The organism is Stenotrophomonas nitritireducens, assembly GCF_001700965.1.
Classification (GTDB): Bacteria; Pseudomonadota; Gammaproteobacteria; order Xanthomonadales; family Xanthomonadaceae; genus Stenotrophomonas; species Stenotrophomonas nitritireducens_A.
Genome location: NZ_CP016756.1, coordinates 1,266,987 through 1,497,672 on the forward strand (window position 1 = coordinate 1,266,987; position 230,686 = coordinate 1,497,672).

Annotated in this window: 177 protein-coding genes, 1 pseudogene and 1 riboswitch (2 of these 179 only partly in view); of the genes and pseudogenes, 73 read left to right on the plus strand and 105 right to left on the minus strand. The window is 64.5% G+C overall.

All coding sequences use genetic code 11. The annotated features are described in order from the left end of the window. Nucleotides 1-3,765 carry the 5' portion of a fibronectin type III domain-containing protein gene (locus BCV67_RS05435; RefSeq protein WP_216635687.1) on the minus strand. The gene continues 1,014 nt to the left of window position 1, outside the view, so only the first 3,765 of its 4,779 coding nucleotides appear in the window; its start codon is at nucleotides 3,763-3,765; the stop codon falls past the left edge of the window. A 234-nt stretch (nucleotides 3,766-3,999) separates the two neighbouring features. Here BCV67_RS05435 and BCV67_RS20415 point away from each other — a divergent pair, with 234 nt between their 5' ends. Beyond that, nucleotides 4,000-4,266: a hypothetical protein gene (locus BCV67_RS20415; RefSeq protein ID WP_216635688.1), complete on the plus strand. Its 267-nt coding sequence runs from the start codon at nucleotides 4,000-4,002 to the stop codon at nucleotides 4,264-4,266. 1,084 nt (nucleotides 4,267-5,350) lie between these two features. Here BCV67_RS20415 and BCV67_RS05440 read toward each other — a convergent pair. After that, nucleotides 5,351-5,680 (minus strand): hypothetical protein, encoded by a 330-nt coding sequence (locus BCV67_RS05440; RefSeq protein WP_065868051.1) that lies wholly within the window; start codon nucleotides 5,678-5,680, stop codon nucleotides 5,351-5,353. 503 nt (nucleotides 5,681-6,183) lie between these two features. Beyond that, the gene (locus BCV67_RS05445; protein WP_062171440.1) at nucleotides 6,184-7,410 is read right to left on the minus strand and encodes an acetylornithine transaminase; all 1,227 of its coding nucleotides are present in this window, start codon (nucleotides 7,408-7,410) and stop codon (nucleotides 6,184-6,186) included. Nucleotides 7,411-7,480: 70 nt separating this feature from the next. On the opposite strand from BCV67_RS05445, the gene BCV67_RS05450 reads away from it, so the two are divergent. Further along, nucleotides 7,481-8,344 (plus strand): ion transporter, encoded by an 864-nt coding sequence (locus BCV67_RS05450; protein ID WP_057629127.1) that lies wholly within the window; start codon nucleotides 7,481-7,483, stop codon nucleotides 8,342-8,344. Nucleotides 8,345-8,627: 283 nt separating this feature from the next. Here the strand turns inward: BCV67_RS05450 and BCV67_RS05455 are convergent, their stop codons facing one another. Continuing rightward, nucleotides 8,628-9,443: an SDR family oxidoreductase gene (locus tag BCV67_RS05455; RefSeq protein WP_062166809.1), complete on the minus strand. Its 816-nt coding sequence runs from the start codon at nucleotides 9,441-9,443 to the stop codon at nucleotides 8,628-8,630. Between the two features lie 142 nt (nucleotides 9,444-9,585). On the opposite strand from BCV67_RS05455, the gene BCV67_RS05460 reads away from it, so the two are divergent. Further along, the gene (locus BCV67_RS05460) at nucleotides 9,586-10,260 is read left to right on the plus strand and encodes a hypothetical protein (RefSeq protein WP_062166810.1); all 675 of its coding nucleotides are present in this window, start codon (nucleotides 9,586-9,588) and stop codon (nucleotides 10,258-10,260) included. Nucleotides 10,261-10,384: 124 nt separating this feature from the next. Here the strand turns inward: BCV67_RS05460 and BCV67_RS05465 are convergent, their stop codons facing one another. Continuing rightward, the gene (locus BCV67_RS05465; RefSeq protein ID WP_062166811.1) at nucleotides 10,385-11,047 is read right to left on the minus strand and encodes a serine/threonine-protein kinase; all 663 of its coding nucleotides are present in this window, start codon (nucleotides 11,045-11,047) and stop codon (nucleotides 10,385-10,387) included. 120 nt (nucleotides 11,048-11,167) lie between these two features. Here BCV67_RS05465 and BCV67_RS05470 point away from each other — a divergent pair, with 120 nt between their 5' ends. Then, nucleotides 11,168-13,165 carry a bifunctional DedA family/phosphatase PAP2 family protein gene (locus tag BCV67_RS05470; RefSeq protein WP_062166812.1) on the plus strand — a complete coding sequence of 666 codons (1,998 nt, stop codon included), beginning with the start codon at nucleotides 11,168-11,170 and terminating at the stop codon, nucleotides 13,163-13,165. Between the two features lie 349 nt (nucleotides 13,166-13,514). Here BCV67_RS05470 and BCV67_RS05475 read toward each other — a convergent pair whose 3' ends face one another. The 3 genes from BCV67_RS05475 to BCV67_RS05485 all read right to left on the minus strand — a co-directional run bounded on the left by BCV67_RS05475 (nucleotide 13,515) and on the right by BCV67_RS05485 (nucleotide 16,513). Further along, nucleotides 13,515-14,123, minus strand: a complete 609-nt coding sequence (locus BCV67_RS05475) for an LON peptidase substrate-binding domain-containing protein (RefSeq protein WP_062166813.1) — start codon at nucleotides 14,121-14,123, stop codon at nucleotides 13,515-13,517. A gap of 131 nt (nucleotides 14,124-14,254) precedes the next feature. After that, the gene (mpl, locus tag BCV67_RS05480; RefSeq protein ID WP_062171442.1) at nucleotides 14,255-15,619 is read right to left on the minus strand and encodes a UDP-N-acetylmuramate:L-alanyl-gamma-D-glutamyl-meso-diaminopimelate ligase; all 1,365 of its coding nucleotides are present in this window, start codon (nucleotides 15,617-15,619) and stop codon (nucleotides 14,255-14,257) included. A gap of 330 nt (nucleotides 15,620-15,949) precedes the next feature. Next, entirely contained in the window at nucleotides 15,950-16,513 is a 564-nt protein-coding gene (locus BCV67_RS05485; protein WP_057627841.1) for an adenylate kinase, read from the minus strand. A 142-nt stretch (nucleotides 16,514-16,655) separates the two neighbouring features. Here BCV67_RS05485 and BCV67_RS05490 point away from each other — a divergent pair, with 142 nt between their 5' ends. Then, entirely contained in the window at nucleotides 16,656-17,912 is a 1,257-nt protein-coding gene (locus BCV67_RS05490) for a 6-phosphofructokinase (protein WP_062166814.1), read from the plus strand. 497 nt (nucleotides 17,913-18,409) lie between these two features. Beyond that, nucleotides 18,410-18,541: a hypothetical protein gene (locus BCV67_RS20605; RefSeq protein ID WP_257721453.1), complete on the plus strand. Its 132-nt coding sequence runs from the start codon at nucleotides 18,410-18,412 to the stop codon at nucleotides 18,539-18,541. Between the two features lie 19 nt (nucleotides 18,542-18,560). On the opposite strand, the gene BCV67_RS05495 is transcribed toward BCV67_RS20605, so the two are convergent. Next, on the minus strand, nucleotides 18,561-19,067 hold the full coding sequence (locus BCV67_RS05495) for a hypothetical protein (protein WP_062166815.1): 507 nt from the start codon (nucleotides 19,065-19,067) through the stop codon (nucleotides 18,561-18,563). Between the two features lie 243 nt (nucleotides 19,068-19,310). Between BCV67_RS05495 and BCV67_RS05500 the strand changes: the two genes are divergently transcribed. Further along, nucleotides 19,311-21,338 carry a sodium-translocating pyrophosphatase gene (locus BCV67_RS05500; protein ID WP_062166816.1) on the plus strand — a complete coding sequence of 676 codons (2,028 nt, stop codon included), beginning with the start codon at nucleotides 19,311-19,313 and terminating at the stop codon, nucleotides 21,336-21,338. A 454-nt stretch (nucleotides 21,339-21,792) separates the two neighbouring features. On the opposite strand, the gene BCV67_RS05505 is transcribed toward BCV67_RS05500, so the two are convergent. Both BCV67_RS05505 and BCV67_RS05510 read right to left on the minus strand, forming a co-directional pair. Then, nucleotides 21,793-22,461 (minus strand): glutaminyl-peptide cyclotransferase, encoded by a 669-nt coding sequence (locus BCV67_RS05505; RefSeq protein WP_062166818.1) that lies wholly within the window; start codon nucleotides 22,459-22,461, stop codon nucleotides 21,793-21,795. Nucleotides 22,462-22,508: 47 nt separating this feature from the next. Then, nucleotides 22,509-23,729, minus strand: a complete 1,221-nt coding sequence (locus tag BCV67_RS05510; protein WP_062166819.1) for a hypothetical protein — start codon at nucleotides 23,727-23,729, stop codon at nucleotides 22,509-22,511. 730 nt (nucleotides 23,730-24,459) lie between these two features. On the opposite strand from BCV67_RS05510, the gene ppa reads away from it, so the two are divergent. Both ppa and BCV67_RS05520 read left to right on the plus strand, forming a co-directional pair. Then, nucleotides 24,460-25,005, plus strand: coding sequence for an inorganic diphosphatase (gene ppa, locus BCV67_RS05515; protein WP_057627806.1), 546 nt, complete (start codon nucleotides 24,460-24,462; stop codon nucleotides 25,003-25,005). Nucleotides 25,006-25,166: 161 nt separating this feature from the next. Further along, nucleotides 25,167-26,282 carry an HDOD domain-containing protein gene (locus BCV67_RS05520; RefSeq protein ID WP_062166820.1) on the plus strand — a complete coding sequence of 372 codons (1,116 nt, stop codon included), beginning with the start codon at nucleotides 25,167-25,169 and terminating at the stop codon, nucleotides 26,280-26,282. Nucleotides 26,283-26,575: 293 nt separating this feature from the next. Here BCV67_RS05520 and BCV67_RS05525 read toward each other — a convergent pair whose 3' ends face one another. The 6 genes and pseudogenes from BCV67_RS05525 to thiC form a co-directional block, all read right to left on the minus strand. Next, a complete protein-coding gene (locus BCV67_RS05525; protein WP_062166821.1) occupies nucleotides 26,576-29,512 on the minus strand; it encodes a TonB-dependent receptor plug domain-containing protein in 2,937 nt (978 codons plus the stop codon). A gap of 62 nt (nucleotides 29,513-29,574) precedes the next feature. After that, complete coding sequence (locus BCV67_RS05530) at nucleotides 29,575-30,477, minus strand: helix-turn-helix transcriptional regulator (RefSeq protein WP_062171444.1); 903 nt, start codon at nucleotides 30,475-30,477, stop codon at nucleotides 29,575-29,577. A gap of 133 nt (nucleotides 30,478-30,610) precedes the next feature. Further along, a complete protein-coding gene (locus tag BCV67_RS05535) occupies nucleotides 30,611-32,884 on the minus strand; it encodes a winged helix-turn-helix domain-containing protein (RefSeq protein WP_062166822.1) in 2,274 nt (757 codons plus the stop codon). A gap of 242 nt (nucleotides 32,885-33,126) precedes the next feature. Beyond that, a complete protein-coding gene (locus tag BCV67_RS05540) occupies nucleotides 33,127-33,804 on the minus strand; it encodes an ion channel (RefSeq protein ID WP_062166823.1) in 678 nt (225 codons plus the stop codon). A 68-nt stretch (nucleotides 33,805-33,872) separates the two neighbouring features. Beyond that, nucleotides 33,873-34,538: pseudogene (locus BCV67_RS20625) on the minus strand (DUF4136 domain-containing protein). A gap of 29 nt (nucleotides 34,539-34,567) precedes the next feature. Continuing rightward, nucleotides 34,568-36,442, minus strand: a complete 1,875-nt coding sequence (gene thiC / locus BCV67_RS05550) for a phosphomethylpyrimidine synthase ThiC (RefSeq protein ID WP_062166824.1) — start codon at nucleotides 36,440-36,442, stop codon at nucleotides 34,568-34,570. 110 nt (nucleotides 36,443-36,552) lie between these two features. Beyond that, nucleotides 36,553-36,654, minus strand: a riboswitch (TPP riboswitch). 198 nt (nucleotides 36,655-36,852) lie between these two features. Between thiC and BCV67_RS05555 the strand changes: the two genes are divergently transcribed. Continuing rightward, on the plus strand, nucleotides 36,853-38,430 hold the full coding sequence (locus tag BCV67_RS05555; RefSeq protein WP_062166825.1) for a BCCT family transporter: 1,578 nt from the start codon (nucleotides 36,853-36,855) through the stop codon (nucleotides 38,428-38,430). Between the two features lie 216 nt (nucleotides 38,431-38,646). Here the strand turns inward: BCV67_RS05555 and ggt are convergent, their stop codons facing one another. Beyond that, nucleotides 38,647-40,350 carry a gamma-glutamyltransferase gene (gene ggt / locus BCV67_RS05560; protein WP_156455763.1) on the minus strand — a complete coding sequence of 568 codons (1,704 nt, stop codon included), beginning with the start codon at nucleotides 40,348-40,350 and terminating at the stop codon, nucleotides 38,647-38,649. Nucleotides 40,351-40,500: 150 nt separating this feature from the next. On the opposite strand from ggt, the gene BCV67_RS05565 reads away from it, so the two are divergent. Further along, entirely contained in the window at nucleotides 40,501-41,304 is an 804-nt protein-coding gene (locus BCV67_RS05565) for a type II secretion system protein (protein ID WP_062166826.1), read from the plus strand. Between the two features lie 210 nt (nucleotides 41,305-41,514). Here the strand turns inward: BCV67_RS05565 and BCV67_RS05570 are convergent, their stop codons facing one another. Both BCV67_RS05570 and BCV67_RS05575 read right to left on the minus strand, forming a co-directional pair. After that, entirely contained in the window at nucleotides 41,515-42,324 is an 810-nt protein-coding gene (locus tag BCV67_RS05570) for an AfsR/SARP family transcriptional regulator (RefSeq protein WP_062166827.1), read from the minus strand. Nucleotides 42,325-42,358: 34 nt separating this feature from the next. Beyond that, nucleotides 42,359-42,931 carry a hypothetical protein gene (locus tag BCV67_RS05575; protein WP_156775311.1) on the minus strand — a complete coding sequence of 191 codons (573 nt, stop codon included), beginning with the start codon at nucleotides 42,929-42,931 and terminating at the stop codon, nucleotides 42,359-42,361. 31 nt (nucleotides 42,932-42,962) lie between these two features. Between BCV67_RS05575 and ilvC the strand changes: the two genes are divergently transcribed. The 9 genes from ilvC (at nucleotide 42,963) to gdhA (ending at nucleotide 53,681) form a co-directional block, all read left to right on the plus strand. Continuing rightward, complete coding sequence (gene ilvC, locus BCV67_RS05580; protein ID WP_062166829.1) at nucleotides 42,963-43,937, plus strand: ketol-acid reductoisomerase; 975 nt, start codon at nucleotides 42,963-42,965, stop codon at nucleotides 43,935-43,937. Between the two features lie 43 nt (nucleotides 43,938-43,980). Then, nucleotides 43,981-45,708: an acetolactate synthase 2 catalytic subunit gene (gene ilvG, locus BCV67_RS05585; protein WP_062166830.1), complete on the plus strand. Its 1,728-nt coding sequence runs from the start codon at nucleotides 43,981-43,983 to the stop codon at nucleotides 45,706-45,708. Then, on the plus strand, nucleotides 45,692-45,943 hold the full coding sequence (locus BCV67_RS05590; protein ID WP_062166831.1) for an ACT domain-containing protein: 252 nt from the start codon (nucleotides 45,692-45,694) through the stop codon (nucleotides 45,941-45,943). The genes ilvG and BCV67_RS05590 overlap by 17 nt, the downstream gene beginning before the upstream one ends. 111 nt (nucleotides 45,944-46,054) lie before the next feature. Continuing rightward, nucleotides 46,055-47,155 (plus strand): threonine dehydratase, encoded by a 1,101-nt coding sequence (locus BCV67_RS05595; RefSeq protein WP_062166832.1) that lies wholly within the window; start codon nucleotides 46,055-46,057, stop codon nucleotides 47,153-47,155. Beyond that, nucleotides 47,152-48,705: a 2-isopropylmalate synthase gene (locus tag BCV67_RS05600; RefSeq protein WP_062166833.1), complete on the plus strand. Its 1,554-nt coding sequence runs from the start codon at nucleotides 47,152-47,154 to the stop codon at nucleotides 48,703-48,705. The genes BCV67_RS05595 and BCV67_RS05600 overlap by 4 nt, the downstream gene beginning before the upstream one ends. A 36-nt stretch (nucleotides 48,706-48,741) precedes the next feature. Continuing rightward, nucleotides 48,742-50,160 (plus strand): 3-isopropylmalate dehydratase large subunit, encoded by a 1,419-nt coding sequence (leuC, locus tag BCV67_RS05605; RefSeq protein ID WP_062166834.1) that lies wholly within the window; start codon nucleotides 48,742-48,744, stop codon nucleotides 50,158-50,160. 166 nt (nucleotides 50,161-50,326) lie between these two features. Next, nucleotides 50,327-50,902, plus strand: a complete 576-nt coding sequence (leuD, locus tag BCV67_RS05610) for a 3-isopropylmalate dehydratase small subunit (RefSeq protein WP_062166835.1) — start codon at nucleotides 50,327-50,329, stop codon at nucleotides 50,900-50,902. 240 nt (nucleotides 50,903-51,142) lie between these two features. Then, nucleotides 51,143-52,204 (plus strand): 3-isopropylmalate dehydrogenase, encoded by a 1,062-nt coding sequence (gene leuB, locus BCV67_RS05615; RefSeq protein ID WP_062166836.1) that lies wholly within the window; start codon nucleotides 51,143-51,145, stop codon nucleotides 52,202-52,204. 127 nt (nucleotides 52,205-52,331) lie between these two features. Next, on the plus strand, nucleotides 52,332-53,681 hold the full coding sequence (gene gdhA / locus BCV67_RS05620; RefSeq protein ID WP_062166837.1) for an NADP-specific glutamate dehydrogenase: 1,350 nt from the start codon (nucleotides 52,332-52,334) through the stop codon (nucleotides 53,679-53,681). 59 nt (nucleotides 53,682-53,740) lie between these two features. Here gdhA and BCV67_RS05625 read toward each other — a convergent pair whose 3' ends face one another. The 3 genes from BCV67_RS05625 to BCV67_RS05635 form a co-directional block, all read right to left on the minus strand. Beyond that, nucleotides 53,741-56,671, minus strand: coding sequence for a ligand-binding sensor domain-containing protein (locus BCV67_RS05625; RefSeq protein ID WP_062166838.1), 2,931 nt, complete (start codon nucleotides 56,669-56,671; stop codon nucleotides 53,741-53,743). Between the two features lie 153 nt (nucleotides 56,672-56,824). Next, on the minus strand, nucleotides 56,825-59,986 hold the full coding sequence (locus tag BCV67_RS05630) for an efflux RND transporter permease subunit (protein ID WP_062166839.1): 3,162 nt from the start codon (nucleotides 59,984-59,986) through the stop codon (nucleotides 56,825-56,827). Between the two features lie 127 nt (nucleotides 59,987-60,113). Continuing rightward, a complete protein-coding gene (locus BCV67_RS05635) occupies nucleotides 60,114-61,247 on the minus strand; it encodes an efflux RND transporter periplasmic adaptor subunit (protein WP_062166840.1) in 1,134 nt (377 codons plus the stop codon). A 108-nt stretch (nucleotides 61,248-61,355) separates the two neighbouring features. Here BCV67_RS05635 and BCV67_RS05640 point away from each other — a divergent pair, with 108 nt between their 5' ends. From BCV67_RS05640 to BCV67_RS05650, 3 genes are all read left to right on the plus strand, one after another. Further along, complete coding sequence (locus BCV67_RS05640; protein ID WP_062166841.1) at nucleotides 61,356-62,030, plus strand: TetR/AcrR family transcriptional regulator; 675 nt, start codon at nucleotides 61,356-61,358, stop codon at nucleotides 62,028-62,030. A gap of 125 nt (nucleotides 62,031-62,155) precedes the next feature. Further along, nucleotides 62,156-62,803, plus strand: coding sequence for a protein-L-isoaspartate O-methyltransferase family protein (locus BCV67_RS05645; RefSeq protein ID WP_062166842.1), 648 nt, complete (start codon nucleotides 62,156-62,158; stop codon nucleotides 62,801-62,803). A gap of 20 nt (nucleotides 62,804-62,823) precedes the next feature. After that, a complete protein-coding gene (locus BCV67_RS05650) occupies nucleotides 62,824-64,191 on the plus strand; it encodes a TolC family outer membrane protein (RefSeq protein ID WP_062166843.1) in 1,368 nt (455 codons plus the stop codon). Between the two features lie 440 nt (nucleotides 64,192-64,631). On the opposite strand, the gene waaA is transcribed toward BCV67_RS05650, so the two are convergent. After that, a complete protein-coding gene (waaA, locus tag BCV67_RS05655) occupies nucleotides 64,632-65,945 on the minus strand; it encodes a lipid IV(A) 3-deoxy-D-manno-octulosonic acid transferase (RefSeq protein ID WP_062166844.1) in 1,314 nt (437 codons plus the stop codon). A gap of 335 nt (nucleotides 65,946-66,280) precedes the next feature. On the opposite strand from waaA, the gene BCV67_RS05660 reads away from it, so the two are divergent. Continuing rightward, the gene (locus BCV67_RS05660) at nucleotides 66,281-67,201 is read left to right on the plus strand and encodes an LpxL/LpxP family Kdo(2)-lipid IV(A) lauroyl/palmitoleoyl acyltransferase (RefSeq protein WP_062166845.1); all 921 of its coding nucleotides are present in this window, start codon (nucleotides 66,281-66,283) and stop codon (nucleotides 67,199-67,201) included. Between the two features lie 13 nt (nucleotides 67,202-67,214). Here BCV67_RS05660 and BCV67_RS05665 read toward each other — a convergent pair whose 3' ends face one another. The 5 genes from BCV67_RS05665 to BCV67_RS05685 all read right to left on the minus strand — a co-directional run bounded on the left by BCV67_RS05665 (nucleotide 67,215) and on the right by BCV67_RS05685 (nucleotide 74,175). Beyond that, a complete protein-coding gene (locus BCV67_RS05665) occupies nucleotides 67,215-68,549 on the minus strand; it encodes an O-antigen ligase family protein (protein ID WP_062166846.1) in 1,335 nt (444 codons plus the stop codon). After that, nucleotides 68,530-69,642, minus strand: coding sequence for a glycosyltransferase (locus BCV67_RS05670; RefSeq protein ID WP_062166847.1), 1,113 nt, complete (start codon nucleotides 69,640-69,642; stop codon nucleotides 68,530-68,532). Before BCV67_RS05670 ends, BCV67_RS05665 begins: the two co-directional genes overlap by 20 nt. Before the next feature lie 11 nt (nucleotides 69,643-69,653). Continuing rightward, nucleotides 69,654-69,851 carry a zinc-finger domain-containing protein gene (locus BCV67_RS05675; RefSeq protein WP_057627713.1) on the minus strand — a complete coding sequence of 66 codons (198 nt, stop codon included), beginning with the start codon at nucleotides 69,849-69,851 and terminating at the stop codon, nucleotides 69,654-69,656. A 262-nt stretch (nucleotides 69,852-70,113) separates the two neighbouring features. After that, nucleotides 70,114-72,861, minus strand: coding sequence for a M16 family metallopeptidase (locus BCV67_RS05680; protein WP_082746696.1), 2,748 nt, complete (start codon nucleotides 72,859-72,861; stop codon nucleotides 70,114-70,116). A 177-nt stretch (nucleotides 72,862-73,038) separates the two neighbouring features. Further along, a complete protein-coding gene (locus tag BCV67_RS05685; RefSeq protein ID WP_062166849.1) occupies nucleotides 73,039-74,175 on the minus strand; it encodes an HlyD family secretion protein in 1,137 nt (378 codons plus the stop codon). A 414-nt stretch (nucleotides 74,176-74,589) separates the two neighbouring features. Here BCV67_RS05685 and BCV67_RS05690 point away from each other — a divergent pair, with 414 nt between their 5' ends. Then, a complete protein-coding gene (locus BCV67_RS05690; protein ID WP_082746505.1) occupies nucleotides 74,590-74,955 on the plus strand; it encodes a helix-turn-helix transcriptional regulator in 366 nt (121 codons plus the stop codon). Nucleotides 74,956-75,254: 299 nt separating this feature from the next. On the opposite strand, the gene BCV67_RS05695 is transcribed toward BCV67_RS05690, so the two are convergent. Both BCV67_RS05695 and BCV67_RS05700 read right to left on the minus strand, forming a co-directional pair. Continuing rightward, nucleotides 75,255-77,546 carry an NADP-dependent malic enzyme gene (locus tag BCV67_RS05695; RefSeq protein ID WP_062166851.1) on the minus strand — a complete coding sequence of 764 codons (2,292 nt, stop codon included), beginning with the start codon at nucleotides 77,544-77,546 and terminating at the stop codon, nucleotides 75,255-75,257. Between the two features lie 233 nt (nucleotides 77,547-77,779). After that, entirely contained in the window at nucleotides 77,780-79,111 is a 1,332-nt protein-coding gene (locus BCV67_RS05700; RefSeq protein ID WP_062166852.1) for a dicarboxylate/amino acid:cation symporter, read from the minus strand. 180 nt (nucleotides 79,112-79,291) lie between these two features. Here BCV67_RS05700 and BCV67_RS05705 point away from each other — a divergent pair, with 180 nt between their 5' ends. Beyond that, nucleotides 79,292-81,934, plus strand: a complete 2,643-nt coding sequence (locus BCV67_RS05705) for a PAS-domain containing protein (protein WP_062166853.1) — start codon at nucleotides 79,292-79,294, stop codon at nucleotides 81,932-81,934. Nucleotides 81,935-82,169: 235 nt separating this feature from the next. Here the strand turns inward: BCV67_RS05705 and BCV67_RS05710 are convergent, their stop codons facing one another. Beyond that, nucleotides 82,170-82,829 (minus strand): response regulator, encoded by a 660-nt coding sequence (locus BCV67_RS05710; protein ID WP_062166854.1) that lies wholly within the window; start codon nucleotides 82,827-82,829, stop codon nucleotides 82,170-82,172. A 111-nt stretch (nucleotides 82,830-82,940) separates the two neighbouring features. Here BCV67_RS05710 and BCV67_RS05715 point away from each other — a divergent pair, with 111 nt between their 5' ends. The 8 genes from BCV67_RS05715 to BCV67_RS05750 all read left to right on the plus strand — a co-directional run bounded on the left by BCV67_RS05715 (nucleotide 82,941) and on the right by BCV67_RS05750 (nucleotide 92,651). After that, on the plus strand, nucleotides 82,941-84,089 hold the full coding sequence (locus tag BCV67_RS05715) for an OprO/OprP family phosphate-selective porin (protein ID WP_062166855.1): 1,149 nt from the start codon (nucleotides 82,941-82,943) through the stop codon (nucleotides 84,087-84,089). Between the two features lie 124 nt (nucleotides 84,090-84,213). Further along, the gene (locus tag BCV67_RS05720; RefSeq protein ID WP_062166856.1) at nucleotides 84,214-85,479 is read left to right on the plus strand and encodes an amino acid deaminase; all 1,266 of its coding nucleotides are present in this window, start codon (nucleotides 84,214-84,216) and stop codon (nucleotides 85,477-85,479) included. 23 nt (nucleotides 85,480-85,502) lie between these two features. Further along, nucleotides 85,503-86,858 (plus strand): gluconate:H+ symporter, encoded by a 1,356-nt coding sequence (locus BCV67_RS05725; RefSeq protein WP_062166857.1) that lies wholly within the window; start codon nucleotides 85,503-85,505, stop codon nucleotides 86,856-86,858. 2 nt (nucleotides 86,859-86,860) lie between these two features. Further along, nucleotides 86,861-87,736 (plus strand): MurR/RpiR family transcriptional regulator, encoded by an 876-nt coding sequence (locus tag BCV67_RS05730; RefSeq protein ID WP_062166858.1) that lies wholly within the window; start codon nucleotides 86,861-86,863, stop codon nucleotides 87,734-87,736. Nucleotides 87,737-87,739: 3 nt separating this feature from the next. Beyond that, the gene (locus tag BCV67_RS05735; RefSeq protein WP_062166859.1) at nucleotides 87,740-89,179 is read left to right on the plus strand and encodes an N-acyl-D-amino-acid deacylase family protein; all 1,440 of its coding nucleotides are present in this window, start codon (nucleotides 87,740-87,742) and stop codon (nucleotides 89,177-89,179) included. Between the two features lie 33 nt (nucleotides 89,180-89,212). Further along, entirely contained in the window at nucleotides 89,213-89,608 is a 396-nt protein-coding gene (locus tag BCV67_RS05740; RefSeq protein WP_057627687.1) for a RidA family protein, read from the plus strand. 510 nt (nucleotides 89,609-90,118) lie between these two features. Further along, nucleotides 90,119-91,324, plus strand: coding sequence for a sodium/glutamate symporter (gene gltS / locus BCV67_RS05745; protein ID WP_062166860.1), 1,206 nt, complete (start codon nucleotides 90,119-90,121; stop codon nucleotides 91,322-91,324). An 85-nt stretch (nucleotides 91,325-91,409) separates the two neighbouring features. Further along, entirely contained in the window at nucleotides 91,410-92,651 is a 1,242-nt protein-coding gene (locus BCV67_RS05750) for an FAD-dependent oxidoreductase (protein ID WP_062166861.1), read from the plus strand. 6 nt (nucleotides 92,652-92,657) lie between these two features. Here BCV67_RS05750 and BCV67_RS05755 read toward each other — a convergent pair whose 3' ends face one another. Together BCV67_RS05755 and rsgA are read right to left on the minus strand one after the other, a co-directional pair. After that, nucleotides 92,658-93,914: a flavohemoglobin expression-modulating QEGLA motif protein gene (locus BCV67_RS05755; protein ID WP_428999506.1), complete on the minus strand. Its 1,257-nt coding sequence runs from the start codon at nucleotides 93,912-93,914 to the stop codon at nucleotides 92,658-92,660. A gap of 240 nt (nucleotides 93,915-94,154) precedes the next feature. Further along, nucleotides 94,155-95,252 carry a ribosome small subunit-dependent GTPase A gene (rsgA, locus tag BCV67_RS05760; protein ID WP_062166862.1) on the minus strand — a complete coding sequence of 366 codons (1,098 nt, stop codon included), beginning with the start codon at nucleotides 95,250-95,252 and terminating at the stop codon, nucleotides 94,155-94,157. A gap of 349 nt (nucleotides 95,253-95,601) precedes the next feature. On the opposite strand from rsgA, the gene BCV67_RS05765 reads away from it, so the two are divergent. The 4 genes from BCV67_RS05765 (at nucleotide 95,602) to BCV67_RS05780 (ending at nucleotide 98,628) form a co-directional block, all read left to right on the plus strand. After that, the gene (locus BCV67_RS05765) at nucleotides 95,602-96,873 is read left to right on the plus strand and encodes a pyridoxal phosphate-dependent aminotransferase (protein WP_062166863.1); all 1,272 of its coding nucleotides are present in this window, start codon (nucleotides 95,602-95,604) and stop codon (nucleotides 96,871-96,873) included. Between the two features lie 9 nt (nucleotides 96,874-96,882). Then, nucleotides 96,883-97,524, plus strand: coding sequence for an SGNH/GDSL hydrolase family protein (locus BCV67_RS05770; RefSeq protein WP_062166864.1), 642 nt, complete (start codon nucleotides 96,883-96,885; stop codon nucleotides 97,522-97,524). Continuing rightward, nucleotides 97,521-98,219 (plus strand): class I SAM-dependent methyltransferase, encoded by a 699-nt coding sequence (locus tag BCV67_RS05775; RefSeq protein ID WP_062166865.1) that lies wholly within the window; start codon nucleotides 97,521-97,523, stop codon nucleotides 98,217-98,219. The genes BCV67_RS05770 and BCV67_RS05775 overlap by 4 nt, the downstream gene beginning before the upstream one ends. Before the next feature lie 79 nt (nucleotides 98,220-98,298). Next, complete coding sequence (locus tag BCV67_RS05780) at nucleotides 98,299-98,628, plus strand: DUF6172 family protein (RefSeq protein ID WP_062166866.1); 330 nt, start codon at nucleotides 98,299-98,301, stop codon at nucleotides 98,626-98,628. 159 nt (nucleotides 98,629-98,787) lie between these two features. Here BCV67_RS05780 and BCV67_RS05785 read toward each other — a convergent pair whose 3' ends face one another. Both BCV67_RS05785 and BCV67_RS05790 read right to left on the minus strand, forming a co-directional pair. Next, on the minus strand, nucleotides 98,788-100,047 hold the full coding sequence (locus tag BCV67_RS05785; RefSeq protein WP_062166867.1) for a DEAD/DEAH box helicase: 1,260 nt from the start codon (nucleotides 100,045-100,047) through the stop codon (nucleotides 98,788-98,790). A gap of 41 nt (nucleotides 100,048-100,088) precedes the next feature. Next, nucleotides 100,089-100,868, minus strand: coding sequence for a polysaccharide deacetylase family protein (locus BCV67_RS05790; RefSeq protein WP_062166868.1), 780 nt, complete (start codon nucleotides 100,866-100,868; stop codon nucleotides 100,089-100,091). A 61-nt stretch (nucleotides 100,869-100,929) separates the two neighbouring features. Between BCV67_RS05790 and grxD the strand changes: the two genes are divergently transcribed. Continuing rightward, nucleotides 100,930-101,856: a Grx4 family monothiol glutaredoxin gene (gene grxD / locus BCV67_RS05795; protein ID WP_062166869.1), complete on the plus strand. Its 927-nt coding sequence runs from the start codon at nucleotides 100,930-100,932 to the stop codon at nucleotides 101,854-101,856. A 234-nt stretch (nucleotides 101,857-102,090) separates the two neighbouring features. Here grxD and BCV67_RS05800 read toward each other — a convergent pair whose 3' ends face one another. After that, nucleotides 102,091-102,630 carry a DUF924 family protein gene (locus tag BCV67_RS05800; RefSeq protein ID WP_062166870.1) on the minus strand — a complete coding sequence of 180 codons (540 nt, stop codon included), beginning with the start codon at nucleotides 102,628-102,630 and terminating at the stop codon, nucleotides 102,091-102,093. 245 nt (nucleotides 102,631-102,875) lie between these two features. Here BCV67_RS05800 and BCV67_RS05805 point away from each other — a divergent pair, with 245 nt between their 5' ends. The 3 genes from BCV67_RS05805 (at nucleotide 102,876) to BCV67_RS05815 (ending at nucleotide 104,908) form a co-directional block, all read left to right on the plus strand. Beyond that, nucleotides 102,876-103,820, plus strand: coding sequence for a DegV family protein (locus BCV67_RS05805; RefSeq protein WP_062166871.1), 945 nt, complete (start codon nucleotides 102,876-102,878; stop codon nucleotides 103,818-103,820). 71 nt (nucleotides 103,821-103,891) lie between these two features. Further along, on the plus strand, nucleotides 103,892-104,230 hold the full coding sequence (locus tag BCV67_RS05810; protein WP_062166872.1) for a hypothetical protein: 339 nt from the start codon (nucleotides 103,892-103,894) through the stop codon (nucleotides 104,228-104,230). A gap of 3 nt (nucleotides 104,231-104,233) precedes the next feature. Further along, a complete protein-coding gene (locus BCV67_RS05815; RefSeq protein WP_062166873.1) occupies nucleotides 104,234-104,908 on the plus strand; it encodes an ATP-binding protein in 675 nt (224 codons plus the stop codon). A 122-nt stretch (nucleotides 104,909-105,030) separates the two neighbouring features. Here the strand turns inward: BCV67_RS05815 and BCV67_RS05820 are convergent, their stop codons facing one another. The 4 genes from BCV67_RS05820 to BCV67_RS05835 form a co-directional block, all read right to left on the minus strand. Continuing rightward, the gene (locus BCV67_RS05820; RefSeq protein ID WP_062166874.1) at nucleotides 105,031-106,461 is read right to left on the minus strand and encodes a GGDEF domain-containing protein; all 1,431 of its coding nucleotides are present in this window, start codon (nucleotides 106,459-106,461) and stop codon (nucleotides 105,031-105,033) included. A 259-nt stretch (nucleotides 106,462-106,720) separates the two neighbouring features. Continuing rightward, nucleotides 106,721-107,548, minus strand: coding sequence for an S-formylglutathione hydrolase (gene fghA / locus BCV67_RS05825; RefSeq protein WP_062166875.1), 828 nt, complete (start codon nucleotides 107,546-107,548; stop codon nucleotides 106,721-106,723). A 90-nt stretch (nucleotides 107,549-107,638) separates the two neighbouring features. Then, entirely contained in the window at nucleotides 107,639-108,748 is a 1,110-nt protein-coding gene (locus BCV67_RS05830; protein ID WP_062166876.1) for an S-(hydroxymethyl)glutathione dehydrogenase/class III alcohol dehydrogenase, read from the minus strand. Nucleotides 108,749-108,799: 51 nt separating this feature from the next. Further along, entirely contained in the window at nucleotides 108,800-109,075 is a 276-nt protein-coding gene (locus tag BCV67_RS05835) for a metal/formaldehyde-sensitive transcriptional repressor (protein ID WP_057627201.1), read from the minus strand. A gap of 733 nt (nucleotides 109,076-109,808) precedes the next feature. Here BCV67_RS05835 and BCV67_RS05840 point away from each other — a divergent pair. Beyond that, entirely contained in the window at nucleotides 109,809-110,738 is a 930-nt protein-coding gene (locus tag BCV67_RS05840; protein ID WP_062166877.1) for a hypothetical protein, read from the plus strand. Nucleotides 110,739-110,962: 224 nt separating this feature from the next. On the opposite strand, the gene BCV67_RS05845 is transcribed toward BCV67_RS05840, so the two are convergent. The 4 genes from BCV67_RS05845 to BCV67_RS05860 all read right to left on the minus strand — a co-directional run bounded on the left by BCV67_RS05845 (nucleotide 110,963) and on the right by BCV67_RS05860 (nucleotide 114,839). Then, nucleotides 110,963-111,679, minus strand: a complete 717-nt coding sequence (locus tag BCV67_RS05845) for a hypothetical protein (protein WP_065868054.1) — start codon at nucleotides 111,677-111,679, stop codon at nucleotides 110,963-110,965. Nucleotides 111,680-111,866: 187 nt separating this feature from the next. Then, entirely contained in the window at nucleotides 111,867-112,547 is a 681-nt protein-coding gene (locus BCV67_RS05850) for a hypothetical protein (protein ID WP_062166879.1), read from the minus strand. After that, the gene (locus tag BCV67_RS05855; protein WP_156455768.1) at nucleotides 112,540-113,856 is read right to left on the minus strand and encodes a hypothetical protein; all 1,317 of its coding nucleotides are present in this window, start codon (nucleotides 113,854-113,856) and stop codon (nucleotides 112,540-112,542) included. The genes BCV67_RS05850 and BCV67_RS05855 overlap by 8 nt, the downstream gene beginning before the upstream one ends. After that, a complete protein-coding gene (locus BCV67_RS05860) occupies nucleotides 113,853-114,839 on the minus strand; it encodes a hypothetical protein (RefSeq protein WP_062166881.1) in 987 nt (328 codons plus the stop codon). Before BCV67_RS05860 ends, BCV67_RS05855 begins: the two co-directional genes overlap by 4 nt. A 384-nt stretch (nucleotides 114,840-115,223) precedes the next feature. Here BCV67_RS05860 and BCV67_RS05865 point away from each other — a divergent pair, with 384 nt between their 5' ends. Continuing rightward, on the plus strand, nucleotides 115,224-116,378 hold the full coding sequence (locus BCV67_RS05865) for a HEPN-associated N-terminal domain-containing protein (RefSeq protein ID WP_082746507.1): 1,155 nt from the start codon (nucleotides 115,224-115,226) through the stop codon (nucleotides 116,376-116,378). 281 nt (nucleotides 116,379-116,659) lie between these two features. Here the strand turns inward: BCV67_RS05865 and BCV67_RS05870 are convergent, their stop codons facing one another. Beyond that, complete coding sequence (locus BCV67_RS05870; protein WP_062166883.1) at nucleotides 116,660-117,466, minus strand: hypothetical protein; 807 nt, start codon at nucleotides 117,464-117,466, stop codon at nucleotides 116,660-116,662. A gap of 270 nt (nucleotides 117,467-117,736) precedes the next feature. Further along, complete coding sequence (locus BCV67_RS20660; RefSeq protein ID WP_082746698.1) at nucleotides 117,737-118,030, minus strand: HAD hydrolase-like protein; 294 nt, start codon at nucleotides 118,028-118,030, stop codon at nucleotides 117,737-117,739. On the opposite strand from BCV67_RS20660, the gene BCV67_RS05875 reads away from it, so the two are divergent. Continuing rightward, nucleotides 117,998-119,599: a winged helix-turn-helix domain-containing protein gene (locus BCV67_RS05875; RefSeq protein WP_062166884.1), complete on the plus strand. Its 1,602-nt coding sequence runs from the start codon at nucleotides 117,998-118,000 to the stop codon at nucleotides 119,597-119,599. The genes BCV67_RS20660 and BCV67_RS05875 overlap by 33 nt on opposite strands. Here BCV67_RS05875 and BCV67_RS05880 read toward each other — a convergent pair. Beyond that, entirely contained in the window at nucleotides 119,583-120,689 is a 1,107-nt protein-coding gene (locus BCV67_RS05880) for a serine hydrolase domain-containing protein (protein ID WP_335338960.1), read from the minus strand. The genes BCV67_RS05875 and BCV67_RS05880 overlap by 17 nt on opposite strands. 287 nt (nucleotides 120,690-120,976) lie before the next feature. Continuing rightward, nucleotides 120,977-122,566 (minus strand): alpha/beta fold hydrolase, encoded by a 1,590-nt coding sequence (locus BCV67_RS05885; RefSeq protein ID WP_231732458.1) that lies wholly within the window; start codon nucleotides 122,564-122,566, stop codon nucleotides 120,977-120,979. Nucleotides 122,567-122,742: 176 nt separating this feature from the next. Between BCV67_RS05885 and BCV67_RS05890 the strand changes: the two genes are divergently transcribed. Together BCV67_RS05890 and BCV67_RS05895 are read left to right on the plus strand one after the other, a co-directional pair. Then, the gene (locus tag BCV67_RS05890; RefSeq protein WP_062166886.1) at nucleotides 122,743-124,452 is read left to right on the plus strand and encodes a histidine kinase; all 1,710 of its coding nucleotides are present in this window, start codon (nucleotides 122,743-122,745) and stop codon (nucleotides 124,450-124,452) included. Further along, nucleotides 124,440-125,225, plus strand: coding sequence for a LytR/AlgR family response regulator transcription factor (locus BCV67_RS05895; RefSeq protein WP_231732459.1), 786 nt, complete (start codon nucleotides 124,440-124,442; stop codon nucleotides 125,223-125,225). The genes BCV67_RS05890 and BCV67_RS05895 overlap by 13 nt, the downstream gene beginning before the upstream one ends. A gap of 142 nt (nucleotides 125,226-125,367) precedes the next feature. On the opposite strand, the gene bla is transcribed toward BCV67_RS05895, so the two are convergent. After that, nucleotides 125,368-126,300 (minus strand): subclass B3 metallo-beta-lactamase, encoded by a 933-nt coding sequence (gene bla / locus BCV67_RS05900; protein WP_197430069.1) that lies wholly within the window; start codon nucleotides 126,298-126,300, stop codon nucleotides 125,368-125,370. A 263-nt stretch (nucleotides 126,301-126,563) separates the two neighbouring features. On the opposite strand from bla, the gene BCV67_RS05905 reads away from it, so the two are divergent. Further along, nucleotides 126,564-128,249 (plus strand): hypothetical protein, encoded by a 1,686-nt coding sequence (locus tag BCV67_RS05905; RefSeq protein ID WP_062166887.1) that lies wholly within the window; start codon nucleotides 126,564-126,566, stop codon nucleotides 128,247-128,249. A gap of 64 nt (nucleotides 128,250-128,313) precedes the next feature. Here the strand turns inward: BCV67_RS05905 and BCV67_RS05910 are convergent, their stop codons facing one another. Beyond that, on the minus strand, nucleotides 128,314-128,952 hold the full coding sequence (locus tag BCV67_RS05910; protein WP_062166888.1) for a glutathione S-transferase family protein: 639 nt from the start codon (nucleotides 128,950-128,952) through the stop codon (nucleotides 128,314-128,316). Nucleotides 128,953-129,134: 182 nt separating this feature from the next. Continuing rightward, entirely contained in the window at nucleotides 129,135-130,499 is a 1,365-nt protein-coding gene (locus BCV67_RS05915) for a glutamate--cysteine ligase (RefSeq protein ID WP_062166889.1), read from the minus strand. Between the two features lie 203 nt (nucleotides 130,500-130,702). On the opposite strand from BCV67_RS05915, the gene BCV67_RS05920 reads away from it, so the two are divergent. The 3 genes from BCV67_RS05920 (at nucleotide 130,703) to BCV67_RS05930 (ending at nucleotide 133,314) form a co-directional block, all read left to right on the plus strand. Beyond that, nucleotides 130,703-131,401: a VIT1/CCC1 transporter family protein gene (locus BCV67_RS05920; protein WP_062166890.1), complete on the plus strand. Its 699-nt coding sequence runs from the start codon at nucleotides 130,703-130,705 to the stop codon at nucleotides 131,399-131,401. 3 nt (nucleotides 131,402-131,404) lie between these two features. Next, nucleotides 131,405-132,238, plus strand: a complete 834-nt coding sequence (locus tag BCV67_RS05925) for a helix-turn-helix transcriptional regulator (protein WP_062166891.1) — start codon at nucleotides 131,405-131,407, stop codon at nucleotides 132,236-132,238. 101 nt (nucleotides 132,239-132,339) lie between these two features. Next, nucleotides 132,340-133,314, plus strand: a complete 975-nt coding sequence (locus BCV67_RS05930; protein ID WP_062166892.1) for an MBL fold metallo-hydrolase — start codon at nucleotides 132,340-132,342, stop codon at nucleotides 133,312-133,314. 447 nt (nucleotides 133,315-133,761) lie between these two features. Here the strand turns inward: BCV67_RS05930 and yihA are convergent, their stop codons facing one another. Next, entirely contained in the window at nucleotides 133,762-134,412 is a 651-nt protein-coding gene (gene yihA / locus BCV67_RS05935; RefSeq protein ID WP_062171454.1) for a ribosome biogenesis GTP-binding protein YihA/YsxC, read from the minus strand. Between the two features lie 172 nt (nucleotides 134,413-134,584). Between yihA and BCV67_RS05940 the strand changes: the two genes are divergently transcribed. From BCV67_RS05940 to BCV67_RS05955, 4 genes are all read left to right on the plus strand, one after another. Continuing rightward, the gene (locus BCV67_RS05940) at nucleotides 134,585-135,370 is read left to right on the plus strand and encodes a c-type cytochrome (RefSeq protein WP_062166893.1); all 786 of its coding nucleotides are present in this window, start codon (nucleotides 134,585-134,587) and stop codon (nucleotides 135,368-135,370) included. Nucleotides 135,371-135,464: 94 nt separating this feature from the next. Next, a complete protein-coding gene (locus tag BCV67_RS05945) occupies nucleotides 135,465-136,112 on the plus strand; it encodes a thiol:disulfide interchange protein DsbA/DsbL (RefSeq protein WP_062166894.1) in 648 nt (215 codons plus the stop codon). 119 nt (nucleotides 136,113-136,231) lie between these two features. Next, complete coding sequence (locus BCV67_RS05950) at nucleotides 136,232-137,044, plus strand: thiol:disulfide interchange protein DsbA/DsbL (RefSeq protein ID WP_062166895.1); 813 nt, start codon at nucleotides 136,232-136,234, stop codon at nucleotides 137,042-137,044. Between the two features lie 71 nt (nucleotides 137,045-137,115). Next, entirely contained in the window at nucleotides 137,116-137,853 is a 738-nt protein-coding gene (locus tag BCV67_RS05955) for an endonuclease/exonuclease/phosphatase family protein (protein WP_172837775.1), read from the plus strand. A 9-nt stretch (nucleotides 137,854-137,862) separates the two neighbouring features. On the opposite strand, the gene BCV67_RS05960 is transcribed toward BCV67_RS05955, so the two are convergent. Together BCV67_RS05960 and BCV67_RS05965 are read right to left on the minus strand one after the other, a co-directional pair. After that, entirely contained in the window at nucleotides 137,863-138,738 is an 876-nt protein-coding gene (locus BCV67_RS05960) for an EamA family transporter (protein WP_062166897.1), read from the minus strand. A 139-nt stretch (nucleotides 138,739-138,877) separates the two neighbouring features. Next, entirely contained in the window at nucleotides 138,878-139,288 is a 411-nt protein-coding gene (locus BCV67_RS05965; RefSeq protein ID WP_062166898.1) for an ExbD/TolR family protein, read from the minus strand. Between the two features lie 182 nt (nucleotides 139,289-139,470). Here BCV67_RS05965 and BCV67_RS05970 point away from each other — a divergent pair, with 182 nt between their 5' ends. Together BCV67_RS05970 and BCV67_RS05975 are read left to right on the plus strand one after the other, a co-directional pair. Then, nucleotides 139,471-141,417: a transglycosylase SLT domain-containing protein gene (locus BCV67_RS05970; protein ID WP_062166899.1), complete on the plus strand. Its 1,947-nt coding sequence runs from the start codon at nucleotides 139,471-139,473 to the stop codon at nucleotides 141,415-141,417. Between the two features lie 177 nt (nucleotides 141,418-141,594). Next, entirely contained in the window at nucleotides 141,595-142,830 is a 1,236-nt protein-coding gene (locus BCV67_RS05975) for a multifunctional CCA addition/repair protein (protein WP_062166900.1), read from the plus strand. Nucleotides 142,831-143,051: 221 nt separating this feature from the next. On the opposite strand, the gene BCV67_RS05980 is transcribed toward BCV67_RS05975, so the two are convergent. The 6 genes from BCV67_RS05980 to BCV67_RS06005 all read right to left on the minus strand — a co-directional run bounded on the left by BCV67_RS05980 (nucleotide 143,052) and on the right by BCV67_RS06005 (nucleotide 149,894). Next, nucleotides 143,052-143,870 (minus strand): hypothetical protein, encoded by an 819-nt coding sequence (locus BCV67_RS05980; RefSeq protein ID WP_062166901.1) that lies wholly within the window; start codon nucleotides 143,868-143,870, stop codon nucleotides 143,052-143,054. 359 nt (nucleotides 143,871-144,229) lie between these two features. After that, a complete protein-coding gene (locus tag BCV67_RS05985) occupies nucleotides 144,230-145,297 on the minus strand; it encodes an acyltransferase family protein (RefSeq protein WP_062171456.1) in 1,068 nt (355 codons plus the stop codon). A 10-nt stretch (nucleotides 145,298-145,307) separates the two neighbouring features. Next, nucleotides 145,308-146,450: an N-acetylglucosamine-6-phosphate deacetylase gene (gene nagA, locus BCV67_RS05990; protein WP_062166902.1), complete on the minus strand. Its 1,143-nt coding sequence runs from the start codon at nucleotides 146,448-146,450 to the stop codon at nucleotides 145,308-145,310. Then, nucleotides 146,450-147,478: an SIS domain-containing protein gene (locus BCV67_RS05995; RefSeq protein ID WP_062166903.1), complete on the minus strand. Its 1,029-nt coding sequence runs from the start codon at nucleotides 147,476-147,478 to the stop codon at nucleotides 146,450-146,452. The genes nagA and BCV67_RS05995 overlap by 1 nt, the downstream gene beginning before the upstream one ends. 6 nt (nucleotides 147,479-147,484) lie before the next feature. Then, entirely contained in the window at nucleotides 147,485-148,561 is a 1,077-nt protein-coding gene (locus tag BCV67_RS06000) for a LacI family DNA-binding transcriptional regulator (protein WP_057627176.1), read from the minus strand. A gap of 43 nt (nucleotides 148,562-148,604) precedes the next feature. Continuing rightward, nucleotides 148,605-149,894, minus strand: a complete 1,290-nt coding sequence (locus tag BCV67_RS06005) for a sugar MFS transporter (protein ID WP_057627175.1) — start codon at nucleotides 149,892-149,894, stop codon at nucleotides 148,605-148,607. A 368-nt stretch (nucleotides 149,895-150,262) separates the two neighbouring features. Between BCV67_RS06005 and BCV67_RS06010 the strand changes: the two genes are divergently transcribed. From BCV67_RS06010 to BCV67_RS06045, 8 genes are all read left to right on the plus strand, one after another. Continuing rightward, nucleotides 150,263-151,282: a glucokinase family protein gene (locus BCV67_RS06010; RefSeq protein WP_231732460.1), complete on the plus strand. Its 1,020-nt coding sequence runs from the start codon at nucleotides 150,263-150,265 to the stop codon at nucleotides 151,280-151,282. Nucleotides 151,283-151,372: 90 nt separating this feature from the next. Next, the gene (locus BCV67_RS06015) at nucleotides 151,373-154,090 is read left to right on the plus strand and encodes a TonB-dependent receptor (protein ID WP_062166904.1); all 2,718 of its coding nucleotides are present in this window, start codon (nucleotides 151,373-151,375) and stop codon (nucleotides 154,088-154,090) included. Nucleotides 154,091-154,426: 336 nt separating this feature from the next. Further along, the gene (locus BCV67_RS06020) at nucleotides 154,427-156,736 is read left to right on the plus strand and encodes a beta-N-acetylhexosaminidase (RefSeq protein WP_062166905.1); all 2,310 of its coding nucleotides are present in this window, start codon (nucleotides 154,427-154,429) and stop codon (nucleotides 156,734-156,736) included. Between the two features lie 1,088 nt (nucleotides 156,737-157,824). Beyond that, nucleotides 157,825-158,901, plus strand: a complete 1,077-nt coding sequence (locus tag BCV67_RS06025) for a glucokinase family protein (RefSeq protein WP_172837776.1) — start codon at nucleotides 157,825-157,827, stop codon at nucleotides 158,899-158,901. Between the two features lie 52 nt (nucleotides 158,902-158,953). Further along, entirely contained in the window at nucleotides 158,954-161,794 is a 2,841-nt protein-coding gene (locus BCV67_RS06030) for a TonB-dependent receptor (RefSeq protein ID WP_062166906.1), read from the plus strand. Nucleotides 161,795-162,469: 675 nt separating this feature from the next. After that, the gene (locus tag BCV67_RS06035) at nucleotides 162,470-165,154 is read left to right on the plus strand and encodes a TonB-dependent receptor (protein ID WP_062166907.1); all 2,685 of its coding nucleotides are present in this window, start codon (nucleotides 162,470-162,472) and stop codon (nucleotides 165,152-165,154) included. An 88-nt stretch (nucleotides 165,155-165,242) separates the two neighbouring features. Continuing rightward, a complete protein-coding gene (locus tag BCV67_RS06040; RefSeq protein WP_062166908.1) occupies nucleotides 165,243-166,910 on the plus strand; it encodes a PQQ-binding-like beta-propeller repeat protein in 1,668 nt (555 codons plus the stop codon). Further along, the gene (locus BCV67_RS06045; protein WP_062166909.1) at nucleotides 166,907-169,258 is read left to right on the plus strand and encodes a beta-N-acetylhexosaminidase; all 2,352 of its coding nucleotides are present in this window, start codon (nucleotides 166,907-166,909) and stop codon (nucleotides 169,256-169,258) included. The genes BCV67_RS06040 and BCV67_RS06045 overlap by 4 nt, the downstream gene beginning before the upstream one ends. Nucleotides 169,259-169,502: 244 nt before the next feature. Here BCV67_RS06045 and BCV67_RS06050 read toward each other — a convergent pair whose 3' ends face one another. Next, on the minus strand, nucleotides 169,503-169,898 hold the full coding sequence (locus tag BCV67_RS06050; protein ID WP_062166910.1) for a hypothetical protein: 396 nt from the start codon (nucleotides 169,896-169,898) through the stop codon (nucleotides 169,503-169,505). After that, nucleotides 169,886-171,070 (minus strand): class I SAM-dependent methyltransferase, encoded by a 1,185-nt coding sequence (locus BCV67_RS06055; RefSeq protein ID WP_062166911.1) that lies wholly within the window; start codon nucleotides 171,068-171,070, stop codon nucleotides 169,886-169,888. Before BCV67_RS06055 ends, BCV67_RS06050 begins: the two co-directional genes overlap by 13 nt. Before the next feature lie 54 nt (nucleotides 171,071-171,124). On the opposite strand from BCV67_RS06055, the gene BCV67_RS06060 reads away from it, so the two are divergent. Beyond that, nucleotides 171,125-171,862, plus strand: a complete 738-nt coding sequence (locus BCV67_RS06060) for a pteridine reductase (protein WP_062166912.1) — start codon at nucleotides 171,125-171,127, stop codon at nucleotides 171,860-171,862. Nucleotides 171,863-171,908: 46 nt separating this feature from the next. Here BCV67_RS06060 and folK read toward each other — a convergent pair whose 3' ends face one another. The 12 genes from folK to BCV67_RS06120 form a co-directional block, all read right to left on the minus strand. Then, nucleotides 171,909-172,391: a 2-amino-4-hydroxy-6-hydroxymethyldihydropteridine diphosphokinase gene (gene folK, locus BCV67_RS06065; protein ID WP_062166913.1), complete on the minus strand. Its 483-nt coding sequence runs from the start codon at nucleotides 172,389-172,391 to the stop codon at nucleotides 171,909-171,911. Between the two features lie 120 nt (nucleotides 172,392-172,511). Then, nucleotides 172,512-174,029 carry a hybrid sensor histidine kinase/response regulator gene (locus BCV67_RS06070; RefSeq protein ID WP_062166914.1) on the minus strand — a complete coding sequence of 506 codons (1,518 nt, stop codon included), beginning with the start codon at nucleotides 174,027-174,029 and terminating at the stop codon, nucleotides 172,512-172,514. A gap of 6 nt (nucleotides 174,030-174,035) precedes the next feature. Then, the gene (locus BCV67_RS06075; protein WP_062166915.1) at nucleotides 174,036-174,479 is read right to left on the minus strand and encodes a response regulator; all 444 of its coding nucleotides are present in this window, start codon (nucleotides 174,477-174,479) and stop codon (nucleotides 174,036-174,038) included. Beyond that, nucleotides 174,476-176,290, minus strand: coding sequence for a sensor histidine kinase (locus BCV67_RS06080; protein ID WP_062166916.1), 1,815 nt, complete (start codon nucleotides 176,288-176,290; stop codon nucleotides 174,476-174,478). The genes BCV67_RS06075 and BCV67_RS06080 overlap by 4 nt, the downstream gene beginning before the upstream one ends. A gap of 202 nt (nucleotides 176,291-176,492) precedes the next feature. After that, nucleotides 176,493-177,407 (minus strand): phosphogluconate dehydrogenase (NAD(+)-dependent, decarboxylating), encoded by a 915-nt coding sequence (gene gnd, locus BCV67_RS06085; RefSeq protein WP_062166917.1) that lies wholly within the window; start codon nucleotides 177,405-177,407, stop codon nucleotides 176,493-176,495. Beyond that, on the minus strand, nucleotides 177,319-178,674 hold the full coding sequence (locus BCV67_RS06090) for a hypothetical protein (RefSeq protein WP_197430070.1): 1,356 nt from the start codon (nucleotides 178,672-178,674) through the stop codon (nucleotides 177,319-177,321). The genes gnd and BCV67_RS06090 overlap by 89 nt, the downstream gene beginning before the upstream one ends. Continuing rightward, nucleotides 178,671-179,219: a DUF2242 domain-containing protein gene (locus BCV67_RS06095; protein WP_062166918.1), complete on the minus strand. Its 549-nt coding sequence runs from the start codon at nucleotides 179,217-179,219 to the stop codon at nucleotides 178,671-178,673. The genes BCV67_RS06090 and BCV67_RS06095 overlap by 4 nt, the downstream gene beginning before the upstream one ends. 135 nt (nucleotides 179,220-179,354) lie before the next feature. Beyond that, nucleotides 179,355-181,526, minus strand: a complete 2,172-nt coding sequence (locus tag BCV67_RS06100; protein WP_062166919.1) for a carboxy terminal-processing peptidase — start codon at nucleotides 181,524-181,526, stop codon at nucleotides 179,355-179,357. A gap of 207 nt (nucleotides 181,527-181,733) precedes the next feature. Further along, nucleotides 181,734-182,744, minus strand: coding sequence for a lipoyl synthase (lipA, locus tag BCV67_RS06105; RefSeq protein ID WP_062166920.1), 1,011 nt, complete (start codon nucleotides 182,742-182,744; stop codon nucleotides 181,734-181,736). Between the two features lie 16 nt (nucleotides 182,745-182,760). Further along, a complete protein-coding gene (lipB, locus tag BCV67_RS06110) occupies nucleotides 182,761-183,462 on the minus strand; it encodes a lipoyl(octanoyl) transferase LipB (protein WP_062166921.1) in 702 nt (233 codons plus the stop codon). Beyond that, on the minus strand, nucleotides 183,450-183,728 hold the full coding sequence (locus BCV67_RS06115) for a DUF493 family protein (RefSeq protein ID WP_057627155.1): 279 nt from the start codon (nucleotides 183,726-183,728) through the stop codon (nucleotides 183,450-183,452). The genes lipB and BCV67_RS06115 overlap by 13 nt, the downstream gene beginning before the upstream one ends. Nucleotides 183,729-184,052: 324 nt before the next feature. Then, on the minus strand, nucleotides 184,053-185,030 hold the full coding sequence (locus BCV67_RS06120) for a CsgG/HfaB family protein (protein ID WP_062166922.1): 978 nt from the start codon (nucleotides 185,028-185,030) through the stop codon (nucleotides 184,053-184,055). Between the two features lie 864 nt (nucleotides 185,031-185,894). On the opposite strand from BCV67_RS06120, the gene BCV67_RS06125 reads away from it, so the two are divergent. Next, on the plus strand, nucleotides 185,895-186,944 hold the full coding sequence (locus BCV67_RS06125) for a lipid A deacylase LpxR family protein (RefSeq protein WP_062166923.1): 1,050 nt from the start codon (nucleotides 185,895-185,897) through the stop codon (nucleotides 186,942-186,944). A 1,094-nt stretch (nucleotides 186,945-188,038) separates the two neighbouring features. On the opposite strand, the gene BCV67_RS06130 is transcribed toward BCV67_RS06125, so the two are convergent. The 8 genes from BCV67_RS06130 to BCV67_RS06165 form a co-directional block, all read right to left on the minus strand. Next, nucleotides 188,039-189,259, minus strand: coding sequence for a D-alanyl-D-alanine carboxypeptidase family protein (locus BCV67_RS06130; RefSeq protein WP_062166924.1), 1,221 nt, complete (start codon nucleotides 189,257-189,259; stop codon nucleotides 188,039-188,041). A 93-nt stretch (nucleotides 189,260-189,352) separates the two neighbouring features. After that, nucleotides 189,353-190,660, minus strand: a complete 1,308-nt coding sequence (locus BCV67_RS06135; RefSeq protein ID WP_062166925.1) for a septal ring lytic transglycosylase RlpA family protein — start codon at nucleotides 190,658-190,660, stop codon at nucleotides 189,353-189,355. After that, nucleotides 190,657-191,793 (minus strand): lytic murein transglycosylase B, encoded by a 1,137-nt coding sequence (gene mltB, locus BCV67_RS06140; RefSeq protein ID WP_062166926.1) that lies wholly within the window; start codon nucleotides 191,791-191,793, stop codon nucleotides 190,657-190,659. The genes BCV67_RS06135 and mltB overlap by 4 nt, the downstream gene beginning before the upstream one ends. 469 nt (nucleotides 191,794-192,262) lie before the next feature. Beyond that, nucleotides 192,263-193,369 carry a rod shape-determining protein RodA gene (gene rodA / locus BCV67_RS06145; RefSeq protein ID WP_062166927.1) on the minus strand — a complete coding sequence of 369 codons (1,107 nt, stop codon included), beginning with the start codon at nucleotides 193,367-193,369 and terminating at the stop codon, nucleotides 192,263-192,265. After that, on the minus strand, nucleotides 193,366-195,462 hold the full coding sequence (mrdA, locus tag BCV67_RS06150) for a penicillin-binding protein 2 (RefSeq protein WP_062166928.1): 2,097 nt from the start codon (nucleotides 195,460-195,462) through the stop codon (nucleotides 193,366-193,368). Before mrdA ends, rodA begins: the two co-directional genes overlap by 4 nt. A gap of 3 nt (nucleotides 195,463-195,465) precedes the next feature. After that, a complete protein-coding gene (gene mreD / locus BCV67_RS06155) occupies nucleotides 195,466-195,951 on the minus strand; it encodes a rod shape-determining protein MreD (RefSeq protein ID WP_057630056.1) in 486 nt (161 codons plus the stop codon). Beyond that, nucleotides 195,948-197,072 (minus strand): rod shape-determining protein MreC, encoded by a 1,125-nt coding sequence (gene mreC / locus BCV67_RS06160; RefSeq protein ID WP_062166929.1) that lies wholly within the window; start codon nucleotides 197,070-197,072, stop codon nucleotides 195,948-195,950. Before mreC ends, mreD begins: the two co-directional genes overlap by 4 nt. Before the next feature lie 156 nt (nucleotides 197,073-197,228). After that, complete coding sequence (locus BCV67_RS06165) at nucleotides 197,229-198,275, minus strand: rod shape-determining protein (protein WP_017355500.1); 1,047 nt, start codon at nucleotides 198,273-198,275, stop codon at nucleotides 197,229-197,231. 273 nt (nucleotides 198,276-198,548) lie between these two features. Here BCV67_RS06165 and BCV67_RS06170 point away from each other — a divergent pair, with 273 nt between their 5' ends. Then, nucleotides 198,549-199,481, plus strand: a complete 933-nt coding sequence (locus BCV67_RS06170) for a carbohydrate kinase family protein (RefSeq protein WP_062166930.1) — start codon at nucleotides 198,549-198,551, stop codon at nucleotides 199,479-199,481. 294 nt (nucleotides 199,482-199,775) lie between these two features. Here BCV67_RS06170 and BCV67_RS06175 read toward each other — a convergent pair whose 3' ends face one another. The 3 genes from BCV67_RS06175 to BCV67_RS06185 all read right to left on the minus strand — a co-directional run bounded on the left by BCV67_RS06175 (nucleotide 199,776) and on the right by BCV67_RS06185 (nucleotide 202,477). Then, on the minus strand, nucleotides 199,776-200,345 hold the full coding sequence (locus tag BCV67_RS06175) for an HAD family hydrolase (protein WP_062171459.1): 570 nt from the start codon (nucleotides 200,343-200,345) through the stop codon (nucleotides 199,776-199,778). 65 nt (nucleotides 200,346-200,410) lie between these two features. Further along, complete coding sequence (locus BCV67_RS06180) at nucleotides 200,411-201,145, minus strand: hypothetical protein (protein WP_062166931.1); 735 nt, start codon at nucleotides 201,143-201,145, stop codon at nucleotides 200,411-200,413. Nucleotides 201,146-201,430: 285 nt separating this feature from the next. Next, nucleotides 201,431-202,477, minus strand: coding sequence for an MBL fold metallo-hydrolase (locus BCV67_RS06185; protein WP_062171462.1), 1,047 nt, complete (start codon nucleotides 202,475-202,477; stop codon nucleotides 201,431-201,433). Nucleotides 202,478-202,603: 126 nt separating this feature from the next. Between BCV67_RS06185 and BCV67_RS06190 the strand changes: the two genes are divergently transcribed. Both BCV67_RS06190 and BCV67_RS06195 read left to right on the plus strand, forming a co-directional pair. After that, nucleotides 202,604-203,230, plus strand: a complete 627-nt coding sequence (locus tag BCV67_RS06190; protein ID WP_062171463.1) for a TetR/AcrR family transcriptional regulator — start codon at nucleotides 202,604-202,606, stop codon at nucleotides 203,228-203,230. A gap of 173 nt (nucleotides 203,231-203,403) precedes the next feature. Next, nucleotides 203,404-204,717 (plus strand): acetamidase/formamidase family protein, encoded by a 1,314-nt coding sequence (locus tag BCV67_RS06195; protein WP_197430072.1) that lies wholly within the window; start codon nucleotides 203,404-203,406, stop codon nucleotides 204,715-204,717. 458 nt (nucleotides 204,718-205,175) lie between these two features. Here BCV67_RS06195 and BCV67_RS06200 read toward each other — a convergent pair whose 3' ends face one another. Together BCV67_RS06200 and ubiE are read right to left on the minus strand one after the other, a co-directional pair. After that, nucleotides 205,176-207,128 carry a M1 family metallopeptidase gene (locus tag BCV67_RS06200; RefSeq protein WP_062166932.1) on the minus strand — a complete coding sequence of 651 codons (1,953 nt, stop codon included), beginning with the start codon at nucleotides 207,126-207,128 and terminating at the stop codon, nucleotides 205,176-205,178. A 372-nt stretch (nucleotides 207,129-207,500) separates the two neighbouring features. Next, nucleotides 207,501-208,265 (minus strand): bifunctional demethylmenaquinone methyltransferase/2-methoxy-6-polyprenyl-1,4-benzoquinol methylase UbiE, encoded by a 765-nt coding sequence (ubiE, locus tag BCV67_RS06205; protein WP_062166933.1) that lies wholly within the window; start codon nucleotides 208,263-208,265, stop codon nucleotides 207,501-207,503. A 93-nt stretch (nucleotides 208,266-208,358) separates the two neighbouring features. Between ubiE and BCV67_RS06210 the strand changes: the two genes are divergently transcribed. Together BCV67_RS06210 and BCV67_RS06215 are read left to right on the plus strand one after the other, a co-directional pair. Next, the gene (locus BCV67_RS06210; protein ID WP_062166934.1) at nucleotides 208,359-208,811 is read left to right on the plus strand and encodes a nucleoside deaminase; all 453 of its coding nucleotides are present in this window, start codon (nucleotides 208,359-208,361) and stop codon (nucleotides 208,809-208,811) included. 119 nt (nucleotides 208,812-208,930) lie between these two features. Further along, nucleotides 208,931-209,182, plus strand: a complete 252-nt coding sequence (locus BCV67_RS06215; protein ID WP_062171467.1) for a hypothetical protein — start codon at nucleotides 208,931-208,933, stop codon at nucleotides 209,180-209,182. A gap of 465 nt (nucleotides 209,183-209,647) precedes the next feature. On the opposite strand, the gene smeE is transcribed toward BCV67_RS06215, so the two are convergent. Together smeE and BCV67_RS06225 are read right to left on the minus strand one after the other, a co-directional pair. Next, nucleotides 209,648-212,794 (minus strand): multidrug efflux RND transporter permease subunit SmeE, encoded by a 3,147-nt coding sequence (gene smeE, locus BCV67_RS06220; protein WP_062166935.1) that lies wholly within the window; start codon nucleotides 212,792-212,794, stop codon nucleotides 209,648-209,650. A gap of 12 nt (nucleotides 212,795-212,806) precedes the next feature. Next, complete coding sequence (locus BCV67_RS06225) at nucleotides 212,807-213,991, minus strand: efflux RND transporter periplasmic adaptor subunit (RefSeq protein WP_062166936.1); 1,185 nt, start codon at nucleotides 213,989-213,991, stop codon at nucleotides 212,807-212,809. 230 nt (nucleotides 213,992-214,221) lie between these two features. Here BCV67_RS06225 and BCV67_RS06230 point away from each other — a divergent pair, with 230 nt between their 5' ends. Further along, entirely contained in the window at nucleotides 214,222-214,893 is a 672-nt protein-coding gene (locus tag BCV67_RS06230) for a TetR family transcriptional regulator (protein ID WP_062166937.1), read from the plus strand. Nucleotides 214,894-215,604: 711 nt separating this feature from the next. Here BCV67_RS06230 and BCV67_RS06235 read toward each other — a convergent pair. The 15 genes from BCV67_RS06235 to BCV67_RS06305 all read right to left on the minus strand — a co-directional run. Further along, complete coding sequence (locus tag BCV67_RS06235) at nucleotides 215,605-217,233, minus strand: hypothetical protein (RefSeq protein WP_197430074.1); 1,629 nt, start codon at nucleotides 217,231-217,233, stop codon at nucleotides 215,605-215,607. Nucleotides 217,234-217,389: 156 nt separating this feature from the next. Beyond that, nucleotides 217,390-218,565 (minus strand): dsDNA nuclease domain-containing protein, encoded by a 1,176-nt coding sequence (locus BCV67_RS06240; protein ID WP_065868058.1) that lies wholly within the window; start codon nucleotides 218,563-218,565, stop codon nucleotides 217,390-217,392. Nucleotides 218,566-218,781: 216 nt separating this feature from the next. After that, entirely contained in the window at nucleotides 218,782-219,000 is a 219-nt protein-coding gene (locus tag BCV67_RS06245) for a DUF2274 domain-containing protein (protein ID WP_062166940.1), read from the minus strand. Next, the gene (locus BCV67_RS06250) at nucleotides 218,997-220,268 is read right to left on the minus strand and encodes a TrbI/VirB10 family protein (protein ID WP_062166941.1); all 1,272 of its coding nucleotides are present in this window, start codon (nucleotides 220,266-220,268) and stop codon (nucleotides 218,997-218,999) included. The genes BCV67_RS06245 and BCV67_RS06250 overlap by 4 nt, the downstream gene beginning before the upstream one ends. Nucleotides 220,269-220,270: 2 nt before the next feature. Continuing rightward, the gene (trbG, locus tag BCV67_RS06255) at nucleotides 220,271-221,263 is read right to left on the minus strand and encodes a P-type conjugative transfer protein TrbG (protein WP_062166942.1); all 993 of its coding nucleotides are present in this window, start codon (nucleotides 221,261-221,263) and stop codon (nucleotides 220,271-220,273) included. Beyond that, entirely contained in the window at nucleotides 221,260-221,964 is a 705-nt protein-coding gene (trbF, locus tag BCV67_RS06260) for a conjugal transfer protein TrbF (RefSeq protein ID WP_062166943.1), read from the minus strand. The genes trbG and trbF overlap by 4 nt, the downstream gene beginning before the upstream one ends. A 17-nt stretch (nucleotides 221,965-221,981) precedes the next feature. Continuing rightward, the gene (gene trbL / locus BCV67_RS06265; protein WP_062166944.1) at nucleotides 221,982-223,358 is read right to left on the minus strand and encodes a P-type conjugative transfer protein TrbL; all 1,377 of its coding nucleotides are present in this window, start codon (nucleotides 223,356-223,358) and stop codon (nucleotides 221,982-221,984) included. Beyond that, a complete protein-coding gene (locus BCV67_RS06270) occupies nucleotides 223,355-223,699 on the minus strand; it encodes a hypothetical protein (protein WP_062166945.1) in 345 nt (114 codons plus the stop codon). The genes trbL and BCV67_RS06270 overlap by 4 nt, the downstream gene beginning before the upstream one ends. Nucleotides 223,700-223,711: 12 nt before the next feature. Continuing rightward, entirely contained in the window at nucleotides 223,712-224,449 is a 738-nt protein-coding gene (gene trbJ / locus BCV67_RS06275) for a P-type conjugative transfer protein TrbJ (protein WP_062166946.1), read from the minus strand. Next, nucleotides 224,446-226,896, minus strand: coding sequence for a conjugal transfer protein TrbE (gene trbE / locus BCV67_RS06280; RefSeq protein ID WP_062166947.1), 2,451 nt, complete (start codon nucleotides 226,894-226,896; stop codon nucleotides 224,446-224,448). The genes trbJ and trbE overlap by 4 nt, the downstream gene beginning before the upstream one ends. A 12-nt stretch (nucleotides 226,897-226,908) precedes the next feature. Beyond that, complete coding sequence (locus BCV67_RS06285; RefSeq protein ID WP_062166948.1) at nucleotides 226,909-227,181, minus strand: VirB3 family type IV secretion system protein; 273 nt, start codon at nucleotides 227,179-227,181, stop codon at nucleotides 226,909-226,911. Continuing rightward, complete coding sequence (locus BCV67_RS06290) at nucleotides 227,178-227,570, minus strand: TrbC/VirB2 family protein (protein WP_062166949.1); 393 nt, start codon at nucleotides 227,568-227,570, stop codon at nucleotides 227,178-227,180. The genes BCV67_RS06285 and BCV67_RS06290 overlap by 4 nt, the downstream gene beginning before the upstream one ends. Continuing rightward, the gene (gene trbB / locus BCV67_RS06295) at nucleotides 227,567-228,634 is read right to left on the minus strand and encodes a P-type conjugative transfer ATPase TrbB (RefSeq protein ID WP_062166950.1); all 1,068 of its coding nucleotides are present in this window, start codon (nucleotides 228,632-228,634) and stop codon (nucleotides 227,567-227,569) included. The genes BCV67_RS06290 and trbB overlap by 4 nt, the downstream gene beginning before the upstream one ends. Then, a complete protein-coding gene (locus BCV67_RS06300) occupies nucleotides 228,631-229,107 on the minus strand; it encodes a ribbon-helix-helix protein, CopG family (protein ID WP_062166951.1) in 477 nt (158 codons plus the stop codon). Before BCV67_RS06300 ends, trbB begins: the two co-directional genes overlap by 4 nt. Further along, on the minus strand, nucleotides 229,104-230,686 hold the 3' portion of the coding sequence (locus BCV67_RS06305; RefSeq protein WP_062166952.1) for a conjugal transfer protein TraG. Its footprint extends 433 nt past the window's final position; 1,583 of the gene's 2,016 nt are visible here — the last part of the coding sequence; its start codon lies off the right edge, out of view; the stop codon is at nucleotides 229,104-229,106. The genes BCV67_RS06300 and BCV67_RS06305 overlap by 4 nt, the downstream gene beginning before the upstream one ends.

Here is a 230,686-nt window from a genome sequence, read left to right on the forward strand (position 1 = left end):
TGGGATGCTCTGGCTGCCGGCATAGGCCAGCGCGAAGTTGACGTTGTTGGCGTTGCGGCCACTGCGCACCTGGCGCAGACGGTCACGGATGTTGGCGCCCTGCACCTGCGCAAAGCGCACGCTGGCATCGACCTGCGCCTGGATGCCACCGCTGACCTGTGCATCCAGCGTGGGGTCGGGGCGGGGGCTGACCACCAACGTCAGCGTCACCGCGCCGGTGAGGTGGTTGCTGGTCGCCGCCTGAGTGGCGGTCAGCGTGGCGCTGCCTTCGCCGACCAGAGTGACGGTACGACCGTTGACCGTGGCCACCGCCGGGTTGCTGCTGGTAAAAGTGAACGCACCGGCGCTGTTGCTCTGCGGCAGCGGCAGCTCGAAATCGGCCTCGCCGTATACCTTCTGCAGGTCGCCGATCCAGCTCAGGGTCGGCGCGGCCAGCAGTTCCTGCGCGCTGTCCGACGCACCTTCGCCGGCCAGGTTATAGGCCGCCACGGTGAACACATAGGTCACGCCCTCGGCCAGCCCCTGCACCAGGATCGGCGAGCCGCTGCCGGTGGCCGTGACCACGCCCGGTGTGCCGGCCGCACGCAGGCTCATCGCGCGGATGGCCGGCGCCGCCGTACCCTGCGGCGTGGCGGTGACGCGGTAGCCGTCGATGGTCGCGCCGCCGCTGAACGTCGGCGGCGTGAACGCCACACTGACCCGCCCAGATCCCTGCCGCGTCAGCGTCTGGATCGCGGGCACGCCTGGCGGCACCGCTTCGATCCGGAACGTACGCGAGGCCGAGGCCGGGCGATGGCTGGCATCGCCGGCCTGCTCAACAACCAAGGTGCAATCACCTGCCAGCACAAAGGCCAGCTGGCCATCGGCCGTGACCGTACACACCACCGGCGTCTGCGAACTGAACGTCAACGGCAAGCCGGAGTCGGCGCGGGCGGACAACACCGGCACCTTGTCGAAAGGCTGCGTGCCCACCGCATCGAAGCTCACTTCCTGCAACACCTGCGGCACCACCGGAGCCGACGGCGCCGACGACGTGCTGTTGCCGGCCTGGCCGGTGGCGCTGACCGTGAAGGTGTAGCTCACCCCATCGGTCAGACCGGTCACCTTGATCGGCGAACTCGTGCCGCTGGCGGTGACGCCGCCCGGCTGCGCGGTCACAACGTAGGTGATGGTTTCGCCGGTGGCGGCCGAGGGCGTGAAGGCAACTTCCACCTCGCCCGAACCGACCACGGTCACGGTACCCAACACCGGCGTCGCCGGCACCGCCGCGGTCACGTTGAACGTCTGCGACAGTGATGCCGCCTGGTGGCTGGCATCACCGTCCTGATGGACCGTTACCGTGCAAGTGCCGACACTGGTGAAGCTCAACAGACCATCCGCGGTGACCGCGCACACTGCCGGCGTCGACGCGACAAAGCGCAGCGGCAGCCCGGAATCCACCGAGGCCACCAGCGTCGGCGTGGTGCCGAAGTCTTGCGCGCCGGGATTGGCGAAAGTGATGACCTGCGTTACTGCCGGGGTGACCGCGTTGGAGGCTGCCGATGCCGGGCCCGGCCCCACGCTGTTGCTGGCGGTCACGCTGAAGGTGTAACTGGTCCCCGTGCCCAACCCACTGATGGTGACGGGCGAACTGCTGCCGGTGAACGGCCCACCCGGCACAGCCGGGCTGGGCGTAACGGTGTAGCTGAGTGCCGCATCGCCGCCGTTGAAGACCGGCGCGGTGAAAGACACCGCTACCTGTGCCGCGCCAGTCACCGCGGCCGTGCCGATGGTCGGCGCGCCCGGAATCACCGCATCGATGGCAAAGCTGCGGCTGACCTGGGTCGCGGCCAGATAGCTGCCGTTGCCGGCCTGGTCGGCGTTGATGGTGCAGGTGCCGACAGTGATGAAGGTCAGCACGCCACCACTGGTGATCGTGCACACCCCGGTTGTGGACGAGGTGAGCTTCGGAGTCAGCCCCGAATCGGAGCTCGCGCTCAGCGTCGGCGTGGTGCCGAAGTCCTGCGCCCCGGGGTTGCTGAAGGTGATCGTCTGGGTCGCTGCCGGGGTGACGCTGTTGGAGGCGTTCGAGGTAGACCCGGTGCCGGCGCTGTTGTCGGCTGTCACCGTGAACGTGTACGGCTGCCCATTGGTCAGGCCGGTGACCACGATCGGCGACCCGACACCGTAGACCGACGCCACGTGCGCCGGGCTCACGGTCACCGTGTAGCCGCTGATGGTGGTGCCGCCGGTATTGGTCGGTGCCGCAAAGGCGATGCTGGCTTGGGTGTCACCGGCCGTGGCGACCACGGCGGTCGGCGCGCCGGGAATGATCGTGTTAACGGTGAACGACTGGATGACCTGGGGCGCGGCCAGATAGCTCGAATTGCCGGCCTGGTCGGCCAGGATGGTGCAGGTGCCCGTGGTCACGAAACCCAACACGCCCTGGGACGTGACCGTGCACACCCCGGTCGTGGACGAAGTGAAGCTCACATCCAGCCCGGACGTGGCCGATGCACCGCCGTTGAGGATGCGCAGGTCGGGCGTGGTACCGAAGGTCTGCGACCCCGGATTGGCGAAGGTGATGGTCTGCGGCGCCGCCGGGGTGACCGCGTTGGACGCGGTCGAGGCCGCGCTGATGCCCGCCGAACTGGTCGCGGTGACGGTGAAGGTGTAGTTCACCCCGTTGGTCAGGCCGGTAACGATGACTGGCGAGCTGGAGCCGGTGCCGGTGGCACCGCCCGGATTGGCAGTGACGGTGTAGCCGTTGGGGCTGATGGCCGCCCCCCCGGTGGAGGTCGGCGCGGAGAAGGTCACCATGGCCTCGGTGTCCCCGGCCGTGGCGGTGCCGATGGTCGGCGCATCGGGGGCGATGGCGCTGACGGTGAAGCTTTGGATGACCGTGGGGGCGGCATTGGTGAAACCGTTGCCGGCCTGGTCGGCGTCGATGCTGCAGGTGCCGGCGGTGACGAAAGTCAGCTCGCCCGCGGAGCTGACCATGCACACGCCGGTGGTCGACGAGGAGAACGTCACCGGCAGAGATGAGCTGGAGCTGGCCGACAGCGTGGGCGTGGTGCCGAAGTTCTTCGTACCCGGATTGGCGAAGGTGATGACCTGGTTGGCTTTGGGGGTGACGGCGTTGGAGGCCCCAGAGGCGCTGCCGGTACCAATGCTGTTGGTCGCAGTCACGCTGAAGGTATAGGCGGTGCCGTTGCTGAGGCCGGTAATGGTGGCGGTGCACGCCGCCGGCCCGGCGCAACTGCCGGTGGCGCCGCCGGGGCTGGCGGTGGCGGTATAGAGGGTGATGGCCGAGCCGCCGTTGCTGCCCGGCGCGGTGAAGGTCACCGTGGCCTGGCTCTCGCCAGCCGTCGCCGTGCCGATGGTCGGCGCATCCGGCACGACAGGAATCGCCACGGTATGGACTGCGCCGGAGGTAAACGCGGCCACGCCGGTGTTGCCGACCGAGTCGGCAATGTTGGTGGAAGCCTTGAGCTCAAGCCTGAGCGTGCCGTTGCCACTAATCGAGCCGACGGTGACGTTGTACACCGTGCCGCTCTCGGCCGACACGCTGTTGACGATGCCGGATGCGGTACTGGTAGCCGACGGGGTGAAGTCATCTACGGAGACGCCGCTCACCGGCTCGCTGAAGGTCACCGTGAAGGCCATCGAGCTGTCGGTGCTGGCGGGCGCACCACTGATCACGATGCTGGCGACACTGGGGACCACGCCGTCGATGACGAGGCTCTTGTTCGCGCCCAGCGAATTGGTCGCGCGGGGCGAAGGCAAGGTCAAAGCGGCGTTATTCCCCGCCGCATCCTTGATGGTGCCCCCGCCCAATGCCAGAGAGTTAGTTGCGACATAATCCAGGTCATTGGAGTTGTCACCCGCCTGAACGGCATAGCTGAATGTCAGCGTAGAAGTACCACTACCGCTTGCATAGTTGATTGCCCGGTCAGATGCACCCGTCTCCAACGTTAACTGGGGCGTACCGGTCACGATTACAGCTTCGCTGAAGTTGACTTGGATACTGATTACATCATCAACCTTATAAGCTCCATTTGCTGTGCTGGAATTTACCGATGTTACTGTGGGCACCACACCATCAACAACCAAGGCCTTATTATTACCCAACGAATTGGGCGCACCGGGGCTGGCCAGCGTGAGGATGGCATTATTGCCAGCCGCATCACGGATGGTGCTACCGCTCAAAGCCAAGGCAGTAGTGGAGATGTAATCCAGATCGGCAGTTGCATCACCCGCCTGCACAGTATAAGTAAAGGTCAATGAGCTACTACCAGTGCCACTGACATAGTTAACAGTTCTATCGGTAGCGCCAGTTTCCAGCGTTAATTGCGGTGTACCACCTGCCACAATTACGTTTTCACTGAAATTCACCTGAATGCTGATGGGAGAACCCACTTTATAGGTGCCGTTTTGTGTACTGGAGTTGACAGAGGTTACTGTGGGCGGTGTAATATCAGGTATAACGGCAGGTTCAAAATCCAAATTATCTATTGCGACGACTGCATCTGCGCCCGTAAAGCGGATTTCATCGATATATTGCCAATCTGCATTAAAGGTCAGGGTGCCGCCGTTATACCCGCCACCCATTCTTGTATAAGTCACAGACCCTGATGCATCCGAAACACCGGCATTAATGGTATCTGATGCAACAGGAGTGTTATCTCGGTAGCCTGTCACTGTCAGGTTTGTGCTGGTTCCATACAAGCCTGTATCAACCTCCATGGACACTATACGAAACTTGGAACCATCAGCCGACCTGATCCTCGCATCCAAGGCTCCAAGTTGAATGGCACAAAATTCATCGCAGTTGAACATGACACCATTGTCACCACCACCCTCCGCAATACCAAAATTTACATCTGTGAATAGAGTCATGCCCCCAGCGCCAGGGGACAGCAGCCTATAAGTAACACCATCTATCGTGTCGCCAGAAGGAGTCATGATCCGCGGCACCTTTGCATCAAAATTTTGATCCAAGGGGGTGGCAGCAAGCGCACTGAATGACAGCAACGCCATCAGGCCGCCCGACAGCAACCGCCGCGCATAACGTCGGTAACTCGAAGAACGCTTTTCGGTCGCGTCAATTGGTTTGCGGGAAGTGCGCAGCATGAGGTATCACCGTAAATGGTTTGCTTTCAACAAAAGGCAGCACGCATCCCCTGCGCACCGGTTGACGTAGGTCCCGCATTTCGAAACTGTTTGAATCTGACCGCGCGAAGGGTTGGCGCCTTCACCTGGAATCCCTGGCGATAACGCAATCCACCGCCGGTCGCGTAAGCCGCGCTGCCCGGTGATATCTGGCCGGCCAAGGCTTCGCGCACACGGCGACGTGGACGTCCGCGCACCACTACGCTTGCCGCACCCCCAGACATCCGTTTTCCCCTTGGCTGCTTGCCCGCGAACATGGCCGGAATACCCCGGCATACGCCCCTTTCGTCGCCTGTATCCACTGGCCTGCGCTGTATTTGATGCTCACATCGCCCTGGCCGAAGACATTCGAGCCGTGGTAGGCACCTTCGTAGAAGCCGGACGAATTGAAGTTGATCGTCACACCGGAGGAGATTGGAGCGGCAGACGCGCCGGCCGGATATGCCAGAGCAGCGGCCATCGCCCAGGGCACCAGGCGCAGCGCACGGGATACCTTCCCGAGCAGGTAACGAGTAAAAGTGGCTGGCATATCGGTCCCCTGTAACTTGCATAAAGGAACAGCCCGCACACCAGCGGCCCGCCCACGAATGAATCCTTCAATTAACTAACCGCAGAAAGCGGCCGAATCCAATCACGCAGATCTTCATCAGGCCGATTCGCCGCCAACTGCCGTACCCGGGGGCGTGGCGATTCGTGGGTTGCTTTGGGTTATCGGCAGGCCCGGCACGGCCTTGAGCCATGCGCCCGCCGAGGCCGGAAACGCGAAAGGCCGCCCGTTGCGTGGCGGCCCTTGGTCAGCAGCGGTGTTGAGGTGGTCTAACCGTTTCAGGGCGCCGCCTTGGCGTTCGGCGGACGAAGGAGTCGAACTTGCGGCGCTGGATTAGCTGGTCAGCTACTGCAAGCGGCCGACGCCGGGGCCGGGCACGGTGAGCAGGTCGAAATCCTCGCCGGCCAGGATCAGCGCGCCAGCCACCTGTCAGGTCGCGAGGTCAGGACCATGTTCTGGTCCTGCTCGCCAGCGCAAAACCGGGGTCAGCGCGACGCCATATACGCCGCAATCGCTTCACGCACGCGCTTGATGCCTTCTGCGAGTTCTTCATCGCTGATGTTCAGCGCCGGCACGAAGCGCAGAACGCTGGTACCGGCCTGCAGGATCAGCACCTGCTTTTCGGCAGCCAGATCCAGCAGCACGCCGATGTCAGCCACGTACTCGGGCTTGAGCACTGCGCCCAGCATCAGGCCCATGCCACGCACCTGCTCGAACACGCCGAACTCTTCGCCGATGGCTTCCAGCCCGGCTTTCAGCGCAGCCGACTGACGCACGACATTTGCCTTGATTTCATCGGAGGCCAGCTTGCGCAGCGCCACGCGGGCCACCGCTGCCGCCAGTGGGTTGCCGCCGAAGGTGCTGCCGTGCGCGCCAACGCCCATGATGTCGGCCACCTTGGGGCCGGCCAGCATCGCGCCGATCGGGAAACCGCCACCCAGCGCCTTGGCCAGGGTGACGATGTCCGGGGTCACGCCCCAATGCCAATGCGCGAAAAGCTCGCCGGTACGGCCCATGCCGACCTGGATTTCATCCAGCACCAGCAGCGCGTCGTGCTGGTCGCACAGCTCGCGGGCACGGCGCATGAACTCGGCCGAGGCCGGCATCACTCCGCCCTCGCCCTGCACCGGCTCGAACATCACCGCCGCCACGTCGCCGCCGGCCATCGCTTCTTCAAGCTGGGCCACGTCGTTGAAATCGACATAGCGGAAGCCACCGGGCAGGGGCTCGTAGCCTTCCTGGTACTTGGGCTGGGCAGTGGCGGTCACCGTGGCCAGGGTGCGGCCGTGGAAGCTGCCACGGAAGGTAACGATGAAACGCTTGTCCGGGCCGCGGTCCTGCGCACTGGCCCACTTGCGCACCAGCTTGATCGCCACTTCATTGGCTTCGGCGCCGGAGTTGCACAGGAATACACGCTTGGCAAAACGCGAGGCGTCCACCAGTTCCTGCGCCAGGTGCAGCGGCGGCTCGCTGTAGAACATGTTGCTGGTATGCCACAGCTTGTTGGCCTGCTCGAACAACGCGGCCTTCAGGTCCGGGTTGTTGTGGCCCAGGCTGCACACGGCGATGCCGGCGGCCAGGTCGATGAACTCACGGCCCTGCGTGTCCCACAGTCGCGCGCCCTGGCCTCGCTCCAGCACCAGCTGGCGCGGGCGGTAGACCGGCAGGTAGTAATTGGACAGGGACAACAGCGGCTCGACGACAGCGGTCATGGCGTTCCAGATCAGTGGGTGTGAATTGTCCATTGTCCTCCATTCCACGGGCCTGCGGCACAATGGGCGCATGCGACTGTTCTCTGCCCCCCAACTGAACCCGGCCAGCGACAGCGGTTGGCGCCGCCGATGGTTCGACATCATTCACCGTACCGATACCCCGCCCTCGCGCCGTTTCGACCTGCTGCTGGTCTGGGCCATTCTGGCCAGCGTGCTGGTGGTGATGTTCGACAGCGTGCAGCGCATCCATGTGGCTTGGGCCACGGGCTTCTACATCGTCGAATGGGGTTTCACCCTGCTGTTCACCGCCGAGTACGTACTGCGCCTGCTGGTGGTGCGGCGGCCACTGCGTTATGCGTTCAGCATCTGGGGCATCATCGACCTGCTGGCGATCCTGCCGTCCTATATCTCCTTCTTCATCCCCGGCACGCAGAGCCTGCTGGTGGTGCGTGTGCTGCGCCTGCTGCGGGTATTCCGCATCCTCAAGCTGACCCGCTATATCGAGGAGAGCGGCGTGCTGATGGCGGCGCTGTGGCGCAGCCGTCGCAAGATCCTGCTGTTCCTGTCGATGGTGGTCACCATCGCGATCATCGCCGGCGCCCTGATGTACGTCATCGAAGGCCCGCAATACGGTTTCAGCAACATCCCGACCAGCATGTACTGGGCGGTGGTGACGATGGCTACGGTCGGCTTTGGCGACATCGTCCCGCATACCACGCTGGGCCGCTTCATCACCTCGGCGCTGATCCTGATCGGCTACAGCATCCTGGCCGTGCCCACCGGCATCTATACCGCCGAGCTGGCCGGCAACATGCTGCGCGAAAGCCGCCACGACAACCGCGGCTGCACGGTCTGCGGGCATGAGGGACATGAGTTCAAGGCGAAGTACTGCAACCGCTGCGGGCATGAATTGCCGGAGCATATCGAGCATTGAGCCGCTCCGCGCAGGCTGTAGGAGCGGCGTAAGCCGCGAAGCTGGTGATGCAGGAAAGGCCCTGAAAGCCAACCCCTCCCCAGCCCTCCCCTACGCCTACGGCGCAAGGGAGGGAGCGTGGTGCCGAGCCATGCTCGGCAGAGTTATTCCCGGTAAAGCCCCAGCGTAAAGCCCCAGCGTAGTGCCGAGCCATGCTCGGCAGGGGCATTACCAGTAAAACCCTTGCCGAGCATGGCTCGGCACTACCGCCCCCCTTGCGCGTTCGGCGCAAGGGGCGAGGCAATCAGAGAAACAGATCCGGCATCAACGGCCGCGAGGGATCCACCGCATACCCCGACAGATCGGTGATGCCGGCTTCGGCCAGCACTTCGTCATCCAGCAGGAACTGCCCACTGAACCCGGCTGCGTTCCGGGTCAGCACCGCATGCGCGGCATCGGCCATGATCTCCGGCTTGCGGCAGCCACCTACATCCACGCCCGGAATCATGTTGACCGCATCGGTGGCGATCACCGTGCGCGGCCACAATGCATTCACCGCCACGCCTTGCGGGCCGAACTCTGCGGCCAGGCCCAGGGTGACGAAACTCATGCCCATCTTGGCCAAGGTATAGCCGGTGTGCGGGGCCCACCACTTCGGGTCCAGGCTGGGCGGCGGTGCCAAGGTCAGGATATGCGGGTTCGGGGCCTGCAGCAGATGCGGCAGGCAGGCCTGTGCGCACAGGAAACTGCCGCGCGCGTTGACCTGCTGCATCAGGTCGAAACGCTTCATCGGCGTATCCAGGGTGCCGCGCAACCAGATTGCCGAGGCGTTGTTGACCAGGATGTCGATGCCGCCGAACGTATCCACGGTAGCTGCGACCGCTGCGTTGACCTGATCTTCTTCACGGATGTCGCACTTCAGCGCCAAGGCTTGGCCGCCAGCGGCCCTGACCGCCTCGGCAGCGCTGTGGATGGTGCCCGGCAACTTGGGGTTGGGCACGGCCGACTTGGCGGCAATGGCGACATTGGCGCCGTCGCGCGCCGCGCGCAGGGCAATGGCCAGGCCGATACCACGGGAAGCGCCGGTGATGAAAAGGGTCTTGCCTTGCAGGCTGCTCATGCGCACTCCAGAACCGGTAAGAAAGCAATCGGCATTATGCCGATACCGGCCTCGCCGCACAGTCCTGCAAGACGTTAGGTTCCCGACATTTCGCGTTCATGCGCGGTGCCGATACTGGTGCGGTATCGCGCAAGGATTCCCGATGAAAACGTTGCTCCACGCCGCCCCCGTACTGCTTGCCCTGGGCCTGGTGGCCTGCCAGAAACCCGAACCTGGCGTGCAGGTGCCGCCGCCTGCCTCCGATGTCACCGCCCACACCACCGGGCTGGGCGAAGAAGCCGCCCGCATCGGCCCCAACGCGGTCTGGCAGGGCTCGGTCGACGCCTGCCGCAGCAGCACCGCCGCGGACAGTTGCCTGCTGCAGGCAATGCGCAGCGGCGGGGCCTCGCCGGCCGCATTGGCCGCTGCCAGCACCTTGTCCGCGCAGGGCAAGCCCGGTTATGTCACCGCATGGCAGAACGTTGAAGGCATTGGCGTAGCCACGCTGGAGTTCCCGTTCCGCGCCAATACCAACCAGGGCACCTGGCTGGTGGATGCCAACGGCAAGGCCATCGACGTGGATGAAGACGTGCTCGACGATACAGTGCGCGCCAGCGATGCCTTCAAGGCGTTCAGCGCCAGGCATCCCGATGCCGGCCCGTTTGCACCCGCCTTGGCGGCCGGCAGCCAGACCCTGCCGGATGGCGGCGTACGCCTGCGTTACAGCACACCGCTGCGCAGCTGCCATGCCTGCGCCGACGACGGCAAGCTCATCCTTGGCTACGATTTCGACAGCAAGCGCAGCTTCACCGGCAAACAGTTGCTGGAGCTGCGCTGAGCTGCGGCAAGCGACGGTCAGTGCCTGCCTGCGCGCGGTCAGCATGGGCTGGCGCTGCGCTCGCGGAGCACCATCCGCGCGCACGATACGATGATGGCAACGGCCCGCCCCTGCGGCGCGCCGCTTAGGGCTTCGGCCCCTGCCCCTCGTTGTCTTCCCAATGCAGGATGCGGCGGGTGACGAAGCGATAGACCGGCTTGCCGGTGGCAAACCACAGCTCACGCACCCACGAGTGGCGTTTGAGCAGGCGCAGCTCCACCGGCGTCAATGCCTGCCGACAATACATGCGCTTGTGCTTGAGCAGGTGGCGCAGGTCCTCGCGTGCCAGCAGCCGCATCCAGCGCGAGCGCGGGTTGCCGCAGACCGCCAGCTGGAAGTCGATCAGCGCCGGCGAGCCATCCTCGCGTACCAGCCAGTTGGCTTCCTTGGCCAGATCGTTGTGGGCGATGCCATGCCGGTGCACGCGCTGCAGCAGCCGGCGCGCCGCGCGGAAGTACGCCAGGTCGCCATGCGGTGGGCGTTGATACATGGCCGCGCCTTCCATGTAGCTGCGGTCCAGCCAGCGTCCATCCCAGGCCAATAGACGCGGCGTGGCCTCCATGCCATCAAGCTGGGCCAGCGCGCGTGCCTCGCGCCGCGCCAGCCACCACGCGGGCAAGCGCAGCCACAGCGGTGTCGCGCCCAGGTCGCGGCGTACAAACTGCCCTTGTGGGCCCTGCATCAGCAGGATCTGCCCGAAGCTGTCCGCTTTCAGGGCAACGGCGGTGGCTGGTGAAGATTCAGTCATTGCACCATTCTAGTCGCCAGCAGGTCATTCACTGACCGCAGGTGAACAAGGGTACGCACGATCCAATGAACCTCTGCCGCTGCCATCGGCCTGACGCGGGCTTCCCTTTATAATCCGCCGATGAATTCTTCCTGGATCGACGCCACGCTCGCGTGGATCGCCGCCCATCCCATCCTTGCTGGCCTGGCGATCTTCGCCATCGCCTTCTGCGATGCCGTGATCATCCTCGGTGCCATCGTGCCGGCGTTGCCGCTGATGATCGCGGTGGGTGTATTGATCGGCATGGGCGAACTGTCAGGCCCGTATGCAGTGGTCTGCGCAACCCTGGGCGCCTTTGCCGGCGATGGCCTGAGCTATTGGGTGGGCCGCCGTTGGGGTGACCGGCTGCGCGGCGTATGGCCGTTCAGCCGCTATCCGCAACTGCTGGACCGCGGCGAAGTCATGTTCCGCCGCAACGCCTTCAAGAGCATCCTGATCGCGCGCTACGTGGGCGCGATCCGGCCCTTCGTGCCGGCCATCGCGGGCATGGCCAACATGCGTTTCAGCAGCTATCTCAAGGCCAGCGGCCTTGCCTGCCTGTCCTGGGCGGTGCTGTTCCTGCTGCCGGGTTGGGCCCTGGGCCAAGCCTACGATGCAGTGGCGGCAGTGGCCGGGCGACTGTTCGTGGTGGTGGCCCTGCTCGGCACCTTGCTTGGGCTGGTATGGGCCATCGTGCTGTACAGCTACCGCTGGTCGGCGGCGCGCATGGACGGTTGGCTGGCGAGGCTGCTGGCCTGGTCACACCGTCACCCGCATTTCCTCGGCCACTGGCTGACCGACGTGTTCGATCCCAAGCGGCGCGAGTCAGTGCCGTTGGCAATGCTGGCGCTGATGCTGCTGGTGCTGGGCTGGGGCTGGTTCGTGCTGTTAATGGTGGTGGTGGGCCACGGTGAACCGCTGGCCCTGGACCTGGCGGTCCATCGCCTGATGCTGGCCCTGCGCAACCCGCTGGCCGATTACCCGATGGCGGCATTGGCCTCGCTGGGTGACTGGCAGGTGTTGCTGCCGGCAATCGCGGCAGGCATGGGTTACCTGGCCTGGCGGCGGCGCTGGATGGCGGTCTTCCATTGGCTGGCGGCGCTGGCGTTCGGCCTGGCGCTGACCAAGCTGCTGGGTGCCACCGTGGATGTGGTGCGGCCGCCCGCTGCCAGCAGCGGCTTTGGTTTCCCGTCGGTGGCGGTGACCATGGCCACCATCACCTTTGGTTTCTTTGCGGTGCTGATCGGCCGCGAACTACCGGGCCGTACCCGTGTTTGGCCGTATCTGTTGTCCGGCGCGGTGGTCACGGTGATTGGCTTTGCGCGTATCTACCTGGGCGCGCACTGGCTCAGTGACGTCATCGGCGGCATGTTGTTCGGCGTGTTCTGGCTGCTGGTGCTGGGCATTGCCTACCGCCGCCGCTTCAACCGCTCGTTCTGGGTCAAGCCGGTCGCCTGGCTGTTCTACGGTGTGTTCCTGATTGCCGGGCTCTGGTATGCGCCGCGCAATGTGCCGGCCAAGCTGGCCAAATTCGAACCGGCGGCAGCGGCTCCAACGCTGATGGACGCTTCGCATTGGTGGCAGCAGGGCTGGCGCGAGCTGCCGGCGCGGCGCAACGATTTCGACGACGACCAGCGCTGGCCGCTGGACGTGCAGGTGGCTGGGCCGCTGCCCGCCCTTCAGCAGCAACTCGAGCGCAATGGTTGGCACCGGCAGGCACAGGCGGGCTGGCAGGAAGCGCTGATGATGCTGGACATGAAGGCCACCCCGCAGCAGGTGCCGGTGCTGCCGGCAACCCTGGACACCAATGTCGAAGCCTTGCTGATGCTGCGCCCCGGCGAACGCCCGGATGAGGTGTATGCGCTGCGGCTATGGCCGTCCTCGGCCCACCTGCAGCCCGGCCAGACCACGGTGTGGCTGGGCAGCGCACAGACCCTGCGTTACCAGCGGCACCTGAAGCTGTTTGGCATGTGGCGGCCGTTGCGCGGTGTTGATCCGGCACTCGACGCGCTCAAGCAATCGCTGGACGGGGTTGAAACCCAACAGCAGGTGCAGCCGGAGACCGGCTTGCCGCTACTGATGATCCGCGCCAAACCGTAGTGCCGAGCCATGCTCGGCAGGGGGCTTTCCAAGCCATCCATCAACGCTGTGGGAGCGGCGTAAGCCGCGAAACTCGCATCGCGCGAACAGCCTAAAAACTACCCCCTCCCCAACCCTCCCCTCCGCCTTCGGCGCAAGGGAGGGGCGTAGTGCCGAGCCATGCTCGGCGGGGGCTTTTCCCAGCAATCCATCACCACACTGTGGGAGCGGCGTAAGCCGCGAAGCTGACAACAATTGACCAAGCTCAGAGCACCTCAGCTGGCGATATCCAGGCTTCGCGGCTTACGCCGCTCCTACAAACAAACTGCAATCACAACAGCTCCCTCAACCAGCGCCCAGCAAGGCTGCGCTAAAGATCTTCTTCGATAGGCACATCGAACTCTGGGATCCATTCCAGCAGGCGATTCAGGCGTTCGCGCGGGTCGTTTTCCTGCAGCAGCTGCAGGCGCTGGGTCTCGCGCAGCGGCAGCAGTTCGGCCAAGCGCCAACCTACCCAAGCGGCCTGATCCAATTGCGCCGGGCCGGCCGCCGCGTACTCACCGCCAACCTGTTCAAGGATGTGTTCCAGCAGGGTGCCCAGCAGGCCGTGCTCGGGCTGCAACTCGTCGTCGCTGTCGCGCTCGCACCACTGCACCTCGGCCATCACCTGGCCGTTGTCACGCACATGGGTCGCCTCCACATGGAAGCGGCGTGCCCCGCGCAGGCGCAGTACCAGCACGCCATCGGCGCCCACATCGAAATCCTCGATCACGGCCTCCACACCCCAGGCAGCCGGGGTCGCCGGCGTGCCGACTTCCTCGCCCTCAAGTATCAGGCAGACACCGAAATTGCTGCCGTTGCGGCCGCATTCGCGCACCAGATCCAGGTAACGCGGCTCGAATACGCGCAGGCTCAAGGTGGCACCGGGCAACAACACCGCGTGCAGGGGAAACAAGGCAAGGCTTGGCGATTGCATCATGCGGGCAACTACAGATATTCGGCAGACAGTCCCGATGGTACTCCACCGCACTGTGCCGACAATTCATCGCCCGCTTCACTGCACTCACCGCAGTGCCGGGCTGCATGCAACCCGGCTTCAAGCACGTCGCGTCAGCCGCCTTGCAGCTGCGCCAGGAAACGCCGCGGCGCGCCGTCAAAACCACCGTTGGACATGAACACCACGTGGTCGCCTGCACGCGCGACATCACCGAGTTTGACCAGCAATGCATCGGTATCGGCGACGGCCTGTGCATCACCACGCACCGCATCGATCACCTTGGCCGCATCCCAGGGCAGCTCCGGTCGGGCCAGGAACACTACCGCGTCGGCGATATCCAACGACGGCGCCAAGGCCTGCGAATGCGCGCCCAGCCGCATCGAATTGCTGCGCGGCTCCATCGCCACCACGATGCGGGCATCGCCCACCTTGGCCCGCAGGCCTTCCAGCGTGGTGTGGATGGCGGTGGGGTGATGGGCGAAGTCGTCATAGATGGTCACGCCCTGCGCCTGGCCGATGACCTCCATGCGCCGCTTGACGCTATGGAAGCCCGCCAACGCAGGCGCGACGCTGGCCACATCAACGCCAACCGCGTGCGCGGCGGCCAACGCCGCCAGGCCATTGAGCACGTTATGCCGGCCCAGCAGCGACCATTCCACCCTCGCCACTTCGGTGCCCCGATGCAGCACTGCGAACGCGCTGCCGTCCGCATTGATCAGCCGAGCGCTCCATTCCAGCGCGTGATCGAAACCGAAGCGCTCCACCGGCGTCCAGCAGCCCATCGCCAGCACTTCGGCCAGGTGCTTGTCTTCGCCGTTGACGATCAGGCGACCACGGCCCGGCACGGTCCGCACCAGATGGTGGAACTGGCGCTGGATCGCGGCCACGTCCGGGAAGATGTCGGCGTGGTCGAATTCCAGATTGTTGAGGATGGCAACCAGCGGCCGGTAGTGGACGAACTTGCTGCGTTTGTCGAAGAACGCGGTGTCGTATTCGTCGGATTCAACAACAAATTCGCGCCCCGTTCCCAAGCGCGCCGACACCCCGAAATCCTCGGCCACGCCGCCGATCAGGAAGCCCGGCTCGCGCCCGGTCGCCTGCAGCAGATAGGCCAGGATGGTGGTGGTGGTGGTCTTGCCATGGGTACCGGCGACGGCCAGCGTGTCGCGGCCGGGCAGTACCTGCTCGGATAGCCACTGCGCGCCCGAGGTGTAACGGCGCCCCGAATCCAGCACCGCTTCCACCGCCGGGTTGCCGCGCGACAGCGCGTTGCCAACCACCACTTCGTCGCAATCAGCACTGATATTGCCGGGCAAATAGCCCTGCGACAGCGAAATTCCCAGCGTTTCCAGCTGGGTGGACATGGGCGGATACACCGCCTGATCGCTGCCTTCGACCTGATGACCGAGTTCGCGGGCCAAGGCGGCCACACCGCCCATGAAAGTGCCGGCAATGCCGAGAATATGGATCTTGCTCATCCGCAGATTGTCGCCGATGCGCGCCGCCAAGGGGTAAGCCTGAGGTCGTGTAGGTGTACCCCTAACGCATGTAGGGGATTCCCCGATACCGTCACACGCGATTCACAGTGAAAATACGTGACGCCAGCCTCAGTATCCCTCAGGTCCTACTCCCCAAGAGGCCATCCCCAGGGAGCTCATGCTGATGGGGCCGTGAGCACGCCCTTAGCTGGCTTTTACAAACGAAACGCCCGGATCCAGCTCATGGCTCCGGGCGTTTCAGTATGTGCGGCGGCCTGAGCTGCCAGGCCGCTGTGCGCTGCGACGGTCACCCGCCACAGCGCGGCATCCTCAGCGCTTGATCGCCGCCAGAATGCGGGCCAGCACTTCGTCCAGCGCACCCACGCCATCGACGCGGGCCAGGGTGCCCTTGGCGGCGTAGAAGTCGATCACCGGCGCGGTGGAATCGTTGTAGACCTGCAGACGCTGACGCACCGATTCCGGATTGTCGTCGGCGCGGCCCTGTTCCTGGGCGCGGCCGGCAATGCGCTCGACCAGCAGTTCGGTCGGCACGTCCAGCTGCACGATGGCGTCCAGCGGCTGGTTCAACTTGGCCAGCAACTCGCCCAGCGCATTGGCCTGGGCCACGTTGCGCGGGTAACCGTCCAGGATGAAGCCCTTGGCGGTGTCGGCCTGCGACAGGCGCGATTCCAGCATGCCCAGCAGGATGTCGTCGGATACCAGGTTGCCGGCATCCATCACCGCCTTGGCCTGCTTGCCCAGCTCGGTGCCGGCGGCCACTTCGGCGCGCAGCAGATCACCGGTGGAAATGTGCGGAACCTGCAGTTGTTCCTTCAGGCTCGTTGCCTGTGTGCCCTTGCCCGAACCGGGCGGTCCCAACAGAACCAATCGCATTCCTGACTCCCATATGTTTTGAGTAAACGGGACGGACAGCGGCGTTAGACTCATGGGCCGATTCACGCTGCACCGCAATATGTGCAGCTTACCGCATCCGGCCAATGTCCCGGAATGTCCCCCGATCTGGAGAGTATTGCCCATGTCCCAAGGCACCTTGCTGTATGCGCAGTCCGGCGGCGTCACCGCCGTCATCAATGCCACCGCCTCGGCCGTCATCGCCGAAGCAAGATCGAAGAAAATCAAGGTGTTGGCTGCCCGCAACGGCATCCTCGGCGCGCTGCGCGAGGAGCTGATCGACACCTCGAAGGAGTCGGCTGCCAACATCGCCGCCCTCGCCCACACCCCGGGCGGGGCGTTCGGCTCGTGCCGTTACAAGCTCAAGTCGCTGGACGCAGACCGCGCCAAGTACGAGCGTCTGCTGGAGGTCTTCAAGGCGCATGACGTGCGCTGGTTCCTCTACAACGGCGGCAATGATTCGGCCGATACCGCGCTGAAGGTTTCGCAGCTGGCCAAGGAATATGGCTATCCGCTGACCTGCGTGGGCGTGCCCAAGACCATCGACAACGACCTGGCGGTGACCGACACCTGCCCCGGCTTCGGCTCGGCCGCCAAGTACACCGCGGTGTCGGTGCGCGAGGCGGCGCTGGATGTGGCGGCCATGGCCGAAACCTCCACCCGCGTCTTCATCTACGAAGCCATGGGGCGCCACGCCGGTTGGCTGGCCGCAGCCGCTGGCCTGGCCGGAGAGAACCCCGACGATGCACCGCAGATCATCCTGTTGCCCGAACGCGCCTATGACGAGGCGGTATTCCTGGCCAAGGTGAAACAGGTGGTGGAGAAGGTCGGCTTCTGCGTGGTGGTGGCCAGCGAAGGCATCCATACCGCTGACGGCCAGTTCGTTGCCGATGCCGGTGGGGTCAAGGACTCCTTCGGCCACACCCAACTCGGCGGCGTGGCCTCCTACCTGGCCGGCAAGGTCAAGGCCAAACTCGGCTACAAGGTGCATTGGACCCTGCCCGACTACCTGCAGCGCTCGGCACGGCATATCGCCTCAAAGACCGACTGGGAACAGGCGCAGGCGGTAGGCAAGGCGGCGGTGCAGTTCGCGCTGAAGGGACACAATTCGGTGATGCCGGTGATCGTGCGCAGCGCGGACGTGCCCTATCGCTGGAAGATCGAAGCCGCGCCGCTGTCCAAGGTGGCCAACCACGAGAAGAAGATGCCGGCCGGCTTCATCCGCAAGGATGGCTTCGGCATCACCGAGAAGGCGCGCCGCTACCTGCAGCCGCTGATCCGCGGTGAAGCACCGCTGCCGTATGGCCGTGATGGCCTGCCCAAGTACGTGACGCTGAAGAACGTGGCAGTAGCCAAGAAGCTGCCCAGCTGGGAAGGCTGACGCCGCAATGTAGTGCCGAGCCATGCTCGGCAGAGGCTGATGCTGCACTGTAGTGCCGAGCCGTGCTCGGCAGAGGCTGCTGCTCGATGTAATGCCGAGCCATGCTCGGCAGAGGCTTTACCGGTGAAGCTTCAGCCGAGCATGGCTCGGCTCTACAGGTGAGGCTTTGCCGGTGAAGCCCCAGCCGAGCATGGCTCGGCTCTACGCTCCCTCCCTTGCGCCGAAGGCGTAGGGGAGGGCTGGGGAGGGGTAGCTTTTGAGGCCTTCGCGTAGTGCGCGCTTCGCGGCGTATGCCTCTCCCACACCGCGGTGACGGATTGTGGGGAATGCCCCAGCCGAGCATGGCTCGGCTCTACAGGTGAGGCTTTGCCGGTAACGCCCCAGCCGAGCATGGCTCGGCTCTACAGGTCCACGTGCAGGCCATGACTTCAGACAGGTGTGCCGCCGCATCGGGCGGCGCATCCTCCGCCCAAAATCTCCACGCAGGCGTGTGCGCCATGTTCCGCAAGATATTGATCGGGATGCTTGGATTTTTCGCCGTCTGCGTACTCGCCGCTGCGGGTTACCGCGTTGGTCAGCAGCTTGCCGGGCACGACGGTGGAACAACCGGCAACGCGCAACAACGCTGAAACCGGTTGAGCACGGCCGTCACCGACAAGGCGTGCCCTGCATCTCAAGCTTGGCCGAATACGCCGGCAACGCCGCCAGACGACCCGCCGCCGCCTGCGCCTTGGCATCTTCAAGATAGACGCGGCTCTGGCCCTGCCCATCCAGTGCCACCTGCTGCCCGGCCGGCTTGCGCCAGACCTCGATCACTGCGTGCTGCGAACTGCAGCTAGCCGAGGGAATGCGCGCCACTTCGTTGAGCTTCCAACCACCCGCTTCGCTGGGATTGACCTTGCCGGCATCCAGAAATACCGCGCGTGGCTGGCATTGCGCGCTGGTCCGCACCAGCTGCATGTCGTATGGCTGCGCCGCCGTACCGGTAAAGCGGCCTTCGATGCGGGTACAGGCTTCGGGAATCTGCCGCACGGTGTGCACAGCGCCTGTTGCCTGCGCCGTGGCTGCCGGGCGCTCGATCTCGGGTTTGGCGGTAGCCGCCCACAACGGCAACGGCAGCATGGCCGCAACGGCAAGGACCAGCAGGGTTTTCATCGGCAGCGCTTCCAGTTGAACAGGTGGCCGACGTTGCCACGGCCCCACTGAACGGCGCGGCAAGAAGGCAGCCGCTGGCGGTGGAGACAGCTGCCAGTCATACTCGGGCCGCCTCAGAGTGTTTGAACACAGCGACACGTACCACAGCCGCATGCGGCCCGGGTCTGTTCCAGTGCTTCGATCTACCCGGCGTGTCCCCGCTTCATCCACGGCTGGATGGCATCCACCAACGCTGGAGGGGTCATGCTCGAACAGTACGGTCTTGTGCTTTCGCTGGTCTGCGCCGCTGTCGCCATCGTCTACGGCATCATCTCGGCCCAATGGGTCCTACGCCAACCTGCCGGCAATGCCCGCATGCAGGAAATCGCCGCCGCCATCCAGGAAGGCGCGCGGGCCTATCTCAACCGCCAGTACCTGACCATCGCCCTGGTCGGCGTGGTGTTATTCGTGCTGGTCGGCTTTTTCCTCAGCTGGTATACGGCGATTGGTTTTGCGATCGGCGCCGTGCTCTCTGGTGCCGCCGGTTACATCGGCATGAACGTGTCGGTACGCGCCAACGTGCGCACCGCCGAGGCTGCGCGCAATGGCATGAGCGCGGCAATGGATGTCGCCTTCCGTGGCGGCGCCATCACCGGCATGCTGGTGGTGGGCCTGGGCCTGCTCGGCGTGGCCGGTTATTACCTGATTCTGCAACGCATGGGCCTGAGCCAGGCCGACAACCTGCACGCGCTGGTCGGGCTCGCCTTCGGCAGCTCGCTGATCTCGATCTTCGCGCGTTTGGGCGGCGGCATCTTCACCAAGGGTGCGGACGTCGGCGCGGATCTGGTCGGCAAGGTAGAAGCCGGCATTCCCGAGGATGACCCGCGCAACCCGGCAGTGATTGCCGACAACGTCGGTGACAACGTCGGCGACTGCGCCGGCATGGCCGCAGACCTGTTCGAGACCTATGCGGTGACGGTGATCGCCACCATGCTGCTGGGCGGCATGATGATGGCCGAGGTTGGCCGCAACGCGGTGCTGTATCCGCTGGTGCTTGGCGGCGTATCGATCATCGCCTCGATCATCGGTGCGTTCTTCGTCAAGGTGAAAGCTGGCGGCTCGATCATGGGTGCGCTGTACAAGGGCGTGATCGTCTCAGGCGTGTTGGCGGCCATCGCGTTCTGGCCGGTGACCACGCAGCTGATGGCTGACTCCAGCCACGGCGCCACCAACCTGTACATCTGCGCGTTGATCGGACTGGTGTTGACCGGCCTGATCGTGTGGATCACCGAGTACTACACAGGCACCCAATACAAGCCGGTGCAGCACGTGGCGCAGGCGTCGACCACCGGTCACGGCACCAACATCATCGCCGGCCTCGGTGTATCGATGAAATCCACCGCGCTGCCGGTGATTGCGGTATGCGCTGCAATCTGGTCGGCGTTCCATTTCGGTGGCCTGTACGGCATCGCCATCGCCGCAACCGCCATGCTGTCGATGGCCGGCATGATCGTCGCGCTCGATGCCTATGGGCCAATCACCGACAACGCCGGCGGCATCGCCGAAATGGCCGATCTGCCGCCGGAAATCCGCAACATCACCGATCCGCTGGATGCGGTGGGCAATACCACCAAGGCAGTCACCAAGGGCTATGCGATTGGTTCGGCGGCATTGGCGGCGCTGGTGCTGTTCGCCGACTACACCCACAACCTGCAGATAGCGCATCCGGGTGAAACCTTCGCCTTCGATCTGTCCGACCACACGGTGATCATCGGCCTGCTGATCGGCGGCTTGATTCCCTACCTGTTCGGCGCGATGGCGATGGAAGCGGTGGGCCGCGCGGCTGGCGCGGTGGTGGAAGAAGTCCGCCGCCAGTTCCGCGACATCCCCGGCATCATGCAGGGCACCGCCAAGCCGCAATACCACAAGGCGGTGGACATGCTGACGCGGTCGGCGATCAAGGAAATGATCGTGCCGTCATTGTTGCCGGTCGCAGTGCCGGTGGTGGTTGGCCTGCTGCTGGGGCCGAAGGCGCTGGGTGGTTTGTTGATCGGCACCATCGTGACCGGCCTGTTCGTGGCGATCTCGATGACCACCGGCGGCGGCGCCTGGGACAACGCCAAGAAGTACATCGAAGATGGTCACTTCGGCGGCAAGGGCAGTGAAGCGCACAAGGCAGCGGTGACCGGCGATACGGTCGGCGATCCGTACAAGGACACGGCGGGGCCGGCGATCAACCCCCTTATAAAGATCATCAATATTGTCGCGTTGCTGCTGGTCCCATTGCTGTAATCGAAGCCTGCTGCGCGCGGCACCTTCGCCCTTCCCCCGCTCGCGGGGAAGGGAACGGGATGGGGGGCGCCGCAGGCGCAGATAAAGATCATCAATATTGTCGCGTTGCTGCTGGTGCCATTGCGCTGATCGAAGCCGATTGCACACGGCACCTTCGCCCTTCCCCCGCCTGCGGGGGAAGGGAACGGGATGGGGGCGCCGCAGGCGCAGATAAAGATCATCAATATCGTGGCGTTGCTATTGGTGCCACTGCTGTAATCCACGCTAACAGCGAAAAGCTGCCCTCACCCCAACCCCTCTCCCGCATGCGGGAGAGGGGCTCTTGTATCCAGCGGTGGAGAGGCCGGAAGGTGCGCGGAGCCGTCCAACGGTGAGCAGCACTTGTGGGAGCGGCGTAAGCCGCGAAGCTGAAGCGAAGTCAGCCACCAGTAAAGCTGGTCTGCTAGACCACCACTCAACGCGGGCGCTTCACCGCATACACCCGGCCGTCATCGCCGCCACCGCAGTAAAACAACTCGCCGCCATCCGATTCCAGACCGCTGACACTGATGTTGCCCGGCATCTGCAGGCGCTCCAACACCTCGCCGGTAGCCACCTCCAGGCGACGGATATCACTCTGCCCGGCTTCGCCAGTGGCATGCCAGAGCGCACCATCCACCCAGGTCACACCGGTGACGAAACGGTCCGACTCGATCGTGCGCAGAATCGCGCCATTGGCCGGATCGATCTGGTGGATCTTGCGCTGCCGGTACTGCCCCACCCATAGACTGCCTTCGGCCCAGGCCATGCCCGAATCCGTGCCTGCGCCCGGCGCTGGAATCGAAGCCAGCACCTCACCACTACGTGGATCGATCTTGTCGATGCGTGCTTCGGCAATCTGCCAAAGGTGGGTGCCATCGAATGCCGTGCCGGCATCGCACGGAACGGCCAGCGTATGCACCGGCTTGCCATTGCTCGGGTCGAACGCCACCAGCGCCGCACCGGTCGCCGCCCAGACATTGCGGCCATCGAAACTGACCCCGTTGATGGTGTTCGAGCCTGCGAAGGGGCCGTATTCGCGTAGCACCTCGGCTGGATGCACGTTCTGCACGGCCCCGGTCGGATTCAAGGTTTGACTGTTCATCGCTGCATTCTCCTGGCATGTCCGCGTTTGGCTGCCTGCTGCCGACACTAGTCAATCGGCAGCGCAGCGGGGAGTAACAAGATCGTCGTGAATCCGCTCAACGGCACCGAACGCCAACGCTGCGCACGACCGCGGCCGCTGGACTGCACCTGTGCGGCGGCCTCCAGCTCCGCCAGTGCCCGCTGTACGTTGCGCTGGCTGCTGCCCAAAGCCAGGGCCAGGGCCGAGGTGGACCAGGCAGCACCATCGCCCAGCAGCGCCAGCAACGCGCCCTGCTCGCCTTCAATGGGCGGCGCCAGCACCTTGACCTGCATCGCACCACACGGCGACAGCCGGAATCCCGTGGGCGTGGCCTCGATACCGGCCTGTGCAGCGATCAGCCCGCGCAGGCGCCCTATTTCCACCCGCAGCCGTACCCGCATGGTGTCGTCGCTGTGGGGCATGCCGAACACACGGGTGATCAGCACATCACGATCGACTGCGCCCGGCCACGCCTCGCCCAAGGTACGGACAAGCGCGAACAGCACCGGGCGCCTTGCCAGCGACTGCCAGCTGCTGCCCACTCTCACACCGCGCCGGCAGCCATCCACCACGCACGCACCGGAGGCCAACAACACCTGCACCTGATCGATACGCAGCAACTCATCGCTGCCTCCGCCAAGGCAGCGCGCTGCCGGCTGATCCAATCTGAAGCAGGCCTGCTCCACTTCCATCTGCAAAGCGGCGATACCGGCCGCCGCAGCCGCCGTCCGCGCACGTTCCAGCGCCGCCCGTGCCTGCAGCGGTTGCAGCCTGCGCAGTGCCAGTGTGGCGGCGGTCAGCTCGCTCATCGCCACCAGACCAGGCGGCAGCGGCCGGCCTTCCAACCGGCCCAGTGCAGCAGCGGCATCCTGCAGTTTTCCAAGCAGCAGCAGCCGCCGGGCCAGGATCAACCAGGCCTGCAACGCATTGGCGGTATCTCCCTGCGACTCCAGCTGCGCGGCAATCGCCAACAGTGGTTCGGACGCGCCACCGAGTTCGCGCAGCGCCAACGCTACCTCGGCTTCGGCCAGGCCGCAGCGCGCGCGCGCGACCAGCTCATGCGCACCAAAACTCCGCTGCGCGCGCCGCAGCAAGTCGCGTGCAAGCGACAGCTCGCCCAGTTGCGCCATGGCGATACCACGCAGCGCCAACGCGGGCGGATCGTCCCGCAAGGCAACGTGTTGCAGGGCAGTGAGCACATCGCCGGTGGCCAAAGCCCGGGCGGAGGCTGCGATAAGAGAATCCATGCGCGCAGGCTACCTGCCCGCATCGACCGATGCACTTTGCTGCATCCATTCGGGATCCAATGAATGACCACGGCAATCTGGGGATCGAGTCGCTGCCAGCGCTGATGCCTCGAAGAGGAGCGGCGCAGGAGAGCCGCAACGAAAGCCGCTGTTCTCCGCCTGTTGGTCCGAACGGAGAAATCCGTTCCCCAGATGTTCGCAGACGCTTGCCGCTGCCTGCCCCCGCCGACGAGGCAAACGAAGCATCGTCTTCACCGGCTTGTCAGCCCGCCCGCAGGCGCTGCGACGGCCAAAGGCGGCCCCGCTCGGGCCGGCCTGCTCCACCCGTAACAGCGGTACTGGTCAGCCGTTCCGCGCAAGGACGTCCCTGCTGCCGGAATACGCCGATGCACCAACTGGCGCGCCACCCCGCCGCACCTGTACCTGTACCTGTACCTGTACAGGTTCGGCACTGCCCGTCTCCAGAGGGGCAGCCCTGCACGGAAGTGCCAGCAGGCCCAGGGCTGTTGGCGAGACATGCCCGGAACCAAGCCCATGAAGCCCGCCCTCCAAGCAGCTGCCTCACTCTGATCGGGTACTTCGGTAATGCGAATCGTTCTCGAATTTACCCGGACGTGACGCCGTTCACCTCACCGCCCAAGCTTGCGCACACCATCGTTTGGTGCGCCGCAATAGTCGTGGGCGTAGAATGGCCCTCTTTTTCAACCAACAACGATTCGGAGTCAGCGCAATGGGCCTGAAACTGGTCTCGCCGGGCAAGAACCCGCCGGAAGAAATCAACGTCATCGTCGAGATCCCGAAGGATTCGGAGCCGGTGAAGTACGAAATGGACAAGGAAAGCGGCGCGATGTTCGTCGACCGCATCCTGTCCACCCCGATGCGCTACCCCTGCAACTACGGCTTCGTGCCGCAGACCCTGTGCGGCGACGGCGACCCGGCCGACGTGCTGGTGGTGCTGCCGCTGCCGCTGGTCCCGGGCTCGGTGGTGCGTTGCCGTCCGGTCGGCGTGCTGAAGATGAGCGATGAGGCCGGCAGCGACGAGAAGATCCTGGCCGTGCCGGTCGCCAAGATCTTCAGCGGCTACGCCCATGTCGAAGACATCGCCCAGGTGTCCAGCCACTGGCTGGAGCGTATCGGCCACTTCTTCGAGCATTACAAGGATCTGGAGAAGGGCAAGTGGGTCAAGATCGAAGGCTGGGGCGACGCTGCTGAAGCCAAGCGCATCCTGGTCGAAGCACACAAGAGCTACCTCGCTACCCAGGAACAGGACGTCTGATTGGCCCTGCGTACGGTCGTAATACCGGGCCCTGCGCAGCGACAACCATCACGTTTTCCTAGTAGAGGGCATGACCCTTTGCCAGCGAGCAGCTACATTGACAGGCCGGTTTCCGGCCTGTTTTTTGTTCGGATTTTGCGTTTTGTCCAAGGGGAAATGTCTTGCGAATCCTGTTAGTCGGCGGCGAAGCCAGCCTGTCGGCCGAGCTGCTTGAGTACATCGGCGATCTCGGCGACGAGTGGGAAGTAGAGTCGGTCCCGGACGGCAGTGCCGCCATCGTAGCGGTGTCCTCCGCAACCATCGATGCGGTCATCGTGGCCCCGGTACTGCCCGACCTGGCCCCGGCCACCCTGCTCGGCCAGATCCGGACCCTGCGCCCGGAAACCATCCGCATCGCCCTGATCGATGGCGACAACAGCCAGCGCGTGCCATCGGCACGGATCATTGGCGTGGCCCATCGTTTCCTGCCGCTGCCGCTGCCGCCGGAAGTGCTGCTTGAGGCGCTGACCAGCCTGGAAGAGCTGCGCGAGCTGCTGGACAGCCCGCGCCTGCGCCAGGCCATCGGCCGCATCGAGAAGCTGCCCTCGCCGCCGCACCTGTATCTGAGCCTGATGCATGCGCTGGAAGACGACGAGGAAAGCAACGCGGCCGAAATCGCCAAGCTGGTGGCGGCCGACCCGGCCATCGCCGCCAAGGTGCTGCAGCTGTCCAATTCGGCGTTCTTCAACAACGGCCGCGCGATCTCCGACCTGCGCGGCGCGGTGACCCGGCTGGGCATGGCGACGCTGCGGGATCTGGTGCTGGCCAGCGAGGTGTTCGCGCTGCCGGGCATGTCCGGTCCCGACCGCAACGCGATGCAGTCGCGGGCGCTGCTGGCCTCGCGCCTGGCCGCCAAGATGCTGCCGGCGTCCAGTGCCGAGCTGGGCTCGACGGCGGCGTTGCTGGCCGACATCGGCCTGCTGCTGCCGGGCGTGCGCGACGAGCGCCAGCCGGCCGACGCTGAAGAAACCCGTCCCGGCCATGCCGAAGCCGGCGCCTATCTGATGGGCCTGTGGGGCCTGCCGATGCCAATCATCGAAGCCGTCGCTTTCCAGCTGCAACCGGGCCGCTCCAACGTGCGCAGTTTCTGGGTGGCCGGTGCCGTCCACGTGGCTACCGCGCTGGCCTCCGGCACGGCGGTGGACGAGCAGTACCTCGCCAATGTCGGCGTGCTGCCCAAGCTGGAGCAATGGCGCGCGATAGCCGATGAAATGATGGGCTTGAGCGTCGACGCCTGAGCCTGGCCTGCAGCACTCGCGGGACAGGAATTGAATGACAACGGCCGCATCTGCGGCCGTTGTCATTTGTGCGGGTCGAACGCGGGTAGCCTTGCGAAGGCTGCCGCTTTTTGCGGTTATGCCTGGTTTCGCCTGATCCCGGGTGCGCTGTGCTTACCCGGGCTACGGCCTGGGCGGGTTGCGGGAGATTGCACGCCGATCGTGATGCGATTGCAGTCTTCACTGATCCACGCAAAGAAAAAGGGTGGGCCTTGCGGCCCACCCTTTGTCATGCATCACAGTGCTTCGATGGATCAGAAGCGCTGGTTGTACTGGATGAACAGGAAGCGGTCGTAGTCCAGCATCGGATCGATCTGCGAAGCGCTGCTGTTGGTCACCGAATAGGTGATCGGCGGCTGCTTGTCGAACACGTTGCGGGCACCGACAGTCACGCTGCCATCCCACGGAGCCTGCCAGGTGACGGACACGTCGTGGTACACGATGGCACCCTTCTTGTTCGCACCTTCACCGCCGCCCCAGCCACCGTTCGGCGTCTGGTAGTTCGGCTCGTTGCACTCCACGCCATCGTCGTAGCAGTAGTCGCGGAAGCCGCCGTAGTAGCGCATGCCCCAGTTAGCCGACAGCGTGTCCTTTGCCCAGTTCAGGCCCAGGGTTGCACGCACGCGCGGGAAGTTCCAGTAACCAGCGTAGTTGTCCCACTCGGCACCCTTGGTCGACTGCTGACGGTAGGCGGTCAGGTAGTTCGCATCGAGGTTGACGCCGAACGTACCGACGGCGGTTTCCGGCAGGCGGTAACGGACGCCGAAGTTGTAGCCTTCGGTTTCCAGCGAGCCAAGGTTTGCGTTACCACGGCTCAGGCTGGTGACCTGACCGGTGGTGGCATCACGACCGTACTGGTCGCAGAACTGCGCAACACCGTTCTGGTAGCACTGGCCCAGCACGTAGTTGGCGGACACGCCGGTGATCACATTATCAACAGTGATCTTGTACCAATCCAGCGAGACATCCAGACCCGGGACATAGCTCGGGCTGTACACCATACCCACGGTGCGGGTCTTGCTGGTTTCCGGCTGCAGCTGGTCGTTGCCCACGCCCGACTGGAACGCAGCATTGGCTTGCGTGTCACGTGCGGTGATCGGCTTGCCGGCGGCATCGGTCTGACGGTAGGTCGAAGCCAGGCCTTCGGACTGGCAACGTGCGGCAACACGGGCGTCGCTCAGCATGCCGAACTGCGCATCGCACGGATCGGTGAACTTGTCGAAGGTCTGCGAACCGCCACCGAAGGTGTCGTCCATGGTCGGGGCGCGGAAGCCTTCACCATAGGTACCACGCACCAGCAGGTCGTTGATCGGACGCCAGGTCAGGCTGAACTTGCTGTTGATGGTGTCGCCGAACTTGTCGAAGTCCGAGTAACGGCTGGCGACATCCAACGACAGTTCCTGCGCACCCGGCAGGTCCTTGAGCAGCGGGATCATGAATTCCAGGTAGAACTCATTGGCCTTGTACTTGCCCGACGCAGCGCCGGCAGCCAGGTCGGTGGTGTAACCGGCCGAGGACAATGCATCCGGGTGGTCGTAGCCGCTGACTTCGCGGTGCTCATAACCCGCAGCGAAAGCGAATTCACCTGCGTCGCCCGGCATGTCGAACAGACCACCGGTGATGTTGGCGAAGTACTGCTTGCTCTTGCTCTGCGAGGTCGCATTGAGCAGGGTGTTGATGTAGGTCAGTGCTTCCGGGGTAGCTGCCGAAGCACCGCCCAGCACGTCGAACGGCGTGCACTGGCCCAGCGCCGCATTGGTGCCCAATGCGATCGGGTTGGCAGACGTGCCGCACTGTGCAACACCAGCGCTGTTGATGAACGACGGGCCCAGGGCCTTCTGCAGGGCCAGCAGGTTGATGTTGCCGCGTGCAGTTTCGGTGACGTCGTACTGGTTGTAGTTCAGGCCCACATCCCAGTCGAACGGACGATCGTTGAAGTCGAAGGTACCTTCCACGGCTGCGTCGAAGTGGAACGACTTGACGTTGTTCTCGCTGGTGCGCGGCAGTTCAAAAATACGACGGCCCCAGCCCAGGATATCCACACCCATCGGGTTGTAGAGGCTGTCCTTGCTCAGTGCGACCGGGAAGTTCTTCTGCGAGGTACCGGTCAGCGGGTAGCCGGCGATCTGACGCTTCGAGTCACGCTCGGAGTACATCACCGTCGACTTGAAACGCATGTTGTCGTTGATGTCGTAGGTGCCAGCGGCGAAGACCGACTTGTTCTCCGAACCCTGGTTCAACATCATCTGCTGGGTGGCGTTGTAGTAATCGTCGCCGTTGATCAGGTGATAGTTGGCCATGTCGCTGGAATCAGCACCCACGCCAATCGGGGTATCCCACGAACCCGTGTGGTTGATCGCCCAGGTGTTCGGGACCCAGACGCCCTTGGAGTTGTAAGCGCCGGCGCCGGCGGTGCCAGCGGCACGCGGATCGGTGAAACGGCCCCACGGGCCGGCCGGGCTCAGGCTGTCTTCAGCGTGGTTCGGGCCGGAACCGTAACGGGTCAGCGCGCGGTCCTTTGCCCACACCGGATCTTCCTTGGTGTAGGAAGCGCCCAGCATGATCGACGAACGCTCGCCAACCGCGCCCAGCGTCAGGTTGTACTGGGTCTTGGCACCGTCGCCGCCGCTGTTCTGGCCGTAATAGACCGAAGCTTCAGCGCCTTCGAAGTCCTTGCGCAGAATGATGTTGATCACGCCGGCGATCGCGTCGGAGCCGTAGATGGCGGAGGCGCCATCCTTCAGCACTTCGATGCGGTCGATCAGCGAGCTCGGGATGGTCGACATATCGGTGAAGCCAGCCAGGCTGGAGCTCCAACGCTTGCCGTTGACCAGCACCAGGGTGCGCATTTCACCCAGGTTGTACAGGTTGGCGTACTGGCCACCCTGCTCCGGGTTGGATGCCAGCACAGCAGCCTTGGAGAAGGTCTGGGTGCCCGACACGGTCAGGTTCTGCAGGATGTCGCCAACGCTGACAAGGCCCGAACGCTTGATGTCCTCGGAGGACACAGTGAAGATCGGCTGGGCGGTTTCGACGTCTACCGAACGAATGCGCGAGCCGGTGACTTCCAGGCGATCAAGGGTGGTGGCACCGGCAGCAGCTTCCTGCGCCGACGCAAAAGAGGGGGTCAAGGCAATAGCAATGCCGGCCGGGAGCAAGCCCAACCGCACTGCAGAATTACGAAGCTTCATCAATCTCTCCAAAGAGCTAAAACAAACGACAAAGTTAGCGGTGTGTTAAACACCCCTGAACGTTACGTTCGTACTGCCGCCTTGGTTTTGCGCAAGCCATCCTTAAACTTTGCCGAATCTGGCTTCAACGCCATTGGCAGCTCCCGGTACTGCGTGGCCGATGCGCCAAAACGTGCACGAAACGCGCGTGCAAAGCTGCAACAGTTATCAAATCCGCTGGCAGAGGCCACTTCGCCGATCATCATGTCGGTATCACGCAACAGCATGGCCGCACGCTCCAGCCGCAGCCGCGCCGACAGGGACTGCGGGCTTTCTTCATACAATGCCTGGAAGGTCTTGGACAGGTACCAGCTGGAGAAATTGGTCAGCTCGGCAAGTTCGCCAATGCGCACCACGCGGTGGCTGTTGCCTTCCAGATACATGCGTGCACGCTGCATGCGGCCGAATACCTGGCGCTTGCGGATGCGTGAGCGCCCCGGGCAGCGCTGCACAGTACCGGCCAGATCGCGCTGCAGGGAAGCGAGGTGCAGCAACAGGGGCCGCAACTGGTGGATGGTGGCACCCGGTGCCTGCGCTTCGCGCCACAACCGCAACGCCAGCCGCGCTTCGGCCAGGCTCATCCGGCCCCGCCCTGTATAGAAACTGCTGTCGGCCAGGGTGCCGAGCATGCGCAGGGCGTCGGCATCCAGGCTGATGCCGATGCAGATGCCATCGCGGCCGGCCTGGATCAGCGGGCGCGATTCCTTTTCAAAGGCGATCCACTCGCGCTGGCGCAGGCGGAACTTGCCCTCCTTGGATTCCACCCAGGCGGTGCCGCGCAGCTGCAGCCATACCGTGAATACAGTGCCCGAGGTCTGCAGGCTGCCCAGCCGCGCCACGCCGACACAGGCCGGACGCGGGCCATCCTCGGCCTGCTTTTCGAACGAAACCGACTGACCACGATCCACCCACGAAACCTGCCGCATGTCGCACACCATCGTTTGCCTTCATTGGGCGAACGTTTTGCCAACTTTGGCGGCGATGGTCAGGAAAGTCCGCCGAGAATGCTCCGAATTCTTCCCGATACGCCCTACGAAAAATTTCCGAAGGAAATTTTCCTCATGGCGACAACCACTTAGCCAAGCCCATCACCCGCCGCGGTGCACGGTGCGGCACCCGCATTATTCCGATATCGGTGCTGTCGGTGAGCCCCAAGGCAATGAAAACCGCACTGCCATCGGGCGCCAGGCTCAGGCCATTGCCGGCACTGAAGCGGGTTGGGTCCAGGCACTGGCTGGTGCCGTCGCCGGCAATGGCGGTGAGCCGGCTGCTGCAGTCGCGGCTGATGTCCTGGTACTCCACCGCGCCATTGGCAGCCACCGCCCAGGTGCGGTAACGCCAACGGCTGGGCAGTTCGGCATGCACCGGCTTGATGCTGCCGGCCGCCAGATCCGGCGCCACCTGCCACAGCCCGCCATTGGCCAGGCGGGTGAACAGGATGCGCTGCCCGGCACGGTCATACCGCACCTGCGACACGCCCTCCAGCGAAGCCAGACGCTTCCACGGTTGCTGGCTGCGATCGAACAGGGTCAGCGCCATGCGCTCGTCATCGCCCCGCTCCACCACCAACAAGTTATCGGCGGCAGCCCCGTAGACCGCCTGCAGCGGTTCGCGCACCGGCACCGCCAGTTTCACCCAGTGGCCTTCTTCAGGCGCTACCTCATAGATACCGGGTGCACCATCGGCGTCACGCCCGGTCACCAGCAGGTGTCGCCCGTCCGCCGCCCAATCCATGGGTTGGCGGGCTTCCGGGCGCATTCCCTCGATGAGCTGCAGCGAGGCGGGCTCGTTCAAACGTGCCCACCACAGCGCAAACGCGCCCGAACGATCGGAGGTGAACGCCAACTGCGTGCCATCGGGCGACACGATTGGCTGGCCATCGCGTGCCGACGAGGCAAACAGGCGCTGCGGTGGCGCGCGGCTCGCTCCCAGCGGAATACGGAACAGGCCGGACTGGAACTGGCTGCGCATGAACACCAGGTTGCCGCCGCCGCGGGAGACGCTCGGGCTCTGCGCGTTGTCGATGCCCATGTCACGCAGCATGCGCGTGGCCACATCCAGCCGGTACAGGCGCGATTCGCTGTCGATCCGCCGGCCGAATACCATTTCGTCCGAGCCCAACCAGCTCCAGCCGCGGATTTCCGCCGCATCGTTGGTCAAACGCTGCGCATTGCTACCATCGGCGTCCATCATCCACATATCGCCGACCTGCGGATTGCGTACGAAGCCGATCTTCCTGCCGTCAGCCGAATAGCTTGGCGCATAGTCGAAGTCATCGGCGCCCATCGTGTACTGCAGCGATGACCAGCGCCCGGATGCCAGGTTCAGGCTGCGGATGCCACGGCTGGCATAGCGCCCGGTCATGGAGCCGAACAGCAGGCTGCCGCCATCGGGCGCCCAGTCGAAGCTGAGCATGTCGGTGCCATCGCAGCGGGTGACGCGGCGCAGCCCGGTACCGGTGGCCGAGACCACCAGTACTTCACAGTCGCCCTGCGGCAGGAACCGTGCAAACGCGATGCTGCGGCCATCGGGTGACCACACCGGGAAGCGGTCGGTGGCGCCCGCGGGTGTCACCAGCAACGGCGTTGCCGTCGCATTGCCCACGCTCTGTATCCACAGACTGGAACTGTTGTCCCTTTCCCGCGCGAACACCACCAGCGCACCATCGGGTGACAGCGAGGGATTGACCTCCGCATCCTCGGTGGCGGTGATCAAGCGATAGGGCCGCGCCGGGCTGCCCAGTACCCGGTTGCCGTCGGCGACCGTTGCATCCTGCGGTACCGGCGCGGCGCGTCCCCACAGCAACCAGCCCATCACCACGGTGCTGAGCAACAGGACGATGCCGATCAGCATCAATACATGCCGACGCAGTCGCCGGTGTCGGCCGCGTGTCGCGTCCTGCTCAGGCGTGACGCTTGCATGCACCGCCGCAAGACCCGCCGCAGCAGGCGCATCGACAGCGGCCAGCTCCGGGCTGGATTCCCACGCCACTGGCGCCAGCAGGCGATAGCCGGTCTTGGCGATGGTTTCGATATAGCTGGTGCCCTCGCCTGCCTCGGTGAAGGCGAATGCCTTGCGCAGCTGGGTGACCGCCTGGGTAAGCACGTCGTTGGTCGGCATGGTGTCCGGCCACACGTCGGCAAACAGTTCCTCACGCGTGACCACCTGGCCAGGCCTGCGCGCAAGCGCAAGCAACACCCCCACAGATTTGGGAGTGAGCCGCGGGGTTTTGCGTGTGCCTGGCAGGTGCACCTCGCGTGAGGAAAGCACCACCAGACACTCACCGACGCGCAGTCGGTCAGAGCTAGATTTTTCGGTGAGATTCAGTGCCATCGCGGTCAGTCAAAATCGCTGGCGGACACGCATCCTGTGTCCAGCTTGCGAAGCTCAAGCCTCTGCAAGCCGCCAAGTTCCGCAAAAGGCATCAACGCACAGAGCAAATATTCCATCTGGAATGGATATTACTCTAACGGCGTTAGCAGCGTGCCCGCACGCCGATGACATCAGGCTCTCTCTCGCCGACGTAACTACATAATCAGCTGCATAATTCGCGCCGTATGGCGCGATTTTTTTATCTAGCGTTCAGTTTTGCCGGCCTTGTAGATGGTCAGGCCAACCAGCCGCGAAACCACCAGCGCAACGTACATAACGCCTGCAAACTGCTCCAGCATCACCACTGCGCGGGCCTGTGGATGCACCGGCACGACGTCGCTAAGGCCTACCCCAGACAACAAGCTGAAGCTCAGATAAAGCAGCTCCACCCAGCTCCTGAAATCACCCTCGCTGGTGGCCACGAAACTGCCGGGATAGAAGTACTGGCAGACTGAATAAGCAAACGCGAACGCCCATGCCAGCAAGGTGAAGGTTGCGCCCGCCGCGAACAGCTCATCGCGGGTCACCTTGTGGTCCTGCAGCATGTAGGCGATCAGGCTGCACGAGCTATAGAAGTACAGCAGGCACTCGAACACCTGCGCGGTGGCGATCAGCGAATAGCGCTCCAGCAGTGCCCCGGCGATGGAGAACACCACCGCCGGCACCGCCAGCGTCAACGCCAGCCAGATGCCCAGCGGGCTGCGCCGTACCACCCATACCGCCAGGCCCAGCACCACCATGCCGAACACGCCGAACAGGGCGCGCCCGGCGGCGGTATGTTCCATCGCCGGGTACAACACCACCCCCAGCAACTGCACCGCCAGCAACCACGCCGACGGATGCCTGCGCGCCAATACGATCCATCTCAAGCGCGAATCCATACACGTCCTTCTCCGCCAGCGGCGAACGGTGCAGGTGGGCAATGGCTGGGCGCCACCGCCACCGGGTCTCAGCGCGCCGGGCTGGCCGACATGCCGGCACGGTACGGGTACGTGGCGAAGATCGCCGCCACCGCCGCATCAATCCGTTCGCCCCGCTGCTCAGGCTTCATCCGACTCACCGTGCCGACGGCGACGCCTTCCCAGACCAGCTGCTTCCGCCGTGCATCCACAACATCGACATTCAAGGTGCCCTCGGTGTACTGACGCACGTCGGTGCGATCACGCCAGTACGGCACAGCGACATAGCTGCGCGCGCGTTAGCTGTAGTAATAGTCATAGTCCACTTCCGGCATGGTGGTGACCTGGGTCTTGTCCTGCAGATAGGCATTGAGGTTCACCCACAGATCCGGGTTGGCCTCATCAAACACATAACCACGTGACTCCATCTGCGTACGCACCGCTGCACGGATGCGGTTGCTGGTGATGGTGGTATAGCCGTGCTGCTCAAGCGCAAGCGGGCTGAAGAACGCAAAGCTGCGGTAACGCGAGAAGTCGGCGCTGGGATCGGCCTGGCTGGCGACGCGCGGGGTGCTGGCACAGGCTGCCAGCAGGAGCAGCAAGGACACAACGAAAAGCCGGGAAACAATACGCACCTTCATGGCAGACCCCTGGTGTGGACGGCTGCACGCTAGCACGTCAACGGCCATGGCGGCGTCAAGCGGCGGTGGGGCCATCAGGCCGATGCCCCACCCGGGGTTGCCGCCTACTCGACCCGGTAGACCTCAGCGCCCTGCGCGCGGAACTGCGCCGACTTCTCTGCCATGCCTGCTGTCAATGCCTGCGCTTCTTCAACCCCCTGTTCGGCCGCGTACTCACGCACGTCCTGGGTGATCTTCATCGAGCAGAAATGCGGGCCGCACATCGAGCAGAAATGGGCCAGCTTGTGGGCATCCTTGGGCAGGGTTTCGTCGTGGTACTCCTTGGCCTTCTCCGGATCCAGGCCGAGATGGAACTGGTCCTCCCAGCGGAACTCGAAACGCGCCTTGCTCAGTGCATTGTCACGGACCTGCGCGCCCGGATGGCCCTTGGCCAGATCGGCGGCATGCGCGGCGATCTTGTAGGCCATGATGCCGTCGCGCACGTCCTGCCGGTTGGGCAGGCCCAGGTGTTCCTTCGGCGTCACATAACAGAGCATCGCCGTGCCATACCAGCCGATCATCGCCGCGCCGATCGCGCTGGTGATGTGGTCGTAACCGGGCGCGATGTCGGTGGTCAACGGCCCCAGGGTATAGAACGGGGCTTCACCGCATTCCTGCAGCTGCTTGTCCATGTTCTGCTTGATCAGCTGCATCGGCACGTGACCCGGGCCTTCAATGATGGTCTGCACATCGTGCTTCCAGGCAATTTTGGTCAGCTCGCCAAGCGCTTCCAGCTCACCGAACTGCGCCGCATCGTTGGCGTCGGCAATGCAGCCCGGGCGCAGCCCGTCACCGAGGCTGAAGGACACGTCGTAAGCCTTCATGATGTCGCAGATGTCCTCGAAGTGCGTATAGAGGAAGTTCTCCTTGTGGTGCGCCAGGCACCACTTGGCCATGATCGAGCCACCGCGCGAGACGATGCCGGTAACGCGCTTGGCGGTCAGCGGCACATGCCGCAGCAGCACGCCGGCATGGATGGTGAAGTAGTCCACGCCCTGCTCGGCCTGCTCGGTCAAGGTGTCGCGGAATATTTCCCAGTTCAGCTCCTCGGCGCGGCCATCCACTTTCTCCAGCGCCTGATAGATCGGCACGGTGCCGATCGGCACCGGCGAGTTGCGCACGATCCATTCGCGGGTTTCATGGATGTGCTTGCCGGTGGAAAGATCCATCACCGTGTCACCGCCCCAGCGGATCGCCCACACCAGTTTTTCCACTTCCTCGGCAATACCGGAAGACACCGCGCTGTTGCCGATATTGGCGTTGATCTTGGTGAGGAAGTTGCGGCCAATGATCATCGGCTCACTTTCCGGGTGGTTGATGTTGTTCGGCAGCACCGCGCGGCCGCGTGCGATCTCGTCGCGCACGAATTCGGGCGTGATGATCTGCTGGATGTTGGCGCCGAAACTCTGCCCGGGGTGCTGCGCCAGCAGGCCGGCGTCACGCACCGCATCCAGCCGCTGGTTCTCGCGGATGGCCACGTACTCCATCTCCGGCGTAACGATGCCACGGCGTGCGTAGTGCATCTGGGTGACATTGGCACCAGCCATGGCACGGCGCGGCAGCATGCGCCCCGGGAAGCGCACCGCATCGAGCCTGGCGTCATGTTGGCGGGCACGGCCGAAGTCGGAACTCAAACCCGCAAGCTGCTCGGTATCGCCACGTTCCTCGATCCAGCGCGCACGCACCGCTGCCAGCCCGGCGGCAAGATCGATATTGGCCTGCGGATCGGTATACGGGCCGGAGGTGTCATAGACGGTGACAGGCGGGTTCTCCTCGCCACCGAACAGGGTCGGCGTACGGGTCTGCGCGATTTCGCGCATCGGCACCTGCAGATCCGGCCGCGAACCGCTGACGAAGACCTTGCACGAGCCGGGAATCGGCCGGGTCACGGATTCGGAGAGTTGCTGGGCCTGCTGCTGCAGGCTGGGCTGTGCATTCATTGGCATTCGTCCTGGTCTACCCGCACGCGGGGTGCGAAGGCCATGCAAGGAATTTGCATGACGGAACGAAGCGAAGGCGTCCACCAGCCACGACCGCCCAAGCGGGCGCGTGATCGGTACACGAAGCTTCCCTACGCCGGTATCAACCGGATCAGGTTCGAAGGGTATGTCTCAACCGCGGCCCGTTGGCCTTGGTACCCCCGCTTCGGGCCGAATTAGACCACAAACCGGTGGCAGCGGCGCAACGCCTGCCGGATGCTGACAGGGTGCTGACATCGCATTCACTAGTATCGGCACACGCTGAAGCCATTGCTCAGTGCCGTGACGCCCTTGCCCTGCGCAGCCGCGGCTGCTGCGCCTGCGGTATCGCCGGCTGCGTGCCCCCATCACCCCTGACCGGAGAAGCCTCGATGGTGTTCCGTATTTCCATCGCCCTGGTTGCCGTGCTGGTGTTGATCGCCGGCGTCGCGCCGGGGCCGTTCAACGACGTGGTGCAGACGGTACTGGCCGAAGTGGTTCGTGGCGCTGGCTGGATGTATCTGCTGATCGTGTTCCTGACCCTCAGCTTCCTGCTGTATCTGGCCTTCGGCCGCTTCGGCAACCTGCGCATCGGGGGCGAAGATGCCGAGCCGGAGTTTTCCAATGCCAGCTGGCTGTCGATGCTGTTCTCGGCAGGCATGGGCATTGGACTGGTGTTCTGGGGTGCGGCCGAGCCGGTATCGCATTTCGTCACCCCGCCCGAAGGCCTGCCACCACAGAGCATGGACGCAGCGCGCGCGTCCATGCGCTATGCATTCTTTCACTGGGGCCTGCATCCCTGGGCGATCTATGCGCTGATCGGCCTGGCGATGGCCTGGTTCCAGTACAACCGCAATGGCCGCGGGCTGGTCAGCGACATGCTGCAGCCGATCATCGGCCGCCACCATCGCGGCTGGTTCGGCAAGCTGGTCAATATCGCCGCGGTGGTTGCCACCGCGATCGGCGTGGCTACCACGCTGGGCTTTGGCACCATCCAGATCGCCGCCGGCCTGCAGCGCGTGTTCGGGCTGCGCGCCGATGTGCCCCTGCAACTTACCGTCATCGCGGTGGCCTTCGTGCTATACATGCTGTCCACCAGCAGCGGCGTGGAGCGCGGCATCAAGTGGCTGTCCAACTTCAACCTGGCGCTGGCGGCCTTGCTGCTGGCGGCGGTGCTGGTGCTGGGCCCCACCGGTTTCATCTTCGACACCTTCACCACCACGCTGGGCTCCTACCTCAACCAGCTGGTGACCATGAGCCTGCGCATGTCGCCGTTCTCCGGCAGCACCTGGGTCGCCGACTGGACCATCTTCTACTGGGCCTGGTGGATCGCCTGGGCGCCGTTCGTCGGCGCGTTCATCGCCCGCGTATCGCGCGGCCGCAGCGTGCGCGAATTCGTGGTCGGCGTGGTGCTGGCGCCCACCCTGCTCGGCTTCCTGTGGTTCTCGGTGTTTGGCGGCACGGCATTGTGGTCGCAGCTGTTCGGCCATAGCGACCTGGTGCTTGCGCTGGGCAATGGCTATGAAACGGTCCTGTTCACCCTGTTTGACAGCCTGCCTGCCTCGCTGCTGCTGTCGGTGCTGGCGCTGATCCTGCTGATGATCTTCTTCGTCACTTCGGCCGATTCGGCGGTACTGGTGCTGGCCAGCATGTCCACCGATGAAGCCGGCGACCCACCGTTGTCACGCAAGCTGGTCTGGGGCGTGGCGATCGCCTTGATCGCTGCGGTGCTGTTGCTGGCCGGCGGCCTGGATGCGCTGCAGGGCATGATCACCATCGCCGCGCTGCCCTTCGCCCTGCTGATGGTGCTGGTGATGGTGTCGCTGTACCGCGTGCTGGACGCCGAATACAACCGTCAGCGCCGGCTGGCCCAGCGGGCACGGCACCTGCTGGAGTCGTGGATCGAGCAGGAGCAGGCGGCGCAGGAGGACGCACGTGCCGAGGCGGCACGTAATATTGGCGGCGATTGAAATGGAGACAGTCGGCGCCAACCCTGCCTCGCGCCGAAAGCGAAAGCGAGCAAGCGCAGCGCAGAGCTGACAGCGTCCCGCCTTGTTTTCTGCTCTGGCTTTTCTCCCCTCCCTTTCGCCGCAGGCGTAGGGGAGGGTCAGGGAGGAGGGCTTCTGCTTCTGCTTCTGCTTCTGCTTTCGCTCTTGCTTCTGCTTCCGACTTCCCAACCCAGAAACTCAGTAACCCGCCGCCTGTCCATCCTTGCGGCTTTCCGACGCGCCGTAGTAAACGCCGCTGTCCAGGTCACGCATGATGGCCTGGTAGCCGCCGTACGGCCCATCGGCGAATACCACGCGGTGACCCTTGCGCATCAGGCTGCGCACCGTTTCATAGGGGAACCCGGTTTCGAGATTGACTTCGCCACCGTCACTCATCGCGGTGGCCTGCCCGGTCGGCTCGGTCGAGCCTTCATGCTGGATGCGCGGCGCATCACCGGCCTCCTGTAGGTTCATGCCGAAATCGACCAGGTTCATCACGATCTGCGCATGCCCCTGCGGCTGCATCGCACCGCCCATCACGCCGAAGCTGGCGAACGGCTTGCCATCCTTGGTGATGAAAGCCGGAATGATGGTCTGGAACGGACGCTTGCCCGGCGCATAACCATTGGGATGGTCCTTCTGCAGGACGAACATCTCGCCGCGGTCCTGCAGGATGAAGCCCAGCCCCGGCGGCGCCATGCCGCTGCCCATGCCGCGGTAGTTGGACTGGATCAGCGAGACCATCATGCCGTCGGCATCGGCCACGGTCATGTAGATTGTGTCGCCTTCTTCCAGCTGTTTCGGCGTGCCCGGCTGGGCTTCCTTCAAGGCTTTGTCCATCGAGATCAAGGCGCGGCGTTGTGCGGCGTAGTCCTTGGAGATCAGCCGCTGCACCGGCGCCGGAGAGAACGCTGGATCGGCATAGAAACGGGCCCGATCGGCGAACGCGAGTTTCTTGGCTTCAACGAACAGATGGACGTGTTCGGCCGAGCCAAAGGGAATTTTCGAGAAATCGTAGCCTTCCAGCACGTTGAGGATCTGCAGTGCGGCGATGCCCTGGCTGTTGGGTGGCAGCTCCCAGACGTCGTAACCGCGATAGTTGCTGCTGACCGGTTCCACCCACTCGCCCTGGTGCGCGGCCATGTCCTCGTAACTCAGGTAGCCGCCATTGGCCTTGAAGTAATCGCCGATGCTGCGCGCGATGGCGCCCTTGTAGAACGCATCGCGGCCGCCATCGGCAATCTGCTGCAGCGTATTGGCCAGGTTGGGGTTGCGCCACATCTGGCCCTTGCGCGGCGCGTGCCCGTCGATGGTGAACTGCTCGGTGAAACCCGGGTACTGCGAAAGTTTGGGAACAGATCTGTCCCAATAGTAGGCAATCACTTCGGACACCGGGTGACCTTCGCGCGCATAGGCAATGGCGGGCGCCAGGTTGTCCGCCATGGGCTTGCGACCAAAGCGCTCATGCAGTGCAAACCAGCCATCCACCGCTCCGGGCACCGATACCGGCAACGGCCCGGTCGCGGGTATTTCCTTCAGGCCGCGGCGCTGGAACTCGGCAAGGCTCAGCGAGCGTGGTGAACGCCCCGAGCCGTTGTAACCATGCAGCTTGCGCGTGGCCGGGTCCCAGACGATGGCGAACAGATCACCACCAATGCCGTTGCCGGTGGGCTCCATCAATCCCAGCGCGGCATTGGCGGCGATGGCCGCATCCACCGCCGAGCCGCCGCGTTTCATCACATCCAGGGCGATCTGTGTGGCCAGCGGCTGCGAGGTGGCCGCCATTGCATGCGGCGCGATGACTTCAGAACGGGTGGCGAATTCGTGACCGGTGATGCGATCGCCGGCAAACGCTGCCGCCGGCACGGTCGAGAGAGCGAGCAACAACGCAGTACGCAGCATGGGCGTGGCCAACAAGGGGATGCCGCGACGATAGCCCAGCCGCTGCTCTTACGCACGTCTTACGCGCGACGCGTATCCAGTCTGTTGAAACCCTCCAGCCGGCGCTGCGGAACCGCGCCGGGCGCAAGGTTCCTGATGAGAAACCTTTCAATGCAGAAGCCAACCAAGTACCGCCGGGGCAGCTACACGTGGGTCGAAATGGGCGTTGTGCTGTTGGTCATCGCTGTGGCCATCGGCGCGGCGCTGGTCGGCCGCGATATGCGGCGCAACGCCGAGTACACGCGAATCAAACAGGAATTCGTCGACCAATGGGTCATTGCCTACAACAGCTACCACAGCAGTTCCGGTGCACCTGTGGGTGATAACCCGGCCGCTCCACGGCTGATGGTAGCCGGTGCCGACTTCGCGCACGGCAATGTCTTGTTTTCTGAGAGTGATTTGTCAGGGCAGGCCAGCCCGGGTGCGATCTGCAATGTTTCCGCGCCCAGGCACGCCTCGCCGCCAATTACCGTAGCCGTCAGCAAGGGCGGCAGGCTGCGCGACATCCTGCGCGGCGCGGGTATACGCCTGCCGCCAGGCCGCGGTGAAGGTTTTGAAGACCGCTACGTGTATCTGGACAGCAATGGCACCTCGCAGGAAATCCAGGTCTGCTTCCAGTGGAACCCCGCGGGCACCGCGTCCGGTGCCGGCAACGTGATGATCCTCTCCGGTCTCAGCCCGGAACTGGCACGCTCGCTGGACCAGATGATCGATGGCAAGCCGGACCCGCAATCCGGTGCATTCCGCCAGGCCGGCATGGTTGCCAAGAAGGCCACCGACAGTGACATCGATTGGAATGGCAACAACACCCGCGCTACCGGCAGCAGACAGGGCAGGACGCCGATCGAAGCGGGCGAGAATGCCGATAGCGAGAAGATGTCGACCCTGACGGCCTACTACAAGATGAACCCATAAGGCCGACAGGCGCAGGCCCAAGCCTGCCCCGCCATTTGCAGTTACGCAGCGGGACCAGCCCTGCGGCATCCCTCCATGTTGTTGCCGCTGAACAAGCTCCCGGCCAGACGGTCATCTCACCGTCCAACCGCCAGGCAACTGTGCCGGGCATGCCGAAGTACAGCAGCGTAGTCCACGATCCGCCGCCCAGGCCTCGCCGTGACCCGACGCTCAGCCGGTGCTGCGCAGGCCGCTTTCCCAATTCAGCGCAGGGCCACCGATCTGCTCCAGCAGCTGGCGCGTCTCCTTGCCCGGGTCCAGGCTCAGCTCGCGCCGCAGCAGCGTCTCCAGGCGCTGGTAGACCTTCACCGCCGCCGTGCGCATACCGCTGCCGGCATGGGCACGCATCACCCGCCGCGCATGGGCTTCATTCCACGGATCACGCTGGCTCAGTGCGTGGGCCAGCTGCACCGCCGGCTCCCAGCGTGCGGCGTCCAGCATCTCGTCGCAGCAGCGCTCGGCCGCACCCATCATCTGGGCCTCCAGCGCCTGCCGGGTGGCTTCCAGCCAGGATTGGAAGTTGGAATCGGCGATGTCCTCCATGCCGCTCATGAAGACCGGCTGCCCGGCCAACAGAGGCAGCGACTGGCACGGTGCCAGCCGCAGCAGATCGATATCGAACATGGGCTCGGCGCCGCGCATCAGGCCTACCGTCGAGCGCTCGATGCGCAGCACACCGGCGCCCAGTACCGTGCAGCAGAACCGATTGAGGTTGCTCAGTACCTGGCGCAGGTTGGTCAGGGCGCTGGTCTCCGCCAGCGTGGGCCAAAACAGCGCCGCCAGCGCGCCCCGCGAGTGCATGCGGTTGGACTCCATCGCCAGGTAGCCCAGCAGTGCCCAGCCCTTGCGATAGATCAGCGGCGCCGGCAATGCCTCGAGGTGCCCCATCAGCGGCACCAGGCCGGTAATCGCTGCGCCAGTATGTCCGTCACAGCGGCGGGTGCCCGTACATGCGGCGTCCTGCTCGATCAATTGCGTCATGGTTCTCCCCCGGTTGGCCCCGCAAAAGGGGCTCTTACTTGCTAAACCGGCAAAAGCGACGCAATCCAATCACTGCCGCTGGATAACCGTCAGCCGTCGCGCACATGCAAGCACCATTGGCCCGAATCCGCGCAATCCGCGCGCTGCGGGCAGCTGCCAGTGGAGGTTTCAGCCGCAACCATGCCGCTACGGCGGGGCTTGCGCGGCGGTTCAGGGCAATCACACCTGCAAGCGTTGACAGCGCGTGGCGGCGGTGGTTATCTCGACTGATGCTGCAACGCCACAACACCACCGCCAACTTGTCTTCGACCCCGGCTCGCGCCGCGGCGTCGCTGCTTGTACTCGTACTTATTACCGAACCTACAGGGGCGGGGCGAGCTGGCGCGTAGCAGAAAATGCCAGATTCGAACAAAGACCCCGCACCGGCCCCGGCGCGGGGTTTTTCGTTTCCAGCTTCTATTTCATCTGAAACCATGTATTCGACCCCAGACACCTTGAACAAACACACCGCCAACGCTGCCACCTGCAGCGCTGCGACCTGCATGGTGTCCGTCCTGCCCGCCCCGGCCGCTGCGTCCTGACGCAACGGCCGTTTCTTTTTCTGCATGTCTCTCTTCATCGCAAGGAAACCAAGCACCATGAGCACCAACGAACTGCCCCAGATCAAAATCGCCGTCGTCGGTTACGGCAGCCAGGGCCGCGCCCATGCCATGAACCTGCGTGAATCCGGCTTCGACGTGATCGTCGGCCTGCGCGCTGGTGGCCCCACCGAAGTCAAGGCACAGGCCGATGGCTTCACCGTCAAGACGCCGGCCGAAGCGGTCAAGGACGCCGATCTGGTCGCCGTGCTGACCCCGGACATGGTGCAGAAGAAGCTCTACAACGAGGTGCTGGCACCGAACATGAAGCAGGGCGCCTGCCTGTTGTTCGCGCACGGCCTGAACGTGCATTTCGGCATGATCGAGCCGCGTGCCGACCTGGACGTGGTGCTGGTCGCGCCGAAGGGCCCGGGTGCGCTGGTCCGTCGCGAATATGAAATCGGCCGCGGCGTGCCGTGCATCTACGCGGTCTACCAGGACAAGAGCGGCAAGGCCGAGCAGTACGCGCTGGCCTACGCTGCCGGCCTGGGCGGCGCCCGCGCCAACATCATCAAGACCACCTTCAAGGAAGAGACCGAAACCGATCTGTTCGGCGAGCAGGCCGTGCTGTGCGGCGGCGCTTCCTCGCTGGTCCAGGCCGGTTTTGAAACGCTGGTGGAAGCCGGCTACCAGCCGGAAATCGCCTACTACGAAGTGCTGCACGAACTGAAGCTGATCGTCGACCTGTTCTACGAAGGCGGCATCACCCGCATGCTGGAATTCATCTCCGAGACCGCGCAGTACGGCGATTTCGTCAGCGGCCCGCGCGTCATCGACGCCTCGGTGAAGGCACGCATGAAGGACGTCCTAACCGACATCCAGAACGGCACCTTCACCAAGAACTGGGAAGCCGAGTACGACGCCGGCCTGCCGAACTACAAGAAGTTCCAGCAGGCCGACATGGAACATCCGATCGAAAAGGTTGGCAAGGAACTGCGCGCCAAGATGGTCTGGCTGCAAGGTCAGACCGCGTAATCCACGCGGCGGTCCCCCACCCGCAACAGGCAAAGGTCGCTCCATGAACACATCCACCCCCGGTGCGCCGCGCAATGGCGCACGCTGGCTGACGCAGGCCCTGGAAGCCGAAGGCGTGCAAACGCTGTTCGGTTACCCGGGCGGCACCATCATGCCGTTCTATGACGCATTGGTGGACTCCAGCCTCAAGCACATCCTGGTACGTCACGAGCAAGGCGCGGCGCTGGCCGCCAACGGGTACGCCCGCGCCAGCGGCAAGGTAGGCGTATGCGTGGCCACGTCCGGTCCCGGCGCGTCCAACCTGGTCACCGGCATCGCCGATGCCATGCTCGATTCGGTACCGATGGTGTGCCTGACCGGCCAGGTCGGTACCCCGTTGCTGGGTACCGATGCCTTCCAGGAACTGGATGTGTTCGGCATGACCTTGCCGATCGTCAAGCACAGCTGGCTGGTGCGCAGCGTCGATGACCTGCCCCACGTGGTTGCCGAAGCCTTCCGTGTCGCCCGTGAAGGGCGGCCCGGTCCGGTGCTGATCGACCTGCCCAAGGATGTGCAGCTGGCCAATGCCGCACATCTGCCCGATCACGTGCCGGCCTCGGTTGATCCGATTCCGGCACCGGCGGCCGAGGCCTTGGCGCAGGCGTTGACTGCCATCGCCCAGGCCGAGAAGCCGGTGATCTACGGCGGCGGCGGCATCGCTCTGGGCGATGCGGTGGGCGAGTTCCGCCAGTTCGTCGAAGCCACCGGCATCCCCACCGTGCTGACCCTGCGCGGCCTGGGTGCGCTGCCCGCCAACCATCCGCAGTACCTGGGCATGCTGGGCATGCATGGCACGCGCGCCGCCAACATGGCGGTGCAGGAGTCGGATCTGCTGATCGTGGTCGGCGCCCGCTTTGATGACCGTGCCACCGGCAAGCTGACCGAGTTCGCCCCGTTTGCCCGCGTCATCCACCTGGATGCGGACATCTATGAAATCTCCAAACTGCGCGGTGCCGACATCTCGTTGCCGGGCAATGTGCGCGACGGCCTGCAAGCGCTGACTGGCGAGCGTGCCAACTGCAACGCCTGGCGCGCCCGCTGCGCCGCCAACCGCGAAAAATTCACCGCTCGCTACGATGCGCCCGGCGAGCAGATCTACGCCCCGCGCCTGCTGAAGCGGCTGAGCGAAGTGGCACCGCCCGACACAGTGATCGCCTGCGATGTCGGCCAGCACCAGATGTGGGTGGCGCAGCACTGCCGCTTCAACCATCCCCGCAACCACCTGACGTCCGGTGCGCTGGGCACGATGGGCTTCGGCTTGCCGGCGGCGATGGGCGCGCAGTTCGCCTGCCCTGACCGCACCGTGGTGCTGGTCTCCGGCGATGGCAGTTTCATGATGAACGTGCAGGAGCTGGCGACCATCGCCCGCTGCAAGCTGCCGATCAAGATCGTGCTGCTGGACAACTCCTCGCTGGGCATGGTGCGCCAGTGGCAGGAGCTGTTCCACGCCGAGCGCTACAGCGAGATCGACCTGTCCGACAACCCGGACTTCGTCGCCCTGGCCCAGGTCTTCGGCATCAAGGCCAAGCGCATCGTCGACCGCGCCGAGGTCGAGGACGGCCTGGCCGAACTGTTCGACGCGCCCGGCCCGATGCTGCTGCACGTGGCCATCGACGCACGCGCCAACGTCTGGCCGCTGGTGCCACCCAACAACGCCAACAGCACCATGCTGGACAGCAACCCGGCCCATGCCAAGGCAACGCAGGAGAGTTCCAATGCAATACCGGCTTGACCTGGTGCTGAAGCCTGCCGAAGGCGCGCTGGTGCGCGTGCTCGGCATGGTCGAACGGCGCGGCTTCGCCGCCAACAACATCGCCGGCGCACGCCGGGCCGACGATGCCGGCCGCTGGCACGTGCAGATCGACATCGACGGTACCCGTCCGCCGGAAACGCTGTGCCACCAGCTGCAGAAAGTGTACGACTGCGAATCCGTGCGGCTGGTACCGGTGGCAGGTGCCAGCGTATGAGCAGCGATGTAAGTGGCGTACCGGTAGCACGCCGCCGCAAGCAACGGAGGGGTCTTCTTCAACGCGGGCAACCGACAGGTCGCTCGCCGGTTTGCGGTGACGGCCACGTACATGCCTGATCGTGGCCGCCCCGTCGCAGTTGCAACACCCGCTGACGTCCTGAACGTCAGTGTTGCCGACGTATTGGCCGCGCAGGCCCGCCTGCGCCGTTTCCTGCCACCTACCCCGCTGCATTATGCCGAGCGTTTCGGCACCTGGCTCAAACTTGAGAACCTGCAGCGCACCGGTTCCTACAAGGTGCGTGGTGCCTTGAACGCGCTGCTGGCCGCGCTGGAACGTGGCGACGAGCGTCCGGTGATCTGCGCCTCGGCCGGCAACCATGCACAGGGCGTGGCCTGGGCGTCGCACCGGCTGGGCGTGCAGGCCATCACGGTGATGCCGCACGGCGCACCGGCCACCAAGATTGCCGGCGTCCAGCATTGGGGCGCCACCGTGCGCCAGCATGGCAACAGCTATGACGAAGCCTTTGCCTTCGCCCGTGAGCTGGCCGAACAGAACGGCTACCGCTTCCTGTCCGCCTTCGACGACCCCGATGTGATCGCCGGCCAGGGCACGCTGGGCATCGAGCTGGCACCGCATGCACCGGACGTGGTGATCGTGCCAATCGGCGGCGGCGGCCTGGCATCAGGCGTGGCGCTGGCGTTGAAATCGCAGGGCGTGCGCATCATCGGCGCACAGGTCGAGGGCGTGGATTCCATGGCCCGCGCGATCAAGGGTGACGTGCGCGAGATCGACCCGGTGCCGACCCTGGCCGATGGCGTCAAGGTCAAAATCCCCGGCTTCATCACCCGTCGCCTGTGCGCCAGCCTGCTCGACGATGTGGTCATCGTGCGTGAGGCCGAGCTGCGCGAAACCCTGGTGCGGCTGGCACTGGAAGAACACGTCATCGCCGAAGGCGCCGGCGCGCTGGCGCTGGCCGCCGGCCGCCGCGTTTCCGGCAAGCGCAAGTGTGCAGTGGTGTCCGGTGGCAACATCGATGCCACGGTATTGTCGACGTTGTTGTCTGAAGTCCGCCCCAGCCCACCACGCAAACCTAGACGGCGTAACGCCGAACGACTTAGAAGCCGTGTCGTCGCATCGACACAGCGCAGCATCAAATCCGAATCCCCCATTATTTCCGTTACCGCCGCAGTCGAGGAGACCCTCTGGTGAACACTCCAGCCATCAATACCCCGCGAATTACCATCTTCGACACGACCCTGCGTGACGGTGAACAATCACCCGGCTGCAGCATGACGCCACCGCAGAAGCTGGTGATGGCAAGGGCGCTGGCGGAACTGGGCGTGGACGTGATCGAAACCGGCTTCCCCGCAAGTTCACAGTCCGACCGTGAAGCGATGGCGCTGATCGGCCGCGAGGTACGCCAGCCGGTCCTGGCAGTGCTGTCGCGCTGCCTGGCCGGCGATATTGAAACCTCCATCAAGGCGCTGGAAGCGGCTGCACGCCCGCGCCTGCATCTGTTCCTGTCGACCAGCCCGCTGCACCGCGAGCACAAGCTGCGCATCAGCAAGGAGCAGGTACTGGAATCGGTGCACAAGCATGTGAGCATGGCGCGCGGCTATCTGGATGACATCGAGTTCTCTGCCGAAGACGCCACCCGCACCGAGCTGGACTTCCTGACCGAAGTCACCCAGGTGGCCATCGCCGCCGGTGCGCGCACCATCAACTTGCCCGACACCGTCGGCTTCACCACGCCGGAAGAAATCCGCGCGATGTTCCAGCACGTGATCGGCAATGCCGCCGGTGCCGACAAGGTGATCTTCAGCACGCATTGCCATAACGACCTGGGCCTGGCCGTGGCCAACTCGCTGGCCGCCATCGAAGGCGGTGCACGCCAGGTGGAGGGCTCGATCAATGGCATCGGCGAACGCGCCGGCAACTGCGCGCTGGAAGAAATCGCAATGGTGCTGAAGGTGCGCAATGCCTTCTACAACTTCGACACTGGCTTCGATACGCAGCGCATAGTGCCCACCTCGCAGCTGTTGCAGCGCCTGGTCGGCATGCCGGTGCAGCGCAACAAGGCCATCGTTGGTGCCAATGCCTTCGCGCATGAATCGGGCATCCACCAGCACGGCATGCTGCGCAACCGCAACACCTACGAAATCATGCGACCGGAAGACGTGGGCTGGGAATCCTCGCAGATGGTGCTGGGCCGCCACAGCGGCCGCGCCGCGGTCGAGGCACGCCTGCGTGCGCTGGGCTTCTGGCTGGAAGAGGAAGAACTGAAGCTGGTCTTCGAGCAGTTCAAGGCGCTGTGCGAGCAGCAGCGCGTGGTCACCGACGCCGACCTGCAGACCCTGATGCAGGGCACCTCCAGCAGCGACGGCTACCGCCTGGCCTCGATGACCATCAGCGATGTCGGCAGCCGCGCCAATGCACTGGTTGAATTGTCCGACCCGGAAGGCAACCGCGTGGCCGAAACCGCCCAAGGTGATGGTCCGGTCGATGCATTGTTCTCGGCGCTGTCGGCGGCCACCGGCATCCAGTTGAGCCTGGACAGCTACCACGTGCACAGCGTCGGCATCGGTGCCGATGCACGTGGCGAGGCCAACCTGAGCGTACGTCACGAAGGTGAGATCCTCGAAGGTACCGGCACCAGCCGCGACATCATCGAGGCCAGCGCGCTGGCCTGGCTGGATGTCACCAACCGCCTGCTGCGCCAGCGTGAAGGCAGCAAGACCGAAGAAGCCGTCAGCGCCTGAGCGCGACGGCAGAACAATAGGCAACGGAACGTACTGATGAGCTCCGCACCCAAAACCCTGTATGACAAGCTGTGGGACGCCCACGTTGTCGTCCCCGAGTCCGACAACGCGCCGGCCGTGCTGTATGTCGACCTGCATCTGATCCATGAAGTCACCTCGCCGCAGGCCTTCACCGAACTGCGTGCGCGTGGCCTGAAGCCGCGCCGCACCGACCGCACCAAGGCGACGATGGATCACTCCACGCCAACTTTGCCGGCCGGCCCGGATGGCAAGCTGCCCTATGCCAGCAAGGCCTCCGAAGCGCAGGTCGAAACCCTGGCCAGGAACTGCGCCGAATACGGCATCGAGCTGTTCGACATGACCTCGGCCAGCCGCGGCATCGTCCACGTCATCGCCCCGGAGCAGGGGTTCACCCAGCCGGGCATGACCATCGTCTGCGGTGACAGCCACACCTCCACCCACGGTGCCTTCGGCTCGCTGGCCTTCGGCATCGGCACCAGCGAAGTCGGCCACGTGCTGGCCACGCAGTGCCTGCTGCAGCGCAAGGCCAAAACCATGGCGATCACTGTGGACGGCAAGCTGGCCCCGGGTGTCGGCGCCAAGGACGTGGTGCTGCACATCATCGGCGTGATCGGCGTCAACGGCGGCACCGGCCACGTGCTGGAATTCCGTGGCTCGGCGATCCGCGCGATGGACATGGAACAGCGCATGACCCTGTGCAACATGTCGATCGAAGCCGGCGCCCGCGCCGGCATGGTCGCACCCGACCAGATCACCTTCGACTGGGTCGCCAAGACCCCGCGCGGCCCCAAGGGCGCCGACTTCGACAAGGCGGTGGCGTACTGGTCCTCGTTGGCCAGTGACGACGGCGCACGCTTCGATGTCGAAGTGACTATCGATGCCGCCGACATCCGCCCGACCCTGACCTGGGGCACGCACCCGGGCACCGCGATTGCGGTTGACGCGCCGATCCCGGCCGCCGACGATGCCGCCGCACAGAAAGGCCTGGACTACATGAAGTTCGAAGCCGGCCACGCCTTGATCGGTACGCCGGTGGACGTGGTGTTTGTCGGCTCCTGCACCAATGGCCGCCTGAGCGACATGCGCGAAGTGGCGCAGGTGCTGCGCGGTCGCCGCGTTGCCGATGGCGTGCGCATGCTGGTGGTGCCGGGTTCGGAGATCGTCAAGCGCGATGCCGAAGCCGAAGGCATCCACGACATCGTGCGTGCCGCCGGTGCCGAATGGCGCGAACCGGGCTGCTCGATGTGCATCGCCATGAATGGTGACCTGGTCGCCCCTGGCCAGCTGGCGGTGAGCACCAGTAACCGCAATTTCGAAGGTCGCCAGGGCCCTGGCTCGCGCACCTTGCTGGCCTCGCCGATGAGCGCGGCCTGGGCCGCGGTCAATGGTCATGTTGCCGATACCCGTGAGCTGTTTGCCAAGGAGGTGGCGTGATGGTCGCCGCTTTTGCCCTTCTCCCTCTGGGAGAAGCTGCCCCGCAGGGGCGGATGAGGGCGAGATCCCCTCATTCCGGCAAACACGCCGAGCAAGCCCACCCTCATCCGGCGCTGCGCGCCACCTTCTCCCGCAGGGAGAAGGGCTACGTACTGGAGCTGTACTGATGGCCGCCCTGACCCGCATCGTGTCGCGCAGCGTGGTGCTGCGCCAGACCAATATCGACACCGACCAGATCATCCCGGCGCGTTTCCTGTCCACCACCGAGCGTGCCGGTCTGGGCAAGAACGCATTCAATGACTGGCGTTGGCAGGCCGATGGCACACCGAACGCCGAGTTCGCCTTCAACCAGCCACACAACCAGGGCCGCGCCATCCTGCTGGCCGGGCGCAACTTCGGTTGCGGTTCCTCGCGCGAGCATGCGCCATGGGCCTTGACCGATCTGGGCCTGCAGGCGATTGTCAGCAGCGAGATCGCCGACATCTTCCGTGGCAATTCGCTGAAGAACGGCCTGCTGCCGATCGTGCTGGACGAAGCCGACGTGCAGGAACTGATGCAGAACCCGGACGATGAACTGACCGTGGATGTGGCCAGCCGCGAGCTGCGCACCTCCAGCGGCAAGGTCTATCACTTCCCGCTGGATGGTTTCTCGCAGACCTGCCTGTTGGAAGGCGTGGACCAGCTGGGTTGGTTGCTGGGGCGTGCGGATGAGATCGAGCGCTATGAGGCTGCTCGCGCGTAAGCCTCTCCTTCTCCCTCCGGGAGACAGTCCGGCAGGATTGCCGGACTGCACGGCGTAGCCGCCCGTAGGGTGAGGCACATGGATGTGCCGAATGCAGGTGCCCCGCAGGGGCGGATGAGGGTAAGCGCGAAGCCTCATGCAGCCAAGCACCGCGCGATGCTCCCTACCCTCTCCCCAACCCCTCTCCCGGAGGGAGAGGGGCTTCAGACAAAAACAGTACAAAGCAACCGGAAACCTTACATGCAAGCCAACATCGTCGTACTGCCGGGTGACGGCATCGGTCCTGAAATTACTGCCGTCGCCGTTGACGTGCTCAAGGCCATCGCCGCCCGCTTCGGTCACAGCTTCAACTTCAACGAATACGACATCGGCGGCATTGCCATCGACAAGCACGGCGAACCGCTGCCGGCTGCCACGCTGGATGCCTGCAGCAAGGCCGATGCAGTCCTGCTTGGCGCCGTCGGTGGCCCCAAGTGGTCCGACCCGAATGCCAAGGTGCGCCCGGAGCAAGGCCTGCTGGCCATCCGCAAGGCGCTGGGCCTGTTCGCCAACCTGCGCCCGGTGCGCACCCATCCGGCTGCACTCAATGCCTCGCCGATCAAGCCGGAACTGCTCAAGGACGTGGACTTCGTCGTGGTGCGCGAGCTGACCGGCGGCATCTACTTCGGTGACAAGACCCGCGACGCCGACAGCGCCAGCGACCTGTGCCGCTACACCACGGTGGAGATCGAACGCGTGCTGCGCAGCGCCTTCCGCCTGGCCCAGGCCCGTCGCGGCAAGCTGACTTCGGTGGACAAGGCCAATGTGCTGGAGACCTCCCGCCTGTGGCGTGACATCGCCACCCGCGTCGGCCGCGAAGAATTCCCGGACGTCGAGCTGGAACACCAGCTGGTCGATTCCATGGCCATGCACCTGATCGCCAAGCCGCGCGTCTACGATGTGATCGTCACCGAGAACATGTTCGGCGACATCCTCACCGACGAAGCCTCGATGCTGGCCGGCTCGCTGGGCCTGCTGCCGTCGGCCTCGCTGGGCGAACAGGGCAAGGTCGGCATCTACGAACCCATCCACGGTTCGGCGCCGGACATCGCCGGCAAGGGCATCGCCAATCCCTACGCCACCATCTTGAGCGCGGCCATGTTGCTGCGCCATTCGCTGGGGCTGGAGGACGAGGCGGCTGCCATCGAGCAGGCAGTGAGCGCCGCACTTGATGCGGGTCAGTTCACCGCCGACCTGGCCGCGCAAGGCCAGGCACTCAACACCCAGCAAGCCGGCCAGGCGGTGCTTGCGCAGCTGCACTGACGTAAACGACGCGGCCCTTGGCCGCGTCTTTTTTTTGCGGGCCATTTTTTTCGGGCTGTTCCCGCAGGTGGATACCACGCCGTTTCTTCTTTGGACCTGTCGCTTCAGGCCCCGCACCAACAAAGGAATGACCTTGAACTACCGTACCCCCGACGACTTCCTGGCCCATGTGGCCAAGCGCGACCCCAACCAATCCGAGTTCCTGCAGGCAGTAAAGGAAGTGGCCCACAGTCTGTGGCCGTTCCTGCAGCAGAACCCGAAATACACGCAGTACGGGTTGCTGGAACGTCTGGTCGAGCCGGAGCGGGTCATCCAGTTCCGCGTCGCCTGGGCCGATGACAAGGGCCAGACCCACGTCAATCGCGCCTGGCGCGTGCAGCACAGCTCGGCCATTGGTCCGTTCAAGGGTGGCATGCGTTTCCACCCGTCGGTGAACCTATCCATCCTCAAGTTCCTGGCCTTCGAGCAGACCTTCAAGAACGCGCTGACCACGCTGCCGATGGGCGGTGGCAAGGGCGGTTCGGACTTCGACCCCAAGGGCAAGAGCGATGGCGAGGTGATGCGCTTCTGCCAGGCGCTGATGCTGGAGCTGTACCGCCACCTCGGCCCGGATACCGATGTGCCGGCCGGTGACATCGGCGTCGGCGCGCGCGAGGTCGGCTTCATGGCCGGCATGATGAAAAAGCTAAGCAACGATGCGGCCTGCGTGTTCACCGGCAAGGGCCTGGCTTACGGCGGCAGCCTGATGCGCCCGGAAGCCACCGGCTTCGGCACGGTCTACTTCGTCGAGCAGATGCTGCACCATGCCAAGCGCCAGACCCACGGTGCCAAGGTGCTGATTTCGGGCTCCGGCAATGTGGCCCAGTACGCGGCGATCAAGGCCAGTGATCTCGGTGCCAAGGTGCTGACCTTCTCCGACTCCGGCGGCACCCTGTATGCGCGCGACGGCTTCGACGAAACCGCCATGCAGGAGGTGATGGCATTGAAGAACGAACGCCGCGGCAGACTGTCCGAACTGGCCGACGATGCCCGTTTCGAGTTCCTTGCCGATCGCCGCCCCTGGCATATCCCGGCCGATATCGCCCTGCCCTGCGCCACCCAGAACGAACTGGACGAAGCCGACGCACGCACCCTGGTGCACAACGGCGTGCTATGCGTCGCCGAGGGCGCCAACATGCCGTCCACGCTGGAAGCGGTGGACGTATTCCTGCAGGCCGGCACGCTGTACGCGCCGGGCAAGGCCAGCAATGCCGGTGGCGTGGCCACCTCGGGCCTGGAAATGAGCCAGAACGCGCTGCGCCTGTCCTGGCGCCACGCCGATGTGGACGAGCGCCTGCACGTGATCATGAAGGAGATCCACGCCAACTGCGTGCACCACGGCGTGCGTGCAGATGGCAGCGTCAACTATGTTGATGGCGCCAATATTGCCGGCTTCGTCAAGGTGGCCGATGCGATGCTGGCGCAGGGCCTGTACTGAGTCCAGCCTCGCCTGCACTTGCTGCTGCAGCGGTGCCTAACGGCGCCGCTGCGCCGGCATCACGCCAGCACCCGATTGCGGCCTTCGTGCTTGGCCCGATAAAGCTGCCGGTCCGCCGCTGCCAGCAGCGTGCGGCCAGTCATCTGGCCCGGCCCCAGCGCGGCAACGCCGATGCTCACGGTCACGCTGACCTCTGCATCCACTTCTTCAAAGCGCAGCCGTGCCAGTCGCGTGCGCAGTTCCTGCAAGGCCTCCACTGCGGCTTCCAGTGACAGGCCCGGCATCACCACCAGAAATTCCTCGCCACCGTGGCGCGCAACAAACTGTTGCTTGCCCAGCCGCAGCTGCAACAGGCTGGCGATATCGCGCAGCACCTGATCACCGGCCTCATGCCCGTAGCGGTCGTTGATCTGCTTGAAGTGATCCACATCCACCAGCGCCACGTTCAATGGCGTGCCGTCGGCAAGGGCCTGCACCAGTGCCTTCTGCAGGTAGGCATCGCCCGCACGCCGATTGGGCAGGCCGGTCAGCGCATCGTGCATGGCCTGGTGTTCCAGCCGCTGCAACAGGCTGGCACGCTCGAAATCGGCCTGTTCCAGCGCGCGGTTCTTTTCGCTCAGTTCCTGCGTGCGCGCGGCGATTTCATTGTTCAGCCGCTTCTGCCGCAACCGGTAGCTGGTAGCACGCCAGCCCAGCAACAACAGCAGCATCGCAAACAGCACCAGCCCGCTCAACCAATGCACCCACGGCCGCTGCCACAGCGGTGCGGCGATATCCAGGTTGAGCTCCGCCTCGCCACCGCGCCGGGTGTTTTCCCAGTCCAGCGGCAATGACATCGCCTGCACCCGCAGCCGGTATTTGCCGGGCGGCAGATTGGTATAGATCGCTTCGATGCGGCTGCCCGCCTCCACCCAGTCGTTGTCAAAACCTTCCAGCCGATAGCGGTAACGCATCTTGTCCGGAGCACGGAAGCCCAGCCCGGCGTAGGCCACGGCAATGCGCTCCACCCCGGCCGGCAACGCATAGCCGCTGCGCAGCGGCTGCGGGTCACCGTCAACCACCACGCTGTCAATGACAACCGGAAACTTGCGCAAGCGGGTAGGCCCGTCCACACGCTGCGGGTCGATCACCGCCAGGCCGCCAGCGGTGGGAAACAGCAGCTCGCCTTGGTCAGTGAGCCAACCTGCCGGCGAGGACGCGCCGTTGCCCTGGCTGCTGGGCATGCCGTCGGTATGGTCCAGCACCTGCACCGCAAGATGCGTACGCGCGCCGGCGGCGACCGCGATCAGGTCATGCCGGTCCAGCCGGAACACGCCCTGGTTGCTGGGCAGCCACAGGTGGCCGGCACCGTCGTCGATCACCCGGAAAATCTTGTCGCGCGGCAGGCCGTTGCGGTGGTCGAACACGGTGATATCCAGCCCGCGCTTGCGCAGCAGACCGTGGTCGGTGGCCATCCACAGATCGCCGTTGTGGTCGCCCAGGAAATCGAAGACATAACGTGCCGGGAAATCCAGGTCGGCCGACCATCCGTGCAGCTTGCCATCCGGCTCCAGGCTGGCCATGCCGCCATTGGTGCCGATCCACAACACGCCCGACAGGTCGCGGTACAAGGCATGCACGGCCGGCCCGGGCAGGCCCTGGTCCAGGCCGTAATGACGCAGCTTGCCCTGCTGGTAATGGAACAGGCCCTCGGAACTGCCTATCCACAGGCTGCCGTCACTTTCACTGAGCAGGCTGCGGATCAGCGGCTGCACTGTGCCGGGCAGGCGGATCTGCTGCACGACCCGCCCGGCTGCATCCAGCCGGAACACCCCCTGGTTGTAGGTGCCCGCCCATAACGTGGCGCCGCGCGTGGCCAAGGCCAGCACCGAGGCGTCTCGACGGTTGCCGGGCAACAGCCGCACGCGGCTGATCGCATCGCCGCGCATCCGGTCCAGCCCTTCGGAGTGGCCTATCCACACATCACCATCGGCCGACTGGATCAGCGCACGCACATAGTCCGAGCCCAGGCCATCGTCGCTGGTCAACCCGCGCGCGGCGCCTTCATCGACGCGGAACAAGCCATCGGTGCTGCCTGCCCAGACCAGGCCTTCGCGATCGATCATCAAGGCGGGGCTGACTTGGCCCGGAATGGCAATCCGCTCGATGTTGCCAGCGTTCCAGCGCACCAGCCGCCCGGCCGACAGGCTCAGCCACAGCGCGCCGCTGCCGTCCACGCGCACCGCATCCACCCGCTCACCCGGCAGCAGATGCTGGCGCTGGCCGTTGCCACGCAACCAGTGAACACCGTCGTCGGCGGCCACCAGCCAACCGCCGCTGCCATCTTCGCGCAGGTCGCGCACCACCCAGCCGGCGGTGTCCTGCCAGCCACTGAGCCGGCCCTGCTGCAACTGGTATACGCCCTTCTCGGTGGCTACCAGCACGGTGTCGTCGGCACCGCGGCGCAACGCGGTGACCGCCGCGTCAGCCAGGCCAAGCGCCCTGCCGGCATCCAGCAATTGCCCGGAGGGCAGCAATCTGAACAGTTTTTCCTGCGTGCCGATCCACAACGCGCCGTTGCCATCACGCAGCAATGCACTGACCGACAGATGGCGGGCATCGGCACCGCCCAATGCCTCCCAACGGCCGCCGTGATAGCGATACACACCGTCGGAAATCGTGCCGAACAGTACCGCCCCATCCGCTTCCGGCAGGATGCTCACTACACCGGACAACTCCACTCCGGGCGTGTTCTGGTGGTCGAACACGGTGAAGCTGCGCCCATTGAAGCGCACCACGCCTTCCCAGGTACCCAGCCAGATGAAGCCGTCACTGCCCTGCGCCACCGATTGCACCAGGTTGTGCGGCAGGCCCTGCTCCATGCCCCAACCGGCCACGGTATGCCGTGCGGCCAGCGCCATCGGCACACTGCTGCTTACCAACAGCACGCACGCCAGCGCTGCCCACACCATGCCGGCCAGCCGCTTGCGGCCAGCAGTTGCTGCAGTCATCCCCTCGAGAATCGGCTGGCGTCTGGACAACCCTGCCTCCGCAGGTCGCGCCGGCTCCCCCGCCGGCGCGCCAATTTACCACCTCGATCGTGAAGTACTTCGCCGTTTCTTACGCCGATCCGGTCTCCCGGACCGGCGTCGCGGTGACCATCCTCAGTGGGTTGCCTCATCCGGGCGCACCCGGAACCAGGCCGCGTACAGCGCCGGCAGGAATACCAGGGTCAGCACCGTGCCGACGATCAGCCCGCCCATGATCGAGATCGCCATCGAGCCATAGAACGCACTGCGCGACAGCGGAATCATCGCCAGCACCGCCGCCAGCGCCGTCAGCACGATCGGGCGGAAGCGGCGCACGGTGGCATCGATGATGGCGTGCCAGCGGTCGTGGCCGGCATCGATGTCCTGCTGGATCTGGTCGATAAGGATCACCGAGTTGCGCATGATCATGCCGGCCAGCGCAATCGTGCCCAGCATCGCCACGAAGCCGAACGGGGCCTGGAACAGCAACAGGAACCAGGTGGCTCCGATGATGCCCAGCGGCGCGGTGATGAACACCATCGCCGCCCGCGAGAAGCTGCGCAGCTGCACCATCAGCAAGGTTGCCACCACCACCAGGAACAGCGGCATGCCGGCCTTGATCGAGTTCTGGCCACGCGCCGAATCCTCCACCGTGCCACCGGTTTCCAGCAGGTAGCCGCTGGGCATCGCATCGCGGATTTCCGCCAGGGTCGGCTCGATCTGCTCGACTACGCCTACCGGCAGCATGCTGTCGCCGATGTCAGCACGCACGGTCACCGTGGGCAGGCGGTCGCGGTGCCAGATGATGCCGTCCTCGAAGGCGTACTCAAGCTTGGCCACCTGCGACAAGGGCACCGCCTTGCCACTGGCGGTGGGAATGGCCAGGCTGCCCAGCATGTCCAGGCGCGCGCGCTCGTCGTCCGGGCCACGCAGCAACATGCCGATCTGGCGGTTGCCTTCGCGGTAGGTGCTCACGCTCATGCCCGACAGCGAGCTGGTCAGGAACTGCGCGATCTGTGCGCTGCTCACGCCAAGCACGCGGGCGCGGTCCTGGTCCACCACCAGCCGCACCACCTTGCTCGGCTCGCTCCAGTTGAGGTTGACGTTGGTGGTATGCGGGTTCTGCCGCACCTTGTCGGCGACCTGCGCGGCAATGGCCTGCACCCGCTCGATGTGTTCGCCGGAGACGCGGAACTGCACCGGGTAACCGACCGGCGGGCCGTTCTCCAGGCGGGTCACGCGCAGCTGCACGTCGCCGAATTTCGGCACCACTTCCTTCAACATCCAATCACGCAATGCCTCGCGTGCCATGGTGTCTTCGGCCAACACCACGTACTGAGCGAAGTTGGTGGCCGGCAGCTGCTGGTCCAGCGGCAGATAGAAACGCGGCGAACCATTGCCGACGTAGCCGACGAAGTTGGCCACGCCCTTGTGGTCCTTGATCAGCGCCTCGAACTTCTGCGCCTGTGCCTGGGTGGCGGTCAACGACGCACCTTCGGCCAGTTCGATATCCACCATCAGCTCGGGCCGGGTGGAATCCGGGAAGAACTGCTGTGGCACGAAACGGAAGATCACCAGCGAGAACACGAACAAGCCGGCGGTGGCCAGGATCACCAGCCAGCGGCGGCGCAGGCAGGCATCCAGGAAGCCGCGGAAACGCTGGTAGAACGCGCTCTTGTACGGGTCATGGTCGTGCGAGAGTTCCTTCGGCCTGACCAGGTTGGCCAACGCCGGGTTGCGGTCGGCCCAGCGCAGCCGCAGCGCGCGCCAACGCGCGGCAATGCTGCCCGGCTTGGGCGGCTGCGGGTTGTGCAGGTCCGGCAGCATCTTGTCGCCGAGGTAGGGAATGAACAGCACCGCGGCAATCCACGACACCACCAAAGCAATCGTCACCACCTGGAACAGCGAGCGGGTGTATTCACCGGTACTCGATGCCGCCGTTGCGATCGGCAGGAAGCCAGCCGCGGTGATCAGCGTACCGGTCAACATCGGGAAGGCGGTGGATGTCCAGGCAAAACTGGCCGCGCGCAGGCGGTCGTAACCCTGCTCCATCTTGGTGGCCATCATCTCCACCGCGATGATCGCGTCATCCACCAGCAGGCCCAGCGCCAGCACCAGCGCACCCAACGAAATCTTGTGCAGGCCGATATCGAACTGATGCATCACGAAGAAGGTCATCGCCAACACCAGCGGGATCGACACCGCCACCACCAGGCCGGTGCGCCACCCCAGCGAGAAGAAGCTCACCAGCAGCACGATCACCACCGCCTCGGTCAGCACCTTGACGAACTCGCCCACCGATTCCTTCACCGCATGCGGCTGGTCGGACACCTTGCGCAGCTGCATGCCGGCCGGCAGCGTCTTCTGCAGCTGTTCAAACTCGCCATCCAGGGTCTTGCCCAGCTTGAGGATGTCGCCGCCGTTCTTCATCGCCACGGCAATACCAATGGCATCCTCGCCCATGAAGCGCATCTTGGCCGAGGCCGGATCGGCGAAGCCACGCTTGACCTCGGCGATATCGCCCAGCCGCACGGTGCGCTCACCGGCCTGGATCGGGAAGTTGCGGATGTCCTCGACCGAGGTGAACTGGCCGCTGACGCGCAGCTGCACGCGGTCGGTCGGGGTTTCGAACCAGCTGGCCGGCGCAATCGCGTTCTGCTGCGCCAGCGCCTCCTGCACCTGCTGCAGTGATACGCCCAGCGTAGCCAGCTTGGTGTTGGACAACTGGATCCACACCTTCTCGTCCTGCAGGCCGATCAGGTCGACCTTGCCCACGTCGTCCACCCGCTGCAGTTGCAGCTGGATGCGGTCGGCATAATCGCGCATCAGCGCGTAGTCGAAGCCCTTGCCGGTCAACGCGTAGATGTTGCCAAAGGTGTCGCCGAACTCATCGTTGAAGAACGGCCCGATCACTTCGGCCGGCAGCTGCGACTGGATGTCGCCCACCTTCTTGCGCACCTGGTAGAACAGTTCGGGCACGTCCTTGGAGCGCATCGAATCGCGCGCCATGAAGATCACCTGCGACTCGCCCGGGCGCGAATAGGCCTGGATGAACTCGAACTGCCCGGTGTTCATCAGCGCCTTTTCAATCGGCTCGGTGACCTGCTTGGAGACCTGCTCGGCAGTGGCGCCGGGCCACATGGTCTGCACCACCATCGCCTTGAAGGTGAACGGCGGATCCTCGGACTGGCCCAGGTGCTTGTACGACCAGGCACCGATGATCGCCATGGCGATCATCATGAACAGCACCAGCGGGCGGTTACCGAGCGCCCATTCGGAAAGATTGAAGCGCTTCACGCCTCAGTCCCCTTTTCAGCGCGGATCCAGCGCCGCTCGGTATTGCCGCCAGCGTCAGCCCCCATCCCGTTCCCTTCCCACGCAGGGGGAAGGGCGAAGGTGTCGCACATACAAGATTTCGACAGGCTCATCGCGAGCCCTCCGACGCAGCTTTCTTCGGTGCGCCAAGTTCAATGGGCCGGTTGCTGCGGTCCACGGCAGTCACCGGCTGACCTTCGCGCAACAAATGGCCACCGGCAGCCACCACCCAGTCGTCGGCTTTCAAACCCTGCAGCACCGGCACGCTTTCCGGGCCATAGGGACCCAGCGTCACCGCCCGTGCCTGCAATTTGCCATCGGCCGGGTTCACCACCCAGACGCTGGCCTGCTGCGGCTGCTTGCCGGCCTGCACGGCAGCCAGCGGCACGCTTATCACTCCCTGCTTGCCATGCGCGATGAACACCCGCGCGCTCTGGCCCAGTTCCACCGTGTCCAGCGCATCGGCCGCCAGGCTTACCCGCGCGGCATAGGTACGCGCCTGCGGATCGGCGGCGGCGGCGATCTCGCGGATGCTGCCCGCCAGGCGCTTGCCTTGCTGGTTCCACAGTTCCACCTCGACCGCCTGGCCGACGCTGAAATCGCGGATGACACTTTCCGGCAGCGCGATGGCCACTTCGCGGGCGCCATCGGCAGCCATCGTATAGATGGTCTGGCCGGCCGCGACCACCTGCCCGGCCTCGGCCTCGCGGCTGGCGATCAGGCCGTCTTCGGGCGCGCGCAGCTGGGCATAGGCGGATTGGTTGCGGGCCACGTCCAGATCGGCGCGGGCGGCATCGGCCTGGCCCTGGGCCGCCTTCAACGCCGCGGTCTGCGCATCCAGTGCGGACTGGCTGACCAGCTGCTGGCTGGCCAGGGCCTGGTAGCGCTTGTGCTCGTCCCGGGCACGGACCAGATCGGCCTCGGCGGCCGCGTACTGTGCCTGTGCCGCACGCGCCTGCAGGTTGTAGTCGGCAACGTCGAGCTCGGCCAGCAACTGGCCCTTCTTGACCCGCTGACCGGCGTCAACCTCGCGACGCAGCAGCTTGCCGCCGACGCGGAAGGACAGCGCGGTTTCTTCACGGGCGCGTACCTCGCCAGGATAGGCACCGATGGCCACCCCGCCATTGCCGGCCGGATGCTCCACCAGTACGGGTACGGCGGGTGCGGGTACGGTCTCGGGCTTGCCGCAGGCGACAAGCAGGGGCAACAACAGGCAACAGCCAATCCAGCGTAGGGAATTCATAGGTAAAGGTCGCGAACGCAAGGGAGGGAAAGAGGGCGGAATTTGGCCGCCATTACTAAACGCATCGGTATAGTATAAATATCGAACCAGCTGGTCTAGTATTGCCTGATGTGCCCGAAAAAACCCTCCTCCGCGCCCGCGACAACGGCGCCACGCAGTGCCGGTCCGGGTCGCCCCAAGGATCTCGGCAAGCGTGCGGCCATCCTCGATGCAGCCAAGGCGTTGTTCATCGAACTGGGTTTCAACGGCGTCAGCATGGACGAAATCGCCGCCCGCGCCAGTGTGTCCAAGCTGACGGTCTACAGCCATTTCGGCGACAAGGAAACCCTGTTCACCGAGGCGATTCAGGCCAAGTGCGTGGAAATGATGCCCGATGAGCTGTTTGTCACCGACAACGAGGCACCGTTGCGCGGCCAGTTGCTGGGCATCGGCCACGCCTTTTTCGACCTGATCAGCAGTGATGCGGCCATTGCCACCCAGCGCATGATGATGACCCCGGACACCGATGACCGGATCCGCCAGATGTTCTGGCAGGCCGGCCCGGCCCGTACCGAGAGCGCCCTGGCCGAGTTCCTGGGGGCCCGCGTCAGCCGTGGCCAGCTGGCCATCGAGGACCTGGGCCTGGCCGCCCGGCAGTTCTTCTGCCTGATCAAGGGCGAAGTGCATACGCATATGATGTGTGGCCTGTGCGCCGCCCCGGACCCCCTCAATGCCGATGTCCACATCGCCGCCAGCGTTGATTTCTTCATCCGCGCCTATGAGCCACGCCGGCAAGCTGAATGAACCGGAGGTCCGAATGACTTCCGGCACTGCGTCACGCGCGGCCCTCAGCTCAATGTTGGGTCCGTACTTTGTGTCTGGTAACCGGTAAAATGGCCGGCCCACTGCGCTGGAATGATGAGCTTCCCATGACGATTGATTACTCCCACGTCCGCGAAATGATGGTTGAACAGCAGATCCGTCCCTGGGACGTGCTGGAAGTCCGCGTGCTGGACGTGCTGGCGCGGCTGCCGCGCGAGGCCTTCGTCGCTGAATCCCATCGCGCCCTGGCCTATGCCGACATCGAGCTGCCGCTGGGTCATGGCCAGAAGATGATGAAGCCGGTCATCGAAGGCCGCACCCTGCAGGCGCTGGATCTGCAGCCCACCGACGAAGTGCTGGAAATCGGCACCGGCAGCGGTTTCCTGAGCGCCTGCATGGGCGAGCTGGCCCGCGAAGTGCTGAGTCTGGAAATCCACCCCGAGCTGGCCGAGCGCGCCCGCCAGAACCTGGACGCGGCCAAGCTGGGCAGCAATGTCCGCATTGAAGTCGCCGATGCCCTGAACTGGCAGAGCCAGCGTCAGTTCGACGCCATCTGCATCACCGGTGCGGTTGAAACCGTTCCGGTGGAACTGCTGAAGCTGCTGCGCAGCGGCGGCCGCCTGTTTGCCATCCGCGGCGTTTCGCCGGTGATGGAAGCAGTGCTGGTGCAGGCCGACGGCAGCATCGCCTCGCTGTTCGAAACCGATCTTGATTACCTGCAGGGCGCTGCGCCCGCACCGCAATTCCAACTCTGAAACCTTCCAAGGAAGCCGCAATGATCCGCCGATCCCTCACCCTTGCGCTGGCAGTCGCCCTCACTCCGCTGACTTCCCATGCCGCCGACCTGTTGCAGGTCTACGAAATGGCCCGCAACGGTGACACGCAGCTGGCTGCGGCCGAGTCCACGCGCCTGTTCGACAAGGAAGGCCAGGTGCAGGCACGTGCGGCACTGCTGCCGCAGATCGGCGGTGAGGCTTCGTTGACCCGCAACCACAGCAATTTGGACAGAGTCGCGGCTGGCGTCAGCGGCAGCAATACCACGAAGAGCCGCACCTACGGCATCAACGGCAGCCAGACCCTGTTCAACTGGAGCCAGTTCGCCAACCTGCGTGCGCAGCGCGACGTCAGCAAGGCCGCAGACTTCACCTTGGATTCGGCCAATGACGAGCTGGTCGTACGTACCGCGACCACGTACTTCAATGTGCTGGTCGGCATTGAATCGCTGACCGCCGCCGAGACCAACGAAGCCGCTGCCAAGAAGCAGTTCGACTACGCCGACAAGCGCCTGGAAGTGGGCCTGGCGCCGATCACCGACATGCATGAAGCACGCGCCCAGTACGACCAGGCACGTGCCGATACGATCCTCGCCCGCAACGCACTGGAAGACGCCTATCAGGCGCTGACCGAGCTGACTGGCCAGCCGGTGCGCGATGTGCGCGGCCTGCCCGTCGACTTCCGCCCGGAAGTGCCGGCCAACCGCGGCAACGTCGACCAGCTGGTCACCGATGCAGTCGCACGCAACCCGGCATTGAAGGCACAGGAGCTGCAGGTCAGCGCCGCCGAGTCCAATGTGTCGGCCGCACGTGGTGGCCACTACCCAACCCTCTCGCTGGGCGGCAGCTGGGGCAAGAGCGCGCGCTGGGGTGACAGCACCGGCGCTGGCAGCGCTACCCCCGATGCCACCACCAATTCGATTGGCCTGACCTTGAACGTGCCGATCTTCGCCGGTGGCGCCACCCAGTCCGGCGTGCGTCAGGCGCTGGCCCGTCGCGACATCGCCCAGGACACCTTCGAACAGCAGAAGCGTGCGCTCGACCGCAACACCCGTAATGCCTACCAGGCTTTGGTTGCCGGCATCAGCGAAGTGGAAGCCCGCCGCCTGACCGTGGTCTCGGCACAGAGTGCCTATGACGCCTCGCAGGTCGGCCTGGAAGTGGGTACCCGTACCGTGCTGGACGTGGTGCAGAACCAGCGAACCCTGTTCCGCGCCCAGGTAGATTACGCGCAGTCGCGCTACAACTTCCTGCTGAGCCGCCTGCAGCTCAGCCAGGCCATTGGTGACCTGGAAATCAGCGAAGTCCAGGACATCAACCGTCTGCTGACGGTGGATGCCGCTTCCAAGCTGCAGAGCAATCCGCAGTAATCATCGCGAACGCGTGAGCAGGCCCTGAGCCTGCACACCCACGCAGATGAAACCTCCGAATCCGATGCCAGAGCCCTGGCGTCGGATTTTTTTTTGCGGCATCCGTTCGTACTGGCAGGCGCAGTACCTATTGGCCGGAGCAGTTCCTATTGGCGGGAGCGGCAGCAGCCCGCTTTTGTGGGAGCGGCGTAAGCCGCGAAGCAAGGACACCATCAGATCGCACCGCTGCCGATGGTTTCAGCAACATCAGCTTCGCGGCTTACGCCGCTCCCACAGCCAAGCGCCAGACCGCTGCGTCAGGCCAACCAGCATCGTTCTGTTGTGGGAGCGGGGTAAGCCGCGAAGCAGGGACGCCATAAGATCGCACCGCTGCCAATGGCTTCAGCAACATCAGCTTCGCGGCTTACCGTGTGGCATGCCGATTACCCAAAGCGACGCTTTCAACCAGTTAACTGAGTCTCGCTGGGCGGCGGCAACTGCGGTGTGATCAAGGCGATCGTATGCTCCAACGCGCCACGGCCATCGGCTACCAGCGCCCGCCCCGCCTGCACCATGCGTTCGCGCTCGGCATCATCCTGCAACAGACGTGACACGGCTTCACCTACTTCCGCCGCATCGGCACAAATACACAGGGCACCGGCCTCGTCCATGCGCCGCGAGATCTCGGCGAAATTGTGCAGGTGCGGGCCGGTCACCGCTGCGGTACCCATCGCCGCCGGCTCCAGCAGATTGTGCCCACCAATGGCCTGCAGGCTGCCGCCCACGAAGGCCACCTGCGCGCAGGCATAGAACGCCATCAACTCGCCCAGGGTGTCGATCACGAAGACCTGGGTATCGGCAGCAGGCCATTGCTGCGCCTTGCGCATAGCCACGCGCCAGCCCGGCTCACGGGCCAGCGCTTCGACCTTGGCAAAACGCTCGGGATGACGCGGCGCCCACAACAACAGTGCATCGGGATGCTGCTGCAGCAGGCGCGCATGGATGTCGATCACCGCCTGCTCTTCGCCTTCATGGGTACTGGCAGCGATCCATATCGGCCGCGTCGCCGCCACATGCTGGTGGAAGGCCTGCAGCACGTCGGTGGGATCTGGCGGATGGATGTCGAATTTCAGATTGCCCAGTGCCTGCACCTGCGCGGGCAGTGCGCCCAGCTCGATGAAACGCGCTGCATCGGCCTGCGACTGCGCCGCGACACAGGTAACCGTGCGCAGCGCGCGCCCGACCAGCGCCTTGAGCACGCGATAGCCCTTCAACGAACGCGCCGACAGCCGAGCGTTGAGGATGTACACCGGAATGCCACGATCGCGGCAACCGAACAACATGTTCGGCCACAGCTCGGTCTCCAGGATCAGCGCCAGACTGGGCTGGAAGTGCCCAAGAAAACGGCTGACGCTGCCAGGCACGTCGTACGGCAGATAGACATGGTCCACGTCATCGCCCCACAGCGCGCGCACCCGCTGCGAGCCGGTCGGGGTGATGGTGGTGATGATCCAGCGGATGTCCGGGCGTTGTGCACGCAGTGCATTGACCAGCGGTGCAGCTGCATTGACCTCGCCCACCGACACCGCATGCAGCCATACACGTGGCTGTGCGCCGCTGTCCGGATAGGACGCATAGCGCTCGTCCCAGCGCCGGAAGTACTCGCGCACGCGGAAACCGCGCCATACCAGGTGGTACACGGTGATGGGCAGCAGCAGATAGAGCACGGCCGAATAGATGCCGCGCAGCAGAAACTCGACGGGATCCTTGCGCATCGGCGAAGGATACGGGAGAACGCCGCAACAACGCGACAAAGCGCCGTGCCATTGCACAACAGGCGACACCGCACAGGACCGGACGCTGCCGCCTTTGCAGCCGCAGTGCCTTTTACCTGCAACCTGGCATGCAGCGCGAGGCCGGATCGCGGGAGGTGGGCTTCGCTGTTGGCAGCGGGCCTTGACTCTGCAGCGGCCTTTACCTGCCTCCTTCCTTGCGCGCAGCGCAGGGGAGGATTGAAGAGGGGGTAGCTTTGCAGTTGCTGCTGCAGTTGCCATGCCCTTGCACACACCGCGCTGCTCCCGCCTTCACCGCGGTGGCTTAGAATCTCCCCATGTCCGATTCACCTTCCACCGCCACCCGGCCCTCACTCCTGCAGCCACGCCACTGGCCCACCTACGCCTGGCTTGGCATTGCCTTCATCGCCGCACGCCTGCCATGGACGTTGCAGCGCGCACTCGGCCGCGGCATCGGCTGGTTGGCCCTGCATCTGGCGCGCAGCCGCCGCCACGCCGCCGAGGTCAACCTCAAGCTGTGCTTCCCGGAAAAGGACGAGGCCTGGCGGCAACGCCTGCTGCGCGACAGCTTCGACGCGCTGGGCGTGGGCGTGTTCGAATTCGCCCGCGCCTGGTGGGGCAAGATCGACGTCATCCGCCCGCAGGTGCAATGGGAAGGCCTGGAACACCTCAAGGCCCTGCAGGCCGAAGGCCGCGGCGTATTGCTGGTTTCCGGCCACTTCATGACCCTGGAAATGTGCGGCCGCCTGCTCTGCGACCACGTGCCGCTGGCCGGCATGTACCGCAAATACCGCAACCCGGTGATGGAATGGGCGGTGAAAAGCGGCCGGCTGAAATACGCCTGCGCGATGTTCGCCAACGAAGACATCCGCGCCACCGTGCGGCACCTGAAAAAAGGCGGCTTCCTCTGGTATGCGCCGGACCAGGACATGCGCGGCAAGGACTCGGTGTTCGTGCCGTTCTTCGGCATGCCGGCTTCCACCATCACCGCCACCCATCAGTTCGCGCGCATGACCGGCTGCGCCGTGGTGCCGTACTTCCACCGCCGCGTCGGTAGCGGCTACGTGCTGAAGATCGCCCCGCCGCTGCCGGACTTCCCCACCGATGACGTGGTTGCCGACACCGCCCAGGTCAACGCCGCCATCGAGGAAATGGTGCGCGAAGCCCCCGCGCAATACCTGTGGATACACCGTCGTTTCAAGCGCCAACCCGAAGGCCGCAGCCACTTCTACGACTGAGCCGGTTGCCGCCTCAGCCGCCGCGCTTGTCCGGCTCGGCCAGCAGCGCACCGGCATACAACGCCGCCAGCAACACCGTCAGCCCGCCCCAGAACGCGGAATAGAACGCCAGATGGGTATTGAGCGGGAACACCGTGACTGCCAGTGCCACCGCCGCCGGACGTGCACGATCACGTGCCTCCGGCCCGGAATAAATCCAGGCGCGCAATGCCATGGCCGCACCGGCAATCCATAGCAGCAAACCAAGCACGCCGGTTTCGGCAAGGATCTCCAGCAGGATCTGGTGCGCGTGCAACGCCGGCCCCTCGCCCCATACCGGCGCCTGTGAAGCGTCCGGGTTGCAGTGCGGATAGGCCTCCCGGAACCCGCGCGCGCCAACGCCATTGATTGGATGTTCGCGCACCATGCACAGCGCCGCAGCCCAGATCCGCGTGCGCCCGGACAAGGCTTCATCGATGCCGTGGGCACCGCCGTCGAACGCCATCGCCGTACGTTCAAAGCGCTCACGCACCTGGCTGGAAACAACCGCCAACGCGGCAACACCCATCACCCCGGCCAGCATCAGCAACAGCAGCCACTTGCTGCCGAGCAGGCGCCAACCGGAGAGCAGCAGCACCAGACCATAGGTGATCAGCGACGCGCGCGAACCGGCATACACCAGCACTACCCCAACCACCGCAGCGGCCAGCAGCCCACTCCAGCGGCCCCAGCGCGCGCCCACGAAGAACAGCAGGAACGGCGACAGGCTGGCCAGCACCTGACCGAACTTCAGATTGCATGGCCCGAAAATGCCGGACAGGCGGTCCGCCAAGGCGGCTTCTTCCGGTGCGCACAGGCCGCGCCCGTTGATCAGCCATTTAAGCTGGTCCAGGCCCCAGAACAGCGGACTGGTGCCGGCCAGGACCTGCAGCAACCCGTCAACCGCCCACAGCCCCGTCACCAGCGCCATACCTGCAAAGGTGATGCGCCGGCGCTGCGGGGTTGCCACGGCTATCGCCACCAGCCACATGAAAGGCAGGTAACGCAGGCCGCCTCCGACCTTGCCCCAGACCTTGCCCGGGTCATCGGCGCCGATGGCCGACCCCAGCTGCGGCAACCAATACGCACAGAACAGCACGCTGGTCAGGGCCAACGCGGGTACACCCAGCAGACTGCGGATACCGCTGCCTTTCTTCAGCCGCAGCACCAGCAAGCGCGCCACCGTGAACAAGGCCCCCAGCACCAGCACCGACTCGGCAATCCCCGGCAGCGGCAGCAGCGCCACATAGGCGATCACCCACACCGGCGCCCACCACCCGGGCTGGCGCGGGGCGGCGGCAAAGGACGGCTCAGCCAGCGAGTTCTGCATAGACATCCATGGTGGCACGCTGCATGGCCTGCAACGTATAGGGAATCCGCCGCGGCAACAGCGGGGGAGTATCCAGCAACGCCATCACGCACTGCGTCAGCTGCGCCATGTCCGCGTACGCTACCGCACCGGAAGGCTGCAGCTGGCCCAGCAGTTCACCTACCCCACCGTGGTCCCAGCCCGCGACCGGGCGGCCGACCGACAAGGCCTCCAGCACGGTACGGCCGAAGGCCTCGGGTTTGTCGGATAGCTGCAGCACCAGATCACTGGCGGCATAGGCTTCGGCGATGCGGGTGGTGGGTTCGCTCAGCACCAGTTGCGCGGCGATGCCGAGGTTCTGCGCCAGCTGTTCCAGCTCGCGCACATAGGTTTCGCGGCCGGGCTCACGCACACCGGGCATCCACAGCAGTGCCGGGCGACCGGCGCGCTGCAGCGCCGCCAGCAGCTGCAAGGCGTGCGTGTGCCCTTTCAAACGGGTGCCCCGCCCTGGCAACAGCAGCAATGGCAGGTCGCCCTGCAAGCGCGGGTGGCGCGCGGCGACTGCCAGGCGCGGCCGCCGATCACTGCGATCGACACGTGGGAACTGGGCCACATCCACCCCACGCGGGATTACCCGCAGCGTGGCCGGATCGGTCTGTGGATAGTGCTGCAGCAGGTAGTCACGCACGGTCTGCGACACGCAGATAACCCGCTCGCCGCTGGCCATGATGCCGCTGTAGCGGCCGGCCGAGTTTAGCCCGTGCATGGTGGTCAGCCAGTGCGGACGCTGCGCTGCGGGCATGCCACGCAGGGCATACCAGCCCAGCCATGCCGGCAGCCGTGAGCGCGCGTGCACGATGTCCGCACCGGTTTCGCTGAACAGGCGCCGCAGCGAGGCCACGTGGCGCAGGGTCAGCAGCGATTTGCGGCCGATATCCAGGGTCAGATGCTCGGCGCCGCTGTCCAGCAGCGGCTGCAGCAATCGGCCGCCGGCGGACACGACAATGGCCCGGTGACCGGCAGCCACCAGTGCCGCGGCGATTTCCAGGGTTGAACGCTCGACGCCGCCGGAATGCAGCGCCGGCAGCAACTGCACCACCGTCAAACGGCGCATCGGTCAGCGGTTCAGTCAGCCAGCACGAATACCGAACCGCAATACGGGCAGGCCGCCTCGCCATTGGGTTCGTCTTCGATCGGCAGGTACACCCGCGGATGCGAGTTCCACAACGCCATTTCCGGCGTCGGGCAGCTCAGCGGCAGGTCAGCGCGATGTACGGTGTAACGCTTCTCGGCATTGGCGGGCGCGTTTGCGGTATGGCTCATGGCGTCATTCACGAAAAAAACGGGTCCGCGCAATTCTAGCAGTGCCGGACCGGCACGGCCGCCCCGGTAGCGCCTGGCGCGTCGCAATGCGGCGGCGGCGAACCTGAAGCTGACTCGCCGCGCCGGCAAATCAGCCCGGTCTGGTCAGCCCGTCTGATCCGGGGTACTGCCGGCGTGAGTCCCGCAGCGGGGCGGTAAGCCATGTGAACAGCTTGCCCGGACGGCATTACCGGGGCTACGACAAACAGCCCCGGATTTGCGATTACTTGAAGTCACCGGCAACAAATACGCTCAGCTGCTCGGGCTTGAGATGCTTGCGGATGGCGGTATTGACCTGCTCCACCGTCAGCGCCTGATAGGCGGCATCACGCTGCGCTTCGAAGCGCATGTCACGACCATAATAAAGATGGTCGCTCAACAAGCCGGCGATGGCGCCATCAACCGCGCGTGACTGCTCGCGGGCTACCTTCTTCTCGGCTACCGCATCACGCAGTTCCTGCGCGGTGATGCCGTCGGCAACCAGCCGTGCAAGCTCCTCGCGCAGCGCCGCTTCCAGCTTGGGCATGTTTTCCGGCGCGGCAATGGCCTGGATGCTGACACTGCCGTTGTCGTCGCGCCCTTCGCGGCTTTCGTCTGCGCTCAGGCCCGCACCGATGTTGTAGCTCAGGCCGTCCTTCTGGCGGATGCGTTCGGCGAGCCGTGCCTTGAGCGGATCGCCACCGAGAATGCCGATGCCGATGTTCAGTGCCGGGAAGTCGACATCGGCCAGGTTGATGGAGACATTCTGCCGCGCCAGCAACACCGCGTTGGGCTTGTCCGGGGTGGAAAAGCGCTCCTGCTTCGCAGCGACATCGTGGTAACGGGTGCTGATCGGCGCGTAAGCCCGCGGGGCCTTCCAGTCGGCGAACAAGGCCTGCAGCTCCGCCTTCAACGCCACCGGATCGAAATCACCCACCACCGCGATCTCCCCCACCGACGTCCCGTAGAGCGCCTGGTGATAGGCACGGATATCCGCCGGTGTGATCGCCTTCAACCGTGCCAGCGACTCGTCGATCGACTCCACGTGCAGCGGATGCCCCGCCGGCCACGGGTCGAAATACCGGCTCAGCGCCATCGACGCCAGCGTGCCCGGTTCCTTGCGTTGGAACTCCAGCCCGGTGATGGCCTGCAACCGCAGCTGTTCGAACTGATCGGCCGGGAACGTTGGATGACGCAGAACGTTGGCGGCCAGACGCAGCGCCTCAAGCAACGTCTCGCGCTTGCCGTTGAGGCGGATGGCGGCGCCCTGCGCACTGCCACTCACCTGCGCCTGGGTATTGAGCGCATCAAAACGCGCGGCGATCTGGCCGCGATCCATGCCTTGGCTGCCCATCATCAGCATCGGGCCCACCCAGCCACCGGCGTAGCTGCGCCCGGTAATGGACGCCTCATCGGCAAAGTGAAAGCTGGCGTCCAGGGTAACGGTCTGCCCACGGTTGCGCTTTGGCAGCAGCGATACGCGCAGGCCATCGCCAATGACGAAGCTCTCGGTACGCGCGGCAATATTGTCTAGGCTGGGGTCGAAGGCCTCGCCGGCGGCGACGGCAGCGCGGCCGCTGTACCCCTCCACCAGACCGGCCACCGCCGGCGCGGCGGGGATCACCGCGCGGTCCGGCGTTGCGGTCGGCACGAAGCGGCCGATGGTGCGGTTCTGCGGCTTCAGGTAGGCGGCCGCGACACGGTTGACGTCACTGGCGGTGACAGCGTCGATGGCATCGCGTTGCACGAACAACAAGCGCCAATCGCCGGCCGCCTGGTATTCGGACAAGGCCATCGCCATCGCGTTGACGTCGCTGGCGCGCTTTTCGATGGCGTTGCCGATGCGTTGCTTGGCCGCGGCAACCTCGGCATCGCTCACCGGTGCGGCCACAATGGCTTCGGCCTGCTTCAGCAGCTCGGCTTCGGCCTTGCCTGGATCAGCGTCCTTGGGCAACGCCGCGACCAGGGTGAACAAGCCGGGATCGCGCAGGGTCTCACCGCTGGCACCGACAAACACCACCAGCTTGGGTTCCTGCAGCGCCTTGTACAGGCGCCCGTTCGGGTTGTCGCCGAGCACATTGCCCAGCACCGTCAGCGGCGCGCTGTCGGCCTGCGCAAGCGCGGGAACGTGATAGCTGGCGGCGAGCAGTGACAACTCGCTGCTGCGGCGCACGGTGACTTCGCGTTCGCCGTCCTGCACCGGCTCCACCGTATGGAAAGTGGGCATGACCCGCGCAGGCTTCTTCAAAGGCGCAAAGTGGGCAGCCACCCGCGCCAGCACCTGCGTGGTGTCGATGCGGCCGGCGATGATCAACATCGCGTTGTCGGGCTGGTACCAAGTGCGATAGAACGCCTGCAGGTTGCCGATCGGCACGTTCTCCACGTCCGAGCGCGCGCCGATCGGCACGTTGGCGTAGTTGTGCCAGTCGAATGCCACCGAGCGCATGCGCTTCATCAATACGCCGACCGGGTTGTTGTCGCCGGCTTCCATCTCGTTGCGCACCACCGTCATCTCGCTGTCCAGGTCGGCCTTGGCCACCCTGGAGTTGAGCATGCGGTCCGCCTCCAGCCCCAGCAGCCAGTCGAGGGTGGCATCGTTGGCCGGGAACGAGGCGAAGTAGTTGGTGCGGTCCAGCGAGGTGGTCGCATTCTTGTCGACCCCGCGATGCTGCATTTCACCGGGAATATCCGGGTGTTTGGGCGTGCCCTTGAACATCAGGTGTTCAAGCAGGTGCGTCATGCCGGTTTCGCCGTAGTTCTCGTGCAGCGATCCCACGCCATAGACCAGGTTGACGGTCACCGTCGGCTTGCTGGCATCGGCGAACAGCAGGACTCGCAGCCCATTGGCAAGCCGGTACTCACACACCCCTTCAACACAGGGGCCGGCCTGCACACTCTTTGGCAGCCTGGCCTCCACCTGCGCGGCGTGTGCCAGCGGCGCCAGCGAAAGCGAAAGCGCGACAGCCCAGGCGCACCATGTTGATTTCATCATCGGAATCCAGTCCTCAGTCATTGCGGTCAGCATGCGAATCCATGCGCCTACCGTTCCCTGTAATGCCCAGGCAGCCGGATAGCGCTGCCCATCATCGCAAAAAGCAAACCGCGCCGTGGCGGCCCGACAACCCGTTTCGTCTGCATGCATGCGCGTACAGTTCAGCCGCCGCAACCCTCAGCGCCCGCCCAGCCAGCCACCGAACGAATACATCGGCGCCAGCAGACGGTCGCTCAATGGTTCACGCTTACCGCTGATCTGCGCATCGAGCATCATTCCTGGCTTGAGCGGTTCCAACCTGCCGTGAGCAAGAATGGCTTGATCGCCCAGCTCCACGGTGACCCGGTAGAAAGCCTCCTTCACCGTGGGCAGCCCTGATATGAAACTGGCCTCTTCGCTGTCCACCGCAGTCCGGCTGATATGCGCGATGGTGCCGTGCTGCGTACCGAACTTCTGATGCGGGAATGCCTGGTAACGCAGCACCACGCGGTCGCCGGGCGCCATCGCCCCGATCGCTCGCCCCGGCACCATCAGCTCGGCCTCCAGCCGGCCATCGCCGGGCAACAGACTGAGCAGTGGCTGCCCCAGATGCACTGACTGCCCGGGCTTGACCATCTGCGCAACCACGATGCCATCCACCGGTGCCTTCACCAGCAAGGCGGCGCTGATCTCGTTCTCCACCCGTTCCAGCCGCAGCTGCGCCAGGTGCTCGGCATAGGCGGCATCGTTTGCCTTGCGTCGCCCCGGCAGCTCGCCCATGGCCTGTTTGAGCTGGGCAACCAGGCGCTGCGTTGCCGCCTGTTGCCGACGCAGCGATTGCACCTGGGCCGTGTAGTCCAGCACCAGCGCCTCCTGTTGCTCGACAGCGGCAAGGCCGGCGGCGGATGCAGCTTCCGCCCGGCGCCGCCGGGCCAATACCGCACCGGCGACGCGCACCTGTTCGCGCTGCGTCTGGATCTGCAGATCAATCTGCCGCGCCTCGGCGCGTGCTGCCTGCAACTGCTCCCGCAAACCCGTAGTCTGCGCCGCCAGCTGCTCCTTGTAGGCATCACGCGCCAGCACGATGCTGTCCTCCTTCTGCTGCAGCCCATGTTCCAGTGCAAGGCTGGCGTCACCGATGTCCGGCGTTGCCCGCGCCGTGGCGATCAGCGCCAGGGTGTCGCCCTCCACCACACGCCTTCCATCGTCAACGTCCAGCCAGCGCACAACGCCGGTGACCGGCGCCAGCACCGTCGCCATTCCCTGCGCCGGCACCAGCCGCCCTGCGATCGTGGCCGCTTCATTACCACCGCGAACAACGAATGCTGCCAGCACGATGACTGCTACAGAAAGTGTACCCAGCAAATATGCATACAGATTCCCAGGCCGCCTGAATTCCATCCTTGACCACCAACGACGCTCCGCAACCTGCAGTTTTTCATTCATTGTGGTTTGCGCCACGCCTGCACCATCGTTTCAACGCTTAAGAAAAAAACTTATCAAGCTGTAAGTGCATTACCTGCCAGCAGCTCCCTGAAAATGCTTCCAGGGCCGCAGCCTAGCCGCAACAAACAGGCCAGGCAGCAGGTGCAAGTTACATTGGCAAAAGTCGTCAATATCAATGACGAGCACCGTTCCGATATTCCAAGTGCGTAATGAACATTGACAATAAGTCTTTGCCGACTGCGCAAGCTCGCAATGGCTTAGGCTTTTAGTCGGCTCTCATGGTCAACGCTCGAGGAGAAATTTATGCATGACCATCTGGGAATCCGCATCCGCAAAGCGCGGAGAAAGATGAGGATGACGCAGGCAGAGTTGGCAGGCCAACTGAAGGTAAGCCGCAGCGCGGTGGGAAACTGGGAAAGCCCGACCGGAATATCGCCCAGCACCATGCGCCTGATCACCATCGCACTGGTCACCGATGTGTCGTTCGAATGGCTGGCAACCGGGCGCGGCGAACTTGACGCCATTTCCGCGGCCGCGCCCAACGAGAATGCGGAGCTTGTGGATGACCCCTCCGAACGCAGGCTGCTGCTGGCCTACCGTTCCTGCCGCGCCGCCACACGCAAACTCGTGTTGCAGATAGTGGAGGCGCAGAAGATTCATCAGTTCTGAACGGAGGCGGCGACCGGGGACTACATCGGCGCCGCTTGTGCACCATCCGCTTACAGCACACGGAAAATTGCAGCAAAACTGTGGGAGCGGCGTAAGCCGCGAAGCTGGCAGTGCTGGAACAGCGGCTGGAGGTACTGGCTGATCATCTACGTGTTTCGCGGCTTACGCCGCTTCCACAAACGGCGCACGCTGGCGCGTATTCGTCAGGCTTTTTCAACTCTGGCCACACCATCACCAGACCACAGATAAGACAAAGCCGGCACAAGGCCGGCTCTGTTTTGACACATGCAGGTTGGCAATCAACCGGCGCGGTCGATTTCCATCTGCTTGCGGATCTGTGCATCCACCGCGGCAATCGCGGTCATGTTCAGCACGCGGCGCGAGCTGGCGCTGCTGGTGAGGATATGCACCGGCTTGGTCATGCCCATCAGGATCGGGCCGATCGCCACACCATTGGTGAACACACGCACCAGGTTGTAGGCGATATTGGCCGCCTCCAGGTTGGGCAGCACGAACAGGTTGGCACGGCCCTTCAAGGTGCTGTTGGGCAGCAGCTTGTCGCGCAGTGCTTCATCCCATGCGGTGTCGCCCTGCATTTCGCCGTCCACGTTCAAGCGCGGGTTGCGCTTGAGCAGCGCCTCACGCACCTGGCGCATCTTCAGCGCATCCTTGGAATCGTGGCTGCCGAAGTTGGAATGCGACAGCAGCGCGATCTTCGGCTCGATGCCGAACAGCTTCATGCGGAAGGCCGCCTGCAGCGTGGATTCGACGATCTGCTCGACGCTGGGGTCTTCCTGCACGTGGGTGTCCACGAAGAAGAACACGCCCTGGTTGTTGATCACGCCGGTCATCGCCGAGGTCGAGCTGACCTTGGGTTCCAGCGGAATCACGCTGCGCACATAGCCAAGCTTCTTGTGGAAGCGACCTACCAGGCCCGACAGCATCGCATCGGCCTCGCCACGGGCCACCATCACCGCCGCGATCAGGGTCGGCCGCGAACGCATCAGGTTCTTGGCGGCGGCCACGGTGACGCCCTTGCGGCCGGTCATCTCGTGGTAGTACTGCCAGTAATCGTTGAAGCGCGGATCGTCGTTGATGTTGGTGACTTCAAAATCAACGCCGGCACGCATGCGCAGCGCCAGGCGCTCGATGCGGGCTTCGATCACGTCCGGGCGGCCGATCAGGATCGGGAAGGCCACGCCTTCGTCGATCACGTTCTGCACTGCCTGCAGCACCACTTCTTCCTCACCCTCGGCGTAGACCACGCGCTGCTTGTCCGAACGCGCACGGTCATAGACCGGCTTCATGAACAGACTGGTGCGGTAGACGAACTGGGCCAGCTTGTCGCGGTAGGCGGCCATGTCGGTGATCGGCCGGGTGGCAACGCCCGAATCCATCGCAGCCTGGGCCACGGCGGCGGACAGCTCCACCAGCAGGCGGCGGTCGAACGGGCGCGGAATGACATAGTCGCGGCCGAAGCTGGGCACGTCACCGCCATAGGCGGCGCCCAGATCCGAGGCTTCCTTGCGGGCCAGCGCGGCAATCGCGCGCACGCAGGCGACCTTCATTTCTTCATTGATGGTGGTGGCGCCGACGTCCAGCGCACCACGGAACAGGTAGGGGAAGCACAGCGCGTTGTTGACCTGGTTCGGGTAATCCGAACGGCCGGTACCCATGATCAGGTCCGAACGCACCGCATTGGCGTCTTCCGGCAGGATTTCCGGGTAGGGGTTGGCCAGGGCGAAGATCACCGGATCACGCGCCATGCTGGCGACCATGTCCTTGGTGAGGATGCCACCGGCCGACAGGCCCAGGAAGATATCGGCGCCGTCGACGATCTCGGCCAGGGTGCGCTTGTCGGTGTCGCGGGCGTAGCGCGCCTTTTCCGGGTCCAGATCGGTGCGGCCGCTGTGGATAACCCCGTCGCGGTCGTAGGCCAGGATGTTTTCCGGCTTCAAACCCAACGAAACCAGCATATTGACGCAGGAAATACCCGCCGCGCCCATGCCGGTGGTGGCCAGCTTGACCTCTTCGATCTTCTTGCCGGTGATCACCATGGCGTTGAGCACGGCGGCGCCGACGATGATCGCGGTGCCGTGCTGGTCGTCATGGAACACCGGGATGTTCATGCGCTCGCGCAGCTTGCGCTCGACGATGAAGCACTCCGGTGCCTTGATGTCTTCCAGGTTGATGCCGCCGAAGGTCGGCTCCAGCGAGGCGATGATCTCGACCAGCTTGTCCGGGTCGTTCTCGTTGACTTCGATGTCGAAGACGTCGATGCCGGCGAACTTCTGGAACAGCACGCCCTTGCCTTCCATCACCGGCTTGCCGGCCAGCGGGCCGATGTTGCCAAGGCCCAGCACCGCGGTGCCGTTGGTGATGACGCCGACCAAGTTGCCGCGTGCCGTCATCTCGCTGGCCATGGCCGGGTCGGCCATGATCGCTTCGCAGGCATGTGCCACACCCGGCGAATACGCCAGCGACAGATCACGCTGGGTCAACATGGGCTTGGTTGCCACCACCTTGATTTTGCCTGGCGGCGACATCCGGTGATATTCGAGGGCTGCCTGCTTGAAATCTTCGTTGGACATCGAGTTGTGGGCACTAAAGGGCAAGAAGGACAGCAGATGATAACGCCGTTAAGGCAATCGGACCTGTCGCTATGCTGTCGCATGAATGCTGCAAGTGCACAATCCAGGTGTTCCGCGCCATGGCATGCGCAACAGTGTTGGCCATCCGCATGACAAGCGTGGGACGCCAAAAAAGACGCGGGGCCGCCCGTTCGTCAGCAGGCCCCGCGCAAAAACGCACACACAGGTAAAACTCAGGCCTTGGCCGGCAGCGTCGGCGGCAGCTCCGATGGCTCGGCGCCATCCAGCACCAGGCGCAGGCGCTGCCGATCCAGCGCGCCCTCCCAGCGCGAAACCACCACGGTCGCCACCGCATTGCCGATGAAATTGGTCAGCGAGCGGCATTCGCTCATGAAACGGTCCACGCCCAGGATCAAGGCCATGCCGGCGACCGGCACCTCCGGCACCACGGCCAGAGTGGCGGCCAGGGTAATGAAGCCGGCACCGGTGACCCCGGCCGCCCCCTTGGAGCTGAGCATGGCCACCAGCAGCAAAGCGATCTGGTGCCCGAAGCTCAACTCGGTATTGGTGGCCTGGGCGATGAACAATGCCGCCAGCGTCATGTAGATGTTGGTGCCGTCCAGGTTGAACGAATAGCCGGTCGGCACCACCAGCCCCACCACCGATTTGCTGCAGCCGGCCTTTTCCATCTTCTCCATCAGCGAAGGCAGCGCTGATTCGGACGAGGACGTGCCCAGCACCAGCAGCAGTTCGGCTTTCAGGTAACGGGCCAACTTGAACACCGAGAACCCGCACAGGCGCGCCACCGCGCCCAGGATCACCACCACGAACAGCAGCGAGGTCAGGTAGAACGAACCGACCAGCCAGGCCAGGTTGACCAGCGAAGAAATGCCATACTTGCCAATGGTGAAGGCAATGGCGCCAAACGCACCGATCGGCGCGGCGCGCATCAGCAGGTGCACCAGCTTGAATACCGGGGTGGTCAGCGCTTCGAGCAGGGCCAGCACCGGCCGGCCTTTCTCGCCCACCGAGGCCAGCGCGATGCCGAACAGCACCGCCACGAACAGCACCTGCAGGATGTTGTCACCGACAAACGGGCTCAGCAGCGTCTTGGGAATGATGTCCAGCGCAAAGCCGACCAGGGTCAGCTCGTGCGAACGCTGCACATAGCCCTGCACTGCAGTCTGGTCCAGATCGGCGGGATTGATGTTCATGCCGGCGCCGGGCTGCACCACGTGCGCCACCACCAGGCCCACCACCAGCGCCAGGGTGGAGAAGAACATGAAGTAGGCCATCGCCTTGGCGAATACGCGGCCCACGCTGCGCAGGTGGGTCATGCCGGCAATGCCGGTGACGATGGTCAGGAAGATCACCGGCGCGATGATCATCTTCACCAGTTTGATGAAGGCATCGCCCAGCGGCTTGAGCTGCTCGGCGAACACCGGCTCGAAATGGCCCAGCAGCACGCCCAGCGCGATAGCCACCAGCACCTGCACGTAGAGCTGACGGTATAGCGGCAGCCTACGCCCGGCGGGGCTGGCGACAGTGGCAGAAGCGGCTTGCATGGGGAAACCTCGATAATTCACTAGCTGGCGGTTTTGTACCCGCCCAGCGGCGCGCCGCCGATAACGCATTGGTGTTACTGGCTAGCCGGCCTCCACCGGATGCAGCCCGTATTGCGTTGCCGGCAAACAACCGGACAAGACCTATGGCAACGCGCGGCGTTCGTGCCGGACCATCGCTGCATGCCGTTCTTCCCCACCCATCGGCGCCGCATGCGCTGGCTGCTGCCGCTCGCCGCCGCACTCGCCATCGCGGCGACCGGGGTGGTGGCGCTGCGCCATTTCGAGCGCACCCGGCTTGCCAGCGAGGCGCTGCGCGCGCAGACCCAGCTGCACCTGCACGGCGAAGCCCTGCAGGCGGTGATCGAACGCCACCGGGTACTGCCGGCGGTGTTGGCACTGGACCCGGACATACGCATGGCACTGTCACGGCCCACGCTCGGCACGCCGGAACTGGACCGCCTCAACCGCAAGCTGGAGCGCGTCAACGGCGTGGCCGCCACCTCCACCCTGACCCTGCTCGACCGCGACGGTGTGGCCCTGGCCGCCAGCAACTGGCGCATGAACCGCAGCAACAACGTCGGCACCAACTACCAGTTCCGCCCGTATTTCCGCCAGGCAATGCAGGAAGGCAGCGGCACCTTCTACGCCGAAGGTGTCACCACGGCCATGCCCGGCTATTTCCTGTCCGAAGCGGTGCGCGACGACACCGGCAAGGCGGTCGGCGTGGTGGTGGTGAAGGTGGTCCTGCGGCCGCTGGAGCAGACCTGGGCCGACACCGCCGACCGCGTTTTCGTCAGCGACAACCATGGCGTGATTTTCCTCTCCAGCCACCGGCCCTGGCGCCACCTGACCCTGCAGGCGCTGGCGCCGCGCGTGCGCGAGGAACTGCAGCGCACCCGCCAGTACGCCCAGTTGCCGGAGCAGCAGCTGCAGCATTCGCCCGGCACCACGCTGGGGCCGAACCAGCGCCGCGTGCAGCTGGCCGATGGCGGCGAGGTGATCTGGGTCTCGCAACAGCTGCCGCAGCAGCAATGGACCCTGCACCTGCTGCGCAGCACCGCCGCCAGTACCGCCAGTGCGCGCGGCTTTGCCGGCGCGCTGACCGCCAGCCTGATCGCATTGCTGCTGCTCGGCTACGGGCTATGGCAGCGGCAACGCCTGGCGCGCCTGCGCGAGCGCAGCCGCCACGAACTGGAACAACTGGTGGAACAGCACGCGCAGGAACTGCGCACCACCGAAGATGGCGTGGTGCATGCCGCGCATACGGCCGACTACGGCGAAAGCGCCAGCCTGCAGCACCTGCCGCAAGGCGTCTGCGTGGTGGATGCACAACTCAACCTGGTGGCCTGGAACCGGCGCTACATCGAGCTGTTCCGGTTCCCGCCAGGGTTGATCCAGGTGGGCCGCCCGATCGCCGACGTATTCCATTACAACGCGCGCCGCGGCCTGCTCGGCCCCGGCCCGGTCGATCAAGCCATCGAACGCCGGCTCAACCATCTGCGCTCGGCAACCCCGCATATGCATGAGCGCGAGAGCGGCGACGGCAGTGTGATTGAAATCCGGGGCAATCCGCTGCCCGATGGCGGCTTCGTCACCAGCTATACCGACATCACCGCCTACCGCAACGCGGCCCGCGACCTGCGCTCGCTCGCCGACACCCTCAGCCTGCGGGTCAGTGAACGCACCCACGCCCTGGCCGGTGCCAAACGCGAGGCCGAGGAAGCCAACCAGGCCAAGACCCGCCTGGTGGCCGCAGCCGTGCACGACCTGCTACAGCCCTTGAACGCGGCACGCATGTTCCTGTCGGCGCTGCGCGGCCGCCTGCCAGACAGTACCTGTCGCGACATCGCCGACAACGTCGACAATGCTCTGACCGCGCAGGACGGCATCCTGACCAGCCTGCTGGACATCTCGCGACTGGAATCGGGCGCGCTGGAAAAACGTATCCGCGACTTCCCGTTGGAGCCATTGCTCGAAGCGCTGACCATCGAGTTCGGCATTCTTGCCAACGCACGCGGACTGCGTGTGCACCACGTGGCCACCAGCGCGGTGGTGCGCAGTGATGAGGCACTTTTACGGCGCATCCTGCAGAACCTGCTGTCCAACGCCGTGCGCTATACGCGCAACGGTCATATCGTCATCGGCTGCCGCCGCGACGGCACACAGCTGCGGATCGAAGTACACGACACGGGCACCGGCATTCCGCAGGCGCGGCAGCAGGAAATCTTCGAGGAGTTCCGCCGGCTCGACAACGCCGGCGGCGAAGAAGCCGGCGCCGGCCTCGGCCTGGCCATCGTCGACCGCATCGCGCAGTTGCTGGACCACCGCATCGGGCTGCGTTCCACGCCCGGGCGCGGCAGCGTGTTCTCGGTCACCCTGCCACGCGGCGATGTCGGCTGCGGCAGCCTGCCGGTGAACCCGCCGGAGGAACCGCAGGCCGACTCGCTGCTGGCCGGTTGCCGGGTCTGGTGCATCGACGACGACCCCCGCATCAGCCTGGCCACGCGCCTGCTGCTGGAACGCTGGGGCTGCCAGGTGGACTTTGCCGGCGGCGTGGAAGCCGCGCAGGCCGCAACCCGGCCAGACAATGCACCCGACCTGTTGCTGCTGGATGTACGCATGGGCGATATCAGCGGCCCTGCGCTACTGCCCCTGCTGGTCGAATGTTGGGGCAGCGAGCCCGGCGTGATCCTGTTCACCGCCGAGCAGGACCCCGACCTGTGCCAGCTCGCCCGCGAGCGCAACTGGGGCTATGTCTCCAAACAGGCGCGCACCGCAGCACTGCGCGCATTGATGACGCATCTTTATCAGCGCGGAAGCTGATTGGCGCGACCGCCGCCCTTCGCCTGTAGTGCCGAGCCATGCTCGGCACAGGCTTTACCGGCAATGCCCCACATGTAGTGCCGAGCCATGCTCGGCAGAGGCCTTACCGGTAGAGCCCCTTGCCGAGCATGGCTCGGCACTACAGGTCAGCTTTTTTGGCAATGCCCTTGCCGAGCATGGCTCGGCACTACAGGTCAGCTTTATGGGTAAGGCGCCTGCCGAGCATGGCTCGGCGCTACGGTGCTGCGCGTGGCAACTCCGGCTCCCACTCCACGTCCAGGGTCTTCAGCAATACCGCAGCCTGCGTGCGGCTATTGCATTCGAGCTTCTTCAGCACGGCGGTCACGTGCACCTTGACCGTGTTCTCGGCCAGGCCCAACACGTGTGCGATCTGCTTGTTGAGCAGGCCGTCGGCCATGCACAGCAGCACACGGATCTGCTGCGGCGTCAGCCGCGCCAGGCGCGAGGCCAGCAGCGCGTCGTGCTCGGAGCGGACCGCAGCCAAAGGCGGGAAACAGGTGTCGCCCTCCATTACCGCGCTTACCGCTGCGCCTATCGACTCCACCGGCGCGGATTTGGGAATGAAACCCACCGCACCGAACTGCTGGGCGCGGCGGATCACCCGCGGGTTGTCATTGGAGGAAATGATGATCACCGGCAGCGCCGGGCGTTCGCCGCGCAACCAGACCAGCGACGAAAACCCATGTGCGCCGGGCATGGTCAGGTCGAGCAGGACCAGGTCCACATCGGCATGCTCCGCGACCGCCTCGGTCAGCGCCGAGACACTGGCAACTTCCAGCATCTCGCCCACGGCACCGCCATCGCGCAGTGCATGCAGCACGGCGGCGCGGAACAGGGGGTGGTCGTCGGCAACAAGCACCTTGATCAGGCTCATGGCGCCAGTTTGGCACGGGCGCAGCCCACCCGCCCTAGTCCCAAATCGCTATTGGTGGGCATCCAGGCCCTGTCTATCGTCCGCGCACTCCCTACTGCACCGAGGCAATGGATGGCCGATTTCACCCTGTGCGCTTCCTTCACCGGCCTGCTGATGCTGGCCACCACGCCCACTGCACTTGCCAACGACGCCTTCACCGCCAAGGCCAGCGGCCGCCTGTATTACGAATTCGCCCATTTCGACAACGACAACCGCGGCCCGGCCGAACGCAGCGGCGACAGCCTGCGTGCCGCATGGCTGGGCGTGTCCGGCAAGCTGCACCGCTTGGGTTACAAACTGGAGGGCGACTTCGCCGGCCATCGTCCGGTTGCGCGCGATGTCTACCTGACGCAGAAATTCGGCAACACCCAGCTCACGCTGGGCCAGTTCAAGCAGTTCTATACGCTGGATGACCGCAGCAGCGCCAACCACACGCCGACCATCGAGCGCAGTTTTCTGGTGCAGTCGCTGGGCACGGCTTACCGGCTGGGCATCGGTGCGCAGGGGCATCACAACGGCATTTTCTGGAGTGGCAGCGTTTTCAGCCTGGAAAGCATCGACGTGTGGCAGGCCAAGGGCCATGTCATCGGCGGCCGCGTCGGCCATGCGCCATGGAGCCAACCGGGCCATGTGCTGCACTTTGGTGTCTCCGGCGCCCACGAACACCACAGCCATCCCGGTGCCGACGGCGCCCTGCCGCTGCGTGCGCAGGTGCGTGCCAACGGCTACTTCGGCGACAACGGCCGCTTGCCGCTGGTGGATTTCCGCAGCGGTAGGGCGGTCTCGGTCAAACGCTACAGCGCCGAGACCGCAGGCGTGGCCGGCCCATGGTCATGGCAGGCCGAATACGGTGGCGCCCGCTACGACGATGGCCAGCAACGCGGCGAGGTACAGGCCGGTTACCTGCAGGGCAGCTGGCTGCTCACCGGCGAGGACCGTCCCTATGACGCCAAGGCCGGGCGCTTCACCCAGCTCGAGCCCGAGCGCGACCATGGCGCCTGGGAACTTGTGGCCCGCTACGACCACATCAGCGGCCGCCAATGGCCGACGCAGCAGCGCGAGGTTTCGGCCAGCGCCTGGACCGTCGGGGTCAACTGGTATGCCTCCAGCAAGGTCCGGCTGATGCTGGACTGGACCGACAGCCAGCGCCGTGATGAACTGCGCGGGCAGCGCCTGGACCATACCGGGGTACTGGCCGGACGCGCCCAGCTGCACTTCTGAGCCCCACCGCGCTGGGCGGTCCGTTCACCGCCAGGCACGCAAGAAAATAATTTTCACGTATTCTCCACTTTTCGCCACAATAGCCACCCATACTTCCGGGTGAACAAGGCAAGGGGCTGGATTCGTGCAGGAAAATTACTTTCATTCCGAAGCAGTTCTCGCCGGCAAGGGCCTCCCCAGCGGCGGCCCGTGGACCCCGGCATCGCTTGCTGCCGCCGCGCCGTCGCTGCTTGCCGAAGAGGTCAGCCTGCCGGCTGCGGTGCTCAGCGCATCGGCGCTGCAGCACAACCTGTTGTGGATGCGCGAGTTCGCGCAGGCCTATGGCTGCCAGCTGGCGCCGCATGGCAAGACCACGATGAGCCCGGCGCTGTTCCGCATGCAGCTGGACGCCGATGCGTGGGGCATCACCCTGGCCACGGCGCCGCAGACGGTCGCGGCCCATGCCGAAGGCATACAGCGCGTGCTGCTGGCCAATCAGCTGGTCGGCAAGGGCAATTTCGCGCTGATCGCCTCCCTGCAGCAGCGTGACCCGGGCTTCTGGTTTGCCTGCGTGGTGGACTCGGCCGACAACGTGGCCGCGCTCGGCCGCTATTTCAGCGCGCGCGGGCAGCAGATCAAGGTATTGCTGGAGATTGGTTTGGCCGGTGGCCGTACCGGCGTGCGCGACGATGTACAGGCGCAGGCGGTGCTGGACGAAATCGCCCGCTGGCCGGATGCAGTCGCGCTGGTTGGCGTCGAAGTCTATGAAGGTGTCGCCAGCGACGAGGCCGGCGTGCGCGCCATGCTGCAGCGCAGCCTTGCACAGTGGCAGGCCATCCGTGCCAGTGGTGGTTTCCGCCAGCTGCCGGCCATCCTCAGCGGCGCCGGGTCGGCCTGGTTCGACGTGGTGGCCGAGGAATTCTCGGTGCTCGCCAAGGATGCCGATGCACAGATCGTGCTGCGTCCGGGCTGCTACCTGAGCCACGACGTCGGCATCTACCGGAAGGCCGCCGAGCGCATCCACGCCAGCAACCCTATCGCGCGCACGATGGGCAGCAGCCTGCAGCCCGCGCTGCGGCTGTGGGCGTATGTGCAGTCCCGGCCCGAACCCGGCAAGGCCATCATCGGCCTGGGCAAGCGCGATGCCGCCTTCGATGCCGGCCTGCCGGTGCCCGCGCTGCACTACCGGCCCGGCGGTGCCGCGCCAAGCGCCGCCGCTGCGCATTGGAAGCTCACCGCGATGATGGACCAGCACGCCTTCCTCGAACTGCAGGCCGACGACACCCTGCAGGTCGGCGACATGCTCTGTTTCGATATTTCCCACCCCTGCCTGACCTTCGACAAATGGCGCCACCTGCTGGTGGTCGATGACGCGCACCGCGTTGTCGGTGCTGTTTCCACGCAGTTCTAACCGCTTCCACCGGGCCTGTACGCATGACCGACGGTAACCTGCTGTTGATCTACGCCGCATTGTCGATCCTTGCACTGATCGTGCTGATCGCCCGCTTCCGCCTCAACCCCTTCATCAGTGTCACCCTGGTTTCGGTGGGCCTGGCGCTGCTGGCCGGCATGCCTGCACCGGAGATCCTGCCCGCCTACGAACAAGGCGTCGGCAAAACGCTGGGGCATATCGCGCTGATCGTCGCGCTGGGCACCATGCTCGGCAAGATGATGGCCGAGTCCGGTGGCGCGGAGCGCATCGCGCGTACCTTGATTGCCCGCTTCGGCAGCAGGAACGTGCACTGGGCGATGATGCTGATCGCCTTCTGCGTGGGCCTGCCGATTTTCTTCGAAGTCGGCTTCGTGCTGTTGATCCCGATCGTGCTCAATGTTGCCCGCCGCACCGGCGTGCCGCTGTTGCTGGTCGGCCTGCCGATGGTTGCCGGCCTGTCGGTGGTGCATGGCCTGGTGCCACCGCACCCGGCGGCGATGCTGGCAGTCAACGCCTATGGCGCCGACGTCGGCCGCACGGTGTTCTATTCATTGCTGGTCGGCCTGCCGACCGCGGCCCTGGCCGGCCCGGTGTTTGCCAAGTTCGTTGCCCCCCGGGTCAAGCTGCCAGCACACAATCCAATGGAAGCGGCCCTACTGGACGAAGGCCATAGCCGCATTCCCGACGAGCAGTTGCCCGGCTTCGGTATCACCCTGGCCACCTTGCTGCTGCCGGTCGGCTTGATGCTGCTGGGTGGCTGGGCCGACCAGATCGCGACGCCGGGCTCCACCCTCAACCACGGCCTGCGCTTCATCGGCCACTCGGTGGTGGCGCTGCTGCTGGCCACTTTGATGAGCTTCGTCACACTCGGCCTGATACGTGGTTTCAGCCGCGAACAGATCCTGAAGTTCACCCAGGAATGCCTGGCGCCCACCGCCGCGATCACCTTGCTGGTTGGCGCCGGCGGCGGCCTCAACGGCATCTTGGTGCACACCGGCGTGGCCGCGGAAATCATCGGCTTGTCGCAGCGCTTCGAACTGTCGCCGCTGCTGATGGGCTGGACCATGGCCGCGCTGATGCGCATCGCCACCGGCTCGGCGACCGTGGCCATGACCACCGCCTCGGGCATCGTCGCCCCGATTGCCGCCGCCATGGGCTATGCCCACCCTGAACTGCTGGTGCTGGCCACCGGTGCCGGCTCGGTGGTGCTGTCACATGTCAACGACGGTGGCTTCTGGCTGGTGAAGGAATACTTCAACATGACCGTCGCCCAGACCTTCAAGACCTGGACCGTGCTTGAAACCCTTATCTCGGTCATCGCCCTGTCGCTGGTGATGGCCCTCTCCATGGTGCTTTGAACATGTCGCAGAATACGTTCGATATCGTCTATGAGCTGCGCCAGCGCCAGCATGAATTCAGCCCGGTGGAAGCGCGCATCGCCGCGGCCATCCTCGCCGACGTGGATGCCGCCGCGCAGTACGGGGTCAGTGAACTGGCCGAACGCGCCGAAGTCAGTGCCGCCGCCATCTCGCGCTTTGCCAAGGCCCTGGGCTGCGAGCACGTGCGCGAGCTGCGCGCGCGGCTGGCCTCGGCCAGTGCGGTAGGCAAGCGTTTTCTGGAACAGCAGAACGCACCGCCGGTATCGGCGCTGTACGCGCAGATCTGCGACGACATCCAGGAAAGCCTGCGCCACAACATCGCCAACCTGAAGGAAGACGTGGTGCAGGCGCTGGCCGAGGCGGTCTGCCAGGCGCGGATGATCCATATCTTCGGACTGGGCGGCTGTTCCACCGTATTCGCGCAGGAACTGCAGAGCCGCTTCGTGCGCTTCGGCCGGCCGGTATCGGCCTGCAGCGATGCATTGATGATGAAGATCATCGGCGCCACGCTGGGCCCGCAGGATCTGGTGCTGGTGTTGTCGGTCAGCGGCATCACCCCGGAAATCGTCTCGGCAGTGGATATCGCCCGCACCTACGGCGCCCGCATCGGCGCCATCACCCAGGCCAACACCGCCTTGGCCGAGCGCAGCGACTGGCTGCTGCCTATCCAGATCGAGGAAACCGACTTCGTGTTCAAGCCCTCGGCTTCGCGCTACGCGATGATGCTGGCGATCGACGTGCTTGCCACCACCACCGCACTCAACGACGCCAACGCCAACCATGAACACCTGCGCCGCATCAAGCTGGCGCTGGACCGCCACCGCGGCGGTGACTCGCGCCTGCCGCTGGGTGATTGATCCATGCATGATCTTCTGATCCGCAATGCGCTGATCTTCGATGGCAGCGACCAACCCGCAGTGGCCGGCGACGTCGCCATCGATGGCGGCCGCATCACCGCGATAGGCCAGCTCGGCGCAGCGACGGCGGCAACTGTCGTCGATGCGCAGGGCCTGGCGTTGGCGCCGGGTTTCATCGATGTGCATACCCACGATGACCTGGAAGTGATCCGCAACCCGGACATGCTCAGCAAGCTGTCACAGGGTGTGACCACGGTGGTGGTCGGCAACTGCGGCATCAGTGCCAGTCCGGTGCAGATCCGCGACCAGGTACCGGATCCAATGAACCTGCTCGGTGATGCAGGGGATTTCCGCTATGCGGATTTCGCCAGCTACCGCAACGCGGTCGAACAGGCGGGCCCGGCCGTGAATGTTGCGGCGCTGGTCGGGCATACCGCGCTGCGGCAGAACCATATGGATAGCCTGGATCGCGCCGCCACGGGTGAGGAAATCAGCGCGATGCGTGCACAGCTGCGCGACAGCCTCACGCAAGGCGCGCTGGGCCTGAGCAGCGGCCTGGCCTATGCCTCGGCGCATGCCGCACCGTCCACCGAGGTGGATGCGCTGGCCGAGGAACTGCCGCGCAACGGCCTGTATGCCACCCACCTGCGCGACGAATTCGGCGGCATCCTCGATGCGATGGAAGAAGCCTTCCACGCTGCACGTGCGCCGCAGGCAGCGGTGCGTGTTTCACACCTGAAGTGTGCCGGCGTGGACAACTGGGGCCGCAGCGGCGAAGTGCTGGATTGCCTGCACGCCGCCTCGGCCAGCCAGGATGTGGCCTGCGACTGCTACCCGTATGCGGCCAGCGCCTCGACCCTGGACCTGAAGCAGGTCACCGAGGCCTACGACATCCTGATCACCTGGTCCGAGCCCGCACCCGACCAGGGCGGCCGCCTGCTGGCCGAGATCGCCGCCGACTGGAAGGTCACGCTGATGGAAGCCGCCATCCGCCTGCAACCGGCCGGCGCGGTCTACCACGGCATGGACGAGGCCGATGTGCGCCGCATCCTGAGCCACCCGCTGACCATGATCGGCTCCGATGGCCTGCCGCGCGATCCACGCCCGCACCCACGCTTGTGGGGCACCTTCCCGCGTGTGCTGGGCCACTACGCGCGCGATCAACAGCTGTTCCCACTGCACACCGCCGTGCACAAGATGACCGGCCTGCCGGCCTCGCGTTTCGCGATGGGCGCGCGCGGCTTCATCCGTGCGGGCTGGTGCGCCGACCTGGTGCTGTTCGATCCGGGCCGGGTACGCGACACCGCCAGCTTCCACGATCCGATCCGCGCCGCCGAAGGCATCAACGCGGTCTGGGTCAACGGCTGCCTGAGCTATGACGGCAGCCGCGTTGTTGCCCGCGCCGGCCGCTTCGTGCGGCCCGAGCCGGCACCGACCGCCTGACTGATACCGCAGCATCCATGAAGAGGAATACCGATGAGTGACATCAAACGCTACGGCGCCGAAGGTGGCGTTGGCCAGGGCAAACAGCACATGCCGTTCTCGCGCGCGGTCGAAGCCGATGGCTGGCTGTTCGTGTCCGGGCAGGTGCCGATGCGCGACGGCGAACTGGTGGCCGGCACCGTGACCGAACAATCGCATGTGGTCATCGGCAACGTGCTGGCGATCCTGGCCGAGGCCGGCTACGGCCCGGAGCATGTGGTGCGCTGCGGCGTCTGGCTGGACGACGCGCGCGATTTCTACGCCTTCAACGGCGTGTTCAAGCATTACTTCGGCGAAAACCCACCCGCCCGCGCCTGCGTCGAAAGCCGCATGGTGGTGGACTGCAAGGTGGAAGTGGACTGCGTGGCCTACAAGCGCCCGCAGCGCTGATCCCAGGCCATCACCTGTAGTGCCGAGCCATGCTCGGCAGGGGCTTTACCGCAAGCCCCAAACGGTAGTGCCGAGCCATGCTCGGCAGAGGCTTTACCACAAGACCCAAACTGTAGTGCCGAGCCATGCTCGGCAGGGGCCTTACCGCAAGACCCAAACCGTAGTGCCGAGCCATGCTCGGCAGGGGCCTTACCGCAAGACCCAAACCGTAGTGCCGAGCCATGCTCGGCAGAGGCTTTACCGCAAGACCCAAACTGTAGTGCCGAGCCATGCTCGGGCTTTGCCGGAAAGGCCCCTTGCCGAGCATGGCTCGGCACTACAGCCCGCTTGGAAAGCCCTTGCCGAGCATGGCTCGGCACTACAGGTGATGCGGCAACCGAACATGGCTCGGCACCACATTCGGGCGAGCAAGCGCCCCCTGAAACCCCGGCCAGTGCCAATAGGCCCGGTTGCTATTGTGCCGAGGGAACGACAAAGTTCGCCTTTCGCTGGTGTAAGGTCCCCGCCCTGATGATCCAACTTGACGCAGTACAGACAGTCGCCTTTGCCGGCCTGACCCTGTTTGCCGGCTACGCATTGTGCCGCGCCATTCCGTTCTTCCGCCGCTACAACCTGCCCGAGCCGGTGGTTGGCGGCCTGCTGGTAGCACTGGCGGTGTGGTGGGCGCATGGTCAGCAGACCACCCTGTTCACGCTGGATACCACGCTGAAGACGCCCTTGATGGTGGCCTTCTTCACCACCCTGGGCATCAATGCCAGCGTGCGGTTACTACGGGTCAGCGGCAAGCAGGTGATGTTGTTCCTGCTGATCGGTAGCCTGTTCGCGGTGCTGCAGAACCTGATCGGCATCAGCGTGGCCAAGCTGTTCGGCCTGAATCCAATGTTCGGTGTGCTGGCCGGCTCGGCCACGCTGACCGGTGGCCCGGCAACCGGCCTGGCCTTTGCTGGCCATTTCGAGCAGGCCGGCCTGGTCGGCGCGGAAAGCCTGGCAGTGACCGCAGCAATGGCCGGCATCATCTGTGGCGGCCTGGTCGGCGGCCCGGTGATCACCGTGCTGATGCAGCGCTTCAAGGTGGCCCATCCCAGCCAGAAAGCGACCGGCGCGCAGCTTGGCGAGGACGAAGCCGTCACCGTGCGTTACCCCAGCGAATCCGCACGCGAGTTCGATGCACTCAAGAGCATCGTCGTGCTGCTGATGGCGATGTGGCTCGGCGTCTGGGTGGGCAAGGGTTTTGAAGGCCTGGGCCTGACCCTGCCGACCTATATCGGCGCGATGCTGGTGGGCGCGGTGATCCGCAACATCGACGACTACACCGGCTGGATCAAACTGTCGGTGCCCACTACCGACCTGATCGGCAATATCTGCCTGGCGCTGTTCCTGGCCATCGCGCTGATGGATCTCAAACTCTGGGAACTGGCCGGCATGGGCTTCCCGCTGCTGGTCAACCTGATCATCCAGGTGACGGTGGTGGCGCTGTTCGCGGTGCCGATCTACTGGCTGATGGGACGCGACTACGACGCGGCGGTGATGGGCGGCGGCTTCATTGGCTTCATGCTCGGCACCACCGCCAATGCGATGGCGGTGATGCGCCGCCTGGCCCAGCGCTATGGGCCGGCGCCGCGCGCCTTCCTGGTGGCACCGCTGGTCGGCGCGTTCTTCATCGACTTCATCAACGCCCTGATCATCACCGGCTTCCTCAACTTCTGGCCGCACTGATCGGCCGGTTCCGTGCGCCATACCCGTGCCTTGCGCGCGGGTTGGCGCGACAATGGCGGCTCACCTGCCCCATGCTGCTCCGCTGATGACCCCCAACGCTGTGCCCCCGGTTTCTTCTGGCCATGACCTCATCGTCATTGGCGCTGGCGTGGTGGGCCTGGCCACGGCGTATGCCGCAGCGAAGCGGGGCCGCTCGGTGCTGCTGCTGGATCGCAATACCGGCCCGGCATTGGGCACCTCGTTCGCCAATGGCGCACAGCTCAGCTACGCCTACACCGACGCCATGGCCGGCCCCGCCACCTGGGCACAGCTGCCGGAGATGGCCTTCGGCCGTAACGGTCCCTTCCGCACGCGCTGGTCGGCGGACCCGGATTTCCTGCGCTGGGGGCTGGCGTTCCTGCGCCAGGCCAGTAGCGGCGGCCTGCATCGCAATACCCTGGCCACGCTGCAACTGGCGCTGGAATCGCGCTCAGCCATGCAGGCCCTGCTGCAACAGCATCCCATCGATTTCGATCATCAGGTCTCCGGCAAGCTGCACCTGTACCCCTCGGCCGAGGCGATGCAGGGCGCAGCGGCGATGATCGCACTCAAGCGCACAAGTGGCGTGCAGCAACGGCTGGTGGATGCCGACGAAGCTCGCGCCATCGAACCGGCGCTCGCTGGCGCGCCGTGGCTGGGCGGCGCGGTCTACTCACCCGACGAGGAAGCCGGCGACCCCTACCGTTTCAGTCAGGGCCTGCTGCAGGTGCTGCAACAGGACTATGGCCTGCAGGCGTGGTTCGGCTTCGACACGCAGTCGTTGCGCCATGCCGATGGACGCTGGCAGCTGCAGGCCCGCGATGGCCGCAGCGTGCAGGCGGCGCGCGTGGTGGTCTGTGCCGGCATCGACAGCGTTGTGCTGCTCAAGCCACTACGTCAGCGCATGCCGCTGATGGCAATCAAGGGCTATTCCTTCACCGCGCCGCTGGGCGCCAACGCACCCAGAGTCAGCCTCACCGATACCAAGCGCAAGCTGGTGTTCTGCCGCCTGGGCAGCCGTATCCGCGTTGCAGGGCTGGCCGACCTCAATGACTGGGATCCCGCACCAGAGCCGGCGCGGCTTGCCACCCTGATCGCGCAGGCGCGCGCCTCGCTGCCCGAGGCAGCCGACTACGATCACATCGAAAGCAGCTGGGCCGGGCTGCGCCCGGTCACGCCGTGGACGTCACCCATCATCCGCACGCTTGGCGATGGCCTGGCCTGCAACATCGGCCACGGCATGCTCGGCTGGACGCTGGCGATGGGCAGTGGCGAGCGCGTGGTGCGGCAACTGCTCGACACGCCCTGAACGCTCTCAGGTGTCGCTGATCTGGTCCATGCGGATACGGTTGGCGAACAGCGAGAACGCCAACGCGCCGGCCAGACCATTGGCGCGATGGATCCACTGCGGCAACCAGCGTGGCGGCGCCAGCACGCCAGCGTCGAACAACGGCGTCAGCGCCACCGCATCGCCCAGGGTCATCTTGCCGGCAAACAGCCAACGACAGGTCTGCAGCTTTTCATCGCGCAGCATCTGCCGGAAGAAGGTGTGCACCGAGACCAATCCGCGCAGGTAGACGGTGTCCTTGGTGAAGGCGGCACCGCCACTGGTCGGCACGCCACGGAACACGCGCTGGGCCGAGGAGAAGCTTTCCTCGGCGGTCTGCCCGGCAGCACGGAAGAAATTGAAGATCTCGATGAAATCGGCACCGTCGCGCGCCATCGCGATCGCCTCGATACGCAGGCTGATGCGCTTCAGCCGCTGGATGTCGATGCTGCCGGTGATCTGCTCGGCGAAGGTGGCCAGGCCTTCCTGGGTGGCGGTGATACGCGGCGAGGCCAATGCAAGACTGGGCAGCAGGGTCTGCTCGCGCCCATTGAGGGCGGTCAGCGAATGCACCAGCGCCTCATGGTGGTACAGCTGGGCGCGGTCGTAGGCACTGAACGTGGCGCTGGTGCGCAGGCGGATGCGGGTGGCGCCAGCGGCGGCCTTGGCGATCAGTTCGCGGTCCAGTTCCACCGTGATCAGGCGCCCGTCGAAGAAATCATCCAGGTCACTCTGCAGCATCAGCTGCAGCGCGGTGGCCGACACCGGCACCTGTTCTTCCGGCGCCAGCAGTTCGTGGTCGAGTTCCTCGGCGATCTGGATGAAATGGCGGGCGGCATCGCGGGTGGTCGGGCCATTGCCGGGCATGGGCTGCTCCGGCACGCCAAACAACTGCGCCGAATAGGTATCCACCGCACGCGTGCCCAGGGCTTCCAGCAAGCCTGCGGCCAGGTCCCAGCTGTGCGCCGAGTCGTGCACGTAGACGCCGAGTGGATGCGAGGTATCGGCCGCGGCCATGATCGCGGCCAGTTCGCGCCGCGTATCGCTGAAATCCTGTTTCGGGTACTGCACCTGCGGCAGCAGCGGTTTGCCACGTGCGACGCTGTCGAGGAACGGCGCCTGGGTGGTCGCCGGCCAACTGGTCAGCCCCAGCAGGCGGACGCCGCGCACCGCCGCCACCATGCGCGCATCGAGCGCGGCGTGGTGGCCGATGGCCGGATCATTGTGCATATCAGCCGTGCCCATGCCTGCCTCGTTCAAATCACGTCATTGAGCGCAGCGATCGCGCTCTTTGTAGGAGCGGCGTAAGCCGCGAAGCCACAACCGCATCAATGCTGCGAACAGCTTACCCCTCCCCAACCCGCCCGGCCCGAAGGCATGGCCTTCGGTCGTTCATCAGGCCGCGCGCCAGTGGCGCGCAAGCAGCCTTCTTCACCCCCTTTGCCATGCAAAAGGGAGGGAGTAGAAGCAAAAGCGGCCACAGCCTCAGCGCCGTTTGCCCTTATTGATCGGCCGCCACTGCGCACCGCGCCCAGTGTGCTTGCGTTCGGTGGCCTGTTCGGCCTGGCGCTGCGCCAGCTTGGCGGCGGCCAGCGCGACTTCCTCGCGCAGTTTGAGGTAACTCTCCAGCCGGGTTTCATCGATGTCGCCGCGTTCGATGGCTTCCTGCACCGCACACCCAGGTTCGCTGTGATGCGAGCAGTTGCGGAATTTGCACTGCGTGGTGAGTTCTTCGATATCGGCAAACCCGCCCTCGGAAAGCGTTTCCTCGCCGGTGGGCTTGAGCTCCCGCATGCCCGGGGTATCGATCAGGCAGGCACCGTAGGGCAACGGCATCAGCGCGCGATGGGTGGTGGTATGGCGGCCGCGCGAATCATTGCCGCGCACTTCATTGGTCTTCATCCGGTCCTCGCCCAACAACGTGTTGGTCAAGGTGGATTTGCCGGCACCGGAGGAACCCACCAGCACCACCGTATTGCCTGGGCCCAGCCACGGCAGCAGGGCGGAAACACTTTCCGGATCCTTGCCGTTGATCGCCAGCAATGGAATCTGCTGCGCGGCCAGGTCTTCCAGCACCGCCAGTGCATCTTCGCTGTAGTCGGTCTGGTCGGCCTTGGTCAGCACCACCACCGGTGACGCGCCACCGCCGCCTACCAGCAGCAGATAGCGTTCGATGCGGCGCGGGTTGAAGTCCGCATCCAGCCCACAGACGATGAACACCGTATCGATGTTGGCCGCGATCACCTGCTGGTGATAGTGCTCACCTGCGGCGCCGCGCTTGATCGAGGTATGTCGTGGCAGCAGCGCGACGATGCGCTTGCCTTCCAGTAGCACCCAGTCGCCTACCGCGGCACGTTCGTGGCTGGGGAAGCGCGGACGCTGCCATTCCGGTGGCGACTCGGTCTTGAGGCTGGCCTCGGGCGCGTCGGCCACCACATAGCCGGAACGGTGCTGCTCGATCACCCGCCCAGGCCGCGCCTGCGGGTGCTCCGCAAAGGCCGCCTGCCAGGCCGGATCCTCGGGGGCACCAGGCCAGGGCCAGCCGATATAACGCAGCGAATCGAAATCGATGGAATCTGTCATTGCCCGATTCTACCGGGGTAGGGCTTGCCGCCGGGAATGTGGCGTTGTCAGGGCCTGAACCAAAGCAGAGCGAGAGCACCCTTCCCGGCCCTCCCCTGCGCTGCGCGCAAGGGAGGGGGCTGAGCTCCCTCCCCTCGCTGCAAGGGTTGGGGAGGGATGCTTGGCTCCCTCCCTTTGCCGCGGGCAAGGGAGGGTTGCGGACAGGTGCCCTTGACCCTCGTTTCAGCACTTGCTTTTACCTGTAACCAAAGCCCAATCCGGATTCCCCTGAACCGACTCCCAAGCCCCGCCCCGCAGCGCAACAATTCGGCTACCATGCCAAGTCCATGCCCTTGATGGCCCTGAGAAAATGTCAAGCCCTGTCAAACCGCTAGCCACCCGTGAACGCCTGTCTGAAGTCCGCTACGAGATCCGTGGTGAACTGGCCCGACGAGCGCGGGAGCTGGAGGCCCAGGGCCACAAGCTGATCAAGCTCAACATCGGCAACCCCGGCGCATTCGGCTTCCGTGCGCCGGCTCACCTGCAGCACGCCATCGCCGATGACATGGGCCGCACGGATCCCTATACCCATCAGCAGGGCCTGCCGGTGGCGCGTGAAGCCATCGCCGCCGCCTATGCCCGTCGTGGCGCACCCGATGCGGTGGCGGACCGTGTGTTCCTGGGCAACGGCGTGTCCGAGCTGATCGATCTGTCGCTGCGTGCCCTGCTCAACCCGGGCGACGAAGTACTGATCCCCTCGCCGGACTATCCGCTGTGGTCGGCAGCCACCATCCTCAACGACGGCCGCCCGGTGTATTACCGCTGCCGCCCGGAAAACGGCTTCCTGCCCGACCCGGTGGAGATGGAAGCGCTGGTGTCCTCGCGCACCCGCGCCATCGTGCTGATCAACCCGAACAACCCGGCCGGCGCCAGCTACCCGCGCGAGCTGCTGGAAAAAATCGTCGCCATCGCCCGCAAGCACAACCTGTTGCTGCTGGTGGACGAAATCTACGACCAGATCCTCTACGACGGTGCCCAGTTCCAGCCGGTCGCTCCATTGGCCGGCGACCATCCTTGCCTCACCTTCAGCGGCCTGAGCAAGGTGCACCGCGCCTGCGGTTGGCGCGTGGGCTGGATGCTGCTGTCCGGTGCAGGCGAGCAGCTGGGTGAATTCCGCGCCGCACTGGATCTGCTCAGCGCACTGCGCCTGTGCGCCAACGTGCCCGGCCAGTACGCGATCGAAGCCGCTGTCAGCGGCCCGGACACCATTTCCGAACTGTGCAGCCCTGGCGGCCGCCTCTACGAAACCCGCCGTGCGGTGATCGAGGCCTGCGAGGCCAGCGAGCACCTGTCACTGGTAGCACCGGCCGGCGCGCTGTACGCATTCCCGGCGGTGATCGGCCCGGCCGCACAGGGCTTTGATGACCACGACTTCGCCCTGCAGCTGATGGAAGAAGAAGGCGTGCTGGTGGTGCCGGGTTCGAGCTTCAACGTGCCTTATCGCAACCACTTCCGCGTCACCTTGCTGCCCGAGGCCAGCGTGATGCGCGAGGTGTTCGGCCGCATCGACAAGCTGCTGAGCCGGCGTGCGGAAGCGGTCACCAAAGTGGTGCAGCTCAAGCCACGCAGCGCGGTGGGCTGATCGGCCTTGATGAGCGAAACCGCAGCCACCTCCCCGTCCTATCTGGCACTGGGCGACTCCTACACCATCGGCGAAGGCGTGCCGCAGGCCGGCAGCTGGCCGTTCCAGCTGGCTTCGGCGCTGCGTGCGCAGGGCATCGCTCTCGATGACCCGCAGGTCATCGCCACCACCGGCTGGACCACCGACGAACTGGCGGCTGCCATCGACGCCGAAGCCCCGCAGGGGCCGTATGCGCTGGTGAGCCTGCTGATCGGGGTGAACAACCAATACCGCGGGCGCCCGCTGGCCGAATACCGCCAGCAGTTCGAACAGCTGTTGCAGCGCGCGATTGCGCTGGCCGGCGAAGACCCGCGCCGGGTGCTGGTGCTGTCCACACCGGACTGGGGCTTCACCCCGTACGCGCAGCAGCACGGTCGCGATGCGGCCCAGGTGGCCCGCGAAATCGACGACTTCAACGCCGCCGCGCAGGCCTGCTGCGGCGACTACGGCGTGGCCTTCGTCGACATCACCCCGATCAGCCGCGACAACGGACAGGACGCAAGGATGCTGGCCGAAGATGGCCTGCACCTTTCGGCGCTGATGTACCAGCGCTGGATGCAGGCGGCACTGCCTACCGCCGCGGCACTGCTGCTGGCGGCCCCGGCCGCGTGACGGCGGGCGCGAACAACCAGGCCCTTCCCAAGGATGCCGCACGTGCCATCGCAGGCGCGTTCGCCCCATCACGGCCCTGGGGCAACCGCTGGGACTACTGCTACACGCTTGCCAAACTGCGCAGCGACCCGCTCTACCCCGGGGTGCTCGACGCCCTGCGTGGCAGCAGCGCGCCCGTGCTGGACATGGGCTGCGGACTGGGCCTGCTGGCGCATGCCCTGCGCCATGACGGCCAGGCCATGCCCTACCGCGGGGTCGACAATGACGCGGCCAAGATTGCCCGCGCCGGCAAGGTCGCGGCCCGTGCCGGGCTGGCCGCCAGCAGTTTCGAGGTCATGGACCTGGCCACCACCCTGCCCACCCACCGTGGCAGTGTCGCCATCCTCGATGTATTGCAGTATCTGAACGCCGAGGCCCAGCAGGCACTGCTGCGCAACGCAGCGGCGATGCTTGAGGGCGATGGCCGGCTGGTCATGCGCATGGCCTTGGCCGATACCAGCCGCCGCGGGCGTATTTCGCGCATTGGCGACCGCGCGGCCAACCTGATCGGCTGGATGCAGTTCCGGCCCCGCCACTACCCGGATGCCGAATCCCTGCGCGCTCTGCTGCAGCAGTGTGGCCTGCACGTCAGCCTGCGCCCGCTGTATGGCAACACCCCGTTCAATAACTGGCTGCTGGTCGCCCACCGCGGTTGAAGCACGGTCCAGCCTTTTGCGCCGATAATGGCGCCATTCCCTGCCGGCCCAACCGGGCTGGCGCAGCAACGAGATTCCCGTGAAGAAGACCTACAGCCTCGCCATCGAAGGCAAGCACCCCGACCGTCTGCTGGAAGCCAGCAAGCACGACATCCGCAAGTACACCAAGCGTGAGCGCGGCAAGGCCCTGCCGGCCGGCGCCGATACCTGGGGTTTTGACAGCAAGCTGGGCGTGGACGAAGCCTCCGCCAAGCCGGTGGCCTATGACGAGCTGTTCCGCGCCATTGACGCGTTGGTGGCGGCCGGCAACACCCAGTTCTACGTCGAAGTGGTCAGCAAGTCGGCCAAGCGCACCCCGCGCCCGGCAGCCGAGCCGGCCCCGTCCTCGGAAACCGATTTCGAAGATTGATCGCCGAAGCACGGTAGTGCCGAGCCATGCTCGGCAGAAGCTTTCCTGGTAATGCCCCAGCCGAGCATGGCTCGGCTCTACAGGTGAGGTTTTCCCGGTAACGCCTCAGCCGAGCATGGCTCGGCTCTACCAAATGCGGCGGCGCAGGCTGTGGCTCTGTCAGGGTCCGGCTTTCTCTGCCGCCGCAGCTGCTCGCGCACGGTCCTTCTTGCTGGGCCGGCGGCCCTTGATGCCACCGTTGTCATCCGCCACCACCGTGGCTGCCGGTGCGGCCTGCGTCGGCTCGAAGCCCGCAAGTACTTCCGTGGCACTGTCCAGCCCATGGCGTTTGCAGATCAGACGCCAATGCGGCATTGCGGCCGAATCGACAAAACTCACCGCCAAGCCCTTTTCCCCGGCCCGCCCGGTACGGCCGATGCGGTGCAGGTAATCGGCCAGCGCACGCGGCAGGTCGTAGTTCACCACCACCGGCAGGCGCGTGATGTCGATGCCGCGCGCCGCCAGGTCGGTCGCGACCAGCACCCGCACTTCGCCATCCTTGAAATCCTGCAGCATGCGGAAACGGCGGCCCTGCGATAGTTCGCCATGCAGGGCCTGCGCATTGATATCGGCCTTGCGCAGCAGGCGGGCCAAGCGATCACCGTCGCGGATGCTGCCGACAAACACCAGCACCTGTTGCCACTGCGGGTCTTCCAGCAAGGACAGCAGCAACTCGGCACGCCGGGCGCTGTCGACGTGGATGACGCGCTGTTCGATGTCCGGCGCCGACTGCTCGCCGATTTCCACACGCTGCGGCTCACGCAGGCCAGCCGCCGCCAAAGCCTGGATATCGGCCGCAAACGTGGCCGAGAACAAGGCGGTCTGCCGGCGCGCCGGCACCTGCGCCAGTATCTGCCGCAGCTCGTCGCCGAAACCCAGTTCCAGCAGGCGGTCGGCTTCGTCCAGTACCAGCAGTTGCACGTCGCGCAAGGTCAGCGCGTTATGCGCCAGCAGATCCAGCAAGCGCCCCGGCGTGGCCACGACGATGTCGGCACCGCCACGCAGCGACATCATCTGCGGATTGATCGACACCCCGCCTACCGCGCAGACCAGGTGCGGCCGTCGTGGCAGCGCGCGGCCCAGAGTGGTGAACACATCGCTCACCTGCAGCGCCAGTTCGCGGGTTGGCACCAGCACCAGTTGGGTCAGCAAGCGGGGTTTGCGCGGCGTTGCCAGGAAGAAACGCTGCAAGGCCGGCAGCACATAAGCCGCGGTTTTACCCGAACCGGTAGGCGCAAGCGCCACCACATCACACCCTTTCAGCAACAACGGCACGGCCTGCTGCTGGATCGGTGTCGGCGCCAGATAGCCAGCCTGCTGCAGGGCTTGCTGCAGCGCAGGCAGCACGTAGGGAGACAGGCCGAGTTGGGAGAAAGGCATGGTGCAGGTCCAGAACGCCGCGCAATGGCGGGGAGGCGAGTCTACGCTGTTGGCTGAGGCAGGCGGGCGCGCAGGCCACGGGCCTGCAACTGCTGCAGCACCGCCTCGATGATGGCCAGGTTGTGGCCATGGGCGGCACCTTCGTGCAGCAGGACGATGGCACCCGGTCCCAGATCCGGCGCAATCCGCGCCACCACGCCCTCCGGCGTGCAGTCCACGCCGTCGTAGCCACGCGCGCTCCAGCCGATCCGCGCCAGGCCGTGGCGCTTGAGGGCCGGCCCCACAAAAGGATTGGTCATGCCCACCACCGAGCGGTACCAGCGCGGCGGCGCACCGGCGATGGCCGCCAGCGTCTGCTGGCATTGGCCTATTTCCCGCGCCATCTGCGCCGGGCCCAGCGCCCAGAAGCGTGCCTGCGGATGTGAATGGCTGTGGTTGCCGAGATCATGGCCACGCTGCAACACCTCGCGCACCAGCTCCGGGCGCGCCTGCGCCCGCTCGCCCACCATGAAAAACGTGGCCTGGGCACCGTGCCGGTCGAGCAGGTCCAGCACCGCCAGGGTTTCCTCGGAGGGGCCATCGTCGATGGTCAGCCACACGTCCCGGCCCGGCGCGCGGCTGATCACCGGCGCGTAGAAACGGCTGTTGGGCAGGAAGATCGGCACGATGAACAGCGCGTGGCTGAACAGCAGCGCCGGCAGGCCCCACATCCAGCCCAGCCGCCACCACAGCAGCGCCACCAGCACTTGCGAGATCAGCAGCCAGGGTAGCCAGCGCCAGGGGTGTACGGGAATGCGATGCAGGGTTTCCGGGGCAGTCATGCCCCATGATGCCACGCAGCGTAGAATTACCCGGTCTACGACCACTTATAACGAGCACACGATGTCCCTGGACCCCGCCCTGCGTTCGCGCATTGAATCCATCCTTGGCGCCGACCGCGTCGTTCTGTTCATGAAGGGCCAGCCGACCATGCCGCAGTGCGGCTTCTCGGCCAAGGCCGTTGGCGCGCTGCAGGACCTCGGCGTGCAGTTCGGCCACGTCAACGTGCTGGCCGACCAGGAAATCCGTGAAGGCATCAAGGCCTACGGCGACTGGCCGACCATTCCGCAGCTGTACGTGGACGGCGAGCTGATCGGAGGCAGCGACATCATCCTGCAGATGGCCAGCAGCGGCGAACTGAGCAGCCTGCTCGGCCTGGCCGCACCCGACCGCACCCCGCCGTCGATCACCGTCACCCCGGCGGCGGTTGAAATGCTCAAGGGCGCACTGGCTGACGCCCCCGGCGCCGCCCTGCAGCTGAGCATCGACGCCAGCTTCCAGCCGAACTTCCAGCTGGCCCCGCGCGACGACAACGCCATCGCCGCCGAGTCCAACGGCCTGCGCGTGCAGTTCGACAGCGCCAGCGCACGTCGCGCCGACGGCATCACCATCGATTGGGTCGACGACATCCGTGGCCAGGGCCTGGCGATCAACAACCCGAATGCGCCCAAGCCGGTGCAGGAACTGGACGTGCGCAGCGCCGACGACCAGCTGCGCGCCGGTGCCATCACCCTGGTGGATGTGCGCCCGGCGGATGAGCGCGCCATCGCCGCGATCAACGGCAAGTTCGAAACCTTCGACGGTGACAACCGCGCCAAGCTCGAAGCCCTGCCCAAGGACACGCCGCTGGCCTTCATGTGCCACCGTGGCGGCCGCAGCGCACAGGCTGCAGCACAGTTCCTGGCATTGGGCTTCACCAATGTGTTCAACGTCACCGGCGGCATTGATGCCTGGTCGGAAAACGTGGACAACAGCGTGCCCAAGTACTGATCGGGCTACGTTGCAGCAGTAAAAAAACGCCGGCATCGCCGGCGTTTTTCATTTGGGTATCTGAGTCGCACGAACGCGATGCCAGCGTTTTTGCCTCGAATTTCTTGTAGGAGCAGCGTCAGCCGCGAAGCACGCTGATCATCAGATATCAGCGTTGTGCTGGCTTCAAGCAATACCAGAGTCGCGGCTCACGCCGCTCCTACAGACAAACACCAGGCGCGCAAATCGCAGCACTCAGCCAGCAAATCCGCCTTCGGCAAGGAAGTGCAGTTCTTCCGCGGTCGGGATGCGCCCAAGCACCGCATTGCGGTGCGGGAAACGGCCGAAGCGGCGGATCACATCGCGATGCAGCTCGGCGTACTTCAGGTATTCCAGATCGCCCAGCACTTCGAACATCGCCACCGCGCGATCCTGGTCGTGCGGGTCTTCGGAGTGCTCGAACGGCAGGTAGATGAAAGCCCGCAGCTTGAGCGGCAATTCCCGGTCCCAGCCTTCCTCGATGGTGCGGGTGGCGTAATGCCGCGCCAGCCCATCGGTAGCGTAAGAGTGCGCGGTGCCGCGGAAGCAGTTGCGCGGGAACTGGTCCAGCAGGATCTGCAGTGCCAGCGCGCCTTCGGCGTTTTCCAGCCAGCTTTCGCAGGCACGACGGGCGGCTTGATAGTGCAGCCCCAGGAAACGGTCCCGGAACTGCGCATCAAATGCCTCGTCACGCTCGAACCAACGCTGCGGACCCGCCGCGCGCCAGAACTCAACCACCGTACTTGCCGTTTCCATTACTGATTCCTGGCTCACCACCTACCGTCAGGCGGTGAACTCCCACCCATGCCGTCGCACCCGGGGAGCTGGCCGCAGTTGCTGGGCAGTAGCTTAATAGCCAGCCGCCTTGGAGGAAATGAGCGAATCGTGAAAAAAGATGACCTATATTGCGAAGATGTCCGCAGAAACCAGCTCCGGACCACCGAAATTGCGATAGGGTTCTGATCTTTCGACACTGTTGCACCCCAGGGGGATACAACCGCATGCGCATTGGAATTGTGGTCGACTCAGCCTGTGACCTGCCCGCAGGCTATCTGCAGCGCAACAACATCGTGCTGCTGCCCATCGCCGTAAGGATTGGCGACACCCTGCTGCCGGATGATCGTGACGAAGCAGCCACCCTGGCTTTCCTGCAAGGCCCGCTGAGTGACCAGAGCGCCGAGGCAGAGACCATCCCCTATAGCGCCGAGCAGATCCGTGATCTGTTCCTGAGCCGCCTGGTTAGCGATTTCGACCAGGTGTTCTGCCTGACCATCACCCGTACCCGCAGCCCCCTGCATGACAACGCGGTGCAGGCTGGCTACAGCATCCTCAACGAGTACAAGCCGATCCGGCAGGCCGCCGGCCACAACTCGCCCTTCAGCCTGCGCGTCATCGACACCCAGAACCTGTTCGCCGCGCAGGCGGTGAGCGCGGTGGAAGCGGTGCGCCTGCGCGACAGCGGCGCCACCGTGCCGCAGATGCGCGAACGCCTGGAGCAGGTGGCCAGCAACGTGCACGGCTATATGGTCACCCGCGACCTGTATTACATGCGCGCCCGCGCCCGCCACAAGGGCGACCGCAGCGTCGGCCTGTTCAGCGCGGCCCTGGGCAGCGCGCTGGACATCAAGCCGGTGCTGCACGGCTACCGCGGCAATACCGAACCGGTGGCCAAGATCAAAGGCTTCGACAATGCTGTGCAGACACTGTTCGGCTTCGTCGGCAAGCGTGTCCGCAACGGCCTGATCACGCCGGTGGTGTGTGTCAGCTACGGCGGCCCTCTCGACGAACTGCGCGCCCTGCCCGGCTACCAGCAACTGCACGACACCTGCAGCCAGCACGGCGTAGCACTGATGGAGGCGGTGATGAGCCTGACCGGCATGGTCAATGTCGGCAAGGGCGCGGTGACCGTTGGCTTTGCCGATGGCCCGCACAGTTTCGGCAACTGACACCCCAGAGCGGCGTGGACAATATCACCACGCCTGAAGCGCTAGGCTGACAGCCCATCAAGGAGGCCCCTATGACAGTGCACTATTCCATCTCGCTCCCCGACCCTGCCAAGGCACGCGGCAATGATCCGCGCCTGTCGTTCACCGCCAGCGGCGCCGACGCCTTCGCCGAGCAGCTGCAGACCGCCCTGCGCACGCCGGAGCTGTTCGAGCGCTGGAAGGCTACCCAAGACGAGCCGGACGACGTGGACCCGGGTCTGGGCGCCACCGATCCGCAGGCCACCGTGATCGGCGAACAAGCCGACCTGCGTATCAACCTTGTCGCCAGCACCACCCTGTCGGGCGATCTGTTCAAGCAGCGCATGCGCTGGCTGGCTGGCACCAACTGGGAACTGCGCGACGTGCGCTGAGCAATGACCACACCGGTTCTGCTGTCCTGGAGCGGCGGCAAAGACGCCGCCTGGGCGCTGTACGAACTGCAGCAGCGCGATGACCTGGAGGTTGTCGCGCTGTTGAGCACCCTGACTGAAGGTTACGAGCGTTCCTCGATGCAGGGGGTGCGCCATGAGGTGTTGCAGGCCCAGGCCGCCGCTGTCGGCGTGCCGTTGCTGGAAGCCTGGATACCGCAGGCCTGCGACAACGCGATCTATCTGCAGCGCATGCGCAGCGCCCTGGACCAGGCGCAGCGACGCTGGCCCGGCTTGGCCACCATCGCTTTCGGCGACCTGCTGCTGCAGGACATCCGCGCATGGCGCGAACAACAATACGCAGCACAGGGCTGGCATACGCTGTTTCCGCTGTTCGGCCGCGATACCGCCGCACTTGCCCAGCAGATGATCGCCGCAGGCCTGCAGGCCCAGCTGTGCTGCGTGGACAGCCAGCAACTGGATGCAGGTTTTGCCGGGCATGCCTTCGACAACAGGCTGCTCGACCAGCTCCCCGCCGCCGTTGATGCCTGTGGCGAGAACGGCGAATTCCACACCTGCGTCAGCGCCGGGCCGATGTTCCGCAACCCGTTGCCGCTGCACAAAGGTGACACCGTGTTGCGTGAGGGCCGCTACGCCTACACCGATTTCGCGCTGGGCTGATTTTGCGCTGCGCCGACAGGTGCGATGCCTGACGCTGAACCGCCAAGGCGAGCTCCAATGCGTTCGCCCTCATCGCTTGCCTATCGGCAAGTACAGCGCACGCCCCCCCAACTCCGACCGGATCACGGCACGGCAGCGCCAGGCGCTACCAGCGCCGTGCGCACAGCAACACGGTTGCGGCCCGCATGCTTGGCCGCATACAACGCGGTATCCGCCTCGGCCAGCAGCTTGCCGATATCGGCCATGCCCGGGTTTTGCAGGAAGGACGCGCCAATGCTGATGGTGATCGTCCCCTCTGGCAGCGCCAGTGTTTCCACCGCCGCCCGCAGGGTTTCGGCAAGCAGAACCGTATCGTCCAGCGTACTGTCGGCCACGATCACCGCGAACTCCTCGCCGCCATAGCGCGCCAGGCTGTCCCCTGCGCGCCGTACATTCGCCTGCAGGGCCGCCGCAACCGCCTGCAGGCAGCGATCACCGGCCGGGTGGCCGTGCGCATCGTTGAACGCCTTGAAGTGATCGATATCGACCAGCAGCAGGCCCAGCCCGGCGCCGCTGCGGCGCATGCGGTTCCATTCGGCCTGCAGCACCGTATCGAACTGACGGCGGTTTGCCACACCGGTCAGCGCGTCCTTGCGCGCCAGCTGGTCCAGCGCCGCCTGCCGCTCCAGCAGGTCGGCCTGCAACAACGTACTGCGCAGGCCGAACCCCAGCGTGGCAACCACGAACCCGGCCACCGCCAGCGGACGCGCATGGTCCACCACCAGGGTGCCAACCACCAGCAACAACAGCGGCAGGATGATAGGTCCGCCCGCCTGCACCAACCGCGCCAGGCGCGGGCTCGGCAGGAACCGGGCATGCGGTGCCGGGCGCAGCGCAAGCACCCCCAGCAACAGGAAGGGCAGATCAATCAGCAGGTCGTTGTACGCGCCAAACGAATCCTGCGATGCAACGTGATTGATGTAACCGGCACTGAGCAGATAGGCCAGCGCATACAGTGCCAGCACGCGGAACAGGTTGCGGCGCTCCGCGGTATCCGTGGCCAGCCAACGCACCAGCGCAAACAACGCGATGCACAGGTTCTGGATGTCGAACATGTAGCGCACGTTCGACATCGCCGCGGTGTCGGCGTCAATGCGGTTGGCGAAATAGCCGGTATGCACGAAGAACAGCACGCCCAGCAGCGCCGCCATGGACGCATCAATCAGGCTGATGCTCGGCCGTTCATGGCGCGCACGGGCAAGAATGAATACCAGTGGCACGGCATACAGCACATACAGCAGCAGGCTGGCGCGCGGGGTCAGGTCGGCACGGGCGGCCCCCAGGGCATCGACCAGATTGATGGCCATGCCGCCAGCCCATAACAGCATCGACAGCGCTATCGCATACCAATCCAAGGCCACCCGACCGCGACGCGCCCGGCGCAGGCAAGCAGCGCCGGCCAGCAAGGGCGCCGCCACCAGGAAAACAAACGAGCCAACACCGGCCGGGCCAGCCCCCAACGCCAGGACCAGCCCGTGACAGAGCAGAAACAGCAGCGCCAGCACCCGCGGCATGCATTCCCCTATCGCCAAAGCGGTATCGGGAAGATAGCGCGGGCGACGCGGCCACAACGTGACCCAGACCCCGCCCTGCATGACCAGGCAGATGTACTTCCGCCTGTGCAGGACAGCGCGCTGTCGAGACCGCCCTGTAGTGCCGAGCCATGCTCGGCAGAGGCTCTACCAGCAAAGCCCGTTAGCGCCGAGCCATGCTCGGCAGAAGCTCCACCGACAAAGCCCAAGCCGAGCATGGCTCGGCTCTACATAAATCAACTCAGCGCATCGCCTCGGTATGGTGCGCGATGTGATCGCCGATGAAGCTGCTGATGAAGTAATAACTGTGGTCGTATCCCGGCTGCATGCGCAGCTGCAGCGGATGCCCGGCTGCTTCGCACGCGGCCTGCAACAGCTCCGGGCGCAACTGGTTCTGCAGGAATTCATCCGCACCGCCCTGATCGATCAACAACGGCAGTTTCTCCTGCGCACTGGCGACCAGCTCAGTGGCGTCATACGCCTTCCAGACCTCGCGATCCTCGCCCAGGTAAGCGGCAAACGCCTTCTTCCCCCAGCCCACCTGCGACGGCGCCACGATCGGCGAGAACGCCGACACGCTGCGATAGCGGCCCGGGTTCTTCAAGGCAATGGTCAGCGCACCGTGCCCACCCATCGAATGCCCGCTGATCGCCCGCACCGCGCTCGCCGGGACATTGGCCTCCACCCATGCCGGCAACTCATCAACGATGTAGTCGTACATGCGGTAGTGCCGCGCCCACGGCTCGCGCGTGGCATTGAGGTAGAAGCCGGCGCCCTTGCCCAGGTCATAGCCCTCGGCATCGGCAACGGACTCACCACGCGGGCTGGTATCCGGCGCCACTAGGATGATGCCGTGCTCGGCCGCATAACGCTGTGCACCGGCCTTGGTGATGAAGTTCTGCTCGGTGCAGGTCAGGCCACTAAGCCAATACAGCACCGGGCACTGGCCGTGCTCGGCCTGCGGCGGCAGGTAGACGCCGACCGTCATCTCGCAGCCCAGCACCTTGGAGTCGTGCCGGTACACGTCCTGCCAGCCGCCGAAGCAGGCGCGGTGTTCGAGTCGTTGCATGGGTTGGAATCCTTGGTTGCTGGGTTGCTGGATCTGGTGCGACTGATGGTGTGTGAACTTCGCGGCTTACGCCGCTCCCACAACGCGGTTTCAGTAATGGATGACCGAACGGATCGACTTGCCTTCGTGCATCAGGTCGAAGGCCTCGTTGATCTTGTCCAGTTCCATCGTATGGGTAACGAACGGCGCCAGTTCGATGTCACCCTTCATCGCATCTTCCACCATGCCCGGCAGCTGGCTACGGCCCTTCACACCGCCGAACGCCGTGCCCATCCACTTGCGACCGGTCACCAACTGGAACGGACGCGTCGAGATTTCCTGACCCGCGCCGGCAACGCCGATGATCACGCTCTGGCCCCAACCACGGTGCGCGCATTCCAGCGCCGCGCGCATCACATTGGTGTTGCCGATGCACTCAAAGCTGTGGTCCACACCCCAACCGGTCATTTCAACGACGACCTGCTGGATCGGCTTGTCGTGGTCCTTGGGATTGACGCAGTCGGTGGCACCAAACTGCCTGGCCAGCTCAAACTTGGACGGGTTGGTGTCGATGGCGATGATGCGGCCGGCCTTGGCCTGGCGCGCGCCCTGGATGACCGCCAGGCCAATACCGCCCAGACCGAACACCGCAACGCTGTCGCCCTCGGCCACCTTGGCGGTGTTGTGCACGGCGCCAATACCGGTGGTGACGCCACAACCCAACAGGCAGACGTGTTCGGGGTTGGCTTCCGGGTTCACCTTTGCCAGCGAGACTTCAGCCACCACGGTGTACTCGGAGAAGGTCGAGCAGCCCATGTAGTGATAGATCGGCTCGCCGTTGTACGAGAAGCGGCTGGTGCCATCCGGCATCACGCCCTTGCCTTGGGTAGCGCGCACCGACGTACACAGATTGGTCTTGCCGCTCTTGCAGAACAGGCACTCACCGCACTCGGCGGTATACAGCGGAATCACGTGATCGCCCGCCTTCACCGAGGTGACGCCCTCGCCCACTTCCACCACGATGCCGGCGCCTTCATGGCCGAGCACACACGGGAACAGGCCTTCCGGATCATCACCGGACAAGGTGAAGGCATCGGTATGGCAGACACCGGTATGGGTGATCTTGACCAGCACTTCGCCTGCCTTCGGCGGTGCGACATCGATCTCGACGATCTGCAAAGGCTGGCCCGGACCAAAGGCAACGGCGGCACGTGATTTCATGTGGTTTCTCCTGCGGGAATGACGAAGGACGGCGCAACGCGCCGACCGGAATTATTTGAGATAGGAACGGATCAGGCTGGACATCTCGGCAACGCGGGTGGCGCGCTGCGCGTCGGAGCGCGCAGGCTGGCCGAACTCCTCACGCAGGTGGGCTTCCATCACCTCGGACATCAGCCCGTTGACCGCACCACGGATGGCCGCGATCTGCTGCAGCACCGGATTGCAATCGGCACCGGCCTCCAAGGCACGCTCCAGCGCATCGCACTGGCCACGGATGCGCTTGACCCGAGCCAGGACCTTCTTTTTCTCTTCGGGGGAATGCGGCATGGCTGCGCCCGTATCCTGTACTGGGGGATAGTATATTTGCCCGCGCCGGCATTTGCCAACTGCCCGCCTCGTGTGTACGGATAGCCATAGTCTGTGCCTCATGTACAGACTATGGCTAATTTGACTTGTACAGACTATGGCTGATGCAGTCTCCAACGGCCTAGGCATCGGAAGCAGGTTCAATCGGCTGAACGGTCCGCAAACCTCTGTCGCCATACCACCACCGACCGCTTCCGACCAGTAGCGGCCACCTACGACTCTCTGGCCGACATGCATCGTTCTGGATGATCAGCATCTGGCCGGCCCAGACGTCACGGATAAGGTAGCCACCAACTCCTATGACTGGACTCAGTACCGGAGCTCCCCAAAATGATGCCTTGCACGCGTGTATCACACCCCTGCTTGCTGAGAAATCGGGAACATCCGGCAGAGCTATCGCATCAGCGCCCCTCGCCGGCCTCGCCACACGACAGCCACTTGAGCCGAATTTCCAGGCCTACAGCCCCGGCGCTAACGCGCCGCTGTTGGCTCGGTTATAGGCGGACTCGACTTGCACGGATCGGTCGTTGGGAGCACTATTGCCTCCAAGGCTTCGTCGGCCTGAGCTTCGAGCGGCTCCAACCGGACGGCATCATCTGCAAATGGGTCATCCACTCCAGCCATCACCCGATATCCCTGGGCGCCGGCCAAGTAATCGCTCGATTGGTCCAGCGCATCACCACGGAGAAATCGCGTGAATATTGGCCTTTCCGACATTACCCGTTCGTTCCGCTCTCATAGCGGAGTCTCTGGCAAGACCATCCAGCATGGACATGCACAGCAGCTTTTGGTCGCAGCATTCGGTTACAAGACGCTCGCCTCCTGCCAGGCTGCCAAGGCGTCCGACGAAGAGCCCGAAAACTTCAACCAAGTTCGGCACATCGTGCTTGACCGAGCAAGTCTGACTCAACGTGCAACCGAGCTTGGTGTTGAGTGCGACATCGATCAGCTGTCGCACTTTCTGGCCAACGCATTCGCAGACCGCCTAGCAGGAGTCGTACTGCACCACTCCTACAGTGATCTCGATGACTACATCCGGGTCCAGATCACGCAACTGGTAGAGAACAACGGCCGCGTCATTGGCGAGATGGCACAGCTCAATCACGACGGCCTGGGTGAAGTCTACTTCGATCTGCAAATTGATCTTGATCAGATCCAAGTGGGCGAGTCTCTTTCGAGCCACATCACCGGCTATGTGAGCCTTAATCTGGATACCGAACGTCCTTACACAGGCACGACGATTGATTTCCGGCTCTCCCTCACTGTCGAACGGCTGGGGAAGCGCTGCTACAGTGCGTTTGAGTACGTAATAACGAACGTAGTTGCGAGGACACCTTGGGACTACGACGATGATGATTACGGCGAACCGCCGGTTCGCACTAGGGCCGAGGTCATCGCTGAGCTTCTTGGCTGGAGCGTTGATGAAGTCGACAACTTACAGGACGTGGACGAAATGCCTCTTGATGGCAGTAGTGGCGAAATGATCTACGGCTATCTGATCGACTTCACCGACTACGCAAGCCCTGAGGTCGCAACCAGAATCATGCGGGAACACGGGACGCTGCAGTTCAACGTGGGGCCGGATTTCTTCGACGGAGTACGTTACGACGGATGGCCGCACTGACTGAGCGGTGATTCTAAGCCGGACCGTGGCCCTGTGCCGCCTATCCGGGCCCCAAGCTGCGCTTACCGCGCAGCTTGGGGTGCTTATGTCGCTGTATAGCGTATGGAGGGAAAGCTAATTCAACGTCATGATCGCCTGTAGAGCCCGAATCATTGCGTAGCTCGTCTTGATAGCTGCTCCGTCAGTTCATGAGTAAGGTAGCTGCTTTCGCAGTTAACCGCCCCTTAGGCGTCACGCTCGGCAGTGTGCCGCCAGAAGTTCGCACTGTAGTTATTGAGCTGTCTACTGTAGCTATCTAGGACAACCGGAAAGACCGCGGGCACATCATCAGCGGTCCCGCCACTTCGGAAGAAGTCCCGAACGCTCCACAACGCCAATCTCTTCAGGTGGTCCCACTCCGCATAGAGTTTATCCTGATGTTCTCTGTTCTCGACTGCGGCACTGGGCTTCCGCTTTGAAGATGGATGCAGGTAGTCCGTTCTGGGCACAACGGTGTGAGTGAATTTGATAGATCCGTCGACCCAAGCATCGCGGGCGTCAGCCCTCCACCGAAAGCTGACGCAGACAGACATGCTAGCCCTGAGGTTCATCGGCACGATCACATCGTCAAATACGCGAAAGAGCTCTCCATCTTGAACTTCCTTCTCAAGGGCCTCTCGCGTACGTCGAAACGCTGAGCTTAGGGAACTGCCTGCCTGGTAGGCCGAGGCCCCTGTCGATTCTGTCTTCTTCGGCGCTTTGGATACAGCAAAAGCCCGGAGCGCGGACTCGAACTCGTGCAACTTCCTGGCAACGTAGGCACCGCAGGAATCGAGGCCGAACGGACTTAGTGCAAGGCTGTTCCGATTATCCAGGCAATGGGAAATTGCTGCATCCAACGCACTCGCATCGACAGCATTTATAGCGTCAATTTCATACTTCGAAAAGTTGAGATGACCCACGATTTGCTCCCTAGGACTATTCACTCGATCAATCGGTAATGTAGCTGCCCAGCCAGTATGTGGTGAATTTTCCAACGCTTCGTAGACATCAAATGTCAGCCTTGAGTCGCATGACGCCCAGCAGTCAAAAGCGGCCACGGGCTCATGAGCGGGCCAGCATAAATCAATAATCAGTGACTGCCCTGCCTTACTCGCAGGCTCGCTCCACGGCGCCCCAGATTGCCTCAACATCCTTCCGTGGCAACGTGGTACTCACCGACGCCGTCTTACTAACGATGAGGCGCGACTTTGCGCCAGACAGGTCGGGAAGGGCCATCTCGATCTTTCCGATGGACGCCTTGTGCTGCGGGTAAAGCTTCAGTGCCCGTTCGAGCGCATCAAGTTGATCTGAAACGGATATGTCTGCGACAACATTCTCTGCCAGTTGCGCTCCGGCGATCTTCACAAACTTGACGTGACACCTCCCGAGTTCAGACTGCACAAATCGCTTCAAGCTAACCAAGTTAAGTCGTGGAACCTGAACAGATACGTCGTGATCAAGCAAGCTCGAAATGAACATGACAAAGTCGCTAACAGACCGAGGCGGATCGACAATGACGAACCCGCAAGGCGTCGGCCGAAGACGAAACTCAGTAATGGAGAAGCCTATCCGCTCTACCGTCGAAGCGCCGCCACTCGGCAAAAATTCTTGCTCCTCGTACGCGAACCTTTGTATGTAGCGCCCTTCAATCAAGCTGTTTGTAGCCTTCGTCAGCCGAACGCCGCGGCCCGTTTCCTCACTGAAGCCCTCTACCTCCAGCCGTCCCCGTAGAAACAGAAATTGTTTCGGAGACGCGGACCATTGGTAGAAGCGATATCGACTAGTCATCCTTGTTGGCCTCATCTGGGGTTTCGCCTTCGTCAGCCGCTTCAGATGCTTCTTGCTCTGGTGCGACAGCATCATGAATCACATCAGAGTTTCCTTGTCCGGCCTCATCGCCTCCACCACTGTCATCCGATGCCTCGGTAGCGGCACTAGGCTCCACGGATGCCAGGGCTTCTTTGGATGCATGCTCCAGAAGCTTCATGTAATGGGAGTTCTCAATCTCGGTGCAAGGCCTGGAAGTCTTCAAGAACTCCACACCATCTCCGCTCTTCTTTCGATCAATCACACCCTTGACCTTGTAGCGGAATCCACTGCATTCCTGCGAGTTTTCAAAAGCCGCCTCGAACTGTACGATCTTTCCCTTCTCAGACACCTCTTCACTAGTCCATTCCATTCCAAAGAGGAAAAAATGCTTCTTCAGCATCTGGAATTCTGGGCTAGTCAGAAGCGATACGCCTCGAAGAATCGCGCCTCTCACCTCATTGCCGACCAGATCAAGATCGGATTCACCTTCTGGAACGTTGCCGTCACCATCATCGGACAATTCTTCAGCTTCAACGTCCATGTCGCCACTCCCCGCGTCGAGAGCCTCGTGCCCACCAGAGCCGCCCTCCGAACCTAATATCGGCATGGAACGCTCCACTTGCACCTTGCTCACGTCTGACAGCTTCATACCAGCCACACCGTGGATAAGTGTAAGGAAGAAATTCGTACGACTCGCCGCGCCATGCAAATGAGAGAGGTCAATCTTTCGCGCCTCTACCGCTTCCGTCTTGCCCGCAGCTAGCGCCTTCATCAACGCCTCGGGGACTGCAGACATCCGTTCATTGGCCTCATGTCTCACACTTAGACCATCTGGCCCCACTTCAAGCCTGATCGACCCATCTCGGATGCGCTTTTGCCTCAATCGGGTTTTTGCAGGATCAAGCTCTGAGTACGTCGCTGTCAGCAGAAAAGGCGCACCTGAGCTCTTGGTAAACTTCAGCGAGTCCAGTAGTGGAGCGTCAGAACCCTTTTTTAGCGCTACAACGGCCTTGCGAACGTCTGCGTCTGAGAATTTCCCTGGAACAGTGGCGGAGGTGTATCGCTCGGCCCTATCAGCTCTCGCAGTAGTATCAAGGAGCCAATTAAGGTCATTGAGATCCAGAGTCCACATGGATATCTGGTCAAAAAGATCAGCCTTGGTCGCCTCATCCGATACGATAATTCCACGGCGAAGCAAGAAATCTCTCAAGACATCGTGGGTCACGCGTTGCCGGGAGCTTTCCAGCAAGTCGCGTATATCCTTGTTGTCTGCGAAATACATAGTCATGGACGCTCCTCCATGCCCAACTTCACCTTACTAAACACCTTGATCACATCTGAAATATGCTCAACGCTCACTCGTGCTAAGCGATCACGTACCTCTTGGAGATCGTTGACATCAGCGACGTAGCTATCAACCGCTCTTTTGAATGTTGCAGACGCATTCTCAACAGCATTAGCCATTCGAATCTGTATCTCATCACAATTACTTAGAAGCTGATATCTAAACAAATAGTCCAAGATATACTTAAACTCATCTACGCTTTCTCCGCTTCTTGAATAATAGATCAGAGCACCAGTTGTGGCCTTACCTGACTTACCATCAACTATGTATTCGCAAACAATAAGGGGGCCACAGAGCGTCTCAATAGTTGCGGACCTTGCGTGAGGCTCCCTCGACGGCTCCCCAATTAAATCGGGGTAAAAAAACCAGAACTTTGAATCGTCCGCTGGCAGCTTTTTCTTCCCTCTCAGCACATTAATGTCATTTGCCACTGTTGCAAGGTACGAAACGACATACGGACCAATTACGTGGATCATCGTAGAATCTGTAAGCCCCGTTTTCGCAGAGCTCGATTCAGCGAGCAGCTTATTGAAATCTCCTTTGTATTCGCCATCATGGTTGTATATGAATAGAAGGCCACGTACGTCATCCTTCGTATCCGGCGCCAAGTAGAGATCCTGCCAAGCTTCACTGACGCCCGCGCAGGTGGCGGAAATGCCTAGCGACGCGATCGCCTTGCTAACTTGCTGTTTCGTTATCGAGTCTTTCGCGAAGCTTTTCAGATCAGTTGTGAAATATACCGTAGTGTCGGAATAGGGATGCTTGTATCGGAAGACGACGTCACTTGGATGCGTCGGTTTGTCATGTTCCGGAGTCACGCACTCCCAGTTCTGATCGCTGGGCAAAATCCTTTCCCAGCCGAAAACTTCAAAGATGTCCTCAGACACCTTTTCCGCCATTTTGGCTATATTTGCAGTCTCAGACATCTTTCCCCCTAAAGCATTCTGGCATTTTCATACTTGTTGCAGCTGCCGCCTCAAGCATGGAGGCGCTCCATGCGCCCGCCGGAAGACTATCTAATCCCCTTCTGAATTTCTAGCAAGCCTTTGGTATGCGGGAGTACCTAGGGATGGCGGGCTCGAATCTTACGATCTCAACACAGTCGCTGAAATGCTTCTACATCATCTCGGTTACTCCCGGGTGCACACCAACTCGACACTGAGTAAGGTGTGATGGCAGCCTAGGCAGATAGTTCGGTTGTTGGACGTGCCTTGGGGCCGACCCGAAAGGCATAGAGTGGTCGTGATAAGGGAATCGCTATTCCTCATAGCTATACTCGCGCTAGCTATTGGGCGCACGAGGTCGTAACGATGGGAGCGGCAAAGCACGACTGGATGGAAGCTCAAGAGAGAGGCTGGAACTCACTTGAGAGCAGTACTTGTGAGGACTGCCTGAATCAGGAAGAAATCTGGCGACTGTCTGGTACCAGCACTGATGAGGGCCACTGCGACTACTGCGGTAAGTACGACATCCCGGTTCTACCTGTCGAGCACGTCCAGGAACACCTTTATGAGGTAATTGGAACCTACTACGCCGAGCCTGCAAATGCGGGCACTCCCTGGGCGGATGGAGGGTGGATCATTCCCACTGTGGAGACGGACGATGTTCTGCAGGAACTCGGCTTCTATCCAGTCGACTCGCTGCGCGAGGACATTGTTGATGCTGACCTGACTGAGTATTGGGTTGAGGCCGCTCGCGGACATTGGTCGGATGTTCAGGACGAAGATCTGATGCTCCACTCTTGGGATAGCTTCTCTTATGCAGCAAAGCACAAGACTCGATTCAACTTCCGAAGTATTCGTGGAGATGTACACACGCAGGAGATACCTGTTGCAGACATGCTGGATGTCGTCGGCGCTGAAGTTAGCTCGCTGATCAAGACTCTCGATAGGGGAACGGAGTTCTACAGGGCAAGGTATCTCCCGGCTGCCGAATCTATGTGGGTGTCAGCATCTACAATGGGACCACCACCTAAAGAGCTAGCGACGGCCGGGCGCATGAACCCAGCAGGAATTCCTTACTTCTATGCAGCGTTCGATGTGCAGACCGCCCTTCTGGAGATCGGGCAGGCACCTGAAGGCATGCTACCCGCTGCTGCGGCCTTTCGCACCGAAAAATCAATCAACGTTGTGGACTTCTCAGAGCTCCCCAGTGTCCCGTCCGTCTTTGCAACTGACCTAAGAGCTGAGCGTGTTAGGGCACTATTCTTGAACGGATTCGTGAGGGCAATCACGCGCCCTGTCGAAAAAGATGGGAGAGAGCATATTGACTATGTTCCATCGCAGATTGTTTGTGAATATTTGGCTCAGTCATTTGCACCAGAAGACTGTGCAACCATCGACGGCATAGTCTTCCCCAGTGCAGCCCATCCTAGCGGCGTCAACTTAGTTATTTTCCCTTCAGGGAACCCTTTCGACCTCGATCGGTTCAAAGGAATTTCCTTCTGTAGTGCAGTCGCAATTTGATTGCACCGCTGCAGCCTCAGCCAAAAATTACACACCACCGAGCTACAAGGTGCTTGTTGAGCCCGCTGCGAGCCAGAGGCGGGCAACGGCATTTGGATAGGCGTTGATCCGGATAGCTCAGACGCCAGAATGGTCGACCATATACGGACGTGGTTTCGAAAGGCGATGGCAAATCTCACTGCGCCAGCACCTGCCGAGCTTGACTACCTGAGCACTTGAAGCCAGCGGCTGCTTCTAACCGACTTGCACGCCAGTGTCACTTCTTTTGAGGGAGGAGGGAGCTACACAGCCACGGGTGGAAAGCGCTCCGCGTGTTCCGGATACAGGTCAATCATGAAGAAATCTCGGTGAAACCGCTCTAAAATCGCCGGATCACGGATGATGGCTTCGAGCTCGGCCTGTGACCACGCAACACCTTGCTCTTGAGCGCGAGCTCGTAAGCGCTCGGCCAGACGCTGCACAGCCTCCTGATTAAGATGGTTTTCCGCGTAATCTTCCACGATCAAACGGTAGATGGTTTGCACTGTCAGCTGCCAGAATTCATCCCCCGCACGCGTTGCCCGAAGGGCATCCATCGCCCGCTCCGACGACCGCGTCCGTAGCAACGCTTGATAGAACGCAGAAAGCGACATCTCCAAATCACCGGCTGATATCCGACGTTTGGGTGCCAAGAATGCCCAAAACGGCGCTCGCTGTTCGGCGCGAACAAAGCTAGCGATTGCACCGCCGTAGCAAGCAGCTACCACCGTAATAAGATTCAACCGTGTGGCCACATTGAGGGCGACGAACGAGGGCTTCATGTCGATCCAGGTCAGCGAAGACCCATCAGCAAACTGCAATCCTTCTTCTTGTCCATGGCACTCAATGTGGAGCAACGGCACGTAAGGAGCTCTGGACGCCTGACGAGCAAGCTGGCTCAACAAATCAAGGAAAGCTCGACCAGAGGAAATGCGGAGGTGAGCTATGTGAGGCAATTGACCAATCACCTGCGCCCAATCACGAACATCAGCAAACAGACGCCTTGCAGTATTGAGTTCACCATCCGGGAGCGAATCCACGATGAGAATCTGGTTGAAATTAGCTGTCATCTACTCTCCCGAACCCAAGCCTGCTCCTATGCATCACAGGAACTCTGCCACCTGTGCCGTCATCATCACACCTAAACCCAGTGACTGCAAAACCGCCTGCGACCCAGCTGACTACAATGGTGGCTCTGCCTACTACCGCGCCTACTCCATCAGGCTCGACTCAACGGTCGGTGAGAACAAGGAAGAAGCGCCTCCTCTAACTTCGCAGGACCGCCTCTGTCGCCTGGCATTGATGCCAGAGCTCGGCCATCACATCTCTCCCTACGCAGCTCAAACCAGACCATCGAGTGTTCGCCAGCTATTTTCCGTGGTGCCAGCTCGACCGCGTCGATCTAGCAACCGCGCCCTCATGCCTGCAGCCTGCGGTCCAGCGACGTCGGCACGATAAGTATCACCTATCATGAGCACCTCGCTGGCTGGCACACCGCAATCCGCACTGGCGGGACGCTGCGCCATGCATGCCGCAGCCCGGCCGGTGTCGCCTGCTAATCTTGCCCACCCAACCCGGTGCCGCCCGCCACCCTCGCTCTCATGTCCGATCTCCACGACAGCACAGCCCTGCATTACCGCCTGGACGATCTGCGCATCGACGTGGCCAGGCAGCGTGTGCTGCGCGATGACGGCCAACTGCTGGACGTCAGCGGGCTCAGCTTCCGCCTGTTGCACTACCTGTTGACCCAGGGCACCCGGGTGGTCGGGTTTGATGCCTTGATGGCCAACATTTGGGCCCCGGCAATCGTCAATGAGGAAACGGTCACGCAACGGGTGCGCCTGTTGCGCCAGGCCCTGGGCGATGACGGCCGCAAGGCGCGCTACCTGCGCTCGGTGCGTGGCCAGGGCTATCAGCTTTGCAGTGAGCCGGTGGCTGATGATGCGCAGGCTGCGGCAGCGGCAACGTCCGGACCCGCTCGGGCAAGGACCTCATGGCAACGCATTGCCCTGCCGCTGACAGCAGCGCTGCTGCTCGTCGCCGGTCTTGCATGGTGGCGTTGGCCCTCGGACGCGCCGGTACAGCCACCGCTGCTGCAGCGTGCGGACTACTACGCAGGCATCGGCCAGCGCGACAACAACGAGCGCGCCATTGCCTTGTACAAGCAGCATCTGCAGCAGGCCCCGGACGATGTGCAGGCACAACTGGGTGTTGCCCGTGCACAGGCCGCCCGCGCCTGCCTGTACAACGGCACCGCCGAGGATGCCGCGCAGGCGCAGGCCCTGGCCGAAGCAGTGATCGCGCGGCAACCACAGTCCGCTGCCGCCTATGGGGTGCTGGCTTACAGCCATGATTGCCGTGGCCAGATCGACGCAGCGCTTGCCGCTTACGAGCGCGCGGTGCAGCTGGATCCGGGCGCCGATGGCAGCCGCGCGTCGGCGGCCTATCTTTATGCAAGGCAAGGGCGCCTGGCCGACGCATTGGCTGCCAACCTGGCGGTGCGCCATCCCGAGCAGGTTCGCTTCTGGGAATTGCAGGTTGCCTCCAATCTGGATCTGCTCGGCTACAGCACGGCCGCTGAAGCGCGCTACCGGCGCAGCTTCCAGCTTTACCCGGACAACGTGTTCTCCAATATCGCCTGGCCGAACTTTCTTTACGAACATGGCCGCCCCGCTGAAGCACAGGCGGCGCTGGAGGAAGCGCATGCGCGCGGCACCGAACACGCGCAGCTGTATCTGCTGGCCGCCGAGCTGGCGCTCCAGCGTGGCGACGCCGCTGCTGCGCGCACGGCCGCCCAACGCGCACGCACGTTGAGAGCCGATGCAAGCCTGCCCAGAACCGTCGCGTGGCTGGCGGGCGCAGAACCGGCGCCCGCCGCATCGCTACTGTTGCAGGATGCCGCCTCGCTGCACGCTGGGTTGGCAGAAGGCAGCGACCCGCTCGATGGTCTCGACGCCGCATTGCTGGCCAACCTGGCCGGTGACGACAAGGCCGCGGTGGCGGCATTGCAGGCAGCCGTCAGCGCCGGCTACCGCAACGCCGCTTATCTGCAGGTATCGCCGCTGTTCGCCAAGCTGCGGGAAGATCCTGGCTTCGCCCCACTGCTGCAGGCGATAGCAACAGCGGTGGCCGGCGAGCGCGCACGGGTCATCGCCTCCGGCCAACTGCCTGCCGACGCGCAGGCCGTTACCGCAGCGCGTTGAGCACGTAGTCCTGCAGCAGCTTCTGGGTTTCCTGGTGCATGCCGCGCTGGTTGAAGTGGGTGCGCGTCACCACCACCACAAGCTGCTTCTCCGGCACCACGAACACCGCATTGCCGCCGTTGCCCGACATCGCCCAGGCATGCACCGGCTTGTCCCCCACGCTGAACGGAAAGCGCCAGATCTGGTAGCCATAGTCGGCATCGAACGGCGTCTGCGCGTGCACCTGGGTCATTGCGCGGGTCCATGCGGCAGGCAGCACCTGGCGGCCATCCCAGCGGCCCTCGTCGATGATCAGCTGGCCCAGCTTGGCCAGGTCACGGCTGCGGTATTCGGTACCACCACCGCCCATGCCAACCCCTTCGGAGGAACGGTTCCAGACCGATGTGGCCATACCCAGCGGACGCTCCAATACCTCGGCGGCGAAGCGCTGCAGCGGCATGCCGCTGGCACGTTCGACGATGGCGCCCAACAGAAAAGCATTCGCCGTGCAGTAGGCGAACGCGCGCCCATGCGGGCTGTCTGCCGGGCGCTTCATCCACGGGGCATAGCCGCGCTCAGGCAGGTCCAGGGTAAACCCGGTCCAATCGGCGCTGACGTACATGCGCTCCTCATGCCCGGCCGAGTACTCGTTGTTGTCATCACACTCCCACTGCGCGCTCATCGTCAGCAGGTCTTCGATGTCGATCGCATTCTTGAAGGCGCCCGGGTGGGCCGGGTGGCGGTCCGGAAAGAAGCCCAGCACGGGAGCCTGCACGCCGCTGATCAGGCCCCGGTCGATGGCCGCGCCGACCAGCATCGCGGTCACGCTCTTGGTCAGCGATCGGGTGTTGTGCAACGTGTTCCGGCCAGCACCGTTGAAGTAGGCCTCGTGCACCAGCGCGCCGCCGTGCACCACCAGCACACTGGTGGTATCGGGCGCCTGGCCACCGCTGATCGCGGCGTCCATGGCGCGCAGCTTGGCTGGATCCAACCCGTGCGTAGCGGGATCGGCAAGCGTCCAGTGGTCGGCGGGCGGCGGTGGCGCGGCTGCTACGGAAGCGGCAGCCAACAGCAGGACGGCAACTACGGGGAAGCGTTTCAACATTGTCATCAGGGTGCTCCAGGTAAGGAGCGTGCAGACAAACATGCGCCCGGATGAAGCGCCTGATGTCTGGATGAAGATAAATGAAGCTGATGCCAATCAATCACTTGGCCGGCACCGGCTCTGCTTCCGTGATTGAGCACATGCGATGAAAGCCGGCATCGACGGGCGGGGCGAGGCCGTCGAATCCCCCCGCAAGCATCCGTCCACACCCCGATCCTTCGGGCGATGCACAGCGGCGCGCCGGGGCCATACGCTCGCTGCGCACTGCCCCGGTCACCCTCGCATCCCGGTACTTACAGCTCGGCGCGGCTGCCAATGAAGACCGGCAGCGGCACATCCAGCACCTCATCGTGCAACGTGCGCCCGGCCAGGAAGCCGGCGATGTTGTCGGCAATGGCGGGGTTGCCCAGCCACATCTCGTTGTCATGGCTGGCACCGCGCAGCAGCAGCTCCCTGCCCTTGCTGAAGCCCGGCAGCAACGCCTGGGCATTGGCATGCGGAGTCCGGCCATCGAGCGTGCCGCTGATGAACAGCACCGGCACCTCGCTGCGCAGCGGCGCACGGAATGCCTCGCCCAGATCGAGCAGGCCGCTGCCGTCGGCAACCTCCGGGAACGGGAAGTTGAGCGCATCGCCGAGCAGGCTCTGCTGCGCCTGTGCGGCGGCCAGCGCCCGGCGCTGCGGGCTCTGCCCGGACGCCACATCCATCGCCGTGGGCATGGCGCGGAATCCGCCCAGGCCCTCGCGCACCATCAAGGCGATGGCGCCAAGCAAGTCGTAATTGCCCGCTTCGGCCTCACGCAACGCCAGCGGCAGCATGCGCTGAGTGGAACGCCGCCCCAGCGCGATCGCTATCGCCAGCTGTGCGTCGAAGGCGCCGATGGTCACCTTCCTGCCGTCATGCATCGGGCTGCTGCCCTGCGCCGGCTGCTGCCGCAGCTTGGCCAGCACACGCTGTGCCGATCCCTGCAGGTCATCGAAGCCGTCCTTCCTGGCGACCACCGCCAGGTCGGCCAGCAAGGCATCGGCAGACAGCGGCAGCTTGATCGTGTCATCAGGCCCTTCGCTGCCCATCAACACCACGCGTTCAAGACTGTCTGGGTGGCGGCGCACGGTGGCCAGCGCCAGATGCGTGCCATAACTCATGCCCCACAGACTCAGCCGTGGCAGCCGCAGCGCCTGCCGCAGGTATTCGATGTCGTCGGCACTTTCGGCCGTGGTGTAGGCGCCCATATCCACATCGGCGTCCTTCCAGAACGCCATGCACTGGGCCAGGGTCGCCTTCAGCGCAACCAGCACCGCCTCGCGCTGCAGCGGCTGGGCGTCATCAAACTTCTGCTCGTGCGGGCATTCCGGCGGCATCTGCGAAAAGTCGGTGCCGCGTTGATCAAGCAGCAGCACATCGGCCTCACGCCGGACCCGGTCGAACACCGGCCAACGCGGGCCAAGCGCGGTGCCGAAACCGGAACCACCCGGGCCGCCGGCCAGATAGACCACCGGCGCGGCATGGCCATCGCCCCCCGTCGCCGGCAACCGCACCACCCGCAGGCGGATGCGCGGCCCATTCGGTTCGCTGTGCCGGCGCGGCACTTCCAGGAAGGCCTCCTCGGTGGCGATGCTGCCATTGCCCTTGGTCTGCATCGCATACGGGGTGAACACCAGCGGCGCCGGTCCGTCACTGGCCAATACCGGCGAGGCGCAGGCCAGTGCAAGGCTGAGCGCCAGCAGCCGGGCGGCCGCCGGAAGCAGCTGCCCCATGCCGCGCTTGTGCGATGCCGCGGCAGAAGTCGCGGCATCGCGCTGCATACCGGCAAACGCTGCATTTGAAGGTGCCGCCAGGGACTGCAGGCAGGTCTGCGGAATGGAAAGAGAGTTGTTGGACATGGCCGGCTCCGATGGGCGGAAAGGTGGGTGTTGCCGTGGCCTTGGCATTCCGGATGCTCCGGTTGCCTTCGCCACATCCACAGCATCTGCCGGCGCACTGCACTTGCGTGGCGAGCATCCGCCCAACAGCTCCAACGGACCGCCCAGCGTCTCCGTCCAGCCGATACGATAGCGCCATGCCGATCCTACGAACCTTGAGTGTGCTGGCCGTACTGGTCTTCGCGGTCGCCGCCTGGCTGGCTGTGCTGCTGCGCGATGCCACAACGCTGCAGCTGCTCGACGGGGAAATGGCGCCGGCCAGCATCGCCGCTGCTGGCAGCCTACCGACATCACCACCACCCACGCTCGACTGGCAACCCATCGATCAGGGTGTGCTGGCCCGTTGGCGCGACCCCTACTGGTTGCGCTGGCAATCCACTGCAGACACCGCAGCCAACGATGACGGCCGTGCATTGCGGCTTGCGCTGCGCGCCGCCAGCCAGCTGTACTGGAACGGCCAGCCACTGGCAGGCAATGGCCGCGTCGGCTTGACCGCCGCACAGGAACGCCCCGGCCAGGTCGACATCACCCGCGTGCTGCCCCCTTCCGCGCCCGGCACCGTCGACGAACTGCTGGTACTGGCCTCCAGCCACCACCAGCAATTTGGCCTGCACAGCGCCGATGCGCTGGTGGCGGTGGCGCCGGCGCAGCTCCTGTACCAGCGCGGCCTGCTGCCGTGGCTGATCGCCGCCTTTGCCACTGGCGCACTTGCCGCCGCCTGCCTGTACTTCCTTGCGCTGCAGCGTGGCCGCCCGCAGATGCCGGGCGGCCGCGTGCTGCTCACCCTGTGCGCGGTAGGCATCGCTCTGCCGTTGACCGAAGCCTGGCGCCCCCTGCTGGGCTATACCTATCCATGGCATGCGCCGCGCCTCTACGCCTTGCTGGTTCTGCATGTGGCGGCGGCGGTGCTGCTGCCTGCCTATCTTGCACAACGCTTCAACCTCAGCGTGCGTAGAAGCCTGCGCATCGGCTACCTGCTGCTGTTGCTGCTGGCCGTCATCGCGCTGCCCAGTTTCGATAGCCGCTCGGCGTTGGTGCTGCTGTTGAGCCTGCTTGCCTCGGCGGCCCTGCTGCTGCGTACCCAGGGCGAGCGCGAAGAACGCTGGCCGATCCTGGCTTTGCTGCTGGCCGGGGTGCTGGCCTTGCTGGTCGCGCCCGGCGCCTTCCTTGATGGCCCTTACTTCCTACTGCTTGCGGTGCTGATGGGCTTCCTGCTGCTCTGCCACGCCGCACAGGTGCGCGCCTTGGACCTGCACAACGCACGCCTGCGCGAAGAACGCGCCAGCCTGTCGCTGCAGCTGCTGCAGCGGGGTATCCAACCGCATTGGCTGATGAACACCCTCACCTGCCTGCAGGAACTGATCGAACAAGCACCGCCACGGGCAAGCCGCCTGGTTGAATCACTGGCCGAGCAGTTCGACCGCCTGCGCGACAGCAGCAGCCGCCGCAGCGTGCCTTTGGCCGAAGAACTGGCGCTGTGCCGCAACCATCTGGACATCGTCGGCCAGGCACTGGACCAGACCATGACGCTGGACGTTGATGCCGATGACCTGCAGCTGTCGCTACCACCGGGCGTGCTGCATGCGCAGGTCGAGAACGCGCTGTCCCACGCCGGCGCCGTTGCCTGTGCGCAGAACCCTTTCCGGCTGCGCGTGCGACGCGACGGTCAACGCTGGATTCTGGAACTGCGCAGTGCGCGCGGCACTGCCCCGCATCGCGGTCAGGGCACCGGCACCCGCTATATCGAGGCCAGCCTGGCTGCCTCCCACCCCAACCGCTGGCAATACAGCCAGGGCGCCGATGGCGCCGACTGGTGCAGCCGCATCGAGCTGACATGCGCATCCTGATTGTCGAAGACGAACCGCTGGTCCGCCAGCGCCTGCTGCGCCTGTGCGCCGAACTGGCAGGCGCGCGCGCACGCTTCGACGCCGTCGCCGATCTGGACGCGGCAGGCGACCGCCTGCAACGCAGCGTCTACGACGGCCTGCTGCTGGACCTCAACCTCGGCGGCGAAGACGGCTTCGACCTGCTGCGCCGCGCGGTTGCCGGCCGCTACCACTGCGTGGTGGTCTCGGCCCACCGCGAGCGCGCGCTGCAGGCCTTCGAGCACGGTGTGCTGGACTTCGTACCGAAGCCCTTTTCGCGCGAACGGCTGGGGCAGGCACTGGAGCGACTGCTGGATGTGGGCAGTTACCGTGCCGGCTACGCCCGCTACCTGGGCATCTGGCGCGCGCAGGGCACGGCCCTGGTGGAACTGGCCGATGTTCAGTGGATCCGTGCCGATGGCGACTACAGCGAACTGCGCATGCGCGATGGCCGCAGCGAGCTGCACGACAAATCACTGGCCGGCTTGAGCGCGGTGCTGCCACCGGATTTCGTGCGTTGCCACCGCTCCTACCTGGTCAACCTGCGCCACGTCAGCACCCTGCATGCAGGCACAGGCAGCCGCTACTGGCTGGTGTTGAACGGTGGCGCCGAATTGCCTGTCGGGCGCGCGCATGTAGCTGGCCTGCGCCAGGCCTTGGCGCTGGAGCAAGCCGCCCCGCCCGCAGTCGAGCAAGCAAGCAGCCTGCGTAGCCCGGGTAAGCGCAGCGCATCCGGGGCTTCCAACGCGAGCTGATTGTTGTGGGGTTTGCGGCGCACATGACGCATTCGCCGTTGACGGTCTCCCGGGTGCGCTGCGCTTACCCGGGCTACGTCTTGCCATCCGGAGTTGACCACCAACGGTGTGAACAAAGATCGACGTCAAGACCTCAGCGCTTCTACTCCGCAGCGCTCGCCTCGCTCAACGCCGCTTCGAAATCCGCCTTGGATGTACTGACCAGACGCGCAAGCAGGCCTGCATCCACAAACGCGTCCGCATCACCGTCTTCCCGTCGTGCCTGACGCTCGAGAACATCGGCAGTATCTGGATGGCCGGTCAGGACGATGTCTGCGTGCATTGCAGCCAGCTTGGCAAAGCTGGCACGGAAGTCATCAGCGATGCCGGGATAGCTGCGATTGCCAATCAAGCTGTTGCCGGCAACGGTGAGGCTGCACAGGAACATCAGCTCACGCGGTGTACCGCGGTCGTTCACGGTCATGCTCCAACTGGTGCAGCCAGGGCTGTGGCCCGGTGTCAGATGCGCGGTCAGTTCTATTTCGCCCAGCCGGATCTTCTGCCCATCAGCGACGACCTCATCCACCTTGATCGGCGCAAATGGCATCACGCCGTAATTGTTGTCACCTTGATTCCTGCCATTTTCCAGCGCCCAGCGATCCCCCGCACTGGCGAGATAGCGCGCGCCGCTGTCGCGCTTGAGCGCAGCCATTGCACCCACATGATCCGCATGGGCATGACTGCTGATCAGCAAGCGCACATCGCGCAGCGGTACTCCCAGGCGTTCGATGCTGCGTTCGATCTGCTCAGCGTTGCTGGCCAGCGGCGCATCGAGCAGGATTGCCCCTTCCGCCGAGACGATCAGGTACGCCGCCAGCCCTTCCGTGCCCACGTAATAAACGTTGTCGACGATATGGAACGGCGCGATCGCTACCGTCCATTCCGGCGGCGCGCCGGCCCAGGCCGATGCCGATGTGATTCCCGCTGCCAACAGCGCAAACACGCGCAACCCACGACGAAAACCTTGCTTCTGCATTATCCCCGCACCTTGTTTGATATTTGCAGAAACTGTGCGCTGCGCAGCGGTGCGCGACAAATGCGTAGAACTGCGCCGACGCATGAATTATTTGAGGGTTGCCAGGCACGTTCCAGCACGTTCGGCTGCGCAGTGCATCGAATGTGGCTGCCTGGCAGGAAGCGTGCCAAACAGCTGCTTTTCAGCACGAAATGCGCTGGCATATGCATGGCAATGTAATTGCAATTTCCCGGCCTGCATTTTTACGGCGTTTCCACTGATTGTTGTCGACGCCCGCCGGCCGCCAGCAGTATCGTCGCCTCCATCCGTCCGGAGAAGCCACAATGATCCGCCGGTCCTTGTCCCCGCTGCTTCTTTCGTTGCTGGCCACGGCAGCACTGGCTGGCTGTGATGCGTCCAACAAGCAGGACCCAGCTGCCGGGTCAGTAGCGAAGGCGAACGCTTCCGCGCTGCCATTGTTCGACACCTTCGGCGACCTGCATCGCGACATCGGCAGTAGCGTGCCACTGGCACAGCGCTATTTCGACCAGGGCCTGCGCCTTGCGTATGGTTTCAACCACGAGGCCGCCGGCCGGGCGTTTGCCGAAGCAGCACGATTGGACCCGTCCTGTGCGATGTGTGTCTGGGGCCAGGCGCTGGTAATGGGGCCGAACATCAATCTGCCGATGGATCCGGCTGCCGCCAACGATGCCACCGCACTGGCAGCACGTGCGGTCAGCCTGGCCAGCAGTGCGCGGCCGGCGGATCAAGCCTTGATCCACGCACTGCAGAAACGCTACGCCACACCCGCGCCGCAAGACCGCACTCCATTGGACCGCGCCTATGCCGACGCAATGGCGGAGGTGGTCACGCAGCACCCGGCCGACGATGATGCCGCCACCCTGTACGCCGAGGCCTTGATGGATCTCTCGCCGTGGGCCTATTGGCAGAACGGGACGCCCGCCGAATTCACCCAGAAGCTGGTGGCCGAACTGGAACGCGTGCTGGCGCGCAACCCGCGCCATATCGGCGCGATGCACTACTACATCCATGCGATGGAATCCTCGCCCGAGCCACGGCGCGCCGAGCCCTATGCCGATGCATTGGCCGCGTTGGCGCCGGGCTCCGGCCATCTGGTGCACATGCCCGCGCATATCTACATCCGGGTTGGGCGTTACCACGATGCAACCCTGACCAACCTGGCAGCCACCAGCGCCGACAAGGATTTTCTTGCGGTGTGCCGTGGCAGCAACGGCGTGTATCCGCTGGGCTATGTGCCGCACAACTGGCACTTCGCCAGCATGACCACCGGCCTGACCGGCTCACGTACCTTGGCCCTGCAGGCGGCAAGGCAAACGGCCGAGCGGGCGGACCGCGCCGCAATGGCTGAGGCACCGATGCAGTTCATGCAGCAGTTCGTGGTGACACCGCTGCTCACCCAGGTCCGCTTCGGCGACTGGGATGCCATCCTTGCAGATACCAGCGCTGCCACCGAACTGCCCTACCCCAGCGCCATCCGCCACTTCGCGCGTGGCATGGCACATGCCCGCAAGGGCAACCTGGAGCAGGCCGCAACCGAGGCCGACGCGCTGCATGCAATTGCTGCCGACCCGGCGATGGCTCAGATCAGCTTCTTCGACATCAACCACGCCGACGGTGTGCTGCGCGTAGCCGACGCATTGCTGCGTGGCGAGTTGCTACGCGCGCAGGGCAAACACGGCCACGCCATCACCGCCCTGCGCGTAGCCGCCGCCGCCGAAGATGCGCTTGCCTACAACGAACCTGCAGATTGGCCCCTGCCGATACGTCCTTACCTGGGTGCCGCGTTGCTGGATACCGGTGATGCCAAGGGCGCAAGCGACGCCTTCCAGCAGGATTTGACGACCTATCCCGCCAATGGCTGGTCGCTATATGGGTTGGCACAGGCGCAGCAGGCCCTGGGCCAGACGGAGGCTGCGCAGGAAACCCGACGCCAGCAGACACAGGCTTGGCAATGGGCTGACGCGCCACTGACCGCTGCGCGTTACTGAGCGCGCAGCAGCCAGCGCGGGGGCCAGCCGCATTCACTTCACCCTGAAGCGGCCGCGTCCCTGCTCAGGCGCGCGGCGGAATCAGCGCGTCGTCCAGCGCGGCGGCACGCTGCCATGCCGGACGGTTGCGCAGGCGTTCCCCGTAGGCGGCGAAGGCATCGCGCTCGGGCAAGGTCTTGAACATCTGCCCCCACAGCACCTGGCTCCCCACGTAGACGTCGGCGGCGCTGAAGCGGTCGCCCAGCAACCAGGGAGCGGCGCCGGCGGCGGCCTGCTCCAAGGTATCGGTCATCTGTTCAAAACTGCCATAGCCGACCGTTCCCGCTTTCTCCGGCGGCGGTAGTCCGCCACAGGCCTTGGCGCTGATCGCCGCTTCCACCGGGCCGGCAGCAAAGAACAACCAGCGCAGATAGCTGCCACGCAGCGGATCGTCCAGCGCCGGTGCCAGACCAGCCGCGGGGAATGCGTCGGCCAGATAGGTGCATATCGCCGCCGCCTCGCTCACCACCACGCCGCGGTGCACGATGGTAGGCACCTTGCCCATCGGGTTGATGGCAAGGAAAGCCGGCGCTTTCATGCTTTTGCCGAACTCCAGCACCTCGGTGCGGTACGGCTGCCCCAGTTCTTCCAGCATCCAGCGCACGATCCGACCACGCGACATCGGATTGGTATAGAAGACGATTTCGTCTGATGTGCTGGCCATGCGTCTGACTCCAAAAAGGGAGCCGGCAGTTTAGCCAGCAATACACACGCACGTCACGCAGTGACTACGCTGATGAAAGAACCCAGCCAAGCCCGCCTGCCGCCACGCGGGCGAAGACGGCGAAGGCGCTGGCCGGCATGGGCGATGGCGCGCGCATCGCCGGCCACCGGTGGCCGGTTCGCTCAGTACGCGAACTCGGCAAACAACGGATCAACGCTGCCATTCCAGCGGCCATGGAACAGCTCCAGCTTGCGCTCAGCAGCGGTTTTGCCCGAGTCCACGATCTCCTGCAGTACATCCAGGAAGCGCGTTTCATCCTGGCCATCGGCATTGAGCGCGGCACGACGGCGCAGGCCGTCGCGCGAAATCGCCAGGGCCTCACGTGCCAGATCACGCACCGTGCCGTTGCGGAACGGCAGGTTCATCGCATGCCTCGGCACGCCATCGCGCAGCACGTTGCGCTCGGCAAGGCTGAAATCCTTGACCAGATCCCACGCGGCGTTCAACGCGGTTTCGTCGTACAGCAACCCCACCCAGAATGCCGGCAATGCGCAGATGCGGCTCCACGGGCCACTGTCGGCGCCGCGCATTTCCAGGTACTTCTTCAGCCGCACTTCCGGGAATGCCGTGGTGGTGTGGTCGGACCAGTCACGCAGCGTCGGCAGCGCGCCCGGCAGTGCCGGCAGTTTGCCCTGCATGAAGTCACGGAAACTCTGCCCGCTGGCATCGTGGTAGATGCCAGCGCGGTAGGAGAAGTACATCGGCACATCCAGCAGATAGTCGACGTAACGCTCGTAGCCGAAACCATCCTCGAACACGAAATCGAGCATGCCGGTGCGGTCCGGATCGGTATCGGTCCAGATGTGCGAGCGGTAGCTCAGGTAGCCGTTGGGCTTGCCTTCGGTGAACGGCGAATCGGCGAACAGCGCGGTGGCAATGGGCTGCAGCGCCAGCGACACGCGGAACTTCTTCACCATGTCCGCTTCGCTGGCGTAATCCAGGTTGACCTGCACCGTGCAGGTGCGGGTCATCATGTCCAGGCCGAGCGAGCCGACCTTGGGCATGTAGTTCTTCATGATCTGGTAGCGGCCCTTCGGCATCCACGGCATGTCGGCACGCGCCCACTTGGGCTGGAAGCCCATACCAAGGAAACCCAGCTGCAGCTCGCCGGCCACCTGCGCCACTTCATTGAGGTGGCTGCCGGTTTCCAGGCAGGTGTCGTGCAGGGTCAGCAAGGCACCGCCAGAAAGCTCCAGCTGGCCAGCCGGCTCCAGCGTCACCGAGGCGCCATCGCGCAGCAGGGCGATGGTGTTGCCATCCTCCTGCACCGGCTCCCAGCCGAAGCGGGTCAGGCCGGTGAGCAGCGCATTGATGCCGCGCTCACCTTCAAACGCAGGCGGGCGCAGGTCATCCAGGCGGAACCCGAATTTCTCGTGCTCGGTGCCGATCCGCCATTGCGACTTGGGCTTTTCACCCGACGCAATGCTCTCGACCAGCTGGTCGCGGTGGGAGATGGGGGTATCAGCGACGTGGCTCGGGCTCGACAAGGGCAGGCTCGCAGAATTCTGGTCAGGGCGGGAAGGTGGGGGCCAGCCCCCGCCATCGCAAGGGCGCACTATATCGCGGCCTACATTGCCATCGTGTCACGGCAGCGGTTTGCAGCATCCTATAAAAGCAGACTTGACCGGTACGCCTACTGCGCCTGCGAGTCATTACGCGCCCGGCCCGGCGTCCGTTCTACACTGTGCACATGAGCCGCAGCCATCACCGTGAAGCCCATCGTTCCGACCGCATCGGCTGGCTGCGTGCGGCCGTGCTGGGTGCCAATGACGGCATCGTTTCGGTCGCCGGACTGGTGGTGGGCGTGGCCGCCAGCGGCGCCAGCCCCTCAGCCATCCTGGCCACCGGCGTCGCCGGCACCGTGGCCGGTGCCATGTCGATGGCGGCCGGTGAATATGTCTCGGTGATGTCACAGGCCGATGCCGAAAGCGCCGATCTGGCGCTGGAGCGGCGCGAGCTGCACGAAGACCCGCACAGCGAGCTGGAAGAGCTGACCGGCATCTATCGCCGACGCGGGCTCAGCGCCGATCTGGCCAGACAGGTTGCCGAACAGCTCACCGCCCACGACGCGCTCGCCGCCCACGCCCGCGACGAGCTGGGCATCACCGAGCAACTGCGCGCACGCCCGTTGCAGGCGGCTGCCGCATCGGCCCTGGCTTTCATCATCGGTGCCGCCCTGCCGGTGCTGACCGCCTTGCTGGCAGCGCCCACACGGGTAGCGGAAACAACCACTGCCGCCACCCTGGTCGGGTTGTGCATCACCGGCGCGCTGGCGGCCCGCGCTGGTGGCGCGCCCGCATTGCGCGGTGCAGTACGGGTGGTGTTCTGGGGCGCGCTGGCGATGGCTGCGTCGGCAGCCATCGGCCATCTGTTCCAGATCACGGTGTAGCCGATGGGCGTGCAAGCCGATGCAGCGCCCACCCTGTTGGCCCAGCTCGCTTCCCTGGTGGACTGCACGCAGGCGCAGGGCTATGCCTGCATCAGCGCACGTCGCGAACATGGCGCCAGCTCGGTGGAAATCCCCCAGCCGCAGCTGGCCATCCTGCTGCAGGGACGCAAGCAGGTGCGTACCGCACAACAGACGCTGGAATTCGGCCCGGGCGACCTGTTCCTGATCAGCCGTCGCTGCCGCATCGACGTGGTCAACATCCCCGATCCGAACAGCGGCCTGTATCTGAGCGCCATCGTGCCCTTGTGCGCGGAAGTACTGGGCGCAGCGCGCGCCTTGTGGAGCGAGGCCCTGCCCGATGCCGGCCAGGCACTGGCGCGCTTGCCGCTGTCCGAGCACGGCGCAACGCTGCTGCAATGGCGACAGGCATTGCAGCATGGCCAGTACACCGAAGCGCGACTGGCTCTGGCCGCGCTGGTGGTGGCGTTCTGCCGCCGCGGCCATGGCAGCCTGCTGGCTGCGCCCGAACCCGGGCTGGGTGATCGCATCCGCGACCTGGTGGCCGCGCAACCCGAGCGCGATTGGCAATCACGTGATTTCGAATCCCATCTGGGCATCAGCGGTGCCACCTTGCGGCGGCGCCTGGCCGGCGAACGTCTCAGCGTGCGCGGGTTGGTGGCCGATGCCCGCCTCGCCCATGCCATGCAACTGCTCTACACCACCCGGCTGCCCTTGAAGACCGTGGCAGCACGCGCCGGCTATCGCTCGCTGGGCAGCTTCAACAAGCGTTTCAGCGCGCGCTATGGGCTGGACCCGGCGGCCATCGGCAATAGCTGAGCGCACAGCGAGCAGTTCGCGCGTCATTGTGAGCGAAACGCGGCTGCCACCTGGCGCAGCATGAAGGTCCACGCGGCCATGCCGCTTTCGCAGGAATCCCCATGCCCATCCGCCCCAAGCACCCGATTGCCACCGCCCTGCTGATGCTTGCGCTCAGTTGCGGCGCCCAGGCACGCAGCCCGCACACCGTGCAGCAGCAGATTGCCGGTGTGTATCACCAGCAGATCGGCGAACTGCAGGTCACTGCGCTGTTCGATGGCACGGTGGCATTGGGCCGGCAGGAACTGGTGGGCGTTGATCCGGGCACCGTCACCCGTCTGCTCGATCACCGCTATGTGCCGGAAGACGCGCAGGGCCTGCAGACCGCGGTAAATGCCTATCTGGTACAGCGCGGCGAGCACCTGAGCCTGATCGACACCGGCACCGCGCAATGCTTCGGAGCCGGTCTGGGCCAGGTGCTGGGCAATCTGCGCGCCGCCGGCTATGACCCGGCCGAGGTCGATGACGTACTGCTGACCCATGCCCACCCCGACCATATGTGCGGGCTGCTGGATGCGCAGGGCAAGACCGCATATCCGAATGCCACGGTGTGGCTGACTAAGGCCGACGCCAACTACTGGCTGGACCCGGCCAGCGAAGCCACCGCCCCGCAGCAGGTGCGCATGGCCTTCGGCATGGCACGCAATGCGGTGGCCCCGTATGCTGCCGCCGGCAAGCTGCACAGGTTCACCCCTGCTGAGCGCCTGCCGGTGGGCATCACCGCGGTGGACAGCCACGGCCATACCCCCGGCCATGTCTCCTACCTGCTGGACGGCGGCAACGGACAGAAGCTGCTGGTGTGGGGCGACATCGTGCATTTCCACGCCGTCCAGTTCACCCGCCCCGACGCCGCCTACGAGGCCGACAGCGACCGCACCGCCGCGATTGCCAGCCGCCGCCGCTTGATGGCGGAAGCCTCCGAGCAGGGCTGGTGGGTCGCCGGCGCGCACCTGCCCTTCCCGGGTCTGGGGCATGTACGTCGCGAGGATGAGGCGTTTGCGTGGGTGCCGGGCGAGTTTTCGCCGTTGAAGCGCTAATCAGGCTGCGCTTGGCTGTTGGCTTGGCTGTTGGCTTGGCTGTTGGCTTGGCTGTTGGCTTGACTGTTGGCTTGGCTATTGGCTCGGCTATTGGCTCGGCTATTGGCTCGGCTATTGGCTCGGCTGTTGGCTTGGCTGTTGGCTTGGCTGTTCGCGTCGGCTGTTGCCTTGGCAGTTGCCGTCCCCTCTCCCGTTTACGGGAGAGGGGCAGGGGTGAGGGGAGCTTTGGCTTTGGCTTTTGGATCTGACCCTAGCTCTGGCTCTGGCTTCAGCTCTCACAACAACCAATCCGAAAAACAAAACGCCGCCCTGATATGGCGGCGTTTTCCATGCGCTCAGACCTGTGAGTTGGTCAGCTTCGCGGCTTACGCCGCTCCTACAATCCAGGCATCGTCAGCTTCGCGGCTTACGCCGCTCCTGCAATCCAGGCATCGTCAGCTTCGCGGCTTACGCCGCTCCCACAGTGTCCTTGCTTGCCGACTCGTCCGCTGCCGGCGGGTTCAGGCCCAGCCAGCCGCCGATGATGCCGCGGGCCTCGTCCACGCCCTGGCGGGATTCGCCGGAGAAGGTCTGCACGCTGACCGTGTCACCGAAGCTGGAATGCAGCTCCTTGCGCACTTTCTGCAGGGTCTGCATCTGCTGGCCACGGCCCAGCTTGTCGGCCTTGGTCAGCAGGGCATGCGCGGGCAGACCGCGCTGCACCGCATAGCCGAGCATCTGCTTGTCGTAATCCTTGAGCGGATGGCGGATGTCCATCACCACCACCAGGCCCTTGAGGGCATTGCGGGTGCGGAAGTACTGGTCGATGAAGGCCTGCCAATGGGCCTGCAGGTCCAGCGGCACCTTGGCGTAGCCGTAACCGGGCAGATCGACCAGGTGCGCCTCGGGTGTCACCTCGAAGAACACCAATTGCTGGGTACGGCCGGGGGTCTTGGAGACACGGGCAAGGGCATTCTGGCGGGTCAGCGCATTGAGCGCGCTGGATTTGCCGGCGTTGGAGCGACCGGCAAATGCCACTTCGGCCCCCAGATCCGGCGGCAACTGCCGGGAATTGTGGGCGGAAAGGTGGTAACGGGCGCGTTCTATGAGCAATGACATGTGCATAGGATCGCATGTTGCGGCGCCGCGCGTCGGCTTCCGTGCCCTTCCCGGGAGCCGCGCCGGCCGATTTTGCTGCACTGCTGCGTTGACCGTGCCGCGAAACGCCGTTGATAATCCGGTCGATGCCGGCGGAAAGCCCCGCTTGGCCCGGTCCACACGGAGCTTCAGCATGCGCCATGCTCGTGTTCTTGCCGTTGCTGCATTGGTAGTCCCTGTAATCGCCGCCGTCGCCTTTGCCCAGAGCTCGGTCACTCCCGTGCCGGACAATGCGCCTGTACAGACCGCCTCGCTGGAGGTCGACTTCAGCAAGACCAAGCCCGGTGATGCCAAGGCCGGCGAGGCCAAGGCGTCTACCTGCGCCGCCTGCCACGGTGCCGACGGCAACTCGGCGGTGGAGATCTACCCGCGCCTGGCCGGCCAGAGCGAGCGCTATATCGCCAAGGAAATTGCCCTGATCGCCAACGGCCAGCGCAATGAAGGCGCGGTGGCCGCGATGGTGCCGTTCGTGCAGGGGCTTACCCCTCAGGACATGCGCGATATCGGTGCCTTCTTCGCCACCCAGAAATCCGGTGCGGGTGTCGCCGATGACGCCGTCGTCAGCGAAGCTCCCTACGAAGGCATGAAGTTCTTCGAAGTGGGCCAGAAGCTGTACCGCGGTGGCGACAGCAGCCGCAACATTCCGGCCTGCATTGCCTGCCACGGCCCGACCGGCGCCGGCAACCCTGGCCCGGCCTACCCGCATATCGGCGGCCAGCATGCCGGCTATGTGGCCCAGCGCCTGCAGCGTTACCAGGCAGGCCAGACCGGCGAGAGCGATGCAACCCAGTTCAAGATCATGGCGCAGATCAGTCACGCGCTGACCGGCCAGGAAATCCAGGCCCTGGCCAGCTACATCCAGGGCCTGCATGATCGAGCCAACGACGCAACGGTAGCCACCACCGCCGCGCAACCCTGACCCCCGCCGGGCGCTCCGGCGACCCGGCAACTGCCCCACGCAGACACGCCGGCCGAAAGGTCGGCGTCTGTTTTTCCAACGGAGACCCGCCACGATGAAGTTGTTTCCCCGACTGTTGCTGATGCTGCTGGCAACAGCCCCGCTGCTGGCCTGGGCCGCCCCCGCTGCCGCACCCGTTGAAGGCCAGGACTATGAGCTCATCGCCGAGCCCGGCCCGTTCGCGCCGCTGGCCGGCAAGATCGAGGTGGTGGAGCTGTTTGGTTATACCTGCCCCCATTGCGCCCATTTCGAGCCGCTGCTGGAAGCCTGGGTTGCCAGGCAGCCGGCCGACGTCCGTTTCACCGCTGTGCCGGCGGCTTTTGGTGGTTACTGGGATTCCTATGCCCGTGCCTTCTATGCGGCCGAACAGGTAGGTGTGCTCAGGCGCAGCCATGCCGACGTGTTCAAGGCGCTGCACGAACAGCGCAGCCTGCCGGTACAGAACGTGTCGCCGGATGAACTGGCCACCTTCTATTCCCAGTACGGCGTGCAGCCGCAACGCTATGTCGAAGCGCTGCGCAGCCCGCAGGTGGATGAGAAAGTGAAGAACGCCCGCGCCTTCGCCGTGCGCGTACGTCCGCCGGGTACGCCGTCGCTGATCATCAACGGCAAATACCTGGTCAAGGGCAAGAACTTTGACGACAACCTGCGCATCGCCGAGGCCTTGGTCGCACGCGAGCGCAGCAGCGGCAACCGCCGCTGAGCCCCTGGCTGAACCGGGGCTACCGGTTCAGCCGGCAACGCCCATAATGCGTCCCTGCGCGCGCCGGCCGTGGCATGCCTGTCCGGCCCCCAACAAAACCCTGCTGGAGATCCCTTCCGATGAAAATCCGCTTCGCCCTGGCCCTGACCGCCCTGTTGCCGCTGATGGTTGCCTGCAAAGCCCAGGATGGCACCGCTGATACCACCGCCTCGGCAGCCCCGGCCGCTACCGAAGCCGCTCCGGCCGCAACCCCGGCCCCGGCTGCCGACGCAGCAGCAAGCAGCGCACCGGCCGCCGCCGCGACCGATGCCACCGTCGCTCCGCCGGTTCCGGCCCAGGCCCGCCTGGTCGGCCCGGACCCGGTTGCAGGCACCGACTATGTCGCCATCGAAGGCGGCCAGCCGTTCCAGCCGGCCACCGGCAAGGTGGAAGTGGTTGAGATCTTCGGCTACGTCTGCCCGGCCTGCGCCCGCTTCCAGCCGCTGATCAGCTCGTGGAAGGCCGGCCTGCCTTCGGATGTGAGCTTCGTCTACGTGCCGGCCGCCTTTGGCGGTACCTGGGACAACTACGCGCGCGCCTTCTACGCCGCCGAGACCCTGGGCGTGCAGGAAAAGACCCACGATGCGCTGTACACCGCCATCCACATCGAGCAGACCCTGAAGGGCGAGCGCGGCAGCGATTCGGTGCAGGACATCGCCAACTTCTACGGCAAGTACGGCGTCGATCCCAAGACCTTCGCCGACACCATGGGCAGCTTCGGCGTCGCCGCCAAGGTCAACCGTGGCAAGCAGTTTGCCCAGCGCAGCAAGATCACCGGCACCCCGTCGCTGGTGGTCAACGGCAAGTACCTGGTCAAGGGCAAGGGCTATGAAGACATGCTCCGCATTGCCGACCACCTGATCGCGCGCGAACGCGCCGCCAACGCCAAGTGAGGTATCAAGGGCCTCGGCAACGAGGCCCTTGAGTTCGACCCACCGTGAAATCCCCTACCCAGACACTGCGATTGCTGACCGCCAACATCCAGGCCGGCTCCAGCACCCGCCGCTACAGCGACTACGTGACCCGTAGCTGGTCGCATGCCCTGCCTGCCGGGCAGAAGCGTTCCAGCCTGGACGCGATCGCCAAGCTGGCCAGCGGCCGCGACATCGTCGGCCTGCAGGAGGCCGACCCCGGCAGCCTGCGCTCGGGCTTCACCAACCAGACCCATTACCTGGCCGAACGCGCCGGTTTCAACTACTGGGCGCACCAGCCCAATCGCCGCATGGGCGGGGTGGCGTCCAGCGCCAATGGCCTGCTGAGCCGGCTGGAACCGGTGGAAGTACAGGACCACGCCCTGCCCGGCCGCATCGGCGGCCGCGGCCTGCTGGTGGCCCGTTACGGCGATGGCGACGAAGGCCTGACCGTGGCGGTGGCACATCTGTCGCTGGGCACCGGCTCGCGGCTGTCGCAGCTGGATTTCATTTCCGACGTGCTGGCCGACTACCCCAACGCCGTGCTGATGGGCGATTTCAACTGCAAGGCCGACCGCCCGGAAATGCGCGTGCTGTACCACAAGACCCGCCTGCAGCCGCCGAGCTGCCTGGTGCCGACTTTCCCCAGCTGGGGGCCGGACCGCGCCATCGACCACATCCTGATTTCCGACACCATGAAGATGCTCGATACGCGCGCCGTTCCCGCCGCGCATTCGGACCATCTGGCAGTGGAAATGGAAGTCGAAGTGCCGGCCAACAGCTTGCGCTGAGCGCAGGGCTCAGCCTGCAGCAATTGCCGGCGCCGGCCGGCGCCGCGCGGTCAGGGTGCTGCCCACCGACGCCAACACCGTGCAGCCGATTGCCAGCCACTGCAGGCCGCTGAGATGTTCGTGCAGCAACAGCAGCGCCCACAGTGCCGCCACCGCCGGCTCCATGCTGATCAGGATGCCGAAGGTTTCCTTGGGCAGGCGCTTGAGCGCCATCATCTCCAGCGACATCGGAATGGCGCTGGACACCACCGCCACCACGAACCCGGCCAGCAGGATCTTCGGCTCCAGCAGCGCCATGCCTGCGTGCGCCACACCCACCGGCACCACCACCAGCGACGCCGCCAGCAAACCCAATGACACGCTGTGGCCGGCATGCAGATGGCCCGTGCGCTTACCGTAGATGATGTAAAGCGCCCAGCAGAACGCGGCACCCAGCGCATACATGACCCCAACCGGGTCCAGTGCCTGCCCGCCATCAAGTGGCAGCAACAGCACCAGCCCGACCAGCGCACAGCCCACCCAGACAAAATCGATTGGCCGCCGCGAGGAGAACATCGCCACCGCCAGCGGACCGGTGAACTCGATGGCCACCGCAATCCCGAACGGGATCGTGCGCAGCGCCATGTAGAACAGCAGGTTCATCAGCCCCAGCGTCAAGCCGTAACGCAGGATAGCCGCGCCATCGGCACGGCTGGTATGCCAGCGCCATGGCCGCCACAGCAGCAACAGGAACAGCGCCGAGAAACCCACGCGCAACGCGCTGGTGCCCTGCGCGCCAATGATGGGAAACAGGTTTTTGGCGTAGGAGGTACCGATGGACAACGAGGTCACCGAGCCGAGCACCGCCAGCACCGGCAACAGCGATGCGAATCGGGAATTTTGCATGCCGCTAGTGTATTCGGCCGACCGCGCTAACGCTTGCACCGAAACAGTTTCCGCATCCGATCCGTCGCCGCGACAGGCAACGGCGACGCTGCAGCATCAGCCACCGCATCGGGTGGCCGATGCCATCGCAGCCCGTGGCTTACTGGATGAAGGCGATGCGCTCCATCTTCGCGTTGTTGGCGGCTGCCAGCACCTTGGCCATCACTTGGTACTGCGCATCGGGTGAGGCATCAATGCGCAGCTCCGGCAGGTTGCCCACATGCAGATCGGCCTGTGCCTGCAGCCGCGCCTGCAAGTCCGCCATCGCCAGCACTTCGCCATTCCAGTAGAGCTGGTCGGCCGCATCCACCCGCAGTTCGATCGGCGGTGGCGGCTCGATTCTGGGCAGGACCTTTTCGCTGCGCTGTGGCAGATCCACCGGGATGGGCACGGACACCATCGGTGCGGTAACGATGAAGATGATCAACAAGACCAGCATCACATCGACCAGCGGTGTGACGTTGATATCGGCCAAGGGACGTCCGCTGTTGCCTGCTGCACTGAATGCCATTCCAGTACCCCAGAGTGAGGCGAGCTGCCTCGGCTCCGAAGCTACGCCTGCCTTCGGCGCTTTCCAGCTGCTGCATGAAGACTCGTTCAGCTTTGGTTGATATGCCCCCAGCGGACGTGCCCGTTCATGTGCGGGTTGGGCTGTCGCTCGGCCGTTGACGCCGTGGCCGTTATCCTTCGGCCATGAACAAATTTCTCCTGCTGCCCTTGGCCGCCGTTGCCGCGCTGCTCAGCGCCAGCGCCCATGCCCAGAACCTGGACGCGCAGCGCACCGCGATGCGCACCGCCATCGACAATGCCGAGCGCGGGCAATTCGATGCCGGTGCTGCCACGGCACTGCGCAATCACCCCTTGTACGGCTGGCTGGAATTCAGCGCGCTGCGTCGCAACATCGACACCTTGCCCACCGCGCAGGCCCAGGATTTCCTCAAGCGTTACCAAGGCCAGGCGGTGGCCGAGAGCTTCCGTTCGACCTGGCTGCCCGCCCTCGCCCGCCGCCAGGATTGGCCGACCCTGCTGGCCAACTGGAAGGCCAGTAGTGATCCGGGCCTGCGTTGCGCCGAACTCAATGCCCGCCAGGCCACCGGCAAGGCCGACGCGCAATGGACCAGTGACGCACAGGCCTTGTGGCGCAGCGCCGGCAAATCGCTGCCCGATGGTTGCGACCCAGTCTTCGCGGTGCTGGCCAGCCGTGGCGGGCTGCCGCCGGCGCTGCGCTGGGAACGCATCGACGCGGCCGCCGATGCCCAGCAGCCCGCAGTGATGCGTGCCGCCGCACGCGGCCTGCCCACGGCCGAGCAGGCGCAGGCCAACGATTACGCCGCCTTCGTCGACAAGCCCGACGCCCGCGCCCTGAACTGGCCGAAGAACGAGCGCAGCCGCCGCATCGCCGTCGATGGCCTGCAGAAGCTGGCCAAGCCCGATCCAGGTGCCGCCGAACTGCAGCTTCCGCAGTACGCGCAGGCGCTGGGCTTGAGTGCCGAGCAGCAGGGCCAGGTGCTGTATGAAATTGCCTTGTGGACGGTGGCGTCCTACCTGCCCGACTCCGCGCGTCGCCTTGCCGCCGTACCCGCCTCGGCCTATGACGAGCGCCTGCACGAATGGCGCACGCGCGAGGCGATGGCGCGCGGCGACTGGCCGGCGGCATTGGCTGCCATCCGCAACATGCCGGCCAGCCAACGCAACGATTCGCGCTGGCGCTGGTTCGAAGGCCGTCTGCTGGAGAAGACCGGCAAGCCTGCCGAGGCGACCGCGCTGTACCGGGCGGCAGCGAGTGAGCCCACCTTCCACGGCTTCCTGGCTGCCGACAAGCTCAAGCAGCCCTACACCTTGTGTCCGTGGAATCCGGGCGACAGCGCCAGCGCGAAAGCAAGTGTCGCGCGTGACCCGGCCCTGGTGCGGGCGATCGAACTGTTCAAGATCGAGCGCCCAAGCTGGGCCGCACGCGAATGGGCCGATGCACTGACCCGCTTCGACGACACCCAGCGCCGCTTGGCGGTGGAAGTTGCCAGCAACAACGGCTGGTTCGATCGCGCCGTGTTCGCATTGAAGGGCCCGCAGGAAATGCGCCTGTACAACCTGCGTTTCCCCCTGCACCACGACGAAAGCATTCGCCGCGAAGCCGCACGCAACGCATTGGACCCGGCCTGGATCGCCGCCGAGATCCGCGCCGAGAGCATTTTCAACCCGAACGCACGGTCGCCGGCCAACGCCATGGGCCTGATGCAGGTATTGCCGGCCACCGGTGCCAGTGTCGCCAAGAGCATAGGTTTGAGCGGCTATGGCGGCGCCGCCAGCCTGTACGACTCGGACACCAACATCGCCATTGGTACCGCCTACCTGCGCCAGCTGATGGACAAGTACAACGGCCTGCCCTACGTCACCATCGCCGCCTACAATGCCGGGCCGACGCCGACCGCACGTTGGCAGAGCCAGCGCCCGGACTACGATCCGGATTTCTGGATCGAGACCATCAGCTACAAGGAGACCCGCGAGTACGTGGCACGGGTGCTGGCCTTCAGCGTGATCTACGACTGGCGCCTCAACGGCAACGCCCTGACCCTGAGCGACCGCATGGTCGGCAAGACCCAGGGTGCCCGCAAAGCCTTCAGCTGCCAGCAAGCCCCCTGAAAGCAGCGCCGTACTGCTGGGCCATGCTCGGCAGCGGCCTTACCAATGTAGTGCCGAGCTATGCTCGGCTGAGGTCTTACCAATGTCGTGCCGAGCCATGCTCGGCAGAGGCTTTACCGATAGAGCCCCTGCCGAGCATGGCTCGGCACTACAGGCATACCGCCTTATCATGGCTGCATGAAGACTTATCTCGTCGGCGGCGCTGTCCGCGATTCCCTGCTCGGCCAACAACCCGGCGATCGTGACTGGGTGGTGGTTGGTGCCACGCAGGCAGAAATGGAATCACTCGGCTTCAAGGCCGTGGGCAAGGACTTCCCGGTATTCCTGCACCCGGACGGCGGTGAGGAATATGCACTGGCGCGTACCGAGCGAAAATCCGGCCGCGGCTACCGCGGCTTCGTGGTCGATGCCGATCCATCGGTGACACTGGAAGAAGACCTGCAGCGCCGTGACTTCACCATCAACGCCATTGCCCGCGACGAGGAAACCGGCGAACTGGTGGATCCCTGGGGCGGCGTGCGCGATATCGAACAGCGCGTGCTGCGCCATGTCGGCCCCGCCTTTGTCGAAGATCCCTTGCGGGTGCTGCGTGCCGCGCGCTTCATGGCGCGCTTCGCACCACTGGGCTTCACCCTCGCCCCGGAAACAGCTGCCTTGATGCGGCAGATGGCCGCCAGCGGCGAACTGGATGCATTGGTCCCGGAACGCATCTGGCAGGAACTGCGCCGCAGCCTGGCCATGAAACAGCCGTCCGCGTTCCTGCGCTGCCTGCACGATACCGGCGCACTGGCTGCGATCCTGCCGGAAGTGGATGCGCTGTACGGCGTGCCGCAGCGCGCCGAGTTCCACCCGGAGGTGGATACCGGCGTGCATCAGGAAATGGTCAGCGACATGGCTGCGCAACTGGCACCGGGCAATGATCTGATCGGCTTCGCCGCGCTCACCCATGATCTCGGCAAGGCGCTGACGCCAACCGACGAACTGCCGCGCCACATCATGCACGAGCAGCGCGGCCTGAAGCCGCTCGCCAAACTGTGCGAACGCCTGAAGATTCCGGTCGATCACCGGCTATTGGCCGAAGCCGTCTGCCGTGAACACCTCAACGTGCATCGCATTGACGAGCTGCGCGACGCCACCGTGCTGGAACTGATCCAGCGCTGCGATGGTTTCCGGCGCCCGGAGCGCATCGCGCAGTTGGCTCTGGCCTGCGAATGCGACAAACGCGGCCGGCTCGGTTTTGAAGACAGCGATTACCCACAGCGTGCAACCCTGCAACGCCTGCATGCCGCTGCACTGGCAATCAACGCGCGCGATATCGCCACAGAAGGCCTGCAAGGCCCCGCCATCGGCGAGGCCCTGAAGAAGGCGCGCATCGCCGCGATCAGCAAGGCACGTCAACACGCTGCGTCCTGACCAGGCAATCAAACCGGTGGCGAGCAGGCCGGCCAGACCCGCATTACAAAGGAAGCGCGTACGCGCAGTACTCAGGCCAACGCCGTCCGCCGGTCCGAAGGGCAACAGGCAGCGGGCCCGCTGAGTCTGTCAGTCGCCGCCCGGCCTGAAGCATTGCGCTTCAGGCCGGGCGAATAGCCACGGGCTGCAGCCAACACGGCCGCCCGCTACCAATCGTTTGATCAGCGCGGCTGCAGTTGGCTCGGCGCTTCATCCGCTGCCTGCGGCGCTGCGTCCTCTTTCTGCTCGACGGCGGCAACCGGCGGCGGCAAGTTTTCCGCCGGGTTTTCCGCCGGGTTTTCCGCCGGGCTTTCCGTCGCGACCTGCACGGCAGCCGGGCCTGGGTCACCACCAACAACCTGCATCCATTGCGGCAGCAACTGGGCGAACTGCTGTGCGCAGTCGGCGACATAGCGCGCGCGGACATCGCGAACACCCGCGAAATCCCCATCCGCCCACGCCGGGTAGGTTTGCACAACCGGCGTTGGCGTACAGGTGAAGCTGCCGTACGACTCAGCGCCCTTCAGCAAGCCCCGCGATGGTGACCTCAAGCCGATACGTGTGCTGTAGCGCAGCTCGTACGGCGTGTCTGTCTGGTCGAGCTCCTGGTACATCAGCACCCAATCACTGCCTTGCAGTTCGACGATGAGCGGCTGGTCGATAACACGCTGCGGATTTTGTGCTTGCCACTGCTCCACCTGCGTACGCAACGCGTCCTGCAGCACATCCGTGCCCGGATTCGGAATTTCCTTGATCCGCTCGCCATGCAGTTGATTCTTGCCGAAACCCATCGCGCCGCCACCCAGCAGGCCCGTCGCAATCTGCAGGCCAATGGCACGGCCGGTGTGCCCGCGCCTGACCACACGCAGTTCCGCATCGCCGGCTTGCCGCCCCTTGGCACCCGCGCCGACACTGAACTCGTAATTGAACCCGGGCGCCACCTCGGGCTTCTTGGCGTACGCGTTGTTCATGGCCAACGCCAACAGCGCCACGCCCATCATTGCTGGAGAGTGCTTCATGTCATCCCTTTCATGCTTTCAACAGATTTGCCCCGCCATGTTCCCGGCGGGTTGGCAGCGTGCCAAGCATGGATTATGCCGGTTCCAACATGGCCGACGCACCTGAAAGAAAGGCATGTGCAGGTGTCAGATAGTCAGCGATTACTCGCAGCGGGCAAGCCTGCAACGCCCACATGCCGATGCGCTGATCGCCAGCGCAACGGCCTTTGGATGTTGTAGGAGCGGCGTAAGCCGCGAAGCCAACGATGCAAAAGACACCGTTGGATTCTGCAATTGCAGCTGCTGCGGTTGGCGATGTATCACCAGCTTCGCGGCTTACGCCGCTCCTACAACCAGCCGCCTCAGATTTTCAGATAAATCCTAAGCCGGTCCATCCACGCCATCGGCAGCCACCACACGGCCACGAAGCTCAGCGCCATCGCCAGCGAGGCGAACTGCGCGCCGCCCAGCGGGGTCAGCCAGCGGTTGAACAGATGTTCCCACAGCCAGTTCCAACTGCCGGTGGCCATCATCGCCAGCACCATCGCCGACGAGCCCGCATACGCGGTGATCGCGTTGACGCCGAAGCGGCGGCCCAAGGCCGGCCACTGCCTGCAATCGATCAGGATGTGCGCCAGCCACAATCCGGCGAACGCACAGCCGCCGGTCCACAGCACGTAGGACGGCGTCCACAGGTTCTTGTTCCACGGCAACCAGTTCGCCCATACGCCACCGGCCAGCAACAACAGCGCAGCGGCGGGCAGCAGCCGCCAGGGGCGCAGCCGCAGCATCGCGCCCGCACGCAGGCCGAGCAGGGTCGAGGCCAAGGCGCCCAAAGTGGAAATCAGCCCTTCCGGGTCATGGCCATGACCGCTTGCCGCGTCGTATTGGTACAGCAGTGATCCAAACAGCGCCGTATCCGCCCGGCTGGCGACGTTGAGCCAAGGCTCCAGCGTGCCACCGGCCGCCAACAATGCAGCGTAGCCAACCAGCAGCACGCCCAGGCACAGCGTCTGCGCCTTCGGCTTCAACCAGATCGCCACCGCGCCGGCAAACGCAAAGCACAACCCGATACGCTGCAGCACGCCCCACGGCCGGTAATGCGGCAGCTCCAGCCACCACCAGGCGAGGAAATGCAGCAGCAGGCCCAAGCCAAGAATGCGTGCGGCGCGGATCAGCACCGTGCGCGTCAATGCACCACGATCAGCGCCCTGCTCCACCCGCGGCACCACGCCCAGCGCGATCGACACGCCGACAATCACCAGGAAGAACGGAAACACCAGGTCGGTCGGCGTGCAGCCATGCCATTCCGAATGCCGTAACGGTGCATAGACATGACTCCAGCTGCCGGGGTTGTTGACCAGCAGCATGGCCGCCACGGTGATGCCACGCAGGGCATCCACCGAGGCATAACGGATGGCTTTGTTCATGGCGTCAAGCTCAGTCGCGTTGACCAGCAATCCAGGTGGCCTGCACCTGCAGATCGGCATCGAGCAATACAAAATCAGCCTGGTAGCCGGCTGCAATCTGCCCGTAGCGGTCATCCAGCCCCAGGAACTGCGCCGGATATGTCGACGCCATGCGCGAAGCTTCGGCCAGCGACAAACCCAGCAGTCCAACCGTATTGCGCACGGCAGTGATCATGTCCAGGGCCGAACCGGCCAAGGCACCGGCGGCGTTGCGCACCACGCCATCAACGGCGGTGATCACTTCGCCATACAACTCGAAGGCCGGGTTGTCCGAGCCCACCATCGGCATCGCATCGGTCACCAGGAACACCTTGCCGCGCGGCTTGGCTGCCAGCGCAACGCGCAGGCTGGCCGGGTGCACGTGCACGCCATCGACGATCACGCCACACCAGCTGTCAGCGTCTTCCAAGGCCGCGCCCACCGCGCCGGGATCACGCCCCTGCAGCGGCGACATGGCGTTGTACAGATGGGTGAAACCGGTGATGCCGGCATCCAGCCCGGCACGGATTTCGTCATAGCTGCCGGCGGTATGGCCGGCGGCCACGATGGCGCCATTGGCCACCATCTGCTGGATCGTTGCCAGCGGCACGCGTTCGGGCGCCAGCGTGATCAGGGTGACGCCATTGTCCAGCGAGGTGGCCATGCGCACTTCGTCGGCATCGGGCACGCGGAACTTGCCGGCATCATGTGTGCCCTTGCGAGCTGGTGCGATATACGGGCCTTCCAGATGGATGCCGAGCACGCCCGGCACCTTCGCCGCGATCGCATCGCGCGTAGCCTGCACCGCGCGCGCCATCACCTCGGCATCGTCGCTGATCAGCGTCGGCAGCATGCCGGTGGTGCCGTAGCGCCGATGCCCGGCCACCATCGTGCGCAATGCATCGACGTCGGTCTGGTTGTTGAACAACGCACCGCCACCGCCATTGACCTGCGCATCGATGAAACCGGGCAGCAGCCAGCCGCCGCCCAGGTCCACCTGCGCATCGGCCGCGGCAACCGCCGGGTCGTCGCTGGCGACGACCGCGGTGATGCGGCCGTCTTCGATCAATACCGCGACATCGTCACGGAAGTTCTCGCCGGCAAGTACCCGGCCATTGCGCAGCACGGTTTTCATCAGACGGTTTCCGTCACCTTGTTGAGGTGCGGGGGCAGATCCGGGTTGTTGCCACGACGCAGCGCCAGCGCGTTGATCGCGCGGTAGAAACTCTGGATCGTCAGCAGCGGTGCGCACAGCGGGTGCGGCGCGGCGGCGGTTGGCAGGTTGCCGCCTTCACCGGTCAGCCACACCTGCGCGCCGCGTGCGGCGAACTCTTCGGCCACGGCACGGGTGCCGGCGCCGGTTTCATCGGGTTGCGCAAAGGCCAGCACCGGGAAATCGCGGCCCACCAGCGCCATCGGGCCATGCTTCACTTCGGCCGAGCTGTAGCCTTCGGCATGCAGGCCGCAGGTTTCCTTGAACTTCAATGCCGCTTCCTGCGCGGCGGCCAGGCCGGGACCACGGCCGAGCACGAACAGGTTGTGCGCGTCGACCAGACCATCTGTCACCGCACTCCAGTCGCAGGCCCAGGCTTCGGTCATTGCGGCCGGCAAGGCATCCAGCGCGGCGATCAGCGCCGGATCATTCTTCCAGTACGCGCCCAGTTGCAGGATCGCCGCCAGCGAGGCGAGATAACTCTTGGTTGCAGCGACGCTGCGCTCGGCACCGGCGCCCAGCGGAATGACGGTTTCAGCCAGCAGTGCCAGCGGCGAGTCTTCCACATTGACCAGCGCCACGACGCGCGCGCCGGCGGCCTTGGCGGCTTCGGCGTTACGCAGCAGGTCCGGGCTCTTGCCCGACTGCGAAATCACGATGTACAGCGCCCCGCGCAGCTGCAGCGGCGCTTCATACACCGAGCCCACCGACGGCGAGGCCGAGGCGGTGACCAGGCCGAGCTGGGTTTCGAACAGATACTTGGCATAGGTTGCCGCGTGATCGGAACTGCCGCGTGCACAGGTGACAACGAAGGGCGGCGGGTTCTGGCGCAGATCTGCGGCCAGGGCCTGCACCACGTCGCGGTTGCGTGCGAACTGGGCGGCGATGACAGAGGCGCTTTCTGCAGCCTCGTTGAACATCAGGGTTTCGGTTTCACTGGGCAGTGCCATGGATCGTTACTCGGAGAGGTCGGGGGGAGATGAAGGAGGTCGCGACGGTTGCTGACGCAGCGGCGCGGTCGAGCCGCGTACCACCAACTGCGGTACAAAACCCTGGTTCTGCAGCTGTGCCGGGCTGTCTTCGTAGGCATCGGTGCGCAGCTGGCTTATCAGCAAGCGCGCGGCATGGCGGGCGATGTCGCCGGTAGCCTGCTTGGCGGTGGTCAGCGCCGGCCACGACTGGCGCGAGAACGGGCTGTCCTCGAAACCGGCGATGGACAGGTCATACGGCACGTTCAAACCGGCCGAATTGGCCGCCGCCAGCACGCCGGCAGCGATTTCGTCGTTGGAGCCGAAGATGGCGGTAGGCGGCTCGCGCAGCGCCAGCAGGCGGCGCGCACCACGGAAACCATCATCAAAGGTGTAATCGCCCGGGATCACCAGGTGCTTGTCGAGCGGGATGCCGTAGTCCTTCAGCGCAGCTTCGTAGCCGGCGTAACGCTCGCCGCTGGAGCGGTGCGAGGTACCGCCCCACAGGAAGCCGATGCGCTGGTGGCCCAGCTGGATCAGGTGCTCGGTGATTTCATAGGCGGCATCACGGTCGTCGACGAACACGCAGGGGCCATCGCCCGGGTCTTCGGTGGCGGCAATGATGCGCACGGTCTTAATGCCACGCGCATTGAGCGCGGCCACCAGTTCCGGCCGCTCGGACATCGGCGCGGTCAGCACCAAGCCGGCCAAGCGCGAACGCTGTACCCAGTCAGCCAGCTCCTCGGCCAGCATCGGCGAGGTCGAGTCGCAGGGATGGATCTGCAGGCCGAAGCCGGTCTCGCGGCAGGCCGACAGCACACCGTTCTGTACCCCGATGATGTGGTACGGATTGGGGTTGTCGTAGACCAGCCCGATCACGAAGGTGGTGTTGCTGCGCAGGTTGCGGGCCGAAGGATCGGGCTCGTAGTCCAGCTCGGCCACCGCCCGCAGCACGCGCGCGCGGGTGGCCTGCATCACCGAAGGCTCGTTGTTGATCACCCGCGAGACGGTCTTCAAAGAGACCTTGGCACGCTCGGCGACATCCTTGATGGTGGGTCTACGCATTACCGGTTCCCGCGTTGGCTCGATTGCCGCCATGATGCTTGATTCAGGCGCCACGTGCCTTGCCCGCGTTATGACCTACGGTGCCGAAGTACAGGATGTACAGGTAGCAGGGGATCATCAGCGCGGCGAACACCAGCTGGAAGTGCTCCGGGTAGGCATGCTTGAGCAGGGCGAAGGCCTGCGGGATGATCGCGCCACCGGCAATACCCATCACCAGCAGAGCCGAACCGATCTGGGTGAAGCGGCCCAGGCCACGGATCGCCAGCGGGAAGATCGCCGGCCACATCATGGCGTTGGCAAAGCCCAGCGCGGCGACGAAGCCCACCGACACATAGCCATGGGTGAAATAGGCGCCCAGGGTGAACACCACGCCCAGCACCGCCGACACCGCCAGGTACTTTTCCTGCGAGATGAAGCGCGGGATCACCAGCAGGCCGATCACGTAACCCACCAGCATCGCGAACAGGGTGTAAGAGGTGAACAGCTTGGTCTGGTCCAGCGGCAGGCCGAAGGCATTGCCGTAAGTGCCGATGGCGTCGCCGGCCATCACTTCCACGCCGACGTAGACGAACAGACACATCACGCCCAGCCACAGGTGCGGGAACTGGAAGATGCTGCGCTTGGCGGCCTTGCCGTCATTGGCCACAGCATTGGCCTGGTCAGGCTGCACTTCCGGCAACGGCGAGAACAGCACGCCGACTGCAACCAGCAGCAGCACACCGGCAATCACCATGTAAGGGGTGTGGATCTTGGCGGCAAAGGTATTGAGCAGGTCGGCCTTGGTGGCGGCGTCCGCGGCCTGAACCTGGGCTTCCAGGTCACCAATGCCGTGCAGCACGAAGGTACCGATGATCACCGGTGCGAGAATGCCGGCAATCTTGTTGCAGATGCCCATCAGCGCGATGCGCTGGGCGGCACCTTCGATCGGGCCGAGGATGCTGATATAGGGATTTACCGCAGTCTGCAGCAGGGCCATGCCGCCGCCGATGACGAACAGGCCGGCAAGCGCGCCGCCAAACCAGCGCTGGGTGGCGAACTCGCCGAACGCCATCGCGCCGACCGCCATCACTGCCAGGCTCAGCGCCAGGCCCTTCTTCATGCCGGTGCGGCCGAGGATCCACGAGGCCGGCAGGGCCAGGAAGAAGTAGGACAGGTAGAACACCATCAGCACCAGGAACGCCGACACCTCGTTTACGTCGAAGGCCAGCTTGACGAAGGTGATCAACGGGCCGTTGATCCAGGTACAGAAACCGATGATGAAGAAGAGTACGCCAACGATGGCGATGGACGACGCCATGCTGGTACGCGGCGTCGAGTCGGGAACAGCAGACATGGGCAAAGCTCCTGCGGATGCGGGAGACGGATCGAGCCGTCCGGCGATTACGTGGGAACAACGTTGTCACATTTATTGTTTGGTGCCGACAGGTTTGTCAACAACGCAACGTCGCCGAGGCTTCGGCGCAGATCATCGGGGATGCCCGACAAGCCCGTAGGAATCAGGCTTTCTGCGTAAAACCCCGCAAGTTGAGGCACTACACGCTATCGAATGCAACAAATGACCGCGCTGCAGGGTTTGCGCAGACGCGCTGCAGCGCAACATCGAAAGTTTCAATTATTCGTTGACATCGTTGTCAGAACGATTACAGACTCGGCCCCCGAATGGCGCCTCTCCGGCGCTGCGCCTCGCCATAGGGAACCCGAGTGACAGCTGTCGTCCCCCCGCTGCAGACCACCCGCCTTGACCCCGCCCCGCGGCCCTTCTTCGCCGCCGATGTCGGTGGCACGCACGTCCGCGTGGGTCTGATCCGGGCGGCGGCGGCAAACGACCCGTCCATCGACGTGCTGTCCTACCGCAAGTACCGGTGCGCGGACTACCCCAGCCTCAGCGCGATCCTGTCCGACTTCGCCAGCCACAACCCGCCGGTCGAGCATTGCGTCATCGCCACCGCCGGTTATGCGCTGGCCGACGGCACGGTGATCTCGGCCAACCTGCCGTGGCCGCTGTCGTCCGGCCGCATCCGTGAGGATCTCGGCTTTGCCGGGGTGCACCTGGTCAACGATTTCGAAGCCGTGGCGCATGCCGCCGGCCACATCAACGCCAGCCAGGTGCTGCAGCTCACCGGCCCGGCCGAAGCCGAGCGCGGGCCGACGCTGGTGATCGGCCCGGGCACCGGCCTGGGCGCGGCGGTATGGATTCCGGTCGGCAACCGTTCGGTGGTATTGGCCACCGAAGCGGGCCAGGCATCACTGGCGGCCACCACTGAACTGGAAATGGCGGTGCTGCAGCAGATGCTGCATGACCGCCCGCATGTGTCCATCGAACAGGCGCTGTCCGGCCCCGGCCTGCTCAACCTGTACAACGCGCTGTGCGCGGTGCGCGGCGTCGCGCCGGTGCACACCACGCCCGATGCGGTGAGCGCGGCAGCCTGCGATGGCAGCGACCCGCTGGCCGTGGAAACCCTGCAGCTGTTCTGCGGAATCCTCGGCTCCACCATCGGTGACATGGCCCTGCTCTACGGCGTGCAGGGCGGCATCTATCTGGCTGGCGGCATCCTGCCGAAGATCAGCCAATTCCTTTTGAACAGCACCTTCGTCGAACGCTTCCTCAACAAGGGGCCGATGCGCAAGGCGTTGCAAAGCATTCCCGTGAAGCTGGTAGAGCACGGGCAACTGGGCGTCATCGGCGCCGCCAGTTGGTATCTGGAAAAGTCGGCCACGTAAGCCGTCAGCAGCATAAGCAACAGATCCACCAGCAGGACCGTAGTCAAGCGGCACTTTGTGCCAAACCATCAGATGTTGAGGAGAGACAACATGCATCGCAAGACAATGCTTTCGGCAGCCATCGTCAGCTGCCTCGCCTTCAGCGCACACGCGCAGGAAGCCGCAAAAACCGCCACCGACCTGGACACCGTGACCGTTACCGGCATCCGTGGCTCGATGGAAAAATCGCTGGACACCAAGCGCGAAGCCAATGCCCGCGTTGAAGTGGTCACTGCTGAAGACGTCGGCAAGCTGCCGGCGCACAACGTTGCCGACACCCTGCAGCGCCTGCCAGGCGTCAACATCAGCTCGTCCTCGGCCGATGAAGGCGGCTTCGACGAAGCCGACCGCGTCAGCCTGCGCGGCACCAGCCCGAGCCTGACCCAGACCCTGATCAACGGCCACACTGTTGGTTCCGCTGACTGGTTCGTTCTGTCCCAGGCTGGCAATGTCGGCCGCAGCGTCAGCTACTCGCTGCTGCCGTCGGAGCTGGTCAGCTCGGTGGAAGTGAATAAGTCCTCGCAGGCCAAGCTGATGGACGGTGGCACTACCGGCACCATCAACATCATCACCCGCAAGCCGCTGGAGTTCTCCAAGCAGTTCACCGCCGAAGCCTCCATCGGTGCAGTGCGCTCGGACCAGGCCAAATCCAACGACCCGCAGCTGTCTGCCCTGTTCAACTACAAGAACGACGACGGCACCTTCGGCGTGATGGTGCAGGGCTTCAGCCAGAAGCGCGAGCTGCGCCGTGAAGCCCAGGAATTCCCGGGCGGCTGGTTCAAGCTGGGCCGCAACAACGATGGCACCATCAACGCCCTGGGCCAGAGCAATCCCGACCTGGTCGACGTGTGGGCCCCGAGCCTGCTCGGCTCGACGCTGTTTGAACAGACCCGCGAGCGCAAAGGCGGCCTGGTCGAGATCCAGTTCAAGCCCAGCGACGACCTGACCTTGGGCGTGAGCGGCTTCAGCTCCAAGCTCGACGCCAACAACTACAACCGCAACTTCATGCTGTGGGGCGGCAACTTCGCCAATTCGCAGGCGCCGCAGCCCGGTTACGTGGTCAAGGACGGCGTGCTCACCAACGTCACCTACGCGGGCGTGCCGGGCACCAACTACGGTGTCTACGACATGATTTACCGCGAGTCGTCGGCCAAGACCAACTACATCACCTTCGACGCGGACTGGCAGATCAATGACAGCCTGACCTCGAAGTTCCAGGCCGGCAGCACCAAGGGCGAAGGCAAGACCGCCCGCCAGTACATCGCCGAAGTCACCCTCGCCAATGGCGGCGGTGCCAGCTGGACCACCCACGGCAACGGCTCGCCAACCGACTGGAGCCTGGGCGGCGACCTGAGCCCGGCCGGCGTCACCAGCTTCGGTACCTGGGGCAACCAGCAGATCATCGCCGAGGACAAGGAGAAGTGGGCCACGCTCGACTTCAACCAGTACATGGATACCGGCATGCTGAGCTCGCTGGACTTCGGTCTGCGCTATGCCAAGCACAGCCGTGAAGCCATGTCGCCGGAAGGCGCCAGCCCGGGCGATATCTGGTCGGAGCTGAAGAACGGTGCCACCGCCAACTACCCGAGCGGCTTCGCCAGCGGCATCGGCGGCAACTTCCCGCGCAACCTGTGGTACTACACCCCGGGCGCGCTGAAGAACGCAATCACCAACAACTCCACCTGGCTGTCCAATGACGACGGCCCGAACGGCCGCCGCAACTACGGCTCGGAATGGAAGGTCGAAGAGAAGAACCTGGCTGCTTACATCCAGGCCAACTTCACCGGCGAGAACTGGGCCGGTAACGTTGGTCTGCGCTATGTCAGCATCAAGCAGGACATCATGAGCTACCGCGCGGTGTCCGACATCGCCAATGCGGACGTGAGCAGCTTGTTCGCCCAGGGCCCGGGCCCGGTGTGCGGCTGGGCCTGCCCGGTGTGGGGCGGCTGGAACATCGTCAACAACAGCAACTCCGATCGCCGCCTGCTGCCCAGCGCGAACTTCAAGTTCGACCTGGCGGAAAACCTGGTGTTCCGCGTCGCCGCGTCGCAGACCCAGACCCTGCCGGACTACTCGGCACTGGGTGCCTCGGCATCCGGCTCCGATCTGGACAAGACCGGTTCGGCCGGCAACCCGAACCTGAAGCCGGTGGTCTCCACCAACTTCGACGCCAACCTGGAGTGGTACTTCATGCCGCGCGGCCTGCTGTCGTTCGGCGCGTTCTCGATGAACATGAAGGACTACGTGGCCTACGGCACCGAGAAGCAGATGCTGTTCAGCGAGCTCACCGGCCAGCTGGAGCAGTACGAGATCTCGCTGCCGACCAACGCCAACGCGCAGGTGCAGGGCTTCGAAGTGGCGTACCAGCAGCCGATCGGCGAGAACTTCGGCATCGACGCCAACTACACCTACTCCGATGGCAGCACGTCGCACACCTGGGCAGACGGCAGCAATGCTCTGCTCGGCAACTCGAAGGACACCTACAACGTGGGTGCCTACTTCGAGAACGACACCTTCGGTGCCCGCGTCGGTTACACCTACCGTTCGTCGTTCCTGATCGGCCTGTCCTCGGTGAATCCGTACTACCAGGATTCCTTCGGCACCGTGGCGGTCTCGCTGAACTACAAGGCCACCGATTGGCTGAGCTTCAGCCTGGACGCGCTGAACCTCAACGACCCGACCTACAAGTACTACCAGAGCTCGACCATCCCGGTTGCGTTCTACAACAACGGTCGTCAGTACTACTTCAACGCTCGCTTCAAGTTCTGATCCATCCCGGCACGCACCATTGCCGGATAGCGTGACCCGCCGGGCCTGGATCATTCCGGGCCCGGTTTTTTTTTGCGACACGTGGTGGCGGACCATGCTGGGCATGGGGTTTCGCTCCATGCTTTCTGTAGTGCCGAGCCATGCTCGGCAATGGTTTCGCCTTTACGCGTCCTGTAGTGCCGAGCCATGCTCGGCAATGGTTTCGTTCGGCATTGCGCGGTTGCCGAGCATGGCTCGGCACTACAAAAGCAACACATTGCCGGGCGCTGTTCGGCACTACACAAGATCGATGCGGCAGGACACACTGCCGCCCCAGCACAGACAGGAGCTCCGCCAATGACGAAGTCCTTCCACAAGCGCAGCCGCGCGCCGTGGCTCAGCAGTTGCGTGTTGCTGGGCATGTACGCCCTGCAGGTGCAGGCTGCCGATACCACCTCCGCCCCTTCGCTTATTCCCCTGCCCGCCAGCTACCAGGCTGACAGCGGCAAGGACTTCGTGTTGAGCAGCGCTGCCCGCGCCGGTGGCAACGATGACGCCGCGCGCCGCGCCGCAGCGCAGTTCGTGACCCTGCTCAAGCAGAACGGCGGCCCGACCCTGGCCGTTGCCGACAATGCCGGCAAGGCGCAGATCCGTTTCCGCCTTGATCCTTCGGCAACCAATACCGCCGAAGGCTACGCACTCAAGGTGTCCAACACCGGTATCGATATCAGTGCCGGTGATGACGTCGGCCTGTTCTACGGTGCGGTGACCGCCGCGCAGCTGCTGACCGGCAACACGCCCGGCCATGTTGCCGCTGCCACCATCGCCGATACACCGCGCTTCCCGTGGCGTGGCTTCATGCTGGACTCGGCGCGCCACTTCCAGAGCATGGACGAGATCAAGAAGCTGCTCGATGCGATGGCGCAGCACAAGCTCAACACCTTCCATTGGCATCTCACCGATGACCAGGGCTGGCGCATGGAGATCAAGCGCTACCCGAAGCTGACCGAAGTGGGCAGCTGCCGCGTGCCGCTGGGTGATGCCGGCCGCAACGCCGCCACCGGTGAAGCCCGCCAGTATTGCGGTTACTACACGCAGGAACAGATCCGCGAAATCATCGCCTACGCTGCCGAGCGCCATATCCAGGTGATCCCGGAAATCGACGTGCCCGGCCATGCCACCGCCGCCATCGTCGCCTACTCGGAACTGGGCACCACTGATCAGAAGCTGGTCATCGACAACCAGTGGGGCGTGTTCCAGAACCTGTTCAACACCGAGGAAAGCACCTTCCAGTTCCTGGAAAACGTGCTGGAAGAAGTGATTGAGATGTTCCCGTCCAAGTACGTGCATGTTGGCGGCGATGAAGCGGTCAAGGACCAGTGGATCGCCTCCAAGCGCGTGCAGGAGCGCATGCGCGAGCTGGGCGCCAAGGACGAGATGGAAATGCAGAGCCACATCATCAAGCGCCTGGAGAAATTCCTGGAGCAGCATGATCGTCGCCTGATCGGCTGGGATGAAATCCTCGAAGGCGGCCTGCCACCGGAAGCGACGGTGATGTCCTGGCGCGGCACCGAAGGCGGGCTCAAGGCCGCCAGCGAAGGCCACGACGTGGTGATGTCGCCGGTAACGCACATGTATATGGACTACCTGCAGACCGACTCGCCGAACGAGCCGCCGGGCCGCCCCACCACCATCACCCTGCAGAAGGCCTACGAGTTCGAGCCGGTACCGGCCGAGCTTGCCGCCGACAAGCGCTCGCATATCCTTGGCCTGCAAGCCAATATGTTCAACGAGCACACCCGCAACGACCAGAACCTGGAGCACAACCTGTTCCCGCGCCTGGCCGCAGTGGCCGAAACCGGCTGGAGCCCGCAGGACAAGCGCAACTTCAGCAACTTCCTGCAGCGCCTGCCGCAGCAGTTGCAGCGCTATCAGGCGATGAACATCGCCTATGCAAAGACGCCGTTCCAGGTGGACATGCAGGACAAGGGCGAGCACCGCACCGGTGCAGTACAGGTGAGCCTGGTCAATCCGCTGGGCTACCCGGTGCATTACACCGTGGACGGCAGCGCCGTTACCGCCAGCTCGCCGCTGTACGCACAGCCGCTGCAGTTGAAGGTGCCGGTGCAGGTACAGACCGCTGCGTTCTTCGACGGCAAGCCGCTGGCCGCAGCCAAGACCTTCAAGCTGGACGCTGCCTCGCTGCTGGTCCGCGAGGATACCCAGCTCGGCCTGTGCCCGAACGGTGGCAAGCTGCTGCTGCGCCTGGAAGATGACGGCCCGGCCGAAGGCGAGCGCGAAGTATTCAACGTCAACATCTTCAACCCGTGCTGGTTGTGGAGTGATGTTGATCTGTCGGATATCGCCAGCATCAAAGTGCGTGCAGGGCGCATCCCCTACAACTTCCAGCTGGCGCACGACGAGCCCTCGCGCAAGTTCGCCCCGGCGCGTACCGCCCACGGTGAAATGGAAATCCTCGCCAACTGCGAAGGTAAGCCGCTGGCCTCGGTGCCGCTGCCGGCCGAACCGGGTGCCGATGGCTTCCTGGAGCTGGATGCCAGCATCACCGCCCAGGCGAAACGCGGCGACCTGTGCGTGCGCTTCACCGGCGACACCCGCCCCACCATGTGGACGCTGGACTGGATCAAGCTTGAGCCGGCCAAGTAATCCGCACCACCGCAGTTGATGTACCCGGAAGGCCACCGCATGCGGTGGCCTTCTGCTGTTCGGCGTTTGTAGCGGAATTGGGGGTGTGGAGTGGTGACGTTGTGAGGTTGTGGGGCTGTGGAGATGTGCACTTGTGGGAGCGGTGTAAACCGCGAAGCCAAGGATGCAGCAGTTGACAAGATGCCCGGCTCGAAATCGGGTCCAAATGCAGGCCTTGGCTGCTGGCACGGATGGAGAGCCCCACAGCTTCATTGCTATCAGCTTCGCGGCTTACGCCGCTCCTACAAAGCTGGCTTGCTTACGCCAGCGCGGTGGCTTTGAGATCTGTAGGAGCGGCGTAAGCCGCGAAGCCAGGGATGTAACAGCCGACAAGATGCCCGGTTCGAAATCTGGCCCGAATGTCAGCCTTGGCTGCTGGCACAGATGGAAAGCCCCACAGCATCATTGCTATCAGCTTCGCGGCTTACGCCGCTCCTACAAAGCTGGCTTGCTTACGCCGGCGCGGTCGCCTTGAGATCCGTAGGAGCGGCGTGAGCCGCGAAGCCAGGGATGCAATAGCTGAGGCGATGTTCGGCCCGCGATCTGATCCGAATGTAGGCCTTTGCTACTGGCATGGCTGGAGAGTCGCGCAGCTTCATTGCTTTCAGCTTCGCGGCTTACCCCGCTCCCACAAACGCTGGCTTGCTTGCGCCGCGCTCTGACCAGTTCCGGATCTGGTCCAAACGCCGGCCTTGGCTGTTGGGTACGGCTTGAGAGCCCTGAAGCGTCATTGCTGTTGGCTTCGCGGCTGACGCCGCTCCTACCAGCCACCGCCGCGAGGCGGCCTGCTGTGGCTGGGCCAAACCCTGCCAAAAAATTTCACAGGACAGATCTCAACGGCTCGGATACCAGCAAATTCCCCCGTTGGATTTCATACGAAACCAAAATAACCCCTCAAATCATCAATATATGAACGTACCGGCGCCCCGACGCTGCGTGAAAATTTTTTGCAATGCATCTTGACATCGTTGTCACCAAGCCCCGACACTCCGCATGCCGCAACGCCATCAGGTGTCGCGCATACCCAGGGGACGTACGTGGTTGCCAGCCTGAATCCAACTTCCAAGCTGACCACCTCCGCATCTGCCGCGCCGTTGCTGGCCGCCGATGTGGACGGCACCCATGTGCGCATTGGCCTGGTGCAGCCCGGCCCCCATCCTGCCGCGCCGCTGCAGCTGCTGGCCTACCGCCAGTACCGCTGCGCCGACTACCCGGACCTGAGCACGATCCTTGCGCAGTTCCCGGTGGACCGCCGCGAAGTGCGCGAATGCGCCATTGCCAGTGCCGGCTATGCGCTGCCCGACGGCACCGTTATTTCCGCCAACCTGCCGTGGCCACTGTCCTGCAACCGCATCCGCGATGACCTCGGCTTTGAGGCCGTGCATCTGGTCAATGATTTCGAGGCAGTGGCGCATGCCGCCGCGCATATCGACGCTGGCCAGGCACTGCAGCTGAGCGGCCCTGCCGATGCCGCAGAAGGCCCTGTATTGATCGTCGGCCCCGGCACCGGCCTGGGCGCCGCACTGTGGATCCCCAACGGTTCGCGCTCGATGGTGCTGGCCACCGAAGCCGGACAGGCGTCGCTCAGCGCCAGTACGCCATTGGAAATGGCGGTGCTGCAGCAGATGCAGCAGGGCCGCAGCCATGTCGCCATTGAACATGCACTGTCAGGCCCCGGCTTGCTCAATCTTTACAACGCCTTGTGCGTGGTCCGCGACCGCGCCGCAGTACACCGTTCACCCGATGCGATCAGCGCCGCCGCCTGCGATGGCAGCGACCCGCTGGCGGTGGAAACGCTGCAGCTGTTCTGCGCGACCCTCGGCTCCACCGTCGGTGACATGGCGCTGCTGTACGGCGCACACGGCGGCATCTATCTGGCTGGCGGCATCCTGCCGAAGATCAGTCAGTTTGTTTTGAACAGCAGCTTCGCCGAGCGCTTCCTCAACAAGGGGCCGATGCGCGAGGCGCTGCAGCGCATTCCCGTGAAGCTGGTAGAGCACGGGCAACTGGGCGTCATCGGCGCCGCCAGTTGGTATCTGGGACGCAGGGAAATTGAACCCGTCGCGTCGAATTCGGCAGTACCGCAGGTGCATGGAGCTGTCTGCTCGTGCACGGGTTCCCACTGAAGAAAAAACCGGCCAAGTCCGCCGGCATCCATCAATGATGAGGAGAGACATCATGAGGTACCGCAAGTCCGTATTATCCGCCGCCATCGTCACTTGTATCAGCTTCTCGGCGCACGCACAGGAAGCCGGCAAGCAGGCCACCGACCTGGACACTGTGGTTGTCACCGGCATCCGCGCCAGCTTGAAGCAGGCGCTGGATTCCAAGCGTGATTCGGACGCCATCGTCGACGTGGTCACCGCCGAAGATGTGGGCAAGTTCCCGGCCACCAACGTTGCCGAAGCCATCACCATCATTCCCGGCGTGACCATCGACAAGGCCTTCGGCCAGGGCGAAAAGGTCTCCATCCTGGGCACCGATCCAGCCTTGAACCGCACCCTGCTCAATGGCCAGACCATTGCCTCGGCCGACTGGTTCATCTCGGACCAGCCTGGCCGCACCTTCAACTACTCGCTGCTGGCACCACAGCTGGTGAGCAAGGTCGAAGTCTACAAGTCCCCGGAAGCGTGGCTTGAGGAAGGCTCCATCGGCGGTACCGTCAACGTCTCCACGCGCAAGCCACTGGACCTGAGCGGCACCACCATCTCCGGTGCGGTTGGCTATCTGTACAACGACCGCGTCGAAGCCGGCGATCCGCAGGTATCGGCCATGTTCGGCTGGAAGAACCAGGCCGACAACTTCGGCGTGATCGTCTCGGCGCAGCGTTCGATCGAGAACATCCGTCGCGACGGCATCGAGTCCTACGGCACGGTCAGCGGCAAGGACTACATCAACGGCAAGGGCGGCTCGCCGAACTCGATCACCACCACCACCACCGACTGGTCGACCGACCCGGCTACCACCATGCCGCCGAGCTGCGTGGGCAGCTGCGCGGAAACCCTGCTGGCGAACCCGAACGCGGTGGCGCCGAACGCGATCAGCGCGCACTACTTCGAACAGGAGCGCAAACGCGACACTCTGTCCGTGGCCCTGCAGTTCAAACCCACCGACGAGCTGGACATCGAGTTCAACGCACTCAATGTGAAGGCCAAGTACGACAACATGACCCACTCCATGTTTGCCTTCAACGGCAATCCATGGAACTCGCTGGCCAGCATGACCGACGTCACCGTCGATGGCGGCGTGATGACCAAGGCATCGTTCCGCAACGCACTGACCGTGTATGACCTGCTCAACCGCCAGGCCACGGTGGACACCGATTCCTACGACCTGAAGATGACCTGGAAGGACGAGCGCTGGTTCGCCTCGGCCCACGCCGGCACCTCCAAGGCCAGCGGCGGCACCGGCAAGCAGGTATTCGGCGAGTTCCTCAACAAGGCCGACTACAGCTATGACCTGACCGGCAAGACCCCGACCCTGAACTTCCACGGTTACCAGACCGATCCGATCACCGACGTCGCCAACCACATGAAGCCGGGCCATGCCGGCAGCCCGTTCACCGATCCGTCCGCCTATCGCTTTGACGGCGGCGGCCCGGCCGGCGGCTGGCACACCAACCCGCCCAACGCCACCAACTGGGGCGCGGGCTGGGGCGGCAACATCGTCACCAAGCCGACCGAAGACAAGGAAAAGTACATCCAGGCCGACTTCGGCATCACCCTGGATTCGCCGATCTACCAGCTCCGCTTTGGCGTGAAGCGTCGCGAACATGAAACCTCGCAGTCGATGGCCGGTGTATCGCTGGCCTCGATCAAGGGCTATGGCGACCTGACCGCCGATCAGTTCAACCCGAAGGAAGTGCCGGACAGCTACCTCAGCGGCTTCGGCAACGTCGGCGACCTGAGCAACCGCTTCATGATCGACGGCTGGGCACTGGCCGACTACATCAACAGCGGCAAGTGGCTGGCACCGTGGCAGACCATGCCGACGCCGAGCACCTTCAGCGATCCGTCCTATGCCGCCAACACCTGGACGGTGAAGGAAAACATCAACGCCGCCTACGTGCAGGCTGATTTCAGCTATGACCGCCTGCGCGGCAACTTCGGCGTGCGCCTGGTGCAGACCGAGTCGGAAAGCACCGGCTATGCCTGCTCCTCGCTGAAGAGCCCGTGCCCGGCTGACGGCTACGTGCTCAACACCATCAAGAAGAAGTACAACAACGTCCTGCCCAACATCAACGTTGCCTACGACCTCAACGACAGCGTGGTGCTGCGTGGCTCGGCAGCGAAGGTGATCTCGCGCCCGAACTACGGCGACATGTCCAGCTACCTGTGGATCGGCGACCAGACCCTGACCGGCGGCGGCGGCAACCCGAACCTGGACCCGTACGAATCCACCAACCTGGACTTCTCGGCTGAGTGGTACTTCGCCGAGAACGCCATCCTGGCCGGTACCGCCTTCTACAAGAAGGTCGACAACTACGTACTGGTCACCACCCAGAAGGAAACCCACTACAACCAGTCGCAGCAGACTGACACGGTGTACGACATCTCGCGTCCGAACAACGCCGGTGGCGCGAAGATCCAGGGCTTCTCGGCTGCGTTCCAGACCAGCCTGGACAACGGCCTAGGCCTGCTTGCCAACTACACCTACGCCGATGCCAAGGCTGACGCCGGCAACCGCCTGCCGTTCAACTCCAAGAACCAGGTCAACTTCAGCCCGTTCTACGAGAGCGAGCGCTGGAGCGCACGTGTCACCTACTCGTGGCGTTCGAAGTACTACACGCAGGCTGATCGCGGCAACTTTCTGGTCACCGATGACTACGACTCGCTGGATGCCAACATCAACCTCAAGTTGACCGACAACCTGACCCTGGGCCTGGACGGCATGAACCTGCTCGACAGCGAGTACCGCTCCTACGCCGAAGTCCCGGGCGTGGCCAACACCGAGAAGGTCATCCGTGGCCTGTATCGCACCGGCCGTCGCTACATGGCCACGCTGCGCTTTGCCTTCTAAGGCATAGCCAAACGTTTTAATTGTTCTGCGGTCTTTTTCTCCAGCGGGCTTGGGTATTCCAGGCCCGCTTTTTTTTGCCTGTCATGGCCGCCACAGAGGCACCACGGGAGCAGCGCTGCAGCCCACCCATGGGCAACGAGAGCAACGCGCAAAACAGCATCGCAACGCGCATCCACAACGGCAAAGCGGAATGTGGATTACCAATGAATTAAAGATAAATATAATTTTCAAAACAAAAGGAATTAACCAACAAAAAGTTTCAAGCGAAATGAATGGATATTTCTTTTCATGCACTTTATCCTTTTAAAACAGCACTTATTGCATGAAACAAAGATTTAAAAGCGCCAATTTTTCGTGAAAATTATTTTTGCAAATCAAAAACAAATACACGCACACTCCACCCCGAGCTGAACGACGGTAGTCACCCGCCCCAACCACCCATCGAGGCATGACGTGGACAAGCAAGGCCGGCAGTACATCCGATCCACTCCCCATCGCACCGCTTGCGGAGCGCTCTGGACCCTTGCTGCAACCGGCCTGTTTTTGACCTGACACCGCGTTCGACGCGGCCGGCCACTACGGCGCCCGCGATGTTTCTCCGCACACCCGAAGGGATGCGGGAATCACTGGACGGCATCACCTGCCGGCCATCCATCAGCAAAGGGAGAGAGACCTTTGAAACACCGCAAGTCACCGTTAACCGCCGCCATCGTCAGCTGTCTGGCGATCAGTTTTGCGGCCAGCGCACAGGAAGCCCAACCGGACGCAACCGACCTGGATCGCGTTGTCGTAACCGGCATCCGCGCCAGCCTGCAGCAGTCACTTGAGTCCAAGCGCAATGCCGACAGCATCGTCGACGTGATCACCGCCGAGGACGTAGGCAAGTTCCCGGCCACCAACGTCGCCGAGGCGATGAGCCTCATCCCCGGCGTCACCATCGACCGGGCCTACGGCCAGGGTGAGCGCGTCAGCATCCTCGGTGTTGATCCGGCCTTGAACCGCACGCTGCTCAACGGCCAGTCCATCGCCTCCGGCGACTGGAACATGTCCGACTTCCCGACCCGCACCTTCAACTACTCGCTGCTGGCCCCGGAACTGGTCGGCAAGGTGGAAGTGTTCAAGTCGCCGGAAGCGCGCCTGGAAGAAGGCTCCATCGGCGGCACGGTGAACATCTCCACGCGCCGGCCATTGGACATGCCCGAGCAGCTCAGCATCACCGGCCGGGTCAGCTATACCCGCAACGAACTGGTGGGCAATACCGATCCGCAGGCATCGGCCGCATTCGGCTGGAAAAACGCGGCCGACAACTTCGGCGTCATCGTTTCGGCACAGCGTTCGCATGAAAGCATCCGCCGCCAGGGCATCGAGTCCTATGGCAGCGTGACCGGCCAGAACTACTACTCCGGCCTGGGCGGCGGTGGCTCGATAGTGAACGCGCCCGGCGGCAATCCGAGCTGTGTCGGCAGCTGCGCGCAGACGCTGAGCAGCAATCTGACTGCGGTAGGCCCGAACTCGATCAGCGCGCACTTCTTCAACCAGGAGCGCAAGCGCGATACCTACTCCGCCTCGCTGCAGTTCAAGCCGCTGGAACAGCTGAACATCGAGTTGAACGCACTGAAGATCGATGCCAATTTCGATCACACGGTGCAGGCGATGTACGTCAATCCCGGCAATACCTACAACAGCCTGTTTACCCTGACCGATCTGACCGTCAAGGACGGCATCATCACCAGCGGAAAGCACAAGAACGGCTTGGCCGTGTTCGACTTGCAGAGTCGTCGTGCCTCGGTGGAATCAGAAACCTACGACCTCAAGGCCGACTGGAACGACGAGCGCTGGTTCGCCTCCACCCATATCGGCAGCACCAAGGCCGAGGGCGGCCCCAGGCAGGTCTTCGGCAGCTTCCTGGCCCGTACCGACTACACCTGGTCGATCGAAAACGCTCCCAAGCACCCGGGCACTGTGAGCTTCCAGGGCGCCAACCCGTTCACCAACCCGAGCATGTTCCGGCTGGATCCGGGCTGGGGCGGCAACCTGGTCGACAAGCCGACGCTGGACAAGGAAACCTATGGCCAGGTGGATTTTGGCCTCAAGCTGGACTCACCGGTCTACATGGTCCGCGCCGGCTACAAACAGCGCCAGCACGAAACCAGCCAGACGCAGCTGGGTGTAGGCCTGGTCGGTGCAAGCCCGTCTGCCTCGCAGTTCGACCCGCAGAAGATGCCGGGCAATTACATGGACGGCTTCAGCGGCTACGGTGACCTTGGCAACCGCTTCATCATCAATGGCTGGGAACTGTCCAATTACATCCTGGGCGGCGACTGGCTGCCGCCCGGTGCAGCAATGCCTCAGCTGACCACCTTCAGCGCAGCGGAGTTCATCCGCAACACCTGGACGATTGAAGAGGACACCCAGGCGGCCTACGTGCAGGCCGATTTCAGCTACGAGCGGCTGCGCGGCAATATCGGCGTGCGTTACGTGCAGACCGACGTCGGCTCCGGGGCCTGGAACTGCCGGGTCAACCTCACTTCCTGCCCCACCGGGCAGTACGAGTGGCGGGTGAAGAAGAGCAAGTACAACAACACCCTTCCCAACCTCAACCTGGTCTACGACGCCGCCGACGATGTGGTGCTGCGCTTCTCCGCCGCCAAGACCATGGCACGCCCCGGTTACGCCGATGCCTCCAGCTACCTGTGGCTGGCTGACCAGACGCTCAAGGGCGGTGGCGGCAACCCCGATCTGAAGCCCTATCGCTCCACCAATCTGGATTTCTCTGCGGAGTGGTACTTCTCCAAGGACGCCATCCTGGCCGGCTCGATCTTCTATCGCGATGTGGCTGACTACATCCTGATGGCCTCGCGCGTGGAAACCCACTTCAACCAGAACCAGAACCGTGATGACCAGTTCCTGGTGGACCGCCCGCAGAATGCCGGTGACGCCAAGATTAAGGGCGTCTCACTGGCGTGGCAGCAGAACTTCGGCAGGGGCTTCGGCATGATCGCCAACGCCACCTATTCCGATGGCGAAGCCACCGACCGCCGTCCATTGCCGTTCAACTCCAAGCACCAGTTCAACCTGAGCCCGTTCTTCGAGAACGAAAACTGGAACGCCCGCATCACCTACAACTGGCGTGACAAGTACTTCACCCAGGTCAGCGGTGGCCGCCAGCTGTGGACGATGGATTACGCATCGCTGGATGCGTCGGTGGCTTACAAGGTCAATGACCACCTGACGATCAGTCTGGATGGCATGAATCTGCTGGACGAGCAGTACCACTCCTATTCCGGCGTGAAACAGCTTACCCGCGGTGTTTACAACAGTGGTCGCCGCTACTCGGCCTCGCTGCGCTTTGCCTTCTAAACCTTGATGCAACACCTCCTGGCGGGGGCGCTGCAACGCTCCCGCCAGGTTTCAGCTCATCCCGTAGTTTGCACAGGTCATCGCCCGCATGGAATTTGCTTTCTTTGCCAACCTCCGCCAACGCCGACACCAGCTCGCCCCCGCCGTGCACGGCATGGTGCTGCTGATGCTGCTTGCAGTGAGCAAGCCCAGCATCGCCACCGACGACCTCTCCGGCTACTGGCTCGGCGAGGTCGGCAGCCCGCGCGAGAAGGTCAGCATTGGCCTGAACCTGCAGGTCGACGCCAACGGCCGCTACGACATGCAACTGGATCTACCCATCGCCCACCTGCGCTCGCTGCCTCTGCACGGCAAGGCCGATCTCGACGACAGCAACACCCTGGTCCATCGCAGCCTGCACATGGCGCTGCGGCTGCAGGACAAGGAATTGACGGGCACGTTGTTGGGCAGCGGCGAACGCCTGCGCCTGCGGCGCGGCGACCGCGACTCTCTGCCCACGACAAACCCAGGCAACACTTCCCCCCAGGCCTTGTCCGGCCCGCGCTGGAAAACCCATCTTGGTGGCCAGATTTTTGCCTCGCCGGTGATTACAGACGGCACTGCCTATATCGGCACCACCGCAGGCACCCTGTTTGCCGTTGACCTGGCCGATGGCAGCCTGCGCTGGGGCAGCGCCTTGGGTTATCCGATCTATGCCACCGCGCTGGTCACCGACGATGCCGTGTTCGTCAACAGCGATGGTGGCTACCTGCATCGGCTTGAGCGCAAGACCGGCCGCGAGCAATGGCGCTCCTCGATCCAGGACGCGCGCAGCAGCCGCGAGCCTCCGCAACCACAATCGGCGGCCTGGGAATGGCAGGGCCCACGCCCGCTACTCGGCGACGGCCAGCTCTATGTCGGCGGCAGCGACGGCAGCGTACAGGCGCTGGACATGCGCACCGGCGCCAGCCGTTGGAAGCGGCAGCTTGCTGGTCGCATCCAGCACGGCCTGGCCAGCGACGGCACCCAGTTGTTCGCCGTCACCGAAGCAGGTGTGGTGCAGGCGCTCAATGCGCGCACCGGCACTCCGCTATGGCAGTACCGTCTAGCCTCGCGCCCGGGCGCAGCGCCGGTGGTGCATCGCGGCCGCGTGTTCTGCAATGACCGCAGCGGCGTGCTGCACGCGATCGACGCACGCACCGGCAACGCGCTGTGGATGACCCAGTTCTGGACCTCGTGGATCGAATCCGAACCTTCGTTTGAAGGCAACACGCTGTACATCGGCTCATCCGATCTGCGCAAGGTAAGCGCCATCGACATCATCAGCGGCCGCGTACTGTGGCGCACCGATGTTGGCGGTTGGAGCTGGGGCACGCCGCTGGCACTGGGTGACCAGTTGCTGGTCGGCATGGCCGCTGGCCACCCCTATTTTATTGATCACGCCGCTGGCATAGGTGTACTTGATCGCCGCGATGGACGTCTGCTCGCTACCCATGCATTACCAACGGGACGTGGCTTCCAGTGGGGCATGGCCGGTACGCTCGCCCATCATGCCAACGTGCTTGTTGCAGCCGATATCGAAGGCGTGCTGATGGGCTTTGCACTTGATGCGATGATCCAATCCAGCAGCACCAATACCAACGTCAACGCGCAGGTCAGCGCCATTGGCGCCACCCCAACTTCTATCCCCCCACGGATTGCAGCAACCGTTACATCAACCGCAAACGCAACAGCGGCTGGCCGCATGCCAACCGTCAACAACAAGGATCCACGATGACCCGACACCGACTCACCACCCACGCTCTGCATGCTGCGCTGTCGCTTGCACTTGCCTCTGCCAGCGGCCATGCATTGGCCGCTTCCACTGTCGCGCCCGCACAGCAGCTGCCGGTGGAAGTAACCGGTGCCAGCATCATTCCGCGCCCGGTGTCGGTGCAGCCCGGCAATGGCCGCTTCGTGGTGGACGCCTCAACCCGCGTGATCGCCGCTGACGGCGCTGGCGACGTCGCTGCACAGTTCACCCAGTTGCTGGCGCGGACCACGCCGTTGCAGCTGAAGACAACGAGCAGCGGCAATGCCAAGGGCGCAATCCAGTTCCGGCTCGGCAAGCCCACTGGTGAGGCAACGCCGGAAAGCTATTCACTGCGCATCAATGGCGACGGCGTGCTGGTGGAAGCCGCTGACGCGCGCGGCCTGTTCTACGGCGCGATGTCGTTGTGGCAGCTGCTGGCCGCTGCGCCTGCGAACAGCATCACCCTGCCGGCAATGCAGGTGGACGATGCGCCGCGTTTCAGCTGGCGCGGCTTCATGCTCGACTCGGCCCGGCATTTCCAGAGCATCGAGGACATCAAGCTGATCCTCGACGCGATGGCCACGCACAAGCTCAACACCTTCCATTGGCATCTCACCGATGACCAGGGCTGGCGCATGGAGATCAAGCGCTACCCGAAGCTGACCGAAGTGGGCAGCTGCCGCGCCGCCGCTGGCGAAGCCGGAGTTGGCCCCGACGGCAAGCCGCACCTGTATTGCGGTTACTACACGCAGGAGCAGATCCGCGACGTGGTGGCCTATGCCGCCGCGCGCCACATCACCGTCGTTCCTGAAGTCGACGTGCCCGGCCATGCGCAGGCGGCGGTTGCCGCCTATCCGGAACACGGCGTGGTTGATGGCCCGACCCAGCCCTCGGCCAATTGGGGCGTGAACCCCTACCTGTTCAATCCGCGCGAGCCCACCCTGCAGTTCCTCGAAAACATCCTGGCCGAAGTGCTGGAAATGTTCCCCGGCCAGTACATCCATATCGGCGGCGACGAGGCGGTGAAGTACCAGTGGCAGGATTCGCCGCAGGTGCAGGCCTACATCCGCGAGCTGGGCCTGAAGGATGAGGAAGCCCTGCAGTCGCACATGCTCAAGCGCCTGGAAAAGTATCTGGAAGACCACGGCCGCAAGCTGATCGGCTGGGACGAGATCATCGAAGGCGGCTTGCCGCCGCAGGCCACGGTGATGTCCTGGCGCGGCATCGAAGGCGGCATCGAGGCCGCCACGCACGGCCACGATGTGGTGATGACCCCGGGCAATACCTTGTACCTGGATTTCCTGCAGACCAATCTGCCGGAAGAACCCACTGGCCGTCCCAAGTTCACCTCGATGCAGCGCGTGTACGCCTTCGACCCGGTGCCGGACGAACTGACCCCGGCGCAGCGCAAGCATGTGATCGGCGTGCAGGCCAATATGTGGACCGAGCACACCCGCAACGGCAAGGACCTCAAGCACAACGTGTTCCCGCGCCTGGCGGCGCTGTCGGAGATCGCCTGGACACCGCTGCAGAACAAGAGCTACGACGACTTCCTGGCCCGCCTGCCGGCCCAGCTGCAACGCTACAAGGCGCTGGGCATTGCCTACGGCCAGACCGCGCTGTCGGTGGCGATGAAGCGCCAGGATGACCGCGCCGCCGGCAAGGTCACCGTGGAGCTGTCCAATCCGCTCAGCTACCGCGATATCCGTTACACCACCGATGGCAGCACGCCGACCGCGCAGTCAGCAGCCTATCCCGGCGCACTGACCCTGCCGGTACCTACCGTGCTCACCGCGCAGACCTTCTTCAATGGCAAGCCGCTGGCCGACACGCCCAGCCAATGGAACTTCGATGCGCAGTCGCTGCTGACCCGCAACGACAAGACCCTGGCGCAGTGCCCGCAGGGCGGCCGCCTGCTGCTGCGGCTGGTAGACGACAACCCCCTGCACGGTGAGCGCGACAACTTCGACGTTTCCATCTTCAACCCGTGCTGGTTGTGGGAAGACGCCCAGCTGCAGGACATCGCCTCGATCACGGTCCGCGCCGGCCGCATTCCCTACAACTTCGGCCTGCTGCGCCCGGAGGAAGCCAAGCGCGGCTTCCGCAAGCCGGTGAGCCGATACGGGGAATTCGAAGTGCGCGCAGGCTGCGAAGGCCGCGTGCTGGCCACCGTGCCGCTGCCGCAGCAGCCGGGCAAGGATGGCTTCATTGAACTGGAAGCACCGCTGCGGGCCGGGCCCGAGCAGATCACCGACCTGTGCATGACCTTCAGCGGCGATACCCGTCCGCAGATGTGGGTGCTGGACCAGGTGCGTCTGCAACCGAAGAAGTAAGGCCCGGAAAGACCTTCCGGGAAGGCGCGGTGCGGTACGTGAGTCCTCTCCACCCACGGCCCGCACCGCGCCGACTTTGCAAAATCACCGGCGCCATGACAGCGCCGGTGATGACCGCAACGTAGCAGCCATTGCGTTGCCGGCGTAAGTGCCATCGCATCGGAAACAGCTGATTTATCTAATAAATTAAGTTGCAGCCGCAACCACGGCAGCATCCGCCATGGGCTTGGCGGCCGCTATCGGCTCAACGCCGTTGCAGCCTGAGCAGTACATCGCGCAGCGGGGTCAGCGCAGTGGCCATGCCGATCAGCACGCCACAGCTGTTGGCCAGCGCATCCATCGGATCGGGCGTACGGGTGCTGGTCAGCGCGCCCTGCGCCCACTCGATGCCCACGCCCAAGGCGACCAGGCCCAGTGCCGCTCCGCACAGCGCGCGGCGGCTGCCGAACAGCTGCACTGCACTGGCCGACAGCATGAAATACGCCAACAGATGTTCCAGCTTGTCGCTGTTCTGTGGCAGGTCCAAGGGCGGCGGCGGGATCAGGCAGACCACGATCACCGCCACTACCGCCGCACACCACAGGCCCAGCCAGAAACCCTGATGGCGCAGCGGCTTCAGCGCCGTGTTTACAGGCGCCACGTCAGGTCACCGAGCAGGAACGCCGCCGACATGTCCACGTCACGGCTGAAACCCATCACCTGGAAACGCTCGCCCATTTCAGTCGGCAAGGTCAGCCGCTTGACCTGGTCACGCAGCCGCAGCTGGCCCACGTCATCGGTGCGCGCCTCGGCCTGCAGCAGCAGGTCGGCGATGCCGTTGCCGATCAGGAAATTGGCCTGGTTGCTGTAACCGGCCAGCTCGAAGCCGGCATTGGTACCAGCCTCGGCCAGGGCGGTGAAATCGACCGAGGCGGTGATGTCCTGCAGGCCCGGCCACAGGAACACGTCGTTGTGCACACGGTGCCGATAGAACGCGCGCATCGTGCCGTCGGTACGATCGTGCTGGTAGAACTCGCTGCGCGAATACCCGTAATCGACAAACAACATAGCCCCGCGCTGCATGCCACCGGCTACCGCCTGGATCCAGTACGGCAGCTGCGGCAGCACCTCGGAACGGTAGCCATGCGCGAACGGGCGTTCCAGATAGCGCTCCACATGCCGTACCGCACCCAGCAGCAGCGGATCGGCCGGCTGCGCACCGCGCACGAAGCGGCCTTCGCCGTCGAGCTCCACGGTTTCTTCGTAGATCTCGCCTTCGTCGGCGACGAAACGCGGCGTCGGCAGCGCATCGATCACCTCGTTGGCGAACAGCACACCGTCCCAGTCGTCATCGAACGGCCGGTCCAGCCATTCCACGAGAGCGAACACGGGCGGAATGAGCGTGCGTTCCAGACGCTCGCGCTGGCGCTCACGCAGGTCGGCGCTGGGCTCGAGGATGGCATAGCGCTCGGGCAATGCATCCAGCTCCAGCAGGCGCTTGAGCATGATCTCGGCAAACGCGCCGCTGCCGCCGCCCAGTTCCAGCATGCGTGCCTGCGGGCCGAGCTGCTTCAGCACCGGCGCAACCGCATTGGCGGTGGTGGCGGCAAACAAGGCACCAATCTCCGGCGAGGTGACGAAGTCACCGGCGGCGCCAAACTTGCTGGCACCGGCGCTGTAATAGCCCCAGCCTGGTGCATACAGTGCCAATTCCATGAAGCGCGAGAACGGCACCGCACCGCCTTGGGCAAGAATATCCGCGCGCAGATGCGCGGCCAGCTGCTCGCTGTGTGCAAGCGCGTCTGAATCGGGAGTTGGCAGGTCGGAATGCATGATGCGGTGGTTTGCGAGGACAATGCACAGGATAGCTGAGTAAGGAAACCCCAGATGACAGAATCCCAACGGGTGGCCCTGGTCACCGGCAGCGCGCGCCGCATTGGTGCCGGCATTGCCCGTCACCTGCACGCCCATGGCTACCGCATCGGCCTGCACGCCCACCAATCCAGCGAGGAACTGCAGTCGCTGGCCTTCGATCTGGAGAGCGAGCGTCCGGGCAGCGTATTGACGCTGGAGGCGGATCTGCGTGACGTGGACGCCCTGCCGGACCTGGTGGAACAGACGGTCAGCCAGTTCGGCCGGCTCGATGCGCTGGTCAACAACGCCTCCAACTTCTTCCCCACCCCGTTCGGGCAGGTACAGCCGGAGCAATGGGATGCGCTGTTCGCGGTGAATGCGCGTGCGCCGTTTTTCCTGGCCCAGGCCGCGGCCCCGCACCTGATCAAGCAGCGCGGCGCCATCGTCAACCTGACCGACCTGCACGCCACCCAGCCGCTGCGCGAACACCCGGCCTACAGTTCGGCCAAGGCCGCGCTGGAAATGGTGACGCGCTCGCTGGCACTGGAACTGGCCCCGCACGTGCGGGTGAATGCCATCGCGCCGGGCGCCATCCTGTGGCCGGAACAGGGCAAGAGCGAGGCCGCCAAGCAGAAGCTGATGGAGCGCACGCCGCTGGACCGGCTCGGCACCCCGCATGAAATCGCTTCGGCGGTGCGCTGGCTGCTCGACGATGCCGGTTACATCACCGGCCAGACCCTGCGCCTGGACGGCGGCCGCCTGCTGACCTGACCTGCCCATGTAGTGCCGAGCCATGCTCGGCACTGCAGGTGCAGCCTTACAACGCCACCGTATCGAACGCCTGGCCGTACTGCGGGTGTTGTTGCCACATCTGCTGCAGGCTCACGCCGCGCACCGGGTCGATGAACTCCGGGGCGATATCGGCCAGCGGCTTGAGCACGAAGGCATGCTTCAGCTCCGGGCGCGGGATGCGCAGGTGGCCAGGGCCTTCCACCACCAGGTCGCCGTAATACACCACGTCGATATCCAGGGTACGGTCGCTGAAACGCGGACCGGAACGATCGCGCCCGTGCGCGTCCTCTACCGCGTGCAGCCAATCATCCAACTCGGCCAACGGCAGGTCGGTGTCCAGCATCACGGCGTTGTTGAGGAAATCCGGACCATCAAACCCCACCGCCGGCGTGCGGTAGGCCGGCGAGACGCGAATCGCGCCAAAACGTTCGCGCAATACGGCAACCGCCGCTTGCAGGTAGTGCTGCGGTTGCAGGTTGCTGCCCAGGCTGAGGAGCACAGTGGTCATGAGTGTTGGTTTGCCTGCGGGCCAGCCCGCGCCACGATGGACGAGCTTGAGCACCGCATCGTAGGGGGGCGGACATGATAGGCCAGCCGTTGCCGGCCCGCACGGCCTGTTCGCTCGCGCTCAGCCCACCCCAAGCGCGTCGGCGACGGCGCGGAACACCCGCTGCATCTCCAAGGGCTTGGGCAGCACGTGCACGCTGATGCCCGCTGGCGCCTCGCCGTCGGCGAAGGCCGGTGCATTGGCATCCTCCAGCACGATCGCCGGGCCGCGGTAGCCCATGGCCTGCATCTCCGCCAACAACTGCCCCGCCGACAACAGCGGAATACCGCTGTCCACCAGCACCACGTCCGGCAGCCCGGCCTCCTGCAGATGCCGCATCGCCACCGCGCCATCGCTGGCCAGGCGCATGCGATACCCCTGGCTGGACAGCGCATTGCCCAGCAGCGACAGCCGCGTGGCTTCGTCGTCCACCACCAGCAGGCGCTCGCCGTGGCCGGCGCGGTTGCTTTCCAGCGGCTCGGCATCCTCGTCGCCGCTGCACTCGAACATCGGCAGCAACAATTCGAAGGTGGTGCCTTCGCCCAGTTCGCTCTGCACCTGGATCTGCCCGCCGATGCTCTCGACGATGCGGTGGCAGGACACCAGGCCCAGCCCGGTGCCGTCTTCCTTGGTGGTGAAAAACGGCGTGAACAGGCGCTTCACCGTGGTCGCATCCATGCCGATGCCACTGTCACTGACGCGGATGCGCACCTTTTCCTCCTCACCGCCAACACGCTCGGCGATCAGGCTCAAGCTGCCACCGTCCGGCATTGCCTGGATGGCGTTGAGCGACAGGTTCAACAACACCTGCTGCAGCTCGGTGTAGTTCGCCTCGATCGCGATGCGGTCGTCGGAGACTTCCAGGTGCAGCTCGGTATTGCGCGGCAAGCTGCTCTTGAGCAGCATGCCCACCGCCTGGAACAGGCGCTGCAGCACGATCCGCTCGCTCGGCTGGCGTGAGCCGCGCACGAAGGACAGCATCGACTCGACCATCTCGTGGCCGCGTCGCCCGCATTCGGCGATGACATCGGCCAGGCGGATGATCTTGGGGTCGTCGCTGCGGTCGCGGATCAGGTCCGGGATGATCAGCAGTGGCTGCAGGATATTGCGCAGGTCATGGCTGAGCCCGGCGGCAAGCAGGGCAAGGCTTTCCAGCCGCTGCGCGCGCATCAGCTCGTCTTCCACCCGCAGGCGCTCGCGCTCACTGCGGGTTTCGCGCACCAGGCGCGCCACCGCAGACGGCAGCCGCGCCGGCTGGTGCTTGATGATGTAATCGTTGGCGCCGTGCTGCAGCGCCTCTACCGCCGTCTCCTCACCCATGGTGCCGGAGACGAAGATGAAGGGCACGCTGGGATGGATCTCGCGCAGGATGTGCAGCGCGTAATAGCCCGAAAAGCCCGGCATGCTGAGATCCGACAGCACGATGTCCGGCATCCATTCGGCCAACGCGTCGCGCATCGCCGGCTCGTTGTCGACCCGTACGAACTCGATCTCCAGGCCAGCCTCGAGCAGCTGGTCAACGACCAGTTCGGCGTCTTCGGGCGAATCCTCCACCAGCAGGATGCGCAATGGCCCCAATGGCGTTCCCTTGTTCGGCATCTGCGCTTACTCGCTGTCCGCGGCCTGGTTGATCAACGCCCAGAACGTACCAATCGTTTTCACTGCCTGGAAGAACTGCTCGATATCGACGGGCTTGACCACGTAGGCGTTGACGCCCAGGTCCCAGCTGCGGGCCAGGTCGCTCTCTTCGCGCGACGAGGACAGGATCACCACCGGCAGGCGCTTGAGGTCTTCGTCACCGCGGATCAGCCGCAGGACTTCCAGACCGTCCATGCGCGGCATCTTGATATCCAGCAGCAGCACCGCCGGCAAGCCCTCCTCGCGGTCGGCAAAGGCACCGCGGCGCAGCAGGAAGTCCATCGCCTCGACCCCGTCCTCCACGTGCACGATGGGATTGGCCAAAGGTGCATCACGCAGCGCGTCGATCGCCATTTCGGCATCGGCTTCGCTGTCTTCCGCAATCAGGATGGTACGCAACAGGGGACTCATTCCACGGTGTCCTTGTAGGATGTTTCAGGTGTTTGGGGAAGAACGAAGCTGAAGGTGGCGCCCTTGTCCACCTGCGCGTCTGCCCAGATGCGGCCGCCATGGCGGGTCAGCACGCGGCGCACGCTGGCCAGGCCAATACCGGTGCCGGGGTATTCGGACGCCTTGTGCAGGCGCTGGAACACACCAAACAGCTTGGACGCGTACTGCATGTCGAAGCCGGCGCCGTTGTCGACGACGCTGAATTGATGGCTGCCGTCAGGCAGCTGCTTGGACGAAATCTCGATAACGGCCTTTTCGCGGGCGGCGGTGTACTTGATCGCGTTGCCCAGCAGGTTCAACCAGACCTGGCGCAGCATGTTCTCGTCGCCGATGATCACCGGCAACCTGCCGATCTTCCACTCGACGTCACGCACCTTGCCGTCCGCCGCCTCGTTGTTGAGGTTGGAGTCCAGCAGCGAACGGGTGTCGGCCACCAGCGACTGCATGTCCACCCGCTGCAGGCGCATCGCGCCACGGCCCAGCCGCGAGTAGACCAGCAGGTCATCGATCAGCGCGGCCATCAGCTGCGCGGAGCTGCTGATCACCTGCAGGTAATGCTGGGTCTTGGTGTCGATCTGCTCGCCCAGGTGTCGCGCAAGCTTGTCGGAGAAGCCGGCCACATGCCGCAGCGGCGCGCGCAGATCGTGCGAGACCGAATAACTGAAGGCTTCCAGTTCGCGGTTGACGTCGGCCATCTGCTCGACCTTGCCTTCCAGCTGCCGGTTCAGCTCCTCCACGTGCTGCTGCACCGCACGCTGCAGGGTGACGTCGCTGATCGTCATCAGCACCACTTCATCATCGGCATCGGGCAGCACCATGCGCCGCGCGTTGATCAGCATGGTGCGGACAACGCCATCGGCGCTGCGCTGCTGGTGTTCGAAATCCCACAGCTCGCGGCCGCGCAGCAGCACGTCGGCCAGACGCTGGCGCACCAGCGGGTCGTCCCATGCGCCCTGGCCGATGTCCTGCAGCTGCTGCTGGCTGACATCAGACTCGTCAACGCCGTACATCTCGGCAAATGCGGTGTTGTGCAACACGATGCGCAGCTGCCCATCGAGCAGCACGATCGGCTCACGCACGGTCTGCAGCACCGCACTGGCGCGGGCGCTGGCCTTGCTCAGGCGCAATTCGATATCGGCGCGGCTGCCGATCTGCCGCTTCAGCAGCCACAGCACCAGCCCCAGCAGCAGCAACTGCACCGCCAGCGCGGTCCAGGTGACCATCGCCGCCAACTGCTGCTGCTTCTTGGCCTGCGCGCCACGCTGGATCAGCAACGCGTCCTCGTGCTGCTGCAGATCCTTGACCAGCTGCCGGATCGGGTACTGGAATGTCATTTCCTCGATCAGTTCGCGCTGCCGCGGCGAGTCGGTGCTGGCGGCTACTTCCTTGGCCAGGGCCATGCGCCGGTCCAGCATCGAATCCATCTTGCCGATGCGCACCAACTGCTCGGGGCTGTCGCTGACCAGCAGCGCCAGCTCGTTCAGGTTTTCATCGATGTTGTCGGCGGTGAGCAGGCGCTGCTCCAACGCTGGCGAACGGATGCCCTTGGACAACGTCAGCGCAGCCGATTCCACATCGCGGATGTCAGCCTGCAGGTTGTACAGGCGTGCGCCCACGGCCTGGGTATGCGCCACCCAGTTGGCCGCATTGACGCTGTCGGCGGTCAAGCGCTGCAGGGTCAAGGCCGGCACCACGATAATCAACAACGCAGCCAACCCCAGCCCCAGCAGACGCCAGCGGCTCCAGTCTTCGTCGGTCAATCGTGTCGCCATCCCTTGCCCTGCTTGCTGTCAGACCGTTGCGCGCGGCAACGGCCCAGTGTTCGTCGACCGAGTCGACCCGGTGTCATTCGATGGCGGCGTGCCCAGCACGACAGCATCGCTGACTGTCGGTGAAGGATTGCACGAATAGGTGTACCCGTGCACTCCCTATTAACAAGTTTTATGGGTGCCGCCGCACGCCCGTGGGAAAGCTTCAGCCTGCCTCACCCGCAGGCTTGATCGCATGCCCGCCGAACTCGTTGCGCATCGCCGCCAGCATGCGGTCGCTGAATGAATTGGCCTGGCGCGAACGCAGCCGTTCCAGCAGCGACAAAGTGATGACCGGCGCCGGCACATCCAGCTCGATGGCCTCGGCAACGGTCCAACGGCCTTCACCGGAATCCTCCACGTACGGGGCGATGCCTTCCAGCGCCGGATTGCCCTGCAGGGCATCGGCACTGAGGTCGAGCAACCATGAACGCACCACGCTGCCGTGCCGCCAGACCTCGGCCACCTGGGCCAGGTCCAGGTCGAACTCGGCCTTCTTTTCCATCAGCGCGAAGCCTTCGGCATAGGCCTGCATCATTCCGTACTCGATGCCGTTGTGGACCATCTTGCTGAAGTGCCCGGCACCGACCGGACCAACATGCGCCCAGCCGCGCTCGGCATCCGGTGCCAGCGCCTTGAACAGCGGCGACAGGCGCGCAACCGTGTCCTTTTCGCCGCCTATCATCAGGCAATAGCCCTCCTGCAGGCCCCACACGCCGCCACTGGTGCCGCAATCGACAAAGCCCACCCCGGCCGCGGCGCAGCGTGCGGCGCGCTGCTGCGATTCCCGGTACCAGGAATTGCCGCCGTCAATCACCACGTCACCCGGCGCCAGCAATGGCAGCAGGCTGTCGAGCGTGGCATCCACCACCTTGGACGGCACCATCAACCACAGCGCGCGCGGCGCCGGCAATGCCTGCACCAGCGCCTGCAGGGCGTCCACCGTGGCAATGCCGTGCGCGGCCACCTGCGCCCGCGCCTGTTCGCCCGGGTCAAAGCCGGTGACTGCAATCCCGGCACGTTGCAGACGCTGCGCCATGTTGGCGCCCATGCGCCCCAGCCCGATCATTCCCAATTCCATGCCCAAGCTCCTTCGACGGTGATGTAGGTGTGGCTGCGCAGGCCCCAAGACGGGCCTGCAACCAGCGTTGGTAAATCGTGGTGTGCAGGTTGTGCAGCACCAGTTCGATGACAAACGGCGTGCGCGGATTGCGGTCCAGCAGGCGCGCGATGTGAAAGCCCAGCGGGCGCACGCCCTGGCGGTGCACGTACAGCATCAGCTCGCGGTAGACCGGGTCGGCCAGCAACGCATCCATCTGCGCCAGCAACGCCTGCTGCGCCTCGGGCACGGCCGCACGCAGCGCCGGCTCGCGCAGGTACAGCAGCCGCTCGAACCGCCGCCAGCCATGGCCCGGTATCTGCTGGGCCAGCTCCCATAGCCGCTTGTTGAGCGCGTCGTAATGGGCGAAGCCGCCGTGTCGCGCCAGCGCGTCGGCCGCGTCGGCACTGATATCGGTGATGACGAAGTTCTCGGCCTGGTTGTTGATGTCATCCAGGTAGGCGGCATCGAAGGCGTGCACGACGTAACCCGGCACGCCCATGAAGGCCTGGCGGCCAAGTGCCGAGGTACGCACCGCCTTGCCATCGGCAAACATCTCGCCGGCGCTGCTGCCGAGCAGGATGCTTTCGGTGTCATGCAGGCTCAGAAAGGTGCCGATGGAAAGCTCGCCAGCGGTGAAGCCGCTGTCGAAGGCCGCATCGCCGAACAGTTCACGCAGTGTCGCCAGCTGCGCCACCTGCCGCCCCACACCGCATTCGGAACGCACCCGGCCCGAGTAGAACGCTTCCAGCGCCACCGAATTGGCCCCACGCGGCGCATAGCCGCGGCCAAAGCTGCGGAAACGCTGCCAGCCTTGGGCACCGGCGCCGCGCGCGCCAAAGCCGATCCAGCCCAGCTGCAGGGCGGTGAAGCGATAGCCCGGATTTTCCTGCAGCCGGGTACTGGCCGTGCGCGCCGCCTCGCCCAGTTTGAAGGCGTAGGCGCAGATGCTGGCGGGCTGCTGCAGCATGTCTGCGGCCAACTGCTCGCGCTGCGCCTCGCTGTAAGCGTCGGGCAGCTGCAGGCGCAGGTCGCCATGTGCCTGTGCATCGGCGAGCGATACACGCCGGCACGGCTCGCCTGCGTTGATCTGTGGCGCCGGCTGTGGCCCCGGACTCACCTGCCAGCCCAGTTGCTGCAGCAGGGCCATGTTGCAGCCGGCCTCGGCCAGCAGCGGCGTGCTCAGCAACGCTGCCAGCAGCAGCGCGCATCGCCCTATCCACGGTCCCGCACGCCGACCATGCGTCATCGAGCAGGATCCGCCGCCGCTGCGGGTGCGTCCTGGTCCACGTAATACTGCAGACGGCCGAAGAAATTGCGATAGAACTGCGGGTCCTGCACGGTGCGGCTGGCAACCCGCACCAGCGAATCGTCATTGCTGCCGAACGGCAGCGAGACCGAGCCCAGTGCACCCACGCCCACACTGGCCGAGGTCGGCGACTTCTTCAGTGCATAACGATCCTGCACCGCGCTGACGAACACCTGTGCCTTGCCGCTGCCCTGTGCGGCACAGGACACCCGCAATACCAGTTGTTCGTGCACCTCGTCCTTGGGCTGGAAATTCTTGTTGCCTTCGACATTGCCGGCGTCGGCACGGCTGATCGCATAACCTTGGCCCAGCAGCGCGCGCCGTGCGGCCTCGCAGGCCTGCGCCGGTGTGGTGTCGAGACTGCGGGTATAGGTATCGCCCGAATCGAATGACTCGCGCAGCAGGCTGCTGTCGGCGACCTTGCCGCCGCAACCGGCCAACAACAGGCTCAAGCCGGCCAACGCAGGCAGCGGATATCGGCGCATGGGCGTCTCCACGGTGAGCGAAGGCGCACAGCATAACGCCGCCAACGTAACGCTACGCTGACGGCGTTGAATGCGGGCAGGGCCCCTGTTGGCGCTGCGCTCAGGTGGGCTGTGCGCAGTGCGGGTGCCGGCCGCTCAGTCTGCCCAGCGGCCGGGACCAGTGGACTGCGGCAACACCTGTGCCGACAGCGGGCGGTCTTTCTCCAGCACGTTCACGGCATCGGCCAGGATCGAGGCCGACTCCTTCAACAGCGGGTCCGGACGCTTCTCGGCGGCCTTCTCGCGGGCGGCATCCTTGACGATGTCACGCTCGTTGCCGGTCAGGCCGTCGTCGGTGCTGTCCTCGGCCAGCGGATCCAGCGGCAGGCCCAGTTCCTTGCGGATCTGCTGGCGCTGCTTGCGCTGTGCTTCCTGCTTGTCACGCTCGGCGCGGCGCTCGGCTTCGTTGAGCGAGACGTACTTCTTGGCGGCCTCGGTGCGGAACTGCTGCACGTCCTCTTCCCACCACTGGAACTCGCGGTCGGCGCGGATGCGGGTGTCATGCAGCGTTTCCAGACGCGGCACGATCGGCGCGAAATTGCCGTACTGGGTATGCGGCACGGCGGCGATGCGGGTCCACGGCAGCGCGTTGTCGTAGGTGCTCTCGCCGAACTCGCTGGCGTCGACGCTGGCCGGGAAGGCCAGGTCCGGCACCACACCCTTGTGCTGGGTACTGGAGCCGCTGACGCGGAAGAACTGGGCGATGGTCAGCTTGACCTGGCCAAAGCGTTCCTTCTCGCTGGCCGGCCAACGGTCCAGCGGCACCACGTTCTGTACGGTGCCCTTGCCGAAGGTGGTTTCACCGATCACCAGGCCACGACCGTAATCCTGGATGGCGCCGGCAAAGATTTCCGAGGCCGAGGCCGAACCGCGGTTGATCAGCACCGCCAGCGGGCCGTCCCAGGCCACGACCGGGTTGCGGTCGCTGTTGACGGTGACGCGGCCGCCGGATTCACGCACCTGCACCACCGGGCCCTGTTCGATGAACAGGCCGGTCAGTTCGATCGCCTCGTCCAGCGAACCACCGCCGTTGTTGCGCAGGTCCAGCACCACGCCGTCGAGCTTGTCGGCCTTGAAACCGGCCAGCAGCTTGGCCACGTCGCGGGTGGCCGAGGCATAGTCGGCGGCGTTGCGGCGGCGGCCTTCGAAGTCCTGGTAGAAAGTTGGCAGCTTGACCACGCCGATGCGGCGTTCCGGTGCGCCCGCGGCACCGGGAATGGTCATGGTCTCGCCCTTGGCGGCCTGTTCGGACAGACGGATCTTCTGCCGGGTCAGGGTCAGCATGCGGTGCTTGCCATCCACGCCTTCGGCGGCCGGGATGAACTCCAGGCGCACCTGGGTGTCCTTGGCGCCACGGATCTTGGCCACCACATCGTCGATGCGCCAGCCGATCACGTCTTCAACCGGACCGGAGCGGCCCTGGCCGACACCGACGATGCGGTCGCCGGCCTTGAGCGTGCCGTCCATCGCCACCGGGCCACCGGGCACCACTTCGCGGATCACCACCATGTCGTCCTGGCGCTGCAGCTGGGCACCAATGCCTTCCAGCGACAGCGACATGGCCTGGTTGAAGTTCTCGGCCGTGCGCGGGGTGAAGTAATCGGTATGCGGGTCAACGGCGCTGGTGTAAGCGTTCATGTAGAACGAGAACACGTCCTCGCCCTTGAGCTCGTTGATGGTCTTGAGCAGGGTGTCGTAACGCTTGTCCAGGGTCTTGCGGATATCCGCGGCCGGCTTGCCGGCCAGCTTCAGCCGCAACCAGTCGTTCTTGACCGACTTGCGCCACAGGTCGTCCAGTTCGGCGTTGGTCGCCCACGGCACGTCCTTGCGGTCGTAGTTGAAGCGTTCTTCAAGGGTGAAATCCGGCTCCTGCCTGAGCAGGCGGCGGGCATAGGCCACGCGCTCCCCCACCCGCTGGCGGTACACCGCGAACACCTGATAGGCCGGGTCCAGTTCGCCCGAACGGATGGCTTCACCGGTCTGCGCAGCCAGCGGCGCGAAACGATCGACGTCCTCCTTGGTGAAGAACTGCTTGCCGCTGTCCAGCGACTCCAGGTAACGCTTGAACACGTCCTGCGAGGTTGCCGCATCAAGCTGACGCGGGCGGTAGGCGTAGCGGCTGTCGGAGAGCAGGCCGTACACTAGCTTGGAGGTGGTGGCCTGGTCGAGCGTCGCTGCCGAGGGCAAGGCCGAATCAGCGCGCGCCAGCAGGGCGGCGGGAGCGGTCAGCGCGAAGGCCAGCAGGAAAACGGGAACTCGGTAGTTCATCAAAGTACTCGTGGCACCGAACGTTGGGGGGAGACTGCGGGCAGGTCAGACATGCCGACAGTGCCGAAAGTTTCGGCACTTGTCATCCGGCCCACGGCCAGACTAGCCGCAGTGCTGTAGCAGAATGTGAATCGCGCCGGCATGGTCGGCGGCGGCGGCGGCCGCAACGCGGCCGGCATGGCGCCGGCGCGTGTCATTGGATGCGGCTCAGACAGCGACGCCGGCACCGGCCGCCTGCTGGTCGGCGTGGTAGGACGAACGCACCATCGGACCGGACGCGACGTGGGTGAAGCCCAGTGCGTAGCCGTATTCCTCGAACGCCTTGTATTCCTCCGGCGTCCAGTAGCGCAGAACCGGGTGGTGGTGGGCGGTCGGCTGCAGGTACTGGCCGATGGTCACCATTTCCACGTCGTGCGCACGCAGGTCACGCAGCGTTGCCTGCACCTGCTCCAGGGTTTCGCCCAGGCCCAGCATGATGCCGGACTTGGTCGGCACGTCCGGGTGCTGTGCCTTGAAGTTCTTCAACAGGGTCAGCGACCACTGGTAGTCCGCGCCCGGGCGTACGTTGCGGTACAGGTCCGGCACGGTTTCGATGTTGTGGTTGAACACGTCCGGCGGGTTCTGCGCCAGGATTTCCAGCGCGCGCTCCATGCGGCCCTTGCCACGGAAGTCCGGGGTCAGCACTTCGATGCGGGTGTTGGGCGACTTCTCGCGGATGGCGGTGATGCAGTCGACGAAGTGCTGAGCACCGCCATCGCGCAGGTCATCGCGGTCAACGCTGGTCACCACCACGTACTTCAGGCCCATGTCGGCCACGGTCTGGCCCAGGCTGGCCGGCTCGTTGGCGTCCGGCGGCTTGGGCCGGCCGTGGGCCACGTCGCAGAACGAGCAGCGACGGGTGCAGACTTCACCCAGGATCATGAAGGTGGCGGTGCCGTGGCCGAAGCATTCGTGGATGTTCGGGCAGCTGGCTTCTTCGCACACCGTGACCAGGCGGTTCTCGCGCAGCTTGGCCTTCAGGTTGGCCACGGCATTGCCCGAAGGAATGCGCACGCGGATCCAGGAAGGCTTGCGCAGCACCGGCGCGTCGGCGAACTGCACCGGCGAGCGGTTGATCTTGTCACCGCCAAGCTGTTTGACACCGGCCTGCAACGGCGCGGACGGGACGTCACCCTGCACGACCTGCAGGGGAATGGAGCGCGTGGTGGTTTCAGTCATGGCGTTATCAGCGGTCTCAGAGCCGCGTAGTCAGATCGGGCAGTTCGGGCGTCGGCTGCAAGGCCAGGCCGAACTGCTGGGCCAGATGGGACAGCAGCACCGCTTTGACCGCTTCGATACCCGAAGGACCGCCCAAGTCTAGCACCGAGGTCACCTGCATCCCGGCGTAGCCGCAGGGGTTGATGCGGTGGAAGGGTTCAAGATCCAGCGACACATTGAACGCCAGGCCATGGAAGCTGCAGCCGCGCCGCACGCGGATGCCGAGCGCGGCGATCTTGGCGCCGTCCACGTAGACACCGGGTGCGCCGTCCAGGCGTTCAGCACCGATGTTCCATTCGTCCAGGGTGTCGATGATGGCCTGTTCGATGCGGCACACGTAATCGCGCACACCGATGCCAAGCCGGCGCAGGTCCAGCAAGGGGTACACCACGATCTGGCCGGGGCCGTGATAGGTCACCTGGCCGCCGCGGTCGACGTGCAGCACCGGGATATCGCCCGGCGCCAGCACATGTTCATCCTTGCCGGCCTGGCCCAGGGTGAACACCGGGTCGTGTTCGACCACCCACAGTTCGTCGGTGGTGCTATCGCCACGGCTGTCGGTGAACTGCTGCATGGCGTGCCAGACAGGTTCATAGCCCTGCCGGCCCAGGTCCCGCAGCAGCGCCGGACGCGTGGTGCTTGCCGGCGTTTGTGCAGCGCAAGCGGTTACAGCGTCCACTTCACTTCCGGGTGGTCACGCATCACCGCGTGGGCGGCGTCGTACTGCTCGCGGCTATCGGCCTTGAAGGCGATGCGCACCGAGACGTACTTGCCGTTGGAGGATTCTTTCCAGCTGATGCGCTCTTCGAGCACCTCGATACCGGCGCCTTGCAGCAACTTGGGCAGCTCAGCCTCCAGACCGATGTTGGCCGCGCCCATGGCGCTGAGCTCAAAGGTGCCGGGGAACTGGAAGCCGTGTTCAGGGTTGTCGGACTTGATTTCCATGCCGCCATTATCGGGGCGAACGCCGACAAACCCAAGGCCAAGACCGATTCACAGCCTTCCATGAACGCAGCCAAGCCCGGTAGTGTCGAGCCATGCTCGGCAAGGGCTGGGCCCGGCACGTTCTTTGTAGGAGCGGCATCAGCCGCGAAGCTCGTAGATGTTCAGGTTGCGGGCATTGCCCTTGATATAGATGGCCAGCTTCGCGGCTGACGCCGCTCCTACATTGGCGGCTGGCAATGCCCCTGCCGGGCATGGCTCGGCACTACCGGGAGCCAGAAACCAGAAAGGCCGCTTGCGCGACCCTTCTGCGGGGTAAACCCGGGCTTACTTGGACAGCTGCAGCAGGGTGGACGACACCCAACCGCGGTTACCCAGCTCGTCCTCGACTTCCCACATCACGCCTTCCTTGGTGCCGGTCGGGTACAGCATCATGCCCGGGTCCAGGGTACGCACCGGCGCGCCGGTGCCGCGGGCGTTGGCCAGCAGGCGGCCAGCTCGGGTCACCGTCACGGCCTGCTGCGCATTGGCCGCAGACGCGTTGTCCGGCAGGCCGCCGAGCTGGGCGATGATGTCGGTATAGGCCTGCAGGTAGGCCATGGTGATGACCTGGCCGATTTCGGTATTGGCATAGCCGCCAACGCCAGCCGCCCCCAGGCCGCTACCGCCAAACAGACCGGCGCCAGCACCGAAGCCCATGTCGCTCTTGCGCGCGGAGCCTTCCGAGATGGCCACCTGCTCCGACGAACGCACGTCGGTCACGGTCAGCACCACGTCAGCGGTCTTGCTGGTGAAGTTCAAGCCACCCACCAGGGCACCGGCGCGGCCACCGATCAGGCCACCCAGCAGGCCACCAATGGCATTGCCACCGGCGTTGCTGTTCTGCGAGACCAAGTCCGGGATCATCACGTAGTCAGCGGCCTTGATCTGGCCCTTGCCGACGTTGGAACGACCCCGCAGGTCGCCACTGGCTGCCAGCTCACGCTCGAACTGGCCTGCGGCCATGCCGGCGCCACGGTCCACCAGGGTGAAACAACGCGAACGGTTGACGAAGGCCTTGATCAGACGCGACGGTGCCGGCAACTGCTGGCCGGTCCACCAGTTGGTGGAGTCTTCCGGCTCGATCACCGACAAGGTGCCGATCGGGCGCTGACAGGTTGGAATCTGTGCGGCAGCCTGCTGGCGCTGTTCCTGCGCCTGGGTGCCCTTGGCCTTGAAGGCTGCATGGGCCGGCTGGCTGCTCACAGCCACAGCGATACCCAGAGTGAAGACCGCTGCAGTGAGCGGCGAAATAACGTTACGCATCTGATACTTCCCCATTAACCTGCACCTTACGAGGTGCGTTCCTTTGGCTTAGAGACCTTGCGGTAAGACTCTGTCCCTGATGTTACCTAGCAGACGAGCACGGTCCGGTCCGCCGGAATCCTAACCCAGACCGATGTCAGGATGCATGCCGTTTTTTGTGAGACAAGCCCCTTTCCGGGGCCGGAAGCCGCACCGCCCCACCCAGAACCGTCCTGAAAAGGCCGCGGAGCCTTGGCCCTGCGGCCTCGTGGCGAGGGTCTGCCGCGCCGGCTCCCGGCCCGCAACCGCCCGGCCCCGGCTGCGCTCCTTTCGATCGGCGTCCGGGGATGCGGCCTGGCGGCGCTATGGGAACACCCGCTGCCTTCACAGCTCAGCCCCCGCCGTGCCACGGCGGATACCGGTGGACCGCAGCCGTGCCACCTGCCGCAGGACCGGCTCCGTTGCGGACGGGGTCAAGCCCTCGGCGCAAACGCGTCGTGCAGCATCAACTGCTCCCGGTTGCCAACCGAAGTTCTTCCATCAATGAGCATTCACTGCACTGCCCTGTCCCTTCCACGTTGCGCGGGCTGTTGTCGAAAGCGGCGTCATCAATGAAGGTGCATGCTGGAGCGCGCACCATGCAACCACGCCATCAACACTGCGCGTACACACGGAATAAAAGTCTCACGCATGAACACGCAAACAGCGCCGCTGGCTCTGCCTGCGTTTCAGTTGCGCACATGCATCAACCGGTTTACTCAGTGCGCACTCGCGGAAAAAAATCCACTGTTTCGCCTACAACAATCTGTCCGGTCGGTAGCGATATGCCAGTCAACAACGCAGCTCTAAGCTGCGTGACAAATATGCTGGCATTGAGGCCTGAAAATGAAATCCGGTGTTGGACTGGTGGTGCTGATGGCGGGAGGGTTGGGTACTGCGCCTGCGTTGGCAGCCGAACAGTGCGCGCAAAGCGCATTGAGTGACCATCCACCTGCGATCAACATCCGCATCGACAACGACATGCTGGGCGGCGCGCAACAGGACCAGGGGTACACCAACGGTGCGTTGTTGACCCTGGTCTCGCCCAATCTGCAGGACTACACCGATGACCCTTGCCTGCCGCGCCTGGCGCGCTGGATGAATCGCCGCCTGGAGCGCCTGCATCCGGGCGAATTCCAGCAGCAGAACATGATCTTCAGTTTCGGCCAGGCCTTGTACACGCCCACCGACAACACCCGCGCCGATCTGATCAGGGATGATCGCCCCTATGCGGCGGCATTGATGGTCAACTTCGGCTACAACGCGCGCAACGGCAATCACCTGCGCACCACCCAACTGGCGCTGGGCATGATCGGCCCATCGGCGCAGGGCAAGCAGGTACAGGACGCCGTGCACGACGCGCTGGGCGATGACAAGTTCCTGGGTTGGCGCAACCAGCTGCACGACGAACCGGTATTCAAATTGTTGCACGAGCGCATGCAACGCTGGCCAGCCGAAGGCAACGCGGCGGGCTGGGGCTGGGATGCGATCAGCCACTGGGGCGGCGCCGTCGGCAACCTTGCCACCTACGCAAATGTTGGCGGCGAAGTACGTTTTGGCTGGAAGCTGCCTGACGATTTCGGCAGCTCGCCGATGCGCCCGGCCGGTGAAAACACCGCACCCACCCGACGCGGGCGCGCAGAGGGCTGGTCCACCCATCTGTTCGTAACCAGCGACGCACGCTGGGTAGTGCGTGACATCACCCTGGACGGCAACACATTCCGCAGCAGCCACAGCGTGGACAAGCGCTCGTTCGTCGGCGACCTCGGCTACGGCGTGGCAGTGATGCGTGGCAAATGGAAATTCGCCCTGGCCCGCTACCACCGCAGCCGCGAATTCGACGGACAGAAGGAAACGCCGGTATTCGGTAGTTTTACTGTCAGCCGCACGCTTTGATGGCATAGCACGGGTGAGCGCTTTGAACGTGTGGGGATCGCAGAAGCAGCAGTAAAACAAAGCAAAAGCAAAAGCGCCCTCACGCCAACCCCTCTCCCGCACGCGGGAGAGGGGCTCGCATTGCGTCGGTGGCTAGTGCACTAGCCCCTCTTCCGTTTACGGGAGAGGGGTTGGGGTGAGGGCGCTCGACGCCTTGGCTTTGGCTTTGGCTTCTGCTTTGGCTTCTGCCTTGGCTTCTGCTCTCCAGCTTTTGACGTACCGGGTCCCCTTCCGCAGCGACGGAGCTGGCAGACAAGACCCCGCACGGGGCGACGCACAGGGATGTGCGTCGTTTTTCGACGAGACACGGATGTCTCGTCGAAAAATCCTGCCGGCGGAGTGGACCCGCGCCGCGCAGCGGTGTGGGCGCGGAGGCAGGGTATGCTTTCTTTGGGCCACCTTTCTTTGCACAAGCAAAGAAAGGTGTGCTCGCGCGCCGTAGGCGGGCGAAAGCCCTTGATCTTGATCTTGATCGCGACTGCAGCTGCGGCTAAAGCAATAGCAATAGCAATAGCAATAGCAAGGGCAAGGGCAACAACAAGAGCTTTCTCTCCCCTTCGGGGAGCGAGTTACTTTTCTTTGCTTGTGCAAAGAAAAGATAACCAAAAGAAGAGCTCTTCAACAGCCGAATGGCTGGTCAAGCACACCCTGCCTACGCGCCCTCCGCGCTTCGCGCTCCAGGTCCACTCCGCTGCCGGGATTTTTCGACGAGACATCCCTGTCTCGTCGAAAAACGACGCACATCCATGTGCGCCGCCCCTACGGGGTCCTATCCATCAGCCCCGTCGCTTCGGAAGGGGCTCGACAAGTCGAAAGCCAGAGCAACAACAGCAAAAAATCAAAGCCAAAGCCAGAGCCAGAGCCAGAGCACCCCTCCCCAACCCTCCCCTTGCCTACGGCAAAGGGAGGGAGCAGAGCTGCACTTGGCATAGGAAAAGCAGCAGAGCTGCGCTTCGCTCCGGCAAAACAAAAGCGGCGTCACCGCATCCCATTGACCTCAATCCCAGTCAACAGAACACCGCAACGCCGCTCGGCTTGTCAGCCTGTGAAAGCCCTTATTCGGACTTCCACCACATCATGAAGGCATCCCACAGACGCTTGAAGAAGCCACCTTCTTCCACCGCCTGTACCGCCACCAGCGGCGCCTCGGCAACTACCTTGCCATCCAGCGACACCTTGACCGTACCAATCTGCTGACCCGCTGCAATCGGTGCCACCAATTCCTTCGGCACGTCCATCGACGGCTTCAGATCGTTGTAACGACCGCGCGGCACGCTCACCAGCATCGGCTGCGCCACACCCAGCTGCACCTCATCGGCCGCTCCCTTCCACACATGCTGCGTGGTCACAGCCTTGCCCGGCTCATACATGCGATGGGTTTCGAAGAAACGGAAGCCCCAGTTCAACAGTGCCAGGCTGTCATCGGCGCGCTGCTTCTCCGAAGCGCCGCCCATCAATACCGCCACCAGACGCTGATCACCGCGCTGCGCCGAACTCAGCAGGCAGTAACCGGCCGCCGAGGTGTGGCCGGTCTTGATGCCGTCAACACTCTGGTCGCGCCACAACAGCAGGTTGCGGTTCGGCTGGGTGATCTTGCCTACCGTGAATTCCTTGATCTTGTTGTACGCGTAGGTTTCCGGGTAATCGCGCACAAATGCGCGGCCCAGCAACGCCAGATCGTAGGCGCTGGACTGGTGACCCTCGGCGTTCAGGCCGTGCGCGTTGACGAAGTGCGAATCCTTCATGCCGATCTTGGCCGCGTAGCTGTTCATCAGCGCCGCGAAGGCTTCCTGGCTGCCGGCGGCATGCTCGGCCAGCGCGATGGCGGCGTCGTTGCCGGACTGGATCGCCATGCCCTTTTCCATGTCTTCCAGACGCGCGGTCTGGTTGACCGGGAAGCCGCTGTAGCTGCCATCGGTACCTGCGCCGCCTTCGCGCCAGGCGCGTTCGCTCATCATCACCTGGTCGTCAGGCTTGATCTTGCCGGTCTTCATTTCCGCAGCCAGTACGTAGGACGTCATCACCTTGGTGATGCTGGCCGGCGGCAGCGGCGCGTGGATGTTCTCGCCCGCCAGCACCTGGCCGGTGGCGTAGTCCATCAGCACCCATGCGGTGGCCGTGGTCGGCACCGGTGCCGGCGGTGTAGCCACCTGGGCCGGAGCGGCAGCGGCGGCTGGGGCAGGCGTCGGGGTCGGCGTTGGGGTGGGCGTCTGGGCGGAGGCCAGACCCACGGCGAGCGTGGTGGCCAGTGCAGCGGCGGCAAAACGGAATTTCATCGGAAAACGGTTCCTGATGGACGAGGAAGAAAAATTCGGGGGGTCATTGTAGGGCGACGCCAGCCAAGCGGCGGCACCCCGGTATGGCTGGGGTTAATCGCGAACCACTTGCGGCAGACCGAGGCCCAGACCGGCAATGCGCCCGGCAAGTTCCGAGGCGCTGCTGCTGTCGCTCGCCGGCACCCGCAGGCGCCACAGGGTACGGCCACCACTGACGATGTCACTGAGGCTGGCCCCGACGATACCCGCAGATGCCAGCTGGCCCAGGGCGCGGGCGGCATTGTCACGGCTGGAGAAACTGGCCACCTGCAGCAGGATCGAGCCCAGCGCGCGCGCGGCCGGATCAGCCGGTACGGTTTTTGGCGGCGGGCCGGCGGCAGCCCTCGCCGCTGCGGCCGCAGCCGAGGCCGTGGGCGGGGTGAACTGCAGCAACTCCGAAGCAGCCGGCAGTGCCTGCACGCTCACCGGTGCTGGCGCTGGGCCGGCAGCGGTGGTCGTGGCCGGGCGACCGGTGGCCACGCGCACGCCGTTGTCCTTCATCCAGGTCTCGAAGTGATCGGCACTGCCTGCCACCGGGCGTGCCGGTGCGGCGGGCAGCTTTTCGACCAGCTGGTCCATGCGGCTGGGCGTCGCGCGTGCGGCCGGCGCAGCCGCACCCACGGCCGTTGCAGCGCGCTCGCGACGGGCGCGGCGGCTGTCGGAAGATGCCTGCAGGTTCTCGCTGCCTGGGGTCAGGCCATGCACTTCCACCCGGCCGGTGCCGCGCTGGGTGATGCCCAGGCGCACTGCAGCGGCGTAACTGAGGTCGATCACCCGGCCGTCGTGGAACGGTCCGCGGTCGTTGACGCGCACGATCACCGATTCACCGTTGTCCAGGTTCGTCACCCGCGCGAAGCTGGGCAACGGCAGGGTTTTGTGCGCCGCGGTAAAGGCGTACATGTCGTAGACCTCGCGGTTGGAGGTCAGCCGGCCGTGGAATTTCTGTCCGTAATACGAAGCGGTGCCCTGCTCGACGTAGCTGTCGACGCGGTCCATCACCTGGTACTGCTTGCCCAGCACCGTATACGGCGACTTGTTGCCCACCGGCGAGCGCGGTTCATTGGTCACCAGCGGCTCGGGGATGCAATTCACGTTCGGCACGTAGTCGGGCGTGGTGTCGTTGACCCCGGGCTTATACAGGCCACCTGCGGTGTAGTTGCCACGCGTGGACAGGTCTTCCTGCGCCTTCGCATAGGGCGAGCCCTCCGGGCATTCACCGCGTGCCGAGCCGTGCCCGTGTACCACTGTCGGCGCGCGCGGCGTTGTACCGCCGCTGGTAGCCGATGCGGATTTCTTGGGAGCGCTGCTGCAGGCGGCCAGCCCGAGCACGATCAACGCAGGGACCAGCCACTTGATGTTCATGCTGGGGGAAGCTCCTTGCCGGCGATGGCCTGGGAGAGCTGGAACACGGCCATCGCATACATTTTGGAGATGTTGTAACGGGTGATTGCGTAGTAGTTCTGGAAGCCCAGCCAATACTGTTTGCCGTCACTGCCTTCCAGGGTCACCGGGGTGGCCTTGGCGTTGACCGCACGCACCGGCGTGACCGGCTGATAGCCGCGCGCGGCCAGCTCGGTGACGGTATAGGTCGGGGTCCAGTCGGTGGGATTGAACTCCTCGAAACCGGCCTGCAGCGTCGCCGGCACCGCCACGGTGCCACCGCGGATCCAACCGCCCTTCTTGACGAAATAATTGGCGATGGACGAGAACACATCGTCGTAGCTGTTGAACAGGTCACGGCGGCCGTCACCATTGCCGTCCACCGCGTAGTCCAGATAGCTGGACGGCATGAACTGGCCCATGCCCATCGCCCCGGCATAACTGCCCTTGAGCGTGGTGATGTCGAGTTTTTCCAGCGCGCTCAGCTCGAACAGTTTGGCCAGCTCATCGCGGAAGAACAGCTCGCGGCGCACTTCGCGCTCCAGCTTGGCCGGGTCGCCGCTGCGCGGGTATTTGAACGCCAGGGTGTACAGCGCATCCAGCACGCGGTGGTTGCCGGCATTGCGGCCGTAACTGGTTTCCACGCCGATGATGGAGACGATCACCTCGGCCGGCACGCCGGTACGTTCCTGCACGCGCATCAGCTCGTCGCGGTGCTGGGCCAGGAAATTGCGGCCGCCGTCGATGCGCGCCTGGGTGATGAACATCGGCCGGTATTCATTCCACGGCTTGACCCGCTCGGCCGGACGCGACATCGCCGCGATGATCGGCTCGCGGATCTGCGCCTGGGCCAGGATGGCCTGGATATAGGCCGGGTCGATGCGGTACTTGGCGGCCGTATCACGCACGAAATTGGCGCGCGCGGTTTCGAACGGCACCGGAGTCAGGTCGACCGGAGGCAAGGCCACCTGTGCCTCGGGTACGGCTTCGGCCGGGCCGGTGCTCGGCTTGACCGGAGTTTCCGCCGGGGCCGGCAGGGGTGCAGGAGACTTCGGCTGGGTTGCGCAGGCAACCATGCCGAGGGTGAGGCAGCAAACCAGGGCGCGTCTAATCATCGGGCGAGATTAGCAGGTCAAAGATGAATTTCCCGCAATAACACCATGAAACACAACAAGATTAAAGCAGAAAGATATCGCGCCCCGGCACATTCATATGCCCGCACATTCGGTCGTGCCAATGAATAGGGGGGTACGGCCGGCGACGCAGCGGATGGGCACGCAGAAACCGGGCGCGGCGGGGCCCATGTCGGTCACGTCGAAAATGGAGCCCCGGTCATCTCCCCATCCCGCTGAGATGACCGGCGCTCGCGCCGGCTTCTGGAGGATCCGGAATGACGGCTCCCCCCGTCATTCCGCCAGTTGCCGACCTGCCAGCTGCCCCATACGGCGAACTGGCCGCCACAGCGCGCAGAGCGCGCCGGTGACGGTGCGTAGTGTGAAGGTTCGGTGAAGGCAGGTGTTTGATCTGGATCAAAGCTCGCAACATTGCTGCACATCAATACGCAGGCCGCGCAACAGCCTTGCGCTAGCCGCCATGCACCGGCCGGTGCGCGCGCACCGCCATCACCAGGCCGAACCCGGCCAGCAACGACACCGCCGAGGTGCCGCCATAACTGATCAAGGGCATCGGCACGCCCACCACCGGCAACAAGCCGGAAATCATGCCACCGTTGACCAGGATGTAGACGAAGAACGCCAGGCCGGTAGCGCCGGCCAGCAGCCGCGAATAGGTATCGCGCGAGTCCACCGCGATCCACAGGCAGCGGCCGATCACGAACAGGTACAGTGCCAACACCACCGCAACGCCGACCCAACCGTATTCCTCGCTGAGCACGGAGAACGCAAAGTCGGTGGTCTGCTCGGGAATGAAGTTCAGGTGCGACTGCGAGCCCAACCCCCAGCCCTTGCCGGTGAAGCCGCCTGAACCGATGGCGATCTTGGACTGGATGATGTTCCAGCCGGCGCCCAGCGCGTCGCTCTCGGGGTCCAAGAACATCATGATGCGGTCCTTCTGGTACGGCCGCAGCAACCAGAACCAGGCCACCGGCGCGGCGGCGGCAACGCCGCCCACGCCCACACCCACCCACCACCACGGCAGGCCGGCCAGCAGCAGGACGAAAGCACCACTGGCCGCGATCAGCACGCCGGTGCCGAAGTCCGGCTGCAGCATCACCAGCCCGGTCGGCACACCGATGATCACCGCCGCCACCAGCACCACCGGAATACGCGGCGGCAGGGGCATGCGGTTGAGGTACCAGGCCACCATCATCGGCAGGCTGACCTTGAGCAGCTCGGCCGGCTGCAGGTAGAACAAGCCCAGGTTCAACCATTGCCGCCCGTACTTGCCGGTGCCCAACACGAACACCGCCAGCAGCGGCAGCATGGAGATGGCATAGATCATCGGCGTCCACGCGCGGATGCGCAGGATCGACACCCGCGCGATCGCCCACATCGCCACCAGGCCCACCGCAAAGCGAGCGCCCTGCGCCATCACCAGGCCACTGCCACCGGCGCTGTCCAGCACCGACAGGCCAATGGCCATCAAGGCCAGCAAGGCAAACAGCAGTGGCCAGTCCAGGCCGCGGCTGAGCCGCTGGCCCATCTCCAATGCCCAGCGCAGGAAATCCCTCATCGACGTACCTCGGTTGCCGCCGCTGCCGGCGCGGGCGCACGGGCGCTGCCCGGGGCGACCGCCGGCAGCGCATCGGGTGCGGCCGGTAGTGGCGCACCCGGAACAGGCGCAGGCGTACCGACCATCACCGGCAGATCGGCGAACTGCGACGCAACCTGCTCACCACGCGCACGCCAGCTGGCATCTTCGGTATCGAACGTCGCCACGCCCACCGCCACCGTGCCGCGCTCGGCATCCAGCGGCTGCAGGCCTTCGGGCATTACCCCAAGCAGCCAGGCATCAAATACCTTGCGCGCGATCGGCGCGGCCGCGGAACCACCGTAGCCACCACCTTCCACGGCGATGGCGATGGCGATCACCGGCTCTTCGGCCGGGGCGAAACCGACAAACAGCGCGCGGTGACGCAGATGCATCGGCAGGCTGCGCGGGTTCAACGCGGCCGTGCCCTTGCGGCTGATGACCTGCGCGGTACCGGTCTTGCCCGCCATGCGGTACTGCGCGCCGGCTGCGGACCGCCAACCACTGCCGCCGGGCTGCATGGTGCCCATCATGCCCTCGCGCACCACCTGCACATTGGCCGGATTCGGGCTGATCGGGCGGCTCGCTGGCTGCGGGGAGGGCATCCAGTCGTGGTCGAAGCCGGCACGCTGTTCCATCACCAGGTGCGGCGTGCGCAGCTGCCCGGTCGCCAGGCCACCAACACCGCGCACCAACTGCAGCGGCGTGACCTTCCACAGGCCCTGGCCGATGCTGGCGTTGACCGTGTCGCCGGGATACCAGCGCTCCTTGTTGGCTTTGAGCTTGGCCGCAGGCGACGGCAGGATGCCGCCGATCTCGCCGGCCAGGTCGATGCCGGTGGGCTGGCCGAAACCGTAGCGGCCGCCCATGTATTCGTCATAGCGCTCGATGCCCATGTCGATACCGAGCTGGTAGTAATAGGTATTGACCGACTGCGTGATCGATTTGCGCAGGTCGGTCCAGCCATGGCCACCGCGGTTGGCATCGCCCCAGCCACGGCTCACCCCCGGCAGGTAGAACATGCCGCGCGACAGGATCTTGTCTTCGGGCCGGCGCAGGCCGCTGTCCAGGCCGGCCAAGCCGAGGAAGGGCTTCACCGTCGAACCCGGCGCCACGCCGCCCAGCACCAGGCGGTTGAACTGCGGCCGCGAAGGGTTCTCGTTGAGCATCTTGAAATCGGCGTGGGAGATGCCGTTGACGAACAGATTGGGGTCGTAGGACGGCAGGCTGACCATCGCCAGTACTTCGCCGGTGCGCGGATCAATCGCCACCGCCGAGCCTTCCTGCTCACCAAACGCCGCCACCATCGCGCGCTGCAGGTCGGCATCGATGGACAGGCGCAGGTCGGTGCCCGACTGCGCCGGCACCCGGCCGATGGTACGGATCGCACGGCCCTGCACATTGGTCTCGACCTGCTCGTAGCCGATCTTGCCGCGCAGCTGGGTTTCGTAGAAACGCTCCAGACCGGACTTGCCGATATGGGTCAGCGCGGCATTGCCCTCGCCCAGTTCTTCCAGGTCCTTGTCATCGACCCGGCCGACGTAGCCGATGATGTGGCCGAACAGGTCGCCGTAGGGATAACGCCGGGTCAGATACGGTTCCAGTTCCACGCCCGGGTAGCGCCAGCGGTCCACCGCAAAGCGCGCCATCTCCTCGTCGCTGACGCGCAGCTTCAAGGTCACCGGCATGAAGCCACGACGCGCCTTGCGCGACTGTTTGAAGCGCTCGATGTCTTCCTCGCTGAGCGAGAAGATCTTCTGCAGCCCCGCCAGGGTGACGTCCATGTCCTGGACCTTGTCGGCAGTGACATCCAGACGGAAGGCCGGCACGTTCTCGGCCAGCAGGCGGCCGTTGCGGTCGTATATCAGGCCGCGCCCGGGCACCACCGGCCGCGCCTTGATGCGGTTGGCCTCGGAGCGGGTGGCGTAGATGTCGTGGTCCAGCACCTGCAGCTTGAAATACCAGGCACCCAGAAAACCCAGGCACAGCACCACGCCGAGGAAGCCGATCGCGGCGCGGCGGCGGAACTGCTCGGCCTCGGCATGGGGATTCTTGTTCTGGCGGCGCGAAGCCATGCGTCAGCGCCCGCGCTTGCCCAGCCGCACCGCATCCAGCAGCACATAAAGCGGCAGCCACAAGGCCATGCCCAGCAGCGGCGCCACCCAGTAACTCCACGGCAGCAGCGGCTCGCCCACCAGCAGGTGGATGGCGGCGTCGATCACCCGGTCATTGAACAACAGCCCGCCCATCGCCAGCGCCTGCTGCGACAGCGGGAAGAAACGAATGCGCGCGCGGAAGCGCTGCAGGATGAAGGCCATCACCACCAGCCGCAGGGCCTGCTCGCCGAGAATGCCCCCAAACATCACATCAGCCAGCAGGCCGATGCAGAACGCAAAGCCCAGCCCGACCTTGTCCGGGGTTTCGATCACCCAGTAAGCCAGCACCAGCGCCAGCCAATACGGGCGTGCCGGCAACAACAGCTCCGGCAGCGGGATCAAGGCCAGCAGCAAGGCCAGCACGAAACTGACTGGCATCACCCAGCCCTTGGTGCGCAGACGACTCATGGGCGCACCTGTGGCGGGTTGGGGTTGTCGCCCGACACCGGTGTTGCCGGCGCGGGTGTCTCGGCAGCCGGCACTGCTGCCGGCGCTGGCGCCGGCTGCTGCACGGTGGACCCGGCGGAATCCGGCGTGCTGGCTGCTGCCTGCGTCGTTGCCGGAACGGCCGGGGCTGCGGCGGCAACATGCGCTCCGGCCACGCCCATGCGGTTGACCGGCGCCACTGCCGGGCCGCCCGCCGCCGCGTCCATCGCCGCATCGCCTTCAATGTGATCCGGCAGCTGCGGCAAGGCTGGCACCGAACGCAGCAGCAGCACATTGCGGCCACGGTCCAGCTTGGCCGCCGGCTCCAGCTCACCCACCAGGAAGGCATGGGTATCGTCCGGGCGCAGCTTCAGGATCTTGCCGACCGGGAAACCGGCCGGGAAACGCCCACCCAGGCCGGAAGTGACGATCTCGTCGCCCACTTCCACGCCCGCGCTGAGCGGAATATCACGCAGTTCCAGACGGTCACCGCGCCCGTAGACAATCAGCCGCACGCCGTTGCGCGCCACCGCCACCGGCACCGCATGGTCCGGGTCGGTCAGCAGCAGTACGGTCGAATGCGCCGGCGTCACCGCGATCACCTGGCCCATCAGGCCACCGGCATCGATCACCGCCTGGCCCACGTGCACGCCGTCGCGGCTGCCCGAATCCAGCACCAGCCGCTGTTTGACCGGATCCAGATCGATGTCGAGGATCGGTGCCAGCTGCACGTCCAGGCCATTGCGCTCGGCCACGTTCAGCAGCTCGCGCAGCTGCGCGTTGTCCAGCGCGGCGGTCTGCAGGCGGGTCAGGCGCGCATTGGCGATCAGCAGCTGGTTGCGCAGTTCGCGATTTTCGGTGACCAGCTGGTTATGGCTGGCCGCGTTGTCCTTGACCGAAGCGCCAACCCGGCCCGGTACGCCGGCCAGCGCCCAGATCGGCTGCACCAGCACATTGGCCTGGGCGCGCAGACGCGACATCCAGCCGCCCTGGTCATCCAGCACGATCAAGGTGATTGCCAAGGCCAGGTACGCCAGCAAGCGTAGCGTGCTGCTGGCATCCCCCTGGCGGGAGGCTACGGGAGGACCGGCGTAAGGGGGCACGACAGAAGGCTGGTAAGAGGAAATGGAGAATCGGGAAAGGGAACGGCGCGACGCGCGTCACGCCGAGGGTACGGGGAAGCAGGCGCTGGAAAATGGACCAGGGTGCAGCACACCCTGCCCCGCCTTCCCGGTTCCCCCGCTCCCCTTGCCTGCGGATCACTCCGGCGCAAAGAACTCGTTGCCGTGCATGTCCACCAGTTCCAGCGCACGACCGCCACCGCGGGCAACGCAGGTCAACGGATCGTCGGCGACCTGCACGTGCAGGCCGGTTTCTTCGGAGATAAGGCGGTCCAGGTCACGCAGCAGGGCGCCACCACCGGTCAGCACGATGCCGCGCTCGGCGACGTCGGCGCACAGTTCCGGCGGGGTCTGTTCCAGCGCAAGCTTGACCGCCGAGACGATGCCCGACAGCGGCTCGTGCAGCGCTTCCAGGACCTCGTTGGAGCTGATCTTGATCATCTTCGGCACGCCCTCGGCGAGGTTGCGGCCGGAGATTTCCATCTCGATCACTTCCGCCTGCGGGTAGGCGCAGCCCAGCTCCACCTTGATGCGCTCGGCAGTGGCTTCGCCGATCAGCATGCCGTGGTTGCGGCGCACGTAATTGGTGATGGACTCGTCGAAACGGTCGCCACCGATACGCACGGACGCCGAGTAGACAATGCCGTTCAGCGAAATCACCGCCACTTCGGTGGTGCCGCCGCCGATATCGATGACCATCGAACCGCGTGCCTCGGTGACCGGCATGCCGGCACCAATGGCAGCGGCCATGGGTTCTTCGATCAGGAACACATCACGCGCACCGGCCTCCTCGGCCGATTCCTTGATGGCGCGGCGCTCGACCTGGGTGGAGCCGGCCGGCACGCACACCAGCACGCGTGGGCTGGGACGCAGGAAGCGGGACTTGTGCACCTTCTTTATGAAGTGCTTCAGCATCGCCTCGGTGTAGGTGAAGTCGGCAATGACGCCATCCTTCATCGGGCGGATGGTGGTGATATGGCCCGGGGTACGGCCCAGCATCTGCTTGGCCTCGGCGCCGACGGCAGCCACCGAGCGGGTACCACCGATGGCGCGATCCTGGCGCACGGCAACGACAGACGGCTCGTTCAGCACGATGCCCTGCCCGCGAACATAGATGAGGGTGTTGGCCGTGCCCAGGTCAATGGACAGGTCATTGGAGAACATGCCACGCAGCTTCTTGAACATCTGGGAAGTGATCCTGACGGGTGTCGTGCCCACGCCGGTTGGCGAAAAAATGGGCAGAAAATGAGGGCAGTTAGCCTATCAACCCACCCCCGCCCGAGCAAGGAAAATCCTAGGGAATTCTGGGCTTTCGGCCAGCCTGGGCAGCTGCGGTACATCCTTGGTTGTGGCCGTGGGCCGCCGCAGCCGGTAACCTTACGCACTTTGGCGCGCAGTCGCGCCGGTCCGCCTGCGCGTGCGCGGCGGCACTTCCCTTTACGTATAGGCCTGTTCGCAATGTCCGCTTTGATCTGTGGTTCCCTTGCCTTTGACACCATCATGGTGTTCCCGGACCAGTTCAAGAACCACATCCTGCCGGACAAGGTGCACATCCTGAACGTGTCGTTCCTGGTGCCGCGCATGCGTCGCGAACTGGGCGGTTGCGCGGGCAACATCGCCTACAACCTGAAGCTGCTGGGCGGCAGCCCGATCCCGATGGGCACCGTGGGCCAGGATTTCGCCCCCTACCGCGAACACTTCGAGCGCATGGGCATCGACCTGAGCCAGGTGCGGGTGCTGGAAGACATGTTCACCCCGCAGTGCTTCATCACCACCGACCACGACAACAACCAGATCACCGCCTTCCACCCGGGCGCGATGATGCGTTCGCACGAGAACCACGTGCGCGACGTGCCGGGCGTCACTTTCGGCATCGTTGCCCCGGATGGCCGCGAAGGCATGATCCAGAACGCGGCTGAATTCGTGGAATGCGGCATCCCCTTCATCTTCGATCCGGGCCAGGCGCTGCCGCTGTTCAACGGCCCGGAACTGCGCGAGTTCATCGAGCAGGCCGACTACGTGGTGGTCAACGACTACGAGTCCAACCTGCTGCAGCAGCGCACCGGCTGGAGCGAGACCGACATCGTCTCGCGGACCAAGGCCTACATCACCACCCAGGGCCCGCGTGGCGCGATCATCCACACCCCGGAAAAGACCTTCGACATTCCGCCTGCGCATGAGCGCCGCGTGGTCGACCCGACCGGTTGTGGCGACGCCTTCCGCGCCGGCCTGATCTTCGGCATCGAGAAGGGCATGGACTGGCTGACCGTAGGCCGCATGAGCAACCTGATGGGCGCGCTGAAGGTGGAACACCCCGGCACGCAGAACCAGCGCTTCGACTTCGCCGAGTTCAACGACCAGTTCAAGCAGCAGTTCGGCTACGGCCTCTAAGAAAAACGGCGCCCACAAGGCGCCGTTTTTTTTAACCCGCACGTAGTGCCGAGCCATGCTCGGCAGGGGCTCTACCGGCAAACCCAACTGTAGTGCCGAGCCATGCTCGGCAGAGGCCCTACAAGCAATCCATCAGCGGCATGGCATTGTTTGTAGGAGCGGCGTAAGCCGCGAAGCTCGCACACCCCCAGCTAGCGCAATCACCTGCAGCCCGGCATTGCCAGCTTCGCGGCTTACGCCGCTCCTACAACAACAGGCTTTATCGGTAACGCTCCAGCCGAGCATGGCTCGGCTCTACAGGGATACTGCGGCCTGCCAATGCTGCAGCAACTGCGCACAATCACGCAGCTGCCATTGCGCCATGCCCGGCCAGGGATCTTCCGGCAGGTTGACCAGGACTGCGGGCACACCGGCCGCCTTGGCGGTGGCCAGGTCGTAGTAATGATCACCGACCATGCGCATCGCAGCCGGCGCCACATCCCAGCGCGCAGCAAAATACTGCAGGCCAGCCGGCGATGGCTTGGGCTCGGCCTCGTCGCGGCCGATGATCTCCCCGGCCGCAAAACACTCCGCCAGCCCAATCGCTGCCAGGGTTACTTCGGCCAGTTCACGCGCATTGCGGGTAAGAATGCCCAGCCGGCAGCCGTCGGCATGCAGCGCGCGGATCAAGGCCTGCGCACCGGGCGCGGCGACCGCCGCCTCGGCCAATACAAGCTCATGCTGCATCAACCAGGCATGGTTGTCGGCGGCCTGTTGCGGAGGCAGCGCGGCCAGGTGCTGCAGGATGTCCGCACCCGGCGGAATCTGCAGCTCGCGCCGGATCAGCTCGAAATCATGCACCGGCTCGGTCAGGGTGCCGTCCATGTCGAACACCCAATGGCGGCTGGCGGCGACCTCGCACCGCTCCGGCACATCAGCGAGCACCGGCCTCAATCCCAATTCGGCATCTGGCTGCCGTCCAGCCCACCCACTTCAAACACCGCCTTGCGGGTGCCGCCGGCCTGCACCGGGAATTCGATCTCGATGACCTTGGCCTTGCGCGCCTGCCGCCACAGCCCACGGTTGTCATCGATGAACATGGCGATGGCCTCGTCGGTATCCGGGCGGTGTGCGGCCATGTTGCGGGCCGGCGCACCATCCACGCTGACCTTGACCTGGCAGCCACGGTAGCAGGCCTTGGCGAAGTCGCTGGACTGCAGCACCAGATAGGCGTGGCGCTTCCATTCCGGGTGATCGCGGAACACCAGGTTCACCTGCTTGGCACCGGTGCTGTCCACCTCGACCCGGTCCTTGCTGTAGATCGCCGCCGAGCGCTGCGTACCGCCCTTCACCGGCACCTGGTTGTAGTTCCACAAGGCCTGCATGCGGCGCAGCTCGCTGGCGGCGGCAGCCTTCTCTCTGACCTCGGCAAAGCCCGGCTCGATGCGCTTGGCGGTTTCCGAATCCGGGTATTGATCAAGCAGTGCGGCGCCGTGGATGCGCGCTTTTTCCCAATCGGCAGCGGTCACGGCGGTGTCGTAGAGCTTGCCGATGCCCTCGGCGTCGGCCTCACGCTTGGCCCGCTCCTGCGCGGCGGCGGCTTCCTGTTGCTGACGCTCGGCCTCCGGATTGCTGCAGGCGGCCAGGGCGATGACGCAGACGGCGCCGAGGATCAGGGGTTTCATCAAGCAGCTCCATGGGATCAGGCGCGCGGTGGCGCGCGGCGATGGACACTGTAAACAAGTTTGGGCGGGGCGTGCGCGCGCTGCAGCGGTTTCGCGCCTGCGTGCGTGCGCAGATCAACGCGCACGCGGCGCCATCATGACGAACGCCAGCGCAGCGCGTTTGCTGTCATTTGCATGCGACACCGCAACCGGCGCCGGCGCTAGTTGCGCCAGCACGGAATCAACGCATTCACGCCGCTGCCGCGGCAATCGCAACCACTGCACAGCAACCGCCTGCCCGCGCCGTCATGCCGCGTCCGGCGGCGCCTGCCGCCACCACCCCGTCGAAGGCGCAGGCTGACGGATATCCAGGCGCTCGCCCATCTGCGGCGCGGTCAACACCACGCCCTGCGCTTCGGCCAAGGCGGTTATGCGCTCGAACGGCTCAGTCCACGGATGCAGGGCAAGATCGAACGTGCCGTTGTGGATCGGCATCATCACCTTGCCACGCACATCCAGATGCGCCTGCAGGCTCTGTTCCGGCTGCATGTGCACGTCCGGCCAATCGGCGTCGTAAGCACCGGTTTCGACCATGGCCAGGTCGAACGGGCCATAGCGCTCGCCGATTTTTGCAAAGCCATCGAAGTAACCACTGTCACCGCTGAAGAAAATCCGCGTATCGCCGTTGTCGATGACCCACGATGCCCACAACGTGCGGTTGCCATCGGACAGGCCACGGCCGGAGAAATGTTGCGCCGGGGTGGCGGCGATCTTCAGCCCTTCCACCCAGGTTTCCTGCCACCAGTCCAGCTGGGTGATCTTTTCCGGCGGCACGCCCCAGGCGATCAGGCGATCACCCACGCCCAGCGCGGTGACGAAGTGCCGCACCTTCGGCGCCAGCGCCAATACCGCGTCGTGATCGAGATGATCGTAATGGTCATGCGAAATGATCACGCCGGTGATCTCGGGCAGTTCCTCGATCGACAACGGCGGTGCATGGAAGCGCTTGGGGCCCATGAACGACAGCGGCGATACGCGTTCGCCGAACACCGGGTCGGTCAGCCAGAAGTGCCCACCAAGCTTCATCAGCATGGTGGAGTGGCCCAGCCGCCACAGGCTTTGGTCCGGCGCGTCATGCAACGCTTGCCGGGTCAGCGCATGCACCGGAATCGCAACGTGCGGGGAAGCATCGGCCGGCTTCTCGAACAGGAACCGCCACCACACTCTGGCGCCGCGCAGCCAGCCCAGTGGCTTGCGCTTGACCGGGTTGTGGAAGCGCCCGTCCCCGTATTGCGGCGAGCGGTCATAGGCAACGACAGCACGCGCACTGGAGGTCAGCAGGCCCATGGACATGGCATTCAGCACCGTCAGAAAAGGGGAAACGCGGCAGGCGGTGACATGGCAACACCGCCCGGAAAGTACACCGCAAAGTCTACTTCCGTTTCGAAGAAAGTAAACTGAACGGTGTAAAATATGGAAATGACCGCCCCCAAGCGCCCCCTCCGCCTGACCGACCGCAAACGCGAGGCCATCCTGCGCGCGGCTGCGGCCGAGTTCCGCGAGCTGGGCTTCGCCGGCACCAGCATGGATCGCATCGCCGCCACCGCCGAGGTATCCAAGCGCACGGTCTACAACCATTTCGCCAGCAAGGACGAACTGTTCACCGCCATTCTGTTGCAGCTGTGGGACGCCAGCCAATCGCTGGAGGCACTCAGCTACGACCCGCTGCGACCGCTGCGCGAGCAGCTGCTGGCCTTGGTCGCGCAGAAGCTGTGCCTGCTCAGCGACCCCAACTTCATCGAGCTGTCGCGCGTGGCCATGGCCGAGCTGCTGCATGCGCCGGAACGGGCACGGCTGATGATGGACAAGCTGGCCGAGAAGGAAGAAGGCCTCACCCGCTGGATCCGCGCCGCACAGGCCGATGGCCGCCTGCGCGATGACATTGCCGCGGCCGACGCCGCTCATCAGCTGCAAGCCATGGTCAAGGCATTCGCGCTGTGGCCGCAGATGGCACTGGGCGCCGCGCCATTGGATGCCAACGCACAGCAGCAGGTGATGCACGACTGCGTGGACATGTTCCTGGCGCTGCGCGCGCTTACGCCCTGAGTGCAGCGCGGGACCTGCAGCCCGCTCCGCCCGCCAGCTGCAGGGAATCATCGGTCGGCTTTGCCGCGGCCGAGTTGACTACACGTGTCGTTACGTTTGACACTGCGCCGGCGACATCGCCGTTCGTACACTCTGCGAACACGCCCACCGGGCCCTTCGCAGACACACGCAACGTGCGCACTTCACTGACATTGTCTTCGCTGTTGTTGTCCGTACTCCCGCTCAATGCCCTCGCCGCCGATCAATGGATCCTGGCCACCGACCTGTGGGGCAACAGCGCCCAGCAGACCTTGAATCTGGACGTGCAAGGCACGCGTGTGAGCGGAACATTGGGCGGCGACCCGATAAGCGGCAGCTTGAACGGCACGCAGTTGAAGTTCACCGCAACCGGCAGCGATGGCCAGGTCTACCACTACGACGGCCGCATCGAAGGCAGCCGCATGCAGGGCCGCAGCGACGAGCCAGACACCAACAATCGCAGAGCGCGTGCGGCGCACACGTTCACCGCATGGCGGGTACCGGCACGGGCAGACAGCGCACCGCGCCTGCATCACTTCAGGCCCACCGACTACTCCAATACCTTCAGCGCTGATCGCGCACCGGTGCTGGTGATCTGGCCGGGCGATTCGGTGCAGACCAAGACGCTGGATTCGGGCGGCGTCGACGAGCATGGCGTCACCCGCGCCTTGTTCGGCAACCCGCAGGTCGGGCCGTTTTTCGTCGCCGGTGCCGAACCCGGCGATACCTTGGCGATCACGATCAACGCACTCAAGCTCAACCGCGATTACGCCGACAGCCTTGACGGCATCGTCAGCCGTTTGAAGACCCCGCGCGTCGCCACCGAAACCGCGGCGCTGGGCAATCCGGTGCGCTGGCAACTGGACCGCGTGCGCGGCATGGCGCGGCCGCAGGATGCGAGTGGTGCGATGAAGAACTTCGAAATCCCGATCAAGCCGATGCTCGGCGGGCTCGCCGTTGCCCCCGGTTTTGGTTACCCGCCGTTCTCCACCGGCGATACCGGCGACTTCGGCGGCAACATGGATTTCAACGCCGTGGCCGAGGGCAACACGGTGTACCTGCAGGTGCAGCAGCCCGGCGCGCTGCTCTATCTGGGCGATGGCCATGCCCTGCAGGGCGACGGCGAAACCACCCAATGGGCATTGGAAACCTCGCTGGATGTAGCGGTGAAAGTTGAACTGATCAAGAAGCACACCATCGCCACGCCACGGGTGGAATCGCCCACGCAGATTATGACTTTGGGGCAAGCCGGCTCCAGCGATGACGCGCTGCGCCTGGCCACCTCCGGCATGCTGCAGTGGCTGCGCCAGTCCTATGCCTTGGATATGTCGCAGGCCACCCAGGTGCTCGGCGTGGCCGCGCAGTACAACGTGGTCAATCTCGCAGGCCGCAGCGTGGGCGTAGCGGCAAAGATCGACAAGGCAGTGTTGAAGAGCTTGCCGCCCGCAGATGCAAGGACCGGCAACTGAGGATTGTGATCGAAATCTGATGGCGGTTACGCCGCATCTCGCGCAGGAAGCCGCCGCGCTCTGGACTGTCGTACAACCTGATCGACAAAGCCGTCACCCTGTAGCGCCGAGCCATGCTCGGCAGAAGCTTCACCGATAGAGCCCCAGCCGAGCATGGCTCGGCTCTACAAAAAAAGCTCCGCGCCGGAAGCCGACGCGCGTTGGACCGTCGTACAACCTGTTCAACAAAGCCCCCACCCTGTAGTGCCGAGCCATGCTCGGCAGAGGCCTCATCGGTAAAGCCACAGCCGAGCATGGCTCGGCTCTACAAAAAAGCGCCGCGCGAACAGCCCCGGGTGCGCTGCGCTTACCCGGGCTACGGAATCCTTGGCGCCCGTGCAATTCCTGCGGTTCACGGCAACACAAAAACAAACGGCGAGCCAAAGCTCGCCGTTTGCGTTGAAGCGTGCGGACGCCGATTACTGCTTCGGCGCAGCTTCCTGCTTCGGTGCGGCTTCGGCCTTGGCGATCATGTCTTCCACCGAGGCGGTGGTGATCGGGTGATAGCCCGGCTTGGCCTTGGCAAACACTTCCTTGGCGAAGGCCAGGCCTTCCGGCGTCTTCAGCAGCTCGGCATAGATCGGCAGCACCAGCTTGCGGCGGCCCACGCGCTGGATGAACTCACCGGCTGCGGCCTGCGCATCGGTGTAGCCGCTGCGGATGGCCAGCGGGTACCAACGCATCGCGATTTCGCCGTTCGGCGTACCGGTGAAGTGGTAACCCTTGTCCAGCGCCGCCAGCTTCTCGATCGGCTGGGTGGCGCCCAGGCCGTCAATGAAGCGCACCCATTCCTGAGTGTTCCACTCACGCGTTACCTGGTTGCTCGGCAGCGCGCTGCTGCCCAGGAAGGCAATGCGCGCAGTGTCCACCACGGCGAAGTTGCGCGAACGCGCCTTGCTGGCGAATGCCGGAATACCCGGCTCTTCCAGCCATGCCTTCAGCTCGGCATCGGTCACCGCCGAAGGGTTCTTCGGCAGCAGGTTCTTCTTCATGTACTCGACGAACTGGTCGGTATTGGCGCTCTGGAACGCATGGTCGTCGAACCAGCCACGCAGGAACGGATCAAACACCGCACGACCAAAACGCTGCTCCAGGAACTGCAGGAACCACGCGCCCTTGACGTAAGCCACCTGGCTCAGCGCTTCGTCCGGGTCACGCTCGTTCAACGGCGGCAGGGCCAGTGCCTGGTCGGCCGGGCTCATGTCCTTCACTTCGTTGAGCAGATCGGTCTGGTCGATCTCGCGCTCCATCTCGGCCATCTCCGTGCCATACAGCGCCTCGGTGATGCGGCCCTGCACGTAGGTGGTGAAACCTTCGTTGAGCCAGATGTCCTTCCAGCTGGCGTTGGTCACCAGGTTGCCGGACCAGCTGTGGGCCAGTTCGTGCGCGACCAGCGACACCAGCGACTTGTCGCCCACGATCACGGTCGGGGTGGCGAAGGTCAGGCGCGGGTTTTCCATGCCGCCGAACGGGAACGACGGCGGCAGCACCAGCATGTCGTAACGGCCCCAACGGTATTCGCCGTACAGGTTCTCGGCGGCACCAATCATCTTCTCGGTGTCTTCGAACTCCTTGGCGGCCTTGGTGACCATGGCCGGCTCGGCCCACACGCCGGAACGCTCGGAGATCGGCTCGAACACCAGGTCACCGGCGGCGATGGCCAGCAGGTAGGACGGGATCGGCTGCGGCATCTTGAAGGCGTAATCGCCATCACGTGCGGCCTTGGGATCGTTGTCGGCGCTCATCAGCACCATCACGTCCGGGCGGCTGCTGACGTGCGCGCTATAGGTAAAGCGGACGCTCGGAGTGTCCTGCAGCGGCACCCACGAACGGGCGTGGATGGCCTGCGACTGGCTGAACATGAAGGGCAGCTTCTTGCCCTCGGTCATGGCCGGGTCCAGCCACTGCAGGCCGGAGGCGGTCGGCGCGGTGTGGTAGGTGATGCGCACCGAGGTCGGCTGGTCCGGGGTTTCGATGCTCAGCTTGCTGCCGAACACCTTGTCGGCCGGCGCGAGTTCGAACTGCAGCGGGGTGGCGGTGCCATCGGCGGCCAGCGCCTCGACCTTTTCAACGCTCAGCTCGCGGGTATCAAGCAGCAGCTGCTTGGCTGCCTTGTCCTTCCACTCCAGCGTGTAGGTGGCGGTACCGCCGATCTGCTTGGCGTCGAAATCAACCTTCAGATCCAGCGCCAAGTCCTTGATGACGACCTTGTCGGGTTCTGCGTAGGAGCTTTCATCGTGGCTGCGGCTGACGGTATTCACGGCGGCGGCGGGCTTCTGGGCGACGGGGTCGACGGTGGGAGCTGCAGGCTCCTTGGCACAGCCGGCGACAAGCGCCACGGCCAGGGGCAGCATCAGGAACGAAGAACGCATTGATCTGGAACCGGTTCAGGGGATAACTGGCGATTTTAAACCCGAAAGCCCGTGGCGGATGCGGCAGTGCGGCAAGCGACTCCCCCGCAGGCTTTGCGGAAGCTGCCGGGATGCGTGAATCAGCTCACGGACCACGGTAGTGCCGAGCCATGCTCGGCAACGGCCTTACCAGCAGGGGCAAAAGCTGAAAAGCCAACCCCTCCCCAGCCCTCCCCTTGGCCTGCGGCCAAAGGGAGGGGGCAGAAGCGTAGTGCCGAGCCATGCCCGGCAGGGGCTTTACCAGCAAAGCCAACGACTAAAAAAACCGCCACCCCACATACAAAAAAGGCGGCCAATGGCCGCCCTTTCCTCAACACACCCGGCAACCAAGCCTCAAAGCTTGTAACCGGAATGGATGGAAACAATGCCCGCGCTCAGGTTCTTGTAATGGCAACGGCCAAAACCGGCCTCGCTCATCATCGCCTTCAGTTCTTCCTGCGGCGGATGCTTGCGGATGCTCTCGGCCAGGTACTGGTAGCTGTCGGCATCGCCGCGCGCGAACAGCTTGCCCAGCTTCGGCAGCACCTTGAACGAATGGAAGTCGTAAATCGGCTTGAACCAGTCCACGGTCACTTCCGAGAACTCCAGCACGCGCGCCTGCCCGCCCACCTTCAGTACGCGGTACATCTCGCGCAGCGCCGCTTCCTTGTCGGTGACATTGCGCAGGCCGAAGGAAATGGTCACCAGATCGAAGCTCTGGTCCGGGAACGGCAGCGCCTCGGCGTTGAGCTGTACCCACTCGAAGCCCGCTACCTGGCCACGGTTGGTCAGCCGGTCACGGCCCACCGACAGCATGCCGGCGTTGATGTCACCCAATACCACGCTGCCTTCGCTGCCGATGCGCTCCTTCAGCAGCACGGCAATATCGCCGGTCCCGCCGGCCAGATCCAGCACCCGGTCACCCGGCTTCACCTGCGCGGTGGCTACGAAGTAGCGCTTCCACAGCCGGTGAATACCCAGGCTCATCAGGTCGTTCATCACATCGTAGTTGTCGGCCACGGAAGTGAACACCTGGCCGACAAGCTTCTGCTTGTCCTTGGCCGGTACATCGCGGAAGCCGAAGTGGGTGGTGCCGGTCTTGTAGGGGGATTCGCTCATGACCACGATTATCGCACCGACAGCCCGGCTGCGGCGCCGGCAGCCTGAATCCGGCCGTTATGATGGTCCGCACAAGCACCATGAGGACCTTGCATGATCACTACCCCGGACTACCGCGCCCTGCTTGAAACCGCCATTGCCGAGGCCCGCCAGGGCCTGGCCGAAGGCGGCATCCCGATCGGCGCCGCCCTGTACCACAATGATGGCCGACTGCTCGGCTGCGGCCACAACCGCCGCATCCAGGAGGATGACCCCTCCATCCACGGCGAAACCGACGCCTTCCGCAAGGCCGGCCGTCAGCGCGGCTACCGCAATACCATCATGGTCACCACCCTGGCCCCGTGCTGGTACTGCAGCGGGCTGGTGCGGCAGTTCAATATCGGCACCGTGGTGGTCGGCGAATCGGTCAGTTTTGCCGGGGGCATTGGCTGGCTCAGGGAAAACGGGATCAATGTGATTGACCTGAACGATGCCGGCTGTATCGAGATGATGGGCCGGTATATCGCCGAGAACCCTGACATATGGAATGAAGATATCGGGGAATAACCCGTCCGAATGTGAACAGCCCGCCTGCTGTCTCATCAGGGAATTAGACGCTGTAGCTGGATCGTAAGACAAAGCACGCTATGCTCGGGGTACAGGGGCACTGCCATCGAGGTGAAGCGATGTATACGACGCCCATCCAACAAAGCAGTCGCCGATCACTCCAGCTGGCTGGGGAGCAATTGCGACAGCAGTACGAACAACATCGCTGCACGGCACCGTTCTGGGATGCTTACCAACAGATTCAACGTGAACTGGTAAGAGCCTTCCCCGAGCATCAGGCCGAGTTATGCAACCGTTTGGCGGTATTTGCCCAGAGTCTGGGCGCGGTTGAAGAGGCTCAGTTACTCGAGCTGGCAGAAGACGAAGTTTAAAGAGAACCGGGCTTGCCCGGTTTTTTTTTGCCCGGTTTTTGTAGTGCCGAGCCATGCTCGGCCGGGGCATTATCGCTGAAGGCTCTGCCGAGCATGGCTCGGCACTACGCCCCCTCCTTTTCGCCGAAGAATTTGCCCCCTCCCTTTGGCCGAAGGCCAAGGGGAGGGCTGGGGAGGGGTTGGCTCTTGAGTCTTTCTGGGCATCGCCAGCTTCGCGGCTTACGCCGCTCCTACAAAGTTCCGGATGTGTTGGGAAAGCCCCTGCAGAGCATGGCTCGGCACTACCTGGCTGGTTTTTTGTGGGAACGGCGTAAGCCGCGAAGCTCGCATCGCTGAAGTCGTCGGGATGTGGATCATCTGAGCAATTGTCAGCTTCGCGGCTTACGCCGCTCCTACAAACTTACAAACCTGCAAAAGAACAAAAGGCGCCTTTCGGCGCCTTCTGCATGTTGCTGCCCTGCCCGCTTACTGCGGCGGCAGGTCGCCGTTCCTGGCCAGTTGCTTGCGGTTGAATACCCGCTGCACCACCACGAAGAACAGCGGGATGAAGAACAGGCCCAGCAAGGTGCCTACCACCATGCCACCGAGCACGCCGGTACCAATGGCCCGCTGCGCACCCGAACCCGCACCAGAGGCGATGGCCAACGGCAGCACACCCAGGCCGAAGGCCAGCGAGGTCATGATGATCGGACGCAGACGATCGCGGACTGCATGCATCGTCGCTTCGATCACGCCCGCACCCTTCTCCAGATGCTCCTTGGCGAACTCGACGATCAGGATCGCGTTCTTCGAGGTCAGGCCCACCGTGGTCAACATCGCCACCTGGAAGTACACATCACGCTCCATGCCGCGCATGGTGTTGGCCAGCACCGCGCCGAGAATACCCAGCGGCGCAACCATCAGCACCGCGGTCGGCACGCTCCAGCTTTCATACAGTGCAGCCAAGCACAGGAACACGATCAGCAGCGACAGCGTGTACAGCAGCGGCGTCTGCGAACCGGCCTCGCGTTCCTGGTAGGACACGGCCGTCCACTCGATGCTGAAGCCCGGCGGCAACTGCTTGGCCAGCTTCTCCACTTCCAGCATGGCGTCACCCGAGGCCACACCCGGTGCGGCTTCGCCCTGGATTTCCAGTGCGGAGACACCGTTGTAGCGCTCCAGGCGCGGCGAGCCGTAATCCCAACGCTGGCTGGCGAAGGCCGAGAACGGCACCATCTCGCCGACGTTGTTCTTCACCGTCCACAGGTTGAAGTCTTCCGGGTTCATGCGGAACGGATCATCGGCCTGCACGTAGACGCGCTTGACCCGGCCACGGTCGATGAAGTCATCGACATAGCTCGAACCCCAGGCAGTGGCCAGGGTGCCGTTGATCGCATCCAGCGACAGCCCATGCGCACCGGCCTTGGCCACGTCGATGTCCAGACGCAGCTGCGGGGTGTCGTCCAGACCGTTCGGGCGCACATTGGCCAGCAGCTTGCTCTGCCCGGCCGCACCCAACAGCTGGTTGCGTGCATTGACCAGCGCATCATGGCCGGCGCCGCTGTTGTCCTTCAGGAAGAAGGTGTAACCCGAGGCGATACCCAGTTCCGGCATGGCCGGCGGCGGGAAGGCGAAGATGAAGGCGTCCTTGATCTGGCCAAGCGCGGCCATTGCGCGGCCGGTGATCGGGCCGACGCCCTGGTCGGCACTGCGCTCATGCCAGTCCTTGAGCTTGACGAAGGCCATGCCCGAGTTCTGGCCCATGCCCGAGAAGCTGAAGCCCTGCACCGAGAACACCGACTCGACGGCATCCTTCTCGTTGTTGAGGAAGTGGTCTTCCAGCTTGTAGATCGACTCCAGGGTACGTTCCTGGGTGGCACCCACCGGCGCGTTGACCAGCGCCATCAGGATGCCCTGGTCTTCGTTGGGCAGGAACGAGCTGGGCAGGCGGACGAACAACAGGCCCATCACCACCGCCAGCGCCAGGAACACCGCCATGAAGCGGCCCGGACGATTGAGGATGCCGCGCACGCCACGCTGGTAGGTGCCGCTGGTGCGGTCAAAGCCGTTGTTGAACCAGGTGAAGAAACGGCCCGAGATACCCTTGTGCGCAACGTGGTGCTCGCCCTTCTTCAGCGGCTTGAGCATGGTGGCGCACAGTGCCGGGGTCAGCACGATGGCGACCAGCACCGACAAGGCCATCGCCGACACGATCGTTGCCGAGAACTGTCGATAGATGACGCCGGTGGAGCCGCTCATGAAGGCCATCGGCACGAATACCGCCGACAGCACCAGGCCGATGCCGACCAACGCGCCGGTGATCTGGCTCATCGATTTGCGGGTGGCTTCCAGTGGTGACAGTCCTTCCTCGGACATGATGCGCTCGACGTTCTCCACCACCACGATGGCGTCATCCACCAATAGACCGATCGCCAGCACCATCGCGAACATGGTCAGCATGTTGATCGAGAAACCCAGCACCGAAAGGATGCCGAAGGTACCCAGCAACACCACAGGCACGGCGATGGTTGGGATCAAAGTGGCGCGGAAGTTCTGCAGGAACAGGTACATCACCACGAACACCAGCACGATGGCTTCAAGCAGCGTCTTGACCACGCCCTTGATCGACACCTTCACGAACGGGGTGGTGTCGTACGGGATCACCGCCTTCAGCCCGGCCGGGAAGTTGGCACGCAGTTCGTCCAGGGTCTTGCTGACGCCCTCGGCGGTTTCCAGCGCGTTGGCACCGGTGGCCAGGGTGATGGCCAGGCCCGAGGCCGGCTTGCCGTTGTAGCGGGTGACGAAGTCGTAGGTTTCCGCGCCCAGCTCGACGCGGGCAACGTCGCCCAGCTTCAGCGTGGAGCCATCGGTTTCGGTACGCACAACAATGTTGCGGAACTGCTCCGGTGTCTGCAGGCGGTCCTGCGCGTTGATGGTGGCGTTGAGCTGCTGGCCCTTCACCGCTGGCGCACCGCCCAGCTGACCCACTGCAACCTGCGCGTTCTGCGCCTGCACCGCGGCGGTCACTTCGCTGACCGATACCTTGTAGGTCTGCAGCTTGGTCGGGTCCAGCCAGATGCGCATGGCGTACTTGCCGCCGAACACCTGGATCGAGCCCACACCCGGCACGCGGCTGAGCGGGTCGACGATGTTGGTACCCACATAGTCGGAGATGTCGTTCTCATCCATGCTGCCGTCTTCGGAGACGAAGCCCAGCACGTTGAGGAAGCCCGAGCTGGACTTGGCGACATTGATGCCCTGGCGCTGCACTTCCTGCGGCAGCAACGGCATGGCCAGCTGCAGCTTGTTCTGCACCTGCACCTGGGCAATGTCCGAATCGGTGCCGCTCTGGAAGGTCAGGGTGATGCTGGCCTGGCCGTTGGAGGAGCTGTTGGAGGAGAAGTACATCAGGCCGTCCAGGCCCTTCATGTTCTGCTCGATGATCTGCGTTACCGAATCCTCCACCACCTTGGCCGAAGCGCCCGGGTAGTTGGCGGAAATGGACACCGCAGGCGGCGCGACCTCGGGATACATCGAGATCGGCAGCTTGATCATGGCCAGCGCACCGGCAAGCATGATGATGATGGCAATGACCCACGCAAAGATGGGCCTGTCGATAAAGAAGCGAGCCATGTATTTCTCCGCTTACTGCTTGGCAGCCGGCGCCGCGGCAGGCGCGGCGGCAGGCTTGGCGGCTTCGGCACCCTTCTCGGTGGCCTGTACCGGCATCCCCGGGCCGATCTTCTGCAGGCCTTCGACGATGACCTTGTCGCCAGCCTTCAGGCCGTCTTCGACCAGCCACTTGTCACCGATGGTGCGGCTGACCTTGACCGGGCGAACGGCAACCTTGCCGTCGGCATCGACCACCATCGCCGAGGTATCTCCCTTGGGATCACGCGCAATGCCCTGCATCGGCACCAGCAGCGCATTCGGGCGCACACCGCTGCCCAGCACCGCACGCACGAACATGCCGGGCATCAGTATCTGGTCCGGGTTTTCCACCCGCACGCGCATGAGATAGCTGCCGGTGGTCGGATCAACGCTGACTTCGGAGAACTCCAGCTTGCCCTTGTGGGCATAGGTGCTGCCGTCTTCAAGCACGATGTCGACCGGCAGTTCCGAAGCACCCTCCAGGCGGCCGGCGGCCAGTTCGCGGCGCAGCTGCAGCAGCTCGGCCGAGGACTGGGTGACGTCGATATAGATCGGGTCGAGCTGGTTGATGGTGGCCAGCGGCTCAGCCTGGCCAGCGCTGACCAGCGCGCCCTGGGTAACCGAGGACTTGCCGATCTGGCCGCTGATCGGCGCGGTGATGCGCGCATAGCCCAGCGTCACATTGGCCGCATCCAACGATGCGCGCGCGGCCAGCACGTCGGCCTCGGCCTGCTTCCAGGCGGCCTGGGCGTTTTCATCGTCCTGCACGCTGATGACCTTGGACTTGACCAGCTCGGCGCTGCGGCGCGCGGCCAGGCGGGCCGCATTGGCGGTTGCTTCGGCACGGGCCAGCTGCGCGCGGGCGCTGTTGGCCTGTGCCCGGTAAGCGGCGTCATCCAGCTGGTACAGCGGCTCACCCGCCTTGACCACGCTGCCTTCGGTAAACAGGCGCTTGGCGATGATGCCGCTCACCTGCGGGCGCACTTCGGCAACCTGGTAACCGTTTGCACGGCCGGCCAGTTCGCGGGTCAAGGTGACGGTTTCCGGCTTCAGCGTCACCACCGTGACCTGGCTAGGCCCGCCTTGCTGCGGCTGCTCGCCGCCGCCCTTGCAGGCAACAAGCGCGACGGATAGTGCGAGAGAAAGCGCGACAAGACGGTAGCGACTGATAGCAGGCATGGGTGAGGAGCTCAATGAGGAAAAGTGGCGCTCGAGGATCGGGCGGAACATGAGATATGCCTACGCATATCCCTCCATACCGCATACGTTACGGGTACAGCCGTGGCAACCGCCACCACTACACACAGCACCGCCACCCTGCAGAGCAAGCCGCGGAAATATACATACATACACGCATGTTTGTAAACGCGTACAATTCAGGCCGGTTTCATCCAGCATTTGCCCACGCAATGGCCAGAAAGACCAAACAAGAGGCGTTAGCCACCCGCGAGGGCATCCTGGATGCCGCCCTGGGCTGCTTCCACGAACACGGCGTTGCCGGTACCTCGCTGGCGGCGATAGGCGAGCGCGCGGGGGTTTCGCGCGGTGCGGTGTATTGGCACTTCAAGAACAAGACCGAAGTGCTGGAAGCGATGATCAACCGCGAGCGTGTGCACTTCATCAACCGCCTGCGCCATGCCTATGCACCGGAACGCAGCACCCCGATCGAGGACCTGCGCTCGGCGATGCTGATTTCGGTAGGCGAGATAGCCCACGACCAGCGCCTGCGCGACATGATGGAAATCATGCTGCGCAATGACCTGTCGGCGGAAAGCCTGGCCATGCAGCAGCTGCAGCGCGACAGCGTCGACGAGGAAATGGATATTTTCCGCCGCGCCCTGCTGCGCGCGCAGGAACTGGGCCAGCTGCGCGACGGCGTCAACATCAACACCCTCGCCCGCATCCTGCATGCCTGTCTGGTCGGCGTGTTGTACGGCGCAATGCTGCAGCCCGAACATTTCGATCTGGAAGGCGACAGCCGCGAAACGATGGACGCGATGCTGAGTTACTACGTGACCCCGGGCGTCTTCACCCCCGGCACCGAACCGCTACCGCTGCCGACTCCCGATCCAGCCGCCTGAACGCCGGTCGCATACGCGTTGTTGTAGGAGCGGCGTAAGCCGCGAAGCAAGCGAAGGCGGAAGCTGAAGCCAAAGCCAAAGCCAAAGCAAAGCCAGAGCACCCCTCCCAACCCTCCCCTTGCCTCCGGCAAAGGGAGGGCTAAATGCCGCAGCAATGCCCGCCACCTGTAGTGCCGAGCCATGCTCGGCAGGGACTTTCCCGGTAGAGCCTCTGCCGAGCATGGCTCGGCACTACAAAAAGCGCTGCACGCGCGGTGCCAAGGGGCTGCATTCACCAGAGCTGCGGCAAAGGGAGGGCTGAACGCCGCAGCAATGCGCGCCACCTGTTCTGCCGAGCATGGCTCGGCACTACAAAGGCCGCTGCACCAACTGCCCCGGGTGCGCTGCGCTTACCCGGGCTACGATGCTGGCTACGGTGCTGCCTACGTGTCGGTGTGGCACAAAAAATGGCCGGTGTCAAGCGTTTAGTGAAATCAGCCTGATGGCCAAAAGTCTTTATGGTGCGCGGGTTTAGCTCAATTTCTGGCCGCTCCGCGAAGCTTCGGCTGTGTGGACTAGGAGCCACATGGGAGCGTCGCGCTAGAGGGCCGAGTCGTGCTGTATCGGAGACGATCTGCCAGCAGACGGTAGTTTTGTTGCACGATCATAGTCCACTCCGCCTCCCTGTGTGTACACGCTTGAACCGGCTCATAGCTGGAACCTCTCGTCAAATCAGACATCGGTTGAACGCGGTTCAGGCGTAGATTTATCCGAGTGGGCCAGCAAGTTGGCGTACATCGCTTGTAGCAAGGGCTCAACCGTGCCGTAGGTAATATCCCATTCTTCCTCGATGAGGACCGAGTACTTCCGCTCGAGGTGCAGTTCATAATCGAATGGAAACTCTGATGTCGTCTCAAGACCTACGATAAGTTGGATATCGTCCGGCAAGTCCCTAGCGATGAACTCGAGTACTGCGGGAAGATTGATGTCATCTTGCGCCTGCTGGTTGGGCGAATCGATGACCACTGGAATATCGTATGTGGCATTAGAGCCGTGCGCCGTGCGCCAAATCGCCGCGTAGTAGGCCAATATGGAGCGTGGACCTCCGCTTCCCGAAAGGTCGGGCCGCCCCGCGAGCTTCATCTTGGATACGTCAATGGAGGGAAGCTTGAGTGCAATCCGGCCTGCGGCGTAAAAGTCTCTGAAGTCGGCAAGGATTGCTTTCGTACGCTTGATGGCCCGCAGATCCTTCATCGTCTCATCCAGCTTGTCGACGGCCAAGACAGCTTCATCAATGGCACCCTGGAGCTGCTTTCGTTCGGCTTCAAAGGCAGCGAAGGCACCCTCGGCACCGATACCTCCGACCACATCTTGGAACTTGAGTTCGCCCTTTCTAGTGTCCAGCAGCCGAGATATCCGAAGGTAGCTCTCGTTGAGCGTAGCGAGTTCGCGAAACGCCTTTTGGCACCGAGCGCGAACAACGGCCGCGTCATCGCGAAGGCGCGCAGCTAGTTCGCGTAGGACACGAGCATCCTCTGCAAACTGCAACAGATCTAGGAATGGCTTTTTGTGCTCTGCGTGACAAGTGGGGCAAATGAGCGGCTCACTTCCTGCCGTTCGAATCCATGCCGCGTCACTGTTGTAAGCCTTTAGCGCCTCATCGGCCAAGCGAGTCTGATGGTCCAAGCTGGTCAGCAACTCCTGCTCGCGAACGGCATCACTCCGGAGCTTCTCTTGGCGAGCGTTGAGGTCGGTGATCTCACGGGTCAACTGATCGATTTCAGCCTCGAAGTTTGCAGCGTTCAGCTTCGGCCCGTGCACCGGCACAGTGCGACTGAAACGGTCCAATGTTCGCTCAAGCAACCTTAGCTCTCGACGGTACTCATCGAGTACGCGCGACTGCTGCCCTTTCTTTGCGCGCGCTTCGTAGTACGCCGGCGGGCAAACGCCGGTGAAGTACTCGAGGATGGCAGTCCATGGCGCTGCGAAGCGCTTGAGGCCAGTGAAAGTGTTCCACTCGGACTGCCAGCTTCCGTCTTGATTTACATAAAAGGGCAAGAAGAAACAGGCAGCGTCTGCCGGAACAACGTCCGACTCGCTCTTACCAGAGAATACTAAATTGAAATTTGTAACTTCACAGAAAACTCTCGTCCATTCGGCGAACTTGCTAGTTGTGGCAACCAGCTGACGGTCTGCACTGAACAGCGCTCGACGACCGTTCTGATGAAGAACAAAGAAGTGCTTCCCGTCGAACGAGAATTCCAAGAGCGAAACGGCATCTTTATCCCATGACTCGAGAGTTCCCTGGGGAGTGGCACCTAGGGTCTCAAACAGACTCCGAATCAGTGTCGTCTTGCCCATGTGGTTCCGGCCCCTGATGAGGTTCTTCCTCGGGTGGAACTTCACGTGGCGAGCTTTCTTGTCCCGCAGTGAGAGCAGCCAGATGTTTTGAAATCGAAAGCGATGCATAGGTCTTGGTTCTCAGGCTACGAACGAGAAGTCTCAGCTCGGGTCCATTCATATCGTCACTGCCCTCATGACAAAGCGCGCCAAAAGCTCTTCGTCCCTAAACTGGCCGAAACGAGCCTTCATCGCGACCAGCGCAGCATCGACGTAGGGCTTTAGATCTGGTCCACATGCGTTTGCCTGCGCCCAGGAGTCACAGAACGCGTCAATCTCGAAGGCTTCAGGCGATGCTCCGGTGAGTCGTTCCGCCGCAGTTCTAGCCGCAGCCATTCGCATCGTCGTAAGCACCCTAAAGTCAAAACCCTCCTGTTGAAGCTTCGTGAGCCAGCTCTCAAAGAGCGCGTTTCGGTCAGGGATGGTTGCAAGTGAGCTGAGTGCCGAGTGGAACTCGGCCCTCGAAAATCCACGTTCTTTAACCAGATCAGCGAACGTCGCACACGTCGCCGTGCGGCGACCTAACGCAGATACCTTCATGACGAGCGACTCTACGAATGCTTGAGCCTGTGCAGCATGTCCGGGACTGCGTTGCGTAAGCAGTTCCAACGCTTTCGTCACTGTCGGCGCCGACGGATCGTCAGGATGAATAGCCACACGGGCTAGTCGCACCCTCTTGAGGTCTGGAATCGGAGCTCCCGCAGCCCCCAGAGTGTGGAGCGCGTCGGTCAGGATCTGCGCATGGTCAGTCGCCAAGTCTGATAGAGCGCACGGCAGCGATGTCGCTGCATTCGCCCCGGAGGCGAGTGGAACGTCGCAGCCAGCGTTTGAGATGAAGATACCCTCAGCCGGCAACTTCTCGAACGCCGTCAAGCTTAGATGGAGCTTACCTAGGATGCTGTCGCCGACCTTGTCGAAGCTTGGGGCGGCAGTAGGTTTCGGTGCGGCGGGAGTGCTGGCAGCGCTCTTAACCTTTTTGGCAGCCTTCGGTCGCTTCGGTGCTGAGATGCCGGTTAGCATCGACCAGGACCAAGTTCCATTGTCCTTCTTCTTTACTTGGTAGATGGCAGCCTTTGTTGGAACGCTGACTGAATCGAGTTCGGTGACGTCCTGAACTGCCTCGAAAAGAAGCAGGAAGTCTGGAGCATTGGACTGCTCCAGTTCCAGCATCCTGAGAACGGCCCACCATCGCTGAAAGTCAACGCCCTTAGCTCCGTGTCCGCCCCCTGTCTCAGTGAGGCCCGGTTTGTTGGCAACCAGCAGGACTTCCGCCGCGCCTGTAGCTATTGTCAAAGCATTCCTCCCCAGACGCCGCAGCTCAGTTGAAGGCAATCCGTTGTTGCCCTTAGCTGAACGAGAGCGTAACAGGGGGGATTCTACAGTTTGTTACTTGAAGTGTGTGAGGAAAATGACAGTTTCCAGCCTGAAGCAGCCGACCAAAAATCTGAAGCGGGCTGCGACTTCTGGCCAAGCGCAGCCGTTATTTTCTAGGTCACGAGCTACTTCCGTCTATATACGATCTCTTTTGAATCCCCGGTCTCCGGCCATGAACGCTTCAAGCATGTGCGGGATCAGCGTCGCCGCATCGACGGCTTGACCATAGGTCTGTGTATGGAGCGATGCGTAGCGGTCCAAGTCCCTTTTCAGGCTGGCGGGGCACAAAATGGTCAGCTTCGTGGACTCCGTTTTGGGGAGCGGCCCGAGCCGCAGCTTCTTGGTCGTGCTCATCGTGAATTCCCTTTATTGAAAAAGAGCGGCTGGTACGGACGCAACACCAGGTCGCGGTTCACGATGATCCGCACCGGCAGGCCCGGTCGTTCGGTCAAGGTGGGTTGGATGTTCATGTTGCGCCGAGTCATCTCTTGCCCAACCTGATTGATGCTGTCCTGGGCGCTATCGCGCCCGGCGATGATGACGCGATCGCCGTCCTGGCGGTTCTCCGGCGCGGCCAGCTCGGCGCCGATGCCCAGCAGCGTGGTCAGTGCCGCACCGGCAAAGATGCGATCCCAATGCCAGTCCACGTCGTCTTCCAGGCCGGCATACCCGGCCGGATCGGTGCCGACGAGGTTGTCGAGCGTGAGCGATGACGTGTCGGGCAGGATGATCCGGTTCCACACCACCTGCACGCGGCTCTGCCCGTAGCTGACCGAGCTGTTGTAGCGCCCGAGGATGCGCGAACCCTGCGGAATCAGCAGGAAACGCCCGGTGGCCGTGTCATAGACCGGCTCCGTCACCGTGGCGATCACGTCACCCGGCAGGTCGGACTTGATGCCCGTCACCAGCGCACCGGCGACCACCGTTCCGGCCATGACCTGGTACGGCGAGGTCGGCAGGGTCAGATTGCCGGAATTACGGGTTTCCGTGGAACCGCCTTTCAGGAAAGCCTCTTTCTGGTCTTGTCGGTTCTGCACGGCGGTCGGGTCGGCCGGCTGGGCCGCCGTCGAGGTCGGCCCGGCGGCCATCGGGTCGAACGCCGCATTGGCGGCGAAGCCCGGCGCGGCGGCGACCTGCGACTGTGCGACCGGCGCAGCCGCCTGCGCACCCGAACGGAAGAACACGGACGAAGCCGCGGCCGCTTCAGCTTCCTTGCGCAGCGCATCGTTGGGGTCATGGCCGGGGGCTGCATAGGCGGCCGTCACCGGCTGCTGCGACTTGACGATGGCCGGGCCGAGATCGCCCGGCAGCGGCGGCCCCAGCTCGGGAACGGCGGGCGGCAGCTTTGAGTAGTCCGCCGGCAGCGCATCCAGTCCTTCGGATTTCGACACGCGATCGACGTTGTAAAGCTCGGTCTGTTCGCCCGCACCGCGCCGCTGCGGTTGCAGCGACCACATCAGCGCGCCGAGCACGGCGATCGACAGGCCGCCGGCGAGGATGGCCAACGTGCGCCGGTTCAGTCGCGTGACCGGGCGCGGCTGGGCGCGCAGCGCCACCGCCTCGGGCGCGATTTTGCCCGCCGCCTGTGGCGCGGCGAGGTCGGGAGTGTCGTCCTGGCTCATCGTCAGTTCCTCCGTGCTACGCCATCGGTGCGCTCGATGCGTACCACGTCGCCACCATCCCCGCCCAAGCGCAGTTCGGCCGCGCCGAACAGCCGATCCACGATGTAATACGGCGAGCGGAAACGGTAGTTCACCAGTTGCCCGTCGCCTTCCGGCCCGATCACAAACAGCGGCGGCAGCTCGCCTTGCGCGATGCCCGGCGGAAACTGGATATAGACCTTTTCGCCGTCGTCGAAGGCGCGCAGCGGCTTCCACGACGGATTGCTGCCCGACACCGCGTAGCGGAAGCGGATCTTCTCCAGCGACAGGCCGGTATCGACCGGCGCGGCGGCGCTGGCCGCCTGCGCATGGCGCTGTAAAGCCAGCATCCGATCTTTCGGATAGTCCCAGGACACCGAGGCCATCCACGCCTTTTCCGTCGAAGTCAGCTCCAGCAAGTACGTCCGGCGGCTGGTGGTGATGACCAGATTGGTTTTCAGGCCCGAGCGAATGGGCTTGACCAGCACATTGACGCGCAGCGCGTCGCCGCTGCCGCTGGACGTGTCGCCGACGATCCAGCGCACGGTATCGCCAGCGGCGACCGTCACCAGTTCCTCGCCGGGCTGCAAGGAAACCACGGTCACGCGCCCCTGCGCGGCATAGACCTGATAGAGCGCGCCGTCGGTGAAGGGCCATACCTGAATCGCGTTGACGTAACCCTCGCGGGTCGGCGCGATGCGCGCCTCGGCATTCGCACGCGAGACACGCACCTTCTCGTCGGCCGGCTCCGGCGCGGCCGGGGCCGTGTCCACCTCGGGCAGCGGCTTCAACTGTGCCGGCAGCGCCAGTGGCTCGGGCACGGCCACGACTTCGACCGGCTTGGGCGGCTCTGGCAGCGGTTGCGCCTGCACCGGCTCATCGAGCGAAATGGTCGGCGGCGGCTTGCCCTGCGAGGCGCAGCCCGCCAGGGCCAGCAGGATCAACGGCAAAACGGATTTACGGAAAAGTGCATTCATGGCTTGGCTCCTTCGGAAGAATCCAGTTCGCGGCTCCACGCCAGGCCATTGACGTAGATGCCCAGGGGGTTGCGGCGCAGGCGTTCTTCGGTGCGCGGGGCTTGCAGGACGATGGACACCACGGCCGTCCACCGCTCCAGCCCGGCGGCCGCGCCATTGACGTAGCGGCGTTCCGTCCAGCGCACGTTGAAAGACGTGTCGCTGGCGCGGACGACACTGGTGATCTGCACCGTCACCGACTCCTTGCCGATGCGCACGAATGGGTCATTTGTGCGGGCGTAGTCGTTGAGCACGGCCGCGCCCTTGTCGGTGGTGTAGTCGTAGGCATCCAGCCAGTTCTGCCGCACAACGATGGGATCGACAGACAGCGATCGCACCAGGCCGACGAAGCGCGCCAGGTGGTGCGCGATATGCGCATCGGCGGGCCGGTACGGCGTGGCGGCTTCGCCCACGGCGCGGACCTGTCCGGCCTGATCAACCTCGATGACGTAAGGCGTCACGATGGACTGCGCCGAGTGCCACACCAGGCCACCGGCCATCAGCAGCGCAAGCACCAGGCAGCCGAACGCCATGAGCCGCCAATTCTTCGCCTGCACGCGGGCCGAGCCGATACGGTCGTCCCACACCTGGGCAGCGGATTGATACGGGGTGGCAGGTTGCGGCGTATCGGCATAGCGCACCTGCGGTCGCTTGAATCGCATGGGGTTCTCCTTAGTGGTCAGGTATCGGAATCGCGCAGGCTCGGGCCTTGCCCCGAGCCGCCGCCGTCGCCACCGCGCAGCGTGTGGGCGGCGGTGGTGGCGGCATGGGTGATCTGCTGGCGGCGGTGCATCCGCTTGGCCCAGGCGGGTTGCTCCTGCTTGGGCGCGCTGGCGGCACCTTCTGCCGCTTCGCCGGCGGTGGCCTGGCCTGCGCCGGCAGCGCCAGCGCCTGTGCCGTTCCATCCGGCGCGCAATGAATCGGCCACCTTCTGCCCGGCAGCGGAAGCGCCGGACGCGGCACGGCGGCCCGCCGCCTGCGCGCCCGTCTTGGCGGCATTGCCAAGGCCAGCCGCCGCACCCTTGGCTCCGCCGCCCGCAGCGGCGGAACCGGCCTGGAACGCCGACCGGGCGTTACCGGCCGCCGACGTGGCGGTACGCGCACCTGCGCCGGCCAGCTTGGCGGCGGCCGGGGCCATGCGTGCCCCGGCCATGGCGGCACCGCCGACGCCGGTGGCGGCGGCACCGATGGCAACGGCCGTACCGGCAGCGCCGACTGCTGCGCCCGCCATCGCGCCCGCGCCAAGCTGCGGCGCACCGGACACGAGGCCCGTGGCGATGCCAGGGCCGAAGATGCCCAGCGCCAGCAAGGCGAGCGAGGCCAGCATCACGACCAGCGCGTGGTCGATGGAAGGCTCGTCAGGGTGAACCTGGAACTCCGCGAACAGGCCCGAGCCGATGCCGACGATGACCGCCAGCACCAAGACCTTGATGCCAGACGACACCACGTTGCCGAGCACCTTTTCCGCAAGGAAGCTCGTCTTGTTCCAGAGTGCGAATGGGATCAGGACGAAGCTGGCCAGCGTGGTCAGCTTGAACTCGATCAGCGTGATGAAAAGCTGTACCGCCAGCACGAAGAAGCAGAGGATCACCACCAGCCAGGCGAGGAACAGCACCACGATGGGATCAAGGTTGGTGAATACCTCGGGGAAGCCGGCCATGTCGCCGATCTGCTCCAAGATCGGCGCGCCTGCGTCGATGCCGGTCTTCGCCAGCCGGCCCGGTTTCAGGAAGTTCTCCATGCTCAACGTCGAGCCGGTGGCCGTCAGGCCCAGGCCGGCGAACGACCGGAACACGATGCCGGCCAGCCAGTTGAAGTTGTTGATGATGTAGGCGAAGGCGCCCACGTAAAGCACCTTGCGCAGGAGCTTGGCGATCACGTCCTCGCCCTGGCCAGTCGCATGGCTCATGGCCCAGTACAGGCCCGCGATGGTCATGTCGATGACGATCAGCGTGGCCGTCAGGAATGCCACTTCGCCTTGCAGCAGCCCGAAACCGGAGTCGATGTAGCGCGAGAACGTATCGAGGAATTTGTCGATGATGGTCACGTCGTTCATGGCGTGTCCTCCGTAGCCGAGAGCGATGCATCGCCGGCCTCATCGGTGGGCGTGTCGAAACTCGCCGGGATCGGTGGCAGGTCGGCCAGCGAGCCGTATTCGTCCGGCCCGGTCTGGCCGGCGAAGAAGCGCCGCCGGAAGGCTTCGGCGGCGGCGCGGCAGTCGTCTTCGCCTGCGGCTTGCCGGTCGGTTGCGCATTGGGCACGCAGCGCCTTGAGCCGCACGGGATCGGCGGCCAAGGTGGCGGCCAGGTCTTCGGCCCTTTGTTGGTCGGACGACTGGCCGCAAGCGGTCAGCAGCACGGCCAGCAGCGAAACCGACAGAACGGGAACGCATCGCATGGCCGCCTCCCGTCAGTTGTTGTAGAAGTTGACGGACTGTGGCGTGTACGGCGTGCCGGTGCCCAGGAAGCGCCGTCGCACTTCGCGGGCGCGCTCGGTGGCCGCCGCCTGCCGCGCCAGTTCCAGCGAGGCCGCACGGTCTTGCGTGATCTGGAGCTGCTGCGCCTGGATGGACTGCTTGGCCTGCAAGGCGAGAAGCTGGTTCGTCGCCTGCACCGCTTGCAGCGCGCCGGTGGCGGACTGGCTCTGGCTGACCAGATCGGCCAGCGCGCTTTCGTCTTGGGTCAGGTTCTGCGACACCTGGGCTTGCATCCGCATCGCGGTGTGCAGGCCGTTAAGCGTGTTTTTCCAACGCTCCTGCGCATCGCGGAACATCTGATCGCCACTGACGGTTGCGGCGTATTGCTCGGGGTACAGACGTGCGAACTCCCGATCCATGTTCGTCACGTCGTAGGCCAGCCCCTGCGCTTCGGCGATCAGCCGCTCGGTGGTGGCGAGCGTCGCGCGCAGCCGGTTGACGATGTTGAAGTCCAGATTCGCCAGATTGCGCGCCTGGTTCATCAGCATCTGGGCTTCGTTCTGGAGCTGGTTGATCTGGTTGTTGATCTGCTCCAGCGTGCGGATGGCGGTCAGCGTGTTCTGCACCAAGTTGACGGGATCAACGAAGGTGAGTGCAGCCGCCGGCTGGGCGAGTATCAGCGAGCCGGCCAACGCGGCGGCCAGCGTTACGGAAAGCACACGGGTCTTCATGGCAGGTTCTCCTGTCGTGGTTGGGAAAGGAAAGACGCCGCCGCCGGCGAGGACGGCAGCAGGTCGGCGGCCCAATCGAGGCCGCGATGGCGCAGCCACGAACCGGCAAAGCCGGGAGCGCCGGCCTGCGTCAGCACGCGCTCTATGTCGCGTTGGTCTTGCGGTGTGGATGCGCCCGCGAACGCGAGCGCGGCCGGCCCCAGGTCGAGGTCGAACAGGCGATTGCCGAGGCGTGATTGGTAGTAGTAGTCGCGCTTGGGCTGCGCAGTGGCGACGATCTCGATTTGCCGACTGTTGAGGCCGAAGCCCTCGTAGATCGTGCGAATCTGCGGCTCGGTGGCCTGCGGGTTGGGTAAGAAAATCCTGCTCGCGCAGCTTTCGATGACCGCCGGTGCGATGGATGACTCTTTGACGTCTGCGAGCGACTGCGTATCGAAAACGACGGAAACCTGCTTTTTTCGCAAAGTCTTGAGCCACTGCCGAAGCCTGGCCGCGAATATGGGATCGTCCAGAAAGACCCATGCCTCCCCAAGAAAAAGCATCGTTGGCGAGCCATCGAATCGTTCTTCCAAGCGGGCAAAGAGGTAGTTCAGAACGGCCAGCACGGCGGCCTTGCTGTGCATGAGTTCTTCCATCTCGAAGCACTGCACATCCGCGTTACCCAGACGGTCGTGGTCTGCATCCAGCAACTTGCCGTGCGGGCCGCCGAGGACATAGGGAGCGAGCGCCTGGCGCAGCACGTTCGATTGCAGCAAGACGGACAGGCCGGTCAGCGTGCGCTGCTCCACGGGCGCACCGGCCAGGCTGCCGAGCGCCGACCAGATGGCGGCCTTCTCGTCGGGGCCGACGGTCACGCCTTCGTGCAGCAAGCGCCCTTCGATCCATTCGGCAGCCCAGGTGCGGTAGCCCTCGCGGTCGATGCGGGCGAGAGGCTGAAAGGCAATCTCGCCATCCGCACTGAGGTCGTAGTGCTCGCCACCCAGGCCCAAGGTAGCGGCGCGTATGGATCGCCCCACGTCAAAGACAAAGACACGCGAGCCGCGATAGCGGCGGAACTGCATGGCCATCATGGCGACCAAGACCGACTTGCCCATGCCGGTCGGGCCGACGATCATCGTGTGCCCCACGTCGCCGATGTGCGTCACCAGCCGGAACGGCGTCGCGCCATCGGTGCGCGTGACGATCAGCGGCGGGCCGTCCAGATGCTTGTTGCGCTCGGGGCCGGCCCACACCGCCGACACCGGCATCATGTGCGCCAGGTTCAGCGTCGAGACGATGGGCTGACGCACGTTGGCATAGGCATTGCCAGGGATGGACGACAGCCACGCATCCACGGCATTGAGCGTTTCGGGGATGGTGACGAAGCCGCGGCTCTGAATCACACGCTCCACCATGCGCAGCTTTTCGTCGGCCACGGCCGGGTCGGCATCGAGCACCGTCACCGTGGCGGTGAGGTAGCCGAAGGCCACTTGATCGCTGCCAAGCTCCTGCAAGGCTGCGTCCGCGTCGGCCGCCTTGTTGCTGGCATCCGTGTCCACCAGCGGCGATTCCTGCTGGAAGATCGTTTCGCGCAGCAGCGCGATGACGTTCTTCCGTTTTGCAAACCATTGGCGGCGCAGGCGGCCCAGCTCCTTTTCCGCCTCGGCTTTGTCGAGGCAAAGGAACCGGGTTGACCAGCGATAGGCAAAGCCCAGGCGGTTGAGGTCATCCAGCAGGCCCGGCCAGGTCGAAGTCGGGAAGCCCCGCACCGACACCACGCGCAGATGCTGGTCGCCCAGCATGGGCGCCAGGCCACCAACCAGGGCGGAATCGGCCAACAGCGCGTCGAGGTGGAAAGGCACCTCGGGCACGCCCACACGGTAGCGCCGCGTCGAAACCGTGGCGTGCAGGTAGGTCAGCGTCTGCGCGTCATCGAGCCAGGCGATTTCCGGCACCACGCCATCGAGCAGGTCGAACACCCGATCCGTTTCCGCGACGAAGGCATCCAGCCGACCGCGCCAGTCCACACCGTCGCCCGGCGCGTGCTCGTAGAGCAGCTTGGCCGCACGAGCGCGGGATTCCTCCGGCGGCAGGTAGGCCAGCGTCAGGTGATAGGCGCTCTCGAAGTGGTTGCCCGATTCCTCGAAGGCGGCGCGGCGTTCCTCGTCCACCAGCCAGGACAGTGGTTCGGGAAACTCCGAGTGCGGATAGTCTGCGGCCGGCCGGCGCTCGGCCTCGATGAACAGCGCCCAGCCCGAACCCAGCCGGCGCAGCGCGTTGTTCAGCCGCGCCGTGGTGGCGATCAGCTCGCCCTGCGTGGCACTGTCCAGATCCGGCCCACGAAAGCGCGCCGTGCGCTGAAACGAACCATCCTTGTTCAGCACCACGCCTGGCGCGATCAGCCCGGCCCAGGGCAGCCAGTCGGCCAGCAGGGCGGGCCGCTGGCGGTATTCGGCAAGGTTCAGCATGTCGGCATCCCCCTACACGTCCAGCAGCGGCTTGTGCTTGATGTGCCGGGCGAAGACCTGCATGAACTGCGGATCGACGCGCGCGCCCCAGACCGCCAGCGAATGGCCGACGAACCAGAGCACCACACCGGGAATCCAGAGTTGCAGGCCCAGCCCGACGGCAGCAGCCAGCGTGCCGTTAGCAATGGCCACGGTGCGCGGTGCGCCGCCCATCAAGAGCGGTTCGGTCAGCGAACGATGCAGCGGCACTTCAAAGCCGGCCGCGAAGCTGTCCGCGCCGCTCATACGACGGCCCCGCCGGAGAAGCTGAAGAACGACAGGAAGAAGCTCGAAGCCGCGAACGCGATGGACAGGCCGAACACGATCTGGATCAGCTTGCGAAATCCCCCCGACGTGTCGCCGAAGGCCAGCGCGAGGCCCGTAGCGATGATGATGATGACCGCGACGATGCGCGCCACCGGCCCCTGGATCGACTCCAGAATGGATTCCAGCGGGCCTTCCCACGGCATCGAGGAGCCGGCGGCCTGCGCCGTTCCGGCCAGGAACAGCAGCAGCGCGGCCAGCAGCAGCCCTTGCCCCGCCGGGCGGGCCAGGCTGCGCAGCCGCGCGAGGCTGGATACGCGGGGAATCGGATTTACGGAAAAGCGGAAAGCAGGAACGTGCATCTGCGTCATGGCAGTTCTCCAGGTTGGTCAGGGGACAAGGAAGGCGCAGCGGCATCGGCTGCAAGGGGAACCAGCGGCAGCTCGGGAAACGGCGTTTCCAGCGCGTCCGCTAGGCGATAGCCCACACCGTCGAAGCCAACGACACGGGCAATGCTTCCGACGCGGCGCTTGCGGCCACGTCCGGCGATGTGGATGACGACGTTGACCGCCTCGGCGATCAGCGCACGCGGCGGGTTCACCGCCACTTCAAGAATCAACTGTTCCAGGCGCAGCAATGCGCCCAGCGCGGAACCGGCATGGATGGTGGCGATGCCGCCGGGGTGGCCAGTGCCCCACACCTTCACCAAGTCAAGGGCTTCGCCGCCGCGCACCTCGCCGACGATCACGCGGTCGGGGCGCAGACGCATCGTGGCGCGCACCAGCTCGGTCATGGAAACGACGCCCGCGCGGGTGCGCAGCGGCACATGGTCGCGGGCGGCGCATTGCAGTTCGATGGTGTCTTCGAGCACCAGCACGCGGTCGCCGGTGGCGGCAATTTCCGCAAGCAAGGCATTGGCGAGTGTGGTTTTGCCGCTGCTCGTTGCCCCGGCGATCAAGATGTTCTGGCGCTCGCGCACCGCGCGGCGCAGGAACTCGGCCTGCCCGGTGGTCAGGATGCCATCGGCGACGTAGCGATCCAGGCCGATGATGCTCACGGCGCGCTTGCGCAGCGCGAAGGCCGGGCCGGGTGCGGCCGGGGGCAGGATGCCCTCGAACCGCTCGCCGGTTTCGGGCAGCTCGGCGGTCAGCAGCGGTCGGCCGCGATGCACCTCCGCGCCGACGTGCGCGGCCACCAGGCGGATGATGCGCTCGCCATCGTCTTCGGACAGTTCCACGCCCAACGGCGCGCGGCCCGACGACAACCGATCCACCCATAAGGTGCGGTCGGGGTTGAGCATAATTTCCACCACGTCCGGGTCGGCCAGCGCAGCGGCGATGACCGGCCCCATAGCCGTGCGCAGCATCTGGATGCGGCGATCCAGCGAAGCTGCGGTGGAAGATCGTTCGGGCGGGGTTTGCGGAACGGCGCTCATGAGGCACGCTCCTGCGCTTCGGCCAGTGCTGCCGCGTCATCCATTCGCGCCCCGAATTCGTGATCCTGGGGGTGCAGTTCTTCCACCACGTCACGCACCAGGCTTCGGCCTCGCAGCAAGTGACGGCCCAGTTGTTCGACGAACTGCTCGAAGCGCGCCTTGCCCTGGGCGCGGGCCGCGTCCTGATGGGCTTCGGGAACCGGCGTGCTGACGGTCAGGAAGTAGCGGATGAACAACGCCAGCGTTTCGATCTGGATGTTCTGGTCGCGCTCCAGGCGTTCGGTCTGCCGCGACAGACGATCCAGCCGCTTGGCGATCGCGGCCTCGCGCTGGTCGCCTGTGTCGGGCGACAGCCAAGACGCCAGCGCCGCCGCGACAATGGACGACTTGGACACGCCTTTCTTGGCGGCCAGTTCTTCGAGACGCTTGGCGTGCTCGGGCTGGATGAACAGGTTGAGGCGGTATTGGCTCATAGGTCGATTCCGTCGTTGGGGTCGAGGGAAGCCAGCCGGGCCGTGCGCTGCATGGCCGGGTCGAGCTGGCCGGGGAAAGAGGCCGCGTAAGGCAGTGGCAGGTCGTCGCCGTCATCGAGCAGCGCCAGGTCGTTGCCTGCGGGCTGCGGCTCGGGGCTGTATTCGGCGACTTCGGATAGCTCTGGCTGGCGGCGCGGGCCGCCGTCATCGGCGGTGCCTGCGCCATCGCTGGACAGGCCCGCAGCCGGGGCCGCTGGTACGGCGGGGATCGCCAGCCCGCTCCAGTCGTCGAGCCGCGACGGCGGCGCATCGGCGTACTGCCCGGCCGCGAGCGCGGGCGGCGGCAAAACGCGGCTCTTGAAGTTGGCGTCGGCGTAGTAGCGCAGCTTCTTGGCCTTGATCGGTGCCACGCTGGACACCATCACCACGGCTTCGTCGGTCGGAAGCTGCATCACTTCACCGGGCGTCAGCAGCGGGCGGGCCGTCTCCTGCCGCGACACCATGAGGTGCCCCAGCCACGGGGCCAATCTGTGCCCGGCATAGTTGCGCTGGGCGCGCAGTTCGGTGGCGGTGCCCAGCGTTTCCGAAACCCGTTTGGCCGTGCGTTCGTCGTTGGTCGAAAACGTTACACGGACGTGGCAGTTGTCGAGGATGGAGTGGTTCTGGCCGTAGGCTTTGTCGATCTGGTTGAGCGACTGCGCGATCAGGAAGCTGCGGATGCCGTAGCCCGCCATAAAGGCCAAGGCCGTCTCAAAGAAGTCGAGTCGCCCCAGCGCCGGGAACTCGTCGAGCATCAGCAGCAGCTTGTGGCGACGCTCGATGCCGTCGCTGCCATCGAGCGATTCGGTGAGCCGCCGGCCGATCTGGTTGAGGATCAAGCGGATGAGCGGTTTGGTGCGGGAAATGTCCGAGGGAGGCACCACCAAATAGAGGGACACCGGCTGCTCGGATGCGATCAGGTCGGCGATGCGCCAGTCGCAGCGCGAGGTGACTTTGGCCACCGTGGGATCGCGGTACAGACCGAGGAACGACATGGCGGTGGACAGCACGCCCGACCGTTCGTTGTCCGATTTGTTGAGCACTTCGCGGGCGGCGGACGCGACAACCGGGTGCGGTGCATCGCCCAGGTGCTTCGTCGTCATCATCCGGTGCAAGGTCAGCTCGAACGGGCTGGCTGGGTCGGACAGGAAGTTGGCGACGCCGCGCAGTGTCTTGTCCTCGCCCGCGTACAGCACATGCAGGATGGCCCCGACCAGCAGCGCGTGCGAAGTCTTCTCCCAATGGTTGCGCTTCTCCAGCGCGCCCTCGGGGTCAACGAGAATGTCCGCGATGTTCTGCACATCGCGCACCTCATGCGCGCCACGCCGGACTTCGAGCAGCGGGTTGTAGGCTGCTGACTTCGCATCGGTCGGGTTGAACAGCAGGCAGTGGCTGAACCGGCTGCGCCAACCTGCGGTGATCTGCCAGTTCTCGCCCTTGATGTCATGGATGACGGCCGAAGCCGGCCAGGACAACAATGTCGGGACGACCAAGCCGACACCCTTGCCCGAGCGAGTGGGCGCGAAAGTCAGGACGTGTT

Bases quoted from the DNA above. Each gene is read 5' to 3' on its own strand.
- BCV67_RS05440 (WP_065868051.1), bottom strand. From the start codon at position 5,680: ATGCCAGCCACTTTTACTCGTTACCTGCTCGGGAAGGTATCCCGTGCG.
- BCV67_RS05445 (WP_062171440.1), bottom strand. From the start codon at position 7,410: ATGACCGCTGTCGTCGAGCCGCTGTTGTCCCTGTCCAATTACTACCTG.
- BCV67_RS05450 (WP_057629127.1), top strand. From the start codon at position 7,481: ATGCGACTGTTCTCTGCCCCCCAACTGAACCCGGCCAGCGACAGCGGT.
- BCV67_RS05455 (WP_062166809.1), bottom strand. From the start codon at position 9,443: ATGAGCAGCCTGCAAGGCAAGACCCTTTTCATCACCGGCGCTTCCCGT.
- BCV67_RS05460 (WP_062166810.1), top strand. From the start codon at position 9,586: ATGAAAACGTTGCTCCACGCCGCCCCCGTACTGCTTGCCCTGGGCCTG.
- BCV67_RS05465 (WP_062166811.1), bottom strand. From the start codon at position 11,047: ATGACTGAATCTTCACCAGCCACCGCCGTTGCCCTGAAAGCGGACAGC.
- BCV67_RS05470 (WP_062166812.1), top strand. From the start codon at position 11,168: ATGAATTCTTCCTGGATCGACGCCACGCTCGCGTGGATCGCCGCCCAT.
- BCV67_RS05475 (WP_062166813.1), bottom strand. From the start codon at position 14,123: ATGATGCAATCGCCAAGCCTTGCCTTGTTTCCCCTGCACGCGGTGTTG.
- mpl (WP_062171442.1), bottom strand. From the start codon at position 15,619: ATGAGCAAGATCCATATTCTCGGCATTGCCGGCACTTTCATGGGCGGT.
- BCV67_RS05485 (WP_057627841.1), bottom strand. From the start codon at position 16,513: ATGCGATTGGTTCTGTTGGGACCGCCCGGTTCGGGCAAGGGCACACAG.
- BCV67_RS05490 (WP_062166814.1), top strand. From the start codon at position 16,656: ATGTCCCAAGGCACCTTGCTGTATGCGCAGTCCGGCGGCGTCACCGCC.
- BCV67_RS20605 (WP_257721453.1), top strand. From the start codon at position 18,410: ATGTTCCGCAAGATATTGATCGGGATGCTTGGATTTTTCGCCGTCTGC.
- BCV67_RS05495 (WP_062166815.1), bottom strand. From the start codon at position 19,067: ATGAAAACCCTGCTGGTCCTTGCCGTTGCGGCCATGCTGCCGTTGCCG.
- BCV67_RS05500 (WP_062166816.1), top strand. From the start codon at position 19,311: ATGCTCGAACAGTACGGTCTTGTGCTTTCGCTGGTCTGCGCCGCTGTC.
- BCV67_RS05505 (WP_062166818.1), bottom strand. From the start codon at position 22,461: ATGAACAGTCAAACCTTGAATCCGACCGGGGCCGTGCAGAACGTGCAT.
- BCV67_RS05510 (WP_062166819.1), bottom strand. From the start codon at position 23,729: ATGGATTCTCTTATCGCAGCCTCCGCCCGGGCTTTGGCCACCGGCGAT.
- ppa (WP_057627806.1), top strand. From the start codon at position 24,460: ATGGGCCTGAAACTGGTCTCGCCGGGCAAGAACCCGCCGGAAGAAATC.
- BCV67_RS05525 (WP_062166821.1), bottom strand. From the start codon at position 29,512: ATGAAGCTTCGTAATTCTGCAGTGCGGTTGGGCTTGCTCCCGGCCGGC.
- BCV67_RS05530 (WP_062171444.1), bottom strand. From the start codon at position 30,477: ATGCGGCAGGTTTCGTGGGTGGATCGTGGTCAGTCGGTTTCGTTCGAA.
- BCV67_RS05535 (WP_062166822.1), bottom strand. From the start codon at position 32,884: ATGGCACTGAATCTCACCGAAAAATCTAGCTCTGACCGACTGCGCGTC.
- BCV67_RS05540 (WP_062166823.1), bottom strand. From the start codon at position 33,804: ATGGATTCGCGCTTGAGATGGATCGTATTGGCGCGCAGGCATCCGTCG.
- thiC (WP_062166824.1), bottom strand. From the start codon at position 36,442: ATGAATGCACAGCCCAGCCTGCAGCAGCAGGCCCAGCAACTCTCCGAA.
- BCV67_RS05555 (WP_062166825.1), top strand. From the start codon at position 36,853: ATGGTGTTCCGTATTTCCATCGCCCTGGTTGCCGTGCTGGTGTTGATC.
- ggt (WP_156455763.1), bottom strand. From the start codon at position 40,350: ATGCTGCGTACTGCGTTGTTGCTCGCTCTCTCGACCGTGCCGGCGGCA.
- BCV67_RS05565 (WP_062166826.1), top strand. From the start codon at position 40,501: ATGCAGAAGCCAACCAAGTACCGCCGGGGCAGCTACACGTGGGTCGAA.
- BCV67_RS05570 (WP_062166827.1), bottom strand. From the start codon at position 42,324: ATGACGCAATTGATCGAGCAGGACGCCGCATGTACGGGCACCCGCCGC.
- BCV67_RS05575 (WP_156775311.1), bottom strand. From the start codon at position 42,931: ATGCAGAAAAAGAAACGGCCGTTGCGTCAGGACGCAGCGGCCGGGGCG.
- ilvC (WP_062166829.1), top strand. From the start codon at position 42,963: ATGAGCACCAACGAACTGCCCCAGATCAAAATCGCCGTCGTCGGTTAC.
- ilvG (WP_062166830.1), top strand. From the start codon at position 43,981: ATGAACACATCCACCCCCGGTGCGCCGCGCAATGGCGCACGCTGGCTG.
- BCV67_RS05590 (WP_062166831.1), top strand. From the start codon at position 45,692: ATGCAATACCGGCTTGACCTGGTGCTGAAGCCTGCCGAAGGCGCGCTG.
- BCV67_RS05595 (WP_062166832.1), top strand. From the start codon at position 46,055: ATGCCTGATCGTGGCCGCCCCGTCGCAGTTGCAACACCCGCTGACGTC.
- leuC (WP_062166834.1), top strand. From the start codon at position 48,742: ATGAGCTCCGCACCCAAAACCCTGTATGACAAGCTGTGGGACGCCCAC.
- leuD (WP_062166835.1), top strand. From the start codon at position 50,327: ATGGCCGCCCTGACCCGCATCGTGTCGCGCAGCGTGGTGCTGCGCCAG.
- leuB (WP_062166836.1), top strand. From the start codon at position 51,143: ATGCAAGCCAACATCGTCGTACTGCCGGGTGACGGCATCGGTCCTGAA.
- gdhA (WP_062166837.1), top strand. From the start codon at position 52,332: ATGACCTTGAACTACCGTACCCCCGACGACTTCCTGGCCCATGTGGCC.
- BCV67_RS05625 (WP_062166838.1), bottom strand. From the start codon at position 56,671: ATGACTGCAGCAACTGCTGGCCGCAAGCGGCTGGCCGGCATGGTGTGG.
- BCV67_RS05635 (WP_062166840.1), bottom strand. From the start codon at position 61,247: ATGAATTCCCTACGCTGGATTGGCTGTTGCCTGTTGTTGCCCCTGCTT.
- BCV67_RS05640 (WP_062166841.1), top strand. From the start codon at position 61,356: ATGTGCCCGAAAAAACCCTCCTCCGCGCCCGCGACAACGGCGCCACGC.
- BCV67_RS05645 (WP_062166842.1), top strand. From the start codon at position 62,156: ATGACGATTGATTACTCCCACGTCCGCGAAATGATGGTTGAACAGCAG.
- BCV67_RS05650 (WP_062166843.1), top strand. From the start codon at position 62,824: ATGATCCGCCGATCCCTCACCCTTGCGCTGGCAGTCGCCCTCACTCCG.
- waaA (WP_062166844.1), bottom strand. From the start codon at position 65,945: ATGCGCAAGGATCCCGTCGAGTTTCTGCTGCGCGGCATCTATTCGGCC.
- BCV67_RS05660 (WP_062166845.1), top strand. From the start codon at position 66,281: ATGTCCGATTCACCTTCCACCGCCACCCGGCCCTCACTCCTGCAGCCA.
- BCV67_RS05665 (WP_062166846.1), bottom strand. From the start codon at position 68,549: ATGCAGAACTCGCTGGCTGAGCCGTCCTTTGCCGCCGCCCCGCGCCAG.
- BCV67_RS05670 (WP_062166847.1), bottom strand. From the start codon at position 69,642: ATGCGCCGTTTGACGGTGGTGCAGTTGCTGCCGGCGCTGCATTCCGGC.
- BCV67_RS05675 (WP_057627713.1), bottom strand. From the start codon at position 69,851: ATGAGCCATACCGCAAACGCGCCCGCCAATGCCGAGAAGCGTTACACC.
- BCV67_RS05680 (WP_082746696.1), bottom strand. From the start codon at position 72,861: ATGATGAAATCAACATGGTGCGCCTGGGCTGTCGCGCTTTCGCTTTCG.
- BCV67_RS05690 (WP_082746505.1), top strand. From the start codon at position 74,590: ATGCATGACCATCTGGGAATCCGCATCCGCAAAGCGCGGAGAAAGATG.
- BCV67_RS05695 (WP_062166851.1), bottom strand. From the start codon at position 77,546: ATGTCCAACGAAGATTTCAAGCAGGCAGCCCTCGAATATCACCGGATG.
- BCV67_RS05700 (WP_062166852.1), bottom strand. From the start codon at position 79,111: ATGCAAGCCGCTTCTGCCACTGTCGCCAGCCCCGCCGGGCGTAGGCTG.
- BCV67_RS05705 (WP_062166853.1), top strand. From the start codon at position 79,292: ATGCCGTTCTTCCCCACCCATCGGCGCCGCATGCGCTGGCTGCTGCCG.
- BCV67_RS05710 (WP_062166854.1), bottom strand. From the start codon at position 82,829: ATGAGCCTGATCAAGGTGCTTGTTGCCGACGACCACCCCCTGTTCCGC.
- BCV67_RS05715 (WP_062166855.1), top strand. From the start codon at position 82,941: ATGGCCGATTTCACCCTGTGCGCTTCCTTCACCGGCCTGCTGATGCTG.
- BCV67_RS05725 (WP_062166857.1), top strand. From the start codon at position 85,503: ATGACCGACGGTAACCTGCTGTTGATCTACGCCGCATTGTCGATCCTT.
- BCV67_RS05730 (WP_062166858.1), top strand. From the start codon at position 86,861: ATGTCGCAGAATACGTTCGATATCGTCTATGAGCTGCGCCAGCGCCAG.
- BCV67_RS05735 (WP_062166859.1), top strand. From the start codon at position 87,740: ATGCATGATCTTCTGATCCGCAATGCGCTGATCTTCGATGGCAGCGAC.
- BCV67_RS05740 (WP_057627687.1), top strand. From the start codon at position 89,213: ATGAGTGACATCAAACGCTACGGCGCCGAAGGTGGCGTTGGCCAGGGC.
- gltS (WP_062166860.1), top strand. From the start codon at position 90,119: ATGATCCAACTTGACGCAGTACAGACAGTCGCCTTTGCCGGCCTGACC.
- BCV67_RS05750 (WP_062166861.1), top strand. From the start codon at position 91,410: ATGACCCCCAACGCTGTGCCCCCGGTTTCTTCTGGCCATGACCTCATC.
- BCV67_RS05755 (WP_428999506.1), bottom strand. From the start codon at position 93,914: ATGGGCACGGCTGATATGCACAATGATCCGGCCATCGGCCACCACGCC.
- rsgA (WP_062166862.1), bottom strand. From the start codon at position 95,252: ATGACAGATTCCATCGATTTCGATTCGCTGCGTTATATCGGCTGGCCC.
- BCV67_RS05765 (WP_062166863.1), top strand. From the start codon at position 95,602: ATGTCAAGCCCTGTCAAACCGCTAGCCACCCGTGAACGCCTGTCTGAA.
- BCV67_RS05770 (WP_062166864.1), top strand. From the start codon at position 96,883: ATGAGCGAAACCGCAGCCACCTCCCCGTCCTATCTGGCACTGGGCGAC.
- BCV67_RS05785 (WP_062166867.1), bottom strand. From the start codon at position 100,047: ATGCCTTTCTCCCAACTCGGCCTGTCTCCCTACGTGCTGCCTGCGCTG.
- BCV67_RS05790 (WP_062166868.1), bottom strand. From the start codon at position 100,868: ATGACTGCCCCGGAAACCCTGCATCGCATTCCCGTACACCCCTGGCGC.
- grxD (WP_062166869.1), top strand. From the start codon at position 100,930: ATGTCCCTGGACCCCGCCCTGCGTTCGCGCATTGAATCCATCCTTGGC.
- BCV67_RS05800 (WP_062166870.1), bottom strand. From the start codon at position 102,630: ATGGAAACGGCAAGTACGGTGGTTGAGTTCTGGCGCGCGGCGGGTCCG.
- BCV67_RS05805 (WP_062166871.1), top strand. From the start codon at position 102,876: ATGCGCATTGGAATTGTGGTCGACTCAGCCTGTGACCTGCCCGCAGGC.
- BCV67_RS05810 (WP_062166872.1), top strand. From the start codon at position 103,892: ATGACAGTGCACTATTCCATCTCGCTCCCCGACCCTGCCAAGGCACGC.
- BCV67_RS05815 (WP_062166873.1), top strand. From the start codon at position 104,234: ATGACCACACCGGTTCTGCTGTCCTGGAGCGGCGGCAAAGACGCCGCC.
- BCV67_RS05820 (WP_062166874.1), bottom strand. From the start codon at position 106,461: ATGCCGCGGGTGCTGGCGCTGCTGTTTCTGCTCTGTCACGGGCTGGTC.
- fghA (WP_062166875.1), bottom strand. From the start codon at position 107,548: ATGCAACGACTCGAACACCGCGCCTGCTTCGGCGGCTGGCAGGACGTG.
- BCV67_RS05830 (WP_062166876.1), bottom strand. From the start codon at position 108,748: ATGAAATCACGTGCCGCCGTTGCCTTTGGTCCGGGCCAGCCTTTGCAG.
- BCV67_RS05835 (WP_057627201.1), bottom strand. From the start codon at position 109,075: ATGCCGCATTCCCCCGAAGAGAAAAAGAAGGTCCTGGCTCGGGTCAAG.
- BCV67_RS05850 (WP_062166879.1), bottom strand. From the start codon at position 112,547: ATGACTAGTCGATATCGCTTCTACCAATGGTCCGCGTCTCCGAAACAA.
- BCV67_RS05855 (WP_156455768.1), bottom strand. From the start codon at position 113,856: ATGACTATGTATTTCGCAGACAACAAGGATATACGCGACTTGCTGGAA.
- BCV67_RS05860 (WP_062166881.1), bottom strand. From the start codon at position 114,839: ATGTCTGAGACTGCAAATATAGCCAAAATGGCGGAAAAGGTGTCTGAG.
- BCV67_RS05865 (WP_082746507.1), top strand. From the start codon at position 115,224: ATGGGAGCGGCAAAGCACGACTGGATGGAAGCTCAAGAGAGAGGCTGG.
- BCV67_RS05870 (WP_062166883.1), bottom strand. From the start codon at position 117,466: ATGACAGCTAATTTCAACCAGATTCTCATCGTGGATTCGCTCCCGGAT.
- BCV67_RS05875 (WP_062166884.1), top strand. From the start codon at position 117,998: ATGTCCGATCTCCACGACAGCACAGCCCTGCATTACCGCCTGGACGAT.
- BCV67_RS20660 (WP_082746698.1), bottom strand. From the start codon at position 118,030: ATGCAGGGCTGTGCTGTCGTGGAGATCGGACATGAGAGCGAGGGTGGC.
- BCV67_RS05880 (WP_335338960.1), bottom strand. From the start codon at position 120,689: ATGACAATGTTGAAACGCTTCCCCGTAGTTGCCGTCCTGCTGTTGGCT.
- BCV67_RS05885 (WP_231732458.1), bottom strand. From the start codon at position 122,566: ATGTCCAACAACTCTCTTTCCATTCCGCAGACCTGCCTGCAGTCCCTG.
- BCV67_RS05890 (WP_062166886.1), top strand. From the start codon at position 122,743: ATGCCGATCCTACGAACCTTGAGTGTGCTGGCCGTACTGGTCTTCGCG.
- BCV67_RS05895 (WP_231732459.1), top strand. From the start codon at position 124,440: ATGCGCATCCTGATTGTCGAAGACGAACCGCTGGTCCGCCAGCGCCTG.
- BCV67_RS05905 (WP_062166887.1), top strand. From the start codon at position 126,564: ATGATCCGCCGGTCCTTGTCCCCGCTGCTTCTTTCGTTGCTGGCCACG.
- BCV67_RS05910 (WP_062166888.1), bottom strand. From the start codon at position 128,952: ATGGCCAGCACATCAGACGAAATCGTCTTCTATACCAATCCGATGTCG.
- BCV67_RS05920 (WP_062166890.1), top strand. From the start codon at position 130,703: ATGAGCCGCAGCCATCACCGTGAAGCCCATCGTTCCGACCGCATCGGC.
- BCV67_RS05925 (WP_062166891.1), top strand. From the start codon at position 131,405: ATGGGCGTGCAAGCCGATGCAGCGCCCACCCTGTTGGCCCAGCTCGCT.
- BCV67_RS05930 (WP_062166892.1), top strand. From the start codon at position 132,340: ATGCCCATCCGCCCCAAGCACCCGATTGCCACCGCCCTGCTGATGCTT.
- yihA (WP_062171454.1), bottom strand. From the start codon at position 134,412: ATGTCATTGCTCATAGAACGCGCCCGTTACCACCTTTCCGCCCACAAT.
- BCV67_RS05940 (WP_062166893.1), top strand. From the start codon at position 134,585: ATGCGCCATGCTCGTGTTCTTGCCGTTGCTGCATTGGTAGTCCCTGTA.
- BCV67_RS05945 (WP_062166894.1), top strand. From the start codon at position 135,465: ATGAAGTTGTTTCCCCGACTGTTGCTGATGCTGCTGGCAACAGCCCCG.
- BCV67_RS05950 (WP_062166895.1), top strand. From the start codon at position 136,232: ATGAAAATCCGCTTCGCCCTGGCCCTGACCGCCCTGTTGCCGCTGATG.
- BCV67_RS05960 (WP_062166897.1), bottom strand. From the start codon at position 138,738: ATGCAAAATTCCCGATTCGCATCGCTGTTGCCGGTGCTGGCGGTGCTC.
- BCV67_RS05965 (WP_062166898.1), bottom strand. From the start codon at position 139,288: ATGGCATTCAGTGCAGCAGGCAACAGCGGACGTCCCTTGGCCGATATC.
- BCV67_RS05970 (WP_062166899.1), top strand. From the start codon at position 139,471: ATGAACAAATTTCTCCTGCTGCCCTTGGCCGCCGTTGCCGCGCTGCTC.
- BCV67_RS05975 (WP_062166900.1), top strand. From the start codon at position 141,595: ATGAAGACTTATCTCGTCGGCGGCGCTGTCCGCGATTCCCTGCTCGGC.
- BCV67_RS05980 (WP_062166901.1), bottom strand. From the start codon at position 143,870: ATGATGGGCGTGGCGCTGTTGGCGTTGGCCATGAACAACGCGTACGCC.
- BCV67_RS05985 (WP_062171456.1), bottom strand. From the start codon at position 145,297: ATGAACAAAGCCATCCGTTATGCCTCGGTGGATGCCCTGCGTGGCATC.
- nagA (WP_062166902.1), bottom strand. From the start codon at position 146,450: ATGAAAACCGTGCTGCGCAATGGCCGGGTACTTGCCGGCGAGAACTTC.
- BCV67_RS05995 (WP_062166903.1), bottom strand. From the start codon at position 147,478: ATGGCACTGCCCAGTGAAACCGAAACCCTGATGTTCAACGAGGCTGCA.
- BCV67_RS06000 (WP_057627176.1), bottom strand. From the start codon at position 148,561: ATGCGTAGACCCACCATCAAGGATGTCGCCGAGCGTGCCAAGGTCTCT.
- BCV67_RS06005 (WP_057627175.1), bottom strand. From the start codon at position 149,894: ATGTCTGCTGTTCCCGACTCGACGCCGCGTACCAGCATGGCGTCGTCC.
- BCV67_RS06015 (WP_062166904.1), top strand. From the start codon at position 151,373: ATGCATCGCAAGACAATGCTTTCGGCAGCCATCGTCAGCTGCCTCGCC.
- BCV67_RS06020 (WP_062166905.1), top strand. From the start codon at position 154,427: ATGACGAAGTCCTTCCACAAGCGCAGCCGCGCGCCGTGGCTCAGCAGT.
- BCV67_RS06030 (WP_062166906.1), top strand. From the start codon at position 158,954: ATGAGGTACCGCAAGTCCGTATTATCCGCCGCCATCGTCACTTGTATC.
- BCV67_RS06040 (WP_062166908.1), top strand. From the start codon at position 165,243: ATGGAATTTGCTTTCTTTGCCAACCTCCGCCAACGCCGACACCAGCTC.
- BCV67_RS06045 (WP_062166909.1), top strand. From the start codon at position 166,907: ATGACCCGACACCGACTCACCACCCACGCTCTGCATGCTGCGCTGTCG.
- BCV67_RS06055 (WP_062166911.1), bottom strand. From the start codon at position 171,070: ATGCATTCCGACCTGCCAACTCCCGATTCAGACGCGCTTGCACACAGC.
- BCV67_RS06060 (WP_062166912.1), top strand. From the start codon at position 171,125: ATGACAGAATCCCAACGGGTGGCCCTGGTCACCGGCAGCGCGCGCCGC.
- folK (WP_062166913.1), bottom strand. From the start codon at position 172,391: ATGACCACTGTGCTCCTCAGCCTGGGCAGCAACCTGCAACCGCAGCAC.
- BCV67_RS06070 (WP_062166914.1), bottom strand. From the start codon at position 174,029: ATGCCGAACAAGGGAACGCCATTGGGGCCATTGCGCATCCTGCTGGTG.
- BCV67_RS06075 (WP_062166915.1), bottom strand. From the start codon at position 174,479: ATGAGTCCCCTGTTGCGTACCATCCTGATTGCGGAAGACAGCGAAGCC.
- BCV67_RS06080 (WP_062166916.1), bottom strand. From the start codon at position 176,290: ATGGCGACACGATTGACCGACGAAGACTGGAGCCGCTGGCGTCTGCTG.
- gnd (WP_062166917.1), bottom strand. From the start codon at position 177,407: ATGGAATTGGGAATGATCGGGCTGGGGCGCATGGGCGCCAACATGGCG.
- BCV67_RS06090 (WP_197430070.1), bottom strand. From the start codon at position 178,674: ATGACGCATGGTCGGCGTGCGGGACCGTGGATAGGGCGATGCGCGCTG.
- BCV67_RS06095 (WP_062166918.1), bottom strand. From the start codon at position 179,219: ATGCGCCGATATCCGCTGCCTGCGTTGGCCGGCTTGAGCCTGTTGTTG.
- BCV67_RS06100 (WP_062166919.1), bottom strand. From the start codon at position 181,526: ATGAACTACCGAGTTCCCGTTTTCCTGCTGGCCTTCGCGCTGACCGCT.
- lipA (WP_062166920.1), bottom strand. From the start codon at position 182,744: ATGACTGAAACCACCACGCGCTCCATTCCCCTGCAGGTCGTGCAGGGT.
- BCV67_RS06115 (WP_057627155.1), bottom strand. From the start codon at position 183,728: ATGGAAATCAAGTCCGACAACCCTGAACACGGCTTCCAGTTCCCCGGC.
- BCV67_RS06120 (WP_062166922.1), bottom strand. From the start codon at position 185,030: ATGCGTAACGTTATTTCGCCGCTCACTGCAGCGGTCTTCACTCTGGGT.
- BCV67_RS06125 (WP_062166923.1), top strand. From the start codon at position 185,895: ATGAAATCCGGTGTTGGACTGGTGGTGCTGATGGCGGGAGGGTTGGGT.
- BCV67_RS06130 (WP_062166924.1), bottom strand. From the start codon at position 189,259: ATGAAATTCCGTTTTGCCGCCGCTGCACTGGCCACCACGCTCGCCGTG.
- BCV67_RS06135 (WP_062166925.1), bottom strand. From the start codon at position 190,660: ATGAACATCAAGTGGCTGGTCCCTGCGTTGATCGTGCTCGGGCTGGCC.
- mltB (WP_062166926.1), bottom strand. From the start codon at position 191,793: ATGATTAGACGCGCCCTGGTTTGCTGCCTCACCCTCGGCATGGTTGCC.
- rodA (WP_062166927.1), bottom strand. From the start codon at position 193,369: ATGAGGGATTTCCTGCGCTGGGCATTGGAGATGGGCCAGCGGCTCAGC.
- mrdA (WP_062166928.1), bottom strand. From the start codon at position 195,462: ATGGCTTCGCGCCGCCAGAACAAGAATCCCCATGCCGAGGCCGAGCAG.
- mreD (WP_057630056.1), bottom strand. From the start codon at position 195,951: ATGAGTCGTCTGCGCACCAAGGGCTGGGTGATGCCAGTCAGTTTCGTG.
- BCV67_RS06165 (WP_017355500.1), bottom strand. From the start codon at position 198,275: ATGTTCAAGAAGCTGCGTGGCATGTTCTCCAATGACCTGTCCATTGAC.
- BCV67_RS06170 (WP_062166930.1), top strand. From the start codon at position 198,549: ATGTCCGCTTTGATCTGTGGTTCCCTTGCCTTTGACACCATCATGGTG.
- BCV67_RS06175 (WP_062171459.1), bottom strand. From the start codon at position 200,345: ATGGACGGCACCCTGACCGAGCCGGTGCATGATTTCGAGCTGATCCGG.
- BCV67_RS06180 (WP_062166931.1), bottom strand. From the start codon at position 201,145: ATGAAACCCCTGATCCTCGGCGCCGTCTGCGTCATCGCCCTGGCCGCC.
- BCV67_RS06185 (WP_062171462.1), bottom strand. From the start codon at position 202,477: ATGTCCATGGGCCTGCTGACCTCCAGTGCGCGTGCTGTCGTTGCCTAT.
- BCV67_RS06190 (WP_062171463.1), top strand. From the start codon at position 202,604: ATGACCGCCCCCAAGCGCCCCCTCCGCCTGACCGACCGCAAACGCGAG.
- BCV67_RS06200 (WP_062166932.1), bottom strand. From the start codon at position 207,128: ATGCGTTCTTCGTTCCTGATGCTGCCCCTGGCCGTGGCGCTTGTCGCC.
- ubiE (WP_062166933.1), bottom strand. From the start codon at position 208,265: ATGAGCGAATCCCCCTACAAGACCGGCACCACCCACTTCGGCTTCCGC.
- BCV67_RS06210 (WP_062166934.1), top strand. From the start codon at position 208,359: ATGATCACTACCCCGGACTACCGCGCCCTGCTTGAAACCGCCATTGCC.
- BCV67_RS06215 (WP_062171467.1), top strand. From the start codon at position 208,931: ATGTATACGACGCCCATCCAACAAAGCAGTCGCCGATCACTCCAGCTG.
- smeE (WP_062166935.1), bottom strand. From the start codon at position 212,794: ATGGCTCGCTTCTTTATCGACAGGCCCATCTTTGCGTGGGTCATTGCC.
- BCV67_RS06225 (WP_062166936.1), bottom strand. From the start codon at position 213,991: ATGCCTGCTATCAGTCGCTACCGTCTTGTCGCGCTTTCTCTCGCACTA.
- BCV67_RS06230 (WP_062166937.1), top strand. From the start codon at position 214,222: ATGGCCAGAAAGACCAAACAAGAGGCGTTAGCCACCCGCGAGGGCATC.
- BCV67_RS06235 (WP_197430074.1), bottom strand. From the start codon at position 217,233: ATGGGCAAGACGACACTGATTCGGAGTCTGTTTGAGACCCTAGGTGCC.
- BCV67_RS06245 (WP_062166940.1), bottom strand. From the start codon at position 219,000: ATGAGCACGACCAAGAAGCTGCGGCTCGGGCCGCTCCCCAAAACGGAG.
- BCV67_RS06250 (WP_062166941.1), bottom strand. From the start codon at position 220,268: ATGAGCCAGGACGACACTCCCGACCTCGCCGCGCCACAGGCGGCGGGC.
- trbG (WP_062166942.1), bottom strand. From the start codon at position 221,263: ATGAATGCACTTTTCCGTAAATCCGTTTTGCCGTTGATCCTGCTGGCC.
- trbF (WP_062166943.1), bottom strand. From the start codon at position 221,964: ATGCGATTCAAGCGACCGCAGGTGCGCTATGCCGATACGCCGCAACCT.
- trbL (WP_062166944.1), bottom strand. From the start codon at position 223,358: ATGAACGACGTGACCATCATCGACAAATTCCTCGATACGTTCTCGCGC.
- BCV67_RS06270 (WP_062166945.1), bottom strand. From the start codon at position 223,699: ATGCGATGCGTTCCCGTTCTGTCGGTTTCGCTGCTGGCCGTGCTGCTG.
- trbJ (WP_062166946.1), bottom strand. From the start codon at position 224,449: ATGAAGACCCGTGTGCTTTCCGTAACGCTGGCCGCCGCGTTGGCCGGC.
- trbE (WP_062166947.1), bottom strand. From the start codon at position 226,896: ATGCTGAACCTTGCCGAATACCGCCAGCGGCCCGCCCTGCTGGCCGAC.
- BCV67_RS06285 (WP_062166948.1), bottom strand. From the start codon at position 227,181: ATGAGCGGCGCGGACAGCTTCGCGGCCGGCTTTGAAGTGCCGCTGCAT.
- BCV67_RS06290 (WP_062166949.1), bottom strand. From the start codon at position 227,570: ATGACGCAGATGCACGTTCCTGCTTTCCGCTTTTCCGTAAATCCGATT.
- trbB (WP_062166950.1), bottom strand. From the start codon at position 228,634: ATGAGCGCCGTTCCGCAAACCCCGCCCGAACGATCTTCCACCGCAGCT.
- BCV67_RS06300 (WP_062166951.1), bottom strand. From the start codon at position 229,107: ATGAGCCAATACCGCCTCAACCTGTTCATCCAGCCCGAGCACGCCAAG.